Raw genomic sequence first — 230,686 nt, forward strand, 5'->3', positions numbered from 1 at the left:
GTTTTGAGTTCAACATAAACGAGCTCATTACAGGGGAAAGGGTTAATGCCACAATACCCGAAACAATCACCGCCCCGGCCAACGTGAGTGCGAATTCTTTAAACAAAGCTCCCGTTAAACCTGACATTAGCCCTATTGGAGCATATACCGCCGCCAAGGTGATCGTCATCGCGATAACTGGGCCTGCTACTTCACGAGCACCAATTAAAGCCGCTAAAACCGGTGATTTCCCTTCTTCAATATGGCGATGGACGTTTTCGACCACAACGATAGCATCATCGACGACGAGACCAATTGCTAATACCATGGCCAGTAGCGTCAGTAAGTTAATACTAAACCCAAATGCCATCATGAGTGCGGCTGCACCTAACATAGATAGCGGAATAGCTAAAATTGGGATGATTACGCTGCGAATTGACCCTAAACACAGGTAAATAACCGCAATAACAATCAGTAGCGCTTCAACTAGTGTGCTAATCACTTGGTCAATAGACGCTTTAATAAAGCGCGAAGTTTCAAATGCCATTTCCACCTTAACGCCGGGCGGTAAAGTTTTGGTGATGTCAGGCATTAATTGATTCATGCCGTCAACGATTACTAGAGGGTTACCGGTTGGTGTGGCAAATAAACCAAGGTAAATCGCAGGCTCACCATTCATTAAACCACTGGTTTCTGTGGAAGCGGCTCCTAATTCAATGGTTCCCACATCTTTTAAACGTACTAATCCATTGCCGTCGTTGCGGATCACTAGATCACGAAACTCATCGACATTAGTGAGATCGGTATTAACATAGACATTGGAAATCACGAACTCGCCTTTGACTTTACCGGGAGCCGCTTGGTAGTTGTTTTGGCGAACTGCTTGCGCAACATCCGCAGCGGTTAGCCCTCGGCCAGCTAATTTATCGGCATCCAGCCATAAACGCATTGCTAATTGTTGGCCTCCAAAGACTTGAACTTTAGCGACACCGTCAATTGAGGAGTACATTGGTTCAATGACGCGAGAAATATAGTCTGTCAGGGCTGGAATGGATAAATTGGTGCTGGAAAAACCGATATAAGCAACCGCAGTGGATTCCCCAGAAGAAAGTTCAATCACAGGGTCATAAGCTTCTTTCGGTAATTTATAACGAACTTGGTTCACCTTCGCCATTACTTGTGCAAGGGCTTGAGTGGAGTCTCGGTTAAGTTCCATTCGTACGGTGACAAGGCTACTTCCTTGCACAGAAGAAGAAGACAGATAATCGACGCCTTCCACAGAGGAAACCGCTTGTGCGATGGGTTGTGTCACAAACCCTTGCATCAATTTAGCTGATGCGCCAGGGTATTGCGTAGTAATGGTGATCGTCGAGCTTTCAAGTTGTGGATATTGGCGAATAGGCAGTTTACTCAGCGCAAATAAACCAATTAATACAATCAGCGCACTGACCACGAGAGCCAGAACAGGTCGGCGAACAAAAATATCAGTAAATTTCATTACGCCTTCCTTATGAACCTTGAGCCGTATTAGTGACAGGTTCAGACAATGTATCTTGGGCAACAGGGGTGACAGCAGAGCCGTCGTTTAAGCGTAATTGCCCAGAAGTGACGACTTTATCGTTAGCACTTAAGCCGTGTTCTATTTCAATTTTGCCATCCCAACGTTGCCCCGTTTTTACGGACACCCGCTTGACGGTCATCGCATCCCCTTCACCTTGCGTAATAAATACGGTATCGCCATAGGCGGTATACGTAACAGCGGTTTCTGGGATTGTAATGACTTCATTACTGGCTTGGCGTACCACATTCACATTGGCGTACATCCCAGCTTTTAATGTGCCATCGCTATTTTCTAATGTGGCTTGCAGGGCGATAGTACGTGATTTACCAATGAGTGGGTCAATGGCCGTAATACGGGCTGGAAAAGTTTTATTGGGATAAGCATCAACTGTAATATCAACAATTTGGCCTTGATGCAGTTCCGGTGAGGCCTGTTCATCTAAGGAAAAGTTGAGCTTTAAGGTTTTGGTATCCACCAGGCTGGCAATGGCTTCCCCTGGGTTTAAATACTGTCCTTCATGGACTTGGCGAATACCTATCGTACCGTCGAATGGAGCTCGGATTGTCTTTTGCGCAATCAATGCTTGGGTTTGGCGGATCAGGCCTTGGGCAATATCACGTTCAGCACGTGTACTGTCCACTTGAGCCTCTGCCACTAAATGTTGCGCAGATAATGAACGTGTTCTTTCATATAAGCGAGCCGCATTGCGCAACTGTGCTTGGTAACGTGATAAATCAGCTTGTTCAACGGCATCATTGAGTTGCACTAATAATTGGCCTTTTTTGACTTGCTGGCCAGATTCAAATGCAATTTTTGTTATACGGCCATTGGTTTCTGCCGCGACTAAGACTTGGCTGCCAGCTTCTAACTCACCTACACCGTAAAAAGTACGAGGCGCGGTATCTAAGCTAACAGGTGCCAATGCCACTTTTACGGGTGGATATTGGTATGCTGCTTGTTCGTCTTCTTCATTTTGCGCATAGGTCGAATAAATCGCGCTACCCGCCCCAACAGCGATCAAAATGGAACAAAGTGTCATTATTGTTTTTTTATTCATTAAATTTTCCTTCTATTTCTGCGTCTTTAACGCGAAATAAAGACCTCGAAAATGCCCTGCAATGGCGATAGCGATTAAGCCCCCAATAACAGCGATATGTTCAATTGCCCAAAACATGGCGATTTGAGCTTGTTCTCCCGTGTAGCTCCAAAAGGTGTGTACAACCAAAATAGTGAGGAACAAAAACACAGCTAACGCCCCAGTTCCAAGCCATAAAAGACGGTTAAATAGCACAAGAACAGAGCCAATTAACATGACAGCAGCAGAAGCAATATTGAAAAACCAATCTGGGTGAAGACCTGCGGCACGCATTTCGGCCAGACTATTTTCATAATCAAAAACTTTGGCTAAACCAGATGAAATAAATAAAACCAAGACTAGTAAGCGAGCAATAACCCATAAGCTATTGCTTTCTAACATTTTGGTAATCACCGATGGCATAAACCTATCCCCTTTTAAAAAATAACCTCAATTGACAAACTAGCAGGGTGGCACTATAAAACCTTAAGTTAAGTTGAGGTCAAGCAAAGGTGAGCTAAAATGGCGGACAAAGACACAAAAACGATAAAACCTCAGAAGAACGAGGGGAAAAAAATTGATTTTACTCGAGCATTAACGGTGGGCGAAGTGGCAAAACGCTCGGGAGTGCCTGTTTCTACAGTCCATTTTTATGAATCAAAGGGGCTAATTCAAAGTACACGAACTCAAGGGAATCAGCGACGATTTCACTCTGTTGTACTTCGTTACATCGCCATTATTAAGGTTGCACAAAGTACGGGGATCCCACTACATGAAATTCAAGAGGCATTGGGGCGTTTTCCTGCAAATAGCGCGCTAACTTCGGAGCAATGGAAGGAGATGTCGACGCAATGGCGTAAATCTTTAGATAAGCGTATTCGGCAACTGACACGTTTACGTAATGAGTTGGATAACTGTATTGGTTGCGGTTGCTTATCACTCAGTGACTGTCCGCTGCGCAATCCTGATGATGTACTTGGTAGGAAAGGCCCTGGTGCCCGTATTTTAGAACGTCCATAAGTTATTTTATTAATTTCTGCGATTAATCATACTTTTCATTATTTGGATAGCCACTGCTGAAAGTGGCTATTTAACGATTTATATCATCACCTTACTATTTAAATTACCGCACATAATGGATATTTTTTGCGCCCATCGGCTACCCCTTTCCAGCATATTTGCGTAACTATTCGTTATGTTAATTTTTTGTGAACTCATTGTAACTAAATGAGAGAAAAAGAGGGTGACAAAGATGAAAGGCTTGAATAATAAGATTGCCATTGTGACTGGGGGAGCGACCAAAATTGGTGCAACCGTTGCGAAGGTATTAAGTGATTACGGCGTTAAAGTCACGATTTTTGACATTGATACCTTGAATGGTGAAAAGGTAGCTCAAAGTGAGCCCAATATTGATTTTCTTCCTGTCGATATCACAGACGACCAACAACTTAAACAAGGGATTGACCGTGTTGCGCAAAAATATGGGCAACTCGATTTTTTAGTTAATCTGGCTGCCACTTATCTTGATGAAGGCCAGTTATCTACAAGGCAGGATTGGCTCACTGCGTTGAATATTAATGTGGTGAGTGCAGTGATGGCTGCGCAGCTTGCAAAAGTACATTTCGCAAAATCGGGTAAAGGTGCCATCGTCAATTTTACCAGTATTTCTTCTTCTGTCGCCCAAACGGGTCGTTGGCTCTACCCTGCATCTAAAGCCACCATGTTAGAGGTAACTCGCAGCCAAGCAATGGATTATGCGGCTGAAGGAATTCGTGTAAATTCCGTTTCCCCCGGGTGGACTTGGTCCCGAGTTATGGATGAAATCACAGGGGGAGACCGCCAAAAAACAGACCGTGTTGCTGCTGATTACCACTTATTAAAGCGCGTTGGTGACCCAGAAGAAGTAGCTCAAGTTGTCGCGTTCCTACTTTCTGATTTGGCCAGCTTTGTTACAGGTGCGGATTACGCTGTCGATGGCGGTTACTCCGCTATGGGGCCTGAACAGGCTAAACCGGCAATTCCCCGTCTTGCTGAATAAGACACCATTTTAACTATTTTGTAGAGGAAAATACTATGCGCCGTATTGCTATCGTCGGTGGTGGTCAAGCGGGTATGCCATTAGCTTTGGGTCTACTCAATAAAGGTTATGAAGTCACTGTTGCAACAAACCGCACTCCAGATGACGTTAAAAATGGCCGAGTGATGTCGAGCCAGTGCATGTTCGATATTTCACTGCAATTTGAACGCGATTTAGGTATTAATTTTTGGGAAGAACAGTGTCCGCCGGTTGAAGGAATTGGCTTTACGGTTCCTCATCCCGAAAAAGCGGGGGAAAAAGTAATTTCTTGGCGTTCACGTCTCGATAATTATGCCCAAGCTGTCGACCAACGTATCAAAATGCCTTACTGGATGGAGTTATTTGCAGCTCGTGGCGGTAATTTACGAATTGAAGATGTTGGTATTGCAGAACTGGAACGCTTAGCGCAAACACACGATTTAGTCGTATTAGCGGGTGGAAAAGGGGAAATTGTTAAACTGCTTGAGCGCGATGCCTCCCGCTCACCTTATGACAAACCACAACGGGCCTTGGCACTGACTTATGTGCATGGCATGTTACCAACGCCAGAGTATTCACAAGTTTCTTTCAACTTAATACCCGGTGTTGGTGAGTATTTTGTGTTCCCATCACTGACGAATAGTGGTGATTGCCACATTATGGTGTTTGAAGGGATCCCCGGTGGGCCTATGGATCAGTGGAATGAAGCTCGTACTCCACAGGAACACTTGGCATACAGTAAAAAAATACTCAATACCTATTTACCTTGGGAAGCAGAACGTTGTCATAATGTTGAGTTAACTGATGATAATGGCATCTTAGCCGGAAGATTTGCACCAACAGTGAGAAAACCGGTGTTAACTTTACCATCAGGTAACATTGTGTTTGGTTTAGGAGATGCGTTAGTCACCAATGACCCACTAACGGGTCAAGGTTCGAATAACGCTACCAAGGCTTGTAAAGTCTATTATGACGCTATTTTAGCCCATGGTGACAAACCTTACACTGCAAAGTGGATGAATGACACATTTGAGCAGTTCTGGAAGTATGGTCGTCATGTTGTGGAATGGACCAATTCCTTACTCGCCCCACCTGAGCCGCATATTTTACACCTATTGGGTGCAGCCCAGCAGCTGCCATCCCTCGCACACACCATCGCGAATGCCTTTAATTACCCGCCCGTATTATTCCCTTGGTGGAAAGATGAGGCTGCTTGTGAGGCGTATATTCAATCGCAAATGATGGAAGAAGCTCGAGCTTAATGGGAGATATCAGTATGTCTATGATTGCAGAGGATACACTCATGTGTGATAGGGAATGGGGCGATACCGAATTTGAATCAAAGATATTGCGTAATCTGTTGGGATGTTACCCAACAGGCGTGGCGATTGTTACCACCCGAACTGCAGATGGCCGTGATGTTGGGTTAACTATCAACTCATTTGCGTCGTTATCACTTGACCCACCATTAGTGCTATGGAGCTTAGTGAATCATTCACCAAACCTAGCGGTATTTCGTGATTGTACTCATTTTACTATCAATATATTAGGCCACGGACACCAAGAACTAGCGATGCGTTTTGCGAACCCACGTATCGAAAATAAATTTGCAGATGTGGCTACCCACCTAACACCAGAAGGCGTTCCTGCATTGCATGGTGCTATTGCCACATTGGTGTGCGAAAACCATAAGCAAGACACGATTGGCGACCACTTATTAATGGTGGGGCATGTTCGCCGTATCGGTAGTGAAGCGGGTAAACCGTTAGTGTTCCATGGCGGTAGCTTTACTGCCCTACATGAAGCGCCTTGAGCGCAGGAGAGACTATGAACCAGCAAACATTAATGGCATTTGCAGCACAGTTGCAGCAAGGAAATATTCAAGTTATTGATCTGACACAAATCTTGTCACCATCATTTCCTGCGCTGCAATTGCCAGAACAATTTGGGCAAGTATGGTCATTTAGCATGGAACAAATTTCTCGCTACGACGATAACGGCCCTGCATGGTATTGGAATAATTTTAGTTGTGGAGAACATACCGGCACGCATTTTGATGCGCCAATTCACTGGATCAGTGGCAAAGACCAAATCAATAACACCGTTGATACTATTCCAGTGGAACACTTTGTAGCGCCAGCCGTTGTGGTAGATGCCAGTGCGGAAGTGGCTCAAAACCCTGATTGGGTGTTAACTGTAGAGTTTTTGCAAAAATGGGAAGAAAAGCACGGCACAATTCCTAAAGCAGCTTGGGTACTTTTCAGAACGGATTGGTCGAAAAAGGCGAATGACCCGGTTGCCTATGTAAGTATGCGTGAAGATGGTGCACACACGCCCGGACCATCGCAAGAAGCGGTGGAATGGCTTATTCATCAGCGTGATGTCAAAGGGTTTGGTGTTGAAACCATCAATACAGATGCAGGGCAATCATACAGTTGGCCAGTACCTTACCCTTGCCATACTTTAATGCATGGTCACAATAAATATGGCCTGCAATGTTTAACGAACCTCGACAAGCTGCCTGCGACAGGTGTCGTGATTGTTGCTGCGCCACTTAAAATTGAAGGTGGTTCTGGCAGCCCATTACGTGTACTCGCACTTGTGGGGTGAGGTATGACAGCAAGCTCAACTCCTCAAGTGATAGTCGTGGGCAGTGGAATGAATTCCTTGATGTGTGCAGCCTTGTTGGCAGTACGTGGAAAATCAGTCCTCGTTCTTGAGCGAAATGACCGCTTAGGGGGCTGTATCCGCACTGAGAATTTGTTTGAGGGCTATACCCATGATTTACTTTCTTGCTGGTACTCCTTATTTGTTGGTAGCCCTGGGTACCAAGAGCTCGAACCCTATTTAAAGCAGTATGGATTAGAATTTGCTCAATGTGATTATTCAACGGGGTTAGTGCAACCGGATGGTCAATCGATTGCGTTAAAACGGGATATTTCTGAAGCGGCTAAGCAACTCGACCAGTTGGCTCCGGGGGATGGCCTTGCATTTCGTAAGATGGCGGAACAGCTATTTACGCAAGATGCAGCGCTTACATTTGGCCTATTAGGGCAAAACCCATATAGCGCCAATATGCTGAAATTATTATTTTCAGAATGGCGAAAACGTGGAGTCGATGGCTTGCTTGATTTTGCAAAAGCAGGAATAGAAAGCTTTCGCCGTTGGTCAGAACGTGAATTACAGCACGACTTTAGCCGAGCTTTGATGGCGCCATGGGTATTACATACCGGACTTGGGCCGGATGAAGCCAGTTCTGCATTAATTGGGAAATTAACCTTTGCGGCGGTGGTGGCTGGCGGTATGCCAGTGGTGAAAGGCGGCAGTGCTCGTATCGTGGAGGCTTTTGCGAAGGTTATTGAAGCGCATGGTGGCCAGCTAAAAACGGGTATGAATGTTGAAAAAATCATCACTACAGGTGAGGGGAGAAACCAACGAGCAACAGGAGTGATGGCGAATGGGCAAATCATTGCTGCGTCTGAAAGCGTAGTTTGTAACGTTACCCCAACGCAGCTGTATGGGTCATTACTCGAAAATATTTCACTGCAAGTGAGGGAAAAAGCGAGAGGTTACCGTTATGGGCGTGCGGGTATGCAAATTCATTTTGCTTTAAGCGCCCCTCCCCCTTGGTGTAATCCTGAACTGTTAAATGTACCACTGGTTCATTTCACTGAAAGCATGGAGCAAGTGTGTTTATCGGTGACACAGGCAAATAATGGTTATTTACCAGATAAACCGACATTTGGTATTGGCCAACCTACCGCGCTCGATCCCAGTCGAGCCCCAGAAGGAGGGTGGATCTTATGGATCCAAATGCAAGAGTTGCCTCGAGTGTTAAAGGGGGATTCTGCTGGTGAAATTTCAGTACCGGATGACGGGGGTTGGGATGAGCAAGTGCGAGAGGCTGTTGCAGATCGAATTCAACAGCGTTTAGAGCTGGTAATGCCAGGCTTTTCTAATTTGATAGTGGGACGCAAGGCAATTTCTCCCGCCGACCTAGAAAATTATAATTGTAACCTTGTTGGTGGTGACCCTTATTCAGGAACTTGTTCACCTGATCAGTTCTTCTGGTTGCGGCCTTTTGCTGCGACTGGCCAGACGAAAACGCATCAAACCGCAGTCAAAAACCTTTTTCATATTGGCGCCTCAACCCACCCCGGTCCGGGTTTAGGTGGTGGTTCAGGTTACCTTGTTGCACAAAAATTAGCAGTCAAACGCAGGACATAATAAATCAGCAAAGGATTTGTGACTTAACAGGTAAAGCACACACAGTAAGCAACCCACTATGGCAGGAAACATGATGAAAAAAACAACAATCGGTAAGCTTGTAGCAGGTTCGTGTCTCAGCATATTTTCGTTTGGTGCGATTGCCACCGAAGGTGGCGGTTTAGGGGTATACCCCGATGGGCTAGAAAACTTTATGTCAGGTGCATTGCCACCACAAGGGGTACATGTACTGGTGTATGGTGGAAATGCGCATTATGACAGTATTCGCGATAACAAAGGCGATAAGATCCCTGTTCCGGGGTTTAGCGTCAATGTGAATGTACTCGCTCCTCGACTTATTTGGGTAACTGACCAAAAAGTCTTTGGTGGTGATCTGGCTTTTCATACAATTGTGCCATTATTGGATGTGACTGCAAAAGCGGCGGGGCAAAAAGATACCAGCCGCGGCCTCGGTGATATTACATTTGGCCCCGCATTAGGGTTTCATCCATCAGCCGATTTGCATTATGTGGTTGGGCTAGATGCGTATGCTCCAACAGGTAAATACAGCAAAACAGACCCATCAAGTTTAGGTAAGAATTATTGGGCGCTGCAACCAGTTTGGGCAATCAGTTATATTCCACCTGTTGGTGTAAATGCGGATTTGAAGATGATGTATGACTTTAACTTCCGCAATAACGATACGAAAACACGTTCAGGGCAAGCATTTCACGCTGATTATGCACTAGGTTGGGGGTTCGGCAATGGTTGGGTGGCAGGTATTGGGGGCTATGCATTTTGGCAAACGACAGATGATAGCGGACCAAATTCAGCTCAAGGAAAAGCTCGAGCCTATTCTATTGGGCCTTCAATTCGCTATGCTAACCCGCAAGGGTGGCTATTTACTGCTAAATGGGAAAAGGATTTTGAAGTTAGAAACCGTCCAGAAGGTTCCCAAATTTATTTGAAGGCATCGATACCTTTTTAAACACGTTTGTATATCAAAACCCCATATTGGCATTACATAACAATATGGGGGGTATTTCTAAGAAAGTGATGATTGGGAATTTAGGCTTTTTTCATACTCTGACTTGGAGTTTCACCATAGCGTTGTTTGTAATCTGCACTAAAGCGACCCATATGGGCAAATCCCCAACGTAAAGCTACCCCAGTGACGCTAGTTGCTTCCCCTGAAAGGAGCTCTGCTCGAACACGTTCCATCCGTAAATCACGTAGATACTGCATTGGGCTGATATCTAAGAACTCTTTAAAACCAGCATATAAACTGCGTAAGCTGACGCCTGCAATATGAGCTAGCTGCTCAACAGTGATAGGTTCATGGGCGTGTGCTTCTAAATATTCTTGCACTCTGCGTACGTGACGAGGACGAATTGTTGACCTTCGCATGCCTGAGTCTTCGATATAATTATGGCCTTGGGTAGAAAGTAAAGTGACAGAAACCAATTGTTCAACTTGAGTCGTGATCAATTTATGTTGTAAGAGATCGGGCGCGCGAGTTGCGCATTCAATCAGGTAATTCATTAAAGTGCGCCATGCAATGCAAGATTGCCAAGCAAAACCCAACTCAAAAACTAACGGTTTATCTAAAGTATGCCCTAGTTGGCCTACTAAGGATCTTTCGAGTAAAGAACGGGAAATACGTAACATAAATTGATCGTTATCGCTATTCCAACGCATTATTGTTGATTCTTCAGGGCTAAGAAGTGAGGCCATCTGAGGAGTTGATTCAATACATTTTCCACCACTTTCGATGACTGCTGTACCTGATAGAGGCATTTGAACCAAAAAAAAGTCCTGTAGTTGCCCTGGAATAATGGAGACATCGGCACCATAGCGTAAGCGGCTTAGAGAAATATCCCCCATAGGAATATAGTGCATACGAGCATCAAGGCGTTGATGTGGATTAAGTAAGTTAAATTGATGTGGCTTCATGACTCGACCAACCATCGATTTAATCTCTTCAGGGTCAGCTGAGGTAAATAATAAACGCTCTGAAGAACAGAGCTGATTTTCAATCTGAGATGCAGATGAATGGGACCACGAGTTGCTCAACATCGGAGGTTCCTCCAAAATGATTTGCCAGCCCTGCTTTATAGAATAACCAAAATAGGGCCCGACTAATATTGCTTGTTATGTGTTTTTCTCAGTAAATTCAATTTATTATAATATTTTGCAATGACTTATTATATTAGGGAGGAATGCTTTCCATTTAAGTCAAATGAAGCCTTCCTTTTTGTTAACATTTTATTGACTATTTTTTAACTAGTCATGAGTTGAACATAACATAAACAAATTTTCTTACCTAGATAAAAACATGCAGAAACTATCCTAAAACTGCAAAAAAATAGAAACTATGCGGTTGTTGTGATAGCGATAACAATATAAAAAATAAAGTTATTTTTATTTCAATAACAGTAAAATATATATGATTTTTCATATTAAATTTTATGTTTACCTATCTTTTTCTTATTTAATTAATGTAATGCTCTAATTAATTATTTTATGGCGATGTTTTTTTCTGATTTGTTTGCTTTTGTGAGGCCTATTTTCTATTTAAACATGCTATTCAGTATTTTTTATTTATTTTATTGATCTTTTTTTTCTACGCTATTTGGCGGAAAAACTAATTTTCTAGTTGTTTTAACTCACTATTTGTCCCTTATCTGCAAGCCTTATCCACTCTCTGCATAAATCTAATTTACATGATTAATCATGGATTGACCTGTTATTAACAAAAGATATACAAATAATAAACACAAAAAAGATAAAAACGTTCTGATGTTGATTGGTGAGGTTAAAATGGCTGAGCGATCGTTTGTACAAGAAGTTCAAAAATTACGGCAAGGGCAAGGTGAAACCTTCAGTGGTGAAGGGATCCTTGCTGTTACAAAAGCGCTATTAGAGTCGGGTGTATCTTATGTTGCGGGATATCAAGGTGCTCCTATCTCCCATTTGATGGATGTCCTTGCTGACGCACAAGATATTTTATCTGAATATGGTATTCGCTTTGAAAATAGCGCAAGTGAAGCAACTGCAGCGGCAACCTTAGCAGCCTCAGTTAATTATCCACTACGTGGAGCTGTGACTTTTAAAGCAACAGTGGGGACGAATGTCGCATCTGATGCCTTAGCTAACTTAGCTTCGGGTGGTGTGTTAGGTGGTGCTTTAATTATTGTTGGTGAAGACTATGGTGAGGGCTCTTCTATTATGCAAGAGCGTAGCCATGCTTTTGCGATGAAATCGCAGATGTGGTTGCTTGACCCTCGGCCCAATTTACCGTCTATCGTTCAAGCCGTGAAAGATGGTTTTGAGCTCTCTGAAGCCAGTAATACACCCGTTATGTTACAAATGCGTATTCGTTCTTGTCACGTTCACGGGCAATTTGTTTGCGCAGATAATCAGCGCCCTAAATTTACCGTCAAAGATGCGCTTGAGAACCCAACTCGAGACGTCAGTCGCATAGTATTACCCCCTGCTAGTTTCTTACATGAAAAAGAAAAAATAGAAGCTCGCTGGCCCGCTGCAATTAAATTTATTCAACAACATGAGTTAAATGAATTTTTTTCAGAAGACTCGGATGATGTTGGAATTGCGCTACAAGGCGGTTGTTACAACACGTTGATCCGCGCATTAAATCAGCTAGGGCTAGCGGATGTTTTTGGTAATAGCCAAATTCCTTTATATGTGATGAATGTGGCTTATCCATTGATTGACGATGAATTTGAACGCTTTTGTCGTCATAAAAAAGCCATTCTAGTTTTGGAAGAAGGCCAGCCAAATTTTGTTGAGCAAAATGTGGCGAATATTTTGCGTCAACGCAAGATTGATATTGCCCTGCATGGTAAGGATATGCTGCCAATGGCGGGGGAATATAATACTGCAACAGTGCTTGCGGGTTTACGTTCGTTTTTTGAATGCTATGGAAAGATAGCTCCACAAGTCAAAGCGGCTGCAAAACAGATTCGTATTCCAACGATTAATATTGCCACTCAAAAATCTGAAGAATCTTTACCTGAATACGTGAATGCAGCAGAGCCAACATTAGATGAATCTGTCCATGCGCGCCCACCAGGGTTTTGCACAGGTTGCCCCGAAAGGCCTATTTTTACTGCGATGAAGTTGGTGGAGCGTGAATTAGGCGAACATCATGTAAGTGCGGATATCGGCTGTCATTTATTTTCTATTCTACCGCCCTTTAATTTGGGGAATACCACCATGGGCTATGGGCTAGGAGGCGCAGGGGCTGCGGCTTTGAATGCAAAGGCTGGGAAACGCGCGATTTCAGTGATGGGAGATGGGGGGTTCTGGCATAACGGTTTAACCAGTGGTATTGCCAATAGTGTTTTTAACCGTAGCGATAACTTAACTATTGTGGTTGATAACAGCTATACCTCTGCGACAGGAGGGCAAGATATTCTCTCTTCGACAGCGTTGAATCCAACCCGTAGTACTGGTCATGAAATTGAAAAAGCGGTGAAAGGGGTGGGTGTTAATTGGGTGAAAACCATTAAACACACCTATGACTTAAAAACCATGACAAATACGTTACGTGAAGCTTTAACAACCGATGAGCAAGGGCCCAAGGTTCTGATTGCGCAAAGCGAATGTATGTTGAACAAACAACGCCGCGAAAAGAAAAAAGTGCGTAGTGATGTTGCCGCAGGCAAACGAGTGGTACGTGAGCGTTTTGGTGTCGACCCTGATACCTGTACGGGGGATCACTCTTGTATTCGTTTATCTGGTTGCCCGTCTTTATCAATTAAACCAAGCCAAGACCCATTAAGAACAGACCCGGTTGCAACAGTGATGGATAGCTGTGTCGGTTGTGGGCTATGTGGTGAAGTCTCTCACGCTGCTGTCTTGTGCCCTTCTTTTTTTAAAGCTCAAATTATTACTAACCCTAATGGCTGGGACAAATTGCGCCATCGTGTACGCGGTTGGTTTATTGGCTATTTACAGCGTCGTGACGCACGTCGTCGTGAACAATTTAGTTTCTAAGGGGGATGCATGAATTCTTTATCAACTGCATTACCATCAACAAAAGTCGCATTACAGCCGATTAAAATTGCCATTTTAGCCATGGGCGGCGAAGGCGGTGGAGTACTTGCCGACTGGGTTGTCAACCTAAGTGAAGAAAACGGTTATTTTGCTCAAACGACTTCAGTGCCTGGCGTGGCACAGCGCACGGGGGCAACAATTTATTATGTGGAATTATTCCCAGGTGCTGATAACCCACAAACGCCTTCTCCTGTATTAGCGCTTATGCCGATGCCCGGTGATGTTGATGTTGTTTTGGCCTCTGAATTAATGGAAGCAGGCAGAGCAGTACAGCGCGGCTTTGTTACCCCAGAGCGCACAACATTGATCAGTTCAACACACCGTGTTTACTCTATCGCGGAAAAATCAGCCATGGGTGATGGGCGAGTCGATAGCCAAGCATTAATTCGCCACACTGCGGCATCTGCGCGTCAGTTTATTCACTTTGATATGGCACAAGCAGCACAAGAAAGTGGCAGTGTGATTAGTGCTGTTTTATTTGGTGCGCTGTTTGGTTCCGGTGTTTTACCATTTAGCCGCGCACAATTTGAAGAAACGATTGTACGTGGGGGCGTTGGCGTAAAACCAAGTTTGCGAGCTTTTACATTAGGGGCAGAAAAAGCGACTAAACCCGAAGATGCATATCAGCCGGAGTCCACAAAGAACACCGTATATTCACCAAAAAATAAGCAGGTATCGCAACTATTAGCTCGTATCCAACATGAATTCTCTCCTCATGTGCAGTATCTCGTGACTGAAGGGACTCGCCGACTTATAGACTACCAAGACCCTGCCTATGCCACTTTATATTTGGATCGCCTCAATAACCTCTTTGCGCAAGATGGCGGGCAAGATGAGCGTTTGCAACGTGCGCTTGCACGCCACTTAGCCCTTTGGATGTCCTATGAAGACACCATCCGAGTGGCTGACCTTAAAATTCGTGATAGCCGCTTTTCTCGCGTTCGCAATGAAGTACAGGCAAAAGATAATCAATTATTGGAGATCAATGAATTTATGCATCCAAGAATTGAAGAAATTTGCGAAACGCTTCCCAAAAATTTAGGTCGTTGGTTAATGCGTCCACATTGGTTACACAAAGCGCTTCGCAAAATGACCGAAAAGGGGCGCACGATCACTACCAGTTCTTTATTAGGTTTTTTACAGTTGTATCTATTAGCCGCATGGCGAAAAGGCCGACGTTCGACGTTACGTTATCAACTAGAAACGCAGCGCATTGAAAAGTGGTTAGCTGCTGTAATTAAAGCAGCGAAAGCTAACCCTGCACTTGCAACCGAAATTACCGAATGCCAACGCGTGGTTAAGGGGTATAGCGACACTCATGCGAGAGGGTTGCGTAATTTTAAAATCTTAATGGACATCGTTGCGCAGCAAGGTAACAAACTCACCCCCATTAATTTACGTGAACTGCGTGAAGCCGCATTGGCTGATGAACATGGGAAAGAATTGGAAAAATGCCGTCAACGTTTAGCTATGAATTAAGGATAACATCATGAGTTTACTGACATTTACTAAGCCACATAAAATTCATTTTTCGGAGTGTGACCCCGCAGGGATTGTGTTTTACCCCCAGTATTTCGTGATGTTTAACAATTTACTTGAACGTTGGGTTGATGAATTAGTCCCTCAAGGCTTTGCGGGTTACATCATGGAACAACGCTTTGGCTTGCCGACAGTACACCTAGAAGCGGAGTTCAAGGCCATTAGCAAAATGGGGGATAACGTGATGTTAGAGCTACATGTACAGCGTATTGGTCGCAAGTCTCTGACGTTACATCAACGCTGTGTCGGTGTTGATGGAGTACTGCGCATGCAAGTGACGCAAACTTATGTCACGACGTCATTAGAAACGCATCAAGCCATCCCCATTCCAGACGCCTTGTATCAGGCATTAACCGCTCAGCAACCAGTGTAAGTAAAGGAGAAGTTCCATGAATATTGTGTGTATTGGCGGTGGTCCCGCAGGGCTTTATTTCGGGTTGCTGATGAAACTACAGAACCCAAAGAACCGTGTAGTGGTGGTGGAACGTAATCGTCCTTATGACACTTTTGGCTGGGGAGTGGTATTTTCTGATGCCACGCTCAGTAATTTGCGCCAAGCGGACCCAGTTTCTGCCAAAACGATTTCTGCAGAATTTAGTCACTGGGATGATATCGATGTGCACTTTAAAGGTGTATGTAACCGCAGCGGTGGTCATGGGTTTATCGGCATTGGGCGTAAAAAATTACTCAATATATTACAAGACCGTTGTGTGGAATTGGGGGTGGAGCTGGTATTCGAAACCCAAGTAACGGATGACCAAGCGATTGCTCGTGAGTACCAAGCTGATTTGCTTATCGCTTCTGATGGCATTAATAGTACGGTGCGTACGCGTTATGAAAACGTATTTAAACCAGATATTGACCCACGTCGTTGCCGTTTTGTTTGGCTAGGTACAAAGAAGATTTTTGACGCCTTTACCTTCTTATTCGCTAAAAATGAGCACGGATGGTTTCAAGTTCATGCCTATCAATTTCAAGAAGGGTTATCGACCTTTATTGTGGAGACGACGGAAGAAACCTGGCTTAAAGCCGGTATTGACCAAATGTCTCAAGAGGATGGCATCGCTTATTGTGAAAAACTATTTGCGCCGTGGCTTGATGGTGAAAAACTGATTGCTAACGCAGCGCATTTACGTGGTGCCGCAATTTGGATCCGCTTCCCTCGGGTCATTTGTGGAAATTGGGTGCATTGGACGCAGCCCACACAAGGTAAAGACGTTCCCGTAGTATTGATGGGAGATGCCGCTCATACCGCCCATTTCTCTATTGGCTCTGGAACTAAATTAGCACTAGAAGATGCTATCGAGCTGTGTGAAAGCTTGAAAACTTCAGGGGGTGATTTACGTAAAGGGCTTGAGCATTACCAGAAGGTTCGCAGTGTCGAAGTTCTGAAAATTCAGAATGCGGCACGCAATTCGACAGAATGGTTTGAAAATGTCTGTCGTTATGAAAATTTAGCACCAGAGCAATTTGCCTACTCTCTCTTAACGCGTTCACAGCGTATATCTCATGAAAATTTGCGCGTGCGTGATGCTGTATGGTTGGAAAACTATGAGCAGTGGTTTGCGGAACAAACAGGTGTGACTTCAAAGGCAAAAGTGCCCCCTATGCTGACACCTTATCATGTACGAGGTATCACTCTTAATAACCGCGTGGTCGCGTCACCAACATTGTTGTATTGCGCTAATCAGGGTATACCCGATGATTTTCATTTGGTACATCTGGGAAGCCGCGCATTAGGTGGTGTGGGTCTAGTGATGACTGAAATGACGGCTATAGCCCCCGATGCCCGTGTGACAAAAGGCTGTGTCGGTATTTGGAATGACGAGCAAGTTACTGCTTGGCAACGTGTGACTGATTTTATTCATCAAAAAACGGATGCCAAAATTGGCATTCAATTAGGCCATGCAGGGCGTCGTGGTTCAACTCAGCGAGGGTGGGAGAAAGAAAATCACCCAATGGATGCAGATAACTGGCCGTTAGTTTCTGCTTCAGCGTTGCCTTATTTACCGAATATCTCACAAACTCCGGTAGAGCTATCCGAGGCACAAATGACTACGGTGATTGACCAATTTGTTGCTGCAGCAAAACGAGCAGAAACGGCTGGTTTTGACTGGCTTGAACTGCAAGCCGGGCACGGTTATTTGCTGTCGAGCTTTATTTCTCCATTAACTAATCAGCGTACAGATAACTACGGTGGAACGTTAGAAAATCGCTTACGTTTTCCGTTAGCTGTCATTAGTGCTGTGCGTCAGGTGTGGTCAAAACCTTTGAGTGTACGTATTTCATCGACGGATTGGGTGGATGGCGGGACTACGGTTGATGACGCGGTGGAAATTGGCCGTGCAATGAAGCAAGCGGGCGCAGATATGATTGACTGCTCTTCAGGTGAAGTGTCACCGCAACAGCAACCGGTCTATGGTCGGATGTACCAAACACCAATGGCAGACCGTATTCGTAATGAAGCTGGAATACCGGTTATTGCCGTAGGTGCTATTACTGATGCTGACCAAGTCAACAGCATTATTGCCGCTGGGCGGGCGGATTTATGTGCTTTATCTCGGCCATTACTTTCTGACCCTGCATGGGTCTTACATGAATGTGCGCGTTATGGGTGGGAAACTCGTTGGCCGGCACCGTATGAATATGGGCGTCAGCAACTCGTTCAATCCTTGAAGTCGCGTTAAAGGCTTTGGCAAACAAAGAGGAAAATAGCATGAGTACACACTCCCATGACCAATACCGAGAAAATGTGGCAGGGCGTGCCGATGTGGCAGATACCCCTGAGCTAGTGGCGTATTACCAAGAACTAGATGCGTTGAAGACAGGTGCATTATGGACGGTCGCAAACAAGATTGAACCGTGGCAACCCAAATCAAGCTCAGTTCCTGTGTTGTGGCGCTACCGTGATTTACGCGAACATGTGTTGCGCTCAGTTGAACTGGTGACCCCAGAAAAAGCGGGGCGTCGCGTGATCTATCTGAATAATCCCGGCCGCCAAGAAGTGGCTGCTGCAGTAGGTTGGCTATACTCAGGTTTACAAGTCATGCATCCGGGAGAAGCCGCTTCGGCTCATGCCCACTCATCCTCAGCATTGCGTTTTATTATGGAAGGGCGTGGGGCATATACCATTGTCGAAGGGCAAAAAATGATGCTAGAAGCCAACGACTTTGTACTGACGCCGAATGGGACATGGCATGAACACGGCGTTGCGGAAGATGGTTTACCTTGTATCTGGCAAGATGGATTAGATATCCCGTTAGTCAATGCCATGGAAGCTGGGTTTTACAAAGTGCATCCTGACTTGCATCAAGCACAAACACGACCTATCGATTACCCCGTTGGTATGTGGGGAGGAACCGCATTACGTCCTCACGATATCGGCTGGGATAAACCTTATTCACCATTATTTAAATACCAATGGGGGCCAACCTACGAGGCGTTGTGCCGTGCAGCGAAGGCAGCGGATGGCTCAGTATTTGATGATGTTTTGATGCACTACACTAACCCGCTCACAGGAGGACCTGTGATGCCAACCATTGGAGCGAGTATGCAATTACTGCGTCCGGGCTTTGTTGGTAAAGCTCATCGCCATACGGGAAGTTTTATTTATCAAGTAGCGAAAGGGCAAGGGTACTCCGTGATCAATGGGCAACGCTTTGATTGGCAAGAGCGTGATATTTTCTGTGTGCCATCGTGGATGTTCCATGAACATGTGAATACCTCACAAACCGAAGATGCTTGTTTGTTTTGCTTTAATGATTTACCCGTAATGCACTCTTTGGGGCTCTATTATGAAGAGGCTCTAGTAGAAAATGACGGTCACCAGAAAGTCGTTACCTAGGTGAGTATTATATTTCTTATTGATTAATATAAATAATTTTATTATTCCAATTTACGTGAAGAAGTGAGTGAGGCAATCACCTCATTCAAGGAGAAAGAAAATGCGCTTAATAACTTATCGTTCTGATGTGACCGCGGCAGCCCGTTTAGGAGCAGTTGTTAATCAACAAGTAGTGGATTTAGCCCTTCTGGCACAAGAGCAAGAGCTGTACTTGCCTGATAATATGTTGGACTTTATCGATTTAGGCCCACAAGGTGTGCGTGTTGGTACAGAACTTCTGAATACATATCAAGGGCAATTCCCAGCAGGGACTGCGTGGCCTGTACAAAATGTGAAAATTTTGGCGCCGATACCTCGCCCACGTAAAAATATTTTTGGTATTGGCTTAAACTATGTTGAACACGTGGCGGAATCCAGCCGTACATTAGACACCTCAAAAGATCTTCCAAAACAACCCGTTATCTTTTCTAAGCCCCCAACCACAGTGATTGGGCCGGGAGATGCCATTGAACATAACGCCAAAATTACCCAACAATTAGACTGGGAAGTGGAGTTGGCGGTGATTATTGGCACTCGTGCGAAAAGTGTCGCGGCAAAAGATGCTCTTAATTATGTGTTTGGCTACAGCTTGATGATTGATATGAGTGCGCGTGATTGCCGCCGTGCTGGGCAATGGATTTATTCTAAAGGGCAAGATACCTATGCACCATTTGGGCCATGCATTGTCACTGCTGATGAGGTTCCAGATCCTCATACTTTAGATTTAAGCTTGAAGGTGAATGGTGTAACCAAACAATCCTCAAATACACGCCACATGCTATTTAATGTGAATACATTGATTGAAGATATTAGCCAAGGGATCACATTAGAACCAGGTGACATTATTGCAACAGGCACTCCTGAAGGGGTAGGGGCGGGAAGAACACCTCAAGAATGGGTCTGGCCGGGGGATGTGATTGAAGCATATGTTGAGAATATTGGTGAATTGCGCCATCCAGTTGTCGCCGTTTAAGGGGGAAGTATGCTTAATTTGCAGACGTTTAAAGCCGCTGCGGTACAAGCCGCTCCGGTGTTTCTCGATACCAATGCTACGGTAGATAAAGTTTGTCGTTTAATTGAAGAGGCGGCGGATAACGGAGCGAAATTGGTTGCATTTCCAGAGGTTTTTATTTCTGGTTACCCTTATTGGAGTTGGGTGATGAACCCGATAGATGGCAGTCCATGGTTTGAAAAACTGTGCAAATCTGCCATTGAAGTCCCAGGGCCTGAAATACAAAAAATTGCTCAAGCTGCCGCACGCCACCACATCAATGTTGTAATTGGTGTGAATGAGCGGAACCCTAATGGAATCGCTACGTTATATAATACATTAGTGACGATTTCTGATGAAGGAAGAATTCTGGGACGCCATCGTAAATTAGTCCCAACATGGGCAGAAAAACTGACGTGGGCAAATGGAGATGCCTCTTCACTAAAAGTTCATCAAACCAGTATTGGGCCTCTTGGGGCATTGGCCTGTGGGGAAAACACCAATACATTGGCGCGTTTTGCTCTATTGGCGCAAGGCGAGTTAGTCCATATTGCGAGCTATATCGCCTTACCCGTTGCACCAAAAGACTATGACATGGCCGAAGCGATTCGTTTACGCGCATCTGCCCACTGTTTCGAAGGCAAAGTTTTTACGATTGTTTCCTGTTCGACAGTGTCAGAAGAGATTATGGATGCAATGTCTGCAACTCACCCAGAAGCACGTGAGATACTGGCTCGGCCAAATAGCGCTTTCTCAGGAATTATCGGGCCTGATGGACGAGTTGTAGGCGAACCATTGGTTGACAAAGAAGGGATTGTTTACGGTGAAATTGATTTAAATCGCTGTATTCAACCACGACAAATGCATGATATTACAGGGCATTATAACCGTTTTGATATCTTTGATTTACAGGTGAACCGCCGGCCATTAACGGCAGCACGTTTTCACGGTAATGGGCAAGAAGATGAAGCTTTAAATGTATTTCCAGAATCAGGTGAGTCATTTGGGGAGAGAGAGATATGAGTTTAGCACGTACATATCGTATTGGGCAGATTGTCCCGTCATCAAATACCACAATGGAAACAGAAATTCCGGCTATATTACGGGCAAGAGAAGCTCTGTTTGCGGAGCGCTTTACCTTTCATTCAAGCCGTATGCGTATGCAAAAAGTTACCAAAGAGGAGCTGGCAAAAATGGACTCCGATAGTGACCGCTGCGCTATTGAATTGTCAGATGCTGCGGTTGATGTCCTGGGATATGCCTGTTTAGTTGCGATTATGAGCATGGGGAAAGGTTATCATCGCATTTCAGAAAAACGTTTGTTTCAACGTACGGTAGATAACGGCCATCCAGCACCTATAGTGACTAGCGCTGGGGCATTAGTTGACGGCTTACATGTAATGGGCGCTAAAAAAGTGTCTATTTTAACGCCTTATATGAAGCCGTTGACGCAGTTAGTGATTGATTATATCGAAAGTGAAGGCATTGAAGTGGTAGATAGTATTTCATTGGAAATTCCAGATAATTTAGATGTGGGCCGGCAAAACCCATTAGCACCAGTGGAAATTACGAAAAAACTCAATACCCAAGTAGATGCAATTGTGGCTTCTGCATGTGTGCAAATGCCTTCGCTACCCTCAATACAATTAATTGAAGACCGAGTTGGTTTACCTGTACTGTCTTCTTCGGTGGCGACGACCTATATGATGTTAAAAAAGTTGGGTTTAGAAACTCGTGTTGATGGGTTTGGTTCATTGCTAAGTGGAAAGTTTTAGCTGAATTATCGCCGACTTCTGCTACTCTTGAGGGGTTGTAATCAAATGCAATAATTCAAGATGTTATCAAGGGGAGCGAATGGCAAACTCAAAGGTTTTTGTTGATAATTATTTGCCTGCCCTATTGGGGCAGGCTTGGATGTTGGTTTCATCTGAGTTTCATGCCATTGTTGAAGAAAAAGGTTTGTCAATATTAGAGTGGAGAGTGTTATCCACACTAGCAGGTAATGGCTCGATGGGGATTACAGAGCTCTCACAAAAAACAGTCAGTAAACAACCGACAATTACTCGCGTACTACAACGGCTAGAACAGCAAGGGCACGTGGTTCGCCACAGTAACCATAATGGTAGTGATAAGCGCATAACACTTGTCAGTGTGACATCAAGTGGAATGTCACTAGTTGATGGTTTACTTATTGCAGCTCAGCAACACGAAGAAGTTGTTTTAGCTCCCTTGGGGCTACGTAAAAGTAAGATTCTTAAGCAAGTGCTACAAGAATTAATTGAGCGGCATAGTATAGAAAACACCAATACTGCAGATAAAAGCACTTCCGATAAAAATAATGAAAAAAAGCTAAAAAGAAAAAAATCAGGTAGCCTAAATTTATCTAAAGAAACAACAAAATAGTCGATTAATGATGGTTTAGTTCTATTTTTGATGGCAATACATAACTTATTATTGATATTGCGTTTAAATATTTATTTATCAAATAGATAAATAAGTTTCTTATGGGGCATTTAAGTCAGTGGTAATTTTTGCAACCTGATGATAGATAGGCTATTTCTTAATTTTATTATTTTTGTATCGATTGATTAATTGCCACTTTACATTGATTCATTTTATCTATTTACTTCATAACTGATAATTAATGATTAGCTAAACATGGAGCAATCAATGTCAGTAGTGACACTTGTACTCGTTTTTTTATTAGCCGTTGTTGTGAGCGTTTTTGTTTCACGACTGCTCAAAGATATTATTCCATTACCCCTGATCCAGATAGCACTAGGGGCTGGCTTGTCTTTATACGGTTTTACAGTTGAATTTGAACCTCATCTATTTCTATTTTTATTTATTCCTCCTTTATTATTCCTTGATGGATGGCGTATTCCTAAAGAAGCCTTATTTCAAGAAATTAAACCGATCATGTCGCTAGCCATAGGTTTAGTGGTTGTAACAGTGATTGGTATGGGCTTCTTTATACATTGGTTAATCCCAGCAATTTCTTTAGCTGTTGCCTTTGCGTTAGCGGCCATTTTATCGCCAACGGATCCCGTTTCCGTGTCTGCCATGACTGTCAATTCCCCATTGCCATCTCGAATGGCGCATATTTTGGAAGGGGAGTCATTGTTGAATGATGCAACGGGTCTGGTGTGCTTTAGCTTTGCAGTGGTCGCTGCGTTAACAGGTACATTTTCCCTTGCTTCAGCGGCTGGGCAATTTGTATTAGTGGCATTTGGCGGAATTTTAATTGGTTTGCTGGTGGCTTGGGCAATTGGCTGGTTAAACCAACTGCTCGTTAAGCGTACTGGGGAAGAACCTGCAATTCAAATTATGATCAGCTTACTGATGCCATTTACGGCTTATTTATTAGCTGAACATTTGCATGTTTCCGGTATTTTAGCGGCAGTAGTTGCCGGTATTGCCATGCACTATGAAAAAATTGCAGGTCGCATGCAAGCTGCTACACGTATGCAAAGTAAAGCGGTGTGGGATACGGTACAAACTGCGTTGAACGGGATGATTTTCATTTTGTTAGGCGAACAGTTACCGGGTATGTGGACAAATATGCCTGCTGTAGCAGAGGCCGCGGGTGCGAGCCATCCTTGGATGCTGTTTGTTTATGTGGCAATTATTACTGTGGCATTGGCAGTTTTACGGTTTAGCTGGGTGTGGATCTCGATGACTTTAACCGTCTTCCATAAACGCCGTCGCGGTAAAGAAGCGGATGTTATGCATATTCGTATGATGGCAGTAATGGCGACAGCAGGTGTGCGCGGAGCGATCACGTTAGCGGGTATTTTAACGTTACCTTTATTGATGCCAGATGGTTCATTATTCCCGAATCGTGACGTGGCTATTTTCTTAGCGATGGGGGTGATTTTATGCTCACTATTGATTGCCAGTATCGCACTGCCTATTTTAACGAAAGGGTTAGTACAAGACTTACCTTATGATAATGACGAAATTCGAGCGCGTTTAGCTTTAAATGAAGCCGCGATGGCACATTTACGTGAATTAATGAACCACCCATCGGATGATATGGATGAAATTGCTATGCGTACTGAAGTTGGGGCGCAACTATTAGAAATTTATGGCAGACGACTCGATAATTCGGATGAAACTGAGTCAGATGTCTATGATTTACATAAGATGATTAATATGGAACGCGAAATGTCTAAGTCGGCGTTAAAAGCGAAACGCGACGCGTTATATCAAATGCGTAAAAGTAAAAATATCAATGAAAGGGTGTATCACCGTTTACGTGATGAACTTGATTTAAAAGAAGAGACACTGAATCACCATAAAAATGGTAAACATTAATTAGCGAAAACAAAAGACCTGAATTTATTCAGGTCTTTTGTTATTGTAATTCAACTGAATTTGACGGCTTGTATTGAGTTCTGATAGGTTGGTTACAATTCAATTTAGGAAATTTATATGTCACAGGTTGTAGCAAGCTTAAGCATTATTATTACCATCACATAGTGGTGGGGGATAAGCTACATCCTAAACCCGCCAGATAAGGCGGGTTTTTTGTCCTTATCTGGTTAATTCTTCAGTAAGGAACTATTTATGAATTTAACAGAAGCATCTCCATTATTAAAAAAACAACCTCGTTTGCATTTTCTTTGTGGGAAAATCGCTTCTGGGAAATCGACATTAGCGAAACAACTGGCTAACCTCCCTCGTACTATTTTGCTCTGTGAAGATGAATGGCTTGCCGCCCTTTATCCTAATGAAATTAATGAATTGGCTCACTATGTCGAAAAAAGTGCTTTAGTAAAACAGGTATTGGAAGACCATATTAGGCAATTAATACAGGCTGGGAATAATATCGTGATGGATTTTCCTGCCAACACACCAATACAGCGTCAATGGTTAATGTCTTTGGCGCAATCATCTGATGTATCTTATGTATTTCATGTATTGCAGGTAAGTAATGATGAGTGTAAGGCAAGGCTTGTTGCTCGTAATTTAGCAGGGGAAAACCCATTTCAAACATCTGAAACGCAGTTTGATTTAATTACGGCACATTTTTCTTATCCAACAAGTAGTGAGCGGTTAATCTGTAAATTTTATCCATAAAGGTAACATATCTGAGTAATAAACTTATGGAGGAGACTTATTACTCAGATTTATGGTCACTTAGGTCGATACATTTTGAGGTTTTGCTGCTGTTCAATCCAATAGTAATCAGCTGGCCCCCCTGCACGCAATAGCGGTTTCTGGCTAGCACAATCATATAAGCCATTATTCAAGGCTGATTCATCAATATGCACCATGACGACTTCTCCCATCACCATCCAAGTATCCAATAGTTGCCCATCCGCCCGTTTAAGTTGCTGATATTGCGTGACAACACATTCCATTGAAACGGGTGTTTGAGCGATACGGGGCGGTGAAACGAGTGTTGAAGGGAGGGGGGATAGCCCCGTTAATGCAAATTCGCTTTCACCATGTGCGAGTGTGGCACTACTCATATTTACGTGTTCACCGAGTGAAAGCGTGGCAAGGTTATAAACAAACTCCCCTGTTTCGATGGCATTAGTTACTGAATCTTTTTTACCAACACTCGAGAAGGCCAATATCGGTGGTGAATAATTGAAAATATTGAAAAAACTATAAGGAGCTAGATTGGTTCTACCTTTACTATCACAGGTTGATATCCAACCAATAGGTCTAGGACCAATGAGTGATGGGATAGGGTCATGGGGTAGCCCGTGACCCTGCTGTGGTTGGTAACTATAAAACTTTGCTATCATTTTGGAGTCCTTTTTAACATTACTTTAACGGATATTTGAACAAGGTGTTAGGTATTTAAATAATAAATGCTATTAATGCATAAAGAATGCAGTAAGTGGATATTTTATTTTTAATTTTTCTTATATTAACGTTTGAGGATATAACTTAATATAATAATATTAAATTAAATAGTAATTGATGATTATCTTTATTTTATTTATGAGTTTTAGTATTGACTTTATTGCTTAACTCTATTTTTGTGTAAATCCAGTGGATTGATTTATTTTAATTAGAAGCTTTAATTTATTCTTTTAATTTCGTTATTTTCTGCATGTTAATATTTTTATATTTAATTAATCCGCCTTGCTATTATCTTGATTTATTTTTTTTAACCTTTTGATTTTTAGTATTTATTGTGTATTCATCTAAGTTATATTACATGGGTTATATAATTTAATAGGAAATAGCTATCAAATTATATAAGTTCGATCGATACAAACGTATTTACAGAATTAATTAATAAATCTATATTTAAATTAAATTATTCTCTATTTTTATTAGATGTAAAAACAAACTGATTCTTAAGTTCGTAACGAGTCATTTAAAATTTCAAATGGGAGTTTTATTCATTGGAATTAATATGATAAAAACAAATGCGTTATTACGTCGGGATGTTGGGTTATTTTTAAGACAAGCCCGAATTGATAAATCATTAACAGGGTACCAACTAGCTAAAATACTAAAAATAAGTCAACAACAGGTTTCTCGTTATGAGAGAGGGGAAACCGGTATTAATGTTGAAGTATTAAATACTCTTTTGGGCGTATTAGAAAGAAATTGGTTAGAATTTTTTTTCAAAGTCCTAGTGAATCATTCGAATGAAATTGCAGATATAAGAATACAAAATGAATTTTTTAATCTCATCGAAAGATCACTTTTCTACTATTATGGGGAATCAAAAAAAAGATAATTTTCAATTGGGTATGTGGTTGGAGTAAAAAATCACTCACATGGCGATGCTTAGTTTTATGTCCTCTTTAATTGAATTAAATATCGAAATTAGATTTACGCTATTGAATATTTAATGGCGTATTTATTGTAGTTTAATTTTTTAATTGAAAGGAAAAATATATGCAATTTACCAAATTAAATATTGCACCCTATTTATCAAAATCATCTCGGTTATTTATTTTTACTGCATTAATAGCTGGTATTTTTTCAACAAATTCTGCTGCCGACAACACAGGTACAGTTGATTTCGAAGGTGTCGTTGTTAGTACTCCTTGTAATATAGCGCAATCCTCACTAAAGCAAGTTATTGATTTTGGACAATTATCTCGTCGAGCATTGGAAAATGGTCGCGTGGCTGAGGTGAAATTTAATATTGAATTTACTGGGTGTGATTTCACTGACTTTGATATTGATACAGCTGGAAAACCTATTGCTGTTAAATCAATGGAATTAGTGTTTACAGGGCAAAGCTATGCGGATGCAGCAAATACTTTACTTTCTACCTCTGCGGGTAATACCAACAATGTAGGAATTGGTATTGATGGATTTGAGTTTGGAAAAGCTAAAGATGTGCTTTCACGTATCATCAATAAAAAAGGAGATAACGTATTATCTTTCAAAGCGTTAGCAAAAGCTGTTGATACAACGAAAAGTGTATCGGAAGGTAAGTTCAGCGCAGTAACAAACTTTCGTATTACCTATCAATAACTAAATGGTTTAACCGCCAGAATTGACTGGTGGTTAAATATTGATTCGCTAGAGGGGGGGGCATGGTTAGTTATCAAAGGGTTATGAATATAATAGTCTTGTCGATAATGCTTATTTTTAGTATTCACTCATATGCAGACCCCAAAATTATTAAGCCCTACAACGTCAATGCAAGAACATTACTTAAAGGCAGTGTTATCGATGCGCCGTGTTCAATAACGTTGAAAAATCGCTATCAAACTATTGATTTTTCTTCTTTGGCTCTCGCTTTTTTGTCAAATAGCTTGCAAAGAGAAATGCATGATCAGCCTTTTATTATTGAGCTACAAGATTGTGGTAGTGCTTATTCAACCATTGACCTAAAAACATGGAAAATACGCTTTGTCGGCCAACGTGCGCAATATATTGATGCTTTTACGTTACAAGGTGCTTCCGAAGGGCTAGGCGTATCGGTATTAGACAACTCAAAAATACGATTACAGCCTAATAAGGTTTATTCATTATCTGACAATGTGTTGTATCAAGATAAATCAGGATACAGCCTTTTCCTTCGCTATTTCTTACGTTTGGAATTAACCGGACAGCCGATTCAAGCGGGCCGTTATTACGGGCTGATCCGCTTTTTCATCGATTACCAATAACACGCACGAAGAATATGTTTTTATGAGCTTCATTTTGAAGATGAACTCTTATTGCATTTAATCTGGTATAGCTAGGATGGTATAGAGCATGGTGTTCAAAACTAACGAAAAATTGAAGCTAGCTTGGCTCATTGCTTTTCTGTTACCGAGTTTTATAGGATGGAAAGCATTTGCAACTGAATTTAATACAGATGTTTTAGATGCAGATGATATGCAAAATATTGATATGAGCCAGTTTTCGGTAGCAGGGTATACGCTACCGGGGGATTATGTTTTTACTCTCTTTGTTAATGGGCAACGTTTAGGGGCACCCCGCAATATCTCCGTTTATGAAAATAAGCCTATTGCAGGCGAATCAACCCAAGCGACACAAACTATTTGTATTCCTCCTGATATCCTTGAGTTAATTGGGTTAAAGCGTTCTACGATGGAGAAAGTGACACTTTCTCATAGTGGAAAATGCCTCGATTTTTCTGCGCTATCAGGCGTTCAAACAGCCATAGAGCTCAGCACCTTATCGCTGAAAATGACTATTCCGCAAATATGGATGGAATATCGCGACCCTTACTGGGTTCCTGCTAATTTATGGGAAGAAGGAATAGGTGGCGCATTTATTGATTACAATGCGAATATTTCTGCAACCAAAGAAACGAATAGTAATCGGCAAATCTATTTATCAAGTAATGGAATCACTGGGGTAAATTGGGGGGCTTGGCGCTTACGTGGTGATTACAGTACATCTTATCAGAAGCAACGGGGGGATTATCCTCAAGAAAAACATCACTTTGATTTTACTCGTCTTTATGCATTTACTTCATTGAAAGATAGTGCCTCAATCTTTACGTTGGGAGAAAATTATTTTTATTCGGATATCTTTGAATCTTGGCAATATACTGGTTTTTCTTTAGAAAGTGATGACCGCATGCTACCGCCTAAACTAGTGGGGTATGCACCTGAAATTATTGGTGTTGCAAATACTAATGCGATTGTAATTGTTCGCAGCCAAGAACGTATTATTTCTGAAACGGCAGTGCCTCCTGGACCATTTCGTATTCAAACACTTGATAGTGGGATCCGTGGTGTATTAGATGTGACTGTGCGTGAAGAAAATGGGGAGGAGAGCAAGTTTAGTCTTAGTACAGCTTCGTTACCTTATTTAACACGTCCCGGACGCGTTATTTATAAAGTCGCAATGGGAAAGACGCGTTATGACAATCGGCATTTGACAGGTGAGCCTGTTGTAAGTGGTGAATTATCATATGGTGTTTCAAATGCATGGTCATTATATGGAGGAACTCAACTTAATGGTTATTACCAAAGTGCAGCATTAGGGATCGGACGGGATCTTTTTTCAATAGGCGCGGTTTCTTTTGATATCACACAATCTTTTGCCGATTTTTCAGATAAAAGACGCCAAGGCCGCTCTTATCGCGTTAATTACGCAAAATCTTTCGATGAGCTACGCACAGATATTACCTTTGCAGGCTACCGTTTTGCCGACAAAGAATACCGAACACTAACGCAATTTATGGATGAAGAGAGAATAGGTTATGGTACTCAGGCAGCAAAAGAAAATTATCAATTATATTTAAATAAATATTTTGATGATTTTAATATTTCTCTTAATTATCAATATAGTACTTATTGGCAGCACGACTCACAAACGCAATACGGTTTATACATTAATGCGCCTTTAAATTTTCCTCTTCTGTCCCAGAATGCCGCAAATTTATCATTATCAGCAACTCGTACTGAACGAGACAATGGCAATGAAGATGATGCAATTAACCTATATCTCACGGTACCGTTATTCCGCGGGCATAGCATCACATTTTCTGAACTCTACTCACGGTCAGCGGGTAATAATCAATTTAATCATCAGGTTGGCTATAGCGGTTATGGGGAACAAGATAATTACAATATCAATGTTGGTTATAACCACGGCCAACATATTGATAATCAAGTGAGTTTGAGTGGCTTTTATTCACGAGATATCTCTCAAGCAAGTACATCTATAAATGCGAGCTATGTGCCTGATCAATACCACAGCATTGGCGGGTCAATCAATGGCGGGCTTACATTAACCTCGAAAGGGGCGGCATTGCACCGATCAGCGCACGGTGATACACGACTTATGGTTGAAACCCCCGACGTGAGCGGTATTCCTCTCGATAATGGGGTGATTAAAACCAATGCATTTGGGTTGGCTGTTATTCCCAATGTGAATAGTTATCGAAAATCAACAGCTTCAATTAATACCAGCCAGTTACCCGATGATATCGAAAGCCTCGATCCCTCGACAGATATTACGTTAACCAAAGGTGCCATAGGCTATCGCAGCTTATCGGTGATGAAGGGGCATAAATTATTTGTTGTTTTTGCTTTGTCAGATGGAAAGCACCCACCTTTTGGTGCCAGTGTACGTAATAAAAATAACCAAGAAGTAGGGCTAGTGGGTGAAGGCGGTGTGACGTGGCTAGTGGGGGTATCACCTCAAGAAAAGTTGTCGTTGTATTGGAATAACCAGCCACAGTGCGAGTTATCTCTACCTGAAAAATTAAATGAGCTTACGGATTTGTTGTTGCTGCCATGCTCTTCAGTCAAAGCGGTTCGTTCAGTTTATTCATCATCAAGTAAATGATTGTGAGGCTAATTATGTGGAAGTTAGATATTTGTTATCAATGGATTGTGAGAGTACTGCTTGTAATACCTATATTATCATTTAATACCTACGCAGCAGTGACCCTGGATCGAACTCGGATTATTTTTCCTGGGGATGTGAAATCGATTAATATCAAGATAACTAATGATAACCCAGAAGAGGCGTATCTCGCACAAAGTTGGATTGAAGACCAACAAGGTAAGAAGCTAACAAAAGGAGCGTTATTGGCCACGCCGCCACTACAACGCGTAGAGCCGAATAGCCAAAGCTTAGTTCGCTTGAGTCTGACGCCTTTATTTAGTCAGTTACCGCAAGATAGGGAATCCGTATTTTATTTTAATTTGCGAGAAGTCCCGCCTAAATCTCATGATGCGAATACCTTACAAATTGCTTTGCAATCGCGAGTGAAGCTTTTTTATCGACCTCCGTCCATTTTAGCCAAGTCAGAAACAAACTGGGCACATAAGGTCACATTAATGAAAACGAATAAAGGGTATCAGCTCAATAATTCAACGCCTTTCAATTTGACGGTTATTGGCTTGGGTAATAACCAAAAACAGTCGGAACAAAGCCAATTTGAAGTGGTGATGGTGCCGCCTAAATCGACTCAAGAGTTTATTTCCCAGCCACTAACAAGACCTCATTTAACCTATATCAACGATTATGGCGGAAAACCGACTTTGGCTTTTCATTGCCAACAAGACGTTTGCACAGTGGTGGATGAACATTAGTTAGCTGAGGGGGATATACGCCTAGCATCAATAATAGAAGGAGTAATGCATTGATAAAGCATATGCTTATTGGTCTATTTTTCATCAGTGGCATGATAGGAGTGATGGCTTCAGCGAACGGACTTTTAAATCATACTGCGGTGAATGAATCACATTATGAAGATTTAAATAGTGGATGGTTAGAAGTGAGCGCTCGATTATTCAATTCGCCTTGCCACTTAAAAATATCAACCTCAGCGGTGATGTTGACTCAATGTGGTACAGGTGGTGCATTTTCTGCGGATAAAACGCAAACAACGCCCGCACAAATACGCTTCTATGATGTGCAGAATGGAAATGTTACGGCCATAGAGAAAATGAATTTATTAAACGGTAATAATTTTATTCACCCACCTGTTTCAATGCATAAATCGAATTTATTACGGTTGGAGGTGGTTTATGAGTAAGGCAATTTTACTTTTAAGCCTTGTACTTCCTATCTTTGGTTGGAGTAAGGAAAGCCTAGATGTGGAATTTAGTGGCATTTTAGTCAACAAAACCTGTCAGTTAGCGGCTGATTCCATCAATAAGCGGGTAAAAATTGAAAATATACGTTTGAAGTCGATTAATGACAACATTCCTAGTGATATTACACCATTTTTTATCACGATTGAAAAATGCAGCCAAGCCGACCTTAATAAGATGATTAAGATTACCTGGAAAAGCCCAAAACAAGTCACTGTAGAGGGAGGGAATTACCTTGGAACGGATGGAAGTAGTGGTGTGCTGCTTGGTGTAGTTGATAAGCAAGGCGCACTTGTTACTTGGGATAAATCGATTGAGGTAACACCTGTTACGGTTACAGATGGAAGTCAGCAATTGGAATTTGGTGTATTTGTGCGTAAAAATCCGTTGAATGAAGCAAAAAAAGGGGTTTTCTCAAGCTCAGCGACTTTTTCATTGGAGTATGAGTAATGAATACAATCAATTGGTTATCTAAATTTGTTTTGTGTTTTTTATTCCTCCCATTTATGTCTAAGTCGGATGTTTTAATCGATGTGAGCGCGACGTTAGTCGACCCAGCCTGCCACCTGCGTAGCGAAGATAACAGTTCACCGTTAAAAATCAATTTTGGGGTGATTAATATACCGCATAACTCTGATGATATTTCCCAATCCCATATATTTCCATTGTATTTAACTGGCTGTAATTGGAATAAATCACTCGGTATTATGATTAACCCCAAAAATAGTAACACTATGGTTTATCAAGGAAAAAGTATTTTATCCACTAGTACTGATGGCCTTGGCATTAATATCAATAATATAACTGGTGGTGTGGCTCATCCACTTGAAGTTAATCAAATTCAACAAATATTTCCAGAACAAATAGATGCCACTTTACAGCGAATTATTTTACAAGCTGAGCTCGTCAATACCCTACCAGCGAGCCAACTCCGTGCTGGAAAATTTAGTGCTATTGCCATGATTTCGGTCACTTACTATTAAGGCGGTAATATCGGTTATGTCTAATTTTCAAATCCTGTTTCAGGCGGTTTCTAGCTCTATGGTGAAAATACCATTTCCCTTATTTTTTAAGGGAGAGTTTTTTAAACAAACATCTAGCTTATCAATGTATTTTCTGGTGGCCATTCTTAGTTTGTATGGAATGAATGCTCATGCAGATTATGCATCTCGAATACAAAATTCCAATTCAGGTTATTCAATTCGGATCGATAGTAATAGTGTTATTGAACCCGTTGCACGAGTTGGTTCTGATGGCAAAAATTATTATCGTGTAGGAAACCCTATTGTTATTGATGGTAATAGTGCTCAAGTGAGTGTGTCTGGCTTGGTTGATTGTGTTGGGAGACGATGGGGGAGCAGCAATACAAGAATTCATTCATCACAGGCATTTCATCGTTTGTTTATGTATGTAGCTTCTGCGGGAGTCACGATTGATGGAAAAACAGCCTACCGGATCAATAACAATTTAGTGATGACGGTGGAAACTCCAATAATGAATTGGATAAATATTGATGCAGGAATGTGCTCATATGCTTATGTGGGGCTTGTTAGGGCTGCCCAAGAGTTTACCAGTCAATTTCCAGTTACTATTACATTTTTTATTAATGAGCAAATTATTGATGGAAAACTGGTTATTCCTGCAATGGATTTAGCGGGCTATGTTCGCGCTTTTACTGAGCCTAAAGCAGTGCCACCCTTTGATAGCTGGCCTTTATCTGACTCAACAGTGCCAATGCGTCTTGCCGCTTCTCAGTTAAATGTGAAAGCAATGTGCTCCACGCAAACGAGCTCTGGGCAGGCTAGTACCGTCAATTTGCGACACGGTCAATTAAGTAGTATTCATTACGATAGCTTGGTGACGGAAAGTATCAGATACACGTGCAAATTTGCTGCCTTAACGAAGGTAAGGTTACGGTTAGACTATGTGACAGATGGCGACCCACAAAAGCGCTTGCCAATGAAAGATGCTTCAAATAGAACGATTTACAGTAAGTTAGACATTGTGGATGAACAAACCGGCGCGACAGGTACAGATATTCGTGTGGGAATTCATTCAAATCGCACTATTTATATTCGTAGTCGTATTCAAGGAAATAATGCAGACGCAGGAAGTTATCAAGGGTCTGCATGGTTAATTGCCACATTTGACTAAATTGAATTTTTGAATGGTTAGGTGTTATCCACTAATTCTCTGAATAAAACTGGATGGACTTTGCCCTAACCATTTTTTAAACATGGTCGAAAAAGACCCAACGCTGCTGTAGCCTAAATCAAATGCGACCTCAGTAATGGATTTACCTGCAGAAATATGGGTAATCGCACTTAATAAGCAAGCTTGCTGCCGCCAGTCAGAGAAAGATAACCCCGTTTGAGCACCAAAAAAACGGCTAAATGAGCGCTCACTTTTATGTAGTTTTGCCGCCCACTCCTGTGGTAATGAGGTGATTTGTGGCGCTTTTAGGAATTCCCGGCACAATTGGGCTAAATGTTCATCTCGTGGGATGGGGGCGTAGAAAGGCAGGGGCTCTGCTTGTGCAATTTCATACAAAATCAATTGGTACATCACACCATCACGACCATTTAAATCATATTCAATTGGGGTATCAACTGCTTCAAGCAATAGCTGACGAAGTAAGGGGGAAACCCTGAGTACTTCGCATTTGTTTCCCCTACGTGGAGCGGCTTTGGGCTCAATGTATAAGCTACGCGTACTGACATTCAACATGCGCGTTTCATGGGGCGTATTACAGGGGATCCAAACACCACTATCAGGCGGTATGACCCACTCGCCATCTGCGGTACTCACTTCAATCAAGCCTGTCGCACCATATAGAAACTGGGCACGGCGGTGAACGTGAGAATCAAGCAGCACATTTGGTAGGTAATCAGTGCCGATCGCTAAAACATCACGCGGAGTTGCATCGACAGTTTTCAGAGGAATATTTCGCATAGGAATTTTTCTTGGCTGAGATTCAAAAGCTATCATCTATTTTCTGAATATAGGCAATTTTTATTGATATAACCACATGTTTTCCGTGGTTGGCTGAAATTCCAATGTGTTTGGCAGGTTTTCGAAAGTTGGCAAACAGGGAAATGTTTACCCTATCGCGGCAACCTAATGTATGCCAGAGGTAGAGTTATCATGGAAAATTATTACGATCAGGCGGATAGTGAGAGTCTGATTGAACCCCTAACCCGTCGTCGGTTTATTCAAGGCAGCTCTGCGCTCATGGCTGTCCCATTTATTGCGACAAATACTGTTGCATCGACACCAGAAAACCCGAATATCATCCCAACCACAACGCTGCAAAATGAAGGCGAGCGAGTGGTCTCCACCTGCAGTAGTTTTGACTGTGGTGGCAAATGTGATATTCGAGCACACGTTAAAGAAGGCGTGGTGACACGAATTAGTACCCGTCCAGATGCCGATTTAGACGAAGAGATGCCCATCATGCGTGCTTGCGTGCGTGGCCGCAGTTACCGGAAGTTCGTTTATCACCCAAATCGCCTGAAATACCCAATGAAAAGAGTGGGCAAGCGTGGAGAAGGGCGCTTTGAGCGAATTAGCTGGGAAGAGGCGACAACCTTGATTGCAGACAACATGCAGCGCATCAACGCCCAATATGGCCCTGCATCGCGCTTTGTTAGCCTCAGCACTGGGGTAACAGGGGGAATTTTCTCCGGTGCCAATATGTTGCGTCGGCTGTTTAATATCACGGGTGGTTTTTTAGAAAATTACCACTCAGTGAGCAATGGCAATACCATGGCGGTTACGCCTTATACCTATGGCACGTCAGCAAGTGGTAGCACGTTAGATACATTAGAAAATACGCCATTGGTGATCCTGTGGGGACATAACCCGAACGAAACCATTTTTGGTCATACGAATCATTATTTCCAAAAAATGAAAAAAAATGGCGCCAAATTTATTGTTGTTGACCCACGTTACTCGGATACCGCATCGTCATTAGCGGATCAGTGGATCCCCATTTTGCCGACAACAGATAATGCGATGATGGATGCCATGATGTATGTGATCATCAGCGAAGGCCTGCATGATCAATCTTTTATCGACAAATTCACTATTGGTTTTGATGAGCACCAGATGCCCGACGGCATCCCTGAAAATGAGTCATTAGTGGCATATTTAATGGGGAAAAAAGATGGTGTGGTGAAAACTCCTGAATGGGCAGAACCTATCACCAAAGTCCCCGCTGATACCATTCGTCAACTGGCTCGCGAATATGCCAATACAAAACCGGCGGCCTTAATGCAAGGTTGGGGGCCTCAACGTCACATCTGTGGTGAACGCTCCGCCAGAGGGGCCACGCTATTAGCCACAATTACCGGAAATGTAGGCGTAAAAGGGGGCTGGGCTGCGGGCTATGGAATGGCAGTGACCCCTGATTTACGTAAAACGTTAGCGGGCCCTAGCCTATTTGAAAACCCAGTTAAAGCGAAAATCAATATCACCAATTGGGTGCAAGCTTGTGAAGATAAAGCATTAGTTACGCCAGATAACGGTTTAAAAAACGCGGAAAAACTCGATACGGAAATCAAAATGATTTTTTCGTTAGCGGGTAACTATATGACTAACCAGAACCCCGATATTTTGCATGCTGCTAAAGTTCTGGAAGATGAAAGTAAAGTTGAGTTTATCGTTTACAGTGACTTATACATGACACCCAGCGCCAAGTATGCCGATATTTTATTGCCTGAAACCAGCTTCTTAGAGCGCTGGAATGTGGGGGGAACATGGGGAACTGGCAACTATATTATTTTATCGGAAAAAGTCGTTGAGCCTGAATTTGAGCGGCGTAGTGACTATGAGTGGTTGCGAGAGGTCGCTGAAAAACTCGGCGTTGGCGAGAAATTCAGTGAAGGTCGTACAGAAAAACAGTGGATCGAGCATTTAGTCAATGATGCCCATCAGAAACGCCCAGAAGATGGCATTCCAACTTTTGATGAGCTGCTGGTTAAACGCCGTCATTTGTTAAAGCACAAACCCCATGTTGGGCATGTCGCTTTTGAGAAAAATATTAACGATATCGATAATAACCCGTTTGAAACGCCATCAGGAAAAATTGAGATTTTCTCTCAGCGTCTTTATGAACGTAATGATGTGGATATCCCTGCGTTATCCCATTATGTGCCTGCCATTGAAGGGCCTGAAGATGAACTTGTTTCCCGATATCCATTGCAGTTGATTACTTGGAAAGGCCGTAACCGTGCCAATTCAACGCAATTTGCTAACCCGTGGCTACAAGAGGTACAGCGCCAAGAGTTGTGGATCAACCCCATTGATGCCAAAAAACGAAATATTACGGATGGAGAGCGCGTCAAAGTGAATAACGACCGCGGTATCACTATGGTGCCCGTCAAAATCACCCAGCGGATTATGCCCGGAGTGGTGGCTTTACAAGCAGGAGCATGGTGGCAACCTGATGAAAATGGCGTTGACCAAGGTGGTTGCGCTAACGTTTTAACATCAGCCCGTAGCACAGCAATGGCACATGGAAATGCCCATCAAACCTTATTGGTGGAGGTAAGCAAAGCATGAGTAAATTTCACGTTTATCCCGCGATAAGCAGCAAACAGCTTGGTTTTTATATTGATTCTGCACGTTGCTCAGGTTGTAAAGCCTGCCAAGTGGCGTGCAAAGATAAAAATAATCTCGATGTCGGGCGCAAATATCGTCGCGTATATGAAGTCGCGGGTGGTGAGTTTATTGAAAATGGTACGGGAGGACTGGTGAATAACGTCTTTGCTTATACGTTATCCATTTCCTGCAACCACTGCGCCGACCCAATGTGTGTGAAAAACTGCCCGACAACGGCGATGCACAAGCGTGAAGGGGATGGCATCGTGATGGTCAATACAGACAAATGCGTAGGTTGTGGAACTTGCGCTTGGTCTTGCCCATATGGCGCACCGCAAATGAACCCTGAAACCAAACAAATGTCGAAATGTGATTTTTGCATCGACCTGCAACTAAAAGGGGAGCAACCCGTCTGCGTCGCCACATGCCCATTAGGGGCCATTCAGTTTGGCCCAATAGATGAACTCAGACAACGTTATGGCGAGCTGGCGGATGTCCGTGGGTTGCCAGACTCATCGATTACCCATCCCAATTTAGTGATCCACCCACATCTTGGGGCTGGTCGCACTCAAAACTCACAAGGAGAAGCCAAATGAATGAATGGCCATTATTGTTATTCACATTTTTAATGCAAACATCCATTGGGTTGAGTGTGATGTTAGCGCTTTTTGCGAAAAAATTATCAGCGGTTTTACCTCATAAAACGAATACACAATTTTTGCAGCAATACGTGTTTGTTGCCTGTGTATTTGCGGGGGTAGGTTTATTGTCTTCAATCACCCACTTAGGGGTTCCTTTGAATGCGCCTAATTCTTTGTTGAATATCTTTTCATCGTGGCTAAGCCGTGAAGTGGTTTTCACTGCGACCTATTTTGCTTTTCTTGGGCTGACTTTTTTGTGGCTATGGTTCAAAAAGGAATTGTCATTTCTGCTGCTTGGTTTGGCTATCATTGCTGGGTTATGTGATGTGTATGCCATGGCTTCAATTTATCGTTATACATCAATGTTAACGTGGATGAATGATAATACTTATTTGATGTTCTACGGCACGATGCTTACAGCAGGAGCTGCTGGGTATTATTTATTAATCAATTTGTTATTGCGCTTCCATGCAGGCTCGCCAGCGGCTCAAGTCTCAACGCGTGGGTTATGGGTGCTATGGGCGGTTATTGGCATTAGCTTATTAGCCCGTTTAGTTTATCAACCTGCCTATGAAAATTACTTAGTTAGCACGAGTTATCATAATGAATCGATTACATTTCCTATCGACTCTATTCATGCCTACCAAAGGATTTGGTCGCTGCGTATCACTAGCTGGGTAGTTGGAATACTGGCGGTGATTTTATTGGGATATGGATTATTTCGCCATATGCGACAGACTGCGAGTGGGGTTATGACTTCGAGCAGCAAAGGGTATTTAGTGGTGGGTTTTGCGGCTGCCATAATTGCTGAATTTATGCTGCGTTACTGTTTCTATACTATTCATCTGTAAATAAATAACAGTTTATCGCTTAGGAAATTACCTTTTTTATGATCCATTTTTCACACTATGCAGCAGCGTTTAATATCTTAGGCACTTGCTATTTATTTTCTCCAAATGATGATGCAAGCCATTATGCGATAAGTTTCTTCAAGCTAAATGACTTTGCATCTCAGTGGCCTTGTAAAATCAGTACTCAGCTTAGCGAACGCATCTCGGCATCGCTAAGCATCGAAATAGCGACGCTGCATACTCAGTGGACAAATTTATTTATTGGTCCTGAAGCATTACCTGCTCCGCCATGGGGCTCGGTATACCTCGACCCTGAAGGCGTATTACAGGGCTCTTCGACACTGGCGCTGAGCGAGTTTTTACAACGAGAGCGTTTAAAAATTCAGACGCGTTATCCAGAGCCTTCTGACCATGTTGGTTTAATGTTATTTCAAGCGGCAGTTTTGGCTTCACAAGTCAGGGAGGCAGCATTAAAAGAATTGCTAAATGACCATTTGGGGAGTTGGTTACCCCAGTTTTCTCAGCAATTAAATCGAACAACATGTAGCCCGTTTTATAACGCATTAACGGAATTAGCGCTGGTTACTGTAAGGTCATGTATATAATATTGTTCAGTATATTTGACCTTTTAATGGTTAATTAAACGTAATATTTGAATGGGTGAAAAGTTAACAAAATTTAATTAAATGAAAATTGATTTAGTTATAAGAAATGCAAATTAAAATGATTCTTACTTTACCTTTCTAAGCCATAATGCATTTTTAAGTCATACTACTTAATGATGTTTTTGGATATCCATAGGGGGTATAAAGTGGTCAATTTATTAAATCGTTTGTTGTCCCATGAAGATGCTGGCAGGTTGTTATTGCGTCTTTCCGTCGGTGGGCTCATGTTATTTCATGGTATGAGTAAATTAATGACAGGGGCGAGTGGTATTAAAGCGCTGCTAGCTTCTTATGGCTTACCTGAATTTATCGCTTATGGAACAATTTTAGGTGAAGTTGTGGCACCTATTTTTATTATTTTAGGAATTTTAACTCGCCCATCTGCATTATTAGTCTCCTTCACTATGGTGGTTGCATGGCTGATGATTGGGTTAGATAAAACATTTGTGCTTGATAAAACAGGCGCATGGGCGATTGAAAGTATTGTGTATTTCTTCTTGAGCGGTATTGCATTGGCATTTTTAGGTGCGGGTAAATATTCCATTATCAAAAACCCGAACTGGCGATAAATCCGTTTTTCTTTCGTGTTTGACATTGCCTTTGAAAAAAGACCATCAAAAATGTTCTGATGGTCTATTTTTTTGTCTAAAAAATGGTCGTTTCAAGATGAACGATATTTTTGAAATATTGCTAGTTTAAGCCATTTTAGCTATAATGGATATTCAAGCTACTTTATATTGTAGGTGATGTATGGAAACTATCTCAGCACAAGTTGCTAAAAATCAATTTGGTGATTTATTGATGAAAGTTCAACGTGCACCTGTTGAAATAAGCAAGCACGGTAAACGTGTTGCTGTTGTTATTTCTCCGGACGAATATGACCAGCTTATGCAATTAAAATTACAGAGCCTAAAAACGGTTTTGGCGGAGTCTATTGCACAAGCAGAACGCGGTGAATTTCATAGCATTGATGATGTATTTGCCCCGCTAACCATGGACGAACTTGAAAATAAGGCTTAAGGATGAGCGTTAGGTTTACTCATAAAGCAAGAGAGCATATCCGCTCAATCAAGCTTTATTCTATGCGTCGTTGGGGAGTTAATGTTGCCGAAGCTTATGCCAACTCATTACGAGTAACAATGACAGACATACTTGCCCGACAGCCATCCCTTGGTCGTGATCGTAGTGAAGATTTGTATTTGGGCGTCTTTAGCTTCCCTGTTGAAAGCCATATTATTTATTATCGAAAAGCGCTTGAAGGCATTGAAGTGCTGGCGGTATTACATCATACACAGGATCCAAACTCTCATTTATAAAAATCTAGGTGGCAATAAGCTTTATTGTTAATTATTTAATATTATTAAAGAAAAAGACCATCAAAAATGTTCTGATGGTCTTTTTTTAATCATGATAGTCAATTAGTTGCTAGCACAATTGTACGCAAGAACTCGTCTAATAATCGGCTGTCACGGCAAGCGGGCTCAGGAAATTGCATTCGCTCTGCGTTGGCAATAACTTCCAAAACGAGCTTATCAATAGCTGGTCGCCTCGCGCCATAATCACTTTCAACTGCTTGGTGCTTAATAACCAGCAATTCATCTATCTCTGTGAGTACCTTGTTATCGGTAACTGTGGCCGCGACTAATTCAGAAAATGCCATTGGTGGCATGCTTTTACTTACTTCTATCCAACGCAGGGCTAATACCGCACGCAGCAGATAAAGATATTTTTTCAGTTTAACGCGCTCACCTTTAAAGTCAGTATGTAAATTACGCTTACTTATTGATAAATAGTGATAGCGCGATTTTAACGGTGAATAAAATTGTGCAGTCAGTTGCTCCAGTTGAGTAAAAAATGCCTCATCCTTAAAATAAACAATGGGTGAATGCAACCACTCTATTAATGCAGGGTTAGAGTTACGCATTAATTTCAATGCTTTAGATAGCTCCCAACCTGATACATCCAGCTCATCATCAATTGGCTTTTCTATCACATCGCGCTTTTTATCTAGCGTTAGGTACCAATCAAGTTTGTGAACATAGATAAATCGAACATCATAGTCGCTGTCGCGGGAGGCAAAGCCCCAACCGCGACTTCCAGACTCACACGCAAACAGCATTTTTACGTGATGAGTTTCTTCTATTTCTTTGAGTGTTTTTCCTATCCGTTCTTTCATCAGCACGGATACACTTTCATGGTCAGTTTCCATGCTTTCTCCTGTTACTTTTTATCTTTAACCCTTCACACACACCACTTGGCGTAGGGTATGAACAATTTCTACTAATGATGATTGCGCAGCCATTACTGCGTCGATGTCTTTGTACGCCATCGGTATTTCGTCAATCACATCACTATCTTTTCGGCACTCAACATGGGCGGTCGCCATTTTTTGGTCGCTGACTGAGAAACGTTTTTTGGCCTCTGTTCGGCTCATTACACGGCCTGCACCGTGGCTACAGGAGCAAAAACTTTCTTCGTCACCTAAACCGCGCACGATAAAACTTTTGGCTCCCATAGACCCTGGAATGATCCCCATTTGGCCTTTTCGAGCCGACACGGCACCTTTTCGGGTTACCAGTACTTCTTCACCAAAGTGCTGCTCTTTTTGCACATAGTTATGATGGCAATTTACGGCTTCTTGCTCTGTGATAAACGGTTTTGGAATTTCGCGTGATAGTGCTTCCAGAACGCGGTGCATCATCACTTCACGGTTATGGCGAGCAAAGTCCTGCGCCCAACCTACCGCTTCCATATAGTCATTAAAATGCACGCTTCCTTCTTCGAAATACGCGAGGTCTCTATCCGGCAAATTGGCGATATGCTGTTGCATATCTTTTTGCGCCAACGTGATAAATAAGTTACCAATCGCATTTCCCACACCGCGTGACCCGCTATGTAGCATTACCCAAACACGGTCTTGTTCATCTAAACACAGCTCAATAAAGTGGTTCCCTGTTCCCAATGTCCCTAAGTGGTTGTAATGATTCGTTCCACGCAGTTTTGGGTATTTATCACAGATACGTTTGAACTCTTCATCCAAGTGCGCCCAGTGGGTATCGACAATATCCGGTGTACGATGCCAAGCCCCTTTATCTCGTCCATGTCGATGTGTGGTTCGGCCATGTGGTACTGCCGCCTCAATAGCAAAACGGATGTTTTGCAAGCTATCTGGCAAATCTGATGCCGTTAAGGACGTTTTTACCGCAATCATCCCACAACCAATATCCACACCAACCGCCGCAGGAATAATGGCCCCTTTGGTTGGGATCACACTTCCAATGGTTGAACCTTTCCCGACATGTACATCAGGCATAACGGCAAGGTGTTTAAAAATGAATGGCATTTTGGCCGTATTTTGTAACTGGGTTACCGCTTTAGGATCCACAGGCACGCCGTTGGTCCACATTTTTACAGGTACGCCATTTTCTTGAATTAATTGATTAAAGTTATTGTTATTCATTGTTATTCCTTAATTTTTACCAATCCGTTTAATACTTGATCTAATCCACCGTAAACGGAAATTTGGTCGATTCGATGTGCGATACTTTCTAAGGTCTCAAGTTCTTTTAAACGCAATGCAACCGGGTTGTTTTCCATTACTTTTGCGGTATTTAACAGTGAACGAGTCGCGGCAGTTTCTTCGCGGCGGCGGATCACGTTAGCTTGTGCCGATTTTTCGGCTTCAACGACTTGGGATAAAATAGTGCGCATATCTCCCGGCAAAATGATGTCTTTTACACCGATACTGTCAATTTCTAGGCCAAATTCAACCACGCATTGCGCGACTTGAGCTAACATCAGCTCATCGACTAATTGTTTGTTTTCTAATAGTTCATCTAAGGTTCGAGTCCCCACGATTTCTCGTATTGAAAACTGCAATTCACGATATAAATGCTCTACAGGCTGACTCAATTTTGAGAACGCCAGTAAAATATCGTGATAGCGCCAGTTGGCGCACAGGTTGATGCGTAATGTGACTTTGTCTTTGGTTAAAATCTCTTGTCCGCTAATTTCTAATGATTGTAAACGGGTGTCTATTATCTCAACTTCCGGTTTGTGGTTGATTTTCCAATAACCGTAAGTTCCCGGTTGTAATAAATCTTGTATCTCACCATCAATTTTTAACATACCGACATGCCATGCAGGTACTTGGCTAATCAAGGCCAACTCATTGCCTTTAATGCGTTTTTTACCCATCAGACGTGCAACGAATGCAGAGTCAATAACGCTATTTTCTAGCGACTGCGGCTCCACTTTTAAATTATTGCCATTTTTCCAATACAACCGACGGGTCGCTGGTGGCAATATTTCTGTCAAACTATTGTGCAAGTAAATAAAACCAATCTCGTCATCAGTCAAAGCGATGTCAATACAGTGGTCATCAACCCAATCAGGGTGAAATTGGCGTAAGTGGTCTGCCAGTTTTTCATCAATAGGTTCGTTATCAAGTGTGAACAATGACACAGTCAATCGATTGAACCAATCGTTTAAATGGTGCTCACCCGCAGTCAGTAATTGTTTAAAATCCCCATTTTTTGAGGTTAGTGCGATTTGTCCTTGAGCGATATTTATTTTTTTCATTATTTTTCCTTTTTCAATATTTATCCGGCACTGAAGAAAAAAGCGAAGTGGTGAGGGGAAAAGTAGAGTGCCAAAATTGGCTGTCTAAATTTCTGCTCATCACTCGGCAAAGCTCTCGAGTGGCGGTTTTAAGCTTAACTTCTGCTTAGTTTTATACAGTTGGATTTGTATTTTTTTCAGGAGTCGAACCTGATAGCTAGGCTATTACCAAGGTATCTTCCTGACGGCGGCATACAGACCATGTAGTGACTAAGCCACCATGTCTGCACCGGTTGAACGCGAAGTTCAGACAATTTCCGGCAGTGGATGAATATAGTATTGCCAGAAGCGTGCCAACTTTTATTAAAGTAAGTTGGAAAATTTTATACTATTGAAAAATAACAAATAAATATATCTAATTAAATTTCACTAACATTACCAAGAGAAATGGATTAGGCTATTTATTATCTTTTTATATCGTACTTTATAAATTTCTATAAACTCATCATGAATAAGAAACGCAAAGTGGTCATTGGTGTATTGGGCACCGTACTAGACAGACGAGGCAAAAAGGCCAATCGCTGGACAAAATGGCGCCCAACGGTTGGTCTTTGCCAACAGCCTGATTTGGATATTGGTCGTTTTGAATTACTGCATCAGGTGAATGACTATGGCATGGCGCACCGGGTGAAAGAGGATATTGAGCAAGCCTCTCCCAGTACGGAAGTGGTACTGCATGAGGTGGATATTGCGGATCCGTGGGATTTCGAAGAGGTGTATACCTCATTATTGGATTTTTCTTCGCATTATCAATTTGATACTGATAATGAAGAGTATCTTGTACATATCACTACGGGTACCCATGTGGTGCAAATCTGTTGGTTTTTATTAACGGAAGCTCATTATTTACCAGCCAAATTAATTCAAACTTCACCGAGCCAAAAAGGGCGAGAAAAAGACCCTATCGGCATTCATACCGTGATTGACCTTGATTTAAGCCGTTATACCCATATCACCAGCCGTTTCCAAACAGAGCAGCAACAGCAGGTTTCATTTTTAAAATCAGGTATTGCCACCCGCAACGCAGCATTTAATACCATGATTGAGCAAATCGAACGTGTCGCACTGCGTTCTAAAGCCCCGATTTTACTCAATGGGCCAACGGGGGCGGGGAAGTCTTTCTTAGCTCGGCGAATTTATCAACTGCGTGAAAGCCGCCACCAAGTTAAAGGGCGCTTTGTGGAAGTAAACTGTGCCACTTTGCGTGGTGATAACGCCATGTCGACGCTGTTTGGTCATGTAAAAGGGGCATTCACAGGAGCAATCAACCCAAGGCGTGGGTTACTGAAAGAAGCGGATGGCGGTATTTTATTTCTTGATGAAATTGCGGAACTTGGGCTAGATGAACAAGCCATGCTATTGAAAGCTATCGAAGAAAAAAGCTTTTTTCCTTATGGTTCAGATGAAGAAATTCACAGTGATTTTCAATTAATTGCAGGGACTCACCGTAATTTGGCGCAGCAAGTGGAAGAAGGCAAATTTCGCGAGGACCTATTTGCCCGTATCAATATGTGGACGTTTGCGTTACCGGGCTTGCGTGACCGCCGTGAAGACATCGAACCGAATATTGATTATGAATTAGCCAAATTTTGCCAAGACCAACAAAGCCAAATTCGTTTTGATAGCGAAGCTCGCAATGTGTATGTGAAGTTTGCCTGTTCCTCTCAGGCCCTGTGGCGTGGCAATTTTCGTGAGTTGGGTGCATCCATTAGCCGGATGGCAACGTTTGCCGAACGCGGGCGTATTACTAAAGCGGTGGCCGAAGAAGAAATTGGCCGTTTGCAAGCCCAATGGCAAACAAAATCAACCAATATATTACCACAGCAAATTGGTGAAATTGATTTATTCGACCAACCACAGTTGGCAACAGTGCTGGAAGTTTGTCGCCGTTCATCTACCCTTTCCGAAGCGGGGCGTGAGCTGTTTGCCGTTTCGCGGCAGCAGAAAAAACAACCCAATGATGCAGACAGGCTGCGAAAGTATCTCGCCAAATTTGGGTTGGATTGGGATAGAGTGAAGGCAGATTTAATGTCATGAATCTTTGTAATAAAAAGCCCCCAAGAGGGGGCTGATAAATAACAAGAATTTAAACCTAATGACAATTAATACTCTTTAACACACACAACCCCAAAATCACCGGTAGTTCGTCTGCTTCCTAAATAATGATGTGATGATAGATGGTAGATGGTCATGTACTTGGTTATTGTCCAAATCCAGCCGTCTGCTGCTATTTGGTCTAGTTTCATGTTGTCGTTAATGGTTTTCTCTGGCCACTGGGTGAATAGCGAGATTTTACTATGTTTTATATCTTCTGGACTGGCTATCTTTTGAGAATTAGTACAATACCCCATTGCATCATTCAAGTTCAATTTCGGCCCTGCGCTAAACCACTTATCCATGTTAAAGGTATATACCATATTCTTGCTATTCATACGCTTAGGTTTTCCTGTGATAGTGACTTTTGCACTGCGGGGGCTTTCCGGCTGTGTCTTCATAGTCACAACACCTTTTTCATTAATAGTTAGCCAATTTTGGTTAACCTCCCACTTATATTCAGAAGCAAAACCTAGTGAAGGTTCAATGGCAAATTGCGCTCCAGTAAACCCAGTAGAAGGGAATCGATCATCAACTTGATAGGTTTCTTCAACACCTAATCGTGTAATTGACATTTTGCCGTAATTGACAATTTGAGTATATTTATCGCTCCCCTTATAATTAATTGAATCGCTGAATAATTTAATTTGAGCAATTTCTGCATCAGGAGCGTTCATGTGCTCAGCTGTATATGTTCCTGCCGATGTTTCTGTCATATCCTTCGGTACTCGTTTATGGGTTGTGCTTGATATGACTTCTAATTTTGGTTTTTTCCCTGTAATCAAATGACCATTATCATCTTTAAGTACTAACTTTATCTCAGTGTTTTTGATATCAGTTGTACTTGTTTCATCGTTACTTACAGTGAATGTGCTTTTCCCTGAGGCAAATACAGGTGCACCAGCTTCAATAGTAATCCTCTCAGAATTACTATTAGCCTTACCTACAATCGCTGAGATTATGTACTCTCCAGGTTTTGTAAAACGGAATGTTCCTTTATACTGGCGAGTGAAAGTGTCTTTTGTGATATCCCACTTCTCTTTAATTTCTGATGATTTTTGAGATTTATTATGTATTGCAATATCGCTTTCATTAACAAACACGTCATTACCATACTTATCCTTGGCTTTTAGCTCAAATTTAACATTTTCACCGATGTTGATATTAGTTTTAGCAAGTTTCAATTCAACGGATGCAACGTAATCAGGGTGACTGAATGGGGTAACCGATATCTGTGCGGTATCAGAAACAGTATTCACTTTTGCTGTCAAAACATGCTGTGCTGTTTGAATCAGTGATACAGTGGCAATGTATTCGCCTTTCTTCAGGACATTTTCTTGCCATGCGGTTATTGGCACTGAACTTGGTTTTTGAGAACCAGCTAAGTTGATATCTGTTGCTTTTAATTCAGTGACTCCATTGCCATATTGGTCAGTTAACGTGAATGTTAACTTGAACTCTTTCCCTGGATTGGTTGTGAGTTTCCCTGAACTATCTGCGGTTATTGACGGTTTCATGTTGATATTTGCCACATTTTTAACCCCTTTCGGGTTTTCAACTGTGATATTGGCAACTGAAGAATACCCATTAACCTTGACTTCTAGTGGATGTGTAGCGGCTTTGGTTAGCGCTAAGTTAGATGTGTATTTGCCCTCTTTGCCTTCAACCCAGGCTATTGGTATTAATGTATTTAAATGTTTTAGTGTAATATCGGAAATATCAACCGCTACAACGCCATTACCGAATTTATCTTTTAGGCTGAGTTGAAGGTTCGCGTCATCATTAATTGCCACTGTTATTGGGGCATTTAACTCAACTTTCGCGACATTTTGGGCGCCTTCTTGTGGTTTTACCTCAATTTCGACATTTTTTACCTGTTTATTTACCTCAACCGATAATGTGTGCTTTTTAACTTTCTCTAGCGTGACCTGAGCCGTATAGACATTATCGTTTGATGGTGTTTTTACCCACGATGCGTTAGTGGTAATTGTGCTGTCGGTATTTTTGAACATAATGTCTTTTGTCATGATACCGGTCACTTCATTACCGTAGCTATCGAGCATGGTTAGGTTTAATGTGGTATTTTCACCTGCTTTAATTGAGGTATTATTTGCGGTTAATTTGATCTCCTTAACATTGTTAACCCCTTTTAATGCTGTCACCGTGATAGCTGGCGTGGACTTGGAGATACTATTTACTGTCGCTGTTAATGTATGTTTACCGACTTTGGTTAATGGCAAGGTGGCTTTATACACGCCTACCGATGCCATATGCCAAGCAATATTGCGGCTATCGATAGTTTCTGCGGTATGGCTGTCTTTTAATGCAATATCAACGCCATTGACGCCAGTAACCAGATTGCCATATTGGTCTTTCAGTTCTAACGTTAATTCAACTTTCTTACCGGCATCAAATTTATTGAGGTTTGTGGTCATTTTTGCGGATTTCACCACATCTTTCCCACTTGGATAGGTTGCTTCCACGGTTTGGATACGGCTTGGTTGGTTATTTACAGTAGCTTTAAACCGGTACTCACCGATTGTGTCTAACCGCTGTTTGGTGGTATATACGCCATCTTGTGGATTCACCCATGTAACGTTGGTTAGTTTTCCATTATTTGTTAACTGAATATCTTTAGTATTGATATCAACAACACCATTATTAACGCTATCCGTTAAGGTTAATGTTAATTGCACTTCTTTACCCGCCTCAATAGTACCTTCATGGGTTTCAAGAGTAGTTTTATGGACATTATTTGCACCTTTGGCAGGGGTAACGGTTAACTCAAGCTTATCGCTTAGTAGTTTATCTACCACCACTTGAATAGATTGCTTACGTAGCTTGTTCATGGTGAGTTCTTGAGTATATAGCCCACCACTTAGCTCTTTCCATGCAGAGGTTGAATGTAAATCAGTTAATAATTTCAATGAACTCGCCGCACCGGTTAGTTTGTTATCAAACTTATCTTTTAGTCCGACAGTTAAAATGAATTTGTCGCCTGAATTTACCGTGGAGTTTTTCGCGCTATGGGTAATAGAAATCGTTTCTAATGAGCCTCGTAAGCCATCTTTATCATAAGAAATGATTGGGATAGCGATAGGAGGGTTGACAACCCACTCGGCAGTTTCTGTCTGTCCGTTGACTTCCACTTTGATTTTGTAACGGTCTGCTTTGGCCGCTGGGAGCTGAGCGGTATATTTATATAATCCATTTTTTTCCATGAATATTATGTTCTGTTTTTGCCCATTAATTGTCACAGTGATATCACTACTGCTAACATTATTAACAGGGTTTTTATATTGGTCAGTTAAGCCAATAGATAGTGATGACGGTTGTCCTGCATCACTGTTGGCTATTGGTGAAATGGTAATTGTCTTCACGGCATTGTTACCTGATGGTGAATTGACAGTGACATTGGTTGTATCTGTAAATTGACCAATACTAGCTACCAGACGGTGTGTTCTAACGTCATGGAGCATGATGTTAGTGCTGTAGATACCTAAGCCATGGTTATCTTCATCCCAGACAGCGGATATTTTATTATTACTGTCAGTGAGTGTGATCGTATTATTATTGAGGTGAATAACAGGGTTGTTATCCCTATCAGTGACTTTTAGCGATAGCATGACGTTACTGCCTGCGGTAATGGTGCTTAAGTTTGTTGTTAGCTGAACCTTATTGATCTGGTTTTGGTTAGTCGATGGCAGGGCGTTAACCAATACATTTTTACTTTGTATTAGGTTAACCGTTGCTTTTAGGGAGTGAACTCCTGCAATTGCGACCGTTGTTGACGCAGTATAGGTTCCATTCCCTTTTGATAGCCAATTTAAACCTGTGAGGTTTTTCTTAATATGCGCATCATTTATGGTGATATCTTTCGCCATAACCCCTTCAACGCCATTATTCCATTGGTCTGCTAATATCAGTGTCAGCTCTGTTTTACTGCCTACAGTCAGTTGATTTGTGCTGGCTTTGAGCTCAACAATTTTTACTTGTGCAGGGCCGGTTAGTGCGCTGACATGAATCGCCAGTGGGGTGTTGGTTTGATGATTAACTCGGCTAACAAAGATGTTTTTCCCTTGTTGATGTAATGGGAGCGTGGTGGTGTAAATACCTGCACCTTTTTCTAACCAAGCCAGCTTAGGAACAGGCGTATGATTATGTTCTAATTGAATATCGTTGGCTTGTACTTTTTCAACACCATTGCCATGACTATCCGTTAATGTTAATTGCAATTCGGCAAGATCACCGACTGTAAACACCTTGTTGATTACTTTTAATACCATATTGTTGACGACAGATGTACTCTGCGGTGCTTTCACATCGATAACCTGTGATTGGCTAATGCCATTGGCTGTGACTTTTAAGGTGTCAGTGCCTAGCTTGCTTAATAATAAGTCAGCGGTATAAGTACCATCCGCATTGTCTTTCCATATGACAGAACCTGATTGTTGGTGAATGATAGTGAGACTGTTGCTGGAGACTTCTTTTAACCCATTACCAAAGGCATCTTTCAACATGATGGTGAGTGTGACTTTATTGCCAGCTTTGAGGTTAGCGGTTGGCGCAACGATAAACTGCACCTCATTGACGACTTTGTGTTGGCCTTTTTTCCCACCACCATCGCTAGCCGCAGCCGCAATTGGTGCAGGATTGCTAACATCAAATGGTTTCTTGTTTGATACAGTATTCGTTGTAGGGATAGACACCACAATATTGTGTTGACCGCTTTGTTGACCGGGTAATGTTCCAACGTAATTACCACTAGGGGCTTGGCCCACTGACATGGAAAATGGCTTTTGCTGATCGATGATAACGGACAAACTGGTGATATTGGATACTGGGTGTCCATTTTTGTCAGTCAAAGAGACGATGACTGTACTATCAGCTCCTGCAGCTACCGGTAAAATGTGGATAACGTCCACGTTTTTGACCTCATTGGCCCCTTTACTGTTTATCACCTCAATATCGACAGTTTGGCTGCTAATGTTGTTTACAGTCGCTGTTAACGTATCTTCCCCAATTGTTTTTAAAGCCAAATCCGCGGTATAGGTGCCATTTTTGTTATCAACCCAAGTCACCTGACCTGTTTGGTTATGCGTTAGTGTGATGTTTTTCACCTCAATACTGCTAAGCGCATTATCAAACGCATCTTTCAAAGTTAGTGTCAGTTTCGTGGTATCACCTGATTTAAAGCTTGATTGGGCTGTCGCCAGTTCAACGGTCTTAACCACACCTGCTTGGCCTTGAACACCGGAACCATCAACTTTTGTTGCTTGAATCGCTTTGGCGGCAGTCACCTGCCAAGTTTGTTGCGCTTTTTGCTTATTGGCAGCCACTTTAACCAGATAGTTTCCTGTTTTTTGCGCAGGTAAAGTGGCGATATAAGTGCCTTTATCTGTTTGAGAGCCAACAAATGTTAAGTTGAGTGGTTTATCATTAAGGGTGACTTTAATGTCATCTGCAATGTGTGTTACACCATGGCCATTGCCATCAACGGCTTGTACGCTCATGGCTCGCTCTGAACCGGCTGCCGATGGGGGGATAGCGGCCATGACCAGTTGATTAACTTGCTTGATATCGGTGGAATTTGTCACGGTGATATTTGCCGCTGAACTATTTATGCCATTAACGGTGGCGGTGAATGCATCATTTCCCAATACTTTTAATGGTAAGGTCGTTGTGTATTGACCATTGTTATGATCGACCCAAGTCACATGACCGGTTTGTTTGTGCATTAGAGTGATGTGGTTACTAGAGACACCTTTTAGTGGGTTATTAAAACGGTCTTTTAAGGTAACTGTGAGTGGTAAATTGTCGCCTGATACGGCGCTTGTCGCCGCCGTTGTCAGTTCAACTTGGCTAACGACACCGCGCAGGCCTTTTTGCCCACTCCCATTTGGGCTTGCAGTGACCGTATCGGGTTTTGCCACGACAAAGGTTTTCTTGGCTGAATTTTGCTTATTGACGCTAACAATCAGGTCATAGGAACCACTTTGTTGCCCCGGTAATTTCCCTGTGTAGCTACCGTCTGCTTGTTGAGTGACGGCAATATTTAGCGGTTGTTGTTTCCCGATATTCACAGCGACTTCAGTGATCCCCATGACTACGTGGCCGTTGATATCGGTCAAGGACACTGTAAGGACGCCTTCTGCACCTGCTTGCGGGCTGGCGATATTAACAATATCAACTTGATGGATACGGCTATTGCCAATCGCTTTTTCAACATTAATACCAACTGGTGCACTTTTTATCTGGTTAACTGTCGCTGCTAAATGATCTTTACCCAATGTCGTTAACAGTAAATCAGCGGTATAAGTGCCATTTTTGTTATCAACCCAAGTCACCTGACCAGTTTGGTTATGCGCTAGTGTGATGTTTTTAACCTCAATACCGCTAAGAGGGTTATCAAACGCATCTTTTAAGGTTAGCGTCAGTTTTGTGGTGTCACCTGATTTAAAGCTTGATTGGGTTGTTGCCAGTTCAAGGGTATTAACTACACCCGCTTGGCCTTGAGCACCGGAAGCATCAGCTTTTGTTGCTTGAATCGCTTTGGCAGCAGCAACCTGCCATGTTTGCTGCGCTGTCTGCTTATTAGCAGTCACTTTAACCTGATAGTTTCCTGTTTTTTGCGCAGGTAAAGTGGTGATATAAGTGCCTTTATCTGTTTGAGATCCAACAAATGTTAAGTTAAGTGGCTTGTCATTGAGAGTAACTTTAATGTCATCCGCAATGTGTGTCACTCCGTGACTGTTGATATCAATAGCTTGCACGGTCATGGTTTGTTCTGAACCGGCTGCCGATGGGGGGATAGCGGCCATGACCAGTTGATTAACTTGCTTGATATTGGTGGAATTTGTCACGGTGATGTTTGTCGCTGAACTATTTATGCCATTAACGGTGGCGATGAATGTATCATTTCCCAATATCTTTAATGGTATGGTCGCTGTGTATTGACCATTGTTATGATCGACCCAAGCCACATGACCGGTTTGTTTGTGCATTAGAGTGATGTGGTTACTAGAGACGCCTTTTAGTGGGTTATTAAAGCGGTCTTTTAAGGTAATCGTGAGTGGTAAATTGTGGCCTGATACGGCGCTTGTTATCGCCGTTGTCAATTCAACTTGGCTAACGACACCGCGCTGGCCTTTTTGCCCACTCCCATTTGGGCTTGCAGTAACCGTATCGGGTTTTGCCACGACGAAGGTTTTCTTGGCTGAATTTTGCTTATTGACGCTAACAATCAGGTCATAGGAACCACTTTGTTGCCCCGGTAATTTACCCATGTAGCGGCCATCTGCTTGTTGAGTGATGGCAATATTTAATGGTTGTTTACCAATGGTGACCTCAAGGTTTTGGATACCGTCAATCGTGTTACCTTGAGCATCAGTTAATACAGCCGTGAAGGTACTTTCGGCTCCTGCGGTTGGATTGGTGATATCACTGATATCAATTTTATGGATAGCGTTATTGCCTAACTGCGGTTTGACATCAATACCCATGGTTGGGCTTTGTATATTATCTGCTGTGATAAATAAGTGATCTTGCCCCAATTTTGTTAAGACTAAGTTGGCGGTATAGGTTCCATCTTTTTGTGCTATCCAAGTGACGTTACCTGCTTGCTTATGAGTCAGTGATTGTGCGAGATCTACGCCAGTTAATGGGTTGCCAAAGGCATCTTCCAATGTCACTGTGAGCGTTAACGTATCACCAGATTTTAAGTTTTTGTTTGGTAAAACGGTAAGTTTTGCACGACTAACCACACCGTGAGTACCTGATTTCCCCCCCGGATTACGGGTAATTGGAGAAGGTGCGCTGACAGTTAAAGTTGATCCTGTGGATTTTACGCCGCCCACAGTGACGATGACTTTATGGTCTCCTGATTTTTGGCCAGAAAGAGTACCGGTATAAGTCCCTTTGTTGACGGTTTCAGTGATCTTAAGCAATGCTTCAGCGCCATCGATAGAGACGACAGCGTTATTATCAACCCCTGTAATAGGTTGGTCATGGGCATCAGTGATTAATAGTGTGATGGAACTCGTTTCACCCGCAGCGGGGGTAGCGATGTCTTTGATTTTAACTTGCTTGATTTGCGAGGTTCCAGTCGCACTCCCTACGTTAATATTCAGTGGGGAAGAGGTGATTTGGTTCACTTTCACGGTTAAAGTGTCTTGCCCAATTTTGGTGAGTGGCAAAATAGCCGTGTAGTTACCGTTTCGAAGGTCTGTCCAGATAACGGGACTTACGTTAGGTTGTTGGTGCTTTAATTGAATACCCGCGCCACTGACGCCTTCAAGAGCGTTACCAAACCCATCTTTAAGGGTTACGGTTAATTGTAATAATTGGCCTGATTTCAGGTCATTAGCTGATGATGAGGCTAAAGCCACGGTATTAACGACACCACGTTGATTTTTTGTACCACTCCCATCTTTTTCTTTTACAGCGATGATCGCGGCAGTTTTAACTGTCCAAAGCTTTGATACGGTTTTATTGTTAGCTGTTGCTTTAACCGTATATTTACCCATATTTTTTGCGGGTAATGTTCCTGTGTAAATACCGGCTTGGGTGAGTGATTCTGTTAAAATAATGGATGTTGACTGGCCGTCGATATTTGCTGTTATCATACTGCTAATCATGGTGACGGGGTGCTGATATCTATCGGTGACTTTCACTGTGATAGTTTGGTTTTCACCTGCTTCACTCGGGGAGATTGGCTCCAGCTCGATATTTGCAACTTTATTGATATCAGCTGTATTACTTACTGTAATGGAAATTAATTGTGACTTATAACCGTTAATAGATGCTAATAAATCATTAGAACCTGTTTGGGTTAATAGCAACGGAGTGGTGTAAGTGCCATTCCCATTATCTAACCACTTCAGCGAACTCGTTGTATATCCATCTAGAATGATATTACTGGTGTCGATGGCCGTTAACGGATTATTAAATGCATCAACGATGGTTACGGTAATAGCCAATTTGTCACCTGATTGCAGACGAGTAGTATCCCCTGTTGTCATGGTAATGTTATTGATAACGCCTCGTTCACCTCGATTACCCGTTCCACTTGAGTTGTTCGAACGAATTGGGGCTGGTTTTTTCACCTCTAAAGTGTTTTTAGCGGAGCTTTGGCCGTTTACCGTGGCAGTAATTTTATGATCACCCGCTTGCAGCGCTGGCAGCGTGATTTCATAAATACCTGATTTCCCTTCTTTTACGGGCAGGGTGTGCTGGAAGCCGTCAATCTCAATAACCATTTCGTGTTCACCGACCACCGGGTTGCCGTGGTTATCGGTTAATTGAACGGTCAATGTACTGGTTGAACCTGCGGTGGGTTTTTCTGTTTGAATGATGCCAATTTTACTGACTTTGTTTTTCCCTTTGGCTGGGTTAACTTGAATCGATTTGACGGCGGTTTTATGGCCGTTAATTGATGTGGTTAAGTCTTTCGACCCCATTTCAGTTAATGTGAGAGTCGCGGTATAAGAACCATCGCCATTATCCGTCCAAACTGGCTTGCCGTTATATCCGTCAAGGGTAATGTTATTGGTATTCAGCTCGGTCAAGCCGTTACCAAAGGCATCGGTGATGGACACAGTGAGCTCAAGCTGGTCGCCAGATTGTAAGCTGTGGGTATCGCCTGTTGTCATGGCAATATTATCGACAACGCCTTTTTCTCCTTTGGTTCCTGTTCCGTCTGGTTTTTTCGACTTAATGGGTGTTGGAGTGTTAACGACTAAAGTTGTGTCAGTCGAGTTTTTACCATTCACATTTACGCTAATGCTGTGATTACCTGCTTGCAGTGCTGGCAATGTGACTTCATAACCACCTGATTTTCTTTCTTTTGCTGGAAGCTTATGAGGTTGTCCATCAATATTGACGGTAATTTCAATTTCACCGACCACTGGGTTACCATGTTTATCAGTGAATTCAATAGTGACAAGGCTATTTGCGCCGGCTGCTGGCTTTTCTGTTTTGGTGATTTTTACCTTATCAACGTGGGTTGTCCCTGAGGCGTTATTAACCTGAACTTCTGTGTGTGGGCTGCGAGTACCATTGATGGAGGTAGTTAAATCATTGCTACCAACGTCGGTTAAGGTCAAGGTAGTGGTATAAGAGCCATCGCCATTATCTACCCAGTTTAAGGTATTTCCTTTGTGTTTACCGATATCGATGTTATCGGTATTTAAGCCAGCTAAGCCGTTACCAAAGGCATCAGTTACCGCTACCGTGATTTCAAGAGGATTACCCGACTCAAAACGGTGAGTGTGATCAAGTGTGATTGCGACTTTGTCGATAACACCTTTTTCACCTTGTTGACCCGTTCCATTCGAATTGTTTGGTGAAATCGGTTTTGGTTGCTCAACCAGTAAGCTCTCTTTGATGGATGCTATGCCATTCACACTCGCATGAATATCATGTTTTCCGGCTTGCAGTGCAGGTAGTGTAACCTCATAAATACCCGGTTTTCCTTCTTTTGCGGGGAGAGTGTGTGGTTTGTTATCAATATTAACGATAAGCTCAGTTTCACCGACGACCGAGTTATCGTTTTTATCCATTAGTTGAACGGTCAGGATGCTACTTGAACCTGCGGCGGGTTTTTCTGTTTTGATGATCTTAACTTTGCTGACCTTATCTTTCCCTTTTGCATTGCTAACTTGGACTTGTTTTTGTGGGCTCTTAGAGCCATTAATGGAAACGGTGAGGTCATTATTGCCGACGTCGGTTAGTGGTATGATAGTGGTGTAAGAGCCATCACCGTTGTCAACCCATACCAAGGTATCGCCTTTGTGTTTACCAATATTGATATTATTGGTGTCTAGGCCTGATAAGCCGTTGTTAAAGGCATCAGTAATGGATACGATGACCTCAAGTTTATCGCCAGATTGTAGATGGCTAGCATCGCCTGTCGTGATAACGATATTATCGATAACACCTAATTCTCCTTTTGGCCCCGCACCACTTGGGCCTTTAGGTTTAACAGGTCGTGGTTTATCAACAATAAGCGGCTCTTTTGGTGATTCTTCCCCGTTAACGATAACAGAAACTATATGGTTGCCTGCAAGTTGGCCTGGAATAATGACGTCATATATACCTGGGGATGTTTCTGTTATCGGTAAAGTGTGTGGCTGACCATTTATATTGGCAATAGCTTCAGTTTCACCAACAACGTGATTGCCATGTTTGTCGGTTAACTCTATCGTCACAATACTATCTGTGCCTGCCGCTGGTTTTTCTGTTTTGGTGATTTTCACTTTATCAACGTGAATAGTTCCGCTGGCATTATTGACGAGAACGTCAATTTTCGGGCTAGTCGTGCTATTGATGGAAGCCGTTAAATCAGTGTTGCCGACTTTACTTAATGGCAAGGTAGTGGTGTAAGAACCATCGCCATTATCCGTCCATGCTAGCGTGTCACCTTTGTGCTTGCCGATATCAATATTATCGGTATTTAAGCCTGATAACCCATTACCAAAGGCATCGGTGATAGTCACTATAACATCAAGGGTATCCCCTGATTGTAAACCATGGGTTTTGCTTGGAGTGATGATAATGCTATCAATAACGCCTTTTTCCCCTTTTTGGCCTGTCCCGTTCGTATTGTTTGGTGAAATCGGTTTTGGCTGCTCAACAATCAATGTTTCCGGTGAGGATGTTTGCCCATCAACCGTGACGGTGATACTTGGCGAGCCCGTATGCTGCCCAGGTAATTTTCCGTTGTAGATCCCACTACCGGGACGGTTTTCAGTGATGGTAATTGGAGTTGGTTTTCCATCGATATTGACCGTCACCGTACCATCAGCTCCAGATACGGCATTGCCGTGCATATCAGTTAATGAAATGGTGATGTTGCTGCTTGTGCCCGCAGCGGCTTGTTCAAGGTCTATAATCGTGACATGGGCTAATTGGCCGAATACAAAATGGGTTTCTACCGTGACACTTTGCTCATTCAGTGCTGCTGTTATTTTGACCGGCCCTGCAACTTGGCTTTTTACCTCGACATCAGTATTGCCTTGTTCATCGGTTGGGCTCAACTGTTTGGCTGTTGCATTTTTTGCTTCAAGTTGCAGCACTGCTCCTTTAATGGGATGTGCATTATTATCAGTAACATGGAATTGAATTTTATTTTTAGATTTACCATCGGCAATCGCATTATCACTAAGAACATTGAAATGATTAATATGTGCTTGGTGTGTATCGGCAATAAAGAAAAAAGCGGTATCAATAGGAGCGCCGCCATTTGGCACTGCTTGAACTCGGTGTTCCCCCGTGACCAGTGACGTGAATTGAATGGACGCTTCGCCTTTTATATTGGTGGTAACTTGATATTTCTGTTTATCAGTTGATTTTGCCGCCTGCATTTTTTTGAATAAATTGCTAAACGCCATTCTTGAAGAAGTGGCTTTTGGCGTGATGAGCTTTAGTTCTGCTGGGAGAATAAACGCCACTGTTGAGTCTGGTGCGATGCTATTTAAGCTATCTCTGGCTGTAACCGTTAAGGTATTAATATCATGGCCATTGGCGACAGCATTTCCTTGCTTGATAACCTCACTTTGACTAATTGATAGTACGCCAGAGTTTGTGACTTCAACTAATGTTGTGGCTTGCGGTGAAATATTTCCTTTACTGTCAGAGGCCGTCACCGTGAATTGGTAAAGGTTGATTTTTTTCCTTTCTTGTTCAGTCATTGCCACTTTATAGGACGGTAGCTTGACTCTTGTCGCAGCACCATCGAGGGTGATTTCTCCTCCCGCCATTAAAAATTCAGGAGCTTGAATGGTCAGTTTGTCTAACGGATATTTGGTGTTGACGGCATTGATTAAAGATACCTGTTCTCCAGTGCTTCCTTGGATCATCGCTGGCAATGATAGCGTTATTAGCGCTTTCTTTTGGTATTCCAGTACGATGTTGTTATTACGGTTTACAAAATCATAGCGACTGCCCAGTAAACGGCGTGAATCCCCCACTTTGCTTGGATCGAGCTGCTCAGCAAGACTTTTGCCCAATGCCCAAGTTAGCTGGACTTTGGCATTAGTTTCCGTTAATCCACCACTGATTTTATGTTCTGCACTTAAGGTGAGTAGCGAGAAAGGTGTCCAATTCACGCCAACGGTAGTGGCAAGAGGGTCTTTTTGGCGTTTATCTTTACCGAATAAGGCAACATCATCACCGAAATACTGTTCAAATTTAAGATTTCCGCCAATATTTGGGTAAGAGGGTAACCAACCCTCAGCGTGTAAATCCCATCCATTGGCAGGGCGAGCATTGGAGTCATGATTTAATTCAGGCGCGCTACGCCATGCTGATGTGCGTAAATAGGTATTCGCGCTCAGCTTTAAGAAGTCTTGTGCGTACTCTGCCCCGAAACCTAGGCGAGAGTGGTAGCGAGATAAGTCATGATCAAAAAAGGCATTGACGCCCATCATACTCTCTGGGGTAAAGCGACGAACCCCAATACCATTATTGGTCTGTAAGCGGGCATCGGTACGGTGAATATTATGTTGGGTAAACAATAATAAATCAGTACTGTCATACCAAGGAACTAGCCAATCTAACTGGGTGTTTTTTATAGTTAATTTTTTATCTACGTCAACACTGAATTTGGCATTACCCGTTTTGGATAACCAACGATTTATTTCATCTGTTGCAGCGTTTGTGGCTTTACTGCGAGCGAAGTCTTGTGCCATATCTGCAAGATCAGCAGCTTTTTTCTTATCAGAGATAAAACGTGCTGCGCTTTGGCTATATTCGGCAATAAACTGTGCTGTTTTATCATCATTGGTTAATACGGGGTCACTCCCTAGAGTAGGAAGGTTATCCGGTGTGAGCATTTTTGCATAGCTTGGCATAACCGGCATGACGGCTGATGACCATATTGCAGTAAAGAGGACAAAGCCATTTGAGATTTGATGTCTCAATGTTGGTTTTGTGGTTGACGTAGCGGGGTTCATTCAATTCATTCCTAGTTTCAATATTAATTTGGCTATTGTTGAATGCTTATAGTGGTAAGAGCTTGTGAATTAGTTTGACTTAAAAAGAAGCGGAATTTACAAGGTGGAAAAACGCGGAATGGGCGGCTTCTATTGATAGCCCTACAAAACAATTCTCTCGCTAATATGAAAGCGTTTTTCTCGGTTGGGAATAGATATTACTTGAATAAAAACAATTTATTAGCTTAAAAAATTCGGTGTTTGATTGGTATAATAGTCAACCTAGTCACAATGCAATTAAGCCATAAACTAGGCTAGCGGAATGAAAAATGCCCCTGTTAAGGGGCTAATTTTGACGCTGAAAGAACCGCTAAATTAAGTTTGTTTTATTATGGGCAATATTAGCTTATTTTTTGAAATAGTTGCCTTAGCAAACTTAACGGCGTGCGTGTAGGCCTATTTTGCTTATTTACTGGAGATCTGAAAAGAGTCCCAGTACTTGGGTGAATATTTATCGTAGATCCATTCCTTAGAAAGTTAACTTGTATTGTTCGACTATCGCCATTCAGGGTGGCAATGATATTTATAGAACCTTCGACTAAGCTGCTGATTTCTAATTCTGTATTTCCATATTCATCAGTCAATTTAGTTGGTGTGATAACGGCATTTGGTGCTTCAAAGTGAACACGTGCCCCTGCGATGCTTTGTCGGCTATTATTCACAATATGCAGTTTAATTTTGTTTTTACTGATCCCATCTGCCACTGCATTGTTTTGAATGATATCAATGCTACCAATAAATGACTGGCTAATATCGGATTTAAAGTTATACATTTCAGTCATTTCTGTACCATGCTCAATATTTGCTTTTATTGCATAACTTCCTGATACCAAACTAGTAAATTGAATGGAAGCTTCACCTTTACTGTTAGCGATGATGCTATGGGATTGGTCAGAAACTGATTTTTCTGCCTGAGCCTTCCACATAAAATGATTAAGTAATGAATAATATCCCGTATTTTTTTGATTAATAGAATTAAGATTTGCAGGCAATGTGAAATTGACTTTCGCATTGGGTACTGGGTGGCCAAGAGTATCTTTAATTACTACAGTGAATATATTTGTATTTTTACCATCAGCGACAGCATTATTTCTTTTTGCGGTATTCTTATGGGTGATAGTGAGAGCGCCTGTGTTGGTAACTTCAATTAACGTTTCTGCTTGTGGTGAGACATTTCCATTAGTGTCATAAGCCGTCACGGTTAAGCGATAAAGATTGAGTTGTGAGTTTTTAAATGAATGATTGGCAATTTTATAAGACGGTAGTTTTACTGAACTTTCTCTGCCATTAAGGTGTATTTCCCCCCCAGCGGCTATCAATTCAGGGGCTTCTATCACTATTTTTTCTAGCGGGTATTTCGTGGTTAAATTGCGGATAATAGAAAGTTCTTCTCCTGTCATACCCTGAATAACTTTCGGTAATGATAATGAAATTAAGCTTTTCTTTTGGTATTCCAACACAATGTTGTTATTACGGTTAATAAAATCATAACGATTGCTGGAAATATGGCGAGTGGCCGCTACCGCCGAAGTATCAAGATGTTGCGCTAAGCTCCTTCCTAGCAACCAATTAAACGCCACTTTTGCATTTGTCTCATTTGTTCCACTATTGCCTATTTTATGTTCTGCATTTATTGCGAGCAGGGGAAATGGAGACCAATTGACGCCGACGGTAGCCGCCATTGGGTCTTTCTGGCGCTCATTTTTGCCAAATAAAGCGACGTCATCTCCGTAATATTGTTCCAGTTTTAGGTTTGCACCTAAATTCGCATACGTGGATAGCCAACCTTCAAGTTGAATATCCCAGCCGTTGGCGGGGCGTGCGTTATAATCATCGGCTAATTCGGATGCACTGCGCCAAGTCGATAGTCCCAAATAGCTATTCGCACTCATTCGAACGTAATCTTGAGCATATTCCACACCAAACCCTAAGCGCGAATAGTAATGGGATAAATCATGATCAAAGAAAGCATTTACCCCTATCATGCTATTTTGTTGGAAATGACGTAAACCAATACCGTTATTGGTCTGTAGCCGGCCATCAGTACGGTGAATACTGTGCTGAGAAAATAACAACAAATCTTGCTGTTCATACCAAGGTACTAACCAATCTAATTGAGAGGTCTTAATTGACAATTTTTTATCGAGATTAATATTTAGCCTGGCATTACCGGCTTTGGATAACCAATGTGTTATTTCATCCGTCGCCATATTTGCGGCTTTATGGCGAGCGTAATCTTGTGCCATATCTGCCAGATTTTTGGTGTTTTTTTCTTCAGAAGCAAAGTTTGCGGCATTTTGTCCATATTCCGCTAAAAAACGTTCAGTACTATCTTCAGGTTGGAGGACTTCGGGTTGGGTTCCTTCAAATTGAATGGCCTGACTACCGAGTGTAGGTAAATCGTCTAAATGGACGATTTGGGCATAACTTGGCACCATTGGCAAAATAGCCGTAGACCAAATTGCCGTAGAGAGGAGCAAACTGTTCGGTAGTTTAGGTTTCAATTTTGACGAAGGGGGATTCATCGAACATATTCCTGATATAAATATTAATATCGCTATTTTCAGGGCAGACAATGATCAGTGCTTGTGAATTGATCGGATGAATATGGAAATACGATTTGTATATTGGAAATATTTGGAATAACTGGCTTTGGTTGATAATCAAAAAATACGGAATACTATACAGATTAAAATAAATGATTTTTTTATTGGAAAAAATCTTACCATAATAAAAACAACAAATTAGATGAGGAAGTTATGGAGTTAACATTTTTAGGAACCAGTGCTGGGGTGCCGACAAAAGAGCGCAATGTCACCAGTATGATATTAAATTTGGTCGGTATCCGTAAAAGCTACTGGTTATTTGATTGTGGCGAAGGGACACAACATCGCATTTTAAATAGCCCATTTAAAACGCCAAAAATTGAGAAAATATTTATTACCCATTTACATGGTGACCATATTTTTGGTCTACCCGGTTTGTTATGTAGCCGCTCAATGGGTGGAGCGACAGACCCACTGACTGTTTATGGTCCAAAAGGGTTAAAACACTATATTGAAACGGTATTAGCCGTGAGTGTGTCTTATATGACATACCCGTTGGAAATCGTTGAAATTGAAACTGGGCAGTTATTTGATGATGGGGAGTTAATTGTGACGGCTTATGCTCTTGACCACCGTGTTGAGTGCTACGGCTATCGTATTGAAGAGCACCCAAAAAGTGGTGCATTAGACGCAGTCAAATTAGCCAATGACAATATTCCTCGTGGCCCTTGGATGCAAGCGCTTAAAGCGGGTGAAACCATTGTTCTTGATGATGGGCGAGTCGTGAATGGGACTGATTACCTTGGTGAGCCTGTTCCCGGTAAAGTCGTTGCGATTTTTGGTGATACTCAACCGACAGAACAAGCACTGGAGCTTGCGAGAAATGCCGATGTGATGATCCATGAAACCACCTTAGAGGCCGAATTTGCACAAAAAGCTAATGAGCGTGGCCACTCGACTACAGTACAAGCGGCGGAGTTAGCACGTGCTGCTGGGGTTAAGCGTTTTATCGCAACTCATATTAGTGGTCGCTACGTGAGTGAAGATATACCAAGATTGCTTGCAGAGTGCCAATCGGTGTTCCTCGCAACAGAAATTGCAGAAGACTATTTAACCGTGAAGATTTAATGTTAGCGGGCAAGATATTGTCCGCTAAATCTATTGGCGATTTTAATAAATTACTTTCACAAAGCCATTACGGCAATATGTTTCATATTCATCAGAAAGCTGCCTATTTGTGACTATCACATCAAATTGTGATAATTCCCCCATATTGGCGGTCGCGACTTCATCGAACAGGTTATAAGGGGCGAGTAAAATCTTACGGATAGATTTTTCCATCGCTTTTTTCTTCATTGGTAAATCATCGAGATTATAGCAAGTTACGCCAAAATTTCCGTGCACGCCAGCCGCTGAAATAAAGGCTTTTTTAGGGTTGATTGAATCAAGTAATGAAGGGAGTGAAGGGTTGTAAAAAGAATCACTTTTAGGGCGATACTCCCCACCACATAAAAGTGCGGTGGCATTTTTCTTTTGGCTAAGGGCGAGAAAAACGTTATGTGAGTAACAAATGCCAGTGAAATTAATCTCTTCGGGGATGAGTGAAATCAAGGTGGCCATTTCAATGCCATTATCAAAGAAAATCACATCATCTTCTGTCACCATACTAGCGGCAAGATTAGGGATATATAATTCTTCGGTTTGGTCAGGGGTAAAAACATCGGCTTGCGGCTCTTGGGTAGCTAAGTTGGCTGGTTGGGTAACAGAAACAATATAGCCGCCAAGGAGTGACATAGGAATGGGGCCTTCTGTGTCTGCGCTGAGATCTCGTCGGATAGTCATCTCTGAAACTTCGAGTATTCTAGCGGCTTCTTTTAAATGAATGCGTCCTGAACGTTTTAAACATTCACTTAAACGGCGAAGGCGTTCTTTTTGTTTAGTTTCTATCACCCTACAATCCTTTTTAAATGCACAAAATTGGCGCGGTTAGACCGCGCCCCATCACTTAGTAGTCACTCGGCTTGGTCGCCGTTCCTGTGACAATTGCTACACTCGCGCTGGCACCTACACGGTTTGCGCCAGCTTCAATCATTTTAATTGCGGTTTCACGGTCACGCACACCACCGGAGGCTTTTACACCGACTTCATCACCAACCACTTTACGCATCAGGGCGACATGGTGCTCTGTTGCACCCATTGTACTGAAACCTGTTGAAGTTTTCACAAAACCGACTTTAATTGTGCGGCAAATTTCACAAACTTGTGTAATTTCTTCATCAGTTAATAGGCAGTTTTCTAAAATAACTTTTAATGTTGCTTTACCGCAGGCTGCAAATACCGCTTCGATATCACGACGGACAAAGTCTAAGTCGCCACTTTTTAGCATGCCAATGTTGATAACCATATCGACTTCATCAGCGCCACGGCGGACAGCTTCTGCGGCTTCAAATGCTTTGGCTTCAGTTAAGCATGCCCCTAGTGGAAAGCCTACCACACAGCAAACTTTAACGTCGCTGTTTTTTAAAAGTTCGCTGGCTAAAGGAACATAACCTGTGTTCACACATACAGAGGCAAAATGGTGTTCAGCAGCTTCCGTACACAGTTTAGTAATATCGCTGACAGTCGCATTCGCAGCAAGTAAAGTGTGATCAATATATTTTGCTAAGTCTTGCATTTTCAACTTTCCTATATAAATGTGGGATAGACAACAAAGAATGAGGAAATGTGGTAGATATAACACTTGATCATTCGTTATTCGAGATCCTAATCACAAATGATATTTTTGCAACATGATAATGTTACTATCATATCATTATGTGATTTATTTAACACGAGGGACATTATGGATATAGCAGTTATTGGTTCAAACATGGTTGATTTGATCACTTATATCGATCAAATGCCAAAAGAAGGCGAAACGTTAGAAGCGCCAGCTTTCAAAATTGGTTGCGGCGGTAAAGGTGCGAACCAAGCGGTTGCTGCTGCTAAGTTAAATTCAAAAGTGATCATGTTAACCAAAGTCGGCGATGATATTTTTGCAGATAATACGATCCGCAATCTTGAGTCTTACGGTATTAACACCCGTTATGTGGAAAAAGTACCTTGTACCTCAAGTGGTGTCGCGCCTATTTTTGTTAATCAAAATTCATCAAATAGCATTTTGATCGTCAAAGGGGCGAATAAATTTTTATCCCCGGAAGATATCGATCGCGCAGCGGAAGATCTGAAAAAATGTAAATTGATCGTCCTGCAATTAGAAGTCCAGCTTGAGACGGTTTATCACGCAATTTCATTCGGCAATAAACATGGGATCCCAGTGTTGCTCAACCCAGCTCCAGCGCAACGTACGCTCGATCTCGATTTTGCTTGCCGATGTGATTTCTTTGTACCTAATGAAACGGAATTAGAAATTTTAACCAATATGCCAGTAGACACGATGGATAACATCCGTCGTGCCGCACAGTCTTTGCTGGATAAAGGGTTAAAAAATGTCATCGTGACATTAGGAGATAAAGGGGCGTTATGGATGACTCGCGACAGTGAGTTACATATACCCGCAATTAAAGTGAATGCCATTGACACCAGTGGTGCAGGGGATGCCTTTATCGGCTGTTTCTCTCATTACTATGTCCATACGGGGAATATTGAAGAAGCACTGAAAAAAGCAGTGATGTTTTCGGCCTTCAGTGTGACAGGGAAAGGGACTCAATCTTCTTATCCAAGTGTTGAGCAATTTAATGAATTTGTGCAAATCAACACAGCTAATGAATAGCTAAATAATAATAGTCCAACGTAGCTATATACCCTTTGAATAATTAAGTGGTCATCAGAGCCACATAGCCACTCATCGGGTATAAATTATAAAAATATAAGGGTTACTATGAACATTAAGAACATCACTCAGTTACCGGATGGCTACCTGAGTAAGACTCCTCTATTCCAATTTATCCTACTATCGTGTCTGTTCCCATTATGGGGATGTGCTGCAGCATTAAATGATATTTTAATCACACAGTTTAAAAGTGTCTTTGAACTCAGTAACTTCGCCTCTGCTTTAGTGCAAAGTGCATTCTATGGCGGTTATTTCTTAATCGCTATTCCAGCGTCGTTAGTGATCAAAAAAACCAGTTATAAATATGCCATTATGGTGGGGCTGATCCTATACATCGCGGGTTGCAGTATGTTCTTCCCTGCGTCTCATATGGCGACTTACACCATGTTCTTGGCAGCTATTTTCGCCATTGCGATTGGTTTAAGCTTCCTTGAAACCGCAGCAAATACATATAGCTCAATGATAGGGCCTAAACAATACGCGACATTGCGTTTAAATATTAGCCAAACTTTCTACCCAATTGGCGCAGCGGGCGGGATCTTGCTAGGTAAGTATCTGGTATTTTCCGAGGGGGATAGCTTACAAAACCAAATGGCAGGAATGAATGCGGAACAAATTCATGAATTCCGTTTAGCCATGTTGGAAAATACCCTCGAACCTTACCGTTATATGATTATGGTATTGGTTGTGGTAATGATCTTATTCCTTATTACCAAGTTCCCTAAATGTAAAGTGGCAGAAACGCAAGATCATAAGCGTCCTACTGCATTAGAAACCTTAAAATATTTAGCGAAAAATAGTCGCTTTAGAAAAGGAATCATTGCCCAATTTTTATATGTCGGTATGCAAGTGGCTGTGTGGTCATTTACCATTCGTCTCGCATTAGAGATGGGGGATATTAACGAACGCGATGCCTCAAACTTTATGGTGTATAGCTTTGCCTGTTTCTTTATTGGGAAGTTTATCGCCAATATTCTAATGACTCGCTTTAATGCAGAAAAAGTCCTAATTATCTACTCGGTGATTGGGGCGTTGTTCCTGATTTATGTTGCGTTTATTCCGAGTTTCACTGCGGTGTATGCAGCGGTCATGGTGAGTATTTTGTTTGGACCTTGCTGGGCAACCATTTATGCAGGTACTTTGGATACCGTTGATAATGAGCATACCGAAATGGCTGGGGCGGTCATTGTGATGGCGATTGTCGGTGCTGCGGTTGTTCCTGCCGTTCAAGGCTATGTCGCAGATATGCTGCACTCATTACAACTTTCATTCCTCGTTTCCATGCTGTGCTTCGTGTATGTCGGTATTTACTTCGTTGGTGAACGCCGCTTTAAAGCCAAACAAGCTGCAAAATAGTGCTCAAATTGGGTAGTGTGAGCTACCCAATTCCATTTATCTTATTAAACCGTGAGTATGAAAATGAATACATTGATACCTCTTCACAAAAGCTTATTTACGGAAAACCCGACGCTTATTTTAAAAAATAACCAATTTACTGCCACTGCATTTCGTTACCAAACTGGCGTGGAAGGGCTACGAATTGAAAATCAGCAAGGGTATTTAACGATTTTACCTTTTTTAGGACAAATGATTTGGGATGCACAATTTTGTGGCCAAAATCTGAAAATGGAAAATATGTTTTCAGCGCCAAAACGTGTTCCAACGGTAGTTGAAACCTACGGTTGCTTTGCATTCCATTCAGGTTTAATCAGTAATGGTTGCCCTTCACCAGAAGATTCACATCCATTACATGGGGAAATGCCTTGTGCAGCAATGGATAGCGCTTGGCTTGAACTGACTGGCGAAAGTTTAAAAGTCGTCGGCGAATATGAGTATGTGATGGGTTTTGGTCATCATTATCGTGCGACACCGTCAGTGCAATTAAACTCAGATAGTGCATTATTTGATATTCATATGTCAGTCACCAATTTAGCATCGGTGCCTATGCCTCTCCAATATATGTGCCATATGAATTATGCTTACGTGGAGAATGCAACATTGACACAAAATATCCCCGAAAATGCGATTAAATTGCGTGAATCAATACCGGGGCATGTACAGCCAACTGAAAAATGGCTCGCATTTAATGAAGCGTTGAAATCTGGCAAAGTCTCATTAAATCAGCTTAATCAGCCACAAATGTGTGACCCTGAAATTGTGTTTTTTATGGATGACCTCAGCCAATATACCGCAACGCCTGAGTTTAGGATGATTTCACCCGCAGGAGATACGTTTGTAACGCGTTTTAAATCTAATGAGCTAAATTATGCAACTCGTTGGATTTTGTATAATGGTGACCAAAAAGTTGGCGCATTTGTACTCCCTGCAACTTGTCGTCCAGAAGGTTTCCTTGCGGCGAAAAATAACCAAACACTGATTTGGTTAGAGGCAGGGCAAACTCGTGAATTTACTGTCACTACTGGTGTTGAAAAGTAGTTTTTTACTTTAAAAAGGCAGCACATTGCTGCCTTTTACTCATATTGCTGACATTCTTCTTCTAAATCGCGCAGAAGCGCCGCGGCATCATAAACTAATGTTTTTTCCCCATCAGACTGCATCATCAATGCAACCTTAATATTTGCTTCATGCATATCAGGCAGAATTTCTGTCATCAGGTGTTTAAGGGTAAATAGTATTGGCGTAAAATTTGCCCATTCACCCGTTAAACACAACTCAACAAATGCTTTGGCAGGCCATAGGGGGAGAAAAAGACATTTTTCATCATTCCATGCGGTAACGATATTTTTCCCATCACCGAGGCTCCATACCTGTTCCCAGTCAGCGATTTTACCGACAAAATAGTTATACTGTTGGTATGGTCTAAGGGCATGGACATTTTTTATTTCTTTATCATTTGGGGAAAATAGGTTGTTATTCATTATTGGATAATCTAAAAAGTACCTGATAATTATTGGGAAAATTATCTTTATAATTGTTATCTTAATAACAAGATAACGAAAAACAATACACAGTAAAACAAATAAAAATAAGATCTATCAGGTAAATTTTAGGGCGGTTAGAAATGATAGAAGCATTACTTGAAAAATATGCGATTGGTATGACCTTAATTGCGACTTTTCTCGCAATCTATTTAGCTTTTGAGATTGTACATAAACGCCGTAAGCATAAACATAAACGCAAAAGTATTTTGATCAATGTGATTCAAACTGTTGTGCTGTGTGGCGTGGTTATTGTTATTGCTCAATATGTAGACATGGCCGCAAAAGATTTTGATTTAACCTTTATTTCCACTTCTTTGGTTAATTTTATTACCATCTCATTGATTGCATTGATTTTAATGCGAAAACTGTTCCAACTAGCGAACCGACTAGAAAAAGCACAGATTAAAAAAGGCAGTGACCCCACTTCGGCACGTATTGTTGCCCGCGTGTTTAAAACAGCGATATTTGTCATTATGGTACTGCTGTTTGGCGAGCATTTTGGGATGAGCCTTTCTGGTTTGATGGCGTTTGGCGGGATTGGCGGTATTGCTATCGGTATGGCCGGTAAAGATATCCTGAGTAATTTTTTCTCTGGGTTAATGCTCTACTTTGACCGGCCCTTCAATATTGGCGATTGGGTCAGCTCACCGGATAGAAACATTGAAGGCACGGTGGTTGAAATCGGCTGGCGGATCACTAAAATTATTACGTTTGACCACCGTCCGCTATACATTCCCAACTCGGTTTTTTCTTCTATTAGTGTGGAAAACCCGGGGCGCATGACTAACCGACGTATCAAAACTGAAATTGGTTTGCGTTACGAAGATTCAGACAAAATTGGAGCTATTGTCGATGATATCCGCACGATGTTACAACAAGATGTGAATATCGATACCAGCCAAACCTTATTAGTTTATTTCGATGCTTTTGCCGACTCTTCGTTAAATATTATGGTGTATTGCTTTACCAAAACAACGGTTTGGGCTGAATGGCTAGCCGCACAGCAAGCGGTGTATTTGAAGATCATTGAGATAGTTAAACGCCACGATGCTGACTTTGCATTCCCATCACAGACTTTGTATGTGGAAAAAAACAACTAACGTCCCATTACGGATAAATTGACCGATTAATTTGTGGTGTTCACAGGGTTAATTGGTTAATTTATCTTTTTATTATCTTTATGACGGCCTGAAGTATGGGGGAGTGGGGTGTGATGAGATAGAATTTTTATGCTATTAACCAGTGGCTTATAAAATATATTCGACTTTCCAAATCTTGCCCTCTTTTCTTACCATGCTAGTCATTTCAATTCCCTGATCTATCAAGTATATTGTCCGCCTCTTTTCCTCAGCTAACTAAGAGCCAGACTGCTATGAACAAAATCAATGTGGCATGTAGCCAGGGGGTCGCAATCTATTTCACTAATGAATTTCAGTGGGTAGATATTCGCGATGCACAGTTAAACAATATTGCCGCTGTCGTGCTATCTGAACAAGATGCCAACCAAGGGCTGTGGGAAAGAGTTGTTGAGAGTCAGCTGAGTATTCCGCTGTTTATCATTAGTGATAAACAGCTGCCAACCGATGAAAATTTACCACCTTATTTAACGGCGCTATTACCGCCAGCCCCGGCTGCTCGTGAAGAAAATAGCCGTCAATTGCTCGATGCTGCAAATCAGTACCTTGAGCAGTTATTACCGCCATTTTTTGCTCGAATGATGGATTATGCTGCGGGCCATAATGTGACTTTCGCCTGTCCGGGGCACCAAGGCGGCCAATTTTTCCGTCGCCACCCAACAGGGGAGCAGTTTTATCAATTTTATGGTGAAAACCTGTTTCGTACCGATTTATGCAATGCCGATGTGGCAATGGGCGATTTATTGATCCACGAGGGCGCAGCGAAAGAGGCACAAAAATTTGCCGCGAAAGTTTTCAATGCGGACAAAACTTATTTTGTCTTAAATGGCACCTCATCATCCAACAAAGTCGTGCTAAATGCGCTATTAACACCGGGTGATTTAGTTTTGTTCGATCGTAATAATCATAAATCAAACCACCATGGGGCGCTGATACAGGCGGGGGCAACACCGGTCTACCTAGAAACGGCACGTAATCCTTTTGGCTTTATTGGCGGTATTGATGCGCACTGCTTCGATGAAAGTTATTTACGTGGGCTTATCCAAGAAGTGATGCCTGAAAAAGCACAAGCCCAACGGCCATTTCGCTTAGCGGTGATCCAACTTGGAACTTATGACGGTACTGTGTATAACGCAAGGCAAGTGGTTGATAAAATTGGACATTTGTGTGATTACATTTTATTTGATTCTGCGTGGGTGGGGTATGAACAATTTATTCCAATGATGCGCCAGTGCTCGCCATTGCTACTTGAATTAAATGAAAATGACCCCGGTATTATGGTGACTCAGTCAGTTCATAAACAACTGGCTGGTTTCTCACAAGCGTCACAAATCCATAAAAAAGATAACCACATCAAGGGGCAAGAGCGCTTTGTTTCACACAAAAAACTCAACAATGCTTTTATGATGCACGCTTCGACGAGCCCATTTTATCCCTTGTTTGCCTCTTTAGATGTCAATGCACGTATTCACCAAGGTGATGCAGGCAAAATGATGTGGATGGACTGCGTGAAAGTGGGGATTGAGGTAAGAAAATCGATACTTCAGCACTGCCGTTATTTTAAGCCTTTTGTTCCTGAAATCGTTGATGGCAAGTTATGGCACGAATACCCAACAGAGCAAATCGCTGCTGAGCAACGCTTCTTTAACTTCATACCGCAAGAACGTTGGCATGCGTTTGATGGCTATGCACAGGACCAATACTTCGTTGACCCCTGTAAATTGATGCTAACGACGCCAGGTATTGATGTCGAAAGTGGAGAATATGACGCTTTTGGCGTGCCTGCGACGATTTTGGCGCATTTTTTACGTGAACACGGCGTGATCCCTGAAAAATGTGACTTAAATTCAATTTTATTTTTGTTAACACCCGCAGAAACCCGTGAAAAACTGGAACTGCTAGTATCCCATTTAGTCCGTTTCGAACAGCTACTGGATGAAGATGCGTTATTAGAAGATGTATTGCCTTCGGTTTATCAGCGTTATCAAGACCATTATCAGGGTTATACATTACGCCGTTTATGCCAAGAGATGCACCAACTCAGCGTTAATGACAATATTAAACAGCTGCAAAAAGAGATGTTCCGTAAAGCTCACTTCCCGGAAGTGAAAATGGCACCTCAACAAGCACATTTAGAGTTTATTCGTGGTAACTGTGAATTATTGCCATTAGATGAATTGGAAGGGCGTATTGCCGTTGAAGGGGCATTACCGTATCCACCGGGCGTATTATGTGTCGTACCTGGGGAAGTATGGTCGGGGCCAGTACTGCGTTATTTCAAAGCACTAGAAACGGGTATTAATGCATTACCGGGCTTTGCTCCTGAGTTACAAGGTGTGTATATTTCGAAAAATGAAGGTGAGAAAAAACGTGTCTATGCGCATGTTTTAAAATAAATTTCTAAGTATTCAGATATTAAGCATAGATTTTACCTTGCTAGCTGGTTAAATTGGGGTCAGTGCCATTTCTGACTCCAATTTTAATAAGGTAAGGTATGAGCAAAAAAATAATCCTCGATTGTGACCCCGGCCATGACGATGCTATCGCGTTATTACTGGCTTATGGTAACCCTGACATTGAATTATTGGCGGTAACAACCGTTGCTGGTAATCAAACCCTCGAAAAAGTCACTCATAATGCACTGGCTATCGCTGAAATGGCGAAGATTAGCGGTATTCCATTTGCTGCGGGCTCGGTACGCCCTTTAGTTCGGGAAATTGAAGTTGCGCCTGATATTCATGGGGAATCAGGGCTTGATGGGCCTGTATTACCGACACCAACATTGAAGCTTGATGAAAGACATGCAGTTTCACTGATTATCGAAACCATTATGTCTCACCCACCTAAAACGGTGACTTTAGTTCCTACTGGCGCATTAACGAATATTGCGCTTGCTGCTCGTCTTGAGCCTCGCATTGTCGAACGAGTTAAAGAAGTGGTGCTGATGGGAGGGGGCTATCATGTTGGGAATTGGAGTGCGGTAGCTGAATTTAACATCAAAATTGACCCAGAAGCGGCTCATATTGTTTTCAATGAAAAATGGCCGTTAACCATGGTGGGCTTAGACCTTACCCATCAAGCGTTAGCAACTCCTGATGTAGTGAAACAAATTGCTGCGATTGGCAGTGATTGTTCACAATTTGTCGTCGAACTACTGGATTTTTTTGGAAAAATGTACAAGCAAGCTCAAGGCTTTGATGCTCCGCCAGTACACGACCCTTGTGCGGTTGCTTATGTTATTGACCCTAACGTAATGACCACACAAAAAGTGCCTGTAAATATTGAACTGACTGGGACGCACACGTTAGGCATGACGGTGGCTGACTTCCGCTATCCTGCGCCTGAAAATAGCCATACTCAAGTTGCTGTTAAATTAGACCATCATAAATTTTGGCAGTTGATTATCAACGCATTAAAAAATATTGGGTAATAAATGGATAATGAAATAGAACAAATGCCTTATGAGGCATTAATTGAACGTAGCATGAATTCACTACAGGCCAAAAACCAATTTCATTGTGATACATGGAAATTAGATGAAGCCGATTGGTCAGTGAACCAAGACGAAGGAACCATTATTTTTCATGCGCCTGACAATATAATGGCAACAGCGCTAGTTCAAATTGTTGGTACTTATGACCAAAGCCAAGGCAGTTGGATGTGGAGCTGGGCAAACAGTTCTATCGACAGCGCTTTAACACAAGATGCAATCGCGGTGAAAGCTTATGGCGAGCGGAAAGACAACGCATTATTAACCGCCCGCATTAGTCAAATCGAGGAGTATGACGCATGGCAATTAACGGCATTGGCTTGCGAACTCAATAATCAGCAAGGGGTGTACCGTGGAATTGCGGGGCACACTTTGGTATTTATGACATTTGGTGAAGTTTCTCTTAAACAAATTTAGGTTGTATTGGTGCTTTATCTCTGGTCGATAAGGCATTTTAGCGCCTTTATTCCATAACCTATCCGTTATACTCATTTTCTTTTTCAATGAGGAGCTTGGTCATGTTAAATATTGCACTCGAAGCCGCTAAATTAGTCAAAACCATGACAGTAGACGCTTTTGAAGGGGCGGGAAAGTTTGATTATAAACCCGATCGTTCCGTAGTTACGGAAACGGATACCCGAGTTGAAGAAGAAATTAGGGCATTCTTTGCACAAAAAACACCGAATATCGCTGTTTTAGGTGAGGAGTTTGGCTTTGTCGGTGAGCAGCAATTCAGTTCTGGTTGGGTAATTGACCCGATTGATGGTACGCGTGCATTTATTTATGGAGTGCCGTTATTTAGTACGTTAATTGCTTATGTGGAAAATGGGGAACCATTACTTAGTGTGATTAGTTTTCCCGCGATATCCACACTCTACTTTGCCTCACAAGGGGAAGGGTGCTGGGTGCAAACAGCTAGTCAGGCTCCAAGACAGCTTAAACTCGAAAGCCAATCGCCTAAATCATTATCAGAAGCAGTGGTAAGCGCATCAGGCATTCATAATAGTAATTATAATTCCCGAGAAGGGTCGCAAATTTATCATTTGGATGCGGTTGTGGGCCAAGCAAGGGACTTCATTTTTGCTAATGACGCTTATCAGCATGCCATGGTTGCCAGCGGTCGCATTCATGGTGCGATTGATACCATTATGAAACCTTGGGATAGTGCGGCACTTATTCCGTGTATCCGAGAGGCGGGCGGGGAAGTTTGTGCATTAAATGGACAGCGTAAGCAAGCCATGTTTGCGGGAAGCTTGCTATCAGCCGCAACGCCAGAATTAGCTGAGCAAATTATTGAGTTGATGAATAGTTGAAGATGAGAGCGTGAAGATAAGCCTCTTCACGCGATTTAGTTGATATAAATTAGCTAAAATCAAAATGCAAACGTAGTTTTTTGCAATGTAAACAACGGAATAAATAACCTTGAGCAGAGCTATCTTGATGGAGAATATTCGCGAGCTCTGAAATTGAAAAACCATAATCAGCGATATCATTTTCAAGGGAAACAAATTCATCGAGTCTATCTTTGATGTCATCCCAGTAAACATAGCCTATGAATTCACAAGGCTCTTGGCAGTGTGCGAGCCAAATTTCTTGTTGCCACCCTTGATAGCCCGGTGTTCGTTTAATTAGTTCATCAAACATTTCAGTAGGGTAGGGGTTTAGAGTATGTGAAAACTCGCCGTCCTCGTCATATTCGCAATCAATACCTTCAACACTGGCAGGGTCTTGAAACTCACCATCAAATTTTGCACTGGCAGAACCATCAGCAATACACCAAGGACACAAAGCATCAATATCCTCAGTAGAATAAAACGGGCTTTCATAATAAATATCAGTAGGTTGCTTACAACAATCACAGGTTACTGTTTTATCCGTCAGAAAAGCTTCTGTTTCAATAGGGTTCGGGTGGTACCTAAATGTAGGGAGTGTTCGGTTATTGAGTGGCATATACAGTTCCTATTAAAGGTTGCGCGAGAAGTAAACCAACTTTGGGAAAGCATACCACAAGGCTGCTTGATTATATCTTTTGGTTTTATTCCATTGTGAGTTTCAGATAAAGTACATTGTTCAGTTAATTTGAATAAATCGAGCTATATTATTAGCTTTAACCTAAATAACATTGTCGATATGATGCCTTCATCGCAGACAACAAGGGTTGTCTCATCGAATAAAAAATGAAGGAATTAGACTATGAACATGTTAAAAACTTTGATGGCAGCTTCTGTATTATCTTTCGTCGCATTTGGTGCATCAGCAGCAACAATCACCGCAACAGGTGATACGCTAGCTTCAACAGAAGCGAAAATTGCAGCTAAAGCTAAAGCAGCGGGCGCAGATAGCTATACAATTACCAGTGCTCGTATGGGGAATTTTGTCACAATGAGCGCAGAAACTAAATAACGAATTGTGTGAATTCATCTTGTTGAAATATTTTTGATAAAAAGTGGTGTTTTAGGCGCGATAAGCAGATTAAATACCACTTTTGTTTTATCTGAACCCACATAGAGTACTTTTCTAATCATTGAGGAGTCGTTGATATGAGTTTCAAATATAACCGCCTAGATAAAGATAATGCAGCTGTATTACTTGTTGACCATCAAACGGGTTTGTTATCGCTAGTTCGTGACCAAGACCCAGATAAATTCAAGAACAGCGTGTTAGCACTGGCCGATTTGGCAAAATATTTTAACTTACCAACTATTTTGACTACATCTTTTGAAGATGGTCCTAATGGCCCGTTAGTTCCTGAATTAAAAGAAACATTTCCTGATGCCCCTTTCATTGCTCGCCCTGGTCAAATCAACGCGTGGGATAACGAAGAGTTCGTTAAAGCTGTCAAAGCCACAGGTAAAAAACAGCTGATTATTGCCGGTGTTGTGACAGAAGTATGCGTGGCATTTCCTGCACTATCTGCACTGGAAGAAGGCTATGAAGTTTTTGTGATCACTGATGCCTCAGGTACATTTAACCCGATTACACGTGATGCCGCGTGGGATAGAATGTCAAAAGCAGGTGCTCAATTGATGAGCTGGTTTGGTGCCGCTTGTGAATTACACCGTGATTGGCGTAATGATGTGGAAGGGTTAGGCACTTTGTTTTCAAACCATATCCCTGATTACCGCAACTTAATGACCAGCTATGCACTGCTTTCTGCGAAAAAATAGTGCGTAACTGGGTATTAAAATGACATAATTGGTTTAAAAATCCTCGATACGACATTGCTCATATCGGGGGTTATTTCGTTAAATTAACTGAGTTCAGCCGCTCATTTTCGTCATCATCGCACTTAATTCGCTCTATGTTATAATAGCCTGCTGTTTTTGCTTGGCTCCTTACTTTTGGGGGCTATCCATTTGATTTCAATACACAAGACCACCATGCATCAAAATACCTCAAAACAAGGCTACACCAACCTAAACCGATTTTCCGTTGCGCCGATGCTCGATTGGACAGATCGCCATTGCCGTTATTTTCATCGCTTATTAAGCAAAAACACCTTGCTGTATACCGAAATGGTCACAACAGGGGCGATTATTTACGGAAAAGGGGACTATCTTGCTTTTAGTGAGGAAGAGCATCCTGTTGCGTTACAGCTTGGTGGTAGCGATCCTGCCGCATTAGCGCAATGTGCCAAATTGGCACAAGAGCGTGGTTATGATGAAATTAACCTAAATGTAGGTTGCCCATCAGATCGCGTACAAAATGGGCGTTTTGGTGCTTGTTTAATGGGAGATGCGCAGCTTGTTGCTGATTGTGTGAAAGCCATGCAAGACGTGGTTTCTATTCCTGTAACCGTAAAAACTCGTATTGGTATTGATGAGCAAGACAGCTACGCGTTTTTATGTGATTTTATTGAAACTGTTTCTGATAAAGGCGGCTGTGAAATGTTTATTATCCATGCACGTAAAGCATGGTTGTCCGGCCTTAGCCCAAAAGAAAATCGCGAAATCCCACCACTTGATTACCCGCGAGTTTATCAATTAAAACGTGATTTTCCTCATTTGACCATGGCGATTAATGGTGGAGTCAAAACGCTGGAAGAAGCAAAAGAGCATCTTCAACACCTAGATGGCGTCATGGTGGGGCGCGAAGCCTATCAAAACCCGTCTATTTTAACGGCGGTTGATAACCAATTGTTTGGTGAGCACTTTCCTGTCACTAATGGTGTTGACGCTGTTAGAGCGATGTACCCTTACATCGAAAAAGAGTTATCGAAAGGCGCTTATTTAGGCCATATGACCCGCCATATGTTAGGGATTTTCCAAGGTATCCCCGGCGCACGTCAGTGGCGTCGTCATTTAAGTGAAAATGCGCATAAAAAAGGGGCTGACTTAGTCGTTGTTGAGCAAGCTCTCGAGTTTGTGACGCGTGGCGAATAGCTATCATGTGGGGAAAAAAGCGCCATTTGGCGCTTTTTGCATATTGAGTCGCTTATTATGGAACCAATAAACTCGAACCTTGGGTTTTTCTTGATTCGATAGTGAGGTGAGCTTTTTGTGCATCTTTTAAAGCAAAAATTTGTGATTGCGGCACATCTACATTCACTTTTCCGCTTAAAATCATATCAAATAAGGCATTACTAGCTTGGTCTAGCTCAGCACGGTTAGTCACATAGACACCAAGTGATGGGCGAGTGACGTATAATCCGCCTTTTTGGTTTAAAATTCCTAAGTTTACACCGGTAACAGGACCAGAAGCGTTACCAAAACTCACCATTAAGCCGCGACGCTTGAGCGAGTCTAAAGAAGCAATCCATGTAGATTGACCGACAGAGTCATACGCCACATTCACTTTCTCGCCATTAGTGATTTCTTTCACGCGAGCTGCAATGTCTTCTGTTTGGTAATTGATGACTTCCCATGCCCCGGCATCTTTGGCTCTTAACGCTTTATCTGCAGAACCCACCGTGCCTATCATCTTAGCGCCTAGCGCGTTTGCCCATTGGCAAGCTATCAACCCAACGCCACCTGCAGCGGCGTGGAACAGAAAGACTTCGTCACGTTTCAGTTGATATGTCTGATGGAATAAATAATAAACCGTCATGCCTTTTAATGAGCTGGCTGCGGCTTGTTCAAAGGTAATACCATCAGGAAGGTGTGCCACGGCACTTTCAGGGACATTATGGACTTCGCTATAAGCACCTAGAGGGCCTTGCGCATAAACGACACGGTCACCGGGCTTGAAACCTGTGACATGGGCACCAGTTTTCACAACAACACCTGCCGCTTCTGTACCAAGGCCACTTGGTAGCTTAGCAACAGGGTATAAACCGCTGCGAACATAGGTGTCGATAAAGTTAATCCCGATAGCACGGTTTTCTATTTGAATTTCATTATCTGCTGGGTTTGCTGGGGAATAATCTACTAAGTTAAGTACATCAGCGCCGCCATGCTGCGCGAATTCAATACGTTTTGCCATGACAATCTCCAATAAGGACTATTCATTTTAATTACAATAACAATCGTTTTATCATAACGCCATGTTTCAATCAGAAGAATTATAGGTTTGTGCTTTCAGTGATGTATTTTATCTTGTGATTACTTTGCGCAAAGACGCAAAGAAAACCACAAAAAAATAAGATTGGCGTATACTAAGCGCAGATCGTTAATTATAGACTTGGATATTAATGTATGGCTAAAAAACCCTCATCAAATTTCAAAACGGATGCCCCACGAGACCACCAAATGGAAGGGTTAAAACTTCCACCACATTCTCTCGAAGCGGAGCAGTCTGTTTTAGGGGGGTTAATGTTAGATAACGAGCGTTGGGATACCGTTTCTGAACGTGTGACTCACGCTGATTTCTTTAGCCGCCCCCACCGTACCATTTTCTCACAGATGCAATTTTTGCTTGAGCAAGGCAAACCTATTGACCTTATCACCTTATCAGAATCACTAGAACAGCAGGGTGAGTTGGATAGCGTCGGTGGTTTTGCTTATTTGGCTGAGCTATCTAAAAATACGCCAAGTGCGGCGAATATTAATGCTTATGCAGACATCGTCCGCGAACGTGCGATTGTTCGCGATATGATTTCAGTCGCTAATGAAATTGCAGATGCAGGTTATGATCCACAAGGGCGAAGCAGTGAAGATCTCCTCGATTTAGCCGAAACCAAAGTATTCCAAATCGCTGAGTCAAGAGCGAATAAAGACGAAGGGCCAAAAGGTATTGAAGCCATTTTGTCTGAAACTGTTGAAAAAATTGAGCAACTTTACCAACAACCGCACGACGGTGTTACTGGGGTTTCAACAGGTTACCAAGACCTCGATAAAAAAACCGCAGGTTTACAAGGTTCTGATTTAATTATTGTGGCCGCGCGTCCATCGATGGGGAAAACCACTTTTGCAATGAACTTGTGCGAAAACGCGGCGATGACGGAAGAAAAACCTGTTTTAATCTTCAGTTTAGAGATGCCAGGAAACCAAATCATGATGCGTATGTTGGCATCATTATCCCGTGTTGACCAAACCCGTATTCGTACTGGGCAACTTGATGATGAGGATTGGGCGCGAATTTCAAGCACGATGGGTATTTTGATGGAAAAGCGCAATATGTACATCGATGACTCTTCGGGCCTGACTCCCACAGAGGTTCGTTCACGTGCGAGGCGTATTTATCGTGAACATGGTGGTTTAAGTTTGATCATGATTGACTACCTCCAATTGATGCGAGTTCCTGCTCTTTCTGACAACCGTACGTTAGAAATTGCCGAAATTTCACGTTCACTTAAGGCGCTAGCGAAAGAATTAAATGTACCTGTGGTGGCTCTGTCGCAGTTAAACCGTAGTCTTGAGCAACGTGCCGATAAGCGCCCTGTTAACTCGGATTTACGTGAATCAGGGTCTATCGAGCAGGATGCGGACTTAATCATGTTTATCTATCGTGATGAGGTTTATCACGATAATAGTGAGCTCAAAGGGGTTGCGGAAATCATTCTCGGTAAACAGCGTAATGGGCCGATTGGTACGGTGCGGTTGACGTTTAATGGGCAGTGGTCGCGCTTCGATAATTATGCAGGGCCAGCTTATAATGATGAGGACTAAATCCTCATCATAAATACTCGTCATATTTTGCGCTGTCACGGTGTTGGCTGCACTCGGCTACGCGAATCATATACTTATGTATGCTTCTTGGATTAGCTCAATCGCCGCCTAGCGACAATGCAAACTATTTAGAGTATTAAAGTTAAACTAGTTTGAATAATTTTTTCTTTATACAGAAACAAGATCGAATGGAAATTGATATTTTTTAGCGTATAACAAATAGAGAATATATTGGGCTGCCAAAGGGCAGCTTAATTTTTAGCGGGTTTAGAGAAAAAGAACGAGGAAACAATGAAAGCGGCAACCGCATTGATAAACCGCCGCGCTCTGCGACACAACTTGCAACGGGTGAAAGAAATTGCACCAAATAGCCAGATGATTGCAGTTGTCAAAGCAAACGCTTATGGTCATGGGTTAGTAGGGGTTGGTCAGGCAGTAGAAGAGCTGGTGGATGGCTTTGGTGTGGCAAGACTCAATGAGGCGCTACTATTACGGCAGCACGGTGTGATAAAACCGATTGTTTTACTGGAGGGTTTTTTTGAACAATCTGACTTGTTGTTAATGGCAGAACACCAGATTGACACCGTGATCCACTGTATAGAACAGCTTGAAATGCTAGAAGCCACCAAATTACCCTATCCTCTTAAAGTTTGGATGAAACTGGATACAGGTATGCACCGCCTTGGCATACTTCCTAAAGATGCCGAAGGCTTTTATCAACGTTTACAACGCTGCCAGCAAGTTCAGCTCCCTATCAATATTGTTAGTCATTTTTGCCAAGCGGATGCCCCCCATTTACCGACAACTGAAAAACAAATTGCCTGCTTTAAACAGTTTATTGACGGTAAAGAGGGTGAGAAATCCATTGCCGCCTCCGCAGGAATTTTACTTTGGCCAGAAGCTCACTATGACTGGGTTCGTCCAGGGATCATGATGTATGGCGCTTCGCCACAAGAAGGGAAAAGTGCAGAAGACTTCGGTTTGCTTCCTGTGATGACACTAAAATCAACATTAATTGCGGTTAGGGAACATGCGGCAGGACAATGTGTAGGTTATGGTGAAACATGGTGTAGTGACAAAGACACACTGCTTGGTGTTGTTGCAATCGGCTATGGTGATGGTTATCCACGTAACGTACCTTCAGGCACACCGGTGTTAATTAATGGGCGAAAAGTGCCTATTGTTGGGCGAATTTCCATGGATATGACAGTGGTGGATTTGGGACTAAATGCCGATGATAAAGTGGGGGATGACGTTATTTTGTGGGGAAATCAACTACCGGTTGAAGAAATTGCCACACAAACAGGCATTATCAACTATGAGTTACTGACGAAGTTAACCTCTAGAGTTGCAATGGAATATGTAGACGAATAGCCAGCAAAGGGTTATTTTCAGATAACAACGTAAAAATGGCGCTAAATATGGCAAATCATCGCTTGGTTTATTTAGCGTAAAATAATGATTAGGAGATGTCCTGTGTTCGAACATGTTGATGCTTATCCGGGCGACCCAATTCTGTCGTTAATGGATGAATTTAATAAAGACTCTCGTGAAAATAAAATTAATTTGAGTATCGGTCTTTACTATGATGGTGACGGGAAAACCCCTGAACTGGCGACAGTCGGTACGGCAAAAGCGGCGTTAAATAAACTGCCAGCAAGCGCATCACTGTATTTGCCTATGGAAGGTTTGAAAGATTACCGTACTGAATTACAAAAATTAGTATTTGGTGAGGATTGCCCGCTAATTGCACAGGAACGTATCGCTACCGTCCAAACGATTGGTGGTTCTGGTGCGTTAAAAATTGGTGCTGATTTTTTACATCAATATTATCCCGATTCCGAAGTGTGGTGCAGTGACCCAACTTGGGAAAACCATGCCTCTATTTTTTCAGGTGCGGGAACAAAAGTGCATTACTACCCGTACTTTGATGAAAAAACCAAAGGCGTTAAATTTGATGAGATGCTAGCGACATTCAAACAATTGCCTGCTAATAGCATCATCCTAATGCACCCGTGCTGTCATAACCCAACAGGCTCCGACCTGACTCCTGCACAATGGGATGAAGTCACTAAGGTAGCATTAGAACGCAAATTGATCCCATTTTTAGATATTGCTTATCAAGGTTTTGCAGAAGGCATTAATGAAGATGCTTATGCTATCCGAGCGATGGTTAAAGCTGGCTTACCCGTGTTTGTCAGTAACTCATTTTCTAAAATCTTTGGTATCTACGGTGAACGTGCAGGTGGCCTTTCTGTGATCTGTGAAAACCAAGATGAACGTGACCGTGTGTTAGGCCAGTTAAAAGCGGGTGTTCGCCGTTTATATTCTAGCCCGCCATCTAATGGTGCAAAAATTGTTGCTGCGGTATTAACCAACAGCGCAGAAAAAGCCAAATGGTTAGCGGAAGTGGAAGAGATGCGCTTACGTATTTTAGACATGCGTACGGTATTGGTGGATGAGCTAAAAAAAGCATTACCAAACCAAAATTTCGATCACTTATTAAAGCAGCGCGGCATGTTCAGCTACACTGGTTTTTCTAAAGAGCAAGTGGCTCGCTTGAAAGACGAATTTGCGGTTTACTTGGTTGGAACTGGCCGTGTTTGTATGGCAGGTGTCAATCGCCATAATGTTAAACGCATTGTTGAAGCATTTGCTGCCGTTAGCCAATAATTCTTAGCTATCGTAATAATTATCAGGGAACAAAATGCTCCCTGATAATCTTCTTACTTATTTTTTAATGACCTTTCTACTTAGTAGCCGCGTTCTAAAATCGTTTTTAAGAACCGTGCGGTGTGAGATTTTTCACACTCAGCCACTTCTTCTGGTGTGCCTGCAATTAAGATTTCACCGCCGCCACTACCCCCTTCAGGGCCTAAATCGACAATCCAGTCCGCTGTCTTAATGACATCAAGGTTGTGCTCAATCACCACAATGGTGTTTCCTTGGTCACGAAGCTGATGTAAAACGACTAAGAGCTGTTGAATATCAGCAAAGTGCAGGCCAGTTGTTGGTTCATCCAAAATATAGATAGTTTGCCCTGTACCGCGTTTAGATAACTCTTTAGCTAATTTCACACGCTGTGCTTCACCACCAGAGAGCGTCGTCGCTGATTGACCGAGGCGGATATAGGATAAACCAACGTCCATCAGCGTTTGTAACTTGCGGGCAAGGGCAGGTACGGCATCAAAAAATTCACGAGACTCTTCGATGGTCATATCCAGCACTTCATGGATATTTTTACCTTTATATTTAATTTCTAGCGTTTCGCGGTTATAGCGTTTGCCTTTACATTGGTCACAAGGGACATACACATCAGGCAAGAAGTGCATTTCAACCTTAATAACCCCATCACCTTGGCAAGCTTCACAACGACCGCCTTTAACGTTAAAGCTAAAACGCCCTGGGTTATAACCACGAGTCCGAGACTCAGGCACACCAGCAAATAGTTCACGCACAGGTGTAAACACACCAGTATAGGTGGCAGGGTTCGAACGTGGTGTACGGCCTATTGGGCTCTGGTCAATATCAATGACTTTATCAAAGTGCTCTAAACCTTCTACATCTAAATAAGGGGCAGGGGTGATGGTAGTCGCCCCATTTAATTGGCGTTGAGCAATAGGGAATAGCGTATCGTTTATCAGTGTTGATTTACCTGAACCAGACACGCCAGTGATGCAGGTAAATAACCCAACAGGGACTTTTAACGTCACATTTTTCAGGTTATTACCCTTTGCCCCAAACACCGTCAGCATTTTATCTTTATTAATTGGAACGCGTTTCTGCGGGATATCAATTCTGCGCTCACCACTTAAAAATTTACCGGTGAGTGAATCAGGGTTTGCGACAATATCTTCCAGTGTTCCTTGGGCAACAATTTGCCCACCATGCACCCCAGCTCCCGGGCCGATATCAATCACATGGTCTGCGGCGCGGATCGCGTCTTCGTCATGCTCAACGACGATCACGGTATTTCCTAGATCACGCAGGTGGATCAAGGTTTCAAGTAAGCGGTCATTATCACGTTGGTGTAAGCCAATTGAAGGTTCATCAAGGACATACATCACACCGACTAAACCTGCTCCAATTTGGCTTGCTAAACGAATGCGTTGTGCTTCGCCACCAGACAAGGTGTCAGCAGAGCGTGAAAGTGTCAGATAATTAAGCCCAACATTGACGAGAAATTTCAGGCGATCGCCAATTTCTTTTAAAACTTTTTCTGCGATTTGAGCGCGCTGGCCTGTGAGTTTTAGATTTTGGAAAAATTCCATTGCGTGGCCAATGCTGTAATCTGCGATTTCGGGCAATGTTGTATTTTCAACAAATACAAAGCGCGCCTCTTTACGTAAGCGCGTCCCATGGCAAGAGACACATGGACGGTTGCTGATATATTTCGCTAATTCTTCACGGACAGCCGTTGATTCTGTTTCTTTATAACGGCGTTCCATATTATTGAGCACGCCTTCAAAAGGGTGCCGGCGCACAGTGATGTCGCCACGGTCATTACGGTATTTAAACTCAATCGTTTCTTTGCCTGAACCATATAAAATAATTTTTTGAATGGCAGGACTCAGAGTGTCATAAGGCGCTTCCACATCAAATTTATAATGCTCAGCTAATGACATCAGCATTTGGAAATAGTAAAAATTACGGCGATCCCAACCCCGAATTGCACCACCTGCGAGTGAGATTTCAGTATTTTGAATGACTCTTTCGGGATCAAAAAACTGCTGAACACCTAAGCCATCACAGCTTGGACAGGCCCCTGCAGGGTTGTTAAAAGAAAATAGGCGAGGTTCAAGTTCCACCATACTGTAGCCGCAAACAGAGCAGGCAAAATTGGCAGAAAAAACCAGTTCTTCTGCATTCGCATCATCCATATCCGCGACAATTGCGGTACCGCCAGAGAGTTCTAGTGCGGTTTCAAAGGATTCGGCTAAACGCTGAGCAATATCATCACGAATTTTAAAACGATCGACAATGACTTCAATCGTATGTTTTTTCTGTAATTCGAGCTTTGGTGGATCGGATAGATCGCAAACTTCCCCATCAATTCGGGCACGGATATAGCCTTGGCTGGCTAAGTTATCGAGTAACTTAACATGCTCCCCTTTACGTTCTTTAACGACAGGAGCAAGTAGCATCATTCGGCGATCGGTGGGTTGAGCCAGAACATTATCGACCATCTGGCTAACAGTTTGAGCCGCAAGCGGTATGTCGTGATCAGGGCAGCGAGGTTCACCAACACGTGCAAATAATAGCCGCAGATAGTCATGAATTTCTGTGATGGTTCCGACCGTCGAACGTGGGTTGTGTGAAGTGGATTTTTGTTCAATCGAAATTGCAGGGGATAACCCTTCAATATGATCGACATCCGGTTTCTCCATTAAAGAAAGAAACTGGCGAGCATAAGCAGATAAAGATTCAACATAACGGCGCTGACCCTCTGCATACAGGGTATCAAAAGCTAAAGATGATTTCCCTGAACCAGATAACCCAGTAATAACAATGAGTTTGTCGCGAGGGATGATGAGATTGATGTTTTTCAGATTATGCGTGCGTGCGCCGCGGACTTCGATATTATCCATTTACCACTTCCCGGATGATTTGATATTGAACAATCGCAAGAGACTATTATCACATATTTATGGCTGAATGGATATACAGTATTTCCTATTCGTCATATTTCAAACCGTGGCGTTGTTGGCTGCTCTCAGCTACGCAGGTCACATACTTTTGTATGCTCCCCGCGATACCTTCGCTTGCCGCCTAGCCACAGCTTGAACTATTTAGAGTAAGATTTTAATGGTGAAACAGAAAAACAGAAAAACAGAAAAACAGAAAAACAGAAAAACAGAAAAACAGAAAAACAGCGATCTGCATTTATCGAAAAGATAGATGCTGTGCGAATTATTTTGTGTCTATACTGAAAATTGGCACGGTAGAATTTCACCAAAAGTTGGAAAGCGTTTCGCAAATTAACAAGCTTAATTTCAAATATTGGTGCAAATCAGCTCTGTCGTGGTAAACTTCACGGCTAATCCAGAGATTAAAATTCAATGCATCAGGAGTGATAAATGGCCAGCAGAGGCGTAAATAAAGTAATTCTTATCGGTAACCTAGGACAAGATCCAGAAATCCGTTATATGCCTAACGGCGGAGCTGTGGCAAACCTGACTCTGGCAACTTCTGAAAGTTGGCGTGACAAGCAAACCGGTGAGATGCGTGAAAAAACCGAATGGCACCGCGTGGTTATTTTCGGCAAATTAGCGGAAGTGGCAGGTGAATACCTGAAAAAAGGTTCACAAGTCTATATCGAAGGTTCTCTGCAAACACGTAAATGGCAAGACCAAAGTGGTCAAGACCGTTACACGACAGAAGTTGTTGTGAATATCGGCGGCTCAATGCAAATGCTAGGTGGCCGTGGCGGTGATGCACCATCACAAGGTCAAGGCGGCCAAGGCGGTTGGGGCCAACCTCAACAGCCACAAGCAGCACAGCAATTTAGTGGTGGCGGAGCTCCAGCCGCACGCTCATCAGCACCTGCTCCACAAACTAATGAACCACCAATGGATTTCGATGACGATATTCCGTTCTAATTTATTTGCTGATTAGAATGCACAAAAAATAAAGGCTTCCTTGTGAAGCCTTTATTTTTTTAATAAAGATAAATGTATAAAATTATATATCCAAAAAATTATTATTTTTTTATTAAGATAGTAAAGTAAATATAAAACTGAAACCTTAAGGTTTTATTAATTTTAAATTAAGGTTTTCTTAACTAAATGGGAAATAATAAAGCCCCAGTAGTTAACTTACATGGGGCTTTGTATTGGTAGTGTTATTAAAAAAGGAAATATAAATTTTATTTTCATATTAGCGTATCAAGCTACTTTAGGTTCCAGTAGTAATGGGTCATTTTGACTTTCACCCGATAGGCGATAGATTGACGGTGACGTACCTAAATAAGCTCTAAATCGCTTTGCAAAAGATTGTTGGGAGTCGAATTGGTATTTTAATGCAATATCAATAACTTGAAGCTCGGTGGAACATAGGTCTTTAGCAGCTTCACAAATTCTCCTTCGGCGAATATATTCACCTAAAGGCATACCTACGACTTTTCTAAATACTCTTTGTAAATGCCATTTTGTATATCCTGATCTGAGTGCGATATCATCGAGTAATAAACGACTGGTTAAGTTCATTTCAATCCAAACTAATATTTCATTAACAACTGTAGATTGAAATTCTGTGTATTTCCCATTACAGGGAACAGGGATTTCTTTATACATAATATCTTCCTATTAGTTACTTTTTAATCTTATCCGTCATTAAGTCAATAGCCAATAAATAAATGGTAAACAAAACCGAATACAGCTTGTTAATTTGTAAAATAGACAAAACACCGATTTTTAATTAGTTTATAGCCAGTAGAGTTTATCTTAAGGAGATATATTCATAATGGTATCGATTAGCAACAGATGAAACTATTACGCCCTTTGAATATAAAAACACGGTACTATGGTAAAGCTCTTCATTGGTTGCTGGGGATATATTTCTTTAGCTTCCAGAAACTAATTAAAATTATGGCTGAGATGACGACAGATAGGGTATTCATCGTCTGCCAACCGAATGTGAAGAAAAGAACCCCTGCTCCTAAGCTACCTATTCCACCGAAGAAATAGATAAGAAAATCGGTCATTCCCTGCACTTTAGCGCGTTCATGAGCTTCATAGGTATGTGGTAATAGGTTAGTAGTGCTGATTAAAATTAAATTCCAGGCGACACCGACAAAAATACCCGCCAACAAATAATTGTAAAAATGGTTACCTAGCAGGTTCATAGTCGCTGATAAAATTAACAATATGATACCGCAGAAAATAATGCGTTTTGTCCCTAAATGATGAATTAATGTTCCAGTGAAAAATGACGGTGCAAACATACCTAATACATGGAATTGAAATACAATTGCAATAGAGGAAAAGGCGAAATCATGTTGTTTCATAGATAACGGTATCGAGGCAAAGGTGAAAACCACAATGGCATATCCAACCGTGCTAACAATGGCGATTAATTTTAAAATAGGTTGTGAATACAATGCACTGTAGTCGCGTTTGACTAACACTTCATCCGATGGCGTTTTCACTATTTTCTTTAATGGCACAATTAATAATAGAATAAATGCGATTACATAAATGGCGGCTAACGTGATGAACGGCCCTGCAAACGGGTATTCTGTAAAAAATCGTTGGGTGGTAATAGCTAATGTTGGGCCGATTAAGGCTGCGGCAATGCCTCCACTCATAACTAGGCCAATGGCTTTTGCTCGTAAAGAAATGGGGGCTTCTTCAATTGCGGCAAAACGGAATTGTTGTGCAGTACCAATAGCAATCCCAGTAAAAAACAGTCCAATAGAAAAATAAATTAAATGGCTTTCTATCACGCCCAGAATAGAAAAGCCTGCGCCGATTAACCCACCGATGTTACCAATAATAAAGCCTACTCTTCTCGAATACTTTTGCATTAAAAACGCGATCGGAATAGTTGCTAGGATTAAGCCAACGTACTGGCTTACCAGTGGAATTGTTGCATAAGTTGGGTTGGTAGCCAGTTTTTCGCCAATAACCACTGCTACAGAAAGGACAATAGCATTTCCTGTGATAAATAATGCAAGTGTGATGGCTAACCACCAAACGGATTTTGGCATATATCCCTCTTTTTATTAATTAAAAATCAATTAGTTAATATTTTCATCAAGGGCGCAATCCCCTTGATTGGAGCAAAGGATACAACTTGAAGTTGACTTTAAGTCAAGGTTTTTTGGGGGATTTAAAATAGCGATTAATGCTGTATTTTTTTGTTTTTGTAGATAATATCTCCATTAGAGTGGTGTGTGATGAATGTCGCAATTATCATTCCTTTGGAATAAAACAAGAAAAAATGATTGTCATCCTGAGAAATTTATGTTTTCTTAAGAAAAGAAATTGAAAAACAATAATCAATAAATTAGACAGACTAAACAGGAAAATCCCGTGAACATGATTACTAATCACTCAAACCTACTACTAACCGCGCCATGTGCCGCGGTGGTCGTGCGTGTGGTGGTGGTCGTGGGCTTAGCGCCGTAACGGGTACAAATCAACGCAGATTTAGAAACCCCGCCGGCGCAAACCGAGCGGGGTTTTTTATCACCTCTCGCTCGGATCCGCAGGCTAGCAAAGGATAATTATGATGAGCGAATCGGGCACCACAACATCACATAAAACCCGCTTTACGGGTGCGGAATTAATCGTACATTTACTGGAAAAACACGGTATTACTATCGTTTCAGGCATTCCAGGTGGAGCGGCTTTACCTTTTTATGACGCATTAGGTCAAAGCCAGAGAATCCGCCACATACTGGCACGTCATGAGCAAGGCGCAGGTTTTATAGCTCAGGGAATTGCTCGTACCACGGGAAAAGCCGCGGTTTGTATCTCTTCAAGTGGCCCTGGTGCGACAAACTTAGTGACCGCTATCGCAGATGCAAAGCTGGACTCTATCCCGCTGGTTTGTATTACTGCTCAAGTTTCTTCATCAATGATTGGTACAGATGCTTTCCAAGAAGTTGATACCTATGGTATTTCGATTCCAGTAACGAAACATAACTATTTGGTTCGTAATATCAATGAATTGCCACAAGTGATATGTGATGCTTTTCGTATTGCAGAGTCAGGCCGCCCTGGACCTGTTTGGATTGATATTCCAAAAGATGTTCAAACAGCCACAATTGAACTAACTGAAATACCAGAAGTATTACCGAAAGATAAAGCCCCTGCATTTGACATGGAAAAAGTGCTACAAGCGGCTGAAATGATTAATAACGCGAAACGTCCAGTACTGTATTTTGGTGGTGGAGTAATTAGCTCCGATTCTACAGAAACGGCGATTGCATTTGCGGAAAAAGCATCATTACCGACAACCATGACACTAATGGCACTTGGTACTATCCCGATGCGAAACCCCTTATATTTAGGGATGTTAGGTATGCATGCTGCCGCAAGTACTAACATGATTATGGAAGAATCAGATTTATTAATTGTGATTGGCGCGCGTTTTGATGATAGGGCGATAGGGAAAGCTGAGAAATTTTGCCCTAACGCGAAAATCATCCATGTGGATATCGATAAAGCAGAAATTAGCAAAATTAAGCGCCCAGATATCGCCATTCATGCTGATGCGGGTCAAATATTGGAATTGTTATTGCCTTTAGTTGAACGTAATGAGCGCACAGAATGGATGGCGCAAGTTAATCAATTAAAAGAGAAATATCCATTGAATTTTAGCGAGGCTGATAACCCGTTAAACCATTATGGTTTAGTTCTGTCTACGGCACGTGCAGCAGGCGAAGATGCGATTGTGACAACGGATGTTGGTCAGCACCAAATGTGGGCAGCCCAAGCTTATCCTCTGTCTCGCCCACGTCAATGGCTGACATCAGGTGGGTTAGGTACCATGGGTTTTGGTCTGCCTGCCGCCATTGGTGCTGCGCTGGCAAAGCCCGAAAAAACCATTGTGTGTTTTTCCGGTGATGGCAGTTTGATGATGAATATTCAAGAGTTGGCAACCGCAGCGGAGCATCAACTGAATATCAAAATCATCTTAATGAATAACCAAGCGTTAGGAATGGTACATCAACAGCAAGATTTATTTTTTGAAAACCGCATATTTGCTGCAGCTTATCCGTATCAAACGGATTTTATCAAGATTGCGGAAGGGTTTGGTCTGCAAACTTGCGATTTAAATAATGAAGCAGACCCAGAAATGGCATTAGAAGCGATAATGAATACCAAAGGTCCATGTTTGATCCATGCCTTGATTGATGTTAATCAAAAGGTATATCCAATGGTTCCGCCGGGTGCAGCTAACATTGATATGATTGGAGCGTAATTATGGTATTTGAACATCATCCGATTGCTTTAGAGCTAATTGTTCGTAACCACCCAGGTGTTATGTCACATATTTGTGGTTTATTTGCCCGTAGAGCATTTAACGTTGATGGCATTCTATGTATGCCGATTAAAGATAAAGATGAGAGCCGTATATGGCTATTAGTACAAAAAGATGAGCGCTTGTCGCAAATGATTAACCAAGTTGAAAAATTAGAAGATGTTCGGGAAGTACGCTTTAGTGATGATTTGCGTCTTTTCGAAACAATGGAAAATTATTTGCAGTAATTCTGATATTAAACTTTATGACTTAAATAGCCCATTCAATTGCATGGGCTATTTTCTTTTACATTTAATTATAGTGATAATTTAGGGTTTCCTAAAACGAACAAGGATGATATAAAATCAGCTACTGAATAATGATTCTCTGAATGTATTGCAGGTTTGTATTTCGCAATATGAATAATAAACAGGTATAAAATTATGCAAAATAATATCTATTTGTCGGACACCTATCAGTATGAAGTTGAAACATCCCTACTGGTACAAGGGCATGATGATGAAGGTCATTGGATAGCTTTAAAAGATAACATTTTTCACCCACAAGGCGGTGGACAACCCATGGATACAGCATGGGTGAATGATATACCTGTTCGTATTAAGAAACAATTGGGTGGGCTAATTGTAGGATACATACCTGAAGGTGTTACTTTTAGCCAAGAAAATAATGTGGTTGCAAGGGTGGACAAAGAAAAACGTCAGCGCTACGCTGCTCTTCATACCGCCGGTCATTTGTTGAATTGGGAATTGCGTCGTTTTGGCTGGCTTGCACAAAAAGGCCATCATTTTCCTGATGAATCTCGAGTGGAATTTAGCATGATGGAAGGGGATGTTACTCCTTTTGATGAACTCGATAGCCAATATATTGAAGATATTGTTAACCAAAGCATTCGTAGTGGACGCTCCGTTGCAATAAAGCAAAAGGATGATTTACGGATCAGTTATATCGACCAAACTGAAGAAATGCCTTGTGGTGGAACACATGTTTCTTCGCTAGATAATATTCAGCATTTTTCAATTAAGTCGATGAAATTTAAAAAGGGGACACTGCGCATTAGTTATGATGCACAACATGCCGTAATTTAAACGCTATCACTAAGATGGGAGTAGGTCATAACAACAGTTGCTTGAAGTTCTCCTTCCATACAGAGATAACTATGTGGGAAATCACCACTGAAAGCATAAAAGTCCCCCGCCTCTAAGACGATATTTTGGTCGTTATGCAGTCGTAACATGAGTGAGCCAGAATTCACCATAATGTGTTCATGGGTTCCACTCATATGGGCGGGGCTATTGATGATAGCGCCTCTCTTCATGGTCAATTGCCAAATTTCAGAGATATTTCCCATGCTAATGCGAAATTTAAACTGTTGTGAATACTCTTTTTCGCTGGGAGTGGCTTTGAGGAAATAGGGATAAGCCTCATGTTGCCGAGTAAACAGGTCGCTAAGTGGAAAGCGTAGGGCAATAGCAATCGACTCTAATGTATCAATACGTGGGTTTGAGTCACCGGACTCCAGTTTGGATAAAGCCGCTTTCGATATTCCTGATATACGCGATAGTTCGTTTAGCGAAAGGTCTCTTGCTTGCCTCAGTAAGCGAATTTTTTGCCCGATTTTTATATTAATTTTTTTATCCACAATGTGTCTTTACCTGAATTTTAATTTATTGTGCTAATTCTGTATTACTCAGAGAAGCAAATTATACACGCTTAATTGTATATTGTATTTAAAGCGGCTATTTTGTTTTTTGATATAGATTTGAAATTTAAAACCCTACAAAAATAAAACTATTTTCTGTATTTGAAAGAAACTATAGTGAGGATGTTAAAAAACGCCTGGAGCTAAGGTCATGCCGTTTGAATTATTATCACCAGAAATGGCGATTTGTTTCTCAACACTGCTTTTTGCTTATTTGGTTTTTGGCATGGCGGGCTTTGGTTCAGCCCTGATTGCAACACCAGTATTAGCAATGTATTTGCCGTTAAATATGATTGTTCCAATTTTGGCGTTAATTGATTTAACTGCCGCGATTTTAAATTTATTTAAAGATGGTAAAAATGCGGATTATCAGGAAATTAAATGGATAATTCCACTAATGATAGTGGGGAGTTTAGTCGGTGCTGCGATTTTATTAAAAACTCGCCCCGATATACTCGTATTACTACTTGGGTTATTCGTTGTAGGCTATGTACTCCATGCTTTCTTTTCTAAAAAAGCAAAATCACCCTTTTCAAAAGCATTGGTTGTTCCATTTAGTTTAGTGGGTGGTGTTTTTAGTGCTTTATTTGGTAGTGGTGGCTTTATTTATGCCATGTATTTATCTAGCCGAATTGAAGATAAACAGCGTTTTCGTATCACTCAAATGACATTAATTGGGTTTAGCACACTAACTCGAGTCGTGATATTTTTAGTGATGGGGGTGTATCTCAATCTAGATATTTTATTGATTGCTTTAGCGTTTTCTCCCGCCATGTTAATTGGTACGTGGGCTGGACGGCATATAACATTAAGAATTTCACGTGAAGGCTTTTTAAAAGTTATTAATGTCATCATTTTATTATCAGGTGTTGTGCTGCTTTATCGGTATTTTTTCGTCCTTTAAGTATTTAGAACGTCAAAAATAGTTTCATAAAGATAAATAGCAGAATATATAAGTCGTGTTACAATCACCGCAAACATTATTAGTTTCACTAGTAATGATGTGGTTTTTTATTTTTCATAATAATCTATTTTATGGAGTTAAAATCTGTTCTTTTGTAAAAAAGAAACGGGTTAATTTCAACATGAGCTCTGATAATCAGCGTTTACAAAATTTTCGTCGTTCCCCATCTTTTGCTATTTTTACTATCACTATGAGTATTGCGGTCATTGGTATCGTTATTGGGCTAAGTATTCCAATGGTTGCGCTTAGGCTAAATAACTATGGTTTCAATGAGTTGTATATTGGCATTATTTCGGCGGCACCTGCATTAGGCATGTTTTTAATTGCACCAGTGGTTCAACGTATTGTGCGTTGGTCAGGTAAGCGAAAAGCAATGCTATTGGCAACGATTGTTTCTGCCATTAGCTTATTACCATTATTGAGTACGTTACCTCTTTGGTTATTATTTCCGTTACGGTTAGTAACGGGCTTAGCGAGTGGTGTGATGATTTGCTTGGGGGAAACGTGGATTAACGAATTATCGCCTGAAAATAAACGGGGCCGTATTTTGGCAATTTACACTACAGTCTTCACAGTAAGCCAGCTACTTGGGCCTTCATTTATTGCTTATTATGGTGTGGAAGATAAATCACCTTTATTGATTTGTACGTTGATCCATTTAATCTCTGTGGTGCTATTTATTTTAATGGATCAAAAAGTCGGTGACCGTTTAGCTGAAAATGCCGCGAAATCTAATTTTTCAATTATTCAATTTGTAAAAATCGCACCGGGTATTTGTGGTGGAATTTTATTTTTTGCCTTCTTTGATGGAACTATTTTATCGATGTTCCCGATTTATGGTATGGGAATGGGGCACACAGAGGCGGTTGCTGCATTAATGATTAGCGCCATTCTTGCTGGGGATGCCATTATGCAGTTACCTTTTGGCTGGCTAGCAGATCATATGAATAGAGAAAAACTATACCGAATTTGTGGCATTATCACACTTGCAGCCAGTCTATTATTGCCCTTCCTTATTACTCAACCTTATCTAATTTGGGTATTGCTGTTTGTTTTAGGGGCGACTGCGGGGGCAATTTATACCATTGCTTTGGTACAAATCGGCCAATATTTCAAAGGGAATGAGTTGATCATCGCTAATGCAGCTGCAGCTATGCTGTGGGGAATTGGCAATTTATCAGGGCCATTACTTGCTGGGGTTGCGACTTCAATCTCACCTGTAGGTTTACCGGTGTTATTGGTTCTGTCTGTAACAGTATTTTTATGGTTCACACGAGAAAAATACAGCGCCCAAACGGTTGAACAAGTTACCCAATAAGTTGATTTGCGGTGCTTTACTCAAATTAGCGAGCACCGCATATAAATTATTCAATAACTTTATACACAACTAGATTTTCTCGGAATTCATCTGGGCGGTGATTGTGCCAGAATAACTCCATGCCTTGTGGTGCAGGTTTAATCGTTTTTGAGAGTACAATTAGCCAGCGGCATTGTTCAGGTTTTTCAAACCGGTCTTGGCGTTGGTGTAATACGCCAGTGTAATAGTAGAGCATTGGCGCTTCAGATTCGCCAATATTATCAGAAGCCATACAATCATTTTCTGTAAATTGGCCAGATAAATGCTGGTTTAAATCGACAAAAACCCCTTCGAAACCTTTTGCGTAGTCTATCCACCCCAAAAACAAGGTTAAAATTACCCCCCAAACAGCACATAAGCCTAATAACCAGTTTTTCATCATATGAAAAGCAGGTGGTATAGGGTTTGGAATAATTTTATTGCGTAAAAACCATACCAATGTAATTAACAAAGCGCAGATAAATGCAATGGGAGAAAATGGCATTTGGTAGCTCATGGGGAGCCAGCGGCTAAATGGAGCTAACCATTCTTGTTGATGACCAGTCAAGGCGATGAAATAGCAAGCCCATAAAAAAAGAATGAGTACAGACCATAAAATAGCCGCAAATCGGGCAATTCCATTAAGGATTTTTTCAGGGAAACTAAGTAGTGTTTGGGTTCCTAAAATGGCCATTGGGGCAATAAAAGGCAATAAATATAGTGCGCGACCAGAAGCTGATATCTGTAGGAAAACAACGCCTAATAAAGGAAATAGTGCTAACAGAAATTCGTTTGAATTAAATAAACGCTTAATTGGGTGCCTTAGAAAATAAGCGACAGCTAGTAAACCGGAAGGAAAGGCAAATAAGGAAACCGCTGCAGGGATCCGCGTTAGGTTAGCTTTTGCGCCTAATTTCTCAACAGAAAAACCAAAGAAACGGCCGATATTATTTTCCCAAAACCACACTATAAATAAATCAGGATGCTGAAGGTAGAGTTGGATAGGCCAAGGTAAAATAGCGATAAGGGCGATTAAGCCTGCGGTTAAGCTGTACAACCAAAATTGCTTAGTCCGGCACTGAGCAAGAAAAATGGGAGATAAGAACAGGCAAATCCAGAGAACTCCGGGGATGAAAACGCCTTTTGACAACATGGTGACGATGGTTCCAAGAGATAACCAAAGTGCAGACATGCGCATTTTTTGTTGTTGTATCAGCCCCAATAACCCATACAGACCAATGGTTGCGCCTGCCATCAGTGCAACATCGGTAAACATATCATGACTATGCCTGATAATCCCGGGGGCACAGGCATACAGTGCAAAAGCGACCCAAATGCGAATATCAGTGAAGTCTGTGGCTTGGAAAAAACGACGTGCCAAAAGAATAAAAAATGAAAAATTGATCACCGAAAAAAATAAGCTTGCACTACGAGCTGCATCATAAAGTGGCATGAAGCTTGAAAATAAATGAGAGGTAATAGCTGCAACCCAATAATAAAGCGGGGGTTTTTCCATAAATGGCTCACCCGCATTTGTAGGTACTAACCATTTACCAGTCTCATACATAGTTTGAATAATACCAAAACTATAATTTTCATCTTGTTTCCAAGGGCTGTGGCTATATATTCCTGGTAATAAATACATAGCAAGAAAACTAATGAAAAGTAGTAAAATACTCCGCTGTAATATGATTAATGGTGCATTCTTATTTGACATTTTTAATATGTTTTATGTGTTTTTTACTTGATTAAATTGAAACTATAACTGCAGTTGATAATAATTCAGGTTATATACTTAAATATATATTTACTCAGCAAGTGATATTTATTTTTTAATAAAAAACAACAGGAACTGTTTTTTTAGCTCTATTTTTAGAAGACGCATATTACCACCAGTAAATAAGTTTTTAGCTATTGGTTTTGTAAGCAAATATTCTGGGATTGTATCAAAAAAATGATCCCCCTCTTTAAACAGACACTATATGAAAGGTATTTAGCTATTTTTACGTAAAGTAAATGTAACTAAAAAGAATCATTATTTGAAAATAATCTTTATTGCATAAGAATCTGCATATTTGGGTGCTAAAAACAGCAAATGGGTAAGAAATGCTAAAAATACTTGATCATTCCCCCTGTTTAGAATGATAATTACCCCCCTCACGATACGTTTTATTCTATTTTAAAAGCCAAACGATTGCGCAACTGTTTTTATTGGGTTTTTTTTCTCAGTTAGTTTATTTTTTCTTAAAAACGTAATCGTTTACGTCAACGTATAGGTTAGTTGTTAGCAGTATTTGAGAATCTTCGTTTTCCATTAACAGCAGAGGTATACCATGTCAGGCCAACAGGCTTCATCCAGTTGCAAATTGGATTCATTTTTCAAGATAACAGCGCGCGGCTCTTCAGTTCGCCGTGAAATCATTGCAGGATTAACCACATTCTTAGCGATGGTTTATTCTGTCATCGTTGTACCTGGCATGTTAGGGCAAGCAGGGTTCCCTCCAACTGCGGTCTTTATTGCAACCTGCTTAGTGGCTGGTTTTGGTTCTTTATTGATGGGGTTATGGGCCAATCTACCAATGGCGATTGGCTGTGCTATTTCACTGACTGCATTTACCGCATTTAGTTTGGTATTAGGGCAGCAAATTAGTATTCCTGTGGCATTAGGTGCCGTATTTTTAATGGGGTGTTTGTTCACCATCATTTCTGTTACAGGTATTCGTAGTTGGATATTACGCAATATGCCAATGGGTATTGCACATGGTACAGGTATTGGTATCGGTTTATTTTTACTGTTAATCGCTGCTAATGGAGTGGGTTTAGTGATCAAAAATCCAAATGCAGGCCTGCCTGTTGCTCTTGGTGAATTTACGTCTTTCCCTGTTTTGATGTCACTCATTGGTTTAGCGGTTATTTTTGGTTTAGAAAAACGTCGTGTTCCGGGTGGTGTACTCCTCGTTATTATTGCAATTTCAATTATTGGTTTAATTTTTGATCCCGCAGTGAAATATCAAGGTTTTTTCAAGTTGCCTTCATTGGGTGATGATGGGCTTTCATTGGTTTTCAATATGGATATCATGGGCGCATTACAGCCAATGGTATTGCCAAGCTTACTTGCATTAGTCATGACGGCGGTTTTTGATGCGACAGGCACTATTCGTGCGGTGGCGGGGCAAGCGAATTTATTGGATAAAGACGGTCAAATTATTGATGGTGGTAAAGCGTTAACTGCAGACTCTGTAAGCAGTATCTTTGCGGGTGCGATTGGTGCATCTCCTGCGGCGGTATATATTGAATCTGCAGCAGGTACCGCCGCTGGTGGTCGCACAGGTTTAACCGCCGTGGTTGTCGGCGTACTGTTCTTACTTATTCTCTTTTTATCGCCGCTATCTTATTTGGTGCCTGCCTATGCAACAGCTCCAGCATTGATGTATGTTGGGCTTTTAATGTTAAGTAATGTCTCTAAGCTTGATTTCGATGATTTTGTGGATTCAATGTCTGGCTTATTGTGTGCCGTATTCATTGTTCTGACTTGTAATATCGTCACGGGGATCATGTTAGGCTTTGCTGCTTTGGTTATCGGCCGCATTTGCGCAGGCGAATGGCGCAAATTGAATATTGGTACTGTGATTATTGCTGTACTTTTAGTGGTGTTTTACGCTTCAGGTCTGGCAATCTAAAGTGGATTATTTCAAAAAGGTGGCTAATGTTGCCACCTTTTTAACTTATTGTATTAATTAATCATAAAGTCTCAATTTTTTCCCCGAAAATGGATGGCTAGGGATAAAATAGAGAGAAGGCGGTTAATCAAGTGGATGTGCATGATTTCCACTGGTTACTGGCTTAGTCTTAATTATCATGGTCTGGACGGTGCTATCTCTTACTATGCGGCGGCAGGCAAAATTTTAGGTTCTAGTCGCTAGGTTAATTCAGTAAGGGCAACATGGAAATTTTCTTTACTATTCTTATTTTGATTTTAGCTGTCTCTGTTTCAGGGGTAGCCGCTAAAATTCTTCCTATTCGTATTCCTCTTCCTCTCATTCAAATTGCTATCGGTGCGCTGTTGGCTTGGCCTCAATTCGGCCTGCATGTCACCTTTGACCCAGAACTTTTTATGGTTCTGTTAATCCCACCTTTGTTGTTTGTTGATGGGTGGAAAACCCCAACACGCGAGTTCTTTCAAAATGGTCGAGAAATTTTTATTTTAGTGTTGGTTCTCGTGCTGGTTACAGTGATTGGGATTGGTTATTTAATTTACTGGTTGATGCCAGGTATTCCATTGATTGCTGCGTTTGCTCTAGCGGCTGTGCTATCTCCAACTGATGCCGTTGCGTTATCTTCAATTGTTGGAAAAGGGCGTATCCCTAAACGGATGATGAGTGTGCTAGAAGGGGAGGCATTGATGAATGATGCCTCTGGTCTGGTTGCATTAAAATTTGCGGTAGCAATTGCCATGGGAACCATGGTGTTTAGTGCTTCTGGCGTTACCATTGAATTTTTCAAAGTTGCGGTTGGCGGGCTACTCGCAGGTATTATCGTGACTTGGCTGTACAGCAAATCGTTACGTTTAATGAGCCGTTGGAGTGGTGATGACCCAGCAACCCAAATTGTATTTATGCTATTGCTGCCATTTGCATCATACATGATTGCGGAACATATTGGGTTTTCAGGTATTTTAGCCGCCGTTGCGGCGGGTATGACCATCACAAAATCGGGGGTTATCCGTAACGCTCCATTAGCGATGAGGCTACGTGCTGATAGCGTTTGGTCGATGCTTGAATTTGTCTTTAACGGGTTGGTTTTCATCATGTTAGGGCTTCAATTGCCCGGTATCTGGGAAACGTCTGTTATCCAAGCAGATCTCGACCCAAGCGTAGAAACGTGGATGCTATTTGCCGCGGTGGCAATTATCTATTTTGCTTTATTGTTATTGCGTTTTTGTTGGCTATGGCTGATGAAAAGGTTTAGCCGTTTATTCTTAAAGAAAAGACCACTGCAATTTGCGAACTATACCGTACGTGAGCTTTGGCTAGCCTCTTTTGCAGGGGTACGCGGGGCGATTACCTTAGCGGGTGTGCTCTCTATTCCGTTATTTTTAACGGATGGCTCGCCATTCCCTGCTCGTTACCAGCTCGTGTTTATTGCCGCGGGAGTTATCTTATTTTCCATTTTTGCAGGTGTGGTCGCTTTACCGCTTCTGCTGCGTAATTTTAAAGTAGGAGATAAAGAAGCGGATGCCAATGAAATTCGCATGGCAAAAGCCGCGATGGCGGAAGTGGCGATTGTCAGCTTAAATAAAATGCAGGAACGTTTATCTGCTGACGTTGATGAAAAACTCGATTCAGAAGATATCAGTGAAGTCGCTTCCCGCGTGACGGGTTATTTAAGGCGACGTACCGCAGGACAAGATGAAATTGACCATAATTTGCTGGTTGAAGACCTTGAACGGCGTTTCCGTTTAACGGCATTACGCGCAGAACGTGGTGAGCTTTATCACTTGCGCGCAACCAAGAAAATCAGTAATGAAACGCTACAAACGTTACTGGTTGACCTGGATTTATTAGAAGCCGTCTTGATCGAAAAAGAGCATTAAAACCAAAAAGCGAGTATTCTAGCCAACATTCTTAAGTTTGGGGCGAAATACAGCATTATGTGGTTACTTGTTATCACGACGCTGCTTTGGGCAGCGTCGTTTAGTCTTATCGGCGAATACCTTGCGGGTCAAGTAGATAGTTGGTTTTCAGTGTTAGTGCGGGTTGCACTGGCTTCGCTGGTTTTTTTACCTTTCCTACGTTGGCGCCAATTTAGCGCTAAAGTGATTGCGCTCTATATGCTAGTGGGCGCTTGCCAACTAGGTATCATGTACCTGTTTGTCTTCCATGCTTATCAATACCTTACTGTTGCTGAATTTTTGCTTTTTACGGTATTAACGCCGCTATATGTCACGTTAATTTATGACTTATTAGAACGGCAAAAGCTGCGTAAAGGCTATTTGTTTAGCTCACTATTAGCGGTAATCGGCGCTGCAATTATTCGTTATGACCACTTGAGTGAATCTTTTTGGTTAGGTTTACTTTTTGTGCAGTTAGCAAATATCTTTTTTGCGATTGGGCAGGTGGGGTATAAACGTCTGATGGAGGTGCATCCAATCCCTCAACATCAGGCTTTCTCATGGTTTTACCTTGGTGCAACGCTAATTGCATTACTTGGATGGCTGCTATTTGGTAATAAATCGATGATGCCGACAACGACTCTCCAGTGGGGCGTCTTACTGTGGTTGGGTATTGCAGCTTCAGGCATTGGCTACTTTATGTGGAACTATGGCGCAACCAAAGTGGATGCTGGAACCCTTGCTATTATGAATAACATGATGGTCCCAGCGGGGTTATTAGTGAATTTTGCTATCTGGCAACAACATCCGGATTGGCTGAGTTTTACCATAGGATCGAGCCTGATAGTTGCTTCTCTTTGGGTGCATAAGCGTTGGATCCTTTCGCGGCCTTCACATAAGACAAGTTCTCCACGGCGTGGTCAGTCGTCGTCTCAGTAAACGCTTCAATAGCTGGCTGGCGCTGTTCTCCTTCACGGCAAGCTGCATACAGCCGGCTCCATAAACCGCTACCCAAGGTTTTGGTTTTTACTAGCCCTTGTTTTTCAAATGAATCAACCGCCCAGTGAGGTAGTGCGGCGATGCCCATTTTGGCTGCAACCATTTGGATTAAAATTAATGTGTTATCGACATTTTTCACATTAGGAGACACGCCCGCAGGTTGCAGAAAATGGCGCCAAACATCGAAGCGATCCCGTTGTACAGGGTAGATAAGCAGTGTTTCATCTGCCAAATCATGGGGCTCAATATGCGGCCTTTTGGCTAACGGGTGGTCATTCGCTACAATCAATTTCACTTCATAATCAAACATTGGCGTATAGTGTATGCCTTGATCTGGCAAAATGTCAGAGGTCATCACAATATCCAATTCCCTTGACAGTAATTCAGGTTGAGGGTCGAACGTCACCCCTGACTTAAAATCTACGCTGACTTGTGGCCAAGTTTGTCTGAATTGTTGTAATGCAGGGGTTAACCACTGAATGCAGCTATGGCATTCAATCGCGATGCGTAATGCACAAACCCCAGGCTCATTACATACTCGAATAGCATCTTTCACCAATGGCAGAACCTGTTGCGCCAATTGTAATAAGACTTCCCCTTGTGGCGTAAAGCGCAATGGCTGGCTTTTACGAACAAATAACCGGAAACCTAGCCGATGCTCTAAATCACTAAACTGATGTGATAAAGCAGATTGTGTCTGGTGCAAGTGAGTTGCTGTTGCCGCTAATGAACCGTATTGGCTGAGCGCTTGCAATGTTTTTAAATGTTTTAGTTCGATCATGAGAAACCTTCACGGTGACAATGAAAAATTTGCGCTTGTGCTTTATACAGTACCTGTTGATTATGGATGTGTAAACATCTAGACGGCTAAATATTTTAAGGGGTCAATATGTCTGTTATAAATCATACACTTGGTTTTCCACGTGTCGGTCTAAAAAGAGAGCTAAAACGTGCACAAGAAGATTATTGGGCAGGCAAGATTGACCAAGCCGCTCTATTAGAAACTGGTTATCAACTACGTGTACGCCATTGGCAGCAACAAAAAGAGGCAGGTGTTGAGCTATTACCCGTTGGTGATTTCGCTTGGTATGACCAAGTGCTGACAACCAGTTTGTTATTAGGCAATGTGCCGCCACGCCATCAAAATGATGATGGTTCGATTGATTTAGATACCTTATTTCGAGTAGCCCGCGGTCGCGCACCAACGGGCAAACCCGCTCCAGCAGGTGAGATGACGAAGTGGTTCAATACTAACTACCACTACATCGTGCCTGAATTTCAAAAAGGGCAACAATTTTCCCTGTCTTGGACACAGCTGCTTGATGAAGTCGATGAGGCATTAGCATTAGGCCATAATGTGAAACCGGTTATCATTGGCCCTATAACCTACCTTTGGTTAGGTAAAGTGAAAGGGGAACCATTTGACCGCTTATCATTATTGAATGAATTATTACCTGTTTATCAGGAGATCTTGTCGCGCTTAGCAGAAAAAGGTCTTGAGTGGGTGCAAATCGATGAGCCCGCATTAGTGTTAGATTTACCAGAGCAATGGCAGCAAGCTTATCAGCAGGCTTACCAAGCGCTATCAGGCCAAATAAAAATACTGCTAACCACCTATTTCGATGGTATTAGTCACCATGTAGACTTGATTAAGCAACTCCCTGTGCAAGGTCTACATGTTGATGTGGTTGCAGGTGCTGATAATATTGAAAAACTACATCAAATACTGCCAGCAGACTGGGTATTATCACTAGGAATCATTAATGGTCGTAATGTATGGAAGGCGGACTTAGGCGAAAAGTTTTCACAGGTGAAGCCGCTCTTAGGTCAGCGTGATATATGGGTAGGAACGTCATGTTCATTACTGCACAGCCCAATTGACTTAAATGATGAGACGCGTTTAGATGCCGAAGTAAAAAGCTGGTTTGCTTTCGCTATCCAAAAATGCGAAGAACTTGCTCTGTTAACAAAAGCGTTAAATCAGCCAACAGACAGCCATATTGCTGAATTAGATACATACAGCGCACCTATTCGAGCGCGTAGAACATCAGCTCGTGTGAATAATGCATCAGTGGCTCAGCGTTTGGCGGCAATCAGCGAAGGGGATACAGAACGTTATAGCCCCTATCCACAGCGAGCAGCGCGCCAACGTCAACGCTTTAACTTACCATTATGGCCAACAACCACGATTGGCTCATTTCCTCAAACAAGTGAAATCAGAACATTACGTTTAGACTTCAAAAAAGGGAATGTGGATAAAACCTACTATCGCACCAATATTAGTGAACATATTAAGCAAGCTATTAAAGAACAAGAAATTTTAGATATCGATGTCCTTGTGCATGGTGAAGCTGAACGTAATGACATGGTGGAATACTTTGGTGAGCACTTTGATGGCTATGTATTTACCCAAAATGGTTGGGTTCAAAGCTATGGTTCACGTTGCGTTAAACCGCCAGTGATTATTGGTGATATTAGTCGCCCAGAAGCCATTACGGTGGAGTGGGCAAAATATGCTCAATCTTTAACGGAGAAACCTGTCAAAGGGATGTTAACTGGCCCTGTCACTATTCTATGTTGGTCATTCCCACGTGAAGATGTTAGCCGTGAAACGATTGCTAAACAAATTGCGCTAGCCTTACGTGATGAAGTCGACGACTTACAAAAAGCGGGTATTGGTATTATTCAAATCGATGAGCCTGCACTGCGTGAAGGGTTACCATTGCGCCGAAATGAGTGGGCGGCTTACCTCAAATGGGCGGTTGACGCCTTCAAGCTTAGTGCAGCGATTGCTGAAGATGACACGCAAATTCACACCCATATGTGCTATTGCGAATTCAATGACATCATGGATTCCATTGCGGCATTGGATGCCGACGTGATTACGATTGAAACATCACGTTCAGATATGGATTTGTTAGATGCATTCGAAGATTTTGATTATCCAAATGAAATTGGTCCAGGAGTGTACGATATTCACTCACCAAATGTACCTAATGTGGAATGGATTGTTGCGCTATTAAGAAAGGCAGCGAAGCGTGTTCCGGTTGAGCGCTTATGGGTAAACCCAGATTGCGGCTTGAAAACTCGTGGCTGGCCAGAAACTCGCCAAGCATTAGCTAACATGGTTGAAGCAGCGAAACAGCTCAGAAATGATCAGTAAAATGGCGATTAGTTAGTGTGTCAAAAAGGCAGGTTTTCCCTGCCTTTTTAGAAAGTATTAACCAAATAATTTAGATTTCAGTAAGTTCATACCGATAGAAGCCAAATCGAGGTTTTCTGGGACTTCGCCATTTGGTGTGGCGCTATCAACCAACTGAGGAAGATATTTAGCAATCATTTCTGAGGTTGCTTGAGGCTCTAAGCCAACCTGTTGAGCTAATTCTTGGATATTTGCATTTCCAAAAACTTGCATTAATTGGCTGGCATCGATAGGTAAATTATTTCCTTCACTGATCCACGATGCAATAACACCGCCTAAGCCTTGCTCGTTAAATTTTTCGATAACACCTTGAAGGCCACCTTGCTCCTCAACCCAGTTTATTACTGATTGAAATTGTTGCATTTTATCGCCTGCAACCATACCCATCATTTGCTCAAATAACCCCATGTTATCTCCTAGGCAATCCGCCAATTTATGCTCTCATCCATAGTATGGAGCATTATTCAAAAAATTGTAGTCGGCTATTTTCAGCAATTTGAGTTTTAGGTCAATAGAAATGATGCATTGAATATAGCCCAGTAGAGAAACAAAGATTTTTCATTTGTGAATTAAACGTGAATAAACATAACGAGCGTCACATTTTTTATCACATCATTCTGTGAAAGCATGTTTAAGGTGGGTTTTTATTTATTTTGTTTTAATTCAATTGGTTATGCTTTTATTGTTTGTTTTTTATATTATCTCAAATGTGATATTAGTCATGTGTTTGTGAATTTTATTGTGTGAAAATTCACAACAGTCACGAAGATTAACAACATCAGGGGTCATTATGGGAAATTTCGTTAATAAAATTGGCGTGATTGGCCTAGGTTCTATGGGGATGGGGATCGCACAATCTCTTATAAAAAATAACATTCCTACCTATGGATTTGATTTAAACCAAGGTGCATGCAAAAGCCTACTTAACGCAGGCGCAATTGCAGTGGGGCAAAATGCAGCGGAATTTGCCCATGAAATTGATGCTTTGTTGCTGGTGGTGGTTAATGGTCGTCAAGTTGAAGCCATTTTATTTTCGGGTGAACAGCCTTTAGTTGAACAACTACGCCCCGGTACGGTTATTGTGTTGCACAGTACCTTGGCTGCGGAACAAACTAAAAATATCGCTCAGCGCCTTGCCTCATATCAATTACCGCTTGTAGATGCGCCTATTTCAGGTGGCTCAATTAAAGCCGCTGAAGGGAAATTGACTGTAATGGCTTCAGGTGAAGCAGCTCTATTTGAGCAGCTTTCACCCGTATTTAACGCTATTTCTGAGCGCTTATATCGCGTAGGGGATGAAGTCGGCTTAGGTTCAACCGTCAAAACGATTCACCAGTTATTAGCTGGGGTGCATATAGCTGTTGCCGCAGAAAGCATGGCTTTAGCCGCCAAGGCGGGTATTGACCTTGACGTGATGTACGACATTGTTACCCATGCAGCTGGAAATTCATGGATGTTTGAAAACCGTATGCAACATGTCTTAGACGGTGATTATACGCCAAAATCCTCAGTAGATATTTTTGTCAAAGATTTAGGGCTAGTGATGGAAACAGGGAAAGCATTAAATTTCCCGCTGCCACTTGCTTCAACAGCCCATCAAATGTTTATTTCAGCGAGCAATGAAGGCTTTGGTCAGCAGGATGACAGCGCGGTGATCAAAACATTTAAAGGTATTACTTTACCGGAGAAAAAAGCATGACAGTGAAGTTAGGCGTAATAGCGGATGATTTTACCGGTGCGACAGATATTGCAGGCTTTATGGTGCAAAACGGTTGGAAGGTTGTTCAGCTATTGAATGAACCTGATGAAAATACACCAGTACCAGAAGATGTTGATGCGATAGTGATCAGTTTGAAAAGCCGCTCTTGTCCTGTCGATGAAGCTGTTAGTGCATCGACCAATGCGTGCAAGTGGCTGAAGCAAAAAGCGAATTGTCAGCAAATTTTCTTTAAATATTGCTCAACGTTTGATTCAACCGAAAAAGGCAATATTGGCCCCGTTACAGATGCATTAATGGCCCAACTGGGAACAGATTTAGCATTAGTTTGCCCAGCGTTACCTGTGAACGGCAGAACGGTTATTCACGGTCATTTATTTGTGAATGGCCAGCTACTTAATGAAAGTGGCATGCAGCATCACCCTGTAACCCCAATGACCGACGCAAATTTATTGCGTGTGATGGAAAAACAATCAAAAGGTAAAGCAGGTTTAGTCAAACTTGAAGATATTCAAAAAGGCAGTGACGTTGTTAGCCAAAAGCTTGCCGAGTTAGCTCAACAAGGTGTGAGTTACGCGGTCGTTGATAGCTTAACGATGGATGATTTGCTTCCTATCGCACAAGCGGTTAAAGCCATGCCACTGTTAACTGGGGGCTCAGGCCTCGGCGCTGCATTAGCGAATGTGGATAGCCAATGCCCATGGGGCGGCACAACACAACGTGGCGAAAAACCAACAGGTAAAAACAGAAAAACGGTTGTTTTATCGGGGAGTTGCTCGGTAATGACCAACAAACAAGTGCAGGCTTATCAGCAAGTTGCTCCTGCAAAAATGTTGGATGTGGGTGAATGTTTAAATAACTCAGAGTATGCCAAAACATTAGCTGATTGGGTGCAAGCACAGCAACTAACCGGTTTAGCGCCAATGCTTTATGCCACTCAATCACCTGAATTATTGAAACAGACACAAGAAAAATATGGCGCAGCGGAATCAAGTTTCGCGGTCGAGAAGGTATTTGGTGAAGTTGTCGCACTGTTGCAAGCGAAAGGGTATGACACCTTTATTATTGCGGGTGGCGAAACCTCAGGAAAAGTGGTTCAAAGCCTTGGAACAGAACAATTAAGTATTGGTTCACCAATTGCCCCTGGTGTGCCATGGGTACAGGATTTAGCAAGCGGTAACTGGTTGGCGCTGAAATCAGGTAATTTCGGCCAAGAAAATTTCTTCCAGTTTGCACAGGAGATGTTTAATGAGTGATGAAAAGGCGCTGCGCCAAGAGTTAGTCGATTGGGCTAAATCAATGTTTAACCGCGGATACAGTAGTGGTGGTGCAGGAAATATTAGTGCTCGGTTACCTGATGGTTCGATTATTGTGACACCGACAAACTCCAGCTTTGGTGATTTAGACCCTAACAAACTGAGTAAACTCGATGCACAAGGCAATTGGATTGGGGGTGATAAGCCGACAAAAGAAGTTTCTATGCATATGGCGATGTATTTGCAACGCCCTGATTGCCAAGCAGTTGTTCACCTTCACTCACCTTGGTTAACGGCGTTGTCTTGCTTGCCGGGGTTAGATACAAAAAATTGTTTACCTCCCATCACACCTTATTATGTGATGCGAGTGGGGAAATTGCCATTGATTGAATACTTGCCACCGGGGGATGACCGAATTGGTGAGGAAATTGCAAAATTAGCACCGACACATAATGCGGTATTGCTATCAAATCATGGTCCGGTCGTGGGTGGCAAAACGTTAAGACAAGCTTTCTTCAATGCAGAAGAGTTAGAAGATACCGCTCGCTTATATATCACATTACGCCCACATGGCTTTACAACATTAACGCAAGAGCAAGTTGAACAGCTCGAAAGTCGTTATCCACAAAAGTAGCGAGGCGAAAATGGCTAAATTTGCTGCAAATTTAAGCATGATGTTTACCGAAGTGCCTTTTATACAGCGCTTTGAACGTGCTGCAAATGCGGGGTTCAAAGGTGTCGAATACCTCTTCCCTTATGAAGAAGATGCCGATGTCATTGCGGGGGAGCTGAGTAAACACCATCTAACACAAGCTCTGTTTAATATGCCAGCGGGAAATTGGGCACAAGGGGAGCGTGGTATGGCTTCGATCCCAGGTCGTGAGAAAGAATTTGCCGAAGGCGTACAAACGGCCTTGAAATACGCAAAAGCCTTAGGCTGTAAACAAGTTCATGCGATGGCGGGGAAAGTGAATGAAAACTATACACTTGAACAGCAAACTGCATGCTATATCAAAAATATTCAATATGCGGCGGATGTGATGGCTGAGCACGGTATTCGTGTGCTTATCGAACCCATCAATACCCGCGATATGCCCGGATACTTTTTGACGACACAAAAACAAGCTGAAGCATTACTACCTGAAATTGCTCGTGAAAATGTATTTATCCAGTTGGATTTATATCACTGCCAAATTATGGAAGGTGATTTATTGAAAACAATTGAACGTTTATGGGGTAAATTTAGTCACATTCAGATAGCGTCAGTTCCTTATCGTCATGAACCGGATAGCGGTGAAGTCAATTACCCATGGATTTTTAAGCAGTTGGATGAAATGGGGTATGAAGGCTGGTTAGGATGTGAATACCATCCTGCAGGCCGCACCGAAGATGGATTAGGCTGGCTTAAACAAGCAAATTCATAATTAGGAGAACCTATGCTCCCTTCTGAGCGTCGTGATTTTATTTACCGTTACGTGCATGAACATCAAACCGTATCGATCAGTGACTTGGTTGAGCTAATGAATGTCTCTCATATGACAGTGCGACGTGATATTCGGATGTTAGAAGAAGAAGGGAAGGTACTCAGTATTAGTGGTGGCGTTAAGTTAAATGATGTGCTGCGCCAAGAGTTACCTTGGAGTGAAAAAGCGCGGTTACATCATCGCCATAAGCGTGAAATTGGCCAGTTTGCCAGCTCACTAGTTGAAGATGGGCAAGTGGTGTATCTCGATGCGGGAACAACTACCTTTGAGATAGCACGCGTACTCGGCGAGCGTTTCAACTTAACGATTGTCACTAATGATTTTTCGATTATGCAGTACTTAATGAATAAGTCGCAGCTAAACCTATACCACACCGGGGGATTGGTGGATAAACGTAACCATTCTAGTGTAGGAAATACGGCTGCGATGATGCTGAAAACCCTCAATGTTGATATTGCTTTTATCAGCACCAGTTCATGGGATTTGCAGCACGGGGTTTCTACCCCGCATGAGGAAAAGGTTCAGATAAAACAAACGCTATTGGATGTTGCTCGCCGTTGTGTGCTGGTTTCAGACAGTAGTAAGTTCGGCAAATATGGCATGTTTCGTGTTTGCCCATTGAATCAATTGCACGACATCATTTGTGATGACCAATTACCAACTGATGTGGTGCAGCGGATAACAGAACAAAACATAAAACTTCATTTAATCAAGACATAAAACATAAATAATCTTACCTAAAACTGCATAGCCAGTTAAAAGGCTATAGCAAGGAGAATTACAATGAAAGTTATTATTACTGGTGGCGCAGGCTTTCTGGGCCAGCAGCTAGCCGCTGCTTTGCTTAAAAATAGCCAGGGTTTAAAATTTGACCACCTTGTTTTAGCCGATATTCAATGCCCTACATCACCGGTTGAAGATGCCAGAGTCAGTTGCGTCGCGTTAGATTTAACGCAAGCAGGGGCGGCTGATAAACTGATTGATGCACAAACCGATGTGGTTTTCCACCTTGCAGCTATCGTAAGTAGCCATGCTGAAAGTGATTTTGACTTGGGTATGAAGGTTAACTTTGAAGCCACTCGTCAATTATTGGAAGTCGCTCGTGCCAAGAACCCTGCAATCAAATTTATGTTCACCAGCTCCCTCGCTGTGTTTGGTGGTGAGCTACCTGATGTCATCACAGACTTGTGTGTCGTTAACCCACAATCGTCCTATGGTGCTCAAAAAGCCATGTGTGAATTGATGGTCAATGACTATTCACGTAAAGGCTTTGTTGATGGCCGTGTGATGCGTTTACCAACCATTAGTATTCGTCCGGGTGTGCCAAATAAAGCGGCCTCTTCATTCGCAAGTGGCATTATTCGCGAGCCATTAAATGGGGTTGAAAGTGTTTGTCCTGTCTCCCCTGACCTAGCGCTGTGGTTATCTAGCCCTGAAACTGTGATTAACAACTTTATTCATGCGGTCAGTATCCCTGCTGAAAAATTTGGTAAATCACGCACTGTGAACCTGCCAGGTATCACCGTTACCGTCCAAGGTATGATCGATGCTCTACGTGATGTTGCAGGCCAAGAAGCTGTGGATCTTATTCGCTTTGAGCCTGATGAAGCCATTAACCGTATTGTGGCGAGCTGGCCGGGCAAATTTGATATCAGCCGTGCATTGGATCTCGGTTTTCGTGCAGATGGCTCGTTTGGTGATGCGATCCGTTCGTTTATCACCCACCACGGTTCGTCTAAGTAGGAGATAGCCTATGTCCTATATTCCTATTATTGGCCTCGCAGTGGCCATATTTGTCCTGATCTTCTTAGTATTACGAACGCGTGTTCATGCGTTATTAGCAATGCTAATTGCCGCAGCAATCGCAGGTATATCCGGTGGTTTGACCGCAGCAGAGACAGTGACAGTCATTACAAAAGGCTTTGGGTCAACACTCGGTAGCATCGGTATTGTTATCGGACTCGGGGTAATGATGGGAAGGGTGCTGGAAGTTTCAGGTGCTGCTGAACAGATCGCTTATAGCTTTATCAAATGGTTAGGAAAAAAGCGTGAAGAATGGGCGTTGGCAATTACCGGTTATATTGTCAGTATTCCTATCTTCGTTGATTCCGCTTTTGTGATTTTATACCCATTGGCAAAAGCATTAGCCAAAAATGGTAAACGTAGCATACTAACTTTAGGCGTTGCACTCGCTGGTGGGTTAGTGGTGACACACCACACCGTTCCACCAACACCTGGGCCTTTAGGCGTGGCAGGGATCTTTGGTGTCGATGTTGGCGCAATGATCCTGGCAGGAATGAGCCTCGCTATTCCTTGTGTTATCGGTATTGTTCTTTACGCAAAATGGTTAGGGACTAAATACCCTGAATTTATGCCAGATGAAACGGGTAGTGAAGACCTGAAAGAAGTTCACGCTCGTTATATGGAAGAAAAAGCGAATAAACCATTACCAAGCCTGTTCTTATCGCTTTTACCGATTATTACGCCTATTTTGTTAATTTTCATAAATGCAATTAATGGATTAATTCTTAAAACAGAATCTTTCCAAGGTATGGAAAGCAATTGGTATTTCCAAACATTTGAATTTTTAGGCGCACCCATTATTGCATTATCAATTAGTGTGTTGATCTCTGTTTACACATTAATGCCAAAAGCAACGAAAGAAGAAGTCATCGACCGTATGGAAGAAGGCTTACAAGCAGCCGGTATTATTCTGCTTGTTACGGGGGCTGGTGGTGCATTAGGCGCGGTACTGCGCGATAGTGGCACAGGAAACATTCTTGCTGAGCATGTAGCAAATCTGCCAATTACACCTGTATTGATTCCGTTTATCATCGCGACGTTGGTTCGTTTGATTCAAGGTTCGGGTACAGTAGCAATGATTACCGCAGCATCTATTTCTGCACCAATCATTAGCCAAATACCTGATATTAACTTATTGGTCGCAGCGCAAGCGGCAACCATGGGATCTCTGTTCTTCGGTTACTTTAACGACAGCCTGTATTGGGTTGTGAACAGAATGATGGGAATTAAGGACGTTAAACAGCAAATCATTGTTTGGTCTATTCCGACCACCATTGCGTGGGCAATAGGTCTAGTTGGTGTCCTCGTTCTTGATGTAATTCTCTAATATAGCGTTACTATTTTTAGTTCTGCCAAATAATCAAAGCGCCCAGCAATCAGGGGCGCTTTTGTCGTTATATCAAACTTTCATCTATACTGATGACAATGGATTTTAAAGAGAAATAAGATCAATGAATAAATGTGACATAAGTCACTTAATAATGAAATCAAACTTTTATTGTTTTCATTAAAAGTGACATTCATCACTAAAAAATTATGGCTTTATCGCTATATTATAAATAACGATTAATCAGTATTGACTGATTTAATGATGCCATTGTGTAAAGGAGTTTGAAATGTCTGACGTTTTCCACTTAGGTTTAAAGAAAAGTGACTTACAGGGTGCGACCGTAGCGATTGTTCCTGGGGATCCTAACCGTGTTGAAAAAATTGCACGTCTGATGGATAACCCTGTACACCTTGCGTCATTGCGTGAATACACCTCTTGGCGTGGTGAGGTTGACGGAAAAGCCGTCATTGTTTGTTCAACCGGTATCGGTGGCCCATCAACGTCTATTGCAGTCGAAGAACTTGCGCAGCTTGGTATTCGCACTTTCTTACGTATTGGTACAACAGGTGCAATCCAAGAAGATATCAATGTCGGTGATGTTTTAGTGACAACTGGAGCAGTTCGCTTAGACGGTGCTAGCCAACACTTCGCGCCATTAGAATACCCAGCAGTTGCCGATTTTGATTGTACCAATGCGCTTTATGCCGCAGCGAAAGATGCAGGTGCAACCGTTCATGTTGGTGTAACTGCATCATCTGATACCTTCTACCCAGGTCAAGAGCGTTATGATACCTATACTGGCCGTGTGATGCGTCATTTCAGAGGTTCGATGAAAGAGTGGCAAGACATGGGCGTGATGAACTACGAAATGGAATCAGCCACATTGCTGACTATGTGTTCTAGTAGTAAAGGGTTACGTGCTGGTATGGTTGCGGGTGTTATCGTAAATCGTACCCAACAAGAAATTCCAAATGAAGCGTTACTGAAGAAAACTGAAGGTAACGTATTAAGTATTGTGGTTGAAGCTGCACGCCGCTTACTGTAGTCCGTGATTTACTGGCCCGTTTACTTGACTTTCACTCGGTTGTGGACAAAAAGTAAGCGGGCTTAGTCCTTTTACATACCTCTTATTTCTCTTTATTTCCTTTATAAATGTTACAATTGTTAATCAATTTACAGGAAATATTCTGATCCTCTTATTCGCTAGATCTGTTATTGTCATAAAAACAATTATCAATATTATGTGCCCTTAAATTGTTCAGGTTACATTTGTTTTATTGCTAACTGGAATGAAAGCTGTAGGGCGAAAAGGAATTATTATGTCAACAACACCTTATCTTCATCCTTCTGTTTTGCCTTTAAAAGGCGGTATTAACTTCCGCGATCTTGGTGGTAAAAAACTCGCTAATGGTGGGAAGATCAAGCCTAGAGTCCTGTTTCGTTCCGGTGCGTTAGACCGATTAACTCAAGAGGACGAAGCTGTTCTACGTTCACAAAATCTTTTCCAAATCATTGATTATCGTGATGAAGCTGAAATCTTAGATAAGCCTGATGTCATTTGGCAAGGCGCACATTATGTGCATGCACCAGCAAATCCGTTAGCAAAAGAGGTCACAGCAAATTTAGATAAACTTACGCCAGAAATATTGGAACAATTTGACCCGCAAGCTTTTATGTTCCGTTTATATGAATTATTACCACTGAACAATCCTGCTTATTACCAATTGGTCAATTTACTCAAACAGCCAGAAAAAGGTGGTATCGTACAACACTGTGCGGTAGGAAAAGACCGTACAGGCGTCGGGTCCGCATTAGTATTATTTGCTTTAGGTGCAGATTTAGACACTGTAATGGAAGATTACTTACTGACTAATGAAACACTTGCACCATACCGCAAGCATTTACTCGAAGAGCATGCAAAAACGATGGACGAAAGCATTGTGAAAAAATTTGAGTATGTCTATTCGGTACGTGAAGACTTTTTAAGAACGGCTCTAAACAGTATTGAAAGCCATTATGGCAATGTTGACCAATGGCTAGAAAAAGATTTTGGCTTAGGAAGGCAACAACGAGAAGCACTGCAGAGTCAGTTTTTGGACTAAGTTTCACTAACTGTAAGATGAGTTGTGGATAATCCATTTTTCCGTATCCACAACTTAGTTTTTCTAAAAGTGTTTCTGCTTTGTTTAATCTTGATTTACCACTTTTTCGCTACAGTATTCTGATTATTCCCTAATGAAAGGAACTGACCGTGACACTCAATGAAATTGTCACCATAGTGACGGACTTTACACGCGAACATGAAGTATGGGCGCTTCCTATTATTTTCTTTTTGGCGTTTGGGGAATCTTTGGCATTTTTGTCACTCCTGTTACCAGCAACGGTTATTTTACTCGCGCTTGGCGCTTTAATTGGTGAAAGTAATATTACTTTCTGGCCAATATGGTTAGCAGCAGCTCTCGGTGCTTTCTTTGGGGACTGGCTCTCTTATTGGATTGGTTATCATTACAAAGAAAATGTACGCCATATGTGGCCGATTTCTCGTAACCCACAAATGATTGATAAAGGGCAGCGTTTCTTTGACCGATGGGGTATTTGGGGAATTTTCTTTGGGCGCTTCTTCGGGCCGTTACGAGCTATTGTTCCCTTGGTTGCAGGGATTTGCGCCATGCCACAACGGCATTTCCAACTTGCGAATATTGCTTCTGCGATGATTTGGGCATTTGGTATTTTAGCGCCGGGAGCGCTCGGCCTGAAATGGTTCGCAAGTTGGATAGGCTAAGCTTGCGAAGTGCTTCGCAAAATTTTCTTCGATGGCTAAATTACCTCTGGACACTTATACAGTATCCCATTACCTTACACTAGACTTTGTAAAGTAAGGATTTAACCGTGGATACCTCTCTTTTATATGCTGTTATTGGTGCGTTGAGTGGCGTTTTAGTTGGTGGTTTAGCCGCTTGGTTCTCTATTGCCCAAAAAATTGCGCAAAAAGATCAGGAACTACAACAACTCAACCGCCAACTTGCTGCAAGTGACGAAAAAAACATCCACCTTGCGCAATGGAAAGAAGAGTATGACAGGCTAGATCAAGAATTGCGCACTCAAAGGGATATTAACCGAGAACAAGAAGCGGAGCTTCGCGAAGTTATCACTCGTTTTGAACAGAACCAGCTAGCCAACGAAGAAAAACAGCGAATTTTACAAAATAGCGAACAACGGCTGACAGCACAATTCGAAAACTTAGCAAATCGTATTTTTGAACAAAATGAGCGTCGTGCATCAGAGCAACAACAAAAAAGCCTATTGGCGATGCTGTCACCTTTTCGTGAGCAATTAGAAGGTTTTCGTCAGCAAGTTCAGCAAAGTTTTGGTGAAGAAGCGAAAGAACGCCACACTTTAGCCTATGAAATTCGGCAATTACAGCAGCTCAATAATCAAATGACCAAAGAAGCGGTTAACCTGACACGAGCCTTGAAAGGGGATAACAAAATTCAAGGAAACTGGGGGGAAACTATTCTTACCAGGATCCTCGAAGTCTCAGGTTTACGTGAAGGAAGTGAGTTTGAAACCCAAGTTAGCATCAATACAAGTTATAATAGCCGCTATCAACCGGATGTGATTATCCATCTTCCTGAAGGGAAAGATGTGGTTGTTGATGCCAAAATGTCGTTGGTTTCCTATGAACAGTACTTCAATAGCGAAGATCCACATGAACAGCAACAGGCGTTAAAAAACCATGTGGCATCTATCCGCAATCACATGCGTATGCTAAGCCGCAAGGATTACCATCAGTTACCGGGAATTCGTTCATTAGATTACGTTTTAATGTTTATCCCTATTGAACCTGCGTATTTACTGGCTTTGAAAGAAGCACCTGAGTTACTTGATGAAGGAATTAAACAGAATATTATGTTAGTTTGTCCTTCGACATTGTTAGTGGCGGTGAGGACAATTAATAATATTTGGCGGTATGAACGCCAAGGGCAAAATGCCCAGGAGATAGCAAATAGAGCAGCGAAAATGTATGACAAGCTGCGCTTGTTTGTGGATGATATGCAGGTTTTAGGCACCAGTCTTGATAAAGCAAATAATACTTACCTATCGGCAATGAAACGCCTTGCCGAAGGGCGTGGAAATTTAATTAGCCAGGCGGAAAGTTTTAAAGAGCTTGGGGTCGAAATTAAACAACCTATCCAGCCCCAATTGGTTGAGCGATCAGATACGTCTAATTGTGCGGAATCTTAGACTTCTGATAGGGTTTTGGCCCAAAGACTGTTACACTTCCTACAAAAGTTTGAATGATAAGCAGGCATAAGAGAAATGACTGAACCAACTAAAGAAACCATTGATTTCGGTTTCCGTACTGTCGGCAAAGAAGATAAAGCTGGCCTAGTAGCGAATGTTTTTCACTCAGTAGCATCAAAATATGACTTAATGAATGATTTGATGTCATTCGGTATCCATCGTATTTGGAAGCGTTTTACCATTGAAGCGAGTGGGGTACGTCGTAATCAACGAGTACTTGACCTTGCAGGTGGAACGGGTGACTTAACCGCTAAATTTTCACGTTTAGTCGGTGAAAAAGGTGAGGTCATACTCGCAGATATTAATGATTCAATGCTAAAAATGGGGCGTGAGAAATTACGTGACCTAGGCATTGTTGGTAATGTTAATTATGTACAAGCCAATGCAGAAGAACTGCCATTCCCTGATAACTATTTTGATTGCATTACTATCTCTTTTGGTTTGCGTAATGTCACCGATAAAGACAAAGCGCTACGCTCTATGTTCCGAGTGTTAAAGCCGGGTGGGCGCTTATTGGTGTTAGAGTTCTCTAAGCCAATTATTGAGCCACTGAATAAAGCTTATGATGCCTATTCATTCCATATACTCCCTCGTATTGGTCAGGCGATCGTTAATGATCCCGATAGCTATCGCTATTTAGCTGAGTCAATCCGTATGCATCCAAACCAAGAAACACTAAAAGGTATGATGGAAAATGCAGGGTTTGAACAGGTGACGTACACTAATATGACAGGTGGAATTGTCGCATTGCATAAAGGGTTTAAATTCTAAGATGGAAGCACCATCAACACATACCGAAAATCAAAATACAGTTTTGTATTCTTTGATAACAGCATTGATGGAAACCTCTCTTAACCACATGTTGTTTAAAGAAAAAGTTCTACAGCCAGCTAGAATGCGCTTGGCCGGCAAGGTTATGGCTATTGAACTTAAAGAACTGAATAAAACGTTAACACTCGTTTTTGCTGAAAATCATGTTGATGTGTTAAGCCAGTGGGTTGAGCCTGCGGACTGTACCATTAAAACATCCATCTTTACGCTAGTTAAATTGAAAGACAAACAGCAATTATCTCAACTTATCAATCGTGGTGATATCGTGATTGAAGGGGATATGCAAATTGTACAGCACTGGTCTTCTTTACTTGACTTAGCAATTTGGAATCCTGCTCATTATCTATCACCTTACATTGGTGATGTTGCGGCAGAAGGTCTTAGCAAGTTCCTGAATAAAGGTGCTTGTCTTGCATCTCATTTAGTAAAACGGCAAAAAACGTATATCAAAGACGCAATAATTGAAGAATGGAAGATGGCGCCTAGCCAGCTTGAACTTGCTCATTTTAGTGATGAAGTTGAGCAAGTAGAAAATTCAATGAGTGCACTTGAGCAACGTTTAAGCCAGTTGGAGGAGAAGAATGACACCCGGTGAAATAAAACGACTTTACTTCATTATTCGGGTTTTTCTCTCTTACGGATTAGATGAGTTAATCCCCAAAACTAAACTAACGTTACCATTAAGAATAGGTCGCTTAGGTTTCTTTTGGATTAAAAATAAGCATAAAGACAAAACATTGGGCGAAAGACTTCGTCTCGCCCTTCAAGAACTCGGGCCAGTTTGGATCAAATTTGGCCAAATGCTATCGACTCGCCGAGATCTTTTCCCACCTGCAATCGCAGATCAATTGTCATTATTACAAGACAAAGTGGCAAGTTTTGATGGCAAACTGGCACGAGGCTATATTGAGGAATCTCTCGAAGGGCCTTTAGAACAGTGGTTTGATGACTTCGATGAACAAGCTTTAGCTTCTGCGTCTATTGCTCAGGTGCATACCGCAACGTTAAAAGAAAATGGTAAAGATGTTGTCATCAAGGTTATTCGTCCTGATATTCTGCCAATTATTAAAGCTGATATTAAGTTAATGTATCGTATTGCAAATTGGGTTCCTTTGCTGCCAGATGGGCGGCGATTAAGACCCAAAGAAGTCGTGCGTGAATACGAAAAAACCTTGATCGATGAGCTGAATTTGCTCCGTGAATCGGCAAATGCCATTCAGCTTCGTCGTAACTTTGAAAATAGCGCCATGCTGTATATACCAGAGGTATATCCAGATTATTGCCGTGAAAACGTGATGGTGATGGAGCGTATCTACGGGATCCCAGTTTCCGATATTACTGCGCTTAAAGCGCAGGGAACGAATATGAAACTGCTGGCAGAGCGTGGTGTTAAGGTCTTCTTTACACAGGTTTTCCGCGACAGCTTTTTCCATGCTGATATGCATCCAGGAAATATCTTTGTTAGTTACGATCATCCAGAGGACCCTAAATACATAGGGATAGACTGTGGGATAGTCGGCTCATTAAACAAAGAAGATAAGCGTTATTTGGCAGAAAACTTCATTGCTTTTTTTAATCGTGATTATCGTAAGGTAGCAGAACTGCACGTTGACTCCGGCTGGGTTCCTTCAGACACAAATGTGGAAGACTTTGAGTTTGCTATCCGTACCGTATGTGAGCCTATTTTTGAAAAACCATTAGCTGAAATTTCGTTTGGGCAAGTATTATTGAATTTATTTAATACAGCACGTCGTTTCAACATGGAAGTTCAACCACAGTTGGTATTATTACAAAAAACATTATTGTATGTAGAAGGCCTAGGACGGCAGCTTTACCCACAGCTTGATCTCTGGAAAACCGCAAAACCATTTCTAGAGGACTGGGTTCATAGCCAAGTAGGGATACCTGCAATTACTCAGGCATTAAAAGAAAAAGCACCTTATTGGGCAGAAAAAATGCCTGAAATACCGGATTTAATTTATGGTGCATTACGGCAGCATAAGTACTTACAATCAAATATCGATCAACTAACTCAACAACTGAAAAGTCAGCGTAATAAGCAGCGTAAATCTCAGTACCTTTTAGGTATCGGTGCTACATTTATTCTCTGTGGGACTCTATTCCTCATTTCTAATCTCACACCGTTTGGAATTGTATTTATGGTGGCAGGTGCACTGTCTTGGTTGTTTGGTTGGTGTAAAACCGGCGGAAATTAAGTAAACTTTGTTTTGCGACAAGTTTATAAGGCTGTGAACATTTCCGTATTTTGTGTTGGTTGTATATAATAGATCTAATAACAATTGATCCCAAAACTATATAGAGGTATTAACAATGGAATCAACTATTGCAATGGCTGCTTTCGGTAGTCCTTGGCAACTCATTATCATTGCTTTACTTATTATTTTAATTTTCGGCACCAAAAAATTGCGTTCTTTAGGCTCAGATTTGGGTGAGTCACTCAAAGGCTTTAAAAAAGCAATGAGTGATGACGAAAAAGCAAAAGCAGAACAAGAAAAGCAAGATGCTGACTTCGCACCTAAAAATATTACTGAACAACAGGCTGCTGAAAAGAAAGAAAGCCCAGTTGAGAGCAAAAACAAAGAGCAGGGTTAAACCGTGTTTGACATAGGTTTTAGTGAACTGTTGCTTATTGCAGTTATTGGTCTCGTTGTATTAGGCCCTGAGCGGTTACCAGTGGCAGTGAGAACTGTCGCTGGGTGGATCCGTGCGATGCGCTCTATGGCTGCAAATGTACAAAACGAGTTATCGCAAGAGTTAAAGCTGCAGGAGCTGCAAGAAACGCTGAAAAAGGTGGAAGAAAAAGCTAATTTAGAAGCGCTTTCTCCTGAACTTAAGCAGTCAATGGAAGAACTGCGTACAGCGGCACAATCGCTTAAAAGCGATTACCAAGCGACAACCAATGATATTGAAACAGAGTTAAACAAAGCAAAAGAGATCACTGACAGTTACGATAGTGCTGTAAAGGAAGCGAAAGATAATACTCAGCAGTCACCTGAAGAGTCTGATCCAAACCCAGAGCATGCTGCTAAAATGGCGGCTGTTGTTGAGGATGAAAAGCCAGAAGATTCAGTTGCCGTGAAAACAGTAGAATCACTCGATGCTAAAGTAAAAAACTCTAATCAAACTGAAAGTGAAAAATAACACATGGCTGTAAATGATACACAACCACTTATTAGCCACCTCATTGAACTTCGCAAACGGCTGTTAAACTGTTTAATTACAGTTTTAATTGTTTTTGCTGCGCTTGCTTATTTTTCAAATGATATCTATCGGCTGGTAGCAGCCCCTTTGATTGATAAGCTACCAGTAGGTTCGCAAATGAGTGCGACAGATGTGGCGTCAACATTCTTTACCCCAATTAAATTGACAATGATGGTTTCGGTTTTTGTATCGATACCGGTTATTCTCTATCAAATTTGGGCTTTTATTGCACCTGCCTTATACAAGCATGAACGCAAACTCATGTTGCCTTTGCTTGTTTCAAGTAGTTTCTTGTTTTATTTGGGAATGGCATTTGCCTACTTCGTTGTTTTTCCGCTCGCATTTGGTTTCTTTGTTAAAACGACCCCAGATAGCGTTAACTTTATTCCCGATATCAGTAAATATCTTAGTTTCGTCATGACATTATTCATGGCTTTTGGTGCGGCATTTGAAGTACCTATTGCAATTATTTTACTGTGTTGGACAGGCGTGACTACACCCGAATCTCTGAAACGTAAACGTCCTTATATTTTAGTTGGGGCATTTATCGTTGGGATGTTTTTAACGCCGCCAGATGTACTCTCTCAAACTTTGCTTGCTGTTCCAATGTATTTGCTTTTCGAGCTCGGAGTTTTACTATCCAATTTCTATGTTGGTAAAGGTAGAAACCGGCAAGAAGGGGCAGAGGAAGAAGAAAAAGAAGAGTCTTGATTTGCATTAAATTATCTTTAATTTGCAATGCAAAAAGGTGAAAAGCCCTTTAAGAAGGGCTTTTGATTGCTTAAAGCGTTCAATCTGTATTTTTTTTAAATTGCGTATTATCAACCACTTTAGGTACACTTTTATTTAAAATATTCAGTAAAAGAATAGAACGATACTCTCCATTAGGCTCATCAAAAATAGCTTGTACTCCCGCGAAAATACCTTCGGTAATTGTCACTTGGTCGCCATGTTTTGGTATATCTGGTGCGACGGAATAACTAACGGGGGTTTGTTGTAATAGCTCAATAATTTCTTCGGGGACTTCCGTCGGAAATTGGCCAAAACGAATAAAATGGCTAACCCCTCTTGTTGATTGGATAGTTGTCGTATGAATTTCATTATGATCAAATTTCACAAATAAGTAGTTTGGAAACAGGGCTTCTTGCACTGTCACCCTTTTCCCTCTAACCACCTTTTCCATTTCAGTCATGGGCGTCATACAAACAACATTCTGTCGGTTTAAATGCTCCATAGCCCGTTCAATTTGGCCGCGTTTGCAATAAAGCAAATACCATTTTTCCATTTTTTTGAATTCCATCTGACAAAACTATGTTTATGATAACAAATTACGACATAACAATGTGACTAATGAAGAACAGAACCATATTATTGATATGCTTAGGTCTATATTAACCGAATATAGTCTTATGATAACTGTAATGCAAAAACCAAATCAGTAGGAGACATAATGGATATCTTTTTGTTGAGTAACGGTAAGCTACCAGGCAACCCGGTATGGCTCAGCTACGCCTTACCTCGAATCAAAGAAATGATTGTTCGTAAGAACATAAAGTCAGCAGTTTTGGTTCCGTATGCAGTTCTTCGCGGTTCACATGACGAAAGAGCAGAACAGCTTTCAGATGCGTTGGGAATAAAAGTTACGTCTATTGAGCACTTTTCTAGTCCTGTGGAAGCGATTGAGCAGGCAGAATGTATTCTTGTGAGTGGTGGTAACACTTGGTGGTTGAATAAATGCCTACATGAGAACGGGTTGATAGTTGCGATTCAACGTGCGGTTCGTGAGCGTGGTGTGCCATATATCGGCTGGAGTGCAGGATGCAATGTAGCGACTCCAAGTATCCGTACTACGAATGATATGCCTGTTAGTAATGCTGCAATTATGCCATCTCTGGGGCTATTTCCATTACAAATTAACCCTCATTATATTGATGCTCATATTTCTGGTCATATGGGCGAAACTCGTGATGAACGATTACAAGAATTTTGTGTGATTAATCCTCATGAAGTTGTTGTTGCGCTCAGGGAAGGAAGTGGGTTACAAATTAAAGATAATGAACTTCATTATTTCAGCGGAAAAGATGAAGGTTTTAAACTATTTCAGCATAATAAAACATTCTCAGAACAATTTGATACTTTACTATTAGAAAAATTAGTCCCTTTTGATTGCCAGTAAAATGGTATACTAAACCAGAAAAAGATTGATTTTAAAGTATTTTATACCCTAAATAATTTGAGCTACAGGAAGGCGACAAGGGAAGATAGGCGAAGAGCATAGATAAACTATGTGACTCGGCTAGGCTAGCTGAGCGTAGTCACTTATACTTCAACGAAAAGCGCTGTAACTTGAAGGATTAAGGGTATAGACAGTAACTTGTAACCTTGGCCGGACGTCTTATAATGGGACTCCCTCTGTAACAGTAAAAGAAGATAATGAAATACCGTGACCTTAGAGATTTCATCTCGCAACTTGAGAAACAAGGCGAGCTAAAACGCATTACAATGGAAGTCGACCCCTATTTGGAAATGACTGAAATTGCAGATCGCACACTAAGAGCAGGGGGACCGGCCCTATTATTTGAAAATCCCAAAGGCTATAACATGCCAGTCTTGTGTAACCTTTTCGGAACAACTAAACGTGTTGCAATGGGGATGGGGCAAGAAGACATAAAAGCATTACATGATGTAGGCAAATTACTCGCTTTTCTGAAAGAGCCCGATCCTCCGAAAGGCTTTCGTGACCTTTTCGATAAACTACCAAAATTCAAGCAAGTGCTAAATATGCCTGCAAAACGGCTAAGCTCTGCGCCTTGTCAGGAACAAATTTGGGCTGGTGAAGACGTTGATCTTACAAAAATCCCAGTTATGCATTGTTGGCCTGAAGATGCCGCTCCTTTAATTACATGGGGGCTGACAGTGACTAAAGGCCCACATAAAGAAAGGCAAAACTTAGGTATTTATCGTCAGCAAGTTCTTGGAAAAAACAAAGTTATTATGCGTTGGTTGTCTCATCGCGGTGGCGCTCTGGATTTTCAAGAATGGTGCCAAGCGCATCCCGGTGAAAAATTTCCTGTTGCAGTCGCCCTGGGTGCAGACCCAGCAACCATTTTAGGCGCGGTAACACCGGTCCCTGACACATTGTCAGAATATGCTTTTGCGGGGTTATTACGTGGTAATAAAACCGAGGTTGTTAAATGCATATCGAATGACCTTGAAGTTCCCGCTGGCGCTGAAATTATTTTAGAAGGGTATATTGAGCCAGGTGAAATGGCTCCCGAAGGTCCTTATGGTGACCATACCGGTTATTATAATGAAATAGACAGTTTCCCGGTATTTACTGTGACTCATGTGACTCAGCGTCGTGATGCAATTTATCATTCAACTTATACGGGAAGGCCACCAGATGAGCCCGCAGTATTAGGGGAGGCGTTAAACGAAGTCCTTGTTCCCATTCTTCAAAAACAATTTCCTGAAATTGTTGATTTTTATCTTCCTCCTGAAGGGTGCTCGTATCGTCTTGCCGTTGTGACAATGAAAAAACAATATGCAGGACATGCCAAAAGGGTCATGATGGGGGTCTGGTCATACCTGCGCCAATTCATGTACACTAAGTTTGTTATTGTTTGTGATGACGATATTAATGCACGGGACTGGAAAGATGTTATCTGGGCAATTACAACTCGGATGGACCCTGCTCGTGATACCGTGATGATGGAAAACACACCAATAGATTATCTCGACTTCGCTTCCCCTGTGTCTGGGCTGGGTTCAAAAATGGGGCTTGATGCCACCAATAAATGGCCGGGTGAGACAGATCGTGAATGGGGGCGTCCTATCGTAATGACAGAGAGCGTTAAATCTCGCATTGATGATATTTGGGAACAATTAAATATTTTTGACAAAAAATAAGAGGGAAACCATGGCAACTTTAAGCTGTAAAGTAACATCTGTTGAATCTATCACGGATACGGTTTATCGGGTGATTTTGTTGCCAGATGGTCCTTTTCATTTTAAAGCAGGCCAATATTTAATGGTCGTGATGGATGAGCGTGACAAACGACCATTTTCAATGGCTTCAACTCCTCACAATAAAGAAACTATTGAGTTACATATCGGTGCTTCTGAAATCAATCTATATGCAATGGCAGTAATGGATAGAATTTTGGATCAAAAACGTATTGATATCGACATCCCACATGGTAAAGCTTGGTTTCGAGAAAATAGCAGTAATGCCATGATCTTAATTGCTGGTGGGACAGGTTTTTCCTATACCCACTCAGTATTGCTTGCGGCTTTAGCTGAAAACCCGAATCGTGATATCACTTTCTATTGGGGTGGTCGTCAATTGGAGCACTTATACGATCTTGGCGAATTACAGGCTCTTAGTGAAAACTATCCTAATTTAAAGATCACACCAGTTGTAGAGCAACCAGATGAACTATGGCGAGGCAGAACAGGAACGGTTCTGAGTGCAGTGCTAGAAGATTTCGGTGACTTATCAGGTCATGATATCTATATTGCAGGCCGTTTTGAAATGGCGAAAATAGCTAGAGAACGGTTTTGTAATGAGCGCGGAGGTAAACCGGAGCAGTTATTCGGTGATGCTTATGAATTCATTTAACCCGTCCTAGTTCGAATTGTAGGGGTGTTGGCTTCATTCATTCGCCCTAGTCACATACTTTTGTATGCTCCTAGGGGCTCATTCACTTGCCGCCTACCTACAATTCAAACTATGAGGGTTAAACTTGTTATGGCTTTTGCGTGAAAACAGGCCAGTTCAAATTGTCGGGGTGTTGGCTTCATTCATTCGCCCTAGTCACATACTTTTGTATGCTCCTAGGGGCTCATTCACTTGCCGCCTACCTACAATTCGAACTATGAGGGTTAAACTTGTTATGGCTTTTGCGTGAAAACAGGCCAGTTCAAATTGTCGGGGGGTTGGCTTCATTCATTCGCCCTAGTCACATACTTTTGTATGCTCCTAGGGTCTCATTCATTTGCCGCCTACCTACAATTCGAACTATGAGGGTTAAACTTGTTGTGGATATTTGGCTAGAAAGAGGCAAAAAAAACCCGCCCCTGACTAGGCGGGAACATCGACAAAATACAATGTTTGCGAAAACTAAAAATAAATTGTTAAACTCGTTCGATAATTGTGGCTATACCTTGGCCGAACCCGATACACATGGTGGCTAAACCAAACTGTTTATCGTTTTGTTCTAAATGATTAAGCAAAGCTGTTGAAATTCTTGCTCCTGAGCATCCCAAAGGGTGGCCAAGTGCAATAGCCCCTCCGCTGAGATTTACTTTATCATCTAATTGGTTTTCTGATAGCTTCAAGCCTTTTAGACATGCAATAGATTGTGCCGCAAAAGCTTCATTTAATTCAATAATATCAATATCATTTAAAGTTAGTCCTGCTCGCTTTAAAGCGAGCTCACTTGCTGGCACAGGCCCAAATCCCATGATTGATGGGTCACAGCCAACAACGGCCATTGCGCGTATTTTAGCTCGTGGTTTAATTCCTTGCTGAGTGGCATAACTTTCGCTGGTCAGTAACATCGCAGACGCACCGTCAGATAGAGCAGATGAATTACCTGCGGTCACCGTCCCACTAACAGGGTCGAAGGCAGGGCGAAGAGCCGCTAAACCTTGCAAGCTTGCATCAAAGCGAATCACTTCATCATAATTTACTGAAATGAGGTTACCTGTGGCATCATGGCCATTAATTGGAACGATCTCGTTATTGAACTTCCCTTTTTCCGTTGCAAGGGCTGCAAGCTGGTGAGACCTTAATGCAAATGCATCTTGCTCTTCTCGGCTAATTTTATACATTTTGGCAAGCATTTCAGCGGTCAGTCCCATAGCGCCTGCGGCTTTAGCAACTCGTAAAGTCAGTTTAGGGTTGAAATCTATACCATGAGTCATTGGTACGTGACCCATATGCTCCACTCCACCAATGAGTACTGATTTTGCATCACCCGTCATAATTAACCGGCTCGCATCATGTATTGCTTGCATTGATGAACCACAAAGGCGATTTACTGTAACGGCAGGAACCGTATGAGGTATAGCCGTGAGTAATGCTGCATTTTTAGCAATATTAAACCCTTGCTCCAGTGTTTGCTGAACACAACCCCAGATGATGTCATCCAATTCTTTGTTACTTGCGTTTGGATTACGTTCAAAAATCGCATTCATGAGGTGTGCAGAAAGGTCTTCAGCTCTAACATGGCGAAATACCCCACCTTTTGAACGGCCCATTGGTGTACGTATTCCATCAATAATGACGACATTTTCCATAAAATTAACCTCTCGCAACTTTTTTGACATCAATCGCCACTACAGGTGGCTGTGGGTAATATCTTGCATTGGTAGCCGCTTTTTCTTTTAAGCCATTAGGCGCATGATATAGAGGACTTAAATGCTGTAAAGATTCCGTCGTTTTTAAGTAAGACTGGCTGCCTAAGGTATCTAAATAGCAGAACACCCCTCCTCTGAATGGTGGAAAGCCTAAACCATAAACTAAAGCAATATCTGCATCTGAAGGGCTTTGAATAATACCTTCCTCTAAGCAACGAACAACTTCGTTAATCATAGGAGCCATCATTCGAGCAATAATTTCTTCTTTGGTGAAAGTGCGCTTTGTTGGGCAAATAGTAGCAAGTAATTCATCAGCCCTAGGGTCATTAATTTTTTTCGGTTTCCCTTTTTTATCTTTTTCATATTGATAAAACCCTTGGCCATTCTTTTGACCAAAGCGTTGTTGTTCATACATCACATCGATGGCATTTTTGCCTTTTTTCCCCATTCGTTCAGGAAAACCTTGAGCCATAACTTGCTCTGCATGAAAAGCAGTATCAATACCAACAACATCAAGAAGATAAGCAGGCCCCATTGGCCAGCCAAACTCTTTTTCCATGACTTTGTCTATTTCTCTAAAGTCAGCTCCATCTTGTAGCAGTAAGTTAAAGCCCGCAAAATAAGGAAAAAGTACCCGGTTAACAAAGAAGCCAGGGCAGTCATTGACAACAATAGGGGTTTTCCCCATTTTATTGGCGTAGGCAACAACCTTGGCAACAGTGTTATCAGAAGTTTGTTCTCCTCGGATAATTTCAACTAATGGCATCCGATGCACTGGGTTAAAAAAGTGCATACCGCAGAAATTTTCTGGGCGTTTTAGTGATTTTGCGAGGGTTGAAATTGGAATAGTTGATGTATTTGAAGCCAGTATAGTTTCACTTGTTACTAAGGACTCAACTTCAGATAATACAGCGGCTTTGACTTTCGGGTTCTCAACAACGGCTTCAACGACGATTTGGCTATTTTCCACCCCGTTGTAAGATAATGAGGGATGAATAGATGATAAGGTTGCCGCCATTTTCGCTGCGGTGATTTTTCCACGCTCAAATTGATTATTTAATAGCTTTTGTGCTTCTTCAATCCCTAAGTCTAATGACTTAACATTAATATCCTTCATTAAGACAGGTACGCCTTTACTGGCAGATTGATATGCAATGCCTCCGCCCATAATCCCTGCACCTAATACGGTAGCATGCGTTGGAATATCAACATGTTGTGCGATTTTTTTACTGTTTGACTTAACTTGTTGGTCATTTAGAAAAATATTCACTAACGCACGTGCAACATCACTATGCGCTAGAGGAACAAATGCAGCTGTTTCATGCTTCAAGGCTTCATCACGAGTGCAATTTGCTGCCTTTTCAATCGTATTTACAGCAGTCATAGGCGCTGGATAGTGTTTGCCTGCAACCTTGTACACCATCCCCTTAGCAACATTGAAACTCATCGTTTGCTCAATAGGTTTCAATTGTAGAGGGCTAAGCTTAGGTTGACGTTTTTTATGCCAATTGAAGGCCCCAGCAATTGCAGATTCAATGACTTGCAGCGCTGACTGTGCGAGAGCTTCTGTATTAACAACCGCGTCAACAAGGCCTAGTTTTAAAGCTTGCGAGGCATCGACATCTTTACCCGCAGTAATAATTTCTAATGCGCTATCCAAACCAATTAATCGAGGAAGCCGAACGGACCCACCAAAGCCAGGCATGATCCCAAGTTTTGTTTCAGGAAGCCCAATTCGAGCATCAGGTGAAGCGATGCGAAAATCAGTGGATAAAATGCATTCACAGCCACCACCTAATGCATAGCCATTAATGGCACAAATCGTTGGAACAGGTAGGTCTTCAATGCGATTAAAAATACTATTAGCGTAGTGCAACCAATCGCTTAGTGTTTCTTTTGACGCTTCAAAGAGTGAAAGAAATTCTTTGATATCAGCGCCAACAATAAAAGCGGGTTTATCAGAACGGAAAATTACACCTTGCAGCTCGGTTTGTTGCTCAAGAACAGACACGGCTTCATCAAGTGAAGCAACGGTGTGGGTATCCAATTTATTAATTGGCCCTGGTGAGTTAAAAACCAGTTCTGCAATCCCTTGTTTCAACCATTGAATATAGATAGTGTCACTTTGATAAAGCATTCTGCTCTCCTCTACGTGGTAGTGTTATCTGGTACGACCAGATGAGGTGAGTGTGACTAGAATGTTAATTAATTGCAAACTTTTAATAACAAAAATGGAAGGTTGGTCACAGCAATTAAGCGAAATAATTAATGATTTAAATGATAAAGGTATTATATATCAATTGATTAATGATGGTTTGCAACAGAGTGCATATCCGTTAATAACAGAACGTGGTAAGCTTGATTTTTCTAATTAATGCTGAAAGGTTGAAAGAAATGGAAAAACTGACTGCACTCTACGCTGAACACATTAAAACGTTACAAAACAGAACTCAGCAAGTTTTACAGCGCAGCAAATTAGATGCCATATTGATTCATTCGGGTGAACCCCTACGCATCTTTCTTGACGATAGCGACTATCCTTTTAAAGTTAATCCTCATTTCAAAGCGTGGGTGCCTATTACTGATGTTCCACATTCATGGTTATTAGTTGATGGCGTAAATAAGCCTAAGCTATGGTTTTATTCACCTGTTGATTATTGGCATAGTGTTGAACCACTGCCGAACAGTTTTTGGACCAAAGATATTGAGTTAATCCATTTAAAAAATGCAGATGACATTAAAACCTTCCTAGCAAGTCTACCGAAAGAAAATGTGGCTTATATTGGTTCTGCAACTGCAAGGGCTGAGTCATTAGGGATTTCGCTACATAATATCAATCCCAAACCTGTTTTAGATTACTATCATTATCATCGTTCTTATAAAACAGATTATGAACTTTACTGCATGCGTGAAGCGCAAAAAATGGCTGTAAATGGGCACCTCGCTGCTCTTGAAGCATTTCGCGCAGGAATGAGTGAGTTTGATATTAATATCAGTTATTTACAATCAACCGGGCATCGAGATACCAATGTCCCTTATGGTAACATTGTTGCACTGAATGAAAATGCAGCTGTATTGCATTACACTAAACTACAGCAAACGGTACCGAACGAATTACGCAGCTTTCTTATTGATGCAGGTGCTGAATATAACGGTTATGCTGCTGATATTACGAGAACTTATGCTGCAAAAGGGAAAGATGAATTTGCTGAATTAGTTGCGGATGTCAATACGGAACAGCTCGCTTTAATTGATACAATCAAGGCGGGAGTACGCTACACAGACTATCATGTAGATATGCATCATAGAATTGCTAAGATACTGACTAAACATGATATTATTAAAGGTATTAGTGAAGAGTCAATGGTGGAAAGTGGTTTAACAACGCCATTTTTGCCTCACGGTTTAGGGCATCCGCTTGGTTTACAAGTTCATGATGCTGCTGGTTTTATGCAGGATGACAGTGGTACACATCTCGCGGCTCCTAAAATGTATCCATTCTTGCGTTGTACTCGTGTTTTAGAACCTAAAATGGTGTTAACTATTGAGCCTGGGCTCTACTTCATTGAATCTCTATTATCTGAATGGAGAAATGGGGAGTTTAGCCAGCACTTTAATTGGGATAAAATCGAGTTCTTCAAACCTTACGGTGGTATTCGTATTGAAGATAATATTGTGATCCACGCAAATCGTATTGAAAATATGACTCGAGACTTACATTTACGTTAATGAAACCTTATTTAATACCGGCTGAAACTATTTCTTTTACAGAAGAGATCAAAAAAAGCCAATTTATTACGTATTTAGCTCATACAGATGGTATTGAAGCGGCAAAAGATTATATTCAATCAATTAAAACTCAATACCCAGATGCCCGGCACTATTGCTGGGCATTTGTTGCTGGCCGGCCTGATGATTCACAAAAGTTAGGGTTCTCTGATGACGGGGAACCGACAGGAACAGCAGGAAAGCCCATTATGGCGCAACTATTAGGTAGCAACCTAGGGGAGGTTACCTGTGTCGTCGTGCGTTATTTTGGTGGAATAAAGCTAGGGACGGGGGGGCTCGTTAAAGCCTATGGAAATGGTGCCCAGCAAGCATTAAAAATATTACCCACAAAGACAAAAGTACCACAAAAAATCTTTAACTTAGAGTGTGACTATTCATTGATTAATGCAATTGAACAACTGCTTGTTCAAGTGAATGGCACGGTTTTGCACAGTGATTATAATGAAACTGTCTCTTTACAAATTGCAATTCCTGCTACTCTTGAGCAGGAGGTCAATGATAAATTACGCGATATAAGTCGTGGAGCCTTAACGCTCACGCCAGAATCGGAATAGTAAACAGTTTTATCAAGGAACCTGCCGAATGCATTTTCGTGCAATAACCCGTATAGTCGGGCTGCTTGTCATCATCTTTTCTTTTACCATGGTTATTCCTGGTATTGTTGCGCTAATTTATCGTGATGGCGCAGGGCGAGCTTTTAGCCAGACTTTTGTCACTGCTTTGCTAATTGGCCTTTTTTTGTGGCTACCAACCCGTAATAGCCGGCACGAACTTAAAGCAAAAGAAGGTTTTCTTATTGTTGTTTTATTTTGGACTGTGTTGGGAAGCGTTGGGGCATTGCCGTTTATTTTTTCGGAAAGACCCAATCTTTCGGTAACTGATGCTTTTTTTGAATCGTTTTCAGGCTTGACTACAACTGGTGCGACAACGCTAACAGGGCTTGATTCCTTGCCCAAAGCTATTTTGTTTTATCGGCAAATGCTTCAATGGCTTGGGGGGATGGGGATAATTGTACTCGCTGTTGCAATCTTACCGCTTTTGGGCGTTGGGGGAATGCAGCTATACCGCGCAGAAATGCCGGGTCCTTTGAAAGACAATAAAATGCGCCCTCGTATTGCAGAGACGGCAAAAACATTATGGCTTATATATGTACTACTCACAATTGCTTGTGCGGTGGCTTTATGGATAGCCGGAATGGATGTTTTTGATGCCATTTCTCACAGCTTTTCAACCATTGCTATCGGTGGGTTTTCAACTCATGATGCCAGTATTGGTTATTTCAACAGCCCTGCGATTAACACTATTATTGGTATTTTCCTGATTATCTCTGGTTGTAACTTCGGTTTGCACTTTGCTGTATTAACCGGACGTAGTTTGGGAATTTATTGGCGCGATCCCGAATTTAGAATGTTCATAAGTTTCCAATTTGTCTTAGTGGTCATTTGTACTTTAGTGCTTATGTTTCATTCTGTTTATAGTAGTTTTGGTCAAACGCTTGACCAAGCCTTCTTCCAAGTTGTTTCAATGGCAACGACGGCTGGTTTTACAACGGATAGCTTTTCGGGATGGCCTCTTTTCTTACCAATGCTTCTATTATGTGCTGCATTTGTTGGGGGGTGTGCAGGCTCGACAGGTGGTGGGTTAAAAGTTATTCGTATCTTGTTACTTTTCTTACAAGGTTCGCGTGAGTTAAAACGCTTAGTTCATCCTAATGCAGTCTACACAATCAAACTGGGGCAAAGAGCATTACCAGAAAGAATAATTGAAGCCGTTTGGGGGTTCTTTTCTGCCTATGCACTTGTTTTTGTTGTTAGCTTATTATTGCTGATCGCAACAGGTGTTGATGAGTTTTCTGCGTTCTCAGCAATAGCGACCACACTCAATAACTTGGGACCAGGTCTTGGGACTGTCGCAGATAACTTCACATCAATGAATCCAACTGGGAAATGGATTCTAGTGGTGACTATGTTATTTGGGCGCTTAGAGGTTTTCACTTTATTAGTGTTACTGACTCCCACTTTTTGGCGTGAATAGTCGAGCGCAACTAATAAATAATATTACCTATATAGAAATGATAATAATCTAGGAACAATAATGAGCTATTTACTTTTACATTCCAGTACGGATGGGCAAACTAAAAAAATTATTTTAAAAATAGCAGAACAACTGAGGAATTCAGGTCGTGAATGCGATATTCGTGATTTAAATACTGACCAACAGCTTAATTTATCAGGTTACGATAAAGTATTGGTAGGAGCATCCATTCGTTATGGGCATTTCAATAAAAAACTACAACGTTTTGTGACCTCCCATCAAAATCAATTGAACTCAATGACAACAGGTTTTTTTGCTGTAAATTTGACGGCAAGAAAAGAAGGTAAGAATACAGTAGAAACTAACGCATATACGCGGAAGTTTTTAGAAGCGTGCCCTTGGAAGCCAACATTGAAATCTGTTTTTGCCGGAGCACTGTTTTACCCTCGTTATACATGGTTTGATAGAATGATGATCCGCCTAATTATGAAAATGACAGATGGCCCAACCGACCCAAAAACAGAAGTTGAATATACTAATTGGGAAAAGGTAGCCGAATTCGCAACTGAATTTGATAGTTTGTAGGTCGTAATTTCAACAAAATGTAGTTATTTTATGTTTTTTGTTTAATAAATCATCGCTTGGTAAAATAAATCAAAAAAACACTTGCGAGAATTTTTCGACTCCCTATAATGCGCATCCGTTATCACGACAAATCGGTTAGAAGAAAACTTCATAACCCAGTGATAACAGAGGTGAGAAAGAAAAAAGTTGAAAATAAACGCTTGACTTTCTAAATAAAAAACGTATTATACGACACCTCGCGACAACGACCTGATTCACGGAATCAAGTCCGAAAATCGAAAGATTTAGTCGCAACGCTCTTTAACAATTTATCAGACAATCTGTGTGGGCACTCACAGGACACTATCAAAAAAATATTTGATTTTAAGTCTTGAAGAGTGACTAACACGTTAATTCATATATATGAACTAATAGGTAATATGTTTTCGCAAGAAGACATACGACAGTAAACATTCTTTGAGCATCAAGCTACTTTTAATTGAAGAGTTTGATCATGGCTCAGATTGAACGCTGGCGGCAGGCCTAACACATGCAAGTCGAGCGGTAACAGGGGAAGCTTGCTTCTCGCTGACGAGCGGCGGACGGGTGAGTAATGTATGGGGATCTGCCCGATAGAGGGGGATAACTACTGGAAACGGTAGCTAATACCGCATAATCTCTCAGGAGCAAAGCAGGGGAACTTCGGTCCTTGCGCTATCGGATGAACCCATATGGGATTAGCTAGTAGGTGAGGTAATGGCTCACCTAGGCGACGATCCCTAGCTGGTCTGAGAGGATGATCAGCCACACTGGGACTGAGACACGGCCCAGACTCCTACGGGAGGCAGCAGTGGGGAATATTGCACAATGGGCGCAAGCCTGATGCAGCCATGCCGCGTGTATGAAGAAGGCCCTAGGGTTGTAAAGTACTTTCAGTCGGGAGGAAGGCGTTGATGCTAATATCATCAGCGATTGACGTTACCGACAGAAGAAGCACCGGCTAACTCCGTGCCAGCAGCCGCGGTAATACGGAGGGTGCAAGCGTTAATCGGAATTACTGGGCGTAAAGCGCACGCAGGCGGTTGATTAAGTTAGATGTGAAATCCCCGGGCTTAACCTGGGAATGGCATCTAAGACTGGTCAGCTAGAGTCTTGTAGAGGGGGGTAGAATTCCATGTGTAGCGGTGAAATGCGTAGAGATGTGGAGGAATACCGGTGGCGAAGGCGGCCCCCTGGACAAAGACTGACGCTCAGGTGCGAAAGCGTGGGGAGCAAACAGGATTAGATACCCTGGTAGTCCACGCTGTAAACGATGTCGATTTGAAGGTTGTTCCCTAGAGGAGTGGCTTTCGGAGCTAACGCGTTAAATCGACCGCCTGGGGAGTACGGCCGCAAGGTTAAAACTCAAATGAATTGACGGGGGCCCGCACAAGCGGTGGAGCATGTGGTTTAATTCGATGCAACGCGAAGAACCTTACCTACTCTTGACATCCAGAGAACTTAGCAGAGATGCTTTGGTGCCTTCGGGAACTCTGAGACAGGTGCTGCATGGCTGTCGTCAGCTCGTGTTGTGAAATGTTGGGTTAAGTCCCGCAACGAGCGCAACCCTTATCCTTTGTTGCCAGCGATTCGGTCGGGAACTCAAAGGAGACTGCCGGTGATAAACCGGAGGAAGGTGGGGATGACGTCAAGTCATCATGGCCCTTACGAGTAGGGCTACACACGTGCTACAATGGCGTATACAAAGAGAAGCGACCTCGCGAGAGCAAGCGGAACTCATAAAGTACGTCGTAGTCCGGATTGGAGTCTGCAACTCGACTCCATGAAGTCGGAATCGCTAGTAATCGTAGATCAGAATGCTACGGTGAATACGTTCCCGGGCCTTGTACACACCGCCCGTCACACCATGGGAGTGGGTTGCAAAAGAAGTAGGTAGCTTAACCTTCGGGAGGGCGCTTACCACTTTGTGATTCATGACTGGGGTGAAGTCGTAACAAGGTAACCGTAGGGGAACCTGCGGTTGGATCACCTCCTTACCATTGAAGTGTTTTTGTGAAGTGCTCACACAGATTGTCTGATAGAAAGTAGAGCAATGGCTTTACGTGGGAGACTTATTCGCGAGAATAGGACTTACATGAAAGCACAAAAGTTTTTGTGATTTTCGTGTCCCCTTCGTCTAGAGGCCTAGGACACCGCCCTTTCACGGCGGTAACAGGGGTTCGAATCCCCTAGGGGACGCCAATTGCGCCGATATCGAGTGAAAGACGATGTCCCCAATAATGATTAAGCCAATTATATTGTAGTTGGTTTAACAATTATGCTCTTTAACAATCTGGAACAAGCTGAAAATTGAAAACAACGCACATTGTTTATCGCTTAAACAATGTGAGAGTCTCTCAAAATTTCAGACCTGAAATTTTCGGTCACAAACTCGAGCGGCATGCGCGAGCAGTGTGAAATTCAAGGCGGACAGCGCACAGCAAGCGCAGCGTACTTAGGTACGTGAGCATTGCGAGCACTGCCCAACGAAGAAGTTCACCACGCACAGCCATGACAGTAATGTGAACGTTGAAACAATTTCGGGTTGTGAGGTTAAGCGACTAAGCGTACACGGTGGATGCCTAGGCAATCAGAGGCGATGAAGGACGTGCTAATCTGCGATAAGCGTCGGTAAGGTGATATGAACCGTTACAACCGACGATTTCCGAATGGGGAAACCCAGTGCAATTCGTTGCACTATCGTTTGATGAATACATAGTCAAACGAAGCGAACCGGGGGAACTGAAACATCTCAGTACCCCGAGGAAAAGAAATCAACCGAGATTCCCCTAGTAGCGGCGAGCGAACGGGGAGCAGCCCAGAGTCTTAATCAGCATTAGCATCAGGAGAACGGTCTGGAAAGTCCGGCAGTAAAGGGTGATAGCCCCGTATCCGAAGGTGTTAGTGTTGTGAACTCGACGAGTAGGGCGGGACACGTGTTATCCTGTCTGAATATGGGGGGACCATCCTCCAAGGCTAAATACTCCTGATTGACCGATAGTGAACCAGTACCGTGAGGGAAAGGCGAAAAGAACCCCGGCGAGGGGAGTGAAATAGAACCTGAAACCGTGTACGTACAAGCAGTGGGAGCACCTTTAGGGTGTGACTGCGTACCTTTTGTATAATGGGTCAGCGACTTATATTCTGTAGCAAGGTTAACCGTATAGGGGAGCCGTAGGGAAACCGAGTCTTAACTGGGCGAATAAGTTGCAGGGTATAGACCCGAAACCCGGTGATCTAGCCATGGGCAGGTTGAAGGTTGGGTAACACTAACTGGAGGACCGAACCGACTAATGTTGAAAAATTAGCGGATGACTTGTGGCTGGGGGTGAAAGGCCAATCAAACCGGGAGATAGCTGGTTCTCCCCGAAAGCTATTTAGGTAGCGCCTCGTGAACTCATCTTCGGGGGTAGAGCACTGTTTCGACTAGGGGGTCATCCCGACTTACCAACTCGATGCAAACTACGAATACCGAAGAATGTTATCACGGGAGACACACGGCGGGTGCTAACGTTCGTCGTGAAGAGGGAAACAACCCAGACCGCCAGCTAAGGTCCCAAAGTCATAGTTAAGTGGGAAACGAAGTGGGAAGGCTCAGACAGCCAGGATGTTGGCTTAGAAGCAGCCATCATTTAAAGAAAGCGTAATAGCTCACTGGTCGAGTCGGCCTGCGCGGAAGATGTAACGGGGCTAAACTATGCACCGAAGCTGCGGCAGCGATATTTAGATATTGTTGGGTAGGGGAGCGTTCTGTAAGCCTGTGAAGGTGTGCTGTGAGGCATGCTGGAGGTATCAGAAGTGCGAATGCTGACATAAGTAACGATAATGCGGGTGAAAAACCCGCACGCCGGAAGACCAAGGGTTCCTGTCCAACGTTAATCGGGGCAGGGTGAGTCGACCCCTAAGGCGAGGCAGAAATGCGTAGTCGATGGGAAACGGGTTAATATTCCCGTACTGGTGATAATTGCGATGGGGGGACGGAGAAGGCTAGGCTATCCGGGCGACGGTTGTCCCGGTTTAAGGATGTAGGCAGGTGAATTAGGCAAATCCGGTTCACTATATGCTGAGGTCCGACGACGAGTCACTACGGTGATGAAGTAGCTCATGCCCCGCTTCCAGGAAAAGCCTCTAAGCTCTAGATTATCATTAATCGTACCCCAAACCGACACAGGTGGTCAGGTAGAGAATACTCAGGCGCTTGAGAGAACTCGGGTGAAGGAACTAGGCAAAATGGTGCCGTAACTTCGGGAGAAGGCACGCTGGCATTAGGTGAAGTGATTTACTCATGGAGCTGAAGCCAGTCGCAGATACCAGCTGGCTGCAACTGTTTATTAAAAACACAGCACTGTGCAAACACGAAAGTGGACGTATACGGTGTGACGCCTGCCCGGTGCTGGAAGGTTAATTGATGGGGTTATCCGTAAGGAGAAGCTCTTGATCGAAGCCCCAGTAAACGGCGGCCGTAACTATAACGGTCCTAAGGTAGCGAAATTCCTTGTCGGGTAAGTTCCGACCTGCACGAATGGCGTAATGATGGCCAGGCTGTCTCCACCCGAGACTCAGTGAAATTGAACTCGCTGTGAAGATGCAGTGTACCCGCGGCAAGACGGAAAGACCCCGTGAACCTTTACTATAGCTTGACACTGAACATTGAGCCTTGATGTGTAGGATAGGTGGGAGGCTTTGAAGCGTGGACGCCAGTCTGCGTGGAGCCAACCTTGAAATACCACCCTTTAATGTTTGATGTTCTAACGTTGCCCCATTATCTGGGGTGCGGACAGTGTCTGGTGGGTAGTTTGACTGGGGCGGTCTCCTCCCAAAGAGTAACGGAGGAGCACGAAGGTTGGCTAAGCATGGTCGGACATCATGCGGTTAGTGCAAAGGCATAAGCCAGCTTGACTGCGAGAGTGACGGCTCGAGCAGGTACGAAAGTAGGTCTTAGTGATCCGGTGGTTCTGAATGGAAGGGCCATCGCTCAACGGATAAAAGGTACTCCGGGGATAACAGGCTGATACCGCCCAAGAGTTCATATCGACGGCGGTGTTTGGCACCTCGATGTCGGCTCATCACATCCTGGGGCTGAAGTAGGTCCCAAGGGTACGGCTGTTCGCCGTTTAAAGTGGTACGCGAGCTGGGTTTAGAACGTCGTGAGACAGTTCGGTCCCTATCTGCCGTGGGCGTTGGAAGATTGAAAGGGGCTGCTCCTAGTACGAGAGGACCGGAGTGGACGCACCACTGGTGTTCGGGTTGTCATGCCAATGGCATTGCCCGGTAGCTAAGTGCGGAAGAGATAACCGCTGAAAGCATCTAAGCGGGAAACTTGCCTTGAGATGAGTCTTCCCTGACTCTTTAAGGGTCCTAAAGGAACGTTTAAGACTAAGACGTTGATAGGTTGGGTGTGTAAGCGTAGCGATACGTTGAGCTAACCAATACTAATGAACCGTGAGGCTTAACCTGACAACACCGAAGGTGTTTTAGAGAGATAGAGTTGTTTTCGAGAAGTGAGAAGCCGAAAGGTGAAGGACACGCAGCTTGTTTGAGATTGAGGTTCTGGTTTAGTGAAGAAAAAACTAAACGGGAACAAAACAGAATTTGTCTGGCGGCAATAGCGCGGTGGTCCCACCTGACCCCATGCCGAACTCAGCAGTGAAACGCCGTAGCGCCGATGGTAGTGTGGGGTCTCCCCATGTGAGAGTAGGGAACTGCCAGACATTAAATTAGTGAGAAAGCCACCCATAGGGTGGCTTTTTTGCGTTTGGAGAAAAAAAGAAAAACAGTGGATGTTGAGGTTAGGTGGGGTGCCTAAGTTTTAGTTCCTCAGTTCCTCAGTTTCTTAGCTCCTTAATGTTTTAATCCCTAATTTTAATCCTCTCTTCATCTCTTTTAGCTACTTTTAGGGCTCTCTCTATCTATCACCATCATTAATGAGAGTGCGTGATGCAAAGTAGTGAGTAACAACTCACAGATTGTTTAGGGTAGCGGAATTTTAATAAAATCAAATAAATATTGTGGGTTGGGTGTTTACCCATCATGGTGATGAATGACATAGCTTGAATCAAAGAAGTCAGTAACAACTCACCTCTCTTTTGACCGGGACGAGGTGGGTAGGAGGAAAAACTCAATTCCTTGTATTTAAATGATGGATGCGATTAATAAACATAAAGAAGTCAGTAACAACTCACTTGTTGAAGGAGACGGTGGCTGTTGGTGAAGGTGGGATAACAGGGGCTAGGAGAAGTAATGGAGGGGAGCGGTTGTATTGGTGCGCTGAATGGATATTGTGAATACAAAGTAGTGAGTAACAGCTCACAGATTGTTTAGGGTAGCGGAATTTTAAGAATATCACGAGAGTACTGTGGATTGGGTGTTTCCCCATCACGGTGATGAATGATACCGCTTGAGCCAAAGTAGTCAGTAACAACTCACTTGTTGAAAGGGCGGTGGCTGTTGGCGATGGTGGGATGACAGGGGTAGGAGAAGTAATGGGGGGGAGCAGTTGTATTGGTGTGCTGAATGGATATTGTGAATGCAAAGTAGTGAGTAACAGCTCACTAGTTATGGGAGTTGGACGTTTAAATACATAGTATTGTATACCATAGAATAGCTAACTTATTGCTAATGTATTGAAATGGGGAATGTATTTAGCAGATATAAAGTAGTGAGTAACAACTCATTTGGTATGGTAATTAAACGATATCTGGTAGTAGAATCAAAAAATATAGTGAGCAAGGTTGTAGTGAATTTTATATGATTACTTATTATATAAATAGGATAATATAAGGGAAGTTTACTGATAAATAGAATGTATTTGATAAGTTAAAGTTAAGGATAATATTTATTATTGAGGGTGGTGAAATATTAAATATTAACAAATTTATCATGCTTCTACCCTGAAATTAAACTAGTGCTATTATTAATTAATGATATTAAGAATAATTAATTAAATTATTTTTCCTCTATAATGTATTTTTATAATATTTCTAGGTTTAGATAAGTATTTTTATAATTAAAATGCAAGATTAGAAAATTAAGTTATAAATAAAAATATGATAAAACATATTTATTTGAAATCTAATAAAGGAAATTCTTCCAATATTTTTTTAAACCACGGTGTGAAAACTTCAGGATTAAGAAGGATCTCTTGTTTTAATTGAGTAAGATTTACCCACCTTATAGATGAGACTTCTTCTCTATTTGGTTGGATATCCTTGTTATAATGTCCAATAAAGATATGGTCATACTCATGTTCAATTAATCCTCCCTGAACATCAGCTTTATAAATTAAGGAACCTATATGCGTTAATGGAGTGACAAAGCCTAGCTCCTCTTGAAGTCTACGTTCAGCGGCTTTCTGAGTATCTTCATTAGGTTTAGGATGACTACAGCAAGAATTTGCCCATTGCCCAGCTGAATGATATTTATGAAGAGCTCGTTGCTGAATTAGTAGCTCATTTTGCTCATTAAAAATAAATACTGAAAATGCTCGGTGAAGATGACCGAGTTGATGCGCCAATAATTTAGGCATAACACCAATAGGTTCATCATGTTCATTTACTAAAATTAATTCATCTTCCATTTATATTATTTTCCTTCATAAAAATGATTTCAGTAGTTTAGTATAATTAAAAATATAAGTTTGCATATTAGAGCTATTTACTAATGAATATAATTATTTTTTACTCGCAGCTATCATAAGGTTATATAGCTGCGAGTATAAAATTATTTTTGTTGTAAAACCCAAACTGCAGCTTCGACCCTTGATTTTAAATTGAGTTTTTTAAGTAAATGTTTAACATGTACTTTTACTGTGCTTTCTGCAATATCTAGTTTACGAGCTATCATTTTATTTGATAAACCCTGAGAGATCAGTTCTAAAATATCGGCTTCTCTTGGTGTCAATGAAGCAATATTATTGTCATCCTGTGTGGTGTTATCTCTTAGTGATTCAGCAAGTACAGATGCTAATGTTGGGCTGACAACTAACTTACCGCTTGCTGCTTCTTTAAGGGCTACGATAAGCTCTTCAGGCTCCATATCTTTTAGTAAATAACCATCGGCACCTCTTTTTAGTGCATTGACTAAATCATCACTATAGTTAGAAACGGTAAAAAGAATAATTCTACCTGACAACTCTCGCTTCCTGAGTTCATCGAGAGTTTCAAAACCATTCATACCTGGCATGTTGAGATCCAGTAAGATAAGGTCAGGATCTTGCTCTTCAGCGATTTGGATACCTGTTTTACCATCTCCCGCCTCACCGATAACTTGTAATGAAGGTTCCAAACTAATCAATTGTTTGACTCCATTTCTTAGCATCGGATGATCATCAATAAGTAGAATGGTTGATTTTTCGTTCACTATATTTGTATTTTCCATAGATGATTTTTCCGGTATGTTAAGCGTCAGATAAAGGGAAGGTAACTTTTACCTCTGTTCCACCTTGAGGCCTAGGTGTAATACAACAGTTGCCATTAAGGCTTAATGCTCTTTCTCTCATAATAATAAGCCCATAATGATTAAGTTTATCAGTATTTGACGTGATCCCTGTACCATCGTCAGTAATTGTAATAGTCACAATACCATCATACTGGTTTAATGAAACCTCAGCCCATTTTGCATTAGCATGTTTTAAAATATTGGTTAATGCTTCTCGGACTATTTGTATAATATGAATAGATTGATGCGGTGAAATACTTTTTGCGGGTAGGTCGTAATTTAAGTCTATTTTATACCCCATACGTTCGCTAAATTCATTAATGGTACTTTCTAATGAGGGAAGCAGACCTGGTTCCGTTAGTTTAAGCCTAAATGTGGTTAATAGCTCTCTCAATTGACTATATGCGGTATTAATCTCGCTACGCATTTCCGTTAACAACTGTTGTGGCTTTTCTGGTAATGGATCAGGTTGTAATTGCAGGTAACTAATTTGCATCTTCAAGCAAGATAGAGACTGGGCGATAGAGTCATGAAGTTCTCTGGCAATAGCAGAACGTTCATCCATGATAAGCAACTGTTGCTGTTGTTCTATTTGGTGTTCCATTGCTAACATGCCAGAAATTTGTTTTGCTAAAACAGAAACGAGATTGTTTTGTTCATCTGAAAGTATTTGATTATCTTCAATCTCACCAATAATAATGCCATAACGATGCATATTGTCTGATAAATCCCATTGCAAGCTAAGAGGTTTCTCGGTTGTGACTTGTTGTTTTAGTTGCTTTGTATTTGCTTCAGATAATCCGGTTGAATGGCAGCATATTTCATGAAAATATGCTTCATTGCTTTCTTCATACAACCGTAAACTCAGATTTTTGAGTATGGTAATGTTTTCTAGTTCAATAAGAACTTTTTGTAATCGCAAGTAGAGGGGATCCGAGGAATGAAGGATTTGGTTTGATTGATATAAATAAGATAACACCTTATTTTTTGTGATTAAGTCTGCAGTTTTTTCTGCGACTCTTTCTTCAAGCTGATGATAACTTAGCGCTAATTCATCTGACATCTGGTTCAGAGTTTCTCCTAGCGCATTTAATTCATCTTGCCTATTATTTTTAGGGTAGCGTTGGCTAAAATCTTTTCGTCCAATTGCATTGACCATTGATAATAATTTAACCCATGGGTAATAAATTTTTCTTCTCAGGTGCCAGATAGTTCCCATCAGTAATAAGAATACTAAACTGATAAAAATCAGTTGTGTCATGGCAACATAAGCAATCTTTCTTTCCGTTTTCTCATCGATGTTATGAACTAATTCATCTAGTTTACTTACAAATGATATAACTTCGTATCTTGCATCGTTAGGTGCATTTGCTTCCATTAATGAGGGTTTTAAGATATGTAACCAATAATTGTAGAGTTCATCAAATTGAGGCGTTAAATTTTCGATCTTTACAACTTGAGTCAGCTCTGGGCTGATGAGGTCAGATTCTAATGCATCGAGATAACGCTGATTCTGGGTATTTAAAGGGACTAGAGAAAGCAATCTGTAGCTCTGCATTCGTAGTGAACCAGATTTATTTATTGCATGAGCGTTACCCTGCACACTTAAAATCATTCGATTGGAAATCGTCATCCCAATAATTCCTAAGATCGCAATAAGTAGCATAAGGCCGATCACTTGGTTAATAATTGAAAATCGACGATACAGTGTGGGCATGTGTCACTTCCTTAAAGAGTAGCGCTAGCGAACTTAAAATGCATATTTCTCGTATTGTTCATAAAGGGTCGAATATTAAATATACTACTTTGGTAGTAATTTTCTGGATCTATAACGATATAGATAATAAAAAATAAAATTTTTCTTTAAGTTTTATGCTTTTATTTATTGATATATAAGATTAAATTTGGTTTGACTGGAAATAGGTTTACGTATTATAGCGTAAATTAAAGATGAGTTTCTTTTGATTTAGATCAGTTTAAATATCGAAGTAAATCAATATGTAAAATAATATACATCGAAAGTGTCTTTGATAATCATATCAATGATAGAAAGAGAGGCAGCCCTAATTGATAGAGCTACCCTTTTGTTTTAAGCTTTTTTTAATTTTTTGAATAGTGAGATTATCGCAACAAGGATTAGACCTGTTACTAGCCCAAAAAATAAATTAATTATAGTCGGTAAGATAAACTGCATAGTACTGCCAATGATGGGCGTTAAGGTTGCTGTAAAAGATATTTCGGTGATCCATTCTGAAATATAGCTGATACCGTGGGTTAGAATACCACCACCGACCATAAACATCGCGGCAGTTCCTACAACAGATAATGTTTTCATCAGATAAGGAGTGACATAAATTAATGAATTACCACATTTTTTTAATAAAGAAGAGGTTTTCTTCTGTAAATAAAAACCTAAGTCATCTAATTTGACAATCCCTGCAACTAAGCCATATACACCGATAGTCATTACGATAGCAATGATAGAGAGTACGGCCACTTGGTTGATAAAAGTGGTAGTGGAAACAATACCTAGTGTGATGGCAATAATTTCGGCTGATAAAACAAAATCAGTACGTATAGCCCCTTTGATTTTTTTACTTTCAAATTCCTTAAGTTGTTCTTCTGATAACTGTAATTGATTTTGGGAAACAGTATCTTTTACGTTAGAATGCAAGAGCTTATGAGTTATTTTTTCTGCGCCTTCAAAACAAAGGTAGGCTCCACCAATCATAAGTAGTGGTGTGATAGCCCAAGGAAGAAAGGCACTGATTAATAACGCTAAAGGAACAAGTATTAATTTATTAATAAATGACCCTTTAGCAACGGACCAAACAACAGGAATCTCTCTATCTGCACGAACACCTGTGACTTGCTGGGCGTTTAGCGCGAGGTCATCACCTAAAACCCCAGAGGTTTTTTTGGCAGCCATTTTCGTCATGACGGAAACATCGTCTAGTACAGCGGCAATATCATCAAGTAATGTGAGTAAGCTACTTCCAGCCACAAGGGTATCCTCAATATTTTTTAAGGTGTCATTAATGTTTATTAGGTCAGTTAATGGATAATTAGTTCACTACAACATAAACCATATGTACAAATAAGATAATTCCACTGCAACTGATAAGTCTGAATTTTGAATTATTAAATTTTTATGACAGTGGAACCAATATGGTTTTTTCTTTTCTAACTTATTAATTTTAGTAAAGTAACATATTGCTATCTGCTATTTTACTTTATATTCGGTTTAATTATTTAGTTTATAAATAAATTTTAATAGATAGGTATAGGGTTAATACATGTCTTCTCAGCCAGTTTTGAGTATTGTCGTTGCTGTATATAATGGTGAAAAATTTTTACCTCAGTTTTTTGATAGCTTAATTGCGCAAAAGCTAGAAAATTGGGAGCTGATCGTTGTAAATGACGGCTCTAAAGATAAAAGTGAAGATATCATTAAGTCTTATGCAGATAAATTTGTACATTTGAAAGTGCTTTATCAAGAAAACCAAGGTGTCTCAGTTGCTCGTAATACGGGGATGGCTGAGGCTACGGGAAAATACATTACATTTCCTGATATTGATGATGAAATTAGCCCACAAATGTACGGACGTTTATTAGAAATCGCATTATCAAATGACCTCGATGTTGCAACTTGTAATGGGACTTATGTTTATACTAATGGCGATGCTCCAAAGGCAATTTTCCCACCGAATAAAGTCCCGTCAACTGGGGTGATTTCAGGCCCTGAGTGGCTTGAAATTGGCTTAAGTTCACGCAAGTTTTTGCATGTAACTTGGCTGAATTTATATCGTTTAGACATGTTGCGCCAACACAAATTTTTCTTTGAGCCCAAATTACATCACCAAGACATTCCTTGGACAACAGAAGTGTTGCTCGTGGCGAAGCGCGTGCAATTTATTAATGAACAATATTATCGATATTTAATCCATAACCAATCTGTTTCACACTCATTGAGTGGTGATGAGCGCTCAGTCCGTAAGATAAAAACCTATTTGAAGATTATTGATATGCTGTTAAATATTTACCAGCGTTATCCTGAACAAGTTAAGCAAGCCCCTGCTTGTTTATGGCAGGTAGGAAAGGAAGGCTTAGGGGTGATTCAAGCGCTATTAGCTATCAAATCACCAGATGTACAGAAGGAAATGGTACAACTATTTTTTGATAAGGGTTATTGGCAAATTGTGTGGGCGCATGCAACTACAGTAAAATTAAAATGGCGATTAATTAGACGTTACACAAAACTAAAAGAAATTATCAAATCATAATTTACTGAAAAGGTAGCTATTTTTATAGGCTACCTTTTTTGTTTCTATTTTGCTAATTGCTTTAGAGAAGCAATAAACATATCCCATAACTTTGGGTTATCTAACTTTGTAGCGACTTGTGTGTGGCAATCTGCTTTAGCGGGGTGGCGAAAGTCAGTCACCGTCATACCCGTTGTTAAAGCACCTTGCAGTTCGATATCAATCGGAGCTTTAATCGTTTCCATTATGGATGGGTCGATAACATAAGCAACAGCACATAGGTCGTGGACAGGGGCATGGTTAGTATAGCCATTACGTCTGCGGTAACCTGCAGTGTAGTAATTTAGGGATTCAACAACAAAATCACTTACAGGTGTGTTTAACGCTGCAATTGTTTCCATTATTTGGTCGTCTGGCCTTGCTTGATGTGTAAGATCTAACCCAATCATAGTGATAGGCCAAGTTTCATTAAACACAATATGAGCAGCCTCAGGGTCTATAAGGATATTGAATTCAGCGACTGCAGTTCGATTGCCTGTATGGTAGCCTCCTCCCATTAAAACAACTTCTTTTACTAATTCTACAATTTCAGGTGCTTTTCTCACTGCCAAAGCAATATTTGTTAGCCCCCCAATAGGAACGAGAGTAATTGTTTTAGGCGGATGTGATTTGAGTGTATCAATAATTAGGTCAACAGCATGGCGCTGATCAATAGGGAGCTTGGGGTCGGGGAGATGAGTACCGTCAAGGCCTGTTGTACCATGAACTTCTGGCGCAGTCTGTATTGTTCTCACTAGTGGCCTAGAGCAACCTGCAGCGATAGGGATATCATTTGCACTAACGAATTCCATAATTGCGCGTGCGTTATGAGTGACTTTATCTAACGTTTGGTTTCCGACGACTGTAGTTACCGCAAGTAACTCTATATTTGAATTGCCTAATGCTAAGAAAATTGCCATTGCATCATCGTGGCCGGGGTCACAATCGATAATAATTTTATTGTTAGACATTATTTCTCCATTTATTAGGTTATTTACGTTTAATTGACATAATATATGGATATATTTATTTTTATGTGATGTAAGTTCTATTTTTGTGAATACTAATGTAATGAAATTATTCATTAGGGTTACTAATGGAGAGTGATGTGATTAACATATTAATAACAATCGTGTTGAGTTTATAAAGATAATGTGTTCTTTATGTAGTTTTAAGCAATATAAATGAAACCGCCCAGATGGTTTTATTAACGACTTAATGATTGAGGAGGCAGAATGGAGAACTATCTAGAAAGATTACCTGATGTTATTGATTCTGTTGCAACTAATCAGTTTTATCCTAATTTATTATCATGGTTGTCTTCACTTATTGCATTCGATAATGCGATTGTTTACTCCTTTGAAAAAGGAGCTCCACCTCGATTTCTTTCCAAAGTAGAGCGCCGTAATAGCGACAGTATTAACAGAATCTATCAACGAGGTGCGTATTTAATGGACCCATTCTACCAAGAAATCCAAAAAGGCGGGGCTTCTAAAGTATTAACACTAAAAGAACTCGCACCTAAAGGATTTTATCATACGGACTATTATCTCAATTTTTATCGTAAAACAGGGTGGTGCGATGAGGCAGGGTTGCTGTTAGATATTTCAACTAATAGGCAGTTAGGTATTTTTTTTGGTAATGAAGATAGGCCTTTTTTCTCGGAAAAATATACGCAAGCGCCACTTAAAGATGCCTTCGATATCATTCGTAGCATGGTCAAACTTCATAAAGATGTTTCTCCTTCTTCGGTGTCGAATCACTACCAAAATACAGACATGCAAACACGATTTGGGTTAACACCGAGAGAGTGTGAAGTTGTCGAATTAATCTTAGCGGGCAAAGGTTCACCACAAATTGCACAGGCACTTTTCATTAGTTTAGGGACAGTGAAAAATCACCGTAAGAATATCTATCAAAAATTAAGTATTAATTCACAGGTTGAATTATTTAACTTATTAATGAATAGGTTAAGCTAAGTATAATGTGTTTTTATATTTATTTTAACCTAATGATTTAAAAGTGTTTTATGGCTGTTATCTTTTTTATTGCTGCGTTATTTTTTTGTTTTTATCTAGATGATCTTAATAAACTAAAATTCAATTAATAATCATCATTATTAATATGGTAATGGTTGTATAACTAATTGTTTATAATATTATATTTTTTGATTTTATAAATTTTATTATTATTTAAATATTCTACTTGCATCACAATTGTTAACTTTATGTTTCGAATGTCCCTAAAGGGATATGTAATTGTTAATGTAAGGTTAAGATAATCAGGTTATCGAAAGATACTAAACAGGGTATCCATAATGAATAACCAAGTAGAATCATTAACTTATTATGCTGCGACTAAGAAATATGACTTACGTTTTCCTACATTAAAGGAAGATCTTGATGTTGACGTCGTGATTATTGGTGGCGGCTTTTCTGGGATCCATACCGCACTTGAGTTGTGTGAGAAAGGGGTTACCAATATCGCTATTTTGGAAGGACGGCATCTTGGCTACGGTGGCTCAGGGCGTAATGGCGGCCAAGTGATGGCGGGTATTGGTCATGACATCGATGCAATTAAAAAATATGTCGGGCCAGAGGGTTTAGAAACAATTTTTAAACTCAGTAATATGGGCGCAGGGATCATGCGTGATCGCATCGCTAAATATGATATTGATGCAGACTTTTGCCGTGGTTATGCATACTTAGGAAGCAATAAGCGCCAAGAAAAGACCTTGCGTAGTTGGCTAAAAGATTTCAAGTCTGTCGATCCTGAGGAAGAAATTGAGTTTTACAGTGGCTCAGAACTAAAACAGATTATTGGTTCTGATGCTTATACCTGTGGTATCAAACACATGGGCGGTGGGCATGTACATTCATTGAACTTATTGTTAGGTGAAGCGAAAGCGGTTAGTGAAATATATGGCGCTAAAATATTTGAGAATAGCCAAGTATTAAATGTTGAGTATGGTAATACCATCAAGGTTAGAACTGCGATGGGAACGGTCAAAGCACAAAAAATGCTGTGGGCTTGTGATTCATTTTTAAATGGCCTTGAGCCGACGATCTACCCTAAGACCATTAATACTTATGCATATCAATTAATGACGGAAGAGCTGCCTGATGAATTGATCGAGCAAATTAGCCCAATCCGTGGAGCTTATAGTGATATTCGTCCAGTTATTGATTACTACCGAGTGACGAATGAAAATCGCCTATTATTCGGCAGTTCAACGCATTTTCTTGAATACATTCCATCTGACCTTAAAGCATGGAATCGTAACCTAATGCTAAAAGTCTTTCCCTATCTCAAAGATGTCAAAATTGAATTAGCTTGGGGTGGACCAATGGCATGTAGTGCAAATTTATTTCCACAAATTGGCTCATTACCACAACATAAAAATGTGTTTTATGCGCAGGGCTATTCAGGTTTTGGTGTTACGCCTAGCCAGATTGTGTGCAAAGTCCTGGCTGAAGGGATGGTAGAAGGTTCTCATCGTTATGACTTAATGAGTTCTATCCCGCACGCCAATATTATTGGTAAAGATAGCATGCGTAATGTGATTGTTTCACTGGCAAAAATAATGCATCAAACATCCGGTTATTGGCAAGGTCGCCGTTAATTCGTTATCCGCCTAACTAGTTTATTTAAATCGATTAAAGGTAAAAAATTATGATTAGTCCATTACTGTTAAACAAACCACTGCCAGAACTATTAAATATTGGTAGCGTGACAAATTTAGGTTCTGTGGTTGTTGAAGGCGACCCTCAAGCGAGTGTTGCGATGATCCACGGTGAACCAACGGATAATCTAACCTGTGGTATTTTTGCTTGCACTAAAGGTAAGTTCAAGATGGTGTATCCATTTGATGAAATGGCGACAGTCCATGAAGGTTCGGTGAAGTTAACGGATGTGAAAACTGGTGTGACGGTTGAATACCATAAAGGCGATACATGGTTTGCTGCGAAAGGTACTGAAGTTTTATGGGAAATTGATACACCACGCTTCGTAAAACATTACCTAGCTTGTGTAAATGCCTAATTAGTTTCTATTGAGTGGAGTTATAACAATGAGTGAGTTAACCCTATTACCAGAAGTCAGCGAGTTCTTGAAGCGTCAACACGGCCATTTTATCAACGGGTTACCGGTTTCTGGCAAGGGCGATACTTTTTTTGATGTTGTTAACCCTGCCACTGAACAGGTTATTGCTAAAGTAAAAGAAGGGACTTTAGCCGAAGTTGATGCCGCAATGGATGCGGCTCATACCGCATTTAAAGGGGTTTGGGCAAATACCACACCAATGGAAAGAGGGAATTGCTTAAACCGCCTTGCTGATCTACTTGAAAAACACCTTGAAGAATTAGCCCAGCTAGAGACGTTATGTTCAGGTAAAACCATTCAATTATCTCGTTTTCTTGAAGTGGGCTCATCTGCCCAGTTCTTGCGTTATTTTGCCGGTTGGGCGACAAAAATCAGTGGAGAGACATTGAATGTCTCATTGCCTTCTTTTAATGGTGAGAAATATTCTGCATTTACTCAGCGTGAACCCGTTGGCGTTGTCGCCGGTATCATTCCTTGGAATTTTTCGATCATGATTTCCATTTGGAAATTAGCTGCCGCTTTAACATGCGGTTGCACGATTGTGTTGAAACCAAGTGAATTTACCCCGCTAACTATGCTAAGGGTGGTGGAATTAGCAAAAGAGGCAGGGGTACCTGACGGTGTAATTAATATCGTGAATGGTGGTGGTCGTGAAGTTGGGCCTGCACTGATTCATCATTCACTTTGTTCTAAAGTGACATTTACGGGTTCAGTACCAACAGGTCTGGCGGTAGGGCGCTCAGCGATGGAAGGTAAATTAACCCGAGTCACACTTGAACTTGGTGGGAAAAACGGCGCTGCATTCTTAGCTGACCTACCGGTTGAAAAAATTGTTAATGGGATTATTGAAGCGGGATATCTAAATCAAGGACAAATTTGTGCGGCTGCTGAGCGGTTCTATATTCCCTCTAAATTGATGGATGAAGTACTAGCAGAACTAAAAACGCGTTTGTCTGCGATGAAAGTGGGTTCTCCATTAGATGAAACAACCGAAATGGGGCCGTTGGCAAATAAAGCGCATTATGAAAAAATCTTAGGTCTATTTGAAAAAGCTCGCCAAGATGGCAGTGAAATTATTTATGGTGGTCAGCCCATTGCAGGTGCTGGGTATTTTGTGCCTCCAACCATTATTCGTGCTAATAGCCCAAATGATGTATTGATGAAAGAGGAAACATTTGGGCCAATAGGGACTTTCTTAAGCTACGATGATGAAGAAGAACTTATTGAGATGATGAATAGCACTCCATTTGGTTTAGCTGCGAGTTTATGGACAAATGATCTCAGTAAAGCGATGCGTATGATTTCGCGCATTGAAGCGGGAACCGTATGGGTGAATATGCATACCTTCCTTGACCCAGCAGTCCCATTTGGTGGTGTTAAGTCATCGGGTATTGGCCGTGAATTTGGTAGCGCCTTTATTGAGTATTACACAGAGTTAAAATCTGTCATGGTGCGTTATTAGTGTTCGATTTATATTTAATTAATCAACATTTCCCGGCCATCGTGCCGGTTTTTTTTGTATTTCAATACAGGAAAAGTAAAAGCGTGAGTTATGAAGAAGGTGGATAATGATTAATTGTCGAGAAAGCGATGAAAATAGATGCCGTAGGTGGTCGTTAAACAAATTAGAGCTTTTCTTGGCGAATGATAAACCCTGATGATACAAGCTCGGTTCGGTTCGTCACATTCGCTTTAGTGAAGATATTGCGTAAGTGGGTTTTCACTGTTGATAGTGAAACTCCCAATAATAATGCAATTCGCTTATTACTTGCGCCTTCCCGTACTAAATGGATGATTTCTTGTTCTTTAGGGGTATAAGACACTAGCGAGTCGGGTAACACATCGAATGTCATTAGTTCAGCGACAGGCAAGATAGCATTTAATCGCATGATTTCTTGCTGGCTAAATGGGCTGTCTCGCAGCACCGAAATCCCCGCAATAATTTTATTTTTACGGCGAATAAATATTTCTGCCATATCAGCCATGTTATTTGGCTGCATAAAATCATGGAAAAAAGCCTGATTTTGCTGGCGTATTTCAGAATCCATTCTCACTAAGCGTAAGTCATCACTGCGAAAATGGTCAGGGTGCAAAGGGTCTAATTGGTGAAAATAAGTGAGATATTCTTCGTGCATTTTTGCTGAGATCCCATGAAGAACGTAGTTATCTGGCTGGCAATGATCATTCACGAGGTAATACACCAATGCGGAAACCGGAATAATATGAGCAATGGTATTTAGGCAGCAATCAATTAATGTTTGTTGATGAGGCTCGAATAATGGTGAAGTCATCATATTCCCTTGCGTATTAATCGAATTATTATCATGCCTCTTAATGAAGTTAACATAAAATAAACATATTAATAACGTGAAGTTGATTACAGTATTTAAAACTGATGAAAACCCCATAAATATTGATTTGGTGCTTTTTGGTATCTTTAGGGAGTTATTTATTAATATATTAATGAGTGATTTATTTGCTACATATTGATATTACTTTGATTATTTTTTTTGCCCTTCAAAATATGGGTACTTTTCGCGAGTTGCATTTTATTTCCCCTCTCTCTAGGTATCGTTCTTTAGGACGATAGCAGCCTGTTTAGGCTTATTTCTATAGTGGATATGTAGTTACTTTGTTTTTACAAAAAATTCACATTCATGACTGGGTAGAGAGTGAGAGGGATGTAAAATGAATTTATCCTCAAAATTGTCGACACATTTAGAAAAAGGGAAAGTTGGCTTTCCGACCACATTGGCGAGTTCTGCCGGCTTGATTATGGCTAGCCCCGTTATTTTAACCGTTACGAGTGGATTCGGTATTGGTGGTGATACATTCGCCCTAGCGGTGTTATTCAGCTTCATTATGATGCAAGCTCAGCTAACCACATTTTCGGAGGCTGCGGCTATTCTACCAACTTCAGGGTCGGTATATGACTATATATCGTGTGGAATGGGGCGTTTTTGGGCGATAACTGGCGCACTTTCGGCTTATTTGATTGTGCATGTGTTTGCAGGAACTGCCGAAACGATCCTTTCAGGAATTATGGCGCTCGTTAACTTTGAGCATCTCAATACTGTCCTAGAGACCAGTAATTCATCTTGGATGGTCGGCGTGGGATTAGTTGTCACGTTTGGGATTTTAAATGCATTTGGTATTGAGGCCTTTGGTAAGGTCGAGGTTGTACTGACATTCGCCATGTGGTCTACGTTAGTGATTTTTAGTGTGAGCGGTTTGATGTTGCCGTTTCATGTCGATATGGACGGCTGGTTCGGTCAGCCACTTAATACGGATCCAACGCTCATCCTTAGTTTTGTGGGGATGGCAATGTTTATGTTTGTTGGTTGTGAACTTGTTACTCCAATGGCGCCTGAAATTAAAAATTCTGCCAAGGTGATCCCTCGCGCGATGACCACGGGTTTATTCTGCGTCGCACTCTGTATGGTGTTATTCGGTGCAGCTCTAGCGAACCAAGTGGAAAATGTGGTCGTTGACCCGCAAACAGGCACACGCTTACTTGAAACACCGATGGCAATCCCTGCATTCGCTGAAATTGTCATGGGCGAGTTTGGGAAGTATTGGATAGGTGTCGCATTATTATTGGCTGGTGGAGCAACCATTAATACGTTAATGGCAGCGGTACCTCGTATTCTTTATGGAATGGCGCTTGATGGGGCATTACCACGCATTTTTGCTTATTTACACCCGCGTTTCAAAACCCCGGTATTCGGTATTTTAGTCGCCGTGATGATCCCATGTTTGCATGCTTTTGCTATTCAAGGTGACCTTGACCGTATTATTCCATTGGTACTGGCGGCGGTGTGTTCTTGGGGGACGGCTTACTTGTTGGTAACGATTTCAGTGGTGTTATTGCGCATTCGTCGACCTGACTTACATCGTGCCTATCGTTCGCCTTTTTTCCCTATACCGCAAATTATTTCGAGTGTCGGAATTATTTTAGCTATTGTGTATATCACTCCTCCTGGCATGAATAAGTCGGATGTCTATATTCCCTTTGCCATTATGTTAGGTTTAACAGCAGGATATGCATTAATTTGGACTGTTTTCGTACAGAAAGTTAACCCATTTAAACCTGTAGATGTTGAATCCGTTTTATCGAATTCCTTTGCTGATGAAGAAATGGAAGGAGGCCAACTTGAGCCATTACGTAACCTCGCCTAAACCATCTTTGTGGGAAAGAATCGGTAAGCTCACTCAGCAACGTTTGCCTGCCGGATATCAAACAGGATTGACACTTAACCGTGTTGAAAAGGACATGGCGCCTTATACATGTGAGTGGGGAGCACCCGGAGTGCTCCTTGTACAGCCTCAGCCTGAGCTAACCATTGAGGTAACTGAGCGACCAAGAAAATTGTTTCTCGCTTTTATCGTATATAGCCGCTTTGCGGTATCTGGCCAGTGTACTAATGATATCAATGCAACAATTGAAGTAAAAACCCGTGGGAGTATAAAGAAAAAACATATCCATTTCGTATCGAAACAAATGGATGGTCATAAAGTTATCGAGTGGTTGAATGAATACCCCGTTATTCGGCAAACATTAGAAGAGCTGGAATTTAATCATTGCAAGATAGAGTTTAGCAGTGGCCGTTGGCGTTGTGAAATAGAGCCTTATACGGCATCAGAAATGGTGAGCCGCATCCCAGCGACTCGTCGTTATTTGAGATTAATACAAAAACAACGTTATTATTTATTGAGTGCGCTGCAGTTAATTAACCAACTGATGGAAAAACGTGCTGTGAGCCATTGAGTTTAAAAGAGTTTTTTGATAGTAATAATTATTATCAATTGACTTGCTGGAATTTGATGTGAAATCTTTGCCTCTTTTAGGTTGTATGTTGTTGTCATCTGCTGCAATGGCAACGCATTCTGACTGCATACGTTTATCTGAGCTTTCCTTTGCTGAAGGGGTGCATGATAGCGAAGGTCATAGTTGCTTATCTTTTGAAGTATCACAGCAAGATTTTATAAAACAACGTGGTGAAGGTCTTTCCAAGGTCCTGTTATTGGATTCCAATAAGCAGCCAGTGCGTGCATTGCAAGAGTATGGTTCAGTACAAGAGCCCCATAGCGCGGATTATGTAGTATCAGAAAATGGGGTTTATTATCTAGTGTTGAATGGTGAGCCGGGTAAACCTTGGCAATTAAAGTTTGACATCAGCCAGTACCAGCCTTTAGCCATTAAAAAAGATAATGAACCTATTAGCCCGATGCTACAAAGTTTGCTTGATGAACATTATCAAAATGGTGATACAAGCGCATTTTGGCAAGCTGTCGCCGCGCAAGGAACCCCTCTGGTTGAAGCGTTTTCAAATCGACAAAAACGCGTGACATTTCTTTGGCGTGGCGCGAAAGCAAATGCCTATATTCTAGGGGCGCCGTCAGGTAATCACGAAAGAATGGCCCACTTGGCGGGAACGGATATTTGGTATCGTTCTTTTATCATTCCTAATGATACGTTATCACAATATAAAATTGCACCGGATATACCTTCTGTGCCTGAGGGCGGCTTTGCTCAACGTAAAGCGATTTTAGTCACAGCGCAGTCTGATCCTTATAATTCTCATGTTATTCCTTCGCAACGCGTAGATAAATATAACCGTTTTTCGTTGTTATCATTGGTACCGAACATACGCCAATGTCACTTCCCTGATGTAGAAAACAGGCAGATTAAAGGCCGTTTAGAGACATTTACGTTGACGAGCCAGGTATTAAAAAACGAAAGAAAAATAACGGTTTATCAGCCTAATATACCAATGGAAGCTCCGGCGCTATTGGTGTTATTAGATGGACAAATTTACCTGAAAGACTATCAGATGGAGAAATTTTTTGATAAGTGGATAAATCAGGGGAATTTTCCTGCTATGAATATTGTATTTGTGGATAGCATCAATTCAGCGCGTCGTGGTGATGAGCTTCCTCCTAATGATGCCTTTCCTAAGTTGCTGGCGGATGAACTTATGCCCCAACTCGCGGAAATGGGAATTCAAGCACCTGCAAGCCATACGATTATTGCGGGTTCCAGTTATGGAGGGCTTGGGGCGACATGGAATGCGTTACAGCATCCTGAAATTTTCGGTAATGTCATTAGCATGTCAGGATCTTATTGGTGGGCTCCGAAGGATAAAGACCCTGAATGGTTGATTCGTGAAATCGAAATGATGCCAACACAACCGATCCGTTTTTTCCTTGAGGCTGGCCTTTTTGAACAACGTGGTAGTTGGGGGGGAATTATTCAAAACCACTACCGGTTATTCGATGTTCTAAAACATAAAGGTTATCAAGTTGATGCCATTGAACTCCCTAGCGGGCACGACTACGTTTCTTGGTGTGAAACGCTTTATGAGGGAACAAACCAACTTGCGTCACAATGGTAAATAGCCCTAACGCTCATTCACAAAAAGCAGCTTATATTTAGCTGCTTTTTTACATTTATGACTAACGTCTTCATTTCGCCATAAAAGCGTCATTCAACTGTCATCTGGCTCCTTTAGCATGCCTTTCATTATTTGAAATATACATCTTCTCTTTTCATTATTGATTGGCAAGGAAACAGTTATGACTGGTAATTTTATGAAATCCCTTTTAGCTGTCACGGTAAGTACTTTAATTTTGGGGAGTACAGTCCCTGCCTACGCGGCTGATAAAAATGATGCGGTGTCAGAAAATCGTGCAGCGCAAGGTGATATCACCAAATTTGGTGGTGCGCGTCGTTTAGCGACAGAGCAAACTGATATCATGAAAGCCGCACTTCACAATGGCCAAGCCAAAAATGTGATTTTATTTATTGGTGATGGTATGGGTGACTCTGAGATTACTGTTGCTCGTAACTATGCAGAAGGCGCTTCAGGGTTCTTTAAAGGTATTGATGCCCTGCCAATCACTGGCCAATATACCCATTATGCGTTAGATAAAAAAACACAAAAACCCGACTATGTAACTGACTCTGCGGCGTCTGCCACCGCGTGGTCTTCCGGTGTGAAAACCTACAATGGTGCATTAGGGATTGATGTATTTGGTAATGACCATGAAACATTAATTGAGATAGCTAAACGTAATGGTAAAGCGACGGGTAACGTCACAACTTCCGAGATTCAAGATGCAACGCCTGCTGCGCAATTTTCGCATGTGAGTGCGCGTAAATGTTATGGCCCTGAGGAAACAACAGAAAAATGTGCGGCTAACGCGCTAGAAAATGGCGGTCGTGGTTCAATTTCAGAACAACTGTTGGTAACTCGTCCTGATGTCACGCTTGGTGGTGGCGCTAAGAGCTTCAAACAAGAAGCAAAGGCGGGTGACTACAAAGGTAAAACGTTGGAGCAACAGGCGATTGAGCGTGGGTATAATATTGTGCGTGATGCTAAGTCATTAGACAGCATCAAAGTTGCAAATCAAGATAAACCCGTTCTGGGCTTATTCCATGATGGTAACATGACCGTTGCATGGGAAGGCCCGAAAGCGGTTCACTACGGTAATATCAACAATGCGCCATTGGAATGTAAACCGAATGCGAAGTTAGACCCTAATGCACCAACATTGGCTCAAATGACGAAAAAAGCGATTGAGCTGTTAGAAGTCAATCCAAATGGTTTCTTTTTGCAGGTTGAAAGTGCCTCTATCGATAAGCAAGACCATAAAGCAAACCCATGTGGCCAAATTGGTGAAACTGTTGCTCTCGACCAAGCTGTACAAGTCGGCTTAGATTTCGCTAAAAAACATGGTGATACATTAGTTATCGTGACTGCTGACCATTCACATTCAAGCCAAATTATTCCAGAAGGAACAAAATCAACGGGCTTAACGCAAGCGTTGATTACTAAAGACGGCTCTGTGATGGTGGTAAATTACGGTAACTCTGAAGAAGATGATTCTCAAGAGCACACCGGTGCTCAGTTACGTGTGGCGGCTTATGGCCCACATGCGGCAAATGTAATGGGTCTAACTGACCAAACTGATTTGTTCTTTACCATGCGCGATGCAATGGGATTGAAGCAATAAACCAACCCTGTAGTGAAAATTCTCCGCAATAGGATGTTGCGGGGGATTTTTTTATTTTCTAGTATATTTTCTTCTTATTTTTCAACCGTTCCTCAATAAACTTACTAAATATTTGCACTTCTTTTTTTATCCGTTATCTTGAGAAATTGAATCATCTGATAACAATAAATGTGCTTCTTCATAGGCACAAATAATGAGAATGGCATAATGAGAGAAGTTCGCGAACTACAACGAGATGAAATCCCATCTGTTTGGTCTATCGACCGCACTGAATTAATTGAAAACCTTTATCTGTATCAAAATGGCGAATTGGTGCTATCCAAACAACGGTTTGATATGAAAGGTTGGCCAGAAGGTGAACCTGAAGCCTATACCCCTCATTTGTTGGAAGGTTATGACCAAGGGGCGATATTTCTTGGGGTTTTTGAGCAGGGCAAGCTAATTGCTGCCGCAAGTTTAGATAATGTGTGGCGCGGTGAGCAAAAAAATTTACTGCAATTATCTTTCCTGCATGTGAGCCACTCGTACCGTGGCCAAGGTTTAGCAGGGATGTTATTCCAACAATGCGCTGAAATAGCGATGCAAAAAGGGGCAAAGGGCTTATATATTTCTGCGACGCCTTCAGAAAATACAGTGCATTTTTATCAACACCTAGGCTGCACCTTAATTGCACAGCCTGATCCTGAATTATTTGCATTAGAGCCCGAAGATATTCATTTTATTTATCTATTTTCGTAAGTTTTTATTTTGTAAAATAAGTGTTAATTTATAGGGAGTGGAATAAAAAAAGCATTGAAATTTACTAAAAACTAGATATTATTGATAATCATTATCATTTAAGAGTGTTGAGGTCACTATGCCAACTAGCATATCAAAAACCACAGGTTTAAAGCGTATAGGCGCTGGCCTTTGGGGAGTCTTTGCTGTGATATTGTTGAGCATTGCTTATGTACTCAATAATATGGGCTTAGATAATCTAAAAATCATTATGATTATCATGATGGTAGCAACTGCAGGGATGTTATTTAATCGCGGTTCTCGTCGTTTATTGATTATCCCAGCTGTGATTTCACTTGCATGTTTTATGATGGCCTTTGTACTACAACGGTAGCTCTATAATCTAATTAATAATTAAATAGAACAGAAGAAAGTGGTATCGAAAGATATTGATAATTGAATGGTATTCAATATAACGGTTTATTCAAATGATTTACTATTGTCTTATAGTAAATAGTCAGATAAGGCAGTGTTAGCATTACAGAGAAGGTCAAAAGGGCAAGATGTTATAAAAAAATGACTGACCAGTGGTGCGAAAGGGGGGACTTGAACCCCCACGTCCGAAGGACACTAACACCTGAAGCTAGCGCGTCTACCAATTCCGCCACCCTCGCAATACTGTCACATCAATACTACTGTCACATCAATACTACATTAATGTGATTTATCCAAAGTTAGTGGTGCGAAAGGGGGGACTTGAACCCCCACGTCCATAGGACACTAACACCTGAAGCTAGCGCGTCTACCAATTCCGCCACCCTCGCAATACCTAACTAAACTTTGATTCATCAATGCTTTTAACCAGCAATAATGTGGTGCGGATTTTAGGCTAATTTCGACGAACGTCAATAATTTTTTTATGTAGTATTTTTGATTGATGAAAAAATGGCCGGTGAGGGTTCACCCGCCATTAAGTTGTATGAAAAATTGTGCTTTAGTCTAATTTATTCGCGAATAAATTAACGCTTAACCGCTTGGTAAACTTTGAATTTTCCCGTTTTGGCAAGTACTTCATGGCTACCAAATGCTTTATCGAGTAAATCAGGGTACGGTAAGAAAGCATTCGCGACGATCCGCAAACGGCCACCTTTTTTCAGGTATTTAGGGGCTTGGTAAATCATATTTTCAACCGCACGATAACTGGTGTTTAGGCCATCATGGAATGGAGGGTTAGAAATAATCCAATCAAATTTATCGTTAATATCTGAGTAAGCATCACTCGCGATGACTTCGCCAGCCAGTTTGTTTGCCTCAAGAGTGGATGCAGCGGAATCTAGCGCAGACGCACTCACATCACTTAAGGTGAGTTTTAGCTCTGGGTTTTGCGAGCCGAGAACTGCGGCGATCACCCCATTACCACAAGCTAGATCAAGCAGATCGCCGCTCATTGGATCAGTTAGCGTTGATAACAGTAGATCACTACCGATATCAAGCTCATTATGGCTAAATACCCCTGGCAGTGCGTTAATTTTAACATTATCAATCTGATAATGACGCCACCAGCGAGCAATATCAAAGGTTGTCGGTTGTTCTAATTCACCATAGTACAAGCCACAGCGGCGTGCTGAGTCAATTTTTTGTAAGCTAGCGATCCCTTCCATAATGGATTCGGCGCTTTTAACACCACTACGGTTTTCGCCAACGATAAAAATTTGGCTACCCGCAGCGAGGTGAGTACAGAGGTCATCGAGTTGGAAACAGGCTTCTTGCTTGTTTTTTTGCCAAAAATAAATGAGAGTATCGCAAGGCTGGATAAATTCCGCGGGTGTTGTGGCAGAGAATAACGCCATATCGCCCATTAACGGTTGTAAGCGTTGCCAGTGATGATACTGGTTGGTGATGACACGAACACTAGCTGCTTCTAAGGTTGCAGCGAGTTCATCCTGAATGTCACCAGCCAAAATGACATGACGATCTGTAAAATGTTCGAGATGGCGTTGAATAACTTCGCTGGCAGGTGTCAGTAATGACATATTCTGTCAATCTCCTAAAATAATAAAAAAACCGATGACCATCTTACCAAAGATAAGAGAAATAGCATTGCTCTGTTGGCGCTATTAATCCCCTTTGATAAGATGTGGTTGTAAAATTGCGACTGGAAAATCAAATGACACGACGTGACAGGCTTTTAGAACAAATGGGGATCACTCAATGGATGGTGAGAAATCCTGCCGTGTTACGTGGTGAACGTGGTGTAAGGATCCCAGCGTCGACTAAGCTTATTATTATTACTGATGAGAACCTTGATTTAAATAGCCAATTGCTAAAAGATATTTTTCTTTCCATGAATATTGCACAGGACGATGTGGTTTGTGTCAATTCAGAGCAATTAGGTTTAATCCCAACACCAATAATAACACCATGTTGGGTATTAGGTGATGAAATCCAGCCTGAAGGTTCAAAAGTCATGTTTACTTCACCTGTTTTGTCTGAGCTAAGTACAAGCTATAGCGCTAAACGGGCACTATGGAAACAAATTTATCAATATGATGAAAATTTCAACACTAAAGCAATCTGATCTCGCAACTGCTTACTTAATTGAAAAGTTAAGCCATGATTTTCCATGGACTGAGCGAGTTTTTTATGGGAACCAAGGGGAAAAGTACCATAACATAAAAATATCCGTTAATAATCAGATTATTGGTTATGCAATAACACAGTGTGTTCTTGATGAAGCGACTTTGTTTAATATTGCCATACACCCTGATTACCAAGGGAAAGGCTATGGCCGTTTGTTGCTAGAACAGCTCATCGAAGAACTTGTAAAGAAAGGCATTCTCACGTTATGGCTAGAAGTGAGGGAATCAAATACATCTGCTTTGCATCTATACGATAAGTTAGGTTTTCACCAAGTGACGGTACGTAAAGATTACTACCCTGCTAAAAAAGGCCGAGAAGATGCTTTAGTACTTGCTTTGACTCTATTTTCTGATGAATAAATTTAAGTAACGAATAATTTATTATTAATATAATTAAAACCCCAATATGTGTCATAACATATTGGGGTTTTGTGCTTTTATGGACGACTATTTTTCAATTTCAGGAAGAATAGGTTTATTAATTAGTTGGATATTATCTTTTAACTCTTTTTTTGCCGCAGCTTGTGCGTTAACTTCTTCATTGAGGCCTTTATATGTGGAATAACACATAATTAGCATCATGATGGATAACGGTACAGCCATGGCGACCAGTGCAGATTGCAAACCAGATAATCCGCCGGTCATAATTAGTACGATCGCGATTGCTGCAATAATGACACCCCAAATGGTTTTAGTGACATGAGACGGATTTGGGTTCCCATTTTCACTGACCATTCCCAGTACAAATACCGCCGAGTTAGCTGATGTGATAAAGAAAATCAGTACCAAGGCAATAGCTAAGACACTAATAAATGTCGATGCAGGGAAATAATCTAAGAACTTAAACAGTGCAGATGTGACATCGGTTTTTACAGCATCTGCTAGTGCGGTTTGCCCTAAGTTTTGAATTAAATGGATGGCAGAACCGCCCATAACTGCAAACCATGCAAAAGCACTTAATACAGGAATAAATACTGCGCCAATCATAAATTCTTTGATTGTTCTTCCTTTTGAAATACGAGCCACAAAGCTGCCAACTAACGGTGCCCATGCTATCCACCAACCAAAGTAAAACAGTGTCCAGTTAGCAATCCAAGTACCGTCATTATAGGGTTCAGTACGAAATGACATACTGACAAAATTTTGGACGTAATCACCAATACCTTGGAATAAAACTTTTAAGATAGTTTGGGTTGGGCCAGATAGAAAGATAAATGCCATTAATCCGAGAGCAAGTATGATATTTAAGTTTGATAGGTGTTTTATTGCCCCTTGTAACCCGGAAATCGTCGAAGCAATATAAACAACAGTAATAATAGCAATCAAACCAATTTGTACATAAATACTAATGGGCAATCCCCATAAGTAATTCATACCACTGTTAACTTGTAGTGTACCAAAGCCTAATGATGTGGCGATACCAATGACGACGGATAACATCACCAATATATTGATCCATTTCCCGACAGAGCCGTAGATCCGATCCCCAATCAATGGATAGAAAACAGAGCTGAGTGAAGATGGTAGTTTTTTTCTAAATTGGAAATAGCCTAAAGCTACACCGACAAGCGCATAACAGGCCCATGCAGAAACCCCCCAATGCAGATAGACATATTGCATGGCTGCTTTAGCAGACTGTTCTGTTGAACCTTGGCCAATCGGCGGGCTGATATAATAGGAAACAGGCTCTGCTACCCCCCAGAACATCAAACTTATACCAATTGAGGCACTGAATAACATCGCAATCCAAGTGACTGTACGGTATTCCGGTTTGTCATTATCATCGCCAAGGCGTATGTGACCAAATTTGGAAAAACCAAGAAACATACAGAAGCTGAAAAAGATAAAAACGGAACCTAGAATAAACCAACCTAGATTGTTATAGATAAAACTTAAGGCGGAATTTGAAAAAGCTTCCAGCTTATCAGGAATAAATGCACCAAAACTGATTAACGCTAGGCTAAAAGCTAGCGACACGTAAAATACGGATTTTTTGTTATTCATCATACCTCTTCTCCAGTTGCTCACTTATTTTTCTTTTATGAGAGTTGGCTTGCAGGGAATACTCGTTGTGTTTTAAGGATACTTTTTTATTAGATGCTACTTTTGGTTTACAAAGAATAGCCATGCAAAGATTGTGCAGTCAACAAGAAATTAACCAATTATTAACAGGTGAGTTAAGGGTGATTGGTTTAACTGATTGTTATTATTAATTTAATCGTTTTTGGTTAAAAAATTATCAATATTTCATTTGATCATTAATGCGATCTGCATTAACATTCCTAAAAAAGATGTTAACTATAAGTTTACATAAGTGAGGGCAATTATGAGCAATGCAGCTAAAGTCATTTCGATTAATGATCACCTTGATATTGATAACGCATGGACAATCCCTGCGCGTTATTACACGTCTAATGATGTTTTTGAGTATGAAAAAGAAAAAATATTTGCTAATTCATGGGTTTGTGTCGCTCATGTTAGTGAAGTAAAAGAAAAAAATTCCTATATCACTCGTGAGCTCATTGGCGAAAGCCTTGTGATTGTTCGTGGTCGTGATGATGTATTACGTGGTTTTTATAATGTATGTCCACACCGTGGACACCAGTTGATCAGCGGTGAAAGTGGCAAAGTCAAAAATGTGATTACTTGCCCTTACCACGCGTGGGCATTCAAGCTAGATGGCCAATTAGCACATGCGACTAATTGTGAAAATGTAAATAATTTTGAAGCCGATGCAATGTCATTAAGTAGCTTCCATGTTATTGAACATGCAGGGTTTATCTATGTAAATATGACTGTAGGTGATCCTCAGCCTATTGAAGAGCAACTTCCTGGCTTAGCCGAAAAAATGCAAGAAGCTTGTGGAGTCATTAGCGATTTAAAATTGGCAGCGCGTTTTGTTAGCCATACTCCTGCTAATTGGAAAACTATCGTTGATAACTATATTGAATGTTATCACTGCCCAACCAATCATGTGAGTTTCGCCAGTTCCGTGGATGTCAACGTATACGAACACCAATTATTGGATAATTGGACTGTTCAAATTGGCAAGGCAAAACCCTCTGAATCCTCCTATCAGTTTGATGAATCTGTTTTAGATCCACGTTTCTTTGGTTTTTGGATTTGGCCAAGTACCATGTTCAATATGCCTCCAGGCGGGGATTTCATGACGGTAATTTATGAGTTTCCAGTGAACGCAGGGGAAACCTTGCAGCACTATGATATTTATTTCCTCAATGAAGAACTGACCGAATATCAGAAAAACTTAGTGGAATGGTATCGCACCGTATTCCGCCCAGAAGATCTGCGCTTGGTAGAAAGTGTACAAAAAGGATTACGCTCACGGGGTTATCGTGGCCAAGGCCGCATTATGGCAGATAGGCAACGTAGCGGGATCAGCGAGCACGGCGTTGCCCATTTCCATAAAATCGTCGCTGGTGCGCACACTGAGTAATCACGTTATTTATTATAAAAATAAAAGGAGAAGTCACAAATGCATCATTTAACTCACCCTGCACTATTTCGTCAGTTATGTTACATCAATGGGCAATGGGTTGATTCAGATAAAAAAATCCCTGTGACTAATCCTTTTGACCAATCTGTGCTGGGAACGATCCCCAGCCTGTCTGCAACACAAGTGGATGAGGCGATTGAATATGCTCATTCTGCAATGGAAGGTTGGAGTAAGCTGACTGCTAAAGCGCGTTCTATCATTCTACGCCGCTGGTTTGAGCTGATTGAAGCCCATGTTGATGATCTTGGGCGTTTAATGACGCTCGAGCAAGGTAAGCCACTGAATGAGGCAAAAGGTGAAATTCGCTATGCCGCTTCCTTTATTGAATGGTTTGCGGAAGAGGGGAAACGTGTTTATGGGGAAACCATCCCGCAAACAGTGGGAAGTAACCGCATTTCAACGATTAAACAACCGATCGGTGTGTGTAGTGCGATTACTCCGTGGAATTTCCCCGCAGCGATGATCACCCGTAAAGCAGCACCAGCACTGGCCGCAGGTTGTAGTATCATCATTAAGCCTGCAACAGAAACGCCTTTTACGGCGCTTGCCTTAGCACAGTTAGCAGATGAAGCGGGCATTCCTGCTGGAATATTTAACGTCATTACTGGGGACTCTCGTGTTCTAGGCGAACGTCTAACTAAACATGAGCTTATCAGTAAATTTTCGTTCACCGGTTCAACGCAAGTTGGCCGAGTTCTATCTGAGCAGTGCGCATCGACGATTAAGAAAACATCACTCGAACTGGGAGGAAATGCGCCTTTTATTGTTTTTGATGATTCTGATATCGATAAAGCGGTAAAAAGTGCGGTTCAAGCCAAATTTCGCAATGGTGGGCAAACCTGTGTTTGTGTGAACCGTTTTTATATTCAAGATACGATTTTCGATGAATTTCAGACCAAGTTCGTTGCAGAAGTCGCCAAATTGCAAGTCGGTAATGGCCTTAAAGCGGGAATTGATATTGGGCCTATGATAACGACACGTGCTATTGATGGTATGAATGAGCTATTACAGGATGCACTAGCGAAAGGTGCACGCCAATTAACCTTAGGTAATGAAGTAGCGGAGTATGGCAATTTCTTTAATCCAAAAGTCCTTGTTGATGTTGATGACTCAATGAAGATTGTTCATGAGGAAATTTTTGGCCCCATTGCAACATTGATTCGTTTTAGTGATGAAAATGAAGTGATTACTCGCGCCAATAATACGATTTATGGCTTAGCGGCTTATTTCTTTTCTCGTGATGTGAGTCGTGTATATCGTGTAGCTGAAAAACTACAAAGTGGCATGGTCGGTATCAATACAGGCTTAATTTCTAATGAAGTTGCTCCCTTTGGTGGAGTGAAACAATCAGGTTTAGGAAAAGAAGGCTCTCGATATGGTATTGAGGATTATTTAAGTACTAAGTATCTGTGTTTAGATATTGAATGATGAGAGGGGCACTGTGATGAACCAACAAAAAATTGCAGTCAATGTCAGTCGAATTGAGCAAATTAGCCCAAATATTAAAATGTTCGAGTTTGTTGCACAAGAGGGCGCGCTAATGCCTTTTAGCGCAGGCAGTCACATTACCGTTCATATGGGCGAGCAGGCTGGTTTACAACGTGCATATTCGTTAATCAGCGACCCGCAGCAGTGTGGCAGTTATTGTATTTCTGTCTTGCGTGATGAAAACTCGAAAGGCGGTTCTGCATTTATGCATGAGCAGCTATCGCCAGGGGATAGCTTGTATCTGTCCCCAGCACAGAATTTTTTCTCGTTAGCACCGGATAACCAATGTAAGCATATTTTGATCGCCGGTGGGATTGGGATCACGCCTTTTCTCTCTTATCTCTATGAATTAGAAGAAAATGGAATGGATTTTGAACTTCATTACTGTTTTCGTGATAGTACAACGGTGGCATTTCTTGAACATTTACAACAGCGTATTGGCTCGCGTTTATTTCTTTATGACGGTAGCCAAGGGCAGCGAATGTCTGTCGAACAGTTAGTTAAAGCACAAGGAAGTAATAGCCATCTGTATGTATGTGGCCCTCAATCATTAATTAATGAGGTGATTGAAAAGGGTCATCAGCACCTGGGTGAATCACAGGTTCATTTTGAAAATTTTGGCGAAGTTGCCAGCGAAGGGGATTCATTTGAAGTCTATTTCCAACGCTCAGGCTTTAGTTTGGAAGTCGGTAAAGATGAGTCTATTTTGCAGGTAATCGAAGCAGATAAGCGCATTAACGTGGAATGTTTATGCCGTAATGGGGTTTGTGGAACCTGCGAAACGGCAATACTTGAGGGAGAGGCTGATCATCGTGACCACTACCTCGATGATGATGAAAAAGCTGAGCAGAAAACGATGATGTTGTGCGTTTCGCGAGCTAAATCTAAACGATTAGTCCTTGATTTATAATCAAAGTTGCCCCGCTTAGGCCATAAGTGGGGCAAAATACCTGTTTTAAATATCTTTTAATTCAAACATTAAAAAAGGCTGTTTTTCATCATTAAAGTGTTGATAAGCCGTAATTTGCTTGTCTTGAAATACGATTTGACCACGCCCTGTACGAAATACTTCATCTAACCATGGCTTATGGTTGATCACTAATTGATATAATAAACGTTGTAGTTCAAGGTAATCTATTTCAGTCGATTGATTGTGTAAGTTGCTGGCTAATATTTCGCCTGCTTTATCTGTAAATACGACTAAATGATTGAAATGAGATAATAATACATCAAAATAGCATTTGATTTTACGTAGGCGTAGTTCGGTATTCTTACGTTCGGTGTTGTCTAAACTGATCCCAACCAGCTTTGTCACTTTGCCATTAGGGCCTCTGACTCCTGTTGCTCGGGATGTGATCCAACGGTAATCGCCTTCCCAGTTAATTTTAAAATCCATTTCATGGGCACCGCCTTCACGAATAATTTTGGAATATCCATTAACCAATTTTTCTTTGGAGTCATGGCTCATTAAAGCCCAGAAATCTTCATTACTGGTGATTTTGATACCATAAACGGCTTCAACGTTGTCCGAGTAGTTCAATTCCCCAGTTAATAAGTCCCACTCCCAGGTCACGATATCTGCGGATTCTTGAAGATGGACTTCGTTGATGTTGCGCATGACGCCTGAATTGCTAACAGTGACTTGGTTATTGGTATACTCACCGTATTTCAACCATATCTTGTCGACATCCAATAACGTGGCGAGCTTTTCAAGATTATCTTCATCAATCATGCCGCCTTTCGTCCATTTGTTAACCGCCGTTCGGGAAACACCAAGGGCTTCAGCGGCTTTTAATTGACTCATTTTTTTCTGTTTTAGCAATTTCAACAAACGTTCTTTGAATGTCTCTGTTTCTGTCATCAATTCATGTTTACCTTATAACTTATGGAGTTAACTAAAAACCATGTGATAAGTGAGTAGCAAGGTATTGCTCTAGATTTTCGATAAAGACTCTAAGATTAGCACTCGTTCGGAGGCTTCTCGAATATACAGCATAAACATCTGCAGTTTGATGCCATTGCGGTAACACTCGTACTAATTGGCCTGACTGTAACTCAGGCCGCACACTCCATTGGGAGCGCAATAGGATCCCTTCACCACTTAAGCACCATTGCTTGGCGACTTCACCATTATTGACGGTTAATTTGCTATTGGGAGTGACCGTCATACTTTCTTGCTGGTATTCAAGCTTCCATACCGCGGGGGCTTGGTTACGTTCTTTAATCGCAATACAAAAGTGCTTTTGTTCCAGTTCTTGTGGGTATTTTGGGTAGCCGTGTGTTGCTAAGTAGGTTGGAGAAGCGCACAGAATACGCTGGTTCCGTGCAATTCGCCTAGCAATAAATTGCTCAGCTATCGTACCGCCAATACAGATATCAACGTCAATGTTTTCACTAATAATATCGACAGACTTATCGGTCAAAGTGAGATCAATGCCTAATAAAGGATGACTCCCCCGTAATGTGAGTATAAACGGGTTAATATAAGTACTGCCAAACCCTGTGCTACAACTGATACGTAGATTGCCGCGGATCTCTTCGCGACAGGCGTTGAGTTGTTGTTGCATCTGTTCCAGTTCAGCTAGCATCACTTCACTGCTACGTAAAATAATTTGCCCTTCGTGAGTCAGCTTAATTGAGCGAGCCGTTCTAAAAAATAAAGTTTGTCCTAAATTTTCTTCTAGCAACTTAATGCGTTTAGAAACATAAGCTGGGGATACCAACAGCTGTGATGCGGCTTGAGAGAAACTCATCAAACGGGCAACCGTGACAAAAACGCGGATATCCTCTAACGAAGGAAGCTTGTTCATAGTTTGTAAACCTAAGGATTACACTTCATATCTATACTTTATCACAGCAACCCCTAAACTGGAGAACAAACAGACATAATTCATTTATCAGAGGTTTTCACAATGTCACAATTTAACATAGCGGTTATTCCTGGTGATGGTATTGGTACTGAAGTGATCCCTGAAGGATTAAAAGTATTAGCAGCGGCAGCCAATAAACACAATGTAAAACTTAACTTTACCCATTTTGATTGGTCGTGTGAAACCTATCACCGTACAGGGCGTATGATGCCTGAAGATGGTTTAGAACAATTAAAAAAATTTGATGCGATTTTTCTCGGTGCGGTAGGGTTCCCTGGTGTTCCTGATCATATTTCGTTATGGGGGCTGTTATTACCTATCCGTCGTGCTTTCAACCAATATGTTAATTTGCGTCCTGTTCGTTTATTTGATGGCATTAAATGCCCATTAGCAGATAAAAAACCGGGAGATATTGATTTTTATGTCGTGCGTGAAAATGTTGAGGGGGAATACTCTGCGATTGGCGGTATTCAGTACGAAGGTACGGATGAAGAAATGGTACTGCAACAAAGCGTTTTTACCCGTAAAGGTACCGACCGTATCTTAAAATATGCTTTTGATTTGGCGCAGTCACGTGAGAAAAAACATTTAAGTTCAGCGACGAAATCCAATGGGCTATTTCATTCAATGCCTTATTGGGATAGCCGTGTAGCCGAAATGGCGAAGCAATACCCAGATATCAAAGTTGACCAATTTCATATTGATATCTTTGCTGCAAACTTAGTGAGAATGCCAGAGTTCTACGATGTGATTGTAGGGTCAAATCTATTTGGCGATATTTTGTCTGATTTAGGGCCTGCTTGTACGGGAACTATTGCGATTGCACCCTCGGCCAATATTAACCCAGAAAAACAATTCCCATCGATGTTTGAGCCTGTTCACGGGTCAGCACCTGATATCGCAGGGCAAAATATTGCTAATCCGATTGGTACGATTTGGGCAGCCGCCATGATGATGCAGCATTTGGGATGTCCTGAAATGCATGATTCGATTATGTCCGCAGTAGAAACAGCGATTAAACAACGCCAACATTTGACTCGTGATATGGGCGGCGATGCCAGTACGCAGGCGTTAGGGGATGAAATAGCCCGTTTGGTCAGTGCTTAGTTGATGCATAAAGACGGTGTTTATTGAGTCAATTTAGTGAGCCATCGAGGGACTGTTTTGCCTGTTCCTCGATGCTTTGATTGTTAATACCCCCAAGATCTGCGAAAATATCCGCCAATTTTGATTAACAAGACGGATTTGCGACGCCAAGAGCCACATTGAGCCTCTTCGAATGCTTATACAAATCTGTATATAAACGAAAAGAACGGTTAAATGACAGATCAGAACTTTCTCCATGAAGTTAGCACACGCAGAACGTTTGCTATCATATCCCACCCCGATGCGGGTAAAACCACAATAACCGAAAAAGTGTTATTGTTTGGGCACGCTATTCAACGTGCTGGTACGGTAAAAGGCCGTGGCTCTAACCAACACGCTAAATCTGACTGGATGGAAATGGAAAAGCAGCGTGGTATTTCGATTACCACCTCTGTTATGCAGTTTCCTTATAATGATTGTCTTGTTAACTTATTGGATACCCCAGGTCACGAAGACTTCTCTGAAGATACTTATCGTACATTAACGGCAGTTGACTGCTGCTTGATGGTCATTGACTCGGGTAAAGGGGTTGAAGACCGGACACGTAAACTGATGGAAGTCACTCGTCTACGTGACACTCCAATCTTAACTTTCATGAATAAGTTGGACCGTGATATTCGTGACCCAATGGAATTAATGGATGAAGTGGAAAATGAGCTGAAAATTGCTTGTTGTCCAATCACATGGCCTATTGGTTGTGGTAAATTATTCAAGGGTGTTTATCATTTATTACGTGATGAAACAATCCTATACCAAACAGGCCAAGGTCACACTATTCAAGAAGTCCGTATAATTAAAGGGCTGAATAACCCAGATCTTGATGCTGCCGTAGGTGATGAATTAGCGGCACAGTTACGTGATGAGTTGGAATTGGTTCAAGGGGCATCTCATGAATTTGACCATGACGCATTCTTGCAGGGTGAATTAACCCCTGTCTTTTTCGGAACAGCGTTAGGTAACTTTGGTGTTGACCATATGCTAGATGGCCTAGTGGAATGGGCTCCTCAGCCACAACCGCGCCAAACAGATTTACGCCAAGTTAATGCGACAGAAGAAAAGTTCACCGGTTTCGTATTTAAAATCCAAGCAAATATGGACCCGAAACACCGTGATCGTGTTGCGTTTATGCGTATTGTTTCAGGTACTTATGAAAAAGGCATGAAACTACGCCAAGTGCGTATCAAAAAAGACGTGGTCATTTCTGATGCTTTAACCTTTATGGCGGGGGATCGCTCTCAGGTCGAAAACGCCTATGCAGGGGACATCATTGGGTTACATAACCATGGTACGATTCAAATCGGTGATACCTTCACACAAGGTGAAGAGCTCAAATTTACGGGTATTCCTAACTTTGCCCCTGAATTATTCCGCCGTATTCGCTTACGTGATCCGCTAAAACAAAAACAACTGTTAAAAGGCCTCGTTCAGTTATCTGAAGAGGGTGCAGTACAGGTGTTCCGCCCGTTAACTAACAATGATTTAATTGTTGGTGCGGTAGGTGTGCTGCAGTTTGACGTGGTGGTTTCGCGTTTGAAAAGCGAATATAACGTTGAAGCTATTTATGAAGCCGTTAACGTTTCTACTGCGCGTTGGGTTGAGTGTGATGATGCGAAGAAATTCGAAGAGTTTAAACGCAAAAATGAGCAAAACTTAGCCCTTGATGGTGGCGACAACTTGTCTTATATCGCACCGACTATGGTGAATTTGAACCTGACTAGTGAACGTTACCCTGACGTTAAATTCCGCAAAACACGCGAACACTAATTGTGTTTATGACCCACGACTAGCATAGTTAGTGGGTCATCTTATTTCGAACTTCATTTAAAGCAACTTTCCCTGTTTTTTTATGCTTATCATCAAGAATATTCTGTCTTTATCACCTTTCTCTTTATTTTTTATGTTTTTTTACTTAGGCTATATTATTCGTTGTCCATTGCAGTGAAAGGAAGGTTTTTATGAAAAAAGCAAAACTATTGAGTTTGTTAGGAGTTATTGGGTTGAGCTGGGCGCTCGCGGCTTGTAGCTCATCATCAGATAGCGCTTTGAAAAAACAAGCCTCAGAAACCTGGGACAGTGCATCTAAGACCGTTGAAATGGCAGGTAAAGATACTGGGAATGCCATTTCGAGTGGCGCTAAAAACACCGGTGACTACATTGATGACTCCGCGATTACGGCGGATGTAAAAGGAAAATTACTGGGTACGAAAGGTATTTCGAGTAACAGCGTATCAGTAAAAACAGTCAATGGTGTTGTTTACTTATCAGGCTTTGTTAAATCAGCCGATCAAATTGATAAAATTACCCAAGTGGCATCGCAAGTCAATGGGGTAAAATCAGTACAAAATGGTTTAGTCATCGCTAACTAATCAGTAAATAAATGTCTCAATAGCTCATATTGCTGAATATTTATTGTACAATGCGGATAGAATGGGCTTTCAAAGGGAAGCTCATTCTGTTTTTGAGCTATTTAAAGTGAACTTCTGTCATTCAGAGGCATTATGGGAAAACACGTTTCAGTTACACTCGGCACGATTGAGCCGCTTGCATTCTTTGATAATATCAACTCGGGAAAAACTGCCCTGATTTGTGAAGGTGGCGGTCAACGAGGAATTTTTACTGCGGGTGTACTGGATGAGTTTCTTATCTCTGATTTCAACCCTTTTGACCTGATGATAGGCACTTCAGCTGGGGCTCAAAATCTTTCTGCGTATATTTGTGGGCAAGCAGGTTATGCACGCCGTGTGATCACGCGTTATACGACTAATTCGGCATTTTTCAATCCACTGCGCTTTATCCGCGGCGGTCATCTGATTGATTTAGATTGGCTCGTCGACACCACAGCAAAGGAATTCCCATTACGTATACAAGCAGGGCTCGATTTATTAAATTCAGGCCGTGAATTCTATATGGGAGCAAGCCGCAGTGATGATTTTTCCGCTGCTTTTCTAAAGCCTGACGCAGACAACTGGCTCGATATTATTCGTGCATCCAGCGCTATTCCGGGCTTTTATCGTGAAGGTGTCGAATTTGATGGCACGCTTTACCAAGATGGTGGCATTAGTGCTGCTATCCCAGTTGAAGAGGCATACCGCCGCGGTGCAGAGACTATTGTGGTGATCCGTACCGTTCCTTCCCAAATGTATTTTACCCCTGAATGGGTGAAAAGAATGACTCGGTGGCTGGAAGGGGATAAAAATGGCCTACAACGTATGGCCGCGATGCTAAAAGTTCATCTGAAAAGCTACCGTAGAACACAAGAATTTATTGAAAACCCACCAAAAGATGTACAGGTCTTTGAGATTTATCCACCTGTTCCACTGAAAAGTAGTGCGCTGGGTAGTAAGGTATCTTCGCTTAATCAAGATTACCATACGGGGCGCCGGTGTGGTCGCTATTTTATTGCAGCACTGGGTGATGCCTTTGACCACAACACAAATCGCTTTAGCCATACTTTGGCACAGAAAATTGAGTCTAACCCATTAGATATTCAGCTTGAGCCACAAGTACCGAATGAGCTCATTCCTGAATTGGCGGCGGAGCCTGTTACCTCAATGCCTTTGGCCGCAATATCCGCAAATGAAAATCGTGATGGCTAAACGTCAATTTATTGATACTCATTGCCATTTTGATTTCCCACCTTTTAGTGATTCCTTCACTGAAAGTTTGCAGCTTGCTCAACAAAGTGGGGTGAGTGATATTATCATTCCTACAGTGAGTATGGATAATTTTGCACGAGTTTGGCAACTGGCACAGCAGTACCCGCAGCTGCATGCCGCTATGGGGTTTCATCCGTTATATTTGAGTCAGTTTCAAGAGCAACATATTGATATATTGACTGATTATCTAGCTAAAAAGAATAAAAAGTGTGTGGCGATAGGGGAGATTGGGCTTGACCTCTATATGCAAAACCCGCAATTTGAGCGCCAGCAAGTGGTGTTGTCCGCACAATTAAAGTTAGCGAAACAGTTTGATTTACCAGTTATTTTACATTCACGTAAAAGCCATGACCCATTAGCTGCGATGCTACGTCGTTTTGATGTCCCAGCTCGTGGCGTTGTGCATGGTTTTGCCGGCAGTCTATCTCAAGCCCAAGCCTTTGTTAAACTTGGCTATTATATTGGTGTTGGTGGCACAATTACTTATGACAGAGCGAATAAAACTCGCCATGTGATGTCGCAACTCCCTTTGACTTCATTATTATTCGAAACGGATGCCCCTGATATGCCAGTTTCAGGTTTTCAAGGCGAACCAAATCGTCCTGAACGTATTGAGTGGGTTTTTCGTTCATTATGTGAGCTTCGCCACGAATCCCCTGCAGAAATAGCCCAACAACTTTACAACAATAGTTTGTCGTTATTTAATCTCACCAAGTAAAATCGCATACGGAATCATAAATAATATTTATATAATTTCACTAATTGGCTATTAAAATCTATTTAGTTTTTATTGTGCTTAATTGGGACTTTAGTGCCTTTACAGATTAAACTGAATAGTTTTTGTGACTTTTGTCACATTATGTGAATTTTTGTTGTTTATTGCAGTATGTATTTGTGATGAGTATTGCGGGTTATTGGTGATGACTAGGTATAATCATCAAATTAAGAGTCAAGGTGACTTACACGTTTCCTTATATATCAACCTAAAATAAAGTGAACAGGGATCCTTCCATGCAGCTCATTATGAGTATTATCGGAATGGCGGTACTTATCGCGATAGCTATTCTATTTTCCAGCAATCGCCGAGCAATTAGACTACGCACAGTTGGCGGCGCATTTTTAATTCAATTAGCCATTGGTGCATTTGTTCTTTATGTTCCAGCGGGGCGTAGTGTGCTCCAAGGGATGTCTGACGCGGTTTCTAAAGTTATTGGATATGGTCAAGATGGGATGAGCTTCATCTTTGGCGGCCTTGTTTCCGATAAAATGTTTGAACTGTTTGGTGGCGGTGGCTTTATTTTCGCTTTCCGCGTTTTACCAATTATTGTTTTCTTCTCATCATTAATTGCTGTCCTTTATTATTTAGGGATCATGCAGTTAGTGATTAAAGTTCTTGGTGGTGGTCTGCAAAAAATATTGGGAACCTCAAGAACAGAATCGTTATCTGCAACAGCAAATATTTTTGTTGGGCAAACGGAAGCACCATTGGTTGTTCGCCCTTATATTGCAACAATGACGACATCAGAGCTGTTTGCCATTATGTGTGGTGGTTTAGCTTCTGTAGCGGGTTCAGTTTTGGCCGGCTACGCCCAAATGGGTGTACCAATGGAATACCTGATTGCTGCCTCCTTTATGGCCGCTCCAGGTGGTTTATTATTCGCCAAACTGATGGTTCCAGAAACAGAAGATGTAAAAGATAGGGTTGATGCGACAGATTTAGTCGCTGAAGATGAACGCCCTGCCAATATCATTGATGCGGCCGCTTCTGGGGCATCATCAGGGATGCAACTAGCGCTGAACGTGGGGGCAATGTTATTGGCCTTTATCGCTTTGATTGCATTGATCAATGGCATCTTAGGTGGTATTGGTGGCTGGTTTGATTATCCACAATTATCACTGGAATTATTATTAGGTTGGCTATTTGCCCCAATCGCATACTTGATTGGTGTGCCGTGGAGTGAAGCGACAATTGCCGGTTCTTTTATCGGCCAAAAAGTTGTTGTGAATGAGTTTGTCGCATTCATGAACTTCGGTGAATACATGAAAGCGGATGCTGAAGTACTGGCGGCAGGTAAACAAGTGCTTTCCGACCATACTAAAGCGATTATTTCGTTTGCATTATGTGGTTTTGCTAACCTTTCATCCGTCGCTATCTTACTCGGTGGTTTAGGCGGAATGGCGCCAAATCGCCGTGGTGATGTCGCTCGTTTAGGTATGAAAGCGGTTATGGCTGGTACCCTGTCTAACTTAATGAGTGCAACCATTGCTGGCTTTTTCTTGACGTTAGGCGCAGCAGCCGTAATTTAATTTATATTTGCTATCAGCTAATCCAATTAAACGGAAGGGGATTAATCCTTCCGTTTTCATTTTGATTCGTTATATTCTTTTATGACTTTTTATATCAATCGTAAATTTTCAACTATTCTTAACTTAGTCAATCAATGATAAAGAAAATATTGAAAAAGCCATTTGAGAGAAGAATTGATGGCGATAGATGGTATAATTTGATCTATATCACATTTTTTATTTTAATAATGTAACATTCAGTCGATTAATGTGATTTGTAGCACATAAAATGGCATCATTCCATGGTCAAATAGGCATTAGTAAGCTGCTATGGAACTGCTAGTTCTCAGAGTCTAGGACTCTAGGGCATGATGCGGTGAGAAGGATCTCAGCTGCTCAGTTCGGAAAGAATCCGACTAGCATCTTTAAGGAACCAAGCCCGCTCGCCAACAAAGAACGTGTCGTTCTGAAGAATTAACAACGTTGGAGAGTTATATGACTGATTTAAAAGCGGCCGCACAACGCGCGCTGTCACTTATGGATTTAACCACTTTAAATGATGACGATACTGATGCGAAAGTCATCGCACTGTGTCATCAGGCGAAAAGCCCAGCAGGCAATACCGCTGCAATCTGTATTTACCCTCGTTTTATTCCCATTGCACGTAAAACATTACGTGAGCAAGGCACTCCAGATGTGCGTATTGCAACGGTTACGAATTTCCCACACGGTAACGATGATATTGATATCGCATTAGCTGAAACCAAAGCAGCAATTGCTTACGGTGCGGATGAAGTTGATGTTGTTTTCCCTTATCGTGCGCTGATTGCCGGTAATGAACAAATTGGTTTTGATTTAGTGAAAGCCTGTAAAGACGCTTGTGCGGCTGCGAATGTGTTGCTGAAAGTAATCATTGAGACAGGTGAGTTAAAAGATGCAGCACTAATCCGTAAGGCTTCTGAAATTTCAATTAAAGCGGGCGCTGATTTTATTAAAACCTCGACAGGTAAAGTACCTGTTAATGCAACATTAGAAAGCGCGGAAATCATGATGCAAGTCATCCGTGATATGGGCGTTGAAAAAACAGTCGGCTTTAAACCTGCTGGTGGTGTACGTACCGCAGAAGAAGCAGCAGAATACTTAGCGTTAGCGGGACGAATTTTAGGTGACAATTGGGCAGATAGCCGCCACTTCCGTTTTGGTGCTTCTAGCCTATTAGCAAATTTATTAAATACGCTAGGTTTTGACGTTAAAAAATCAAGCAGCAGTTATTAATTTTCGCAATATTGTTAGCCGATAAATTCGACTTTAAAGGAGAATATTGTGTTTCTGGCACAAGAAATTATCCGTAAAAAACGTGATGGTAAGCCATTAAGCGAAGAAGAAATTCGTTTCTTTATCAATGGTGTTCGCGATAACTCAGTTTCAGAAGGTCAAATTGCTGCATTGGCAATGACTATCTATTTTAATGATATGACCATGCCTGAGCGCGTTGCATTAACGTTAGCAATGCGTGATTCAGGTACGGTTCTGAACTGGAAATCACTCAACCTCAATGGCCCATTAGTTGATAAACACTCAACTGGCGGCGTGGGTGATGTGACTTCACTGATGCTTGGCCCTATGGTCGCTGCTTGTGGCGGTTATGTACCGATGATCTCAGGCCGTGGTTTAGGCCATACTGGTGGAACACTAGACAAGCTTGAAGCGATCCCTAATTTCGATATCTTCCCGGATGACCTTCGTTTCCGCGACATTATCAAAGATGTCGGGGTGGCAATTATTGGGCAAACTAATTCATTAGCACCTGCCGATAAACGTTTCTATGCGACCCGTGATATTACAGCGACAGTGGATTCAATTCCGCTAATTACCGCTTCAATCTTAGGTAAAAAATTGGCTGAAGGCCTTGATGCTCTGGTGATGGACGTTAAAGTCGGCTCAGGCGCATTTATGCCAACTTATGAGAAGTCAGAAGAGTTGGCTGAGTCAATTGTGAAGGTCGCTAATGGGGCGGGTTGTAAAACTACGGCATTATTGACTGACATGAATGAAGTGCTAGCTTCCAGCGCAGGTAACGCAGTTGAAGTTCGTGAAGCGGTTCAATTCTTAACGGGTGAATACCGTAACCCACGTCTTTATGAAGTCACCATGGCGTTATGTGTAGAAATGCTGGTATCTGGTTCATTAGCAGCAAACCGCGAAGAAGCACGCCAAAAATTACAGGCAGTATTAGACAATGGTAAAGCGGCAGAAGTGTTTGGCCGTATGGTAGCAGCTCAAAAAGGGCCTGCTGATTTTGTTGAAAATTACAACAAATACCTGCCGACTGCGGTACTGAGCAAAGCCGTTTATGCACCAAAAGATGGCATTATCACGCAAATGGATACACGTGCGCTGGGAATGTCCGTAGTGACGTTAGGCGGTGGTCGCCGTAAAGCGACAGACCCAATTGATTATAGCGTTGGTTTGAGTGATATCGCTGCGTTAGGCGCCAAAGTGGATACCCAAACGCCACTGGCAATTATCCATGCAAATAGTGAAAAAGCGTGGGAAGAAGCGGCGAAAGAAGTGCGTGAAGCGATGGTGATTGGAGACAAATCTCCTGAAACAACACCAATGGTTTATCGCCAAATCAGCGAGTAATACAAATAGATTTTAGTGGTATATCGTTTTAAAAATACCGCAGGAGAAAAATATGAAACGCACATTTATTATGGTTTTGGATTCCTTTGGGATCGGTGCAGCACATGATGCACATAAATTTGGTGATGAAGGTTCCAATACATTGGGTCACATCGCAGATGCTTGCGCCCGTGGCGAAGCGGATATTGGTCGTAAAGGGCCTCTGCATTTACCTAATTTAACAAAATTAGGTTTAGGTAAAGCAGGAGAAGAATCAAGCGGTTCATTCCCTGCAGGTCTTGACCCTAATGCAGAAATTATTGGTGCGTATGGTTATGCGAGCGAAATTTCTTCAGGCAAAGATACGCCATCAGGCCACTGGGAAATCGCAGGTGTTCCTGTGTTATTCGATTGGGGATATTTTTCTGATGAAGAAAATAGTTTCCCTCAAGAGTTACTGGATACGTTAGTTGAGAAAGCGAATTTACCGGGTTACTTAGGTAACTGCCACTCATCAGGTACGGTTATTTTGGATCAACTGGGTGAAGAGCATATGAAAACCGGGAAACCTATTTTCTATACCTCTGCTGACTCCGTATTCCAAATTGCGTGTCACGAAGAAACTTACGGCTTAGATAAACTGTATGAGCTGTGTGAAATTGCGCGTGAAGAGTTAACCAAAGGTGGTTATAACATTGGCCGTGTTATCGCGCGTCCATTTGTTGGCGACAAAGCGGGTAACTTCACACGTACAGGTAACCGTCATGATTTAGCGGTAGAGCCACCAGCACCAACCGTATTGAAAAAATTAGTTGATGAAAAACAAGGTGAAGTTGTTTCTATCGGTAAAATTGCGGATATTTACGCTCATGTCGGTATCACCAAGAAAATTAAAGCCACTGGTATCGATGCGCTATTCGATGCAACGGTAGAAGAAATGAAACTGGCAGGTGACAACACTATCGTTTTCACTAACTTTGTGGACTTTGACTCTGCATATGGCCACCGCCGTGATGTGGCAGGTTATGCTGCGGCATTAGAATTATTTGACCGCCGTTTACCTGAACTAATGAAATTAGTTAAAGAAGACGACATTCTAATTTTAACGGCAGACCACGGTTGTGACCCAACCTGGCCAGGTACAGACCATACCCGTGAGCACATCCCAGTGTTGATTTATGGTCCAAAAGTGAAACCAGGTTCATTAGGTCACCGTGAAACTTTCGCAGATATTGGCCAGACTGTCGCGAAATACTTTGATTTGTCGCCGATGGATTATGGTAAACCAATGCTCTAACACCCATTACCCGTCATACTTTGAGCTGTAGCGGTGTTGGCTGCATAAAATCCCCCTAGTCACATACTGATGTATGCTCATAGGGATGATTTTCTTTGCCGCCTAGCTACAACTCAAATTATTTAGGGTAATAGGTAAGTATGAAAGGTAGTGAGCGAGCTATTGAAGGGTAATAAGCTAGCTGTAGTTCGTTGGCTACGATTCAAATTGCTTAGGCCAGTAAGATACAGATTATTAATAATAAGGTGGGAAGCCACCTTATTCATTTGAAAATATTTAATCGTTTAAAGGGAAATAATCATGGCAACTCCACATATTAATGCAGAAATGGGTGATTTCGCTGATGTCGTTCTGATGCCAGGCGATCCATTACGTGCAAAATACATCGCTGAAACCTTCCTTCAGGATGTTCGCCAAGTCAATAATGTGCGTGGCATGTTAGGTTTTACAGGGACTTATAAAGGTCGTAAAATTTCTGTTATGGGTCACGGTATGGGGATCCCTTCATGCTCCATTTATGCGAAAGAACTGATCACTGATTTTGGTGTAAAAGTGATTATTCGTGTGGGTTCATGTGGCGCAGTAATGGATGACGTAAAATTGCGTGATGTTGTGATCGGTATGGGCGCTTGTACTGATTCACGCGTTAACCGTCAACGCTTTAAAGAAAATGATTTTGCAGCGATCGCAGACTATGACTTAGTTCATAATGCCGTTGAAGCAGCAAAAGCAAGAAACGTGAATGTACGTGTGGGTAACCTATTCTCAGCAGACCTATTCTACTCACCAGATCCTGATATGTTCAAAGTGATGGAAAAATACGGCATCCTGGGCGTTGAAATGGAAGCCGCGGGTATCTATGGTGTTGCCGCGGAGTTTGGCGCACGCGCACTGACGATTTGTACTGTTTCTGATCACATCAAAACTGGCGAACAAACAACATCAGAAGAACGTCAAACCACATTCAATGAAATGATTGAGATTGCACTGGATTCAGTGTTGTTAGGCGATAAATAGTCGTTAATTACATACTGAGATGATTTTTTAAATGCCACGTATAGCGTGGCATTTTTTGTGAAATAAAAGCTCTAAATCCCCGAAATGATCATGTCAACAGCCGAAATAATTTTTGCATGAACATTCGGGATGATACAGACGAGGTCACGTGGTTTAAGTTTATTAATGGAAATAGTGGTTATGGATTTAGTGATAATTACATGGTGAATACCATTAATATAAACCACAGGGGTTAGAGCCTTAACTTGTGAATTGTTATGCAATAATGGCGATATAGGCATGATAACACGTGAGTGATAGTCACTCAGTAGGTCATTTTGGATATCAATAAGATAAGGATATTGGTCTTTCGACCTGATTGATTTATTACGATAAACAGCATATTGAGGCATTAAATCACCCCATACTCATTATCATCAGTAAATAGCCCTGCTTGTTGTTCAAATTCGTTAAAGCTATCAATGTTTGTTCTATTTTTTTCTTTCCATTTGGCATCAGAGCTTTGTTTGATAGTAAGGGGGAAATCTTGTTGTAGGTTTGCCTTATTTTGCATCTCAGTGAAATGATTTTGCGTTTTCATGGGCTACCTTAAATTAAGTGGATAAGATGGGTATTACTTTAGGGTAGCACCACTATGCTGGCAACTGCGCTGGGCGTTTTAAGACTAACTTTTTATCCGGCTCATCATCACGGCATCAACATATTGCCCATCACGAAATGCATAATCTTTCATGCGGCCTTCTAGCTCGAAGCCAAACTTTTCATACAGCCCAATGCCACTGCCATTTGCTGCGAATACTTCTAGCTCTATGCGATGGACATTGAGCCAGTTATCGCAGTAATCCACCATTACTTGCATCAGTTGTGAGCCAATACCTTTGCCTTGGTGAGTTTCACTAACGGTAATTCCGAAAGTTGCAACATGGCGACGGCGCACTTGGCTCGGTTGGCTAATTACAAGCAAACCCACAACGTCGTCACCAATAGTAGCAACAAACTGGGTAACGAGCGGGTCATTTGCCCCAAGGCGAGCCTCCCACGTTTTTTCTGTTGGGTAAGGTAGCTGTAAGGTGTTGGCATACGCCGAATAGGCAGCGTGCATCTGGGTAACTGCCGGGACATCGTTTAATGTTGCTCTGCGGATGGTTATGTTGCCCACATCAAGTCTCTTTATCATTATTTATTACATATAAGGATGTTAATCCCACTCAATTGCCGCTGTGTCAATTAGATTATGCTAGATGTCAATGTGTTATTTAAATATACCATCTATGCATGGGAGTAGCGCTATCTGATATCGAATGTTTATCTATTTATCTATTATTTCTAAATATAATTTTCTATTAAAAAAGAGGAATAAAATTATGGGGATTAATTTCATGAAAAATGATACAAAGATAGTCAGCAGTGACACATTGGCTATAATGATTCAAAAGAAAGGAAATAAAGATAGCATAACTAAAAAAACAAAAAAAATAATTACTAATGAAATAGAAAGGTTAATACAGACTAAATCAGAAGAAAATTCAAAGATGTTATGTAGTAGCTGGTTATCTTTGGATAAGATAAAGTCTTATAAAGTAAAGCAAGAGTTAATGATGTGTTTTTCTGATAATATGATTAAAGTTGATAATGCTCACCCAACCATAGGGAGTAGAAAATCAAATCATGAGGTTAATGAACCTATAGCTTTATCAGGAGAAGACAATCAAAAATCAAACAGTAGTAATGGTATTGAAAAAGGAAAACCAATGAATCTAAATGATAATTATTTAGATTCATCATCTATAGATGGAGAATTACAGTTGAGGATATCACTTAACTGTGACTCTTCTATAAAGAAACTGAAAGAGTCTTTGATATCTTACTTGGCAGGAAAGGAAATAACGGAATGTAAAATCAAAAAAATCACAAAACTAATTGATGAGTTAAATAAAAAACAAGATTTAATCGTGATTAAAACAAGAATAGCAGAAGCGTTTGGAATTACTTCATTAAATGATAGTAATCCTGAAGAAATAGTGAATATCTTCATTGGTAAACTAAATGGTAAAATTAGTAATATTGAATTTAAAAATAAGGCTACATCAACTACTGATCTGATGGAATTCCATATTAAAAATATTTTAAATTACAATGACTTAATGGATGATTTTAAACCGGAAATCCCTATTGAATTAAAGGCGGACATTGATTCGGCTATTGAGAAAAATGATTTTCATAGAGTTAAATCTCTATTGAATAAAATAAAAAGAAATAAAGTTTCAGATATTTACTCATCAGTCAGAAGTTACTTGAGGTATGGGAAAATTTTTCCGAATGGAAGTGACGATGATGAGAAAATAGAAAAAATCATTCATGAGATAGAAAACCCAAGTGTTAAACACAGAATTTTAAATTTCTTTATGGATATGAAATTTAAAATATTAAAATTATATAATAAATTATTTTAAATGGACTCTGCTTAGAGAGTTATATGAAAAAAGTCAATCTTAGAAAGAATGGCTAACAGCTGTTTGATAGCCATTCTTTTATTTATTAGGCAATCAAGGCGTCATCATAAATACTTTTGAATTTCGCCCTAAATATTGATGTGCTAAACGGTTAATATCCTCAACCGTGAGTTGGCGAATAATATCTTGCTCTTGGTTTAACCGCTGAAATTGACCATCATCGCTGGCAATCTGCGCTAGAGCCTCAGTCCAGTAGCTCGAGCTATCAGTGACTTGTGAATTTTCAGTGAGCCAAGTATTTTTCGCTTCGGTTAATTCTTTTTCACTTATACCCGTTTGACGAATTTGCCCAATCGTTTTTTGGGCGATTTGCGTCATTTCCTGTGCACGTTCTGGCGAGGTGGTGAAATTCAAGCGCGCGAGGTAATACGGTTGCGGTTTCTTCGCGAGCATCTGTGAAAAGCCAAGCGCATAAATACCACTCGCTTTCTCACGTAGTTCACCACGTAAGCGTTGGCTCACAATGGTATCAATTAATTGAATCGCTAAGCTGTCTTGCTGGTTCCAGACAGCAGGTGACGCGAACTGAATACTCACCATGCTCTTATCGCTGCTGCTGATAGGATAAGTTTTATTAAAACTCGCCATTTTTGGCATGATCCCTTGGTCGCGAGATACCAGTTTTTGGTTACTGTGTGGCAGTGAGGCAACCCATTGCTCTAACAGAGGTTTTAGATCACGGCTATTCATTGCACCTGTAATGACCAGTGTCATATCTGCTGTTGAGGTGAGTAATTGGCGGTTAGCTTGCTGCAACTGCTGAGCCGTAAATTGCTGCCAGCTGCCCTTTGGGTTAATCACCAAAAATTCACCGTGGGTATAGCTTTCCCGATTAATATTATCAAGGAAAGTGCGTTCTACGGGAGTTTTGGATAAGTTTAAAGTAAAAGATTGTTTTTGTTGCTCTAATTTTTCACCACTAAATTGCGGAGCGGTGAGTTTTAAATTGAGTAACTGTAGCGCTGTTTCGAGGTTATCGACAGGGGCTTTTCCGCGAAAACCATGTGTCAGCAATTCACTGTATGGGCGAACGCTAATTTGGTTTTGTTTTGCCAGCAGAGCCAGATCACGCGCACTGTAATTTCCATAACCGCTGCTTTCAGGAAGTTTCAACGCCCAATCCGTTAAACCTGCCGTTTGTTGTGTTTCTAACGAACGGCCACCCGGTAATTGCAAGTTAAATTGAATATCATCTTTCAGGTTTTTATCTGTTTTAACAATTACCTGAATGCCATTACTCAAAGTCCAATGTTCCGTTTTTTCAACGGGCAGCTTAGATTGATCAACAATACTGCCTTTTATGGATTGGGGTAATTGCAGTTGAATGGCTTTGGAGCGCAGCGTAAATGGCCCTGGTGTGCTTTGGCGTATTTTAAGCCATTGCTGATTAAATGCCGATTTATCAATAGTAGGGGCATCAGTATCAGGCCCAATTAATGCTAAACGCGGGGAAGCGGTTTGTAGGAATTTAGCGACATGCTGTTGTAAGTCCTGCGGCTTAACGGATTTCATTAACTGGTAGCTGTTATCTAACTGTTGGCGCTTATTCCACATTGGCATGTCGTATTCAAGCGCCGTCGTCAGTTGCCCTGCTAAATATTCATTACTATAACGTTGCTCTGAAGCGGCTTGCAGGCTGAATTTTTTCAACATCGCTTGCTTTGCAGAATCAAGTTCTTCTTGGGTAACCGGCTCAGTAGCAAGGCGTTGTAATTCTGTAAATAAAATCTCAGTTGCACCTTGGTAATCATTACCTTTCGGGTGGATGATCATCAACTGTTGTAAGCGCTGGTTATCTAACATTGCCCCTTGTTCATTGATGCTAATCGACGGCAAAATGCCGTTATCCACCATAACGGAGAAACGTTGGTTTAAAATGGCCAACCAGAGGTTATCCAGTAAATCTTCCGACTGCCCTAAACGGGTATTTAGCGGTGCGCTAACATCCTTTTGTAAGGCAAATTGCACATAACGCGCCCCTTGCTCTTTATCAAATACACCTTGCACTAACATATTGGTTGAATGGGCAAATTGTTTCCATTGCGGGTTATCTTCTGCCACTTTTTTGGGTTTAGGGAGCGCAAATAAATTATCAACCTGATTGCGTACTGATGAACTATTGAAATCACCAATAATTAATAGTGACATTCGCTGAGGCTGATACCATGTTTGATAATAGTCTTTCGCTTGCTCAATCGGAGCATTGCGTACCACATCTAATGAGCCAATTGGGTTGCGATCGACGTAACGGCTACCGTGGTAGCGTAATTTTTCTAAGCTGTCATTGATGCGATAGCCCATCCCTTGGCGTAAGCGCCACTCTTCGACAATTACAGGGCGCTCTTTTTCAAAGGCTTCTTGGTCAAAGGTCATATTTGACGCCCAATCGGCCATCACTTGTAAGCCTGTGGCGACTTGTGCTGTCGTGGCTTCGGGGAGTGATAATTTATATAGCGTGGAATTTAAACTCGTAATGGCATTCACATGGCTACCGAGTTTAAGCCCTTGGTGTTCCAGCTGTTTGAACCCCGTGGTTCCCGGAAAATGTTTGGTGCCTTTAAACGCCATATGTTCAGTAAAGTGTGCGAGGCCAAGCTGCTGTTCATTTTCTTGTAATGAGCCGCTACTGACCAATAAACGCAGTTCAACTCCGGGTTGATTACGTTGCAGAAGGTAAACTTGTAGCCCATTGTCGAGTTGATAGTGTTGAAGGTCACCGCGCACAGGTAACAGTGAGGTTGAATTTTGGCTCACCGATGTACTGCCTGCGCAGCCACCGAGCAGAATGCTTATTAATGTGGCGAAGGTAATTTTATGAAGCATATTCAGGCGTTCCTGTATTTAAGGATTTTTCACTCGCAGGTTCAACGAGCAATATTTGTTGTTCCGCAAATTGAGCAACGAAGCTTTGATGGCTAACCAAAACAATGGCGCTGTCATGTAACTCAGCTTTCAATAGAGCGAGGAGTTCTAATGCGCTGTTTTCATCAAGGGCGGAGGTGGTTTCATCCAATAAAAGCAGTTTTGGTCGGTTGAGCAATAAACGCGCAAACATAATGCGCTGCTGTTCTCCACCAGATAGGCGGTTGTTCCAATCGGTTTCGAGTGCTAATTGATGATGCAGTTTTTCCAAACCGACTAACATCAATGCATATTGAAAATCTTGCTGGCTAAATTGGGATGCCGCTTTGGGATAAGCTAATAAGCTATCAAGCCGACTAATTGGTAAATAGAGACGCTGTGGGATCCACATAACTTTTTCTGTTCGGCTAATAGTACCGTTGAAGAAAGGCCAATGCCCACTTAGCGTACGTAATAAGGTGGATTTTCCAATGCCAGAACGGCCACTAATCAAGGTTAATTCACCTTGTTTGGCGGTGATATTCACGGAATTAATTAAACAGCGGTTGTCTGCGGTAGAAATGGATAACTTAGCCACCAGAGGTGGCGATTTTTCGTCGATAGTAACCACAGCTTTGTTATCGTTTTCCAATAAAACCACAAAGTTGTATAAACGGGAGACCGTGGCTTGCCATGCGGCGATTTCTTTATAGGCAAAAATAAACCAACCGAGTGAAGTCGCAACACTGGTAAAGGCTTGGCGCAATTGCATTAAGCCACCTAACATGATTTCACCCGCAAGGAATTTAGGCAGTGCGAGTAATACAGGTGCTAAAGCGGTAACTTGTTGGTAACCCACTGTATAAAAAGATAAATTTCTTTCACAGCGAATAAGGCGGTTCCAGTTGCTGATAATTTCACCAAAGCGCCCCATCAGTTCTTTTCTATCTTGAGTTTCACCGCGTTGCCCTGCGATGGCATCACCGTGTTGGCGGCAATTAATTAGCGAGCTACGGTAATCCGCTTCGCGGCGCTGCTTATCCATATGCAAACGGCGTAGCGGAAAACCTATCCATTGGGTAAGTGCAATACCAATGAGGGTATAAATAATACAAGCCCAGAACATATACCCGGGGATGGTCCAGTCGCTATCGGCAAAATTAAACGACAGGCTACCGGAAAGCGTCCAAAGAATGGCGGCAAATGAAATCAGCGTTAGCATTGAGTGAAGGAATGTCACCACTAAATTTAATGTTGATTCAATCAGTAAACGGATATCTTCAGCGATACGTTGGTCTGGGTTATCGGGTTCTTGTGATGTCAGCCTTAACAGGTAATGTTTACTATTGGGGGATAACCAACGGCTAAGTACTTGCTCAGTCATGCCTTTGCGCCAGCGGATAATCAGCATTTGTTTTAGGTAATTACCCATAACGACGACAAAAATCAGCCCACTAACTAAGATCACAAAGTACTGCAACAGTCCATATAGGGCTTGGCCGTCGAGTTTTTGTAGGGCGTTATAAAAGTCGCCGTTCCACATGTTCATTTTGACGTTGAACCACACCGAGGACAAGGTGAGCCCGAGTGAGGCAAACAGCAGTATCCAGCACAAAAGGGCAGCACGCTGCCCCCAAAAAGGTTTTACTAAATAGAAAAATTGTTTCAGTGTCTTCATGACGTTTTATTCATTTGTTGTTTTAATTGTTTAACGAGTTTTATTGCTCACATTGCTGGGAATTACAGGTCGTAATTGACTTGTAACCAGAACTGACGGCCCGGATCGTAAGATTTCAATACGCGATCTTCAAATACGAAGCGGTCAGCAACATTTTTATTGTTAAGAATATTGTTCACTTCGACGGAGAAGCCAAAACCGTGAGCAAATTCAGGCTTCCAGCCAAGACGGGTATCCCACGTATATTTACTGGAGAAATGTTGCTTGGTGTACTTACGAACTTGTCCATACTCAGGGTCGACTGCGTAGGCATTGTCGTAGCGAACCGCTTGGTCTCGGGCTCCCCACCATTGCAGGCGGTTATACCAAGTTAGATCATAATCGTCCCAAACACTGGTCAGTTCTAAGTTAAATTTGAACGGGGAGTTAAAGCTAGTTGAAGGCAACTTTGATGCGTCAATAATTTTGCCGTCATACCAAACTTTGTTGAGGTTAACTTTATTGGCTGGATCGAATGAGTTATAGCCAGAATCTTTTGGCGTATTACTTTCACTTTGCTGCCATGTGAGTGATGCTGTCATTACATGGGAAGCTTCTGCCCACTCCCAAGGTTGGCTGTTATTAACGGATAGGGTTACGGTGTCGTGTGAGCTACGGCCGCCATTGTCATACATACGAATACTGCGTTTATCGGCATCACGAGTATCATATTTGGTACGAGTTCGAACTTCATCGTAACCTTCACGATGCACATATTGTAAACGCCATGTGGTTGACATTATTTCTTGTTGCAAGGCAAGGGTAAGTTCATCGTTATACGGTGTTTTTAGTGAATCTATGCCTTCGTAGTCTTTTTTATTATCCCAATCATTTAAATTTGGATCTAATGAACAGCCCCAATTACAGTTTTGCATACCTGCATTTTGTGCACCATATAAGGCATAGGTTAGCATTGAACGGCCATAATAACGGTTAGCACCAGCGATCAATAACGTTGAATTGTCGCCAAAAATGTCATATGAACCAGAAAATCGAGGGGCAATATTTGTACGACTCACAAAGTCATCACGATCTAAACGGATGCCAGGACGTAGTGTTAATTTGCCATATTGTAAGTTGTCATCGAGAAATAATGCGTAGTTAGTATAATCTGCGGAATGCTTACCTGCTTGGAACCGAGTGATATTGGTAAGTTGGCCATTCCAATAATCATTTTTATCAATGACACCTGAATAGTTATAACGATAGAAATCACTATCTCGTTTATACGTCCCTTTAGTATAGCTGAGCTCACTACCAATAGTTGGCTTATGCGTAATACCTAACCCATCTTCCATTGAAGTGAATCTCATAACTGCTTTTGCTGTTTGGCTATTTTGTTCAGAGATTAAATCACCTTGTCCGCCACTACGTAGGTATTTCCGGTTATCCCAGTTATAGTCAGAGTCCATTGCGAGAACTTCGACATAATAGTTTTGGTCATTGACTCGTTCATCTTTTAGTTGCTGAGTACTTGCTGTTAGCTCTAACTGACCAACTTCAAATTGGTGTTTGAAAACGCCCGTAAAACCTAAACCTTTATGTGTACTGTCATAGCCTGAATTCATGATAGTGGAAGTAAATAAGCGACTATCATAGTCAGCATAGTTTGCAGAAAGGTCTAAGGAACTTTTATCAGAGAGATCAATGGTATACTTCAAAAAATAGTTATCAGAAATCCTTTTTTGATCTTTTTTTCCAGTTAGGCCGTCTGTCATTTCCAATTCACCATTGCCATTGATCATTGCGGCGCCATCATTGGCGAGCGTCATTGGAATAGTCGAACTACGACGTGAGGCCGAGAATACGAGCCCTGAATTTTCACTCACCCCTAATTCAAACCAGCCACCAAAGTCATTTTTATCATAGCGGTTTTGGAAACGAGCAGGATTTGCCGTATCATTTTTGGTAGTATCAATCCTTTGCGATGAATCGTGGAACAAATTATTCCAACCAGAGCGGGTTAGGCGGTAATAGGCGTGAGCACTATTTTCCCCTTGCCAGCGGCGGCTGTTCACCTCAACGGTGCCCCCTGTAAATCCACCAAATTCGACAGGAATATTATTGTCATACACTGTCATGCTGTCGATCAGACGGCTGTCTATGTAGATCCCTTGGTCGCTACTGCTCAGACGGGTAGTTGTTTCACCGAGACCACTGTCTGCGGGGTCAAAATCGTTGTTAAAGCTCACTCCATCAAGGCGATAGGCGTTTTGGTAGCTGCTTGAACCGTGGATTGAGATGCGGGAAGGCTTGATTTCCCCTTGGTTCATCGAGTTACTGTCATTGTTAGCAAATTGGACAGCAGGGTTAGTCTTCATTAAATCGGTGATATTGCCATCACCGGTATTTTTCTGGCTAATCTCTTCAGAAGTCACGTATTGTGGTGCGGACATCACATCTGTCGCGGGGTGGTTCTGAACAACGCCAGATACTTGAGTTTCCGGTAATACCAATGTGCCTTGGCTTAAATTTTGCTGACGAATAACGAAAACACCATTTTCATTGACTAACTCTAAGCCGCTACCGATAAGTATTTTTTGTAATGCGGTTTGTGCGGAGTAGTTGCCAGACAATGCAGGTGCACGTAAGCCATTTAACTGACCTTTATCATAGATCAATTGGATTTGCCCTTGGCGGCTAATTTCAGCCACAGAGGTAGCAAGTGATTGTTCTGGTAGTGAAAATGCGAGTTCTTGTGCTGATGCAGACTGACAAACAATGGCGCTACTCACCGCAATAGCAAGGGCGAGCGGCCTTAATCGGCTTTGAGTAAACTGAATAGACATGGTTATCCCTTATTCTTAAGCTGCACAAAAAGTGTGCGAAAATAGGTCAGCAAAATGATGACTAGCTAAGAAGAGGGTGAAATGAGAATTATCCTCACCTGCAAATGAAAATATTTTTTATTTATTTTTTTTATTTTGAATAATCAATACGTTATTTTTATCTCGATAGACGACTTGTACCGGAAGTAATGAAGGAAGGGCTTGAAAAAACTGTTCTGGCTGATGGGTATTGATGCGACCTGAGATTTTACTCTTCGCTAATTGAGCGGGAGAAAGCTCGATATTTATCGATGAATAGTTTTTAAGTTCATCGAGGACTTCTGAAAGTGGTTTATCGACAAAAATTAATTCACCAAAACGCCAACGAGCCACATCTAGCGGGTTGATGTGTTGGCGAGCGATTGGGCTGTTCGGCGATTGACTGACTGCACTGTCACCAGCAAGTAGGAAAACGGGTTGTTTGCTTGCGGCATCTTCAAAGCTGACAATGCCTTGGCTGACATTCACAGCAACTTGCTGAGCCACTTTGTTCACTTCAAATTCTGTTCCCACCACTTGAATACGCCGGTTATCAGCTTGAATTATAAAAGGCCGATAGGGGTTGGATTTGACTTTAAAATAAACATTTCCCTGTTCCAGATACAGGTTACGTACTGGAGTTTCATAGGCGACATGAATACGGGTATTGCGGTTAAGAAACAGCTGGGAACCATCAGGTAAAGTAACTTCTTTAGGCGTATCCGTTGCCACTAAGGTCATATTATTGAGCAACATCGAAGGTAAGTGGCTGTATGGCAAAAACAAAATAGCCGCAATAAAAAATGCTGCTAAGGTATTGCCCAAAGGGCGCCATAAGCGAAAAAAAGGGCGTTTTTCCTTGGGAAGTATTGTGCTAGCAGGGCGTGGCATACCATCAAAATCGCGCCATAGTCCAGCAATGGCATCATACGCTTTTGCATGTTCAGGTGATGCAGCAATCCATTGTTTGAATTGCTCTGTTTCAAGGGCGCTGATACGTTGGCTGTGCATGCGGGTAAACCACAGCGCAGCTTCTTCATCAATGCGGCTTTCATCATCTGATGTTTGCAAAGAGTCGTGTGTCATTACGAATTATTGCCCTGATTATCAAGGTGTTTTTTACAGTGAACAAGCGCCGCCGCGATATGTTTTTCCACCATACTGATTGAAATTTCCATTCGTTCAGCAATCTCACTTTGAGATAAGCCATCAAAACGATACAGCAAAAATGCTTCTCGTCGACGGGGGGGTAACGTTTCAAGCGCTTCGCTTAGCCGTTGGATGCGTTGCTGATGTTCCAAGATTTCACTGGGATCAGCTTGGCTTTGTTCAAAATGCGGTTCATGAGTAACATCATCAATGGATGTTTCTGATTTAGTTTGGCGCTGGTTACGTCGCCAATGGTCAATCAAAACATGATTCGCAATTTTAAACAGATAAGCGCGGCTCTCTTTTACAGGCGTTTGTTCTTTACGGTTTAGCCATAGTGTAAACACATCCTGTGATAAATCATCAGCATCATTGCTGTTATCTAGCCGATTGCGGAAAAAGCGCACAAGTTGGCTATATGTTGACTGATACGCACCGCTAATTTTACGGGCAAGAGATTTATCAATAGTCATTTTACTGGTGTTAATGTCATAAAAGAGCACAATTGTGCTGATTAATAATCTGCTCAGATTACTTTATTATTTAAATCAATAAGTTGTTTTAATAATTATGTTTTTACTAATAATAATGAATATCATTTTTGTTTGTATTATGCCTATAATCTGCAAAAAATAAAGTCGTGAGGCAGAATATGAGCAGTATGACGGGCCAGTTAGAGCGTCCGATTTTCCGTCCACTAGGCGGTTTGGTTTTAAGTTGTCTTTTCCATGGAACACTGGCAATCATTTTTATCGGCTGGTTTACTTCTTCAATTCCGAAGACCGGAGTACTACCACCGGCAATTTCGTTGCAGCTGGGTGTTTATCAGCTTGAAAAACAGGCAGAGCCTGAAATTAATCATGCCCCTAAACAACACATGACGACGCGTGAAGAGTCATTGCCTGAATTGGTTGAAAAGGTAGATAAATTGCCTGAAACTGCGATCGTTGATAATGGCACATTGACGAAAGTTAGTGAGAAAAAACGACCACCGAAAAAGACAATTCCACAAGAGAAAAAAGTGATCGACGAAGCCCCTGTAACTACGCAGGAATCGATGGTGACTTCCGCTCCTGCATCAGGGAGTGAATCCAGTAGCAGTGCGAATTTCTCCAGTAATGCGTCTGCGGCAGTGAGTGGGCACCAAGGCTGGCAAAGTGAGGTTCATCAGCGGATAGCCAAGACCAAACGCTATCCACGTGCAGCGTTGCGTTACCGCTCAACTGGGGTCTCTCATATAAAAGTGGTTTTGGATAGTCGGGGTGAAGTGATTGTCGCCAGCTTATTGAATTCATCCGGTACGAAAATATTGGATAAAGAAGCGTTGGCGACAATTTCACGTGCTGCGCCTTTTCCTACCCCGCCAGAAACATTGTTGGTAGATGGCCGGGTCGAGTTTATTGCGCCAATCGTGTTCGATACAACGTCTATTTAAATTCAACTAAATAGCCCTTTTTAGGGCTATTTATCAGGTGAATTTGGTCTGTTTTTTGGGGTCGGTCGTTTAGGGCGATAAGGACGAGGTTCTTTCTTTCGTTTCAAACGTGCTGGCTTAGTAGCAGGTGTCCCTTTGCTCTCTTGCTTGCCATCTTCATTACTGTCGTCATCTCCATTATCATCTTGATTTTCCTCTGTATTAACGACGAGCGGAGGGGCTTGTTTGTGGCCTTTCTTTTTCTTTAAACGCAGTAATGTATTTGCTAAAACGAAGCCAATACATAAGGCAAGTAGAATAAAAATTCGTAATACATTGGTGCTGTTATCCGCTTGTTGAATTTCAGCGGCAAGGAGCTCCGTATCAATGGTTAAACGCAAATAGCCTTTTGGCTCTTTTGTGCCTTGGATGGGAACGACAAGCTGGTATTGAAAGTTTTGTAGTGAGGAGTTGTCATCGATGGCCAGCCGTTCTTTCACCGTTGTCGGCTCACCGACTTGAGTGACCAGTGTGCCACTGGCAGTATAGATACTGGCATCTAAAATATACCTATCTTTCACCACGTTATTTAAATTGGCATTAATTCGCTCTAAATTAAAATCTTTACTGCCGGGAACAATATAATCAGATAAGCTGAAAGCAACTTGCTCAGCAAGAACATAAGTCAATTGTTTAAATTGCTCAATTCTGCCTTGGTTTTGGCTATTTCCTAAATAAGAAATACCATGCATAAGTAAAGTTACCAACGCAACGCAGATAACGATAATGACTGTTTTGTGGAGCCTAAAGGTAAGTTTCATTGCTTTATTGGTGCTCTCGACTTATTTTGAGTATAAAGATGCCGTTATACTTTAGCGAATATGGGGTTATCTTCAGTTTTAACAGTAAATACATAAGGTCACAAAGCCTTAAAATTTAGTATAGTGGCTTCGTTCGGCTGCTCGCAACTTATCATTATAAAAAAGTTACACTCTAAATAATTCGAGTTGTATGTAGGCGACAAACGAAGATAGTCCGATGAGCATACATAAGTATGTGATTCGGCTAGCTGAGCGTAGTCAACAACCAGACAACTTGAAGTATGACGAGTATATCGATTACAGGAGCTAATTTTCATGTCAACGAGCTTGACCTATTGTTATCTACCCGACGAAATCCAAAAATGGCCAGGGTTGCCATTGTCATTAAGTGGTGAAGAAGTGATGCCATTGGATTATCGTGCTGGGGACAGTGGGTGGTTATTATATGGCCGCGGCTTAGATAAAGCGCGTATCAGTAATTTCCAACAGCGATTAGGGATCGCTATCGTAATTGTCTCTTCGTGGCGTATTGATGACTACCAAGTGGTCAGAATCGCTGGGAGTATTACACCTCGAATTAAAAAACTCGCTGACGAATGTTTATTAGATGTCGTGCCATTAGGGCAAATTCCACGTTTGCGTTCACCGGGCCTATTACTGATGGATATGGACTCGACAGCGATTCAAATTGAATGTATCGATGAAATTGCTCGCTTAGCAGGGGTTGGAGAGCAGGTTGCTGAAGTGACCGAGCGAGCCATGCTAGGGGAACTCGATTTTACGGAAAGTTTACGAGCACGCGTTAGCTTACTTGAAGGTGCCGACGTCGCTATTCTTGACCAAGTGATGGAAACATTGCCTTTAATGCCGGGCTTAACGAACCTTGTGCGTAAGTTACAAGCGATGAATTGGCACATTGCGATAGCATCCGGTGGTTTTACTTTCTTTGCTAATAACTTGCAACAGCGATTGAAACTTGTGGCGGCGGTTGCTAATCAACTTGAAGTCAAAAATGGTAAGTTAACAGGCAAAGTCAAAGGCCCAATTGTAGATGCTAAATATAAAGCGCAAACCTTGGTTAAATTGGCGGAAAAACTGGAAATTCCCATTGAGCAAACTGTTGCCATTGGTGACGGGGCAAATGACCTGAAAATGATCCGTAAAGCAGGGCTGGGTATTGCATATCATGCGAAACCAAAGGTGTATGCAAGGGCGAAGGTTGCGATTCGTCATGCAGATCTGATGGGGGTGATGTGTGTGTTGAGCGGGGGCCTCAAACACGAAGAACGCTAAATATTCTTCATATTTCGTGCTGTAGCGGTGTTGGCTGCACTCGGCTGCTTGGGTCACATACTTGTGTATGCTCCCCAAGACATCCTCTTTTGCCGCCTAGCCACAACCCGAACTATTTTGAATATTGATATCGATATTTTATGGTTTGTGCTGTGGCGGTGTTGGCTGCACTCGGCTGCTTGGGTCACATACTGGTGTATGCTCCCCAAGACATCCTCTTTTGCCGCCTAGCCACAACCCGAACTATTTTGAATATTGATATCGATATTTTATGGTTTGTGCTGTGGCGGTGTTGGCTGCACTCGACTGCTTGGGTCACATACTGGTGTATGCTCCCCAAGACATCCTCCTTTGCCGCCTTGCCACAACGTGAACTATCTAGAGTATTACGGCTAAAGTGTTATGGATAATAAGAACTAAGAACTAAGAACTAAGAACAAAATTGAATTTTAAGAGGAGTTTGCTGTGGCAAAAGGGGTTAAAAGGGCGTTTGTCTGTAATGATTGCGGGGCGGATTATCCGCGTTGGCAAGGGCAATGCAGCGCGTGTCATGCATGGAACACCATTACGGAAGTGCGTCTGGCCTCCACAAATTCTTCATCACGTACTGACCGTTTAACGGGGTATGCAGGTAATGCGGCTGGGGTAAGTAAGGTTCAGAAGCTGTCTGAAATTAGCCTTGAAGAACTTCCTCGTTTTACTACAGGGTTTAAAGAGTTTGACCGCGTACTTGGCGGGGGAGTCGTACCGGGCAGTGCTATCCTAATTGGAGGTAACCCGGGAGCGGGTAAGAGTACCTTATTGCTGCAAACCATGTGTTTGTTGTCGCGTGAAATGAAAACCTTATATGTGACAGGGGAAGAGTCACTTCAACAAGTTGCGATGCGAGCGCACCGTTTAGGGCTACCGACTGACTCACTCAATATGCTGTCAGAAACCAGTATTGAGCAAATTTGTTTAACAGCGGAGCAAGAACAGCCCAAACTGATGGTGATTGACTCCATCCAAGTGATGCATATGGCAGATATTCAATCCTCTCCGGGCAGTGTGGCACAAGTCAGGGAAACCGCGGCTTACCTTACCCGTTTTGCGAAAACCCGTGGCGTTGCCATTATTATGGTTGGCCACGTCACTAAAGATGGCTCATTAGCAGGACCTAAAGTCCTCGAACACTGTATTGACTGTTCTATCATGCTAGATGGCGATGCGGATAACCGCTTTCGTACCTTACGTAGCCATAAAAACCGCTTTGGGGCAGTCAATGAGTTAGGCGTATTTGCCATGACAGAACAAGGGCTTAAAGAGGTCAGTAATCCTTCTGCAATTTTCCTAAGTCGTGGTGACGAAATTACCTCAGGTAGCTCCGTGATGGTAGTATGGGAAGGGACAAGACCGCTGCTGGTGGAGATCCAAGCGCTAGTAGACCATTCGATGATGTCTAACCCACGGCGTGTTGCGGTCGGGCTTGAACAAAACCGTTTGGCCATTTTATTGGCAGTATTACACCGTCATGGTGGCTTGCAAATGTCAGATCAAGACGTTTTTGTCAACGTCGTGGGTGGGGTAAAAGTAACTGAAACCAGTGCGGATTTAGCACTATTACTTTCTTTGGTTTCGAGTTTTCGCGACCGCCCATTACCTAGAGATCTGGTGGTCTTTGGTGAGGTGGGGCTTGCAGGGGAAATTCGTCCAGTTCCAAGTGGTCAGGAACGTATCTCTGAAGCAGCAAAACATGGTTTTAAGCGTGCTATTGTGCCCCATGCGAATATGCCAAAGAAATCACCGCCAGATATGAAAGTGTATGGCGTGAAAAAGTTAGCGGACGCATTAAGTATTTTGGATGAACTATAAGCTTTTAATCTAGGGTAAAAGGAAAATACATGGCTGAATTTGACTATCTTAAAAACGCAATCAAACGAGCGGGTTACACGCTCCAGCAAGTTGCGGATGCGACAGATATGACCAAAGGCTATCTCAGCCAGTTGATTAACGACAAAATTAAAAGCCCCAGCGCACAAAAAATCGCGGCATTGCATCGTTTTTTAGGCCTTGAATACCCTATTCAGCAAAAAACGATTGGCGTGGTGTTTGGCAAATTTTATCCATTACATACTGGGCATATTTATTTGATTCAACGGGCATGTAGCCAAGTCGATGAGCTCCACGTCATTCTCTGCCATGATGAACCCCGTGATAAGGACTTGTTTGTTAACAGTTCTATGTCTCAACAACCCACAGTAAGCGACCGTTTACGCTGGTTATTACAAACTTTTAAATATCAAAAGAATATTCATATTCACTCATTTGATGAAAATGGCATAGAGCCATATCCACACGGTTGGGAAGTGTGGAGTGATGGAATGAAAGGCTTTTTGAAAAAGCATAATATTAATCCAAGTTTTATCTATTCAGGGGAAGTGAATGACGTGCCGCGGTATAAAAAATACTTAGGTATCGAAACCATCTTGATTGACCCTGAGCGCACGTTTATGAATATTAGCGGTAACCAAATTCGTCAGGCGCCGTTTCGTTATTGGGAATATATTCCAACTGAAGTGAAACCCTTTTTTGTGCGTAAAGTCGCTATTCTTGGTGGCGAGTCAAGTGGTAAATCGACGTTAGTCAATAAGTTAGCCAATATTTTCAATACATCCAGTGCATGGGAATATGGCCGAGACTATGTGTTTAGTCACTTAGGTGGTGATGAGATGGCATTGCAATATTCTGACTACGACAAAATCGCCTTGGGACACGCTCAATATATTGATTTTGCAGTGAAATATGCTAATAAAGTGGCATTTATTGATACCGACTTTGTCACGACTCAAGCCTTTTGTTTGCGCTATGAAGGCAAAGAGCATCCATTTGTTCAGGCATTGATAGACGAATACCGATTCGATTTAGTAATAGTTTTAGAGAATAACACCCCTTGGGTCGCTGATGGTTTAAGAAGCTTGGGGAGTGATAAAGACCGGAAAGCGTTCCAAGGCTTACTCATTGAAATGCTTAAGAAAAACAATATTGAATTTGTGCGTGTAGAATCCTCAGATTATGACACACGTTTCTTGGAGTGCGTCACCCTTGTTCAGCAGTTACTGATGTTGGATGACTTATAAATAAAGTCACCCAATGAAAAACGGCATCGAATGATGCCGTTTTGATTCTATCTATATGATATCGATCCCTTAAATAATTTGAATTATAGGTAGGCGGCAAGAGAGTGAGTCCCTAGGAGCATACACCAGTATGTGACTAGGGCTCACGAAAGCAGCCAACACCGCTATAATTCTAAATTATGACAGGGATTATTTGGTCATACGCTTATACTTCATACGATGTGGCTGCAACGCTTCCGCGCCTAACGTCCGTTTTTTGTAATCTTCATATTCAGAGAAGTTACCTTCGAAGAACGTAATATTACCTTCGTCTTGGTAATCAATGATATGCGTTGCAATACGGTCAAGGAACCAACGGTCATGGGAAATAACCATGGCACAGCCCGGGAACTCTAACAGGGCGTTTTCCAGCGCACGTAAAGTTTCAACGTCGAGGTCGTTGGTTGGTTCATCGAGTAACAGGACGTTACCGCCCACTTGCAGTAATTTGGCTAAGTGTAAACGGCCACGTTCACCACCAGATAACTCACCAACACGTTTACCTTGGTCAACGCCTTTAAAGTTAAAGCGACCCACATAAGCGCGACTTGGAATTTCAAAGTTACCAATACGCATGATGTCTTGGCCGTTAGAAATTTCTTCCCAGACAGTTTTGCTGTCGTCCATCGCATCACGGAACTGGTCAACAGAGGCAATTTTCACGGTATCACCTAACGTGATTGAGCCAGAGTCCGGTTGCTCTTGGCCCGATATCATACGGAACAGAGTGGATTTACCTGCACCGTTAGGACCGATAATTCCCACAATTGCCCCTTTCGGGATTGAGAAATTCAGGTTATCAATCAGAACACGATCACCATAGGATTTACTTAGGTTTTCAACCTCGATAACTTTATCCCCTAAACGCGGTCCAGGTGGAATAAAGAGTTCGCTGGTTTCATTACGTTTTTGATATTCCACGCTATTGAGTTCTTCAAATCGAGCCAAACGCGCCTTACCTTTAGCCTGACGGCCTTTTGGATTTTGGCGGATCCACTCAAGCTCTTTTTCGATAGATTTACGACGAGCGGCTTCTGTAGAGGCTTCTTGCGCCAAACGTTCATCTTTTTGCTCAAGCCAAGAAGAGTAGTTACCTTCCCAAGGAATACCTTCACCACGGTCAAGTTCGAGGATCCAACCCGCGACGTTATCTAAGAAGTAACGGTCATGCGTGATAGCCACAACAGTACCTTCGTAGTCGTGTAAGAAACGCTCTAACCAGGCAACAGACTCGGCATCCAAGTGGTTGGTTGGCTCATCGAGCAGCAACATATCGGGTTTTTCGAGTAGTAAGCGGCAAATGGCGACACGACGACGTTCACCCCCAGAAAGGTTTTCAATTTTAGCATCCCAAGCTGGCAGGCGCAGTGCATCCGCCGCTCGCTCTAATTGGTTGTCTAAATTATGACCATCTTGTGCGGAGATAATGGCTTCTAACTCGCCTTGCTCTTTCGCGAGTTTATCGAAATCTGCCCCTTCTTCCGCGTAAGCTGCATAAACTTCGTCTAAGCGTGTTAATGCATTTTTCACTTCGCTAACCGCTTCTTCAACAGCTTCGCGTACGGTGTGCTCAAGGTTTAGCTTCGGTTCTTGCGGAAGATAACCGATTTTCAGACCCGGTTGTGGACGTGCTTCACCTTCAATATCGGTATCAATACCCGCCATAATACGCAGTAACGTTGATTTACCGGCACCGTTAAGACCTAAAACACCGATCTTAGCCCCCGGAAAGAAGCTCAGAGAGATATTTTTTAAAATATGACGTTTCGGTGGAACAATTTTTCCAACCCGATACATACTGTAGACGTATTGAGCCAATTTATTTACCTTTTGATTTGTAAAGGGAATTTTAGTTTTTTAGTCTATTTTTGCTTTAACAAGCTTAGGCTGAAAAGCATTTAATAAACAGCTATATAATTTTCTAGAACTATACCTGAACATCAGAAGATCATCCATCCCTCTCAGTGATACAAGCTTGATGACTTTCTATTATCAATTTGTGGGTGTATAGTGTGTCTATACGCTATACAAGGAGTTGGCCATGATAAAAAGTTTTAAACATAAAGGAATTGAACACTTTTTTAAAATGGGCATTACGTCTGGTATTCAATCGAAGCACATAACAAAGTTACGGGTACAACTGACTGCGCTCAATGTTGCTAAAAAACCACAAGATATGTCTGCACCAAGTTGGAATCTCCATCAATTAAAACGGGGAGATTTGCAGCATCATTGGGCAATATCAGTGAATGGAAACTGGCGACTCACATTTAAATTTGAGGGTGAAGATGCCATTCTCGTTGATTATCAAGATTATCATTAAGTAAGGTGAACATAATGAGCAAAATGCATAATCCAGTACATCCGGGTATCGTTTTACGTGAATATTTAGAGGGTATTTCAGTCACTGAAGCTGCAAAAGCATTGGAGGTAACACGTACAACTCTCTCGCGTATTCTCAACGGTAAGAGCGGTATTTCGGCAGATATGGCGATACGATTAGAAATGGCACTCGGAACCAGTGCTGAAATGTGGGTTGAGATGCAAGCCCAGTATGAACTTTGGCGAGCTTCTTTGGAAAAACGCCCCGCCATTAAACCTTTATTTCCGCGGAGGGAAGGTTGTAAGTCATTCATGGACTGAATGGTACGTAAAAGACTGTAAAGTCGAAAAATTCAAGAACTCTCTGCTGTTACTAAATAAAAACTTTCGGTAGCATTAACATTATTGATATATGTTTAATATACCCATAATCCTTCAAGTCGCAGCGCTTTTCGTTGAGGTATAAGTGACTACGCTCAGCTAGCCGAGTCGCATAGTTTATCTATGCTCCCTGTCTATCTTCGCTTGTCGCTGGCCTGTAACTCGAATTATTTGGGGTATATATAGGTTAAGGTCTTTCCTGTATTTTGACTTTAGTTTAGCGATGGAGCGAGTGAATATGAAAGGTTGGTTAGCGGCAGTACCTGTGACAATGTTGCTGGTTTCCAGCGCAGTATGGGCGGATTCCTTACAGGCACAACGGGAGCGTTATCAGGCAATTAAGGTTGCATGGGATGCCAATAAAATGGATGAAGTCGAGCGCTTGCTGCCGACCTTGCATGATTACCCACTTTACCCTTATCTCGCTTATCGTGAGTTAACTCAAGACTTGGATATTATCTCGCCACGACAAGTTCAGGAGTTTATTAATACCTACCCAACCTTGCCTGTCGCTAAAAATCTCAAAACACGCTTTGTCAACGAACTAGCTCGCCGCCAAGAGTGGAAATCGCTGCTTGAATTTAGCCCTGAGGCGCCAAAACCTGCCGAAGCCCAATGTAATTTTTATTTTGCTAATTGGGCTGTGGGAAATAAACAAGTTGCTTGGCAAGGGGCAGAAAAAGCTTGGTTAAATGGCCGTTCAATGCCGAGTGCTTGTGATAAATTATTTAACGAATGGGAAAAAGCGGGTTATTTAACCCCTGAGATGACCCTTGAACGTATTAATTTAGCCATAAAAGAGGGCAATACATCGATTGCTAGTTATTTAGCAAAACGCTTACCAACCAGTTATAAAACGATTGGTGATGCGCTAGTGAAATTACAAAATGACCCAGCCTCAGTCGTGACATTCGCTAAAACGATGACGCCAACGGATTTTACTCGCCAAGCCACCATCGCGGCCTTTAGCCGTTATGCGCGCCAATCTCCTGATGCGGCTCGTACAGTACTTAATAGCATAAGTTCTGCACAAAAAATGAATATGGCAGAAAAGCAGTTACTTAAAGACAGTATTGCTTGGCAATATATGGGTGATGTGACCCCTGAACAGGCCCAATGGCGTGATGAGACCATTCAAGAAAGCAATTCATCGTCATTGAAAGAGCGTCGTGTTCGTTTAGCGTTGGGAGCTGGTGATAAAACCGGTGTCGCGTCATGGTTAAAACGCTTGCCAGCGGAAGTGAAAAATAAAGAAGAGTGGCAATATTGGCAGGCCATCACGTTAATTGATGCAGGTAAAAAAGCAGAAGGTGAGACGTTACTTCGCCAATTAACTGAAAAACGCGGTTTCTACCCAATGGTTGCAGCACAAGTCTTAGAAGTAGATTACCCTGTATACGTTAAAACGGCCGTTAAGCCAGACTCAAGCATTAATAAACTCCCAGAAGTTCAGCGGGTTAGAGAGTTAATGTATTGGGAGCTAGACAACCTCGCTCGTTCTGAATGGGTGAGTTTAGTGGCATCGCTTCCAGCAAACCAGCAAGAGCAATTGGCTCGTTATGCGTTTGATAATAAATGGGCTGACCTCAGTGTTCAAGCGACTATCACAGCTAAACTTTGGGATCACCTAGAAGAACGTTTCCCATTAGCATGGGATAAAGAATTCAATTTATATACCAAGTCGAAAGATATTCAAAAAAGCTATGCAATGGCCATTGCTCGCCAAGAAAGTGCATGGAACCCACAAGCTCGCTCGCCCGTTGGTGCGACAGGTTTGATGCAGTTGATGCCAGCGACAGCAAAACATACCGCACAAAAGCAAGGTATTAATTATGTGAATGCGAGCCAGTTGACCAATCCTACGACCAATATTGAACTAGGGACGGCGTATCTGGAAGATGTTTATCAGCAATTTGGTAATAACCGTATTTTAGCCAGTGCGGCTTATAATGCAGGCCCATCCCGTGTGACTCGTTGGTTAGGTAACAGTGGTGGGCGTATTGATGCAGTCGCATTTGTTGAAAGCATCCCGTTCTCAGAAACCCGCGGTTATGTGAAAAATGTTCTATCGTATGATTTATTTTATCGACATTTTATGGGGCAGAAGAATAGTAAGGTGTTGCTTTCGAATGAATGGAATATGAAATACTAAAAATACTCTTCATATTTCGAATTGTAGGGGTGTTGGCTACGTTTGCTAACCCTAGTCACATACTTGTGTATGCTCCTAGGGCTTAGCATCACTTGCCGCCTACCTACAATCCGAACTATTTTGAGTATTCATATTTTTATATTTCGATTTATAGGGGCTTCGTATGTTAGCTTTAGTTGCATACAGGTGTATGCTCCCCGAGCTATCCTCGCTGGTCGCCTAGTCACAACTCAAACTATTTAGCGTATTAACGCAGTAACTAAATGAAATTTGGTTATTTTTTGTATTGTTGAAGCTTGAAAAGCGTTTGGTTGATGATTTCTAATAAGAGTGTGTTATTATTTGTACTAGTTAAATAGTATGGGTGGATAAACGATGACAGTAAATCAACAACATGACCCGGCGCTGACTGCCGATGAGAACGCTGACTGGCTGCGCTTTGTGAATTTATTACAATTGGCATTTGAACAAGATATTCATCTGCCAGTTCTTCAGTTATTACTCACGCCAGATGAGCGTACAGCGTTAGCGACTCGCGTTAAAATTGTACAAGAACTGATGCGCGGTGAAATGAGCCAAAGAGAACTGAAAAATGAGCTAGGAGTGGGAATAGCAACTATTACTCGGGGTTCGAATAGCTTAAAGTCAGCGCCTATTTCTGTGAAGGAGTGGTTAGAGCAGCAACTTCTCTAAAATACGCGTCATATTTTGCGCTGTGGCGTTGTTGGCTGCATTCGGTTACCCGAATCGCATACTTGTGTATGCTCATCGGGATAACCTCACTTGCCGCCTAGCCACAACCCAAACTATTTAGCGTATTGGTATTTATTGTATTTCAAATTGTAGGGGTGTTGGCTACGTTTGCTAACCCTAGTCACATACTTGTGTATGCTCCTAGGGCTTAGCATCATTTGCCGCCGACCTACAATTCGAACTATTTTGAGTATTCATATTTTTATATTTCAATTTGTAGGGGGGTTGGCTTAGTTCATTCGCCCTAGTCACATACTTGTGTATGCTGCTGCTCTCTTGCCGCTTTTTTCCCACAATCCGAACTATTTAGAATATGAAAGGGATGTATATTTCAGGTAAATAGGTACAAAAAAAGTATGGTTTCCCATACTTTAGTGTGAAAAGAGTGGTGTTTAATCGCACATGCAATTTTAATTATTTTAAGTATAATTAATCTTCTACTTGGTTTAGCTCTTTATAAATTTCATGCTTAATGGGAACTAAGGCCAATATCAAGGCTTGTTGGTAAACACTAGTGCGAGTTAATACCCCATCAGTGAAAAAACCAATGGCACCACCTTGTTGTTTGATATTATCGATGCCTGTTAAAAAGGCCATTTCATCACCGAGTTCGCGGCCTTCACGAATACCCGCCAGAATTTTTTCTGGGATCATAATACTGGCAGAGCGAGATTCGCCGCGTATTTGCTTATGCTCAATCACTATCCAAGCAAATGTCATATCGTCTTCGATACCTGCTTCAATACCAACCCAAAAATCCGCTTCGGGGCGAACTTGCCTAGAGGCCATAACGCGCTGTCTAGCCCCAGTACGGGTTTCATTATTACCGATAGGTTGCTGTGGAACACTGCTATCGACATTAATATCTTCAATTTGATAACTGCCAGCCCCAAAAACAGCATCGAAAGCAAGATGAATCGCTTTAATTTTGGCAGGATTAGTCGTTGCAGCTATAACTTGGTACATTAATTATTTTCCTTTGAACACATACTTCGAAAAGTAATAACGGAACACATCTATGTTACAGGTTTATCTTGTTCGCCATGGCGAAACTGAATGGAATTTAGCTCGTCGCATCCAGGGACAATCCGATAGCCCCCTGACCGCCACTGGACGACTGCAAGCAAGGCAGGTGGCTGAGAGGATAAAGTCAGAAGGCATTACCCATATTATCACTAGTGATATGGGACGCACACTGGAAACTGCACAAATAATTGCAAGTGTATGCGAATGTGAAATTACCACAGAACCGCGTCTACGTGAACTAAATATGGGCGTTCTTGAACAAAGAGCAATAGAGTCGTTAACGCCAGAGGAAGAACAGTGGCGCAAAAGCTTAATTGATGGGACTCGTGGAGGACGAATTCCAGAGGGTGAATCAATGGAGGAGCTGTATACACGTATGTTTGCAGCACTAAATAGCTGTTTAGATTTGCCTGAAGGTAGCCGCCCACTGATTGTTAGCCATGGTATTGCGCTAAGTACGTTAATTAGCCGTATTATGGGGGTTCCTGCCTATTCAGAACGCCGTCTACGTTTACGTAACTGTTCGTTATCTCGTGTTGATTACCAAAATAGCCCATGGCTTGCGAATGGTTGGATAGTTGAAACAGCCGGTGAGGTTACACACTTATCGCAGCCAGCTCTCGATGAGCAACAAGGTTAACTATTTAGAAAAGGAGTTTCAACAAACTGAAACTCCTCTGCTTTAAGGGGTTATGGTCGAACCTGTTTTGATTGGTACATAATAATCAAAGGTATCGATGTGTGTCTTGGGGTCATCATTTTCTGGGGTGATATGACGTAAATCGATGTTTTTTAATCGATAATGTTCGATATCATAACCTGGTCGACGCGTTAAATTCAGCTTAGGCAAATATACGCCATAAATTTGGTACAAAAACTCTTGTAATGCATCTCGAGTTGGCGTCCCATTGAACGAAAATTTAACATAATGGCCACTTGGTAACGTTAAACTCGTGTACTGGTCAGTGTTAAAACTCGCATCCTCAGGTTTTACCGCAGTGGTATAGAATACCGTTTGTTCATCTTCTTTTTCTGGATTATGAATGGCATGGTGCAAGCCAAAAACTTCAGACGCAATAGTCGTCGTATTATCCAAATAGTAGTGCCAAAATGTTTGGCGCATTTGGGAACAAGCGGTCGACCACTCTTCTAGTGCATAAGAGCAACTTTGTTCCAAGCCAACCAGCTCTTGTGCTGGCATTTGTAGGAATTCATGTTCAATATTGGTGTGATTATCTAAAATAATCGGTGGGCAAATACCTGCAGCGCACCATTCTTCACTCCGACGATAAAACGCTGGAGTTAGGTTAAATTGCTTTTTAAAGGCTCGAGTAAAAGTTTGTTGCGAATCAAATCGATACTGCAGAGCAATATCAAGAATTGGTCGGCTTGTTAGCCGCAATGCAACCGCTGCACGAGAAAGCCTTCTAGCTCGAATATAAGCCCCAATCGCTTGGTCTGTCACCTCTTTGAACATTCTTTGTAAATGCCACTTAGAGTAGCCCGCTTTTGCGGCAACATTATCTAGCGAGAGTGGTTTATCCAGATTGTCATCTATCCAGCGAAGCAAGTCGCGAATAATATTAGTTTGATCCATGTATATCCCCAGCCAATGCGACTTATAGAACAGATATAATCTATCAATGAATTGCTATTCTATATCAAGTTATCTTTTTCGTTTATAGTAAATGAGTTGTATTTGATAATTAGTTAAGAAAGTGAATAATAAATCTTGTGCCACTACGAGGTTTTATCGATTTTTAGTTGAATAGGAAATTCAGTATGCGTCGTTCCAGATTAAAAAATATCGTACTTGCAGCATTATTATCAGCGTTGCCGAGCATCACATTTGCTGAAGAAATCGGTTCAGTCGATACTGTTTTTAAAATTTTCGGCCCTGATCATAAAATTGTTGTTGAAGCATTTGATGACCCTGATGTTGACAATGTGACTTGTTATTTAAGTCGTTCAAAAACAGGGGGGATCAAAGGGGGTTTAGGTTTAGCAGAAGACACCTCTGATGCCGCCATTTCATGTCAGCAAGTTGGGCCAATTGAGCTAAATGACCGTGTCAAACGCAAACCGACGAAAGGGCAAGTTGTCTTTCAAAAACGAACGTCTTTAGTCTTCAAAAAATTACAGGTTGTACGCTTTTACGATCCAAAACGTAATGCATTAATTTATTTGACTTATTCAGATAAGATGATCGACGGCTCACCAAAAAATGCGTTAAGTGCAGTACCGATTATGCCTTGGTGATTAATTAAGATGATAAAAAACCGGCTAAATAGCCGGTTTTTTGAATATCAATTCAAAATTGATTATTCGTCTAAATCACCGCAAAAGCGATAGCCTTCACCGTGGATGGTTGCAATGATTTCTGGCGTATCAGGTGTTGATTCAAAATGTTTACGAATACGACGGATCGTTACGTCAACAGTTCTATCATGTGGTTTCAATTCACGGCCTGTCATTTTCTTCAGCAGGTCTGCGCGAGTCTGAATTTTTCCTGGGTTTTCACAGAAATGTAGCATCGCACGGAATTCACTACGTGGTAATTTGTAGTGTTCACCAGCAGGGCTGACTAATGAACGGCTGTTGATGTCTAATTCCCAACCATTAAACTTATAGCTTTCCACTAAACGACGTTCTTCCGTACCACCCGCTAAATTCATAGTACGAGACAGTAGGTTGCGCGCACGAATAGTCAGTTCACGTGGGTTAAATGGTTTAGTGATATAGTCATCAGCACCAATTTCAAGGCCAAGGATTTTATCGACTTCGTTATCACGTCCTGTTAAGAACATTAACGCAATGCTTTCTTGTTCACGAAGTTCGCGAGCAAGTAGTAAACCGTTTTTACCTGGTAAATTAATATCCATGATGACTAAATTGATGTCATGCTCAGAGAGAACATTATTCATCTCTTCGCCATCAGTTGCCTCATGAACCACATAGCCTTCCGCTTCAAATATGCTTTTAAGCGTATTGCGTGTGACAATTTCATCTTCAACAATCAAAATGTGTGGGGTCTGCATAGTTGCTACCTAAAGTATTAAAATAAAAATACTGAACTCACAAGCCGTTTCCAGTTAGGTGGTTATTGATATTTTTCTCTGGAAAAACACGTTTATGAGTATAAATTTGTTTTGAAATTCAATAGTGCCATTATGTTGCCATCTTGGGCAAAAGACTTTAACAACAAGCCAAAATATAAGCACTTTCCCAATATTGTACTGTTAACAGCAATATAACAGCTAATACTGCATTTACCACCTAAAAAACTAACTTTTGTTGATACATATCAAAATCAATTGTAGCACGTTAACAAAAATTGTTAGGTAGATAATTATATAAATTAATGCAGTGTTTAGGAATCAGATAGCGTCTAAAAAAGGGGAATAGTTGATACCCAAGGGGGCTTCGGCTGGGTATTAATGAATATAGTCTTCAATGGGTTAAATATACCATCATAAATAATGTTTAATTTGTGACTTACCTCCAATTTTGAAATGTTATTTTGCTACAAAAAAAGGTGAAAAATTTATCTTGTTAGAGATAACGGGATGTAAATATTTAGTCTGTAATTTTTTGTTTCATTTAATTAGGAAAAATGCTTATTTTGTTTTGATGTGACTAATTTTTAACAACTCCATAACATTTGTTTGTGATTTAAACGAATGAAAAAATCATGAGGCTAAGTATCAATACGTACCTGTGTAATCTGTTGCTATTGGCGCTCATGTATTGATGAGCATGGGGGTAAATGATAAGAAATATAGCTGCTAAATGCATCAATTAACCTGGTCGTTGTTGCTCATCTTCTCATCTTGATTCTCTTCACAGGAAATTACTGAAGGCTATCTCTATTGCCTATTTAATAGTCATTTTGGTTTTTTATTGAGTAAAAAATTATTAATCTTTAAATATTTGTTATCTTGGTTTTTAACACTGCATTTGATGTAATGAGTGTCTTTTTGTGGATGAGTTTTTCGTGCTGGTAGATAATTTATCGAATAAAAAAAGGGAGATAAAAGGGATGTTTTGCAAATAAATTTGACAAAATATACCAATTGCTTTAACCGTATAGGGAGAAACTTAAAGAATCTAAGAGACAGACAGAATCTATGCGTAATATCAGCCTGACTATTATTATTACCACCACCACCGTAACCACAGGAAACGGGGCGGGCTGACGCATCCAAAAAATAAAAATGAAAAAGCCCGCATACTTAACCGATGCGGGCTTTTTTTTGGTGTTAATTCAGGAGAGAAATACCATGCGTGTGCTTAAATTTGGCGGTACTTCGGTTGCAAATGACGAACGAGTACTGAATGTTGCTGACATCGCTGAAAGTAAACTAGCAGATGGACAAGTGGCTTTGGTGCTATCTGCACCAGCAAAAATCACAAACCATCTGGTTGCTATGATTGAAAAAACGGTTGCAGGACAAGATGTCATCACGCATGTTAATGATGCTGAAATGATTTTTGCTAACCTTTTAAAAGGATTAAAAGAAAAACAACCTGGTTTTGAATATGATCGGTTAAAAAAACTGACAGAACAAGAATTCGCACAAATCAAACAAGTACTGCATGGTATTACTCTTCTCGGGCAATGTCCGGACAGCATTAACGCATCAATTATCTGCCGTGGTGAAAAGCTCTCTATCGCCATTATGGAATCAGTGCTAAAAGCACGCGGCCATAATGTGACGGTTATTAACCCAGTTGAGAGCTTACTCGCGAAAGGTCATTATCTTGAATCTACGGTTGATATAAATGAGTCAACTAAACGTATTGCCGATTTAAATATACCGAAAGATCATTTTGTTTTAATGGCAGGTTTCACAGCGGGTAATGAAAAAGGTGAATTAGTAGTATTAGGCCGTAATGGGTCTGATTATTCTGCTGCGGTTTTAGCGGCCTGCTTACGTGCTGATTGTTGTGAAATTTGGACTGATGTTGATGGGGTCTATACTTGTGACCCGCGTTTGGTGCCTGATGCGCGTTTGTTAAAAGGTATGTCATACCAAGAGGCCATGGAGTTATCCTACTTCGGAGCCAAAGTCCTTCACCCTCGTACCATCGCCCCAATTGCTCAATTCCAAATCCCTTGCCTGATAAAAAACACCACTAATTTAAGCGCTCCAGGTACTTTAATTGGTGATGGGCAAACCGATGAGAGCACGCCAGTGAAAGGGATCACCAACCTGAATAACATGGCGATGATCAACGTATCCGGCCCCGGAATGAAGGGGATGGTGGGGATGGCTGCTCGCATTTTCTCCGTCATGTCTCGCAAAGGGATCTCTGTCGTTCTGATCACACAGTCTTCATCGGAATACAGTATTAGTTTTTGTGTTCCGCAAAATGAGTTAGTGAGAGCTCGCGCTGCACTGGAAGAAGAATTTTACTTAGAGCTGAAAGATGGCGTACTTGATCCACTGGATGTGATGGAGCAGTTAGCGATTATTTCAGTTGTGGGGGATGGAATGCGCACTTTGAAGGGCATTTCGGCGCGTTTCTTCTCGGCTTTGACTCGCGGTAACATCAACATTGTCGCTATCGCACAGGGGTCTTCTGAACGTTCTATTTCTGCCGTTATTGCCAATGAGTCTGCCACAACAGCGGTACGCTTATGTCACCAAATGCTATTTAATGCAGAGCAAGTTATCGAAGCCTTTATCATCGGTGTGGGTGGTGTTGGTAATGCATTAATTGAACAAATTCACCGCCAGCAACAATGGTTAAAACAAAAGCATATTGATCTGCGTGTATGCGGTATTGCAAATTCACGCGCAATGTTAACGGATATGCAAGGGATTGATTTAGATAACTGGAAAGCGGAGCTAGCGGAAGCGAAAGAGCCATTTAGTTTAAGCCGTTTAATTCGCTTAGAACGTGAATACCATTTCTTGAACCCTGTCATTATTGATTGCACATCAAATCAGGAAATCGCAGAGCAGTATGTCAATTTCTTGAAAGACGGCTTTAATGTGGTTACACCGAATAAAAAAGCCAATACATTATCGATGGATTACTACCATCAATTACGTGCGGCAAGTGAAACCTCAAAACGTAAATTCCTCTATGACACTAACGTAGGTGCAGGGTTGCCAGTTATTGAAAACCTACAAAACTTACTGAATGCAGGGGATGAACTGGTTCACTTTAGCGGAATTTTATCAGGCTCTTTATCATTCATTTTTGGTAAATTAGACGAAGGTATGTCTTTATCAGAAGCCACAACACTTGCGAAAGAAAAAGGTTTCACAGAACCAGATCCTCGTGATGATTTATCAGGTATGGATGTTGCGCGTAAATTATTAATTTTAGCGCGTGAAGCGGGTTATCATTTAGAATTGCAAGATATTGAAATTGAACCTGTTTTACCTTCGGACTTTGATAGCAGTGGCCCTGTTTCTGAGTTTATGGCACGTTTGCCACAACTGGACGAGCAATTTGCACAGCGTATAAAAGCCGCAGAAGCGGAAGAAAAAGTGTTACGCTATGTTGGGCTGATTGAAGAAGGGCGCTGCCAAGTGAAAATCGTCGCTGTTGATGGCAATGACCCACTCTTCAAGGTTAAAAATGGTGAAAATGCACTGGCTTTCTATACACGCTATTACCAACCAATTCCTTTAGTATTAAGAGGTTATGGCGCAGGTAATGATGTTACTGCTGCTGGTGTATTTGCGGATATGCTGCGTACCCTTTCATGGAAATTGGGAGTTTAATAAGTGATTAAAGTTTATGCACCGGCTTCAATTGGTAATGTGAGCGTCGGGTTTGATGTCCTTGGGGCAGCTGTTTCGCCTGCTGACGGTTCACTATTAGGTGATTGTGTAACAATTGAAGCTGCGGATACTTTTTCCCTGACGAATCAAGGAAAATTCGTTGCTAAGCTGCCGAAAAAAAATGAACACAATATTGTTTACCAGTGCTGGCAGTTGTTTTGTGAGCGCCTTGGTAGGCCATTAAATGTCGCGATGACGCTTGAAAAAAATATGCCAATTGGTTCAGGGCTCGGTTCTAGCGCCTGTTCTGTTGTCGCTGCACTGATGGCGCTTAACGAATTTGCAGAGAAACCATTCGATGATACTCAACTGCTTGGCATGATGGGGGAGCTCGAAGGGCGTATTTCAGGAAGTGTGCACTATGATAACGTCGCACCGTGTTTTTTAGGTGGTTTGCAGCTGATTATCGAACAAAATGGCATTATTTCTCAGCCTGTACCTGCATTTGAAAATTGGTATTGGGTTATGGCTTACCCTGGAATTAAGGTATCGACAGCAGAAGCGCGTGCGATCCTGCCTGATAGCTATCCACGCCACGATATAGTAAACCATGGCCGATACTTATCAGGGTTTATTCATGCATGCCATACAAACCAGCCGTTACTTGCCGCAACGATGATCCAAGATGTTGTCGCAGAACCTTATCGTACACAATTATTACCCGGTTTTGCGGCAGCACGTCAAAATGCAAAAGAAATCGGTGCATTGGCTTGTGGTATCTCTGGCTCAGGGCCAACATTGTTTGCTATTTGCGATGAGAAACATATCGCTGAAAAAATGGCGAGCTACTTGCAACAACATTATATTCAGAATGATGAAGGCTTTGTGCATATCTGCCGTTTGGATCTGGCCGGGGCAAGGACAATAGGGTAAATAATGAAACTGTATAATTTAAAAGATAACAATGAACAAGTAAGTTTTGCACAAGCGGTTAAGCAGGGGTTAGGTAAGCAACAAGGTTTATTTTTTCCTCAAGACTTACCTGAGTTTACAGCGGCTGAAATCGACGAATTATTAAAATTAGATTTCGTCACACGTAGCAGCCGAATTTTAAGTGCCTTTATTGGTGATGAAATTCCACAAGAAGAATTAGCTGCACGTGTTAAAACCGCGTTTGCTTTTCCTGCGCCAGTTTCTAAGGTTGAAGGTGATGTAGCAACGTTGGAGTTATATCATGGGCCAACACTCGCATTTAAAGACTTCGGTGGCAGATTTATGGCTCAGGCATTGGGCCAAGTAGCTGGTGAGCAGCCGGTGACCATTTTGACTGCTACTTCTGGGGATACAGGAGCCGCGGTTGCACACGCATTCTATCGTCTTAAAAACGTGCAAGTTGTTATTCTCTATCCAGAAGGAAAAATTAGCCCGCTGCAAGAGAAACTCTTCTGCACGCTGGGTGAAAATATTCATACGGTTGCGATTAAAGATGACTTCGATGCATGCCAGGCATTAGTAAAACAATCATTTGATGATGAAGAGCTGAAAAAGGCGTTGTATTTAAACTCGGCGAACTCGATCAATATCAGTCGTTTGTTAGCACAAATTTGTTATTACTTCGAAGCCGTCGCGCAGATCCCAGCAGAAAAACGTGATCAATTAGTGATCTCGGTTCCGAGTGGTAATTTTGGTGACCTTACGGCAGGTTTATTAGCTAAATCAATGGGCCTACCTGTTAAACGCTTTATTGCAGCAACTAACGTAAATGACACTGTGCCGCGTTACCTTGTTGATGGGCAATGGAAACCAAAGCAAACTGTGGCAACATTATCGAACGCCATGGATGTTAGCCAGCCAAACAACTGGCCTCGTATTGAAGAGTTATTCCGCCGTAAAGGTTGGTCCCTTGATGAATTAGGCCATGGAGCGGTGAGTGACGACGTGACTAAAGAGACAGTACGTGAATTAGATAAAAAAGGGTATTTATCTGAGCCACATGCTGCGGTTGCTTATCGTGTGCTTCGTGACCAGTTGCAAGAAGGTGAATACGGGCTGTTTTTAGGCACGGCACACCCAGCTAAGTTTAAAGAAAGTGTTGAAGAAATTCTTAATAAGGCAATACCTTTACCGAAAGAGTTAGCAGAGCGTGCGGAACTACCACTCCTCTCACACTTTTTACCATCTGACTTTGCACAATTACGCGCATTTTTAATGAAATTAGCACCTAAGCAATAAAAATTGCAAGTGTACGAAAAACGGAAGCGAAAGCTTCCGTTTTTATTGGTAATACCATCTTTTATAAAGATAATTATATGGTTTCATATTGCCACATCACTTATTCACTTCTAACGGATTTATTTGTCACATTGAGCTAATGCTAATACCATCGTGCCCATCTCTACCGCCATCAGGTCCACCGCGTCCTCCTTTTCCTCCTTGGCTACCATTGCCCCCATTTCCACCATTACCACTACCAGAGCCGTTGCCCCCATTACCTCCGTTACCGCCATTAGTTCCACCATGTCCCCCATTTCCCCCATTGCCATTTACAGTTCCATTCCCGCCGTTCCCACCACTACCACCACCATCTCCATCACCGCCATTTCCGCCATCACCTCCAGTTACACTGCCATTACCGCCATTTCCTCCATTGCCATTACTGCCTTTTTCTGCGTTTCCGCCATTGCTACCATTACCGTTATTTGATCCTGTTCCGCCATTCCCTCCATTTTGGCCATCACCACCGTGTCCACCATGACCACCGTTACCACCATGGCCACCTTGACTATCATTTCCAGCGTGACCCGAATTTCCGTTTTGTCCATAACTTACAAAGCTAAAAATTTTAGAATAGTAATATTGGCCATGGAGTATCGAACATACTTTATTATTAATTTCATTAATATTGAGTTCATTTTTTAATAAACAGTTAGATGGAGTATTAAATAAGGAGTGAGAGTATGCTGAAAATGAAATAGAACTAATTAATAAGACGCCAAGTGAAATGTAATTTTTATACATGGTAAATTCCTCCGTTCCCCCCTCATCGAGTGAGGAGGGAAATATTTAGTGACGAGATATATTATCTACCGTTGCCGCCATTACCGCCGTTACCACCATGGCCGCCATTCCCTCCATTTCCTCCATGGTTTTGTTCATAAATAGTAGAATAAGTCGAAGTATTGTCAGAATGTTTTTCTTGGAAAGAAGTTGCAGATGCTAGAATTGGGAATAATAAAGATACTATGACAATAGATGCTTTATACATATAAAATCCTCGATTAAAAGTTTAAATTGAAGTGAACTGCAAGGAAATTGTAATTCATGATTTTGAATAAGTAATTAATATTTTCATCTAAGAGTGAAATTAAATTTAGTCCACTGTTAATATAAAATAACATTATTTATTTTTTTTGTGCGTATTTTAAATGATTTATTAATAATGAATCATTTGAGATAATTAATTAATAATTTGCCAGGTAATGTTTTGTTTTAAAATTAATTATCATAAGATTAGGGTTTTATGGGGTAGGATAGTAAAGTGGAATATATTAAAATACAATTCCACTTTACCATTGATTTTAACAGCATATAGGCCTATGTTTCCTAATGTAGTATATTAAAAGGATATAAGGCTATATATTATGAAGGGAATTACCTTAAGCTTTGTTTGATGTCTTCTGAATTTTATTTGATGTTCAGCCAAACATCATCATCATCTCCTTTTACGTTAAACCAAACATCATCATCATCCCCGTTATAGGCTACGTTTACGTCTATATCTAGGATAGGTGGCTCTGGTGGGAAAGGAAGAATAGGAGTAGCGAAAGAGAGAGTTGGAAATAATAAAAATGCAAATATGATTGATTTTTTAAACATATAATCACCTTTTAAAGTTAGTATTGAAATGAACTGCCTAGAAATAATAACTTATTTTTCTTGATGTTCAATAAATATTCAATCAATTTAGTAATAAAAAATGAAATTGGTCAAATAAAAATCTATTTGTTGTGTCTATAACTAAATTTTATTTTTTTAATTTAAAACCATATTAATATTTATTTAATAATATGGTTTTAAAGTTCTAATTAATTATTTTTTGAATATCCTATTATTTTACTTTGTATAGAAGCAGATGAACTATTTTTATGAAAGTTTAACATGGTGACGGCTTTTTCATTTTCATTCATATCGGAAAATGGTTTTGCAACTTTTACCATCGATTTTTTATAGTTAGGTGATTGGTTTTGGTGGCTACTGATCATATTCTGCATTGCTGGGGAGGTACTATTTTGAGTAAAATTCAATGCGGTAGCAGCTTGAGTATGTCTATCTAATTGAAGAAATGATTGGGTTGAGTTGATATTATCGTTGACTGAAATACCCGCCTTACTCAAGTGGTCATTAATCGATTTTTGATTAGAATACGATGTGTTATTCTCAGTGAAATTTAATGCATTCGCTGCATTATAATGTATTTCTTTTTCTGTTTGAGCGGTTGCTACATGTGTTGTTACAGTTACAAGTGTTAAAGCAAAAATAATTTTTTTCATTACAAATCCTTATTAAGTTAGATAATTTATCTTGTAACTATAATAAGGCTTTATTTCTGTCTGAATACTGACAACAAGATGACAAAATTGCCATTTATGGTAGATATTTAATTTGGTTCCTTAGGTAAAAATACAGTAAAACGTGTTGAAAAATCATCTGATGTTACAGTGATTCTTCCCTTATGCGCTAATATGATTGATTTGACGATAGCCAACCCAATTCCGCTCCCTTCATTTTTTCTTTGTCTTGATTTATCTACTCGATAAAATCTGTCAAAGAGTTTTGCTAAATGTTCTTCTGGTATTTTCATGCCGGGATTGCTGATAATTAATTCAATACCATTTTTTACATTCGAAATATTAATACTGACAGAATCCCCCTTTGGGGTATAGCGGATAGCATTTGATATTAAGTTAGTAATTGCTCTTCTTAACATATCTTTATCGGCCATAATAGGGTCTGTATCACCAATTAGCTTAAGCTTTATTTCATTCTCTTCCGCGAGATATTCAAAATAATCAAATATGAGCTCTATTTCAGTTTTAATATTAATAACTTTTTTCTCAGGGATAAGCCTATTATCATCTGCTTGAGCAAGAAAAAGCATATCAGAGATCATTCGTGATAGACGGTTATATTCTTCTAAATTAGAATATAACACTTCAACGAGTTCTTCTTTACTGCGATTTTTACTCAAAGATATTTGGGTTTCAGTCATTAAATTAGTGATAGGTGTACGCATTTCATGAGCTATATCTGCTGAGAAATTCGTTTGTCTTACGAAAACATCTTCAATTTTGACTAACATCTGATTAAATGATTTTGTTAATTGTTTTAATTCATTAGGTACAGAATCAGGGTCTAAACGCACACTTAAGTTTTCGGAAGTGACATTTTTGATTTCATCGCTCACATCTTTAAGGGGTTTTAATCCTTTAATTACAAGGAAATAAACGACAAGAATAGTAAATAAGCACAATATAATAGCGCTGACAATTAAATTATTTATTAATGAACTCAGATAATCATGATGAAAATTTAATGATAATGCAGTAACCAACCGATATTGTTTAGACTCTGAAGGGGAATCTACCTGAATAATAATTTCAGATAGGCGATAATTTTTAAGCTCTTCTTGGTTATTTTTATGAGGATCATAATTTTTTAAGTACGTAATGAGCTTATCTGTTGCATTGGGAGATATTAATTCATTTCCTTTTTTATCAATGAGATAAATAGTAATGTCTTGGTGCTCATTAATAATGGTTTTAATACGTGCATATTGTTCACTTTGTGAGTCTGTATTGTTATTTAACAAGCTACGGATCGTTAGGTTCAACTGGTTAAGTGTGTATTCATCTTGCTGTTTAAAATGCAACATAACCGAATTGATCATGATCGAGCTAAATAGTAACAAGGCGAGGGAGAGAGTAATACTGATCAAAACAATAAGACGAATTGAAATTGAGACAGGAGATCGAAAAAATTTAATCATTTTCAGGGATCTCAAGTAAATAGCCCATTCCCCTAATGGTATGGATCAATTTAGGCTCATAGCCTTGATCTATTTTAGCTCTTAATCTTTTCACTGCTACATCAATCACATTGGTATCACTATCAAAATTCATATCCCACACTTTTGAAGCGATAAGAGAACGAGAAAGTACTTCACCTTGGTGAAGAATAAAAAATTCCAATAAAGAAAACTCTTTACTGGTGAGTATAATTTTATCATTTTCACGGGTAACGCGTCGCTTAATCAGGTCAACATGCAAGTTAGCAATGGTAAACTGTGTTTTTTGGATGCTGCTGTTGCCTCTGCGTAATAAAGTTCTTACTCGAGCGAGTAACTCCGAAAAATCAAATGGTTTAACGAGATAATCATCAGCACCTAACTCTAGTCCTTTGACTCGATGCTCAACATTACCTAATGCAGTGAGCATCAGTATTGGTGTATTTTTTCCTGAATTGCGTAAGCTCTTTGCAATTTCCCAGCCGTTAATATCAGGTAACATCACATCAAGAATAATTAAATCATAATCTTCAGTTGTGGCCATATGCAGGCCTGTAATACCATTTTCGATTGCATCAACAATAAACCCGGACTCACTTAAGCCTTTAGACAGGTATTCTCTCGTTTTATGTTCATCTTCAACAATAAGTAATTTCATCTCAGACCTATCAGCCAGGTAAATAATGCAGCCATTCTAAGCACTACAGCAACGAAATGTAAAATGACAAATTTGTCATTTTCATGTCATCAATCTAACAGGAGGTCTTTTTTACTATAGCTCCAATTTTAATTACTAGAGGCATGGCTATACCATGTATTCCCCAAAAATATTAATAATAGCTTATGCCTTAACTTTGACGGGCTGTGTTTCGCTCGCTCCTGAATATCAACGCCCTAACCTTAATTTACCTCATCAATTCAATAGTCATGTTTCTGATGCAGCAAAGCAGGCTCAAACTGAATTATTGATCCCTAGTTGGGAACAATTTATTCAAGACCCTCAAATGAAAAACGTGATAGAAATTGCACTAGAGAAAAACAGCGATTTATACCTTGCTGCGTTAGATGTAGAGGAAGCTCGTGTACGTTTTGGGCTCGCGGGGGCAGAAAAATATCCTCAAGTTAATTCATCGATGAGTGGTGATTATAGTCAGTCGTTAGAGAGCGGGTCATCCTTTAATAAGAAATACAGCGTAGGCATTGATATCAGCTATGAGCTGGATTTTTTTGGGCGTATCAAAAATTTATCTGATGCAGACAAAGCAAAGTTTATTGCTTCTCAAGAGATGAGCCGTGCGACACAAATCATCACGATTAAAACGGTAGCAGAAGCGTACTTAGATGTGCTGTATAACCAAAAGCTATTATTAATTGCACAAGAGACGAAACAAAGTTATCTCAATAGTCAATCGATTGTAATGCAAAAAGTGGCGGCAGGAAAAGCCGCACTATCAGACCTAGAACAAGCTAAAGGGCAAGTACAGTCTATTTCTATTAATATCGAAAAAATTGAAAGTGAAATTGCAAAAAATGAAAATTTACTGAATTTTTTGACAAATGACTATGCAACAAAAATAAACTTAGATCTAGGACGCTACGAGCCAAACTATCCTTTAATTACGACACCTCCAGATATTCCTTCTGAAATATTGCTAAAGCGCCCAGATATTATGGCTGCGGAGCAAAATATTATTTCTGAGAATGCCAATATAGGTGTAGCAAGAGCCGCTTTCTTTCCTTCTATTTCCTTTAATACAGGAATTGAAAACAGTAATGATTCTTTAACAAGGTTATTTGACTCTTCAAATGGTATTTGGAATTTTATTCCTAAAATTACGCTACCTATTTTTACTGGTGGTACAAATAGCCGAAACTTAGAGTTAGCAAATATTAGAAAAAATAAAGCGATTGCTAATTACGAAAAAAGTATTCAAGTAGCATTTCGAGAAGTGAAAGATGCCTTAGCGATCAAATCGAGTTTAGAAAAACAACTCATCTCCCAAGTGCAATATGTTAACACGCTGCAAAACGTCTTAACACAGAAACAAGCAAGTTATCGATATGGTGGTTTGAGTTATCTCGACGTTCTCGAAGCACAGCGTAGCTTATTTACAGAACAGCAAAATTTATTGATGTTGAAAATAGAACAGCAGAAGAATGAAATAAATTTATTCTCTGCATTAGGTGGCGGATTAATCAAATCATGAGGGTAAAAATGAAAAAACTAAATACGGTATTTTTTGCAATTTCAATAGCGATGTTAACAGCAACCAGCTATGCAAATGCTGCTGAACATAATCACTCTATTTATCCAGAAAAAGTGGCTGAACCAACAATTAACACTGAAGGAAAGCTAATCTCGATTGACAAAGATAATAAAAAATTAACGATAAATCATAAAGAAATAGAAAGTATTGGTTGGCCACCAATGACGATGCGTTTTACATATGAAGATGAAAATATGATCAACGGTTTACAAGAAAATGATGAATTGAAATTTTCATTTGTACAACAAGGTAATCTTTCAATGTTGAAATCCGTCGAAAAAATAAACTAAATAGGTAGAGAGATGTTATGTCATTAGTTAACCTGACCAAATTGCTATTGGTAATTATTTTATCGAGCGTTATTTCAATTTTATTTTACCGTTATTTTTTCGTTATAGAAAATATTAGCCAATCAGTTGAAAAACAAGAACGCACCGTATTGTATTGGTATGATCCCATGTATCCCAATACCAAGTTTGATCAACCAGGGAAATCCCCTTTTATGGACATGGATCTTGTTCCTAAATATGCGGATGAAAACTTGGCTTCAGCGAATAGCAAAGGGGTAACAATTAACCCAACACAGACACAAAATTTAGGGCTTAAAACGGTGGATGTGAAGTGGGGGAAATTAAACTATGACTTAACATTTCCAGCCGAAATTGCGTTTAATGATCATCAATTTGCTATTGTACAAGCACGCGAAAATGGTTTTGTTGAAAAAGTTTATCTATTCACAGTAGGTGAGAGGATCCAAAAAGGCGTTCCTATTGCTGAGCTAACGATCCCTGCATGGGTTGAAGCACAAAGCGAATATCTTGCGCTTAAGCAAATGAATGCGAGCCAACAAGATCTTAATAGTGTCATTGAGCGTTTACGTTTAAATGGCATGCCAGAAGGCGCGCTTTCTCAGTTTATTAAAACAGGAAAAGTGCAAACACGTTTTACTATTCAAGCTCCTATTTCCGGGGTAATTACTGCACTTAATCTACGTTTAGGGATGAATGTATCCAAAGAAGTCGTTATCGCACAAATACAAGGAACAGATCCATTATGGATTAATGCATCTGTTCCTCAGTCAGTTGCTGAATTACTTAATCAACAAACACAATTTACAGTTTCTATTCCTGCCTACCCTTCGCAGTTATTTACTGTAAAAAACTGGTTGATATTACCCAGTGCAGATCAAGCAAGTCGTACAATTAATATTCGTACAGAAATTGCTGATCCTAACCATTTATTAAAATCAGGTATGACAGCATATTTAAATTTAGTTGCAGAAGGTAATGAAAGTTTATTGATCCCTTCACAAGCCATTGTGGACTCTGGGAAAGAACAGCATGTTATTGCTGTTGGTGAGAATGGTGAATTTATTCCCAAAAGAGTACGAGTGCTGAGTGAATCTCAACAAATGACAGCAATATCTGAAGGCTTACAAGTGGGTGAGCATATAGTGACTCAGGGTATTTTCCTGATTGATTCTGAAGCGAATATTGCTGGTGCATTAGCCAAGATGGAAGCGCTTCCTGAAGTATCAGCGTCATCTAATCATTCATCACATAAATCTCAGGAGTAGAGTATGTTGGAATGGATTATAAGACGCTCGGTTGCTAACCGATTTCTAGTGTTAATGGGAGTCGTGTTTTTAGTCATTGCGGGTATTTGGAGCATTCGCAGTACACCAGTTGATGCATTACCTGACTTATCTGATGTACAAGTGATCATCAAAACCACTTATCCAGGGCAAGCGCCGCAACTGGTCGAAAACCAAGTTACCTACCCGATAACGACGACGATGCTATCTGTGCCGGGAGCAAAAACGGTGCGGGGGTTTTCTGCATTTGGTGACTCATATGTTTATGTTATTTTTGAAGATAATACAGATTTATACTGGGCTCGTTCACGAGTTTTAGAATATTTAAATCAAGTCCAAAACCAATTACCCAAAGGTGCAGTAGCCTCCATTGGCCCTGATGCGACAGGTGTTGGTTGGATTTTTGAATATGCTTTAGTGGATAAAACTGGAAAACATAATCTAGCAGAACTACGTTCATTACAAGATTGGTTTCTGAAATATGAATTGAAGGCTTTGCCTAATGTTTCAGAAGTGGCAACCGTTGGCGGTGTGGTTAAATCTTACCAAATCTTAGTTGACCCACTCAAGCTCAGCCAATTTTCAGTGACATTACCTGAAATAAAACAGGCCGTTGAAATGGCTAACCAAGAAGCTGGTGGTTCATCGATTGAAATTGCTGAAGCTGAATATATGGTTAGAGCAAGTGGTTATCTTCAATCTATTGATGACTTCAATAAAATCTACCTAAAAACGCCAGAAAATGGTGTACCTATTTACCTACAAGATGTTGCTCGAATACAGGAAGGCCCCGAAATGCGTCGTGGGGTTGCTGAGCTAAATGGAGAAGGAGAGGTCGTTGGGGGAGTTATTCTGCTTCGCTCTGGTGAAAATGCACGTAATGTGATTCAGGATGTAAAACAGAAACTTGAAGATTTAAGTGCTAGCTTGCCGGAAGGCATCGAAATTATCACGACTTATGATAGAAGCATTCTTATTGATAACGCGATTGATAATTTAAGTTATAAGTTACTAGAAGAATTTATTGTTGTCGCATTAGTGTGTGCCGTTTTTTTATGGCATTTCCGTTCTGCTCTCGTGGCAATTATTTCTTTGCCCCTTGGATTATTTATTGCCTTTATCGTCATGCGCTACCAAGGAATAAATGCAAATATTATGTCGTTAGGGGGCATTGCAATTGCGATCGGAGCCATGGTGGATGCCGCCATTGTTATGATCGAAAATGCACATAAAAAATTAGAAAAATGGCAACATGAAAATGAAGATAAAGTCATTGATAATGCCCAGCGTTGGAAAGTTATTACGGATTCCGCTGTTGAAGTTGGGCCTGCATTATTTATCAGTTTATTAATTATCACATTGTCTTTTATTCCTATCTTTACGTTGGAAGGGCAAGAAGGCCGTTTATTTGGTCCACTTGCATTCACAAAAACCTATGCCATGGCGGGTGCTGCGGCTTTAGCGCTGATTGTTATTCCAATTCTAATGGGATATTGGATCCGCGGTAATATTCCAAATGAAAATAAAAACCCACTGAATCGTTGGTTGATCTCACTCTATAGCCCTATTTTAATTAAGGTATTAGCGTGGCCGAAAACCACCTTATTAATTGGCTTCTTATCTTTATTTACGGTGATATGGCCATTAAAACATTTAGGTGGTGAATTTCTTCCTGCAATTAATGAAGGTGACTTACTTTATATGCCTTCAACATTACCGGGTGTATCGCCTGCACAAGCGGCATTTTTACTACAAAATACGGATAAGTTAATCAAAACTATTCCAGAGGTGGATACGGTATTTGGAAAAGTTGGTAAAGCTGAAACAGCAACGGATTCAGCCCCGATGGAAATGATTGAAACAACGATACGTTTGAAGCCGCAAGTACAGTGGCGAGAAGGAATGACACTCGAAAAAATTATTGATGAGCTCGATGAAACTGTACGTTTACCTGGGGTTGCAAACTTATGGGTTCCACCTATTCGTAACCGTATTGATATGTTATCTACGGGAGTCAAAAGCCCTATAGGTATTAAAGTATCAGGCAGGGATCTTGAAGAAATCGATACATTAGCCCAAGAAATTGAAAAAGTCACAAAATCGGTACCGGGGGTGGTTTCAGTTTTGGCTGAGAGGTTGGTAGGCGGACGCTATATTGATGTCAAAATTGATAGAGAAAAAGCGGCTCGTTTTGGTATGAGTGTCAGCGACGTACAAGTGTATATTTCAATGGCCACTGGTGGGGAAATGATTGGGGAAACAGTTGAAGGGATTGAGCGTTACCCAATTAGCATAAGATATCCTCAAGATTACCGAAATAGTGTATCTGCGATGAGGTTATTACCAATTTTAACGCCAAGCAAACAGCAAATAGTACTTAGTGATGTTGCAGATGTCTCCGTGAATATGGGCGCTCCCATGTTGAAAACAGAGAACGCCAGACCGACTAGTTGGATTTATATTGATGCACGTGATCGTGATATGGTTTCTGTTATTAATGATATTGATACAGCAATAAAAGATAATATTCAAATGAGGCCGGGTCTTAGCTATTCCTTTACGGGGCAATTTGAATTACTCGAAAGGGCTAACCAAAAATTAATGTTAATGGTTCCCGCGACCATCATGATTATTTTTGTACTGCTTTATTTAGCCTTTAGACGATTTAGTGAAGCTTTACTGATTTTATTAAGTTTACCTTTTGCTTTAGTGGGCGCGATTTGGTTCCTTTATTGGATGAACTTTAATTTATCAGTTGCAACAGGAACTGGATTTATTGCATTGGCAGGTGTCGCGGCTGAATTTGGCGTAGTTATGTTGATTTATTTACGCCATGCAATCGAAGATAAAGAAAAACAGCAAGGAATAAGCAAGCTATCAAACCAAGATTTAGACCGTGCATTATATGAAGGCGCAGTTTTACGTGTTCGCCCTAAAGCCATGACAGTTGCCGTAATTTTAGCCGGTTTATTGCCAATATTACTTGGAACAGGAGTCGGTTCAGAAGTGATGAGCCGTATTGCTGCACCGATGATTGGTGGAATGATAACTGCACCGTTATTATCCCTATTTATCATTCCTGCGGCTTATAAATTAATCTGTCAGTTACGCCATAAAAAATAGACACTTTTTAAGTACTAGTCATTATTATTGATAAGGTAAATAGCAATGAAGAAGATAATTTTAGGTGGAATGTTTTTACTGTCATTTTCTGCATTTTCTCAAAACCAGAGCGTGCAATTGTATAAAGATGCAAACTGTGGTTGCTGCCAATTATGGGGAGAAGGAGTTAAAAAAGCAGGGTATGACGTTGTGGTCAATGAAATCAGTTATGATGAGTTGAACAAACTGAATGATGAGCTGAATGTGCCTTATAACTTACGCAGCTGTCATATCGCTAAATACAAAGGTAAAGTGATTGTTGGCCATGTTCCTGTCAGCAGTCTTGATGCGATTGATGCCTTACCAGCGGATGTGGTAGGGATTTCTGTTCCGGGTATGCCAATTGGTAGCCTAGGGATGGAGCAGCCAGATGGCCGTACTCAGCCTTATTCTGTGGTGCAGTTTAAAGCAAATGGGGAATATCGTTAATTGAGATAAAATTTATTAAGTTGCAGGATATCCTGCAACTTGTGTGTTTTATTCGCCTTCTAATATTAATTCGATGGCTTTGAGCTCTTCTTGCGTAAAGTTACGATTTTTTAGGATCCCCATTGCATCATCAATTTGGCTGATACGGCTTGCGCCAATGAGAACGGAAGTGATCCTGTCGTGTCTCAGTAACCATGCTAATGCCATTTGGTTTAGCTTTTGTCCTCTTTTTGTTGCCAGTTCATTCAGTTGTTTAACCTTTGATAAAATGTTTGACGTGAGTCTTTCTGGGGGCAAAGAAGGATTACCTGCAGCACGTGAATCAGCAGGGATGCCATTAAGGTAGCGATCGGTTAATATCCCACCAGCCAATGGAGAGTATGCGATAGAGCCAACGCCTTCTTCTTCCAGTAAATCGAGTAAATCTTCTTCGGGAGTACGTTCTAGCATGGAATATCTAGGTTGGTGAATCAGGCAAGGGGTTCCTAATTCATTGAGAATATTAATGGCTTCTTTGGCTAAATTGGTTGGGTAATTAGAAATCCCCACATACAGGGCTTTTCCTTGGCGAACTATGAGATCCAGCGCTCCCATGGTTTCTTCTAATGGAGTATTGGGATCAGGTCGATGATGATAAAATATATCTACATAATCTAATCCCATTCGCTTTAAACTTTGGTTTAGGCTTGCAACTAAGTATTTTTTACTTCCCCAGTCGCCATAAGGGCCATCCCACATAGTGAAACCCGCTTTTGATGAAATAACCATTTCATCGCGATAAGGCAGAAAATCCCGCTGCATAATTTTGCCAAATGTACTTTCGGCAGAGCCTGGTGGTGGCCCATAATTATTAGCAAGATCAAAATGGGTGATCCCAAGGTCAAAAGCATGGCGAAGCATGGCTTGGCAATTATCAAAGGGTTTGTTATCGCCAAAGTTGTGCCATAACCCTAATGAAATCAGTGGTAAGCGTAATCCGCTACGGCCACATAAACGATATTCCATTTCAGTATAGCGCTTTGATGATGCAACATAAGGCATACTTCACCTCCAAAATAGTGGGTAAAACTCAATTTATACTGTCATAAAGCTAAAAAGTAGGCTGAGGAATCAATGCTAATTTGTTCTTGACTAGAAGGTTTATGAGTAAATTGTGATAGAGCCCGAAAAAAGAGTGAAGTATTTTGGCATTCGTGGGTATCGGCTGCGTACCAATCCCCACGTTTTGTATATTAGGCTTGCTCTGAGCGGGTAAATACCAGCTCGTTACCTTTAGATTGGCTTTCATCAAATTGATAGCCTTCTAAATTAAAATCAGCCAGTTGGTCTGTTTTCGTTAATTTATTTTGGATGATAAAGCGGCTCATTAAACCCCGCGCTTTTTTTGCATAAAAACTGATAACTTTATATTTACCATTTTTTTCATCAAGGAAAATAGGCTTGATAATTTGCCCGTCCAATTTCTTTGTATTCACCGATTTAAAATATTCATCTGAGGCAAGGTTGACTAATATTTGATCTTTTTGCTCCGCTAATGCGTGATTTAATTGCTTGGTGATGATGTCTCCCCAAAACTCATATAAATCTTTTCCACGGGTGTTTTTTAATCGAATTCCCATTTCTAAGCGGTAAGGTTGCATTAAATCTAGCGGTCTTAAGATACCGTAAAGACCTGATAATATGCGTAAATGAGATTGAGCAAACGCAAAATCGTCTTGAGAAAAGGTTTCTGCTTGCATACCAGTATACACATCCCCTTTGAAGGCAAGGATCGCTTGGCGTGCATTTTCTGGGGTAAAGTCCGCATGCCATTCTGCAAAACGGGCAGCATTGAGCCCCGCAAGCTTGTCACTAATTTTCATTAAACTGGCAATATCTGCAGGGGTTAATTTACGACAGACATTAATTAATTTTTGTGACTCAGTAAGTAATTCAGGCTGAGTAAACTGCTGTGTCGCAAGTGGGCTTTCGTAGTCTAATGTTTTTGCAGGTGAAATTGTAATAAGCATGACTTGACCCTTTATAAAGAATGATACTGCTTACTTTAGCAAAAATTCTTCCTAATTGGCTAATTGATACGATAAGCCAAACCAATATTATTCTTTATTACAATGACAGCACAATATAACTAGCTAAAAGGATTCAGTTTCTAATTGGCTAGCGAAATCGATTGCCAATCAAATAGTTGCTTTTGACTAGATTTACTTGCTTGCAGCAATATGGATGCATGATATTATCTGTAGACGGTGCGGCGATAGCCACAATTCCTTTATAATACGCAAAGTAATTCAAGTTGCAGTTTGTTAGCCTACACCACAAGAGTCGCAAGAATTGTAGGTAGCTAACCACCGCTACAACTTGGAATATGACGGGTATAACAACGAGATTAAAGAAATGACCGATAAACTAACCTCATTACGTAGTCTGACAACTGTTGTTGCTGATACTGGCGACATCGAAGCGATGAAGCTTTACAAACCACAAGACGCGACCACAAATCCCTCGCTGATCTTAAATGCTGCACAAATTCCTGAGTACCGTAAATTAATTGATGAAGCGGTAGAATGGGCTCGTAAGCAAAGCAATAATCGCGAGCAACAAATTGTTGATGCTTGTGACA

Annotated in this window: 190 protein-coding genes, 3 tRNA genes, 3 rRNA genes and 1 other annotated feature (2 of these 197 only partly in view); of the genes, 137 read left to right on the plus strand and 59 right to left on the minus strand. The window is 41.4% G+C overall.

Annotated features, from left to right (window positions below):
* The 3 genes in view from PZ638_RS02235 to PZ638_RS02245 are tightly spaced (at most 12 nt apart) and all read right to left on the minus strand, a layout consistent with a single transcriptional unit that may run on beyond the window.
* On the minus strand, positions 1–1,477 hold the 5' end (the start) of the coding sequence (locus PZ638_RS02235) for a MexW/MexI family multidrug efflux RND transporter permease subunit (RefSeq protein WP_206277684.1). Its footprint begins 1,628 nt before the window's first position; the window shows 1,477 of its 3,105 coding nt (coding positions 1–1,477); it begins with the start codon at positions 1,475–1,477; its stop codon lies off the left edge, out of view.
* A gap of 10 nt (positions 1,478–1,487) precedes the next feature.
* Complete coding sequence (locus PZ638_RS02240; protein ID WP_180312334.1) at positions 1,488–2,597, minus strand: efflux RND transporter periplasmic adaptor subunit; 1,110 nt, start codon at positions 2,595–2,597, stop codon at positions 1,488–1,490.
* Between the two features lie 12 nt (positions 2,598–2,609).
* Positions 2,610–3,038, minus strand: coding sequence for a DoxX family protein (locus PZ638_RS02245; RefSeq protein WP_094961447.1), 429 nt, complete (start codon positions 3,036–3,038; stop codon positions 2,610–2,612).
* Positions 3,039–3,137: 99 nt separating this feature from the next.
* Between PZ638_RS02245 and soxR the strand changes: the two genes are divergently transcribed.
* The 7 genes from soxR (at position 3,138) to PZ638_RS02280 (ending at position 9,865) form a co-directional block, all read left to right on the plus strand.
* Positions 3,138–3,635, plus strand: a complete 498-nt coding sequence (gene soxR / locus PZ638_RS02250) for a redox-sensitive transcriptional activator SoxR (RefSeq protein WP_004261125.1) — start codon at positions 3,138–3,140, stop codon at positions 3,633–3,635.
* 232 nt (positions 3,636–3,867) lie between these two features.
* Entirely contained in the window at positions 3,868–4,653 is a 786-nt protein-coding gene (locus PZ638_RS02255) for an SDR family oxidoreductase (RefSeq protein WP_004261123.1), read from the plus strand.
* Between the two features lie 35 nt (positions 4,654–4,688).
* The gene (locus PZ638_RS02260) at positions 4,689–5,933 is read left to right on the plus strand and encodes a styrene monooxygenase/indole monooxygenase family protein (RefSeq protein ID WP_094961446.1); all 1,245 of its coding nucleotides are present in this window, start codon (positions 4,689–4,691) and stop codon (positions 5,931–5,933) included.
* A gap of 14 nt (positions 5,934–5,947) precedes the next feature.
* Complete coding sequence (locus PZ638_RS02265; protein WP_226617123.1) at positions 5,948–6,484, plus strand: flavin reductase family protein; 537 nt, start codon at positions 5,948–5,950, stop codon at positions 6,482–6,484.
* Between the two features lie 14 nt (positions 6,485–6,498).
* Positions 6,499–7,281, plus strand: coding sequence for a cyclase family protein (locus PZ638_RS02270; protein ID WP_094961445.1), 783 nt, complete (start codon positions 6,499–6,501; stop codon positions 7,279–7,281).
* A 3-nt stretch (positions 7,282–7,284) separates the two neighbouring features.
* A complete protein-coding gene (locus PZ638_RS02275) occupies positions 7,285–8,898 on the plus strand; it encodes a phytoene desaturase family protein (RefSeq protein ID WP_004261114.1) in 1,614 nt (537 codons plus the stop codon).
* Between the two features lie 70 nt (positions 8,899–8,968).
* Positions 8,969–9,865 carry a SphA family protein gene (locus PZ638_RS02280; RefSeq protein WP_036958342.1) on the plus strand — a complete coding sequence of 299 codons (897 nt, stop codon included), beginning with the start codon at positions 8,969–8,971 and terminating at the stop codon, positions 9,863–9,865.
* Between the two features lie 80 nt (positions 9,866–9,945).
* Here the strand turns inward: PZ638_RS02280 and PZ638_RS02285 are convergent, their stop codons facing one another.
* Positions 9,946–10,953: an AraC family transcriptional regulator gene (locus PZ638_RS02285; RefSeq protein ID WP_036958341.1), complete on the minus strand. Its 1,008-nt coding sequence runs from the start codon at positions 10,951–10,953 to the stop codon at positions 9,946–9,948.
* Positions 10,954–11,697: 744 nt separating this feature from the next.
* Here PZ638_RS02285 and PZ638_RS02290 point away from each other — a divergent pair.
* The 11 genes from PZ638_RS02290 (at position 11,698) to PZ638_RS02340 (ending at position 25,451) form a co-directional block, all read left to right on the plus strand.
* Positions 11,698–13,896, plus strand: a complete 2,199-nt coding sequence (locus PZ638_RS02290; protein WP_094961459.1) for a thiamine pyrophosphate-dependent enzyme — start codon at positions 11,698–11,700, stop codon at positions 13,894–13,896.
* 9 nt (positions 13,897–13,905) lie between these two features.
* Entirely contained in the window at positions 13,906–15,435 is a 1,530-nt protein-coding gene (locus tag PZ638_RS02295) for an indolepyruvate oxidoreductase subunit beta family protein (RefSeq protein WP_050763769.1), read from the plus strand.
* A 10-nt stretch (positions 15,436–15,445) separates the two neighbouring features.
* Positions 15,446–15,868 (plus strand): acyl-CoA thioesterase, encoded by a 423-nt coding sequence (locus PZ638_RS02300; protein WP_102139150.1) that lies wholly within the window; start codon positions 15,446–15,448, stop codon positions 15,866–15,868.
* Between the two features lie 16 nt (positions 15,869–15,884).
* Entirely contained in the window at positions 15,885–18,182 is a 2,298-nt protein-coding gene (locus tag PZ638_RS02305; protein ID WP_206277769.1) for a bifunctional salicylyl-CoA 5-hydroxylase/oxidoreductase, read from the plus strand.
* Positions 18,183–18,211: 29 nt separating this feature from the next.
* Positions 18,212–19,339, plus strand: coding sequence for a cupin domain-containing protein (locus PZ638_RS02310; protein WP_004261095.1), 1,128 nt, complete (start codon positions 18,212–18,214; stop codon positions 19,337–19,339).
* Between the two features lie 100 nt (positions 19,340–19,439).
* Positions 19,440–20,351: a fumarylacetoacetate hydrolase family protein gene (locus PZ638_RS02315; protein ID WP_094961441.1), complete on the plus strand. Its 912-nt coding sequence runs from the start codon at positions 19,440–19,442 to the stop codon at positions 20,349–20,351.
* 9 nt (positions 20,352–20,360) lie between these two features.
* Entirely contained in the window at positions 20,361–21,392 is a 1,032-nt protein-coding gene (locus tag PZ638_RS02320; protein WP_094961440.1) for a carbon-nitrogen hydrolase family protein, read from the plus strand.
* A complete protein-coding gene (locus tag PZ638_RS02325) occupies positions 21,389–22,144 on the plus strand; it encodes a maleate cis-trans isomerase family protein (RefSeq protein WP_094961439.1) in 756 nt (251 codons plus the stop codon). The genes PZ638_RS02320 and PZ638_RS02325 overlap by 4 nt, the downstream gene beginning before the upstream one ends.
* A 79-nt stretch (positions 22,145–22,223) precedes the next feature.
* Complete coding sequence (locus PZ638_RS02330; RefSeq protein ID WP_004261083.1) at positions 22,224–22,772, plus strand: MarR family winged helix-turn-helix transcriptional regulator; 549 nt, start codon at positions 22,224–22,226, stop codon at positions 22,770–22,772.
* A gap of 267 nt (positions 22,773–23,039) precedes the next feature.
* Positions 23,040–24,686, plus strand: coding sequence for a Na+/H+ antiporter (locus tag PZ638_RS02335; protein WP_036958339.1), 1,647 nt, complete (start codon positions 23,040–23,042; stop codon positions 24,684–24,686).
* Positions 24,687–24,938: 252 nt separating this feature from the next.
* Positions 24,939–25,451 (plus strand): P-loop nucleotide/nucleoside kinase family protein, encoded by a 513-nt coding sequence (locus tag PZ638_RS02340; RefSeq protein WP_004261079.1) that lies wholly within the window; start codon positions 24,939–24,941, stop codon positions 25,449–25,451.
* Positions 25,452–25,507: 56 nt separating this feature from the next.
* Here PZ638_RS02340 and PZ638_RS02345 read toward each other — a convergent pair whose 3' ends face one another.
* Positions 25,508–26,128 carry a flavin reductase family protein gene (locus tag PZ638_RS02345; protein WP_112307398.1) on the minus strand — a complete coding sequence of 207 codons (621 nt, stop codon included), beginning with the start codon at positions 26,126–26,128 and terminating at the stop codon, positions 25,508–25,510.
* 620 nt (positions 26,129–26,748) lie between these two features.
* On the opposite strand from PZ638_RS02345, the gene PZ638_RS02350 reads away from it, so the two are divergent.
* The 9 genes from PZ638_RS02350 (at position 26,749) to PZ638_RS02390 (ending at position 34,519) form a co-directional block, all read left to right on the plus strand.
* Positions 26,749–27,078, plus strand: coding sequence for a helix-turn-helix domain-containing protein (locus PZ638_RS02350; protein ID WP_036958338.1), 330 nt, complete (start codon positions 26,749–26,751; stop codon positions 27,076–27,078).
* Positions 27,079–27,239: 161 nt separating this feature from the next.
* A complete protein-coding gene (locus PZ638_RS02355) occupies positions 27,240–27,827 on the plus strand; it encodes a fimbrial protein (RefSeq protein WP_004261070.1) in 588 nt (195 codons plus the stop codon).
* 62 nt (positions 27,828–27,889) lie between these two features.
* On the plus strand, positions 27,890–28,468 hold the full coding sequence (locus PZ638_RS02360) for a fimbrial protein (protein WP_096864581.1): 579 nt from the start codon (positions 27,890–27,892) through the stop codon (positions 28,466–28,468).
* Positions 28,469–28,556: 88 nt separating this feature from the next.
* Positions 28,557–31,109 carry a fimbria/pilus outer membrane usher protein gene (locus PZ638_RS02365; protein ID WP_180312337.1) on the plus strand — a complete coding sequence of 851 codons (2,553 nt, stop codon included), beginning with the start codon at positions 28,557–28,559 and terminating at the stop codon, positions 31,107–31,109.
* 14 nt (positions 31,110–31,123) lie between these two features.
* Positions 31,124–31,861, plus strand: coding sequence for a fimbrial biogenesis chaperone (locus PZ638_RS02370; protein WP_226617120.1), 738 nt, complete (start codon positions 31,124–31,126; stop codon positions 31,859–31,861).
* A 50-nt stretch (positions 31,862–31,911) separates the two neighbouring features.
* Positions 31,912–32,307: a fimbrial protein gene (locus PZ638_RS02375; RefSeq protein ID WP_140172615.1), complete on the plus strand. Its 396-nt coding sequence runs from the start codon at positions 31,912–31,914 to the stop codon at positions 32,305–32,307.
* Positions 32,300–32,815 carry a fimbrial protein gene (locus PZ638_RS02380; RefSeq protein ID WP_094961429.1) on the plus strand — a complete coding sequence of 172 codons (516 nt, stop codon included), beginning with the start codon at positions 32,300–32,302 and terminating at the stop codon, positions 32,813–32,815. Before PZ638_RS02375 ends, PZ638_RS02380 begins: the two co-directional genes overlap by 8 nt.
* The gene (locus PZ638_RS02385; RefSeq protein ID WP_094961428.1) at positions 32,815–33,348 is read left to right on the plus strand and encodes a fimbrial protein; all 534 of its coding nucleotides are present in this window, start codon (positions 32,815–32,817) and stop codon (positions 33,346–33,348) included. The genes PZ638_RS02380 and PZ638_RS02385 overlap by 1 nt, the downstream gene beginning before the upstream one ends.
* Before the next feature lie 16 nt (positions 33,349–33,364).
* Positions 33,365–34,519, plus strand: a complete 1,155-nt coding sequence (locus PZ638_RS02390; protein ID WP_094961427.1) for an adhesin — start codon at positions 33,365–33,367, stop codon at positions 34,517–34,519.
* A 24-nt stretch (positions 34,520–34,543) separates the two neighbouring features.
* Here the strand turns inward: PZ638_RS02390 and PZ638_RS02395 are convergent, their stop codons facing one another.
* The gene (locus tag PZ638_RS02395; RefSeq protein WP_094961426.1) at positions 34,544–35,317 is read right to left on the minus strand and encodes an AraC family transcriptional regulator; all 774 of its coding nucleotides are present in this window, start codon (positions 35,315–35,317) and stop codon (positions 34,544–34,546) included.
* Between the two features lie 192 nt (positions 35,318–35,509).
* Here PZ638_RS02395 and PZ638_RS02400 point away from each other — a divergent pair, with 192 nt between their 5' ends.
* From PZ638_RS02400 to PZ638_RS02430, 7 genes are all read left to right on the plus strand, one after another.
* Positions 35,510–37,927 (plus strand): DMSO/selenate family reductase complex A subunit, encoded by a 2,418-nt coding sequence (locus PZ638_RS02400; protein ID WP_164454935.1) that lies wholly within the window; start codon positions 35,510–35,512, stop codon positions 37,925–37,927.
* A complete protein-coding gene (locus PZ638_RS02405; protein WP_110592493.1) occupies positions 37,924–38,562 on the plus strand; it encodes a DMSO/selenate family reductase complex B subunit in 639 nt (212 codons plus the stop codon). The genes PZ638_RS02400 and PZ638_RS02405 overlap by 4 nt, the downstream gene beginning before the upstream one ends.
* Positions 38,559–39,458 (plus strand): dimethyl sulfoxide reductase anchor subunit family protein, encoded by a 900-nt coding sequence (locus PZ638_RS02410; protein ID WP_094961424.1) that lies wholly within the window; start codon positions 38,559–38,561, stop codon positions 39,456–39,458. Before PZ638_RS02405 ends, PZ638_RS02410 begins: the two co-directional genes overlap by 4 nt.
* A 38-nt stretch (positions 39,459–39,496) precedes the next feature.
* The gene (locus tag PZ638_RS02415) at positions 39,497–40,063 is read left to right on the plus strand and encodes a molecular chaperone TorD family protein (RefSeq protein ID WP_094961423.1); all 567 of its coding nucleotides are present in this window, start codon (positions 39,497–39,499) and stop codon (positions 40,061–40,063) included.
* Positions 40,064–40,236: 173 nt separating this feature from the next.
* Positions 40,237–40,692 (plus strand): DoxX family protein, encoded by a 456-nt coding sequence (locus tag PZ638_RS02420; protein ID WP_241098187.1) that lies wholly within the window; start codon positions 40,237–40,239, stop codon positions 40,690–40,692.
* Between the two features lie 181 nt (positions 40,693–40,873).
* Positions 40,874–41,143 carry a type II toxin-antitoxin system Phd/YefM family antitoxin gene (locus PZ638_RS02425; protein ID WP_110592491.1) on the plus strand — a complete coding sequence of 90 codons (270 nt, stop codon included), beginning with the start codon at positions 40,874–40,876 and terminating at the stop codon, positions 41,141–41,143.
* A gap of 2 nt (positions 41,144–41,145) precedes the next feature.
* A complete protein-coding gene (locus tag PZ638_RS02430) occupies positions 41,146–41,439 on the plus strand; it encodes a type II toxin-antitoxin system RelE/ParE family toxin (protein ID WP_110592490.1) in 294 nt (97 codons plus the stop codon).
* A 98-nt stretch (positions 41,440–41,537) separates the two neighbouring features.
* Here PZ638_RS02430 and PZ638_RS02435 read toward each other — a convergent pair whose 3' ends face one another.
* The 3 genes from PZ638_RS02435 to PZ638_RS02445 are packed head-to-tail and all read right to left on the minus strand — an operon-like array spanning position 41,538 to position 44,704.
* Positions 41,538–42,332, minus strand: coding sequence for a nucleotidyltransferase domain-containing protein (locus PZ638_RS02435; protein ID WP_094961421.1), 795 nt, complete (start codon positions 42,330–42,332; stop codon positions 41,538–41,540).
* A gap of 24 nt (positions 42,333–42,356) precedes the next feature.
* The gene (locus tag PZ638_RS02440; RefSeq protein ID WP_094961420.1) at positions 42,357–43,583 is read right to left on the minus strand and encodes an RtcB family protein; all 1,227 of its coding nucleotides are present in this window, start codon (positions 43,581–43,583) and stop codon (positions 42,357–42,359) included.
* A 2-nt stretch (positions 43,584–43,585) separates the two neighbouring features.
* Entirely contained in the window at positions 43,586–44,704 is a 1,119-nt protein-coding gene (locus PZ638_RS02445; RefSeq protein WP_110592487.1) for a slipin family protein, read from the minus strand.
* Positions 44,705–45,190: 486 nt separating this feature from the next.
* Between PZ638_RS02445 and rtcR the strand changes: the two genes are divergently transcribed.
* Positions 45,191–46,780, plus strand: a complete 1,590-nt coding sequence (gene rtcR / locus PZ638_RS02450) for an RNA repair transcriptional activator RtcR (protein ID WP_094961418.1) — start codon at positions 45,191–45,193, stop codon at positions 46,778–46,780.
* A 65-nt stretch (positions 46,781–46,845) separates the two neighbouring features.
* Here rtcR and PZ638_RS02455 read toward each other — a convergent pair whose 3' ends face one another.
* Positions 46,846–60,789, minus strand: coding sequence for an invasin domain 3-containing protein (locus PZ638_RS02455; RefSeq protein WP_272674498.1), 13,944 nt, complete (start codon positions 60,787–60,789; stop codon positions 46,846–46,848).
* A gap of 380 nt (positions 60,790–61,169) precedes the next feature.
* Positions 61,170–63,353 (minus strand): inverse autotransporter beta domain-containing protein, encoded by a 2,184-nt coding sequence (locus PZ638_RS02460; protein WP_144139537.1) that lies wholly within the window; start codon positions 63,351–63,353, stop codon positions 61,170–61,172.
* Between the two features lie 234 nt (positions 63,354–63,587).
* Here PZ638_RS02460 and rnz point away from each other — a divergent pair, with 234 nt between their 5' ends.
* A complete protein-coding gene (gene rnz / locus PZ638_RS02465) occupies positions 63,588–64,502 on the plus strand; it encodes a ribonuclease Z (protein WP_144139534.1) in 915 nt (304 codons plus the stop codon).
* Between the two features lie 42 nt (positions 64,503–64,544).
* On the opposite strand, the gene deoR is transcribed toward rnz, so the two are convergent.
* Together deoR and deoC (PZ638_RS02475) are read right to left on the minus strand one after the other, a co-directional pair.
* Entirely contained in the window at positions 64,545–65,324 is a 780-nt protein-coding gene (deoR, locus tag PZ638_RS02470) for a DNA-binding transcriptional repressor DeoR (RefSeq protein WP_004260957.1), read from the minus strand.
* A 55-nt stretch (positions 65,325–65,379) separates the two neighbouring features.
* Positions 65,380–66,048 carry a deoxyribose-phosphate aldolase gene (gene deoC, locus PZ638_RS02475; RefSeq protein WP_096864595.1) on the minus strand — a complete coding sequence of 223 codons (669 nt, stop codon included), beginning with the start codon at positions 66,046–66,048 and terminating at the stop codon, positions 65,380–65,382.
* Positions 66,049–66,216: 168 nt separating this feature from the next.
* Here deoC (PZ638_RS02475) and rbsK point away from each other — a divergent pair, with 168 nt between their 5' ends.
* The 3 genes from rbsK (at position 66,217) to PZ638_RS02490 (ending at position 69,642) form a co-directional block, all read left to right on the plus strand.
* Entirely contained in the window at positions 66,217–67,146 is a 930-nt protein-coding gene (rbsK, locus tag PZ638_RS02480; protein WP_094961414.1) for a ribokinase, read from the plus strand.
* A 108-nt stretch (positions 67,147–67,254) separates the two neighbouring features.
* Positions 67,255–68,562, plus strand: coding sequence for an L-fucose:H+ symporter permease (gene fucP, locus PZ638_RS02485; RefSeq protein ID WP_144139531.1), 1,308 nt, complete (start codon positions 67,255–67,257; stop codon positions 68,560–68,562).
* 63 nt (positions 68,563–68,625) lie between these two features.
* Positions 68,626–69,642: an aldose 1-epimerase family protein gene (locus PZ638_RS02490; RefSeq protein WP_167732467.1), complete on the plus strand. Its 1,017-nt coding sequence runs from the start codon at positions 68,626–68,628 to the stop codon at positions 69,640–69,642.
* 35 nt (positions 69,643–69,677) lie between these two features.
* On the opposite strand, the gene PZ638_RS02495 is transcribed toward PZ638_RS02490, so the two are convergent.
* The gene (locus tag PZ638_RS02495; protein ID WP_144139525.1) at positions 69,678–70,085 is read right to left on the minus strand and encodes a DUF2750 domain-containing protein; all 408 of its coding nucleotides are present in this window, start codon (positions 70,083–70,085) and stop codon (positions 69,678–69,680) included.
* Between the two features lie 143 nt (positions 70,086–70,228).
* On the opposite strand from PZ638_RS02495, the gene PZ638_RS02500 reads away from it, so the two are divergent.
* From PZ638_RS02500 to PZ638_RS02520, 5 genes are all read left to right on the plus strand, one after another.
* Positions 70,229–71,248, plus strand: coding sequence for a mechanosensitive ion channel family protein (locus tag PZ638_RS02500; protein WP_004260937.1), 1,020 nt, complete (start codon positions 70,229–70,231; stop codon positions 71,246–71,248).
* Between the two features lie 272 nt (positions 71,249–71,520).
* Positions 71,521–73,680 carry an ornithine decarboxylase gene (locus PZ638_RS02505; protein WP_094961410.1) on the plus strand — a complete coding sequence of 720 codons (2,160 nt, stop codon included), beginning with the start codon at positions 71,521–71,523 and terminating at the stop codon, positions 73,678–73,680.
* 98 nt (positions 73,681–73,778) lie between these two features.
* The gene (uriH, locus tag PZ638_RS02510) at positions 73,779–74,714 is read left to right on the plus strand and encodes a uridine-preferring nucleoside hydrolase UriH (protein ID WP_004260931.1); all 936 of its coding nucleotides are present in this window, start codon (positions 73,779–73,781) and stop codon (positions 74,712–74,714) included.
* Positions 74,715–74,717: 3 nt separating this feature from the next.
* Positions 74,718–75,191 (plus strand): DUF6882 domain-containing protein, encoded by a 474-nt coding sequence (locus tag PZ638_RS02515; RefSeq protein ID WP_144139520.1) that lies wholly within the window; start codon positions 74,718–74,720, stop codon positions 75,189–75,191.
* 101 nt (positions 75,192–75,292) lie between these two features.
* On the plus strand, positions 75,293–76,087 hold the full coding sequence (locus tag PZ638_RS02520) for an inositol monophosphatase family protein (RefSeq protein WP_094961407.1): 795 nt from the start codon (positions 75,293–75,295) through the stop codon (positions 76,085–76,087).
* Positions 76,088–76,136: 49 nt separating this feature from the next.
* On the opposite strand, the gene cbrC is transcribed toward PZ638_RS02520, so the two are convergent.
* Positions 76,137–76,724, minus strand: coding sequence for a PF03691 family colicin E2 tolerance protein CbrC (cbrC, locus tag PZ638_RS02525; protein ID WP_096864603.1), 588 nt, complete (start codon positions 76,722–76,724; stop codon positions 76,137–76,139).
* Positions 76,725–76,967: 243 nt separating this feature from the next.
* On the opposite strand from cbrC, the gene PZ638_RS02530 reads away from it, so the two are divergent.
* The 3 genes from PZ638_RS02530 (at position 76,968) to dusA (ending at position 79,156) form a co-directional block, all read left to right on the plus strand.
* Positions 76,968–77,177 (plus strand): YdgH/BhsA/McbA-like domain containing protein, encoded by a 210-nt coding sequence (locus PZ638_RS02530; protein WP_004260921.1) that lies wholly within the window; start codon positions 76,968–76,970, stop codon positions 77,175–77,177.
* A gap of 137 nt (positions 77,178–77,314) precedes the next feature.
* Positions 77,315–77,941 carry an isochorismate family cysteine hydrolase YcaC gene (gene ycaC, locus PZ638_RS02535; protein ID WP_004260919.1) on the plus strand — a complete coding sequence of 209 codons (627 nt, stop codon included), beginning with the start codon at positions 77,315–77,317 and terminating at the stop codon, positions 77,939–77,941.
* A 213-nt stretch (positions 77,942–78,154) separates the two neighbouring features.
* Positions 78,155–79,156 (plus strand): tRNA dihydrouridine(20/20a) synthase DusA, encoded by a 1,002-nt coding sequence (dusA, locus tag PZ638_RS02540; RefSeq protein WP_109912593.1) that lies wholly within the window; start codon positions 78,155–78,157, stop codon positions 79,154–79,156.
* Between the two features lie 55 nt (positions 79,157–79,211).
* On the opposite strand, the gene PZ638_RS02545 is transcribed toward dusA, so the two are convergent.
* Positions 79,212–80,195 (minus strand): quinone oxidoreductase, encoded by a 984-nt coding sequence (locus PZ638_RS02545; RefSeq protein ID WP_110731425.1) that lies wholly within the window; start codon positions 80,193–80,195, stop codon positions 79,212–79,214.
* A 212-nt stretch (positions 80,196–80,407) separates the two neighbouring features.
* On the opposite strand from PZ638_RS02545, the gene dnaB reads away from it, so the two are divergent.
* The 3 genes from dnaB (at position 80,408) to PZ638_RS02560 (ending at position 84,493) form a co-directional block, all read left to right on the plus strand.
* On the plus strand, positions 80,408–81,820 hold the full coding sequence (gene dnaB, locus PZ638_RS02550) for a replicative DNA helicase (RefSeq protein WP_004260904.1): 1,413 nt from the start codon (positions 80,408–80,410) through the stop codon (positions 81,818–81,820).
* 291 nt (positions 81,821–82,111) lie between these two features.
* Complete coding sequence (alr, locus tag PZ638_RS02555; RefSeq protein ID WP_004260901.1) at positions 82,112–83,194, plus strand: alanine racemase; 1,083 nt, start codon at positions 82,112–82,114, stop codon at positions 83,192–83,194.
* Between the two features lie 102 nt (positions 83,195–83,296).
* Positions 83,297–84,493, plus strand: coding sequence for an amino acid aminotransferase (locus PZ638_RS02560; protein WP_036958319.1), 1,197 nt, complete (start codon positions 83,297–83,299; stop codon positions 84,491–84,493).
* An 80-nt stretch (positions 84,494–84,573) separates the two neighbouring features.
* Here PZ638_RS02560 and uvrA read toward each other — a convergent pair whose 3' ends face one another.
* Positions 84,574–87,408 (minus strand): excinuclease ABC subunit UvrA, encoded by a 2,835-nt coding sequence (uvrA, locus tag PZ638_RS02565; protein ID WP_004260897.1) that lies wholly within the window; start codon positions 87,406–87,408, stop codon positions 84,574–84,576.
* A gap of 489 nt (positions 87,409–87,897) precedes the next feature.
* Here uvrA and PZ638_RS02570 point away from each other — a divergent pair, with 489 nt between their 5' ends.
* A complete protein-coding gene (locus PZ638_RS02570) occupies positions 87,898–88,419 on the plus strand; it encodes a single-stranded DNA-binding protein (protein ID WP_096864666.1) in 522 nt (173 codons plus the stop codon).
* A gap of 285 nt (positions 88,420–88,704) precedes the next feature.
* Here PZ638_RS02570 and PZ638_RS02575 read toward each other — a convergent pair whose 3' ends face one another.
* Both PZ638_RS02575 and PZ638_RS02580 read right to left on the minus strand, forming a co-directional pair.
* Complete coding sequence (locus tag PZ638_RS02575) at positions 88,705–89,112, minus strand: helix-turn-helix domain-containing protein (protein ID WP_004260890.1); 408 nt, start codon at positions 89,110–89,112, stop codon at positions 88,705–88,707.
* 242 nt (positions 89,113–89,354) lie between these two features.
* Positions 89,355–90,527: an MFS transporter gene (locus PZ638_RS02580; protein ID WP_206277305.1), complete on the minus strand. Its 1,173-nt coding sequence runs from the start codon at positions 90,525–90,527 to the stop codon at positions 89,355–89,357.
* A gap of 331 nt (positions 90,528–90,858) precedes the next feature.
* Here PZ638_RS02580 and ivbL point away from each other — a divergent pair, with 331 nt between their 5' ends.
* The 4 genes from ivbL (at position 90,859) to PZ638_RS02600 (ending at position 93,894) form a co-directional block, all read left to right on the plus strand.
* Positions 90,859–90,948, plus strand: a complete 90-nt coding sequence (gene ivbL, locus PZ638_RS02585; protein ID WP_099975407.1) for an ilvB operon leader peptide IvbL — start codon at positions 90,859–90,861, stop codon at positions 90,946–90,948.
* A 103-nt stretch (positions 90,949–91,051) separates the two neighbouring features.
* Positions 91,052–92,749, plus strand: a complete 1,698-nt coding sequence (gene ilvB / locus PZ638_RS02590) for an acetolactate synthase large subunit (RefSeq protein ID WP_094961401.1) — start codon at positions 91,052–91,054, stop codon at positions 92,747–92,749.
* Between the two features lie 2 nt (positions 92,750–92,751).
* Positions 92,752–93,036, plus strand: coding sequence for an acetolactate synthase small subunit (gene ilvN, locus PZ638_RS02595; RefSeq protein WP_004260877.1), 285 nt, complete (start codon positions 92,752–92,754; stop codon positions 93,034–93,036).
* A 195-nt stretch (positions 93,037–93,231) separates the two neighbouring features.
* Complete coding sequence (locus tag PZ638_RS02600) at positions 93,232–93,894, plus strand: alanyl-tRNA editing protein (protein WP_206277952.1); 663 nt, start codon at positions 93,232–93,234, stop codon at positions 93,892–93,894.
* On the opposite strand, the gene PZ638_RS02605 is transcribed toward PZ638_RS02600, so the two are convergent.
* Positions 93,891–94,448: a helix-turn-helix domain-containing protein gene (locus PZ638_RS02605; RefSeq protein WP_004260872.1), complete on the minus strand. Its 558-nt coding sequence runs from the start codon at positions 94,446–94,448 to the stop codon at positions 93,891–93,893. The two genes, PZ638_RS02600 and PZ638_RS02605, sit on opposite strands and share 4 nt — an antisense overlap.
* Positions 94,449–94,659: 211 nt before the next feature.
* Between PZ638_RS02605 and PZ638_RS02610 the strand changes: the two genes are divergently transcribed.
* Together PZ638_RS02610 and PZ638_RS02615 are read left to right on the plus strand one after the other, a co-directional pair.
* Entirely contained in the window at positions 94,660–95,412 is a 753-nt protein-coding gene (locus PZ638_RS02610) for a sulfite exporter TauE/SafE family protein (protein WP_172766791.1), read from the plus strand.
* Positions 95,413–95,593: 181 nt separating this feature from the next.
* Positions 95,594–96,790 (plus strand): MFS transporter, encoded by a 1,197-nt coding sequence (locus tag PZ638_RS02615; RefSeq protein WP_232368718.1) that lies wholly within the window; start codon positions 95,594–95,596, stop codon positions 96,788–96,790.
* 46 nt (positions 96,791–96,836) lie between these two features.
* On the opposite strand, the gene PZ638_RS02620 is transcribed toward PZ638_RS02615, so the two are convergent.
* Positions 96,837–98,525: an ArnT family glycosyltransferase gene (locus PZ638_RS02620; RefSeq protein ID WP_272674495.1), complete on the minus strand. Its 1,689-nt coding sequence runs from the start codon at positions 98,523–98,525 to the stop codon at positions 96,837–96,839.
* Positions 98,526–99,141: 616 nt separating this feature from the next.
* Between PZ638_RS02620 and PZ638_RS02625 the strand changes: the two genes are divergently transcribed.
* From PZ638_RS02625 to PZ638_RS02635, 3 genes are all read left to right on the plus strand, one after another.
* On the plus strand, positions 99,142–100,488 hold the full coding sequence (locus tag PZ638_RS02625; RefSeq protein WP_004260863.1) for an NCS2 family permease: 1,347 nt from the start codon (positions 99,142–99,144) through the stop codon (positions 100,486–100,488).
* Between the two features lie 263 nt (positions 100,489–100,751).
* On the plus strand, positions 100,752–102,401 hold the full coding sequence (locus PZ638_RS02630; protein ID WP_004260862.1) for a Na+/H+ antiporter: 1,650 nt from the start codon (positions 100,752–100,754) through the stop codon (positions 102,399–102,401).
* A 57-nt stretch (positions 102,402–102,458) separates the two neighbouring features.
* A complete protein-coding gene (locus tag PZ638_RS02635; protein ID WP_141240670.1) occupies positions 102,459–103,358 on the plus strand; it encodes a carboxylate/amino acid/amine transporter in 900 nt (299 codons plus the stop codon).
* On the opposite strand, the gene metR is transcribed toward PZ638_RS02635, so the two are convergent.
* Positions 103,243–104,199 (minus strand): HTH-type transcriptional regulator MetR, encoded by a 957-nt coding sequence (gene metR / locus PZ638_RS02640; RefSeq protein WP_004260859.1) that lies wholly within the window; start codon positions 104,197–104,199, stop codon positions 103,243–103,245. The genes PZ638_RS02635 and metR overlap by 116 nt on opposite strands.
* Before the next feature lie 108 nt (positions 104,200–104,307).
* On the opposite strand from metR, the gene metE reads away from it, so the two are divergent.
* Positions 104,308–106,581, plus strand: a complete 2,274-nt coding sequence (gene metE, locus PZ638_RS02645; protein WP_094961397.1) for a 5-methyltetrahydropteroyltriglutamate--homocysteine S-methyltransferase — start codon at positions 104,308–104,310, stop codon at positions 106,579–106,581.
* Between the two features lie 57 nt (positions 106,582–106,638).
* On the opposite strand, the gene PZ638_RS02650 is transcribed toward metE, so the two are convergent.
* On the minus strand, positions 106,639–107,028 hold the full coding sequence (locus PZ638_RS02650) for a YidB family protein (RefSeq protein ID WP_004260854.1): 390 nt from the start codon (positions 107,026–107,028) through the stop codon (positions 106,639–106,641).
* A gap of 382 nt (positions 107,029–107,410) precedes the next feature.
* Here PZ638_RS02650 and ltnD point away from each other — a divergent pair, with 382 nt between their 5' ends.
* The 17 genes from ltnD to tatC all read left to right on the plus strand — a co-directional run bounded on the left by ltnD (position 107,411) and on the right by tatC (position 123,279).
* Positions 107,411–108,319, plus strand: coding sequence for an L-threonate dehydrogenase (gene ltnD, locus PZ638_RS02655; RefSeq protein ID WP_180312349.1), 909 nt, complete (start codon positions 107,411–107,413; stop codon positions 108,317–108,319).
* Positions 108,316–109,593, plus strand: coding sequence for a 3-oxo-tetronate kinase (gene otnK, locus PZ638_RS02660; protein ID WP_165880101.1), 1,278 nt, complete (start codon positions 108,316–108,318; stop codon positions 109,591–109,593). Before ltnD ends, otnK begins: the two co-directional genes overlap by 4 nt.
* Positions 109,586–110,227 carry a 3-oxo-tetronate 4-phosphate decarboxylase gene (gene otnC, locus PZ638_RS02665; protein ID WP_004260842.1) on the plus strand — a complete coding sequence of 214 codons (642 nt, stop codon included), beginning with the start codon at positions 109,586–109,588 and terminating at the stop codon, positions 110,225–110,227. The genes otnK and otnC overlap by 8 nt, the downstream gene beginning before the upstream one ends.
* A 10-nt stretch (positions 110,228–110,237) precedes the next feature.
* Positions 110,238–111,017 (plus strand): 2-oxo-tetronate isomerase, encoded by a 780-nt coding sequence (gene otnI / locus PZ638_RS02670; RefSeq protein WP_004260839.1) that lies wholly within the window; start codon positions 110,238–110,240, stop codon positions 111,015–111,017.
* A gap of 12 nt (positions 111,018–111,029) precedes the next feature.
* Positions 111,030–111,797, plus strand: a complete 768-nt coding sequence (locus PZ638_RS02675) for a DeoR/GlpR family DNA-binding transcription regulator (protein ID WP_004260836.1) — start codon at positions 111,030–111,032, stop codon at positions 111,795–111,797.
* Between the two features lie 63 nt (positions 111,798–111,860).
* On the plus strand, positions 111,861–112,820 hold the full coding sequence (gene denD, locus PZ638_RS02680; protein WP_004260834.1) for a D-erythronate dehydrogenase: 960 nt from the start codon (positions 111,861–111,863) through the stop codon (positions 112,818–112,820).
* Between the two features lie 10 nt (positions 112,821–112,830).
* Positions 112,831–114,207, plus strand: coding sequence for a GntP family permease (locus PZ638_RS02685; RefSeq protein WP_094961394.1), 1,377 nt, complete (start codon positions 112,831–112,833; stop codon positions 114,205–114,207).
* Between the two features lie 289 nt (positions 114,208–114,496).
* The gene (udp, locus tag PZ638_RS02690) at positions 114,497–115,255 is read left to right on the plus strand and encodes a uridine phosphorylase (protein WP_004260826.1); all 759 of its coding nucleotides are present in this window, start codon (positions 114,497–114,499) and stop codon (positions 115,253–115,255) included.
* Between the two features lie 274 nt (positions 115,256–115,529).
* Positions 115,530–116,312 carry a tyrosine-protein phosphatase gene (locus tag PZ638_RS02695; protein ID WP_272674491.1) on the plus strand — a complete coding sequence of 261 codons (783 nt, stop codon included), beginning with the start codon at positions 115,530–115,532 and terminating at the stop codon, positions 116,310–116,312.
* Positions 116,313–116,461: 149 nt separating this feature from the next.
* Positions 116,462–116,992 (plus strand): DedA family protein, encoded by a 531-nt coding sequence (locus tag PZ638_RS02700; protein ID WP_004260821.1) that lies wholly within the window; start codon positions 116,462–116,464, stop codon positions 116,990–116,992.
* A gap of 107 nt (positions 116,993–117,099) precedes the next feature.
* The gene (gene rmuC, locus PZ638_RS02705) at positions 117,100–118,455 is read left to right on the plus strand and encodes a DNA recombination protein RmuC (RefSeq protein ID WP_096865126.1); all 1,356 of its coding nucleotides are present in this window, start codon (positions 117,100–117,102) and stop codon (positions 118,453–118,455) included.
* A gap of 75 nt (positions 118,456–118,530) precedes the next feature.
* Entirely contained in the window at positions 118,531–119,286 is a 756-nt protein-coding gene (gene ubiE / locus PZ638_RS02710) for a bifunctional demethylmenaquinone methyltransferase/2-methoxy-6-polyprenyl-1,4-benzoquinol methylase UbiE (protein ID WP_004260818.1), read from the plus strand.
* A 1-nt stretch (position 119,287) separates the two neighbouring features.
* Positions 119,288–119,941, plus strand: coding sequence for a ubiquinone biosynthesis accessory factor UbiJ (locus PZ638_RS02715; protein ID WP_094961391.1), 654 nt, complete (start codon positions 119,288–119,290; stop codon positions 119,939–119,941).
* A complete protein-coding gene (ubiB, locus tag PZ638_RS02720; protein ID WP_004260814.1) occupies positions 119,928–121,562 on the plus strand; it encodes a ubiquinone biosynthesis regulatory protein kinase UbiB in 1,635 nt (544 codons plus the stop codon). Before PZ638_RS02715 ends, ubiB begins: the two co-directional genes overlap by 14 nt.
* 115 nt (positions 121,563–121,677) lie before the next feature.
* On the plus strand, positions 121,678–121,959 hold the full coding sequence (gene tatA, locus PZ638_RS02725) for a twin-arginine translocase TatA/TatE family subunit (RefSeq protein ID WP_096865125.1): 282 nt from the start codon (positions 121,678–121,680) through the stop codon (positions 121,957–121,959).
* A gap of 3 nt (positions 121,960–121,962) precedes the next feature.
* Positions 121,963–122,508: a Sec-independent protein translocase protein TatB gene (gene tatB / locus PZ638_RS02730; RefSeq protein ID WP_094961390.1), complete on the plus strand. Its 546-nt coding sequence runs from the start codon at positions 121,963–121,965 to the stop codon at positions 122,506–122,508.
* A gap of 3 nt (positions 122,509–122,511) precedes the next feature.
* A complete protein-coding gene (tatC, locus tag PZ638_RS02735) occupies positions 122,512–123,279 on the plus strand; it encodes a Sec-independent protein translocase subunit TatC (protein ID WP_004260806.1) in 768 nt (255 codons plus the stop codon).
* Positions 123,280–123,358: 79 nt separating this feature from the next.
* Here the strand turns inward: tatC and rfaH are convergent, their stop codons facing one another.
* Entirely contained in the window at positions 123,359–123,853 is a 495-nt protein-coding gene (gene rfaH, locus PZ638_RS02740; RefSeq protein ID WP_036958310.1) for a transcription/translation regulatory transformer protein RfaH, read from the minus strand.
* A 165-nt stretch (positions 123,854–124,018) separates the two neighbouring features.
* Here rfaH and pepE point away from each other — a divergent pair, with 165 nt between their 5' ends.
* The 3 genes from pepE to fre all read left to right on the plus strand — a co-directional run bounded on the left by pepE (position 124,019) and on the right by fre (position 127,189).
* Positions 124,019–124,744, plus strand: a complete 726-nt coding sequence (gene pepE, locus PZ638_RS02745; RefSeq protein WP_144139506.1) for a dipeptidase PepE — start codon at positions 124,019–124,021, stop codon at positions 124,742–124,744.
* A gap of 257 nt (positions 124,745–125,001) precedes the next feature.
* Positions 125,002–126,477: a 4-hydroxy-3-polyprenylbenzoate decarboxylase gene (gene ubiD / locus PZ638_RS02750; RefSeq protein ID WP_004260801.1), complete on the plus strand. Its 1,476-nt coding sequence runs from the start codon at positions 125,002–125,004 to the stop codon at positions 126,475–126,477.
* 10 nt (positions 126,478–126,487) lie between these two features.
* Positions 126,488–127,189 carry an NAD(P)H-flavin reductase gene (gene fre, locus PZ638_RS02755; RefSeq protein WP_036958308.1) on the plus strand — a complete coding sequence of 234 codons (702 nt, stop codon included), beginning with the start codon at positions 126,488–126,490 and terminating at the stop codon, positions 127,187–127,189.
* Between the two features lie 515 nt (positions 127,190–127,704).
* Here the strand turns inward: fre and fadA are convergent.
* Positions 127,705–128,871, minus strand: a complete 1,167-nt coding sequence (fadA, locus tag PZ638_RS02760; RefSeq protein ID WP_094961386.1) for an acetyl-CoA C-acyltransferase FadA — start codon at positions 128,869–128,871, stop codon at positions 127,705–127,707.
* Positions 128,872–128,875: 4 nt separating this feature from the next.
* Positions 128,876–131,068 (minus strand): fatty acid oxidation complex subunit alpha FadB, encoded by a 2,193-nt coding sequence (gene fadB, locus PZ638_RS02765; protein WP_094961385.1) that lies wholly within the window; start codon positions 131,066–131,068, stop codon positions 128,876–128,878.
* Positions 131,069–131,120: 52 nt separating this feature from the next.
* Between fadB and PZ638_RS02770 the strand changes: the two genes are divergently transcribed.
* The 9 genes from PZ638_RS02770 (at position 131,121) to rrf (ending at position 141,068) form a co-directional block, all read left to right on the plus strand.
* Positions 131,121–131,306, plus strand: coding sequence for a hypothetical protein (locus PZ638_RS02770; protein WP_141240669.1), 186 nt, complete (start codon positions 131,121–131,123; stop codon positions 131,304–131,306).
* Between the two features lie 19 nt (positions 131,307–131,325).
* The gene (pepQ, locus tag PZ638_RS02775) at positions 131,326–132,660 is read left to right on the plus strand and encodes a Xaa-Pro dipeptidase (protein WP_094961384.1); all 1,335 of its coding nucleotides are present in this window, start codon (positions 131,326–131,328) and stop codon (positions 132,658–132,660) included.
* On the plus strand, positions 132,660–133,274 hold the full coding sequence (locus PZ638_RS02780) for an IMPACT family protein (RefSeq protein WP_272674867.1): 615 nt from the start codon (positions 132,660–132,662) through the stop codon (positions 133,272–133,274). The genes pepQ and PZ638_RS02780 overlap by 1 nt, the downstream gene beginning before the upstream one ends.
* Before the next feature lie 28 nt (positions 133,275–133,302).
* Positions 133,303–134,754 (plus strand): Trk system potassium transporter TrkH, encoded by a 1,452-nt coding sequence (gene trkH, locus PZ638_RS02785; RefSeq protein ID WP_004260787.1) that lies wholly within the window; start codon positions 133,303–133,305, stop codon positions 134,752–134,754.
* 60 nt (positions 134,755–134,814) lie between these two features.
* The gene (gene hemG, locus PZ638_RS02790) at positions 134,815–135,339 is read left to right on the plus strand and encodes a menaquinone-dependent protoporphyrinogen IX dehydrogenase (RefSeq protein WP_272674869.1); all 525 of its coding nucleotides are present in this window, start codon (positions 134,815–134,817) and stop codon (positions 135,337–135,339) included.
* Between the two features lie 475 nt (positions 135,340–135,814).
* Positions 135,815–137,354: ribosomal RNA gene (locus PZ638_RS02795) — 16S ribosomal RNA — on the plus strand.
* 129 nt (positions 137,355–137,483) lie between these two features.
* A tRNA-Glu gene (locus tag PZ638_RS02800) sits at positions 137,484–137,559 on the plus strand.
* Positions 137,560–137,908: 349 nt separating this feature from the next.
* A 23S ribosomal RNA gene (locus PZ638_RS02805) occupies positions 137,909–140,814 on the plus strand.
* 138 nt (positions 140,815–140,952) lie between these two features.
* Positions 140,953–141,068, plus strand: a 5S ribosomal RNA gene (gene rrf / locus PZ638_RS02810).
* The 16S, 23S and 5S rRNA genes sit together here with 1 tRNA gene alongside, the layout of an rRNA operon.
* Positions 141,069–142,417: 1,349 nt before the next feature.
* Here rrf and idi read toward each other — a convergent pair.
* The 4 genes from idi to PZ638_RS02830 form a co-directional block, all read right to left on the minus strand.
* Positions 142,418–142,933, minus strand: a complete 516-nt coding sequence (idi, locus tag PZ638_RS02815; protein ID WP_094962709.1) for an isopentenyl-diphosphate Delta-isomerase — start codon at positions 142,931–142,933, stop codon at positions 142,418–142,420.
* Between the two features lie 143 nt (positions 142,934–143,076).
* A complete protein-coding gene (gene narL, locus PZ638_RS02820; protein ID WP_004905790.1) occupies positions 143,077–143,733 on the minus strand; it encodes a two-component system response regulator NarL in 657 nt (218 codons plus the stop codon).
* 19 nt (positions 143,734–143,752) lie between these two features.
* The gene (gene narX / locus PZ638_RS02825) at positions 143,753–145,510 is read right to left on the minus strand and encodes a nitrate/nitrite two-component system sensor histidine kinase NarX (RefSeq protein ID WP_036958572.1); all 1,758 of its coding nucleotides are present in this window, start codon (positions 145,508–145,510) and stop codon (positions 143,753–143,755) included.
* Positions 145,511–145,882: 372 nt separating this feature from the next.
* On the minus strand, positions 145,883–146,797 hold the full coding sequence (locus tag PZ638_RS02830; RefSeq protein ID WP_094962710.1) for a DUF808 domain-containing protein: 915 nt from the start codon (positions 146,795–146,797) through the stop codon (positions 145,883–145,885).
* Positions 146,798–147,089: 292 nt separating this feature from the next.
* On the opposite strand from PZ638_RS02830, the gene PZ638_RS02835 reads away from it, so the two are divergent.
* On the plus strand, positions 147,090–148,076 hold the full coding sequence (locus tag PZ638_RS02835) for a glycosyltransferase (protein ID WP_096865187.1): 987 nt from the start codon (positions 147,090–147,092) through the stop codon (positions 148,074–148,076).
* Between the two features lie 44 nt (positions 148,077–148,120).
* Here PZ638_RS02835 and uriH (PZ638_RS02840) read toward each other — a convergent pair whose 3' ends face one another.
* On the minus strand, positions 148,121–149,065 hold the full coding sequence (gene uriH, locus PZ638_RS02840) for a uridine-preferring nucleoside hydrolase UriH (RefSeq protein WP_094962712.1): 945 nt from the start codon (positions 149,063–149,065) through the stop codon (positions 148,121–148,123).
* A 264-nt stretch (positions 149,066–149,329) separates the two neighbouring features.
* On the opposite strand from uriH (PZ638_RS02840), the gene PZ638_RS02845 reads away from it, so the two are divergent.
* The 4 genes from PZ638_RS02845 (at position 149,330) to PZ638_RS02860 (ending at position 153,657) form a co-directional block, all read left to right on the plus strand.
* Positions 149,330–150,073 (plus strand): helix-turn-helix transcriptional regulator, encoded by a 744-nt coding sequence (locus PZ638_RS02845; protein WP_004905785.1) that lies wholly within the window; start codon positions 149,330–149,332, stop codon positions 150,071–150,073.
* Positions 150,074–150,411: 338 nt separating this feature from the next.
* Positions 150,412–151,716: an NAD(P)/FAD-dependent oxidoreductase gene (locus tag PZ638_RS02850; protein ID WP_112307778.1), complete on the plus strand. Its 1,305-nt coding sequence runs from the start codon at positions 150,412–150,414 to the stop codon at positions 151,714–151,716.
* Between the two features lie 50 nt (positions 151,717–151,766).
* On the plus strand, positions 151,767–152,135 hold the full coding sequence (locus tag PZ638_RS02855; protein ID WP_096865186.1) for a cupin domain-containing protein: 369 nt from the start codon (positions 151,767–151,769) through the stop codon (positions 152,133–152,135).
* A 28-nt stretch (positions 152,136–152,163) separates the two neighbouring features.
* Complete coding sequence (locus tag PZ638_RS02860; RefSeq protein WP_144141070.1) at positions 152,164–153,657, plus strand: aldehyde dehydrogenase family protein; 1,494 nt, start codon at positions 152,164–152,166, stop codon at positions 153,655–153,657.
* A gap of 163 nt (positions 153,658–153,820) precedes the next feature.
* On the opposite strand, the gene PZ638_RS02865 is transcribed toward PZ638_RS02860, so the two are convergent.
* Positions 153,821–154,486, minus strand: coding sequence for a helix-turn-helix transcriptional regulator (locus PZ638_RS02865; RefSeq protein ID WP_094962715.1), 666 nt, complete (start codon positions 154,484–154,486; stop codon positions 153,821–153,823).
* Between the two features lie 397 nt (positions 154,487–154,883).
* Here PZ638_RS02865 and PZ638_RS02870 point away from each other — a divergent pair, with 397 nt between their 5' ends.
* The 6 genes from PZ638_RS02870 (at position 154,884) to PZ638_RS02895 (ending at position 161,322) form a co-directional block, all read left to right on the plus strand.
* A complete protein-coding gene (locus tag PZ638_RS02870) occupies positions 154,884–156,374 on the plus strand; it encodes an APC family permease (RefSeq protein WP_094962716.1) in 1,491 nt (496 codons plus the stop codon).
* Entirely contained in the window at positions 156,349–156,963 is a 615-nt protein-coding gene (locus PZ638_RS02875) for a DUF3156 family protein (RefSeq protein ID WP_272525544.1), read from the plus strand. The genes PZ638_RS02870 and PZ638_RS02875 overlap by 26 nt, the downstream gene beginning before the upstream one ends.
* Positions 156,964–157,021: 58 nt before the next feature.
* The gene (locus PZ638_RS02880) at positions 157,022–158,590 is read left to right on the plus strand and encodes an alpha/beta hydrolase-fold protein (RefSeq protein ID WP_272674256.1); all 1,569 of its coding nucleotides are present in this window, start codon (positions 157,022–157,024) and stop codon (positions 158,588–158,590) included.
* Between the two features lie 181 nt (positions 158,591–158,771).
* Positions 158,772–160,211 (plus strand): alkaline phosphatase, encoded by a 1,440-nt coding sequence (gene phoA, locus PZ638_RS02885; RefSeq protein ID WP_272674255.1) that lies wholly within the window; start codon positions 158,772–158,774, stop codon positions 160,209–160,211.
* 207 nt (positions 160,212–160,418) lie between these two features.
* Positions 160,419–160,949, plus strand: a complete 531-nt coding sequence (locus tag PZ638_RS02890; RefSeq protein WP_196725609.1) for a GNAT family N-acetyltransferase — start codon at positions 160,419–160,421, stop codon at positions 160,947–160,949.
* Positions 160,950–161,067: 118 nt separating this feature from the next.
* Positions 161,068–161,322 carry a DUF1435 family protein gene (locus PZ638_RS02895; RefSeq protein ID WP_004905763.1) on the plus strand — a complete coding sequence of 85 codons (255 nt, stop codon included), beginning with the start codon at positions 161,068–161,070 and terminating at the stop codon, positions 161,320–161,322.
* Positions 161,323–161,516: 194 nt separating this feature from the next.
* Here PZ638_RS02895 and PZ638_RS02900 read toward each other — a convergent pair.
* The 3 genes from PZ638_RS02900 to rsmC all read right to left on the minus strand — a co-directional run bounded on the left by PZ638_RS02900 (position 161,517) and on the right by rsmC (position 162,961).
* A tRNA-Leu gene (locus PZ638_RS02900) sits at positions 161,517–161,602 on the minus strand.
* Positions 161,603–161,666: 64 nt separating this feature from the next.
* Positions 161,667–161,752, minus strand: a tRNA-Leu gene (locus tag PZ638_RS02905).
* Positions 161,753–161,947: 195 nt separating this feature from the next.
* Positions 161,948–162,961 carry a 16S rRNA (guanine(1207)-N(2))-methyltransferase RsmC gene (gene rsmC / locus PZ638_RS02910; protein ID WP_196725610.1) on the minus strand — a complete coding sequence of 338 codons (1,014 nt, stop codon included), beginning with the start codon at positions 162,959–162,961 and terminating at the stop codon, positions 161,948–161,950.
* Between the two features lie 134 nt (positions 162,962–163,095).
* Between rsmC and PZ638_RS02915 the strand changes: the two genes are divergently transcribed.
* The gene (locus PZ638_RS02915; RefSeq protein ID WP_036958569.1) at positions 163,096–163,506 is read left to right on the plus strand and encodes a DNA polymerase III subunit psi; all 411 of its coding nucleotides are present in this window, start codon (positions 163,096–163,098) and stop codon (positions 163,504–163,506) included.
* Positions 163,475–163,927, plus strand: coding sequence for a ribosomal protein S18-alanine N-acetyltransferase (rimI, locus tag PZ638_RS02920; RefSeq protein ID WP_094962719.1), 453 nt, complete (start codon positions 163,475–163,477; stop codon positions 163,925–163,927). Before PZ638_RS02915 ends, rimI begins: the two co-directional genes overlap by 32 nt.
* An 87-nt stretch (positions 163,928–164,014) precedes the next feature.
* Here the strand turns inward: rimI and PZ638_RS02925 are convergent, their stop codons facing one another.
* A complete protein-coding gene (locus PZ638_RS02925; protein ID WP_196725611.1) occupies positions 164,015–165,574 on the minus strand; it encodes a BCCT family transporter in 1,560 nt (519 codons plus the stop codon).
* A gap of 319 nt (positions 165,575–165,893) precedes the next feature.
* Here PZ638_RS02925 and PZ638_RS02930 point away from each other — a divergent pair, with 319 nt between their 5' ends.
* The 3 genes from PZ638_RS02930 to PZ638_RS02940 are packed head-to-tail and all read left to right on the plus strand — an operon-like array spanning position 165,894 to position 169,479.
* On the plus strand, positions 165,894–167,021 hold the full coding sequence (locus PZ638_RS02930) for an aromatic ring-hydroxylating oxygenase subunit alpha (protein WP_094962720.1): 1,128 nt from the start codon (positions 165,894–165,896) through the stop codon (positions 167,019–167,021).
* 39 nt (positions 167,022–167,060) lie between these two features.
* Positions 167,061–168,509: an NAD-dependent succinate-semialdehyde dehydrogenase gene (locus PZ638_RS02935; RefSeq protein ID WP_272674253.1), complete on the plus strand. Its 1,449-nt coding sequence runs from the start codon at positions 167,061–167,063 to the stop codon at positions 168,507–168,509.
* Between the two features lie 16 nt (positions 168,510–168,525).
* Positions 168,526–169,479, plus strand: a complete 954-nt coding sequence (locus PZ638_RS02940; protein WP_272674250.1) for a PDR/VanB family oxidoreductase — start codon at positions 168,526–168,528, stop codon at positions 169,477–169,479.
* A 45-nt stretch (positions 169,480–169,524) separates the two neighbouring features.
* Here PZ638_RS02940 and PZ638_RS02945 read toward each other — a convergent pair whose 3' ends face one another.
* Both PZ638_RS02945 and PZ638_RS02950 read right to left on the minus strand, forming a co-directional pair.
* Positions 169,525–170,430: a helix-turn-helix domain-containing protein gene (locus PZ638_RS02945; protein WP_004905746.1), complete on the minus strand. Its 906-nt coding sequence runs from the start codon at positions 170,428–170,430 to the stop codon at positions 169,525–169,527.
* 34 nt (positions 170,431–170,464) lie between these two features.
* Positions 170,465–171,379: a LysR family transcriptional regulator gene (locus PZ638_RS02950; RefSeq protein WP_172766799.1), complete on the minus strand. Its 915-nt coding sequence runs from the start codon at positions 171,377–171,379 to the stop codon at positions 170,465–170,467.
* Positions 171,380–171,481: 102 nt separating this feature from the next.
* Here PZ638_RS02950 and PZ638_RS02955 point away from each other — a divergent pair, with 102 nt between their 5' ends.
* From PZ638_RS02955 to deoD, 10 genes are all read left to right on the plus strand, one after another.
* Positions 171,482–172,546, plus strand: coding sequence for a tartrate dehydrogenase (locus tag PZ638_RS02955; RefSeq protein WP_094962724.1), 1,065 nt, complete (start codon positions 171,482–171,484; stop codon positions 172,544–172,546).
* 213 nt (positions 172,547–172,759) lie between these two features.
* Positions 172,760–174,349: a peptide chain release factor 3 gene (gene prfC / locus PZ638_RS02960; protein ID WP_094962725.1), complete on the plus strand. Its 1,590-nt coding sequence runs from the start codon at positions 172,760–172,762 to the stop codon at positions 174,347–174,349.
* A gap of 191 nt (positions 174,350–174,540) precedes the next feature.
* Positions 174,541–174,951 carry a BON domain-containing protein gene (locus PZ638_RS02965; RefSeq protein ID WP_004905738.1) on the plus strand — a complete coding sequence of 137 codons (411 nt, stop codon included), beginning with the start codon at positions 174,541–174,543 and terminating at the stop codon, positions 174,949–174,951.
* Positions 174,952–175,083: 132 nt separating this feature from the next.
* Positions 175,084–176,181: a patatin-like phospholipase family protein gene (locus PZ638_RS02970; protein WP_004905737.1), complete on the plus strand. Its 1,098-nt coding sequence runs from the start codon at positions 175,084–175,086 to the stop codon at positions 176,179–176,181.
* On the plus strand, positions 176,174–176,959 hold the full coding sequence (locus PZ638_RS02975; RefSeq protein WP_036958567.1) for a TatD family hydrolase: 786 nt from the start codon (positions 176,174–176,176) through the stop codon (positions 176,957–176,959). Before PZ638_RS02970 ends, PZ638_RS02975 begins: the two co-directional genes overlap by 8 nt.
* Before the next feature lie 305 nt (positions 176,960–177,264).
* Positions 177,265–178,548, plus strand: coding sequence for a NupC/NupG family nucleoside CNT transporter (locus PZ638_RS02980; RefSeq protein WP_172412291.1), 1,284 nt, complete (start codon positions 177,265–177,267; stop codon positions 178,546–178,548).
* 474 nt (positions 178,549–179,022) lie between these two features.
* On the plus strand, positions 179,023–179,802 hold the full coding sequence (gene deoC / locus PZ638_RS02985; protein WP_094962728.1) for a deoxyribose-phosphate aldolase: 780 nt from the start codon (positions 179,023–179,025) through the stop codon (positions 179,800–179,802).
* Positions 179,803–179,850: 48 nt separating this feature from the next.
* Positions 179,851–181,173: a thymidine phosphorylase gene (deoA, locus tag PZ638_RS02990; RefSeq protein ID WP_144141064.1), complete on the plus strand. Its 1,323-nt coding sequence runs from the start codon at positions 179,851–179,853 to the stop codon at positions 181,171–181,173.
* 52 nt (positions 181,174–181,225) lie between these two features.
* Positions 181,226–182,449, plus strand: coding sequence for a phosphopentomutase (gene deoB, locus PZ638_RS02995; protein WP_004905728.1), 1,224 nt, complete (start codon positions 181,226–181,228; stop codon positions 182,447–182,449).
* 300 nt (positions 182,450–182,749) lie between these two features.
* Positions 182,750–183,466, plus strand: coding sequence for a purine-nucleoside phosphorylase (gene deoD, locus PZ638_RS03000; RefSeq protein WP_004914779.1), 717 nt, complete (start codon positions 182,750–182,752; stop codon positions 183,464–183,466).
* A gap of 71 nt (positions 183,467–183,537) precedes the next feature.
* Here deoD and PZ638_RS03005 read toward each other — a convergent pair whose 3' ends face one another.
* The 3 genes from PZ638_RS03005 to PZ638_RS03015 form a co-directional block, all read right to left on the minus strand.
* Positions 183,538–183,858 (minus strand): CcdB family protein, encoded by a 321-nt coding sequence (locus tag PZ638_RS03005; RefSeq protein WP_112307951.1) that lies wholly within the window; start codon positions 183,856–183,858, stop codon positions 183,538–183,540.
* Positions 183,858–184,046 (minus strand): type II toxin-antitoxin system CcdA family antitoxin, encoded by a 189-nt coding sequence (locus tag PZ638_RS03010; RefSeq protein ID WP_094962730.1) that lies wholly within the window; start codon positions 184,044–184,046, stop codon positions 183,858–183,860. The genes PZ638_RS03005 and PZ638_RS03010 overlap by 1 nt, the downstream gene beginning before the upstream one ends.
* Before the next feature lie 84 nt (positions 184,047–184,130).
* On the minus strand, positions 184,131–184,568 hold the full coding sequence (locus PZ638_RS03015) for a GNAT family N-acetyltransferase (protein ID WP_241098208.1): 438 nt from the start codon (positions 184,566–184,568) through the stop codon (positions 184,131–184,133).
* A 277-nt stretch (positions 184,569–184,845) separates the two neighbouring features.
* Between PZ638_RS03015 and PZ638_RS03020 the strand changes: the two genes are divergently transcribed.
* On the plus strand, positions 184,846–185,919 hold the full coding sequence (locus tag PZ638_RS03020) for a hypothetical protein (RefSeq protein ID WP_144396010.1): 1,074 nt from the start codon (positions 184,846–184,848) through the stop codon (positions 185,917–185,919).
* Positions 185,920–186,012: 93 nt separating this feature from the next.
* On the opposite strand, the gene PZ638_RS03025 is transcribed toward PZ638_RS03020, so the two are convergent.
* The 5 genes from PZ638_RS03025 to PZ638_RS03045 form a co-directional block, all read right to left on the minus strand.
* Positions 186,013–188,802: a M16 family metallopeptidase gene (locus tag PZ638_RS03025; protein WP_180312356.1), complete on the minus strand. Its 2,790-nt coding sequence runs from the start codon at positions 188,800–188,802 to the stop codon at positions 186,013–186,015.
* On the minus strand, positions 188,792–190,498 hold the full coding sequence (locus tag PZ638_RS03030) for an ABC transporter ATP-binding protein/permease (RefSeq protein WP_004905719.1): 1,707 nt from the start codon (positions 190,496–190,498) through the stop codon (positions 188,792–188,794). The genes PZ638_RS03025 and PZ638_RS03030 overlap by 11 nt, the downstream gene beginning before the upstream one ends.
* 62 nt (positions 190,499–190,560) lie before the next feature.
* Complete coding sequence (locus PZ638_RS03035) at positions 190,561–193,326, minus strand: secretin and TonB N-terminal domain-containing protein (RefSeq protein ID WP_144141480.1); 2,766 nt, start codon at positions 193,324–193,326, stop codon at positions 190,561–190,563.
* Between the two features lie 117 nt (positions 193,327–193,443).
* Complete coding sequence (locus tag PZ638_RS03040) at positions 193,444–194,430, minus strand: FecR family protein (protein ID WP_272674249.1); 987 nt, start codon at positions 194,428–194,430, stop codon at positions 193,444–193,446.
* Entirely contained in the window at positions 194,430–194,966 is a 537-nt protein-coding gene (locus PZ638_RS03045) for an RNA polymerase sigma factor (RefSeq protein WP_096864546.1), read from the minus strand. Before PZ638_RS03045 ends, PZ638_RS03040 begins: the two co-directional genes overlap by 1 nt.
* 179 nt (positions 194,967–195,145) lie before the next feature.
* Between PZ638_RS03045 and PZ638_RS03050 the strand changes: the two genes are divergently transcribed.
* Positions 195,146–195,928 (plus strand): energy transducer TonB, encoded by a 783-nt coding sequence (locus PZ638_RS03050; protein WP_272674246.1) that lies wholly within the window; start codon positions 195,146–195,148, stop codon positions 195,926–195,928.
* 26 nt (positions 195,929–195,954) lie between these two features.
* Here PZ638_RS03050 and PZ638_RS03055 read toward each other — a convergent pair whose 3' ends face one another.
* Positions 195,955–196,728, minus strand: coding sequence for an AhpA/YtjB family protein (locus PZ638_RS03055; RefSeq protein ID WP_004905710.1), 774 nt, complete (start codon positions 196,726–196,728; stop codon positions 195,955–195,957).
* A 315-nt stretch (positions 196,729–197,043) separates the two neighbouring features.
* On the opposite strand from PZ638_RS03055, the gene serB reads away from it, so the two are divergent.
* The 3 genes from serB (at position 197,044) to nadR (ending at position 201,137) form a co-directional block, all read left to right on the plus strand.
* Positions 197,044–198,021 carry a phosphoserine phosphatase gene (serB, locus tag PZ638_RS03060; RefSeq protein WP_112307945.1) on the plus strand — a complete coding sequence of 326 codons (978 nt, stop codon included), beginning with the start codon at positions 197,044–197,046 and terminating at the stop codon, positions 198,019–198,021.
* A gap of 465 nt (positions 198,022–198,486) precedes the next feature.
* Positions 198,487–199,872 carry a DNA repair protein RadA gene (gene radA / locus PZ638_RS03065; RefSeq protein ID WP_110592434.1) on the plus strand — a complete coding sequence of 462 codons (1,386 nt, stop codon included), beginning with the start codon at positions 198,487–198,489 and terminating at the stop codon, positions 199,870–199,872.
* A 29-nt stretch (positions 199,873–199,901) separates the two neighbouring features.
* Positions 199,902–201,137, plus strand: coding sequence for a multifunctional transcriptional regulator/nicotinamide-nucleotide adenylyltransferase/ribosylnicotinamide kinase NadR (gene nadR, locus PZ638_RS03070; protein ID WP_094962742.1), 1,236 nt, complete (start codon positions 199,902–199,904; stop codon positions 201,135–201,137).
* Between the two features lie 189 nt (positions 201,138–201,326).
* Here the strand turns inward: nadR and ettA are convergent, their stop codons facing one another.
* Entirely contained in the window at positions 201,327–202,994 is a 1,668-nt protein-coding gene (gene ettA, locus PZ638_RS03075) for an energy-dependent translational throttle protein EttA (RefSeq protein ID WP_004914750.1), read from the minus strand.
* A 223-nt stretch (positions 202,995–203,217) separates the two neighbouring features.
* Between ettA and PZ638_RS03080 the strand changes: the two genes are divergently transcribed.
* From PZ638_RS03080 to trpR, 4 genes are all read left to right on the plus strand, one after another.
* A complete protein-coding gene (locus PZ638_RS03080) occupies positions 203,218–203,499 on the plus strand; it encodes a type II toxin-antitoxin system RelE/ParE family toxin (protein WP_004905698.1) in 282 nt (93 codons plus the stop codon).
* A 14-nt stretch (positions 203,500–203,513) separates the two neighbouring features.
* A complete protein-coding gene (locus PZ638_RS03085; RefSeq protein ID WP_272674244.1) occupies positions 203,514–203,819 on the plus strand; it encodes a HigA family addiction module antitoxin in 306 nt (101 codons plus the stop codon).
* A 298-nt stretch (positions 203,820–204,117) separates the two neighbouring features.
* Positions 204,118–206,031, plus strand: coding sequence for a murein transglycosylase (sltY, locus tag PZ638_RS03090; protein WP_164454971.1), 1,914 nt, complete (start codon positions 204,118–204,120; stop codon positions 206,029–206,031).
* 375 nt (positions 206,032–206,406) lie between these two features.
* Positions 206,407–206,724, plus strand: a complete 318-nt coding sequence (gene trpR / locus PZ638_RS03095) for a trp operon repressor (RefSeq protein ID WP_180312358.1) — start codon at positions 206,407–206,409, stop codon at positions 206,722–206,724.
* 489 nt (positions 206,725–207,213) lie between these two features.
* Here the strand turns inward: trpR and yjjX are convergent, their stop codons facing one another.
* Positions 207,214–207,750 carry an inosine/xanthosine triphosphatase gene (yjjX, locus tag PZ638_RS03100; protein WP_004914743.1) on the minus strand — a complete coding sequence of 179 codons (537 nt, stop codon included), beginning with the start codon at positions 207,748–207,750 and terminating at the stop codon, positions 207,214–207,216.
* A 52-nt stretch (positions 207,751–207,802) separates the two neighbouring features.
* Here yjjX and gpmB point away from each other — a divergent pair, with 52 nt between their 5' ends.
* Positions 207,803–208,450, plus strand: a complete 648-nt coding sequence (gpmB, locus tag PZ638_RS03105; RefSeq protein ID WP_004905690.1) for a 2,3-diphosphoglycerate-dependent phosphoglycerate mutase GpmB — start codon at positions 207,803–207,805, stop codon at positions 208,448–208,450.
* A gap of 42 nt (positions 208,451–208,492) precedes the next feature.
* On the opposite strand, the gene robA is transcribed toward gpmB, so the two are convergent.
* Positions 208,493–209,407, minus strand: coding sequence for an MDR efflux pump AcrAB transcriptional activator RobA (robA, locus tag PZ638_RS03110; protein ID WP_004905689.1), 915 nt, complete (start codon positions 209,405–209,407; stop codon positions 208,493–208,495).
* A 185-nt stretch (positions 209,408–209,592) separates the two neighbouring features.
* On the opposite strand from robA, the gene creA reads away from it, so the two are divergent.
* Positions 209,593–210,069, plus strand: coding sequence for a protein CreA (gene creA / locus PZ638_RS03115; RefSeq protein WP_004905686.1), 477 nt, complete (start codon positions 209,593–209,595; stop codon positions 210,067–210,069).
* Positions 210,070–210,131: 62 nt separating this feature from the next.
* Here the strand turns inward: creA and arcA are convergent, their stop codons facing one another.
* On the minus strand, positions 210,132–210,848 hold the full coding sequence (gene arcA / locus PZ638_RS03120) for a two-component system response regulator ArcA (RefSeq protein WP_004905684.1): 717 nt from the start codon (positions 210,846–210,848) through the stop codon (positions 210,132–210,134).
* Positions 210,849–211,937: 1,089 nt separating this feature from the next.
* Between arcA and thrL the strand changes: the two genes are divergently transcribed.
* The 4 genes from thrL (at position 211,938) to thrC (ending at position 216,782) form a co-directional block, all read left to right on the plus strand.
* A complete protein-coding gene (gene thrL / locus PZ638_RS21220; protein ID WP_071548816.1) occupies positions 211,938–212,006 on the plus strand; it encodes a thr operon leader peptide in 69 nt (22 codons plus the stop codon).
* Positions 211,945–212,066: a sequence feature (Thr leader region), on the plus strand. It overlaps the preceding gene by 62 nt.
* A gap of 24 nt (positions 212,067–212,090) precedes the next feature.
* Positions 212,091–214,550, plus strand: coding sequence for a bifunctional aspartate kinase/homoserine dehydrogenase I (gene thrA / locus PZ638_RS03125; RefSeq protein WP_096864560.1), 2,460 nt, complete (start codon positions 212,091–212,093; stop codon positions 214,548–214,550).
* Between the two features lie 3 nt (positions 214,551–214,553).
* Positions 214,554–215,483 carry a homoserine kinase gene (thrB, locus tag PZ638_RS03130; RefSeq protein ID WP_004905678.1) on the plus strand — a complete coding sequence of 310 codons (930 nt, stop codon included), beginning with the start codon at positions 214,554–214,556 and terminating at the stop codon, positions 215,481–215,483.
* 3 nt (positions 215,484–215,486) lie between these two features.
* The gene (gene thrC, locus PZ638_RS03135; RefSeq protein ID WP_094961921.1) at positions 215,487–216,782 is read left to right on the plus strand and encodes a threonine synthase; all 1,296 of its coding nucleotides are present in this window, start codon (positions 215,487–215,489) and stop codon (positions 216,780–216,782) included.
* A 126-nt stretch (positions 216,783–216,908) separates the two neighbouring features.
* Here thrC and PZ638_RS03140 read toward each other — a convergent pair whose 3' ends face one another.
* The 6 genes from PZ638_RS03140 to PZ638_RS03165 form a co-directional block, all read right to left on the minus strand.
* Complete coding sequence (locus PZ638_RS03140; protein ID WP_004905676.1) at positions 216,909–217,568, minus strand: hypothetical protein; 660 nt, start codon at positions 217,566–217,568, stop codon at positions 216,909–216,911.
* Positions 217,569–217,629: 61 nt separating this feature from the next.
* Entirely contained in the window at positions 217,630–217,815 is a 186-nt protein-coding gene (locus PZ638_RS03145; protein ID WP_275612220.1) for a hypothetical protein, read from the minus strand.
* A 419-nt stretch (positions 217,816–218,234) separates the two neighbouring features.
* Entirely contained in the window at positions 218,235–218,426 is a 192-nt protein-coding gene (locus PZ638_RS03150) for a hypothetical protein (protein WP_004905671.1), read from the minus strand.
* A 209-nt stretch (positions 218,427–218,635) separates the two neighbouring features.
* On the minus strand, positions 218,636–219,100 hold the full coding sequence (locus PZ638_RS03155) for a hypothetical protein (protein ID WP_094961922.1): 465 nt from the start codon (positions 219,098–219,100) through the stop codon (positions 218,636–218,638).
* A 107-nt stretch (positions 219,101–219,207) separates the two neighbouring features.
* Complete coding sequence (locus PZ638_RS03160; RefSeq protein ID WP_094961923.1) at positions 219,208–220,596, minus strand: Cu(+)/Ag(+) sensor histidine kinase; 1,389 nt, start codon at positions 220,594–220,596, stop codon at positions 219,208–219,210.
* Positions 220,589–221,272 (minus strand): heavy metal response regulator transcription factor, encoded by a 684-nt coding sequence (locus PZ638_RS03165; protein ID WP_004905666.1) that lies wholly within the window; start codon positions 221,270–221,272, stop codon positions 220,589–220,591. Before PZ638_RS03165 ends, PZ638_RS03160 begins: the two co-directional genes overlap by 8 nt.
* Before the next feature lie 154 nt (positions 221,273–221,426).
* Here PZ638_RS03165 and PZ638_RS03170 point away from each other — a divergent pair, with 154 nt between their 5' ends.
* Genes PZ638_RS03170 through PZ638_RS03190 form a run of 5 tightly spaced genes read left to right on the plus strand, consistent with a single transcriptional unit; the run spans position 221,427 to position 228,066 of the window.
* A complete protein-coding gene (locus PZ638_RS03170) occupies positions 221,427–222,821 on the plus strand; it encodes an efflux transporter outer membrane subunit (RefSeq protein WP_094961924.1) in 1,395 nt (464 codons plus the stop codon).
* A gap of 8 nt (positions 222,822–222,829) precedes the next feature.
* On the plus strand, positions 222,830–223,171 hold the full coding sequence (locus tag PZ638_RS03175) for a copper-binding protein (RefSeq protein ID WP_228677477.1): 342 nt from the start codon (positions 222,830–222,832) through the stop codon (positions 223,169–223,171).
* Between the two features lie 17 nt (positions 223,172–223,188).
* Positions 223,189–224,457: an efflux RND transporter periplasmic adaptor subunit gene (locus PZ638_RS03180; RefSeq protein WP_275612219.1), complete on the plus strand. Its 1,269-nt coding sequence runs from the start codon at positions 223,189–223,191 to the stop codon at positions 224,455–224,457.
* A gap of 3 nt (positions 224,458–224,460) precedes the next feature.
* Positions 224,461–227,598 (plus strand): efflux RND transporter permease subunit, encoded by a 3,138-nt coding sequence (locus PZ638_RS03185; RefSeq protein ID WP_206277465.1) that lies wholly within the window; start codon positions 224,461–224,463, stop codon positions 227,596–227,598.
* Positions 227,599–227,643: 45 nt separating this feature from the next.
* Positions 227,644–228,066: a DUF411 domain-containing protein gene (locus PZ638_RS03190; RefSeq protein ID WP_004905661.1), complete on the plus strand. Its 423-nt coding sequence runs from the start codon at positions 227,644–227,646 to the stop codon at positions 228,064–228,066.
* Positions 228,067–228,114: 48 nt separating this feature from the next.
* Here PZ638_RS03190 and PZ638_RS03195 read toward each other — a convergent pair whose 3' ends face one another.
* Positions 228,115–229,107 carry an aldo/keto reductase gene (locus PZ638_RS03195; RefSeq protein ID WP_094961928.1) on the minus strand — a complete coding sequence of 331 codons (993 nt, stop codon included), beginning with the start codon at positions 229,105–229,107 and terminating at the stop codon, positions 228,115–228,117.
* Between the two features lie 191 nt (positions 229,108–229,298).
* Positions 229,299–230,075 (minus strand): peroxide stress protein YaaA, encoded by a 777-nt coding sequence (gene yaaA, locus PZ638_RS03200; protein WP_004905658.1) that lies wholly within the window; start codon positions 230,073–230,075, stop codon positions 229,299–229,301.
* A 385-nt stretch (positions 230,076–230,460) separates the two neighbouring features.
* Here yaaA and tal point away from each other — a divergent pair, with 385 nt between their 5' ends.
* On the plus strand, positions 230,461–230,686 hold the start of the coding sequence (tal, locus tag PZ638_RS03205; protein WP_094961929.1) for a transaldolase. 728 nt of this gene lie beyond the right edge of the window; 226 of the gene's 954 nt are visible here — the first part of the coding sequence; the start codon lies at positions 230,461–230,463; the stop codon falls past the right edge of the window.

It is taken from the genome of Providencia hangzhouensis, assembly GCF_029193595.2.
In the GTDB taxonomy this organism is placed as follows: Bacteria; Pseudomonadota; Gammaproteobacteria; order Enterobacterales; family Enterobacteriaceae; genus Providencia; species Providencia hangzhouensis.

Excerpts from the sequence above, each read along its gene's own strand:
- dusA (WP_109912593.1), top strand. The coding sequence starts at position 78,155 with ATGCATCAAAATACCTCAAAACAAGGCTACACCAACCTAAACCGATTT.
- PZ638_RS03020 (WP_144396010.1), top strand. The coding sequence starts at position 184,846 with ATGAAAAATGATACAAAGATAGTCAGCAGTGACACATTGGCTATAATG.
- PZ638_RS02780 (WP_272674867.1), top strand. The coding sequence starts at position 132,660 with ATGAAACCTTATTTAATACCGGCTGAAACTATTTCTTTTACAGAAGAG.
- PZ638_RS02495 (WP_144139525.1), bottom strand. The coding sequence starts at position 70,085 with ATGAATAACAACCTATTTTCCCCAAATGATAAAGAAATAAAAAATGTC.
- pepQ (WP_094961384.1), top strand. The coding sequence starts at position 131,326 with ATGGAAAAACTGACTGCACTCTACGCTGAACACATTAAAACGTTACAA.
- PZ638_RS02945 (WP_004905746.1), bottom strand. The coding sequence starts at position 170,430 with ATGACAGAAACAGAGACATTCAAAGAACGTTTGTTGAAATTGCTAAAA.
- PZ638_RS02275 (WP_004261114.1), top strand. The coding sequence starts at position 7,285 with ATGACAGCAAGCTCAACTCCTCAAGTGATAGTCGTGGGCAGTGGAATG.
- PZ638_RS02240 (WP_180312334.1), bottom strand. The coding sequence starts at position 2,597 with ATGAATAAAAAAACAATAATGACACTTTGTTCCATTTTGATCGCTGTT.
- deoB (WP_004905728.1), top strand. The coding sequence starts at position 181,226 with ATGAAACGCACATTTATTATGGTTTTGGATTCCTTTGGGATCGGTGCA.
- PZ638_RS02845 (WP_004905785.1), top strand. The coding sequence starts at position 149,330 with ATGGAGAACTATCTAGAAAGATTACCTGATGTTATTGATTCTGTTGCA.
- PZ638_RS03040 (WP_272674249.1), bottom strand. The coding sequence starts at position 194,430 with ATGACACACGACTCTTTGCAAACATCAGATGATGAAAGCCGCATTGAT.
- robA (WP_004905689.1), bottom strand. The coding sequence starts at position 209,407 with ATGGATCAAACTAATATTATTCGCGACTTGCTTCGCTGGATAGATGAC.
- PZ638_RS02850 (WP_112307778.1), top strand. The coding sequence starts at position 150,412 with ATGAATAACCAAGTAGAATCATTAACTTATTATGCTGCGACTAAGAAA.
- PZ638_RS02315 (WP_094961441.1), top strand. The coding sequence starts at position 19,440 with ATGCGCTTAATAACTTATCGTTCTGATGTGACCGCGGCAGCCCGTTTA.
- ivbL (WP_099975407.1), top strand. The coding sequence starts at position 90,859 with ATGATTACTAATCACTCAAACCTACTACTAACCGCGCCATGTGCCGCG.
- PZ638_RS02280 (WP_036958342.1), top strand. The coding sequence starts at position 8,969 with ATGATGAAAAAAACAACAATCGGTAAGCTTGTAGCAGGTTCGTGTCTC.
- PZ638_RS02410 (WP_094961424.1), top strand. The coding sequence starts at position 38,559 with ATGAATGAATGGCCATTATTGTTATTCACATTTTTAATGCAAACATCC.
- PZ638_RS03165 (WP_004905666.1), bottom strand. The coding sequence starts at position 221,272 with ATGAAATTACTTATTGTTGAAGATGAACATAAAACGAGAGAATACCTG.
- gpmB (WP_004905690.1), top strand. The coding sequence starts at position 207,803 with ATGTTACAGGTTTATCTTGTTCGCCATGGCGAAACTGAATGGAATTTA.
- PZ638_RS02445 (WP_110592487.1), bottom strand. The coding sequence starts at position 44,704 with ATGAAAAAAATAAATATCGCTCAAGGACAAATCGCACTAACCTCAAAA.
- ilvB (WP_094961401.1), top strand. The coding sequence starts at position 91,052 with ATGAGCGAATCGGGCACCACAACATCACATAAAACCCGCTTTACGGGT.
- soxR (WP_004261125.1), top strand. The coding sequence starts at position 3,138 with ATGGCGGACAAAGACACAAAAACGATAAAACCTCAGAAGAACGAGGGG.
- yaaA (WP_004905658.1), bottom strand. The coding sequence starts at position 230,075 with ATGCTTATTACAATTTCACCTGCAAAAACATTAGACTACGAAAGCCCA.
- PZ638_RS02345 (WP_112307398.1), bottom strand. The coding sequence starts at position 26,128 with ATGATAGCAAAGTTTTATAGTTACCAACCACAGCAGGGTCACGGGCTA.
- PZ638_RS02365 (WP_180312337.1), top strand. The coding sequence starts at position 28,557 with ATGGTGTTCAAAACTAACGAAAAATTGAAGCTAGCTTGGCTCATTGCT.
- PZ638_RS03185 (WP_206277465.1), top strand. The coding sequence starts at position 224,461 with ATGTTGGAATGGATTATAAGACGCTCGGTTGCTAACCGATTTCTAGTG.
- PZ638_RS02390 (WP_094961427.1), top strand. The coding sequence starts at position 33,365 with ATGTCTAATTTTCAAATCCTGTTTCAGGCGGTTTCTAGCTCTATGGTG.
- PZ638_RS02355 (WP_004261070.1), top strand. The coding sequence starts at position 27,240 with ATGCAATTTACCAAATTAAATATTGCACCCTATTTATCAAAATCATCT.
- PZ638_RS03175 (WP_228677477.1), top strand. The coding sequence starts at position 222,830 with ATGAAAAAACTAAATACGGTATTTTTTGCAATTTCAATAGCGATGTTA.
- PZ638_RS03015 (WP_241098208.1), bottom strand. The coding sequence starts at position 184,568 with ATGCACGCTGCCTATTCGGCGTATGCCAACACCTTACAGCTACCTTAC.
- PZ638_RS02970 (WP_004905737.1), top strand. The coding sequence starts at position 175,084 with ATGGGAAAACACGTTTCAGTTACACTCGGCACGATTGAGCCGCTTGCA.
- PZ638_RS02575 (WP_004260890.1), bottom strand. The coding sequence starts at position 89,112 with ATGTATAAAGAAATCCCTGTTCCCTGTAATGGGAAATACACAGAATTT.
- PZ638_RS02635 (WP_141240670.1), top strand. The coding sequence starts at position 102,459 with ATGTGGTTACTTGTTATCACGACGCTGCTTTGGGCAGCGTCGTTTAGT.
- deoC (WP_094962728.1), top strand. The coding sequence starts at position 179,023 with ATGACTGATTTAAAAGCGGCCGCACAACGCGCGCTGTCACTTATGGAT.
- PZ638_RS02855 (WP_096865186.1), top strand. The coding sequence starts at position 151,767 with ATGATTAGTCCATTACTGTTAAACAAACCACTGCCAGAACTATTAAAT.
- PZ638_RS02530 (WP_004260921.1), top strand. The coding sequence starts at position 76,968 with ATGAACATGTTAAAAACTTTGATGGCAGCTTCTGTATTATCTTTCGTC.
- nadR (WP_094962742.1), top strand. The coding sequence starts at position 199,902 with ATGGCTGAATTTGACTATCTTAAAAACGCAATCAAACGAGCGGGTTAC.
- PZ638_RS02980 (WP_172412291.1), top strand. The coding sequence starts at position 177,265 with ATGAGTATTATCGGAATGGCGGTACTTATCGCGATAGCTATTCTATTT.
- PZ638_RS02340 (WP_004261079.1), top strand. The coding sequence starts at position 24,939 with ATGAATTTAACAGAAGCATCTCCATTATTAAAAAAACAACCTCGTTTG.
- ubiD (WP_004260801.1), top strand. The coding sequence starts at position 125,002 with ATGAAATACCGTGACCTTAGAGATTTCATCTCGCAACTTGAGAAACAA.
- fadA (WP_094961386.1), bottom strand. The coding sequence starts at position 128,871 with ATGGAAAATGTCGTCATTATTGATGGAATACGTACACCAATGGGCCGT.
- PZ638_RS03010 (WP_094962730.1), bottom strand. The coding sequence starts at position 184,046 with ATGAAAACGCAAAATCATTTCACTGAGATGCAAAATAAGGCAAACCTA.
- uvrA (WP_004260897.1), bottom strand. The coding sequence starts at position 87,408 with ATGGATAATATCGAAGTCCGCGGCGCACGCACGCATAATCTGAAAAAC.
- udp (WP_004260826.1), top strand. The coding sequence starts at position 114,497 with ATGTCTGACGTTTTCCACTTAGGTTTAAAGAAAAGTGACTTACAGGGT.
- pepE (WP_144139506.1), top strand. The coding sequence starts at position 124,019 with ATGGATATCTTTTTGTTGAGTAACGGTAAGCTACCAGGCAACCCGGTA.
- PZ638_RS02310 (WP_004261095.1), top strand. The coding sequence starts at position 18,212 with ATGAGTACACACTCCCATGACCAATACCGAGAAAATGTGGCAGGGCGT.
- trpR (WP_180312358.1), top strand. The coding sequence starts at position 206,407 with ATGACAGTAAATCAACAACATGACCCGGCGCTGACTGCCGATGAGAAC.
- otnI (WP_004260839.1), top strand. The coding sequence starts at position 110,238 with ATGGCTAAATTTGCTGCAAATTTAAGCATGATGTTTACCGAAGTGCCT.
- PZ638_RS02935 (WP_272674253.1), top strand. The coding sequence starts at position 167,061 with ATGCATCATTTAACTCACCCTGCACTATTTCGTCAGTTATGTTACATC.
- otnC (WP_004260842.1), top strand. The coding sequence starts at position 109,586 with ATGAGTGATGAAAAGGCGCTGCGCCAAGAGTTAGTCGATTGGGCTAAA.
- PZ638_RS02860 (WP_144141070.1), top strand. The coding sequence starts at position 152,164 with ATGAGTGAGTTAACCCTATTACCAGAAGTCAGCGAGTTCTTGAAGCGT.
- PZ638_RS02625 (WP_004260863.1), top strand. The coding sequence starts at position 99,142 with ATGTCAGGCCAACAGGCTTCATCCAGTTGCAAATTGGATTCATTTTTC.
- narL (WP_004905790.1), bottom strand. The coding sequence starts at position 143,733 with ATGGAAAATACAAATATAGTGAACGAAAAATCAACCATTCTACTTATT.
- PZ638_RS02440 (WP_094961420.1), bottom strand. The coding sequence starts at position 43,583 with ATGAATAACAATAACTTTAATCAATTAATTCAAGAAAATGGCGTACCT.
- PZ638_RS02890 (WP_196725609.1), top strand. The coding sequence starts at position 160,419 with ATGAGAGAAGTTCGCGAACTACAACGAGATGAAATCCCATCTGTTTGG.
- rimI (WP_094962719.1), top strand. The coding sequence starts at position 163,475 with ATGATGAAAATTTCAACACTAAAGCAATCTGATCTCGCAACTGCTTAC.
- metR (WP_004260859.1), bottom strand. The coding sequence starts at position 104,199 with ATGATCGAACTAAAACATTTAAAAACATTGCAAGCGCTCAGCCAATAC.
- PZ638_RS02255 (WP_004261123.1), top strand. The coding sequence starts at position 3,868 with ATGAAAGGCTTGAATAATAAGATTGCCATTGTGACTGGGGGAGCGACC.
- PZ638_RS03050 (WP_272674246.1), top strand. The coding sequence starts at position 195,146 with ATGAGCAGTATGACGGGCCAGTTAGAGCGTCCGATTTTCCGTCCACTA.
- thrA (WP_096864560.1), top strand. The coding sequence starts at position 212,091 with ATGCGTGTGCTTAAATTTGGCGGTACTTCGGTTGCAAATGACGAACGA.
- PZ638_RS03025 (WP_180312356.1), bottom strand. The coding sequence starts at position 188,802 with ATGCTTCATAAAATTACCTTCGCCACATTAATAAGCATTCTGCTCGGT.
- ycaC (WP_004260919.1), top strand. The coding sequence starts at position 77,315 with ATGAGTTTCAAATATAACCGCCTAGATAAAGATAATGCAGCTGTATTA.
- rbsK (WP_094961414.1), top strand. The coding sequence starts at position 66,217 with ATGGATATAGCAGTTATTGGTTCAAACATGGTTGATTTGATCACTTAT.
- PZ638_RS02320 (WP_094961440.1), top strand. The coding sequence starts at position 20,361 with ATGCTTAATTTGCAGACGTTTAAAGCCGCTGCGGTACAAGCCGCTCCG.
- PZ638_RS03195 (WP_094961928.1), bottom strand. The coding sequence starts at position 229,107 with ATGCCTTATGTTGCATCATCAAAGCGCTATACTGAAATGGAATATCGT.
- PZ638_RS02330 (WP_004261083.1), top strand. The coding sequence starts at position 22,224 with ATGGCAAACTCAAAGGTTTTTGTTGATAATTATTTGCCTGCCCTATTG.
- PZ638_RS02300 (WP_102139150.1), top strand. The coding sequence starts at position 15,446 with ATGAGTTTACTGACATTTACTAAGCCACATAAAATTCATTTTTCGGAG.
- ubiB (WP_004260814.1), top strand. The coding sequence starts at position 119,928 with ATGACACCCGGTGAAATAAAACGACTTTACTTCATTATTCGGGTTTTT.
- narX (WP_036958572.1), bottom strand. The coding sequence starts at position 145,510 with ATGCCCACACTGTATCGTCGATTTTCAATTATTAACCAAGTGATCGGC.
- ltnD (WP_180312349.1), top strand. The coding sequence starts at position 107,411 with ATGGGAAATTTCGTTAATAAAATTGGCGTGATTGGCCTAGGTTCTATG.
- PZ638_RS02600 (WP_206277952.1), top strand. The coding sequence starts at position 93,232 with ATGCAAAATAATATCTATTTGTCGGACACCTATCAGTATGAAGTTGAA.
- PZ638_RS02620 (WP_272674495.1), bottom strand. The coding sequence starts at position 98,525 with ATGTCAAATAAGAATGCACCATTAATCATATTACAGCGGAGTATTTTA.
- PZ638_RS02520 (WP_094961407.1), top strand. The coding sequence starts at position 75,293 with ATGTTAAATATTGCACTCGAAGCCGCTAAATTAGTCAAAACCATGACA.
- PZ638_RS02975 (WP_036958567.1), top strand. The coding sequence starts at position 176,174 with ATGGCTAAACGTCAATTTATTGATACTCATTGCCATTTTGATTTCCCA.
- PZ638_RS02415 (WP_094961423.1), top strand. The coding sequence starts at position 39,497 with ATGATCCATTTTTCACACTATGCAGCAGCGTTTAATATCTTAGGCACT.
- PZ638_RS02925 (WP_196725611.1), bottom strand. The coding sequence starts at position 165,574 with ATGATGAATAACAAAAAATCCGTATTTTACGTGTCGCTAGCTTTTAGC.
- PZ638_RS02615 (WP_232368718.1), top strand. The coding sequence starts at position 95,594 with ATGAGCTCTGATAATCAGCGTTTACAAAATTTTCGTCGTTCCCCATCT.
- PZ638_RS02335 (WP_036958339.1), top strand. The coding sequence starts at position 23,040 with ATGTCAGTAGTGACACTTGTACTCGTTTTTTTATTAGCCGTTGTTGTG.
- PZ638_RS02400 (WP_164454935.1), top strand. The coding sequence starts at position 35,510 with ATGGAAAATTATTACGATCAGGCGGATAGTGAGAGTCTGATTGAACCC.
- PZ638_RS02490 (WP_167732467.1), top strand. The coding sequence starts at position 68,626 with ATGAATACATTGATACCTCTTCACAAAAGCTTATTTACGGAAAACCCG.
- denD (WP_004260834.1), top strand. The coding sequence starts at position 111,861 with ATGAAAGTTATTATTACTGGTGGCGCAGGCTTTCTGGGCCAGCAGCTA.
- uriH (WP_004260931.1), top strand. The coding sequence starts at position 73,779 with ATGAGCAAAAAAATAATCCTCGATTGTGACCCCGGCCATGACGATGCT.
- PZ638_RS03080 (WP_004905698.1), top strand. The coding sequence starts at position 203,218 with ATGATAAAAAGTTTTAAACATAAAGGAATTGAACACTTTTTTAAAATG.
- PZ638_RS02370 (WP_226617120.1), top strand. The coding sequence starts at position 31,124 with ATGTGGAAGTTAGATATTTGTTATCAATGGATTGTGAGAGTACTGCTT.
- PZ638_RS02260 (WP_094961446.1), top strand. The coding sequence starts at position 4,689 with ATGCGCCGTATTGCTATCGTCGGTGGTGGTCAAGCGGGTATGCCATTA.
- fre (WP_036958308.1), top strand. The coding sequence starts at position 126,488 with ATGGCAACTTTAAGCTGTAAAGTAACATCTGTTGAATCTATCACGGAT.
- PZ638_RS02430 (WP_110592490.1), top strand. The coding sequence starts at position 41,146 with ATGAGCGTTAGGTTTACTCATAAAGCAAGAGAGCATATCCGCTCAATC.
- serB (WP_112307945.1), top strand. The coding sequence starts at position 197,044 with ATGTCAACGAGCTTGACCTATTGTTATCTACCCGACGAAATCCAAAAA.
- alr (WP_004260901.1), top strand. The coding sequence starts at position 82,112 with ATGAAAGCGGCAACCGCATTGATAAACCGCCGCGCTCTGCGACACAAC.
- PZ638_RS02950 (WP_172766799.1), bottom strand. The coding sequence starts at position 171,379 with ATGAACAAGCTTCCTTCGTTAGAGGATATCCGCGTTTTTGTCACGGTT.
- PZ638_RS03155 (WP_094961922.1), bottom strand. The coding sequence starts at position 219,100 with ATGAAAAAAATTATTTTTGCTTTAACACTTGTAACTGTAACAACACAT.
- PZ638_RS02285 (WP_036958341.1), bottom strand. The coding sequence starts at position 10,953 with ATGTTGAGCAACTCGTGGTCCCATTCATCTGCATCTCAGATTGAAAAT.
- PZ638_RS02630 (WP_004260862.1), top strand. The coding sequence starts at position 100,752 with ATGGAAATTTTCTTTACTATTCTTATTTTGATTTTAGCTGTCTCTGTT.
- PZ638_RS03180 (WP_275612219.1), top strand. The coding sequence starts at position 223,189 with ATGTCATTAGTTAACCTGACCAAATTGCTATTGGTAATTATTTTATCG.
- PZ638_RS03190 (WP_004905661.1), top strand. The coding sequence starts at position 227,644 with ATGAAGAAGATAATTTTAGGTGGAATGTTTTTACTGTCATTTTCTGCA.
- rtcR (WP_094961418.1), top strand. The coding sequence starts at position 45,191 with ATGAATAAGAAACGCAAAGTGGTCATTGGTGTATTGGGCACCGTACTA.
- PZ638_RS03055 (WP_004905710.1), bottom strand. The coding sequence starts at position 196,728 with ATGAAACTTACCTTTAGGCTCCACAAAACAGTCATTATCGTTATCTGC.
- PZ638_RS02505 (WP_094961410.1), top strand. The coding sequence starts at position 71,521 with ATGAACAAAATCAATGTGGCATGTAGCCAGGGGGTCGCAATCTATTTC.
- PZ638_RS02915 (WP_036958569.1), top strand. The coding sequence starts at position 163,096 with ATGACACGACGTGACAGGCTTTTAGAACAAATGGGGATCACTCAATGG.
- PZ638_RS02515 (WP_144139520.1), top strand. The coding sequence starts at position 74,718 with ATGGATAATGAAATAGAACAAATGCCTTATGAGGCATTAATTGAACGT.
- PZ638_RS03045 (WP_096864546.1), bottom strand. The coding sequence starts at position 194,966 with ATGACTATTGATAAATCTCTTGCCCGTAAAATTAGCGGTGCGTATCAG.
- PZ638_RS02380 (WP_094961429.1), top strand. The coding sequence starts at position 32,300 with ATGAGTAAGGCAATTTTACTTTTAAGCCTTGTACTTCCTATCTTTGGT.
- deoC (WP_096864595.1), bottom strand. The coding sequence starts at position 66,048 with ATGCAAGACTTAGCAAAATATATTGATCACACTTTACTTGCTGCGAAT.
- PZ638_RS02460 (WP_144139537.1), bottom strand. The coding sequence starts at position 63,353 with ATGAATCCCCCTTCGTCAAAATTGAAACCTAAACTACCGAACAGTTTG.
- PZ638_RS02305 (WP_206277769.1), top strand. The coding sequence starts at position 15,885 with ATGAATATTGTGTGTATTGGCGGTGGTCCCGCAGGGCTTTATTTCGGG.
- trkH (WP_004260787.1), top strand. The coding sequence starts at position 133,303 with ATGCATTTTCGTGCAATAACCCGTATAGTCGGGCTGCTTGTCATCATC.
- PZ638_RS02425 (WP_110592491.1), top strand. The coding sequence starts at position 40,874 with ATGGAAACTATCTCAGCACAAGTTGCTAAAAATCAATTTGGTGATTTA.
- ilvN (WP_004260877.1), top strand. The coding sequence starts at position 92,752 with ATGGTATTTGAACATCATCCGATTGCTTTAGAGCTAATTGTTCGTAAC.
- PZ638_RS02500 (WP_004260937.1), top strand. The coding sequence starts at position 70,229 with ATGATAGAAGCATTACTTGAAAAATATGCGATTGGTATGACCTTAATT.
- ubiE (WP_004260818.1), top strand. The coding sequence starts at position 118,531 with ATGACTGAACCAACTAAAGAAACCATTGATTTCGGTTTCCGTACTGTC.
- PZ638_RS03140 (WP_004905676.1), bottom strand. The coding sequence starts at position 217,568 with ATGTATAAAAATTACATTTCACTTGGCGTCTTATTAATTAGTTCTATT.
- PZ638_RS02695 (WP_272674491.1), top strand. The coding sequence starts at position 115,530 with ATGTCAACAACACCTTATCTTCATCCTTCTGTTTTGCCTTTAAAAGGC.
- PZ638_RS02435 (WP_094961421.1), bottom strand. The coding sequence starts at position 42,332 with ATGGAAACTGACCATGAAAGTGTATCCGTGCTGATGAAAGAACGGATA.
- cbrC (WP_096864603.1), bottom strand. The coding sequence starts at position 76,724 with ATGCCACTCAATAACCGAACACTCCCTACATTTAGGTACCACCCGAAC.
- PZ638_RS03160 (WP_094961923.1), bottom strand. The coding sequence starts at position 220,596 with ATGATTAAATTTTTTCGATCTCCTGTCTCAATTTCAATTCGTCTTATT.
- yjjX (WP_004914743.1), bottom strand. The coding sequence starts at position 207,750 with ATGTACCAAGTTATAGCTGCAACGACTAATCCTGCCAAAATTAAAGCG.
- PZ638_RS02955 (WP_094962724.1), top strand. The coding sequence starts at position 171,482 with ATGTCACAATTTAACATAGCGGTTATTCCTGGTGATGGTATTGGTACT.
- tatA (WP_096865125.1), top strand. The coding sequence starts at position 121,678 with ATGGAATCAACTATTGCAATGGCTGCTTTCGGTAGTCCTTGGCAACTC.
- PZ638_RS03035 (WP_144141480.1), bottom strand. The coding sequence starts at position 193,326 with ATGTCTATTCAGTTTACTCAAAGCCGATTAAGGCCGCTCGCCCTTGCT.
- PZ638_RS02270 (WP_094961445.1), top strand. The coding sequence starts at position 6,499 with ATGAACCAGCAAACATTAATGGCATTTGCAGCACAGTTGCAGCAAGGA.
- PZ638_RS02360 (WP_096864581.1), top strand. The coding sequence starts at position 27,890 with ATGGTTAGTTATCAAAGGGTTATGAATATAATAGTCTTGTCGATAATG.
- thrC (WP_094961921.1), top strand. The coding sequence starts at position 215,487 with ATGAAACTGTATAATTTAAAAGATAACAATGAACAAGTAAGTTTTGCA.
- idi (WP_094962709.1), bottom strand. The coding sequence starts at position 142,933 with ATGGAAGATGAATTAATTTTAGTAAATGAACATGATGAACCTATTGGT.
- PZ638_RS02610 (WP_172766791.1), top strand. The coding sequence starts at position 94,660 with ATGCCGTTTGAATTATTATCACCAGAAATGGCGATTTGTTTCTCAACA.
- tatC (WP_004260806.1), top strand. The coding sequence starts at position 122,512 with ATGGCTGTAAATGATACACAACCACTTATTAGCCACCTCATTGAACTT.
- prfC (WP_094962725.1), top strand. The coding sequence starts at position 172,760 with ATGACAGATCAGAACTTTCTCCATGAAGTTAGCACACGCAGAACGTTT.
- PZ638_RS02650 (WP_004260854.1), bottom strand. The coding sequence starts at position 107,028 with ATGGGGTTATTTGAGCAAATGATGGGTATGGTTGCAGGCGATAAAATG.
- PZ638_RS02580 (WP_206277305.1), bottom strand. The coding sequence starts at position 90,527 with ATGCCAAAATCCGTTTGGTGGTTAGCCATCACACTTGCATTATTTATC.
- PZ638_RS02265 (WP_226617123.1), top strand. The coding sequence starts at position 5,948 with ATGTCTATGATTGCAGAGGATACACTCATGTGTGATAGGGAATGGGGC.
- rsmC (WP_196725610.1), bottom strand. The coding sequence starts at position 162,961 with ATGTCATTACTGACACCTGCCAGCGAAGTTATTCAACGCCATCTCGAA.
- deoD (WP_004914779.1), top strand. The coding sequence starts at position 182,750 with ATGGCAACTCCACATATTAATGCAGAAATGGGTGATTTCGCTGATGTC.
- PZ638_RS02385 (WP_094961428.1), top strand. The coding sequence starts at position 32,815 with ATGAATACAATCAATTGGTTATCTAAATTTGTTTTGTGTTTTTTATTC.
- arcA (WP_004905684.1), bottom strand. The coding sequence starts at position 210,848 with ATGCAGACCCCACACATTTTGATTGTTGAAGATGAAATTGTCACACGC.
- rnz (WP_144139534.1), top strand. The coding sequence starts at position 63,588 with ATGGAGTTAACATTTTTAGGAACCAGTGCTGGGGTGCCGACAAAAGAG.
- hemG (WP_272674869.1), top strand. The coding sequence starts at position 134,815 with ATGAGCTATTTACTTTTACATTCCAGTACGGATGGGCAAACTAAAAAA.
- PZ638_RS02295 (WP_050763769.1), top strand. The coding sequence starts at position 13,906 with ATGAATTCTTTATCAACTGCATTACCATCAACAAAAGTCGCATTACAG.
- PZ638_RS03170 (WP_094961924.1), top strand. The coding sequence starts at position 221,427 with ATGTATTCCCCAAAAATATTAATAATAGCTTATGCCTTAACTTTGACG.
- fadB (WP_094961385.1), bottom strand. The coding sequence starts at position 131,068 with ATGCTTTATCAAAGTGACACTATCTATATTCAATGGTTGAAACAAGGG.
- dnaB (WP_004260904.1), top strand. The coding sequence starts at position 80,408 with ATGGCTAAAAAACCCTCATCAAATTTCAAAACGGATGCCCCACGAGAC.
- PZ638_RS02930 (WP_094962720.1), top strand. The coding sequence starts at position 165,894 with ATGAGCAATGCAGCTAAAGTCATTTCGATTAATGATCACCTTGATATT.
- PZ638_RS02895 (WP_004905763.1), top strand. The coding sequence starts at position 161,068 with ATGCCAACTAGCATATCAAAAACCACAGGTTTAAAGCGTATAGGCGCT.
- PZ638_RS02245 (WP_094961447.1), bottom strand. The coding sequence starts at position 3,038 with ATGCCATCGGTGATTACCAAAATGTTAGAAAGCAATAGCTTATGGGTT.
- PZ638_RS02405 (WP_110592493.1), top strand. The coding sequence starts at position 37,924 with ATGAGTAAATTTCACGTTTATCCCGCGATAAGCAGCAAACAGCTTGGT.
- PZ638_RS03145 (WP_275612220.1), bottom strand. The coding sequence starts at position 217,815 with ATGTATAAAGCATCTATTGTCATAGTATCTTTATTATTCCCAATTCTA.
- PZ638_RS02675 (WP_004260836.1), top strand. The coding sequence starts at position 111,030 with ATGCTCCCTTCTGAGCGTCGTGATTTTATTTACCGTTACGTGCATGAA.
- sltY (WP_164454971.1), top strand. The coding sequence starts at position 204,118 with ATGAAAGGTTGGTTAGCGGCAGTACCTGTGACAATGTTGCTGGTTTCC.
- uriH (WP_094962712.1), bottom strand. The coding sequence starts at position 149,065 with ATGTCTAACAATAAAATTATTATCGATTGTGACCCCGGCCACGATGAT.
- PZ638_RS02685 (WP_094961394.1), top strand. The coding sequence starts at position 112,831 with ATGTCCTATATTCCTATTATTGGCCTCGCAGTGGCCATATTTGTCCTG.
- PZ638_RS02570 (WP_096864666.1), top strand. The coding sequence starts at position 87,898 with ATGGCCAGCAGAGGCGTAAATAAAGTAATTCTTATCGGTAACCTAGGA.
- fucP (WP_144139531.1), top strand. The coding sequence starts at position 67,255 with ATGAACATTAAGAACATCACTCAGTTACCGGATGGCTACCTGAGTAAG.
- PZ638_RS02325 (WP_094961439.1), top strand. The coding sequence starts at position 21,389 with ATGAGTTTAGCACGTACATATCGTATTGGGCAGATTGTCCCGTCATCA.
- PZ638_RS02350 (WP_036958338.1), top strand. The coding sequence starts at position 26,749 with ATGATAAAAACAAATGCGTTATTACGTCGGGATGTTGGGTTATTTTTA.
- PZ638_RS02835 (WP_096865187.1), top strand. The coding sequence starts at position 147,090 with ATGTCTTCTCAGCCAGTTTTGAGTATTGTCGTTGCTGTATATAATGGT.
- PZ638_RS03085 (WP_272674244.1), top strand. The coding sequence starts at position 203,514 with ATGAGCAAAATGCATAATCCAGTACATCCGGGTATCGTTTTACGTGAA.
- PZ638_RS02290 (WP_094961459.1), top strand. The coding sequence starts at position 11,698 with ATGGCTGAGCGATCGTTTGTACAAGAAGTTCAAAAATTACGGCAAGGG.
- otnK (WP_165880101.1), top strand. The coding sequence starts at position 108,316 with ATGACAGTGAAGTTAGGCGTAATAGCGGATGATTTTACCGGTGCGACA.
- PZ638_RS03030 (WP_004905719.1), bottom strand. The coding sequence starts at position 190,498 with ATGAAGACACTGAAACAATTTTTCTATTTAGTAAAACCTTTTTGGGGG.
- rfaH (WP_036958310.1), bottom strand. The coding sequence starts at position 123,853 with ATGGAAAAATGGTATTTGCTTTATTGCAAACGCGGCCAAATTGAACGG.
- PZ638_RS02420 (WP_241098187.1), top strand. The coding sequence starts at position 40,237 with ATGATGTTTTTGGATATCCATAGGGGGTATAAAGTGGTCAATTTATTA.
- PZ638_RS03005 (WP_112307951.1), bottom strand. The coding sequence starts at position 183,858 with ATGCCTCAATATGCTGTTTATCGTAATAAATCAATCAGGTCGAAAGAC.
- PZ638_RS02965 (WP_004905738.1), top strand. The coding sequence starts at position 174,541 with ATGAAAAAAGCAAAACTATTGAGTTTGTTAGGAGTTATTGGGTTGAGC.
- PZ638_RS02455 (WP_272674498.1), bottom strand. The coding sequence starts at position 60,789 with ATGAACCCCGCTACGTCAACCACAAAACCAACATTGAGACATCAAATC.
- PZ638_RS02395 (WP_094961426.1), bottom strand. The coding sequence starts at position 35,317 with ATGCGAAATATTCCTCTGAAAACTGTCGATGCAACTCCGCGTGATGTT.
- metE (WP_094961397.1), top strand. The coding sequence starts at position 104,308 with ATGTCTGTTATAAATCATACACTTGGTTTTCCACGTGTCGGTCTAAAA.
- PZ638_RS02940 (WP_272674250.1), top strand. The coding sequence starts at position 168,526 with ATGAACCAACAAAAAATTGCAGTCAATGTCAGTCGAATTGAGCAAATT.
- PZ638_RS02715 (WP_094961391.1), top strand. The coding sequence starts at position 119,288 with ATGGAAGCACCATCAACACATACCGAAAATCAAAATACAGTTTTGTAT.
- creA (WP_004905686.1), top strand. The coding sequence starts at position 209,593 with ATGCGTCGTTCCAGATTAAAAAATATCGTACTTGCAGCATTATTATCA.
- phoA (WP_272674255.1), top strand. The coding sequence starts at position 158,772 with ATGACTGGTAATTTTATGAAATCCCTTTTAGCTGTCACGGTAAGTACT.
- PZ638_RS02870 (WP_094962716.1), top strand. The coding sequence starts at position 154,884 with ATGAATTTATCCTCAAAATTGTCGACACATTTAGAAAAAGGGAAAGTT.
- PZ638_RS02865 (WP_094962715.1), bottom strand. The coding sequence starts at position 154,486 with ATGACTTCACCATTATTCGAGCCTCATCAACAAACATTAATTGATTGC.
- PZ638_RS02545 (WP_110731425.1), bottom strand. The coding sequence starts at position 80,195 with ATGGCAAAACGTATTGAATTCGCGCAGCATGGCGGCGCTGATGTACTT.
- PZ638_RS03150 (WP_004905671.1), bottom strand. The coding sequence starts at position 218,426 with ATGTTTAAAAAATCAATCATATTTGCATTTTTATTATTTCCAACTCTC.